This window comes from Armatimonadota bacterium (genome assembly GCA_023511795.1).
GTDB lineage: Bacteria > Armatimonadota > UBA5829 > DTJY01 > DTJY01 > JAIMAU01.
In genome coordinates, this window is the sequence record JAIMAU010000002.1 from 1 (window position 1) to 230,686 (window position 230,686).

The following is a 230,686-nucleotide window of genomic DNA, read 5'->3' on the forward strand; positions in this document are numbered from 1 at the left end:
GGAGTACGGCCGCAAGGTTGAAACTCAAAGGAATTGACGGGGGCCCGCACAAGCGGTGGAGCATGTGGTTTAATTCGTCACTAACCGAAGAACCTTACCAGGGCTTGACATCCGCTGAAAGTCCATGAAAGTGGTACCTCCTGCAGCAATGCAGGCAGCGAGACAGGTGTTGCATGGCTGTCGTCAGCTCGTGTCGTGAGATGTTGGGTTAAGTCCCGCAACGAGCGCAACCCTCATCGGATGTTGCCAGCGTAAAGTCGGGAACTCTTCCGAAACTGCCCGTGTAAGCGGGAGGAAGGTGGGGATGACGTCAAGTCGGCATGGCCCTTACGCCCTGGGCTACACACATGCTACAATGGCCGTTAACAAAGGGATGCGAAGCCGCGAGGCAGAGCTAATCTCAAAAATACGGCCTCAGTTGGGATCGAAGTCTGCAACTCGACTTCGTGAACGCGGAATCGCTAGTAACCGCAGGTCAGCCAAACTGCGGTGAATACGTTCCCGGGCCTTGTACACACCGCCCGTCAAGTCACCTGAGTCTGCTGCACCCGAAGTCAGTGGCCCAACCCGCAAGGGAGGGAGCTGCCGAAGGTGTGGCCGGTAAGGGGGACTAAGTCGTAACAAGGTAGCCGTATCGGAAGGTGCGGCTGGATCACCTCCTTTCTAAGGAGTAACGGTCTGCCGCTTGCGTAACCTGTTGGTTATGCAAGTGCGAACAGACTGCAACTCCTAGGTCGATCTCACCTGATGCTTCGCTTGCACTATTCAGTTGTCAGGGAAAAGTGAGTCTGGTATAATACATGACGCTTACGTCATATAAAACTTAAACTGGAAATTAAGACAGACTATCGCTCCTTGACATTTTTTAGGGGAAGGCGAGAGTCTTCCCCGTTGTTGTGTCTCGAAAAGAGCTTGGGTAAAACATTTATTTCCATTGCAAATTCACTTTTGCAATGGAGAGAATGGAATGGGCCTGTAGCTCAGTTGGTTAGAGCGCACCCCTGATAAGGGTGAGGTCAGTGGTTCGATTCCACTTAGGCCCACCAGAAGCCAGGCGAAAATGAAAGGCGCGGGAAAGAGCAAACCGCCAATTATCTTTGACTTTCGACTGAACTAGGGGGCTTAGCTCAGTTGGGAGAGCGATTGCTTTGCACGCAATAGGTCAGCGGTTCGAGCCCGCTAGCCTCCACCACCAAGTCGCTGGATAAATATACTAGCGGCGGCGAGACACAAGAAAAAGTTTTTCCCGGACGCCAGCATAGCACTGGCGTCCCATCGGAGGTTGCAAAGCTTGGCAGGTCGAAGCATTGCCAAGGTAGCCTCCGATGATGTTGGGAGCGCACATTGAAAACCGCATAGAGTAACGGGTGAATGTGACATCTAGCGCTTTTTTGGTCAAGCTAGAAAGAGCGTACGGTGGATGCCTTGGGGCAAAAGGCCGATGAAGGGCGCGGTCAGCGGCGAAACGCCTCGGGGAGCTGCAAACAAGCTTTGATCCGAGGATTCCCGAATGGGGCAACCCGGCGCGGGTAATACCGCGTCACACGCAGGTGAATACATAGCCTGCGTGGGGGCACCTGGGGAACTGAAACATCTTAGTACCCAGAGGAAAAGAAAACAAAAGTGATTCCCTAAGTAGTGGCGAGCGAACGGGGAAGAGCCTAAACCTATGCCGTGAATATAGCTCACGGGCGTTGCGGCATAGGTGTAGTGGGTTCTCGCGTGTAGGAGCCGTGAATCCTGCAAGGAGTGACAAATCTTCTGCGTAGCTGAACGGCATGGAAAGGCCGGCCATAGAGGGTGAGAGCCCCGTAAGCGAAACGTAGGAGACTCCTAGCGAGACACCCAAGTACCACGGGACACGAGGAACCCTGTGGGAATCTGGGAGGACCACCTCCTAAGGCTAAATACCTTTTGCCACCGATAGTGGACCAGTACCGTGAGGGAAAGGTGAAAAGAACCCCGGAAGGGGAGTGAAATAGAACCTGAAACCGTATGCTTACGAGCTGTGGGAGCACTATGCCTCTGGCTTCGGCTGGAGGAATGTGTGACCGCGTGCCTTTTGCATAATGAACCGGCGAGTTAATCAGCGTTGCGAGGTTAAGTATCAAAGATACGGAGCCGAAGCGAAAGCGAGTCCGAAAAGGGCGACTTAGTAGCGCTGATTAGACCCGAAACCGAGTGATCTACCCATGGCCAGGGTGAATCCAGGGTAAGACCTGGTGGAGGCCCGAACTAGTGTCGGTTGAAAACGGCTTGGATGAGCTGTGGGTAGTGGTGAAATGCCAATCGAACTCGGAGATAGCTGGTTCTCCTCGAAATGCATTTAGGTGCAGCCTCGCGTGTTGTGTCATGCAGGTAGAGCACTGGATGGGCTAGGGGCCCCACCAGGTTACCGAACTCAACCAAACTCCGAATGGCATGACATTAGCGCGGGAGTGAGACTGTGGGGGATAAGTTTCATAGTCGAGAGGGAAACAGCCCAGACCATCAGCTAAGGTCCCTAAGAGCTGGCTAAGTGTGAAAGGATGTAGAATCTCATAGACAACCAGGATGTTGGCTTAGAAGCAGCCATCATTTAAAGAGTGCGTAACAGCTTACTGGTCGATAGGGATTCTGCGCCGATAATGTAAGGGGGCTCAAGCCAGCCACCGAAGCTATGGGTTCCGGCGCAAGCCGGAGCGGTAGAGGAGCGTTCCCTGCGGGGTGAAGCTTGAGCGTAAGCACAGGTGGACTGCAGGGAAGTGAGGATGCCGGTATAAGTAGCGAAAAGAAGAGTGAGAATCTCTTCCGCCGAAAGCCTAAGGGTTCTTAAGGAAGGCTCGTCCTCTTGAGTTTAGTCGGGCCTAAGCCGAGGGCGAACGCCGTAGGCGATGGACAACTGGTTGATATTCCAGTACCAGGCTAGCGCGTTATGAGCAATGGGGTGACGCAGGCAGCGTTCCTGAGCACGGGATTGGTTGACCGTGTTCCGCTGTAGGAGTCTCTGGATAGGCAAATCCGTTCGGAGGTTAAGCTCTGGCAGCGGACGAGTGGAGGAGAAATCCAAAGCGAAGCAGGGATAATGTCTGCCGAGAAAAACCTCTAGCCAGTGCTAGTCTGACCGTACCGCAAACCGACACAGGTAGGCAGGTAGAGGATACCAAGGCGTGCGAGATAACCCTCGTTAAGGAACTAGGCAAGTTGACCCCGTAACTTCGGGAGAAGGGGTGCCCTGGTGGGTTGCTGCTGCGACGCAGCGGTTCACCGGGGTCGCAGTGACAAGGCTCGAGCGACTGTTTACCAAAAACACAGGTCTCTGCTAAGGGGAAACCCTAGGTATAGGGGCTGACGCCTGCCCAATGCCAGAAGGTTAATAGGAGGGGTTACCGCAAGGGAAGCCCTGAATTGAAGCCCTGGTGAATGGCGGCCGTAACTATAACGGTCCTAAGGTAGCGAAATTCCTAGTCGGGTAAGTTCCGACCCGCACGAATGGCGTAACGACTTGAGCGCTGTCTCAACGAGGGACTCGGTGAAATTGTAGCATGCGTGAAGATGCGCATTACCCGCGACAGGACGGAAAGACCCCGTGGAGCTTTACTACACCTTGATATTGGATTCTGGGATAACATGTAGAGAATATGTGGGAGCCGCAAGGCGCCAGTGGAATACCACTCTTGCTATCTCGGAACTCTAACCCGAGGAGTTACCCTCCGAGGAGACAGTATCAGGCGGGTAGTTTGACTGGGGCGGTCGCCTCCTAAAAGGTAACGGAGGCGCCCAAAGGTTCCCTCAGCCTGGTTGGAAACCAGGTGTCGAACGCAAGGGCATAAGGGAGCTTAACTGCGAGAGAGACGTCTCGAACAGATGCGAAAGCAGGGCCTAGTGATCCTATGGCAACGTGTGGAAGTGCCATGGCTCACCGGATAAAAGTTACCCCGGGGATAACAGGCTGATCTTGCCCAAGCGCTCACAGCGACGGCAAGGTTTGGCACCTCGATGTCGGCTCGTCGCATCCTGGGGCTGAATAGGGTCCCAAGGGTTGTGCTGTTCGCACATTAAAGCGGTACGCGAGCTGGGTTCAGAACGTCGTGAGACAGTTCGGTCCCTATCCGTCGCGGGCGCAAGAAGTTTGAGGGGAGCTGTCCCTAGTACGAGAGGACCGGGATGGACAGACCTCTGGTGTACCAGTTGTTCCGCCAGGAGCAGACGCTGGGTAGCTATGTCTGGTCGTGATAAGCGCTGAAAGCATATAAGCGCGAAGCACACCCCAAGATTAGACTTCTCTTCCCGCCTTCGGGCTGGGAGTAAGACCCCAGGTAGATTACCTGGTTGATAGGCAGCAGGTGTAAGCACAGTAATGTGTTCAGCCTAGCTGTACTAATCGGTCGAGCGGCTTGACCACTAATTTGCTCTCAGCTTTTCGCTGAGTAGCTTTGCCCAAACTCTATGCGGTTTTCAATGTGCGGTCTTGCACTGTCTTAAGTTTTGCTGGTGACCATGCCGGAGGGGGTACACCCGTTCCCATCCCGAACACGGTAGTTAAGCCCTCCAGGGCCGACGGTACTTCCGGGGCAACCCGGCGGAAGAATAGGTCGTCGCCAGCTTATAAATAAAGCCCTTGGATTCGTGCGAATCCAAGGGCTTTTTCATTGGTCATGACCTTTGGCTTTAGTGAAAGTGTCTGGTGCGTCTGTGTAGCATTAAATTTGCCCAAAACGTCTAACCAAAGGAAATTCCTCACAAAAAACGTTTCTACATTTCTTAATATCGCCACATTTTCGAAGGAATCACTTTACTTCTGCACCAATTATTACTCAGGTGGACCTGGAGAAGGTAAAATCCGGGATTGAAAGCATAAGCTTAAAATTCCAAGAACGCTAATAACATTTGAGAGGAAGAGTTTGATGGACTTCAAAGAATCATTCGATGGTTTACTCAACAGCATAAATTTGGCTGAGGCAGAAGGGGTAGCCTTCTTGCAGAGAATCAGAGCCGAAATGAAGTTTGCTGCAAAATTTGTCCAACTATTTCCAGAAAAGCAAGATGAATGGCAGAATCTCATCCTAAAGGCGGCAGAGGTAGTAAAAAACACGATTTCGGCAGGAGGCCCGGTTGATGTTGAGGCTGCAGTGTCGGAGGCAGAAAAGATAATGGCGCCAATTGGGGAGGCGGCAAAGGCGTACACTATCCATTGCTGTGGGCATGCTCACATTGACATGAACTGGATGTGGCCTTGGCAAGAGACCGTCAATGTCACGCATGATACTTTTTTGACGATGGATAAGTTGATGGACGAGTACCCCGACTTCTGCTATGCTCAGAGCCAAGCATCCGTGTACATCGCCATGCAGACCTACTGCCCGGAAATTTTCGAAAAAATTAAGCAGCGTGTAAAGGAAGGCCGATGGGACGTTACGGCTAGCATGTGGGTGGAGGGCGATAAGAACATCGTATCTGGTGAATCGCTGTGCCGGCATCTTCTATATACAAGGCAATATTTTAAGGAAGCCATGGGCCTCGAACCAGAAGACGTCAAAATTGACTGGTCGCCGGACACCTTCGGGCATGCGCACACCATTCCTGCTATCCTATCTCGAGGTGGTGTTTCCAGATATTACCATTGCCGCACAGGGCCAGGGCCCTGGCTTTATAAGTGGAGATCACCGGATGGGAGTGAAATAATTGTTTTCAACGACAAGGATAGGCATGGTTACAATGGTCCAATTTATCCAGAGATGGCAGAGAATATGATTGATTTTGTCAAGGAAACTGGACTTAAGGACTTCCTTTACGTTTGGGGCGTTGGAGACCATGGAGGCGGACCGACAAGAGCAGACCTTCGCAAGGTTCGCGATCTCCAGTCCTGGCCAATTTATCCGAATGTCAAGCTTGATACCGTCAAGGCATTTTTTAACATCGTTGAAAAGGCGGATGTAAAGCTACCCGTTGTGGATTCGGACTTAAACTTTATATTTGAAGGATGTTACACCTCGCAAAGCAATATCAAATATGCCAACCGAGTAAGTGAAATCACTCTCCCAGAGGCAGAGACCTTGGCTCTCATTGGTTCTCATTTTGGAGAGATGGAATACCCACATGATTTGATTCGTAGGGCATGGAGATGGACGCTTTTTAACCATTTCCATGACATACTTCCAGGATCCGGTGTGCACGCTACTTATGAGTATGCGCAGGGTCTTTTCCAGGAGATTATGGCTACGTCGTCTTCGATTCGAACGAGGGCTCTCAGGCAACTAGCGTCAAGGGTTAATACCGAGAAGGCGGTGAAAGGGCAGACGAGCACTATGGCGTCAGGATTGGGCAATGGACTTGGGGCAGGTGCAGGCGACCCTAGTCTGCCTGGTGGAGTTACAGCGTACAATGCAGGCGCAGAAGGAGCTGAGCCAGTTTTAGTATACAATCATAAGCCATGGGCACGCTCGGAGATTGTATATGCAAAAGTTTGGAACAAACCTCTGGATGACGATAAGGTTGTGGTGCGCGACTCGGAAGGCACTGAGTTAAAGGGTCAGGTAGTCGGAAAGGGAGGCTACTGGGGCCACAACTTTGTCACAGTTGCATTCAAGGCGGATGTACCCCCATTGGGATACAAAGTATATGCTATAGACAGCAAGCCAATTCAAGTTTCTGGTGAAGGCGCCAGCATGAGCCACATGTTTAACAGCATCTATGGGATTGATTTTCCAGATCCAAGTGGGCCTAGCATAATGGAGAACGAATTCCTGAGGTTAGAGATAGACTTTCCTTCAGGCGCTATCAAGCATCTGATTGATAAAGAGACGGGTTTTGATTATGTTCCCGAAGGAAAGCTACTAGGAGTACTTGAGGTTTATCAGGAGTGCCCTCACGGGATGACAGCTTGGGTTATTGGCCAAACGCAGGAAAAGATTGAGCTCACGAGTGGCGGTGTTATTAAGGTGACTCAGCGTGGGCCAAACCGTGTTGCAGTAAGGTGCGACAGAAAATATAAAGATTCCACCATTTCTGTTGAGATAGGTCTAAATGCCGGTTCTCGAATGGTAGATTTCAAACTCAACACGCGGTGGGTTGAACGCGGCACACCAGAGACTGGTGTCCCAATGCTGAAAGTGGCGTTCCCTGTAAATGTGGTGGGCGGCACTGCTACCTATGAGATTCCTTTCGGTAGCCAGACCAGACCTCAGTCTGAACAAGAGATCCCAGCACTGAAATGGGCAGATCTTTCAGATGAGGAACATGGCATAACGCTGGTCAATGATTCGAAGTATGGGCATTCGTGCTTTGAGGATACGCTGAGACTTACCCTCATTAGGTCAAGCTTCGATCCCGACCCACTGCCTGAGATACGAGACCATGAAATCAGGTTTGCCGTAATTCCGCACATTGGGCCATGTGATAGGACAGCCGCAACCCGGGCAGGTGAGGAGTTCAACTCGCCAATGTCGGTGGTCAGCACTACTGTTCAGGCAGGAGAGCTCCCACCGGAAAAAAGCTTTGTTAATGTGCTCACGCCGAATGTGATGCTGGCGGCGGTAAAGAAGGCAGAGGATTTTGATGCGCTAATATTGCGACTCTACGAAGTCGAAGGCATCGACACAGAAGCTCGCATAAGGATCTCGGACCTTGTCGCTCCAGGTTCGCCATTTACTCAAGTTGACCTGCTGGAAAGAAGGGTTCATGGTACCGAGGGGCGCATGAATGGAGATATATTGACCGTAAAGGTTCCAGCATACGGGATTGTGTCTGTTGCTGTTGGATAGGGGAGACTATGGGGGCATGGGGAACCCAAAAAATGAAGGCTTGAGTAAATAGACTGCGGTTCCTATTTCTTCTTTTTGGTGTTTCTCCATGCCGTTAAGTTTGGCGAGGGGCGATATCATCGAGTATGAATACATCTGCAATTGACAAAGCGATAATATCCGCAATGAGGGCATGGAAAACCCCTGGAGTGGCAGTTGCAATCGTCGAGGGGAATGAGGAATACATCCAGGGATATGGTGTGAAAGAGGTTGGCACGACCGCCTCCATAACGCCGAACACTCTATTTGCCATTGCCTCCATGACGAAAGCTTTCACGGCAACGGCAATGGCTATCCTCGTTGATGAAGGCAAGATGGCTTGGGACGACCATCCTAGGAAATACCTACCTTATTTCAGACTGTCCGATCCGGTCGCAGATGCCAACGTTACAATGCGCGACTTGCTTTCTCATCGAACTGGCATGCCCCGACATGATGCTCTTTGGTGCGTTGGGGAAAGAAGTGCAGAAGAAATCGTTAAGCGATATGGACTTGCTCTTCCATCAACTTCGTTTCGTTCAACCTATGAGTATGCAAATGTTCCTTTTACAGCAGCTGGCCTTGCAATCGGGGCCGCGGCAGGCACTACCTGGAGCAAATTTGTGGAGGAGCGCATTTTCAAACCTCTTGGAATGAATGCGGTATGCCGTGTATCAGAAACCGAGGCATCGTTGGATCATTCCCATGGGCATGTCCCTTATAGGGGCAAGATTGTTGTTTACCCGACTCCTGAACATGATAATTCGACTGCGGCGGGCGCAATCAACGCAAGCGCCAACGACATGAGCAAGTGGATTCGCTTCCATCTAAATGACGGGATGTTTGAGGGCGAACAAATTGTATCTAAGAGAAACCTAGACGAGACGAAAAAGCCGCATATGGTCATACCAGTAGAGAATCCAGATAAATATGGCTTTGATCTGGGCACTAACTTGAGCACATATTGCTTGGGATGGAGCAAAGAGGAGTACCGAGGTGAAATTATTGTCACCCATGGCGGCTGGCTCAGGGGTTTCACTGGCAACGTTACGCTTATACCAAAACACAAAGCGGGGATTGCGGTGTTGACCAACCTTGCAGTTGCGGGCGAAGCCATATCAATTAGGAACTTGCTTCTAGATATTCTTTTGGGTCTACCGAAAAGAAATTGGCCTTTGATTTACAAGAAAATCAATATGCTAACGAAGAAAGAGGCAAAGGAACAAAAAGCCAAAGAGGTTCGACACAAGAGGACGAAGCCATCCCGTGAGCTTGAGGCTTATGTGGGTGACTATGAGGATTCGGCCTATGGGACTCTAACCGTTTATCTTGAGGATGGAGCTTTACACGCCAAATATGGTGCGGCTGATTACAAGCTTAAGCATTTCCACTTCGATACGTTCACAGGCAGACATGAAAGGCCTGAAATATGGGAGGACATAAAGGTAATGTTCGCCCTCGGCCCAGATGGTGAGGTTGCTTCCATAAGGACGCTTGCAGATTGGTTTTCGGTTGAGTTCAAGAAGGTGAAAAGAGAAGCATCGTGAACAACCGGCGCTGTTTCTTGCCGAATCATGAGGGATAATTCATGAGACTAGTCAGCAAGGAAATCTTCGCCAAATCACCCGAGGCTGGTGTTGCCGGGCTTGGATACTGCTGGTATGTGCGGCCCGATGGCGTGGAAATGGAAGCAGTATATGCGACGCAGACAAAAAGCGATATGCAGGACAGAAAATGGCGTCGGTGGTCTAGCGACAACGGGAGGACTTGGGGTGAGGCTGAGGAGATTGAGTTCATCCGAAAATCGCCTGAGGGGGTCCATCGTATTTATTCCCATCCGCCGAGAATAGACCCTTACAGGCGTTGTTTGATTCGCTTCAGTAACCGAGTATGCCTTCCCAACGATAGAATTAGCGAGGCTCCATCGCGCTGGACGATGTGGTATGAAGTGCAGCGTGATGGAGGGAGGAATTACACTGTTGCAGAGCAGATTGTTGGTGAGGGCTTAACGCCCGACCATCCCTTTGAGCCGATTTTTTCTGGCAAGAATGGCTATATGCTGGGCGATCAGACTTGCGCGCCGATTTTTCTGCCAAACGGAACAATCTCAGTTCCAATTCAGATAGCTGAGCTCAATGCGGATGGAGAGCTCTTTCAGCCGTACAACACGCCGTTTTACCAATCTGGGGTTCTCATCGGGAAGTGGAAGAATGACATGCAAATTTCCTGGGGGATATCGGGCCCAGTGCGTCTTTCGCCAGCAAAGACTACAAGGGGTGTATTTGAGCCAACGCTGGCGCATGTCGCCGATGGAAAGATTCTAATGGTGCTTCGAGGAAGCAATATGCAAAAGAAAGAATTGCCAGGATACAAGTGGTATTCTGTATTAGAAGATGATGGTAGGACTTGGAGCGAGGTTAGGCCTTGGACATATACGAACGCTGAAAGGTTCTTTTCACCAAGTTCATGCTCGCAACTTGTAAAGCACAGTAGCGGTCGGCTTTTTTGGCTTGGCAACATTTGCCGCGATAATCCAGATGGTAATTTACCACGTCACCCTTTTGTAATTGGTGAAGTTGACCAGGCGAGCCTATTGTTAAAAAAGGAAACCCTGGTTGTACTTGATGATGTGCAGAATGGTGAGAACCCCGATATGCGTCTTTCAAACTTTCATGTTTACGAGGACCGCCTGACGCATGAGATTGCGGTCTGCATACCACGATGGTTTGCTTATCGAAAGAGCGAAAACGATTGGACAACTGATACCTATCGATATCGAGTTTGCGTGTGATGGAATGCAAGCGGTTATTATTGCAGTCTCCAGTGATGGCATATTAGAAACTTGTCGGGTTGTCTAAAGTAGGACGGGAAGATAGCATGTGATTGGGCGAGCATTTTACTTTCACTCTGTTGATTAGTTGGCGGCTGTGTACCAAAAAGCAGGAGCGGAGAATAAGATGAAAGAGGAGCTTTTGAAGCGATACCCAGGCAATCCTATACTTACCTATAAAGACTTGCCCTATCATGTTAATGCCATCTACAATCCGGGAGCGGTGAAGTTTGGCGACAAGTACATTCTCATACCACGTGTCGAGGACGGCCGCAGGGATAATGACCTTCACGTCGCTGTTAGCGACGATGGCATACATTTCAAGGTCAATCCATCGCCAATTGAAATTCCCGGCACCGAGAATGATTTTGTGTGGGAGAAGCATCGCTATGATGCCCGAGTAACGTATCTTGAAGGTGCTTATTATATCGCTTACTGTGCACAGACAATGGCCGAAACAGTGCGCATTGGTTTGTGCCGTACCACTGATTTCAAAATCTTTGAGCGGATGCCGTTTATCACCTCGCCGTGGAGTCGAAATTGCGCCCTCTTTCCTGAGAAAATCGGCGGTCGGTATGCGCGGCTCGAGCGCCCGATGAGTGGGAATAATGCCATTACGTTTGTCTCGTACTCGCCAGACCTTGTTCACTGGGGCGAATGGGCGCCGCTTAATCTTCAAGTCGAGACCTGGATGCGTGAGAAGTGGGGTATAGGTCCGACGCCCATCAAGACAGAGCGGGGCTGGCTACTGATTATTCATGGAGTGTGGTTTGCATGCAACTTTGTTTATCGGCTCGGTGCAGTCCTGCTCGATTATGAAGATCCTACTGTAGTGATTGGCCAATGCCCGGAATTCATACTAACCCCGCGAGAGCCTTATGAAAGATGGGGAGAGGTGCCGAACGTTGTTTTCTCGAATGGGGCGATTCTTGAACCCAGCGGCGAGCTTAAGGTTTACTATGGCGCGGCGGATACCTGCATTTGTTTAGCTACTTGCCAAATAGACGATTTAATAGAGGCATGTCTGGAAGGTATTAGACCAACCATTATAGTATCCTATTGAAGAAGTATGGCAAAGCGACCCAACATTTTAATCTTTAATCCTGACCAGTGGCGCGGAGATGTGCTCGGGCACATGGGCAATCCAGCCGCCTTAACGCCGAACCTCGACAAAATCGTTGAAGAGGAGGCAGTTTCATTCAGGTATGCTTTCTGCCAGAATCCGGTGTGCACCCCCAGCAGGTGCTCGTTCATGACTGGTTGGTATCCCCACGTTCGGGGCCACCGGACGATGTATTATATGCTACAGCCGGACGAACCGGTGCTCCTCAAAACCCTCAAAGATGAGGGATACTTCGTTTGGTGGGGAGGAAAGAATGACCTTGTCCCCGGGCAGAATCCATTCGACCCATACTGCACACTGCGCTACAAGCATTCTAAGCCTTTTAAGAGAAGCCGCCTTGCAAGGCAGGAAGAGTGGCGCGGTGAGCCTGGGAGCGATACCTATTATTCGTTCTATGTTGGAAAAATCGAGGGTGGCAACAGGGAATCACCGCTTGACGCCGATTGGTCAAATATTTATGGGGCATTGGATTTTCTAAAGAATCCTCCGAAAGATCAACCTTTCTGTATTTTTCTATCTCTCGGCTACCCACATCCGCCTTATGCGGTCGAAGAACCATGGTACAGCATGATAGACCGTCGGAGAATTCCCGCCCGTATACCTACGCCTAAGCATTGGACTGGCAAGCCTAGTATTCTGAAGGGCATCTGGGAGCGGCAGAATATGCAGACATGGAGCGAGAAGCGCTGGACCGAGCTTCGGGCGACCTATTACGGCATGTGTGCCCGCGTCGATCATCAATTTGGTTTAATCGTGGAGGCGCTGAAGAGCGCTGGCGTATATGACGACACGGCGATTTTCTTTTTCAGTGACCACGGTGACTTCACTGGCGACTATGGGCTAGTTGAGAAAACCCAGAACACGTTTGAGGATTGTCTAACCCGTGTGCCGTTTATTATTAAACCACCTTCGTGGATTCCTGTTAAGCCTAGAGTTAGCGATGCTCTTGTAGAACTTATTGATTTTCCAGCTACTGTGGAGGCTATGACTGGAATCCACCCCAGGCATACTCATTTCGGACGGTCACTACTACCAGTTATCGCGGGCAAGACGGATAAGCATAGGGACGCAGTCTTTTGCGAGGGCGGACGGCTTCATGGCGAGCTGTATGCAATGGAACTTGAAAGCACTAGCTCGCAGAACCCTACGGGCTTGTACTGGCCACGTGTAGGTCTCCAAAGGAGCGAGGGTCCTGAGCACACAAAAGCCACAATGTGCAGAACGCGCGATTTTAAGTATGTTCGTCGGTTTTATGAGCAGGATGAACTTTATGACCTAAATCGCGACCCGCGGGAGCTCTACAACTTGATAAATGATCCTGGCTTTGCAAATGTGGTAGCTAGTTTAAAAGAGCGTATGCTTAGCTGGTACCAGGAGACCTGCGATGTTGTTCCCCACAAGGCCGATGCAAGGTGAGCAATATTCCTTCCATTAGGGGATTGTTTCCGGTGATCTTCAAACAACAGAGGTCGCGGTACCTTTTTGTTATTTAGGCAGGATGCTTGCTATTTTCTTTTACTTGTTGCTTATTATGCGACGCGCTCCGACGTATCTGCGGCGATAGTAAGCTTGATCAAGCGAGTCGAGACGAACGCCACGCCCAGGTGACGAAGCATGGATGAACTGACGATTTCCAACATAGATGCCGACGTGAGAGATTCCCCGCCGATAGGTGCCCCTAAAGAAAACAATGTCGCCTTCTTGGAGATTCGATTGAGCAACAGGCTTGCCACAATTGAACAAGACTCTTGATGAGTGAGGAAGTTTAACCCCTTTAGTCGAAAAAACGTATTTCACAAACCCAGAGCAATCAAATCCACTTCGTGAGGTGCCACCTCGCCGGTATCTTGCTCCACGGAAGGCGAAGGCGGTTCGAACAATGTCGCGCCTAACGTCATAGCGGTCCACATGCGGCTTTGTGGGTTCGGGTGCATTGATGGTATTGATAGGTACCCAACCAATCCGACCGTCTTCTAGTTTGATTCGGATGAAATTGCCAGTTCGCGCTAACATAGTAAATTCAGAGCCTCTTGTGAGGACAGCTACCACTTGATTGCCAGCACGAACCTCCACGTTGTCGCGCATGCACTTTGCAGTTGCACCGAGTATGTACTTTTGAGAAGGGGTTGGATTATTAAGTGAGATGATTAATTTCTGACCGGGCTTTAAGAGGTGGATGTTTGCAATATTGTTTAGTCTATTAAGTTCAGAGATGGTAGTTGAGAATTTATTGGCTATTTCGCTGAGAGTGTCGCCCTTGCGGACAATGTAGGTTTTATTTGCCCCAGCGTCAGCTGTAACAGTAACCAACGCCAGTGCTATCATTAAGCAAATCAGCAAGGTGGGATGTTCGTTTCTTTTCAAAACGCCATCTCCCTCCCAGGCCTAAAAGCCCAATTATTGCCGGCGTTTTGGCTAATCAGGATTACCAAGCCTAGTAAAGCCCGATAGCTGATTTACCATACGCCACACTAAATCGCATGATACCCAATCGTACGTCCACTGTCAACGCATTGGGAAAAATATCAAGAAAGTATCACAAAGGTTTCAAATTGCGCCAGTTTCAAGCAAGACGGTGCTCACGATAAATACGATAAATTGAGCGATAATGATGAGCTTGTTCAAGATGATGTCATCTCTTTTACACTCCGTCAACATATTCGGCGAGACCCGGGAGTAATGGCTGACTTTTTAAAATATCACGTTTTGAGGAAAGATTGTATGCTTATCAATCCTGAAACACATTCTGCTCTTATTAAAAAGCAGTGTTATTTGTATTATCTACCCGCGGCTCGAAGATATGCGTCAAGGTTTTCTGGGGGTGTGCCGGGAATGAGGGGACTACCGTTTGCAAGAATGAAAGGCCCATGCTCTGCGGCTTGAAGTTGTCTTTCGACCTCAACTTCGATTTTACTTGGCGTTCCCCGAAGTAAAAGCGCAGAGTCAATGTTCCCAAATAGACAAATTTCGGGCCTAAGCATTTGCCTGATTTCAATAGGATCGAGTGTGAATGTTTTCTTATCTTCCTCTATCATTAAACCTGCCATGTCGACGGAATTTATAAAACGCATGTTCTTTCGAACGTCGCCGAGAAAGTAGCCAATTGGTAGGAGCCCAGCCTTGCGGACTTCGGTGTAGAACCAACGCTTTGTGTCCAGCTCAAGACGCTCGTGCATCGATGGTGATAAGTTGTCCAAACTGCCGAGGAAGCCTTCCGAGAAAATGTATGCATGTGCCCCTGCGGTTTTCGCTGCCCGGACGTCGGCTAGAAAGCGCTCACAATCCTTGTAAATGAAATATGCGACTAACTCGGGTTTTTCAGCACAAGCGATTGCAATATCCTCGAAGCTCCATCCATGAATCCAACTGCCGGGCGCCCCATCGTTGATGGCTATTAATACCGAATCGCCGTATTCTTGAGCGAGGATACTGATGTGAAGAAATCGTCCAGATTCTAGGATTTCCTGCTCTGAAACTGTGGTTTTAGCAAAGTAGTCATCGATTTCCGATTTCGATTCTAGCTTGGGGATTGGGTTTGATTCCCACCAGGGCACATCGCTGTAATCGGCTAGCGAGTAATCATCTTTAATCTCGATCCAATGGCTGGCGTCGGCGCTTGCGATGAAAGCCTTGCCTCCTTCAGTCTTGCGTGTTCTTTGCCAAAATCCCTGCCACCCAGCTGAGCCGAGATGAAACCAATCTGGTTGGAATCGCTCATAGAATTTCATCTCAATTTCTGCAAGTTCGCTTCCCCCCAGGTAGTATTGGAACTTGGGATGGTAGCCGTAGAATTCGACCTTGTAGTCGCCCCAGCTGTGAAAAACGACTGGTGGTGGTATCAGCCTCGAGCCATGGAGCGCCTGCAGCATTCGTTGTTTGGCAGTCATTGGAATTTCAATTAGGCAATCATCTACTTTTTGGATTCTGATTTTTGTTTGGACTTGGGTTCAGGTGGCATGCGAAGTGTGACCTTTTTTATTTTGTCTCCGACTTTTATCTTTTCAACTACATCCATGCCCTTTATAACTTTGCCGAAGACGGTATAATTTCCATCCAAGAAGTGAGCAGGCTCAAGGCATATATACCACTGACTACCTGCGCTGTTTGGCAGCCTTGTTTTTGCCATGCCGACTGCGCCTTTGTCATGCTTGAAAGGAGTTTTCTCGTCCTTGATAGTATATCCAGGGCCGCCTCTGCCTGTGCCTGTGGGGTCGCCTGTCTGCGCAACGAACCCTGGCTCTACCCTGTGGAAGATAAGGCCATCGTAAAACTTCTTTTTTACTAGATTGATGAAATTCCCCGCTGTTATGGGGGCCTCTCTAGGGTATAGTTCAATCTCAAAGGTACCGCCCTTTTCCATCTCGACAACGGCAATTGGGTTTTTCTGAGGCTTGGGCTTTGTTTTAGACTCTTTAGTTGCGGCCAAGGTTGCCGTTGCAAGCATGAATCCTGTGATGATCAATACAAAGGCCTTCCTCATCTATTGCTCTTCTCCTTCTGGTCGTTTGCTTGATGTTGTTGGGTTTATCTATGATTAAGCATAATTATCCCGCAAGTTATGGCTGTGGTCAAGGTTGGTGTGTTTAATCATTTTTAATATCTATGCTGACATTCATTTATAAGCGTATACCTTCTTGGGTTTGAATTGGTCTTGAGTAACGCCTAACGTTCTTCATATTGTCTTATAAGCATGAAGAGCGTGTACGGATCAACGATTTCTATATCTTTTCCATGTGGAGATGCTTTCAATGCATCGTACAGTTGCTTATGGGCACTTGGACTCCATAAAATCGTGCGAGATATGAAAAACTCTGGCTTTGATTTGCCAATCTGCTGGAGAATCTTTTCGGCTGATTCCTCTGGTTTCCAATTAAGGTCCATGCCCATTTGGATGAAGGGCATTCCCTTAAAGACTCCCCAGCGCCCGATTTTTTGAGCAACAATCCCATTTGGCGAAAAGGTTTTGTAAGCCTCGATAACCTCCTCCGACATTGCCGGCGCATAGCCATCAATTATGAAGCCTGTAACTGAGATATCCCACTGACTGTAGTACTTTTTGCAGTGTTCTGTCCAAGTTTTCAGGCCTGACGGAAGGCCTGAAAATATCCTTGGTTCCTGAAGATGGCCTGGATTAATATATCCTGCACCTGAGTCGCCGGCTACGAAAAAGTCGTTTGCGGTTTTAGTTTTCCTAGTCCATGCCATCCCTGGCGCAAAGCGTTCGGCAAGGTTTGGATTGAAAGCCCAACCGAGAGGAATACTTCCCCTAGCTTGGTCGTTCCAGAGTTGTGGAAGTTTCTGATAGAGCCAGGCGGCTGAGTCATAATCGCCTACATAGATGGTGATGTATGTCTTTGGCTTTACTTTGCCGAATTCATCCACCAAACCCTTGGCTTGGAGGTCGTGGAGGCTTGGCAGCTTTTGGGGATACTGCTCTTCAAGCGGGTAATGCTGGAAAACCGATGCATTTGCCATACACCCAATACCTAAAGCGTCGGCGTCCATAAAAGCGTTGAAGCAGGTAATTATCTCTACAAAGCGCCATTCGCTAGGAACGGCGTCATGCTTGCCGTTGTTATTTACTGTGGTGTATTTCTTATCCCAGGGTACAAAGCCACCAATATGGATCATTTTCTTACCCGAAAGTTGTTTCCAGGCGGATAGGAGGATATCTTGAAGGGTTCTCATATCTGCACCTAGTGGTTGGCCGCAGTCATCAACTGGCGCTTCGTCGTCCCAGGGCGAAAGATCAAAAAAGAACCCTCTATTGGCGATGAAATAATCATGGTTCGATAAGGTATGATTTGGAATATGTCCTTCTGGTTTTCTCAACCAATATTGGTCGATATAGTAACCCATCTTTGCTGGGTTGCACCTGCCAGTGTCGAGGTATTTTTCCTTAGCCCATATATATGCGTCACACTTTGCACTCCCTGTGGAAGGCGTGCTTGAGTTTGGAATTGTACCGTTGCCTGTGAACATACTCGAGCCGTCCTCATTCAAAAGGCGTACCTTCACGGGCAACCTTGGTCCTTCAGGGTCGAGCGCCAACCAGTGATAAAGTGAGTCCTGTGAGAGATCAAAACGAATGCAAGCTAGGTTTTCAATGCCGGCAATCGTTGAGGCGACGTTTGATGTTGCAGGGACGCTTTCATCATAGACAACGAGCCCAGATATATATCTCGAAATATTTCGATGAGCTCCGACAAGTTTTTGATTTCTTCAATAGAATGTTCTGCCAACCACTCGCCAGGCTCACGAAGCTTGTCCAACCAAAAGCGGTCGATACTGCCATCTTCGCCACCAATAAAATAAAGGTACAGCCGCGGCTTCTCACGGTTGACTATCCCTTGAAGCGACGAAACAAAATGTGCCTCATCCCATATTCGTCGCCGCTCCTTTTGGTTGTTACGATTCATTTTTAATGTGTAAGTTAGGTCGTATGTGTAAAGCATTTTATCTCCTTGGGGTTACAAAAGCACAAGAAACCTTGACCTGGTGGTCGGTTACATTTTCTTTAGTGTTAGTCGGTTTCTTCCAATTACCTGCAGATGCACAGCAAAATATATTAGCAGTGGCGCAAAATATGACGGCTTTGTGAACATACTTTCGGGTTTCATTGGAAATTATAGAGCTTATTTATATAAATAGAATTCGAAAACCCAAAAATCAGTCAAAATTTTTTCACTTTTTGAGTTTTGGATGTCTAAAAACCCAGTTGGTAGGGTATAATAAAGATGTAAGGAAAGAGGAGGCTGCAAGGAAGGGTAAGTTAGGAGGAAGTAGACAATTTAGCCATTTCTAGCAGTCTTCTAAAGATTCAAAGGTGGGCCTTGGGTAGGCCGCCAGTCACCGGTTGGTCGGCGACGGGCCTGGTTCGCGCCGTGCGTTCATAAGATGAGAAATGCCAACCTACCAGGTTCGTCGGGCCCTGCACTGGGGTAAATGTGGGGTGTGCACCCTGGAGCAGGCTTTCCGAACTAAGCATCGATGATTTGCCCAAGGTCCACCTTATTGTTATAATGAGGCCGGGTTATTCTGGCCTCATTATTATTAGACTTAGGAGCTCAAGTGGTGGCAAGGGTGATATTTCTCGGATTAGTTTGCTTTTCTTTGTTTTTCTTTTCTATTGCATTGGCCTCCCCTGTTCTACGTGTACCCGAACCTCCCATTGTAAGCAAAAATATTTGGGGCTCGATGTGCGAAGGGGATTTCTGGCAAGACCATCCGTATGACCCCTATTCTCAAGGGATTATGGGCGACCCAGTGGCGATAACCATTCATCATACGTACAGGCCTTTGGGGACAAACCCTCCTGACCCTGCACAGGATAGGCAGAAACTGATAGAGATTCAGCGTTTTCATGTTGGCAAAGGCTGGGGCGATATTGGTTATCACTTTTTGATTGGAAGTGATGGAACGATATATGAAGGAAGGCCTTTGGGATATACAGGAACGCATGCCCCACCAAACTATGGAAACATTGGCGTAAATGTGATAGGCGATTTTCATGAAGCGGAGTACCCTTCTAACGCGCAACTTGAGGGTCTTGTGCGCCTTCTATCATGGCTGTGCGACAAGTTCGATATAGATCCCACCTCGAAAATCACCTTATTTGGCCAAAGCAACCTGGCAGTTGCAAGTCATAGGGATTGGAATGCCACTGCCTGCCCTGGTGATAGGCTCTACTGCTTGATTCCGCAGATTCGAGAGCAAGTACGCGCCCGCCTTCTTTCAGGACCGCCGTATGATGCTCGCTTTGCGGTAACACAATTTTTGCCGCCAGCGATTCTTGCCGGGCACGTTTACGAGCTCCCATTGACGGTTCGAAATACGGGATATGTCGAATGGTCTTATTTGAACTTAGTTGGCTTGGATGTGGTTACGCCCGAAATAGTTTCAGTTTCAGAACCTATGTTGAAATCACCGGAGACAGTCAGCCCACTTGCAAACCGTCAGTGGAAAGTAACTATAAAGGCGCCTGATAGCCTGGGTTCTAACCGCATTTCCCTTCAGATGATTGAGTCAAATCGCCGGTTTGGTCGTGAGCTTGCCTGGAATACGCTTGTGCTTTCGGCGAAGGACTTTATTTCTTCATGGCTGGTAGCTGGACCGTTCCCTGCCGAAACACCTGATAAGGCTTATGCAAAAGATTTCCTAGCTGGAGAACCGCTAGATTTGCTTGATGTGATGGACACTGTTAGCGAGGCTGCACACGCCTATAAGGTCGCTGGAGAATATGAAAGTGGAGAAGGTAACTATCGGGGTGAGGAAGGTGAACGTTTCAGCGAAAGCGGCCGCTACTTCAGAGGTGAAGAGAGCTTTCGGCTCTCGCTTGGTAAGTACAGGGGTGGCGACTTAGTCCTTCGGAAGCTGATTAACGCGGGCGTTAGGGACCAGGAGGCGGAAGTATATATTGGCGATCGTAGATTAGCCTTTTGGCGTACCCGTGGGTCTGAGAGATTTCGCAGATGGAAAGAGATTGACCTCATATTGCCGGCATACCGGGTTGCTGGAAGAAAATCGCTGGATATCCGATTAAAGGTGCTTGGGACAAAACAGTGGGGATGCAACTCATTCCGATATGCATTGCTGGATAAGGCAGAACCGCTAGCAGCTCCAAAGCCTAATGAGAAGGGGTGGTTTGCCTGGAAGTCCGATGCTGGTTTAACAGACCTTTCGTCGGTAATCAAGACTGCGGAGAGTGGAGCGGTATACCTTGCAGTCTACATAAAGGCGCCACGTACAGCTTGGGTAGAGCTTCGTACGGGTTATGCTGGCAGACTTAAGGCATGGCTAAACGGCGAGCAAGCAATTGCGTCTCTTGGGGGATTCGGCAATTTCCCCGACACAGCAAAAGCGGAGGTCTTGCTAAAAAAGGGTTGGAATAGGTTGCTTTTGAAGGTTGTGCTTGAGCCAGGGAAAAAAGATTTGTACGTTCGCTTTTGTGATCGTCAGGGGAAGCCGCTCGAAGGACTCAAGTTCGCTTTGGAACCTTCAGACAAATCAGCTGAGCTGTGGATAGCATCAAATCGCTGATTTGCGGGAGCAGAATATTGAAGCTCAGTATTGAAAGCGTTGGCAGGTACAGACTTATATTTGGTTATTTGATTGCAGGTGCATGTCTTGCATTTGCGAATCAGCGCCTTTTTCTGCCTGGTGTGGCCGTTGCACTTTTGGGTATTGCTTTTAGAATGTGGGCGGCTGGTTACATCCAAAAGAATAAGCAGCTTGCCATTGATGGGCCATATGCGCTCACCCGAAATCCGCTTTATTTTGGTAGCTTTTTGCTAGGTCTTGGCGGGGTTATGGCTGTTAGGGCATGGTGGCTATTGGTGGTATACATCATCGGCTTTGCGATCTTCTATCTTCCTACTATTAGAAAAGAGGAGAAGGATTTACTCGCCATCTTCGGCGATGAATTTCGTAAGTACCAAAAGCAAGTGCCGGCTTTTTTCCCATGGAAGCCTCGACTAACAATAAAAGGATTCTCCTGGTCAAACATGGTGCGAAATGGCGAGCTCAAGCATGCTGTCTTTTATTTGGGCTTTCTATCCTTTCTTGAAGTGTTGGGTGAGTTGCGCATGTTGGTGAATGGCAGATAAAAAGCTGCTGAGTTAACATTAAGTAGGTAGTGTACTGAAGTCGTAGTTTGGGGAGAACCTTAGTAGCAAGTATGAATGGAGGGCTTGAATGGATCGCTTAAGAATCGGCATAATTGGCGCTGGCGATGTCGTGCAGGCTGCCCACGTTCCGTCATTCGTAGAAAATCCCAGAGTTGAAATTGCAATGGTCGCTGATCCGGATATTGATGCAGCACAGTCACTTGCTGAAAAGTATGGAATTCCAAAGGTAATTGAGGACTACCATGCAATTCTCGACGATGGGAGTATAAACGCTGTCGACATAGCTGTCCCCCACTACCTTCATTATTCTATAACGATGGATTGCTTAAATGCGGGGAAGCATGTGATTTGCGAAAAGCCGATTGCCATGAACCTTGAAGAGGCAGATAAGATGATTGAAGCGGCGCATGAGCTTGGGCTCTGGCTGCTCGTTACTCTTAATCAGCGATTCCTTCCAATCCATCGAAAGCTTAAGGAGATGCTTGACGATGGTCGATTGGGTAAGCCGTTTCTTGTAAATGCATATATCACTGGCGATGTTCTTGCAAGGCTTGATGACCCTTATGATTGGAAGTCTACATGGGACCGTGGTGGCGGTGGTGCGTTTTTCGATACCGGAACCCATATCGTTGACTTAATGCACTATTGGTTTGGGCCGCCCACTGCTGTGACTGCTAGCTTGAAGAAGCTGCTAACCAAGCCCGAAAATAAGGCTGACGATAATGCCTCTGTAATCCTTGAATGGGACAGCGATCTTGTAGCAAACCTGGTAGTTTCGTATACCGTTGACCAGGAGCCATGGAGCGAAAAAAAGTTCATCTACTGCACAGAAGGGGATGTCTCGATGATAAACGAAGCGGCGGTGCCGATGTTCTTGGTTCGGAATGGTGCCCCTGAGATAATCGAGGTTGAGCACAATGCTAACTGGTGGGATTGGTCGCTCGATCGTTGTCTAAGACATTTTGTGGATTGCATACTTGATGGCACAGAGCCGATTGTGACGGAGGAAGATGCACGCGCGGCGCTTAAAACTATTCTAGCTGCATATGAATCTGCTAGGCAAGGAAAGCGGGTGGAAATAGACTAATAGTCGTCAGGAGTTCAACTTCTAACGACAAACTTGCTTATAGAGGTTTATGATATAGATCAAATGTTTACGAGAAGTCAAGGAAGACATATGGAAAACTTAGCAAAAATAGCCGAAGAAATACGCGCTGAAATGGACGTAAAGAATGCTGCTAGGGACAAAGCACTCGTAACGACAAGGGAGGCAATCCGTTTCTGCGCGAACTCAATTAGGTCGCTTCACAGGGGTGAATTCGAGGAGGCTGCTGCACTTCTCGACGAGGCGCGCAAACTCATACGCGAGACAACAGAGGAGTTGAAAAACCATCTCGATATTTACTTCTCGGGTTACGTGCAAGATGCGCAAAAGGAATTTGCTGAGGCTGAAACCCTAAGTTCGATAATTCGAGGGTTACCGCTTCCCAGTCATAAAGACCTTGGGATTGAGGCGTCGCCCTATCTAAATGGCCTTGCCGAAGCCATAAGTGAATGTCGCCGTTACGTTCTTGACCGACTTAGGGAGGGCCGAACACAGCGGGCCGAAGAGATTATGAAGATCATGGATGATGCCTACTACGTGCTAGTAGGCTTTGATTACCCTGATGCAATTACTGGGGGGCTAAGGCGGACAATGGATGGGGTTCGGGCCGTGTTGGAACGGACGCGCGGCGATTTGACAATCACGATTAGGCAGAGAGACCTCGAGGAGGCGATGAATCGCGCAGTCGAAAGATTGGACAAGAGTTCGAAGGCTTGAAAGCCATTCAGAGAGTCCAGTGCCTTTCAGAATGTGAAAGGTAAGTTCGCTAGTGATTTTGCGTGTTCGCCTTTTTGAACCAAGCATTTAGCTGATGCTAGATTTTAAAGTGGCTTGGTGTGGGGATTCCTCCAGATTTCTTTTAATTCCAACGCAGCCGGTTTTGGATTTCCTTCAAAATCAACGATGGCCGTGTTCGCAGTGCAAGGGAAGCAGTCATGGCCCATCCATAAAATGATTCCACCACACCGAGGAAATCTGCCCTTGCATGCTTTCACAGCTATTGTGAGTGCTTTCTTCTGCCGTTCTTGGCTCCAAGCAACGTATTCGTCAAGGCTTTCAGGTTCACGGCCCTTTTCAGCAACGAATTCGTGCCATTCAATCCACCAGGTAGAGGTGCGGCGCCAGAGGGGATTCTCCGGAGTTGCAGGCATGACTGGAAGTTTGCCGGCTGAGTTGCAGATAATCTTGGTGGGACTTGCCGAAGGAGCCCCCACCTCTGATCGAAATAGGGCATCATCGTTCTTCCAGTAATCTGACCATTCGCCTTCTAGATTGCCAACAGCTTTCCATGGCCCATGTACATCCCAGTGTATGCCCTTCCCAAAGTTCTCAGGTGAGCCCCATTCAGATGGTCCACTGGCCGATGTTGGAAGAAACCTTCTAGTAGGATCTTCATTTTTCACTATATCATGAAAGCATTTAATAAGTGGATGAGAAATATCAACTGGCTTGCCGTCTAGGTACATTAGCTCATTACCGCCGCTCCAAAGAAGGAGCGAGACATGGTGCTGCCTCCGGGCGATGTATGATTTAGCGATTTCACTCATCTCGCGGATTGTCTTCTCGTCGTCCGGCGGCAAGTTGTCAATCCCTGAAGATGACAGTGGAAACTCCTGCCAAACAAGTATGCCTAACTCATCGCATAAATCATAGAAACATTCTTTCTCAAGAACTGCCCCGCCCCATACACGCAAGACGTTGCATCCGAGGTCGCGATAAAGCTCGAGGCGCTTGCAGTAATCTTCAATGGTTACGTCGGCGAAGTTAGTGCGGATGGGCGTCCAATTGACGCCTTGAAGAAAGATAGGGCGGCCGTTTACCTCACATATCCACGGGTCGGCATTTTCTGGTGCATCTTCGCAGGGAACCCATCTGACGTGTTTGAAGCCTATTCGGCGGTCAATTTGATCAAGTTCTAGGCCTTCTTTGTTAACTAGAGTGCATGAGAGTGTATACAGGGGTTGTTTGCCCTCCATATTCGGCCACCAAAGCTCAATAGAGGATACTTTCCAAATGACTCCTTGTCTTATATGCTCGGGCGGAACTTCTTCTGTCCGAATTATCCGCTCATTTTTAGTGAGGGTAAGGCGAATCATATCACTTTTTCGTGCAGAGACAAGCCCGTTCATTTGAATTATGCCGGTTGCTGTTACGGGGTCGGCATCGGTGAAACAGCGGAAGTCCTTTATCTCGCGTCCATCGGTTACCTCGAGGATTACATCGTCCCATATGCCAATCTGTACCAGTCTAGCAGTCCAATCCCAAGTGTAATTGAATCGGACTTTCCACTCCTTCATTTTAGATGTATAGCCGAATTGCCCCAGCCACCGAGGGGGTGTTGCGAAGACGATGCGCAATATATTACCTTTCTCCTGTAAGTGTGGCGTGAGATTGAAGCAGTAGGGAATGAAGGAGCCGCAAAAATCGGATACTAGTTTACCGTTTAGGATGACCTCCCCTGCGAAATCAAGGCCAAGACATTTTAGTAGAAACGTTTTCCCTGGCTCAATCCACTCATCTGGGATTGCCACTTCGTAGATCCAATGGCGGTTCTCGACCCACTCGCACTCTCGGAAATTAAGACCAACATTCCAGTCTGGGATGATACCCGCCTCAAGTAGCGCATGCTGTACTGAACCTGGCACATGAGCGGGAATTGCTGGTATTTCAGCATCGGGCGAGGTGCCAATTTCCGCCGTTTGATTGAGCCGCCAGTATTCAGGTATCCACCCAGAAAGCTTCCAATGGAGTTTTGATAGATTGTATTGCTTCTTCATATATCCCGTCCAAATATGTGCTATTCATTAGATTGGCGAGGAAGTGCTAGAAAACCTACCAAAGTTTATACAAATTCGATTATTCAAAGATGTTGGATGTATCAAGCTTTTATATTCAAGGTCTCACGTTGCAAGCAAATCTAAAATTCGCGTTTTAGAGACTAAGCTTTTCTGGTTGGAAATTTCGGAGTCGCAGGGAATTGCTGACAACAGAGACAGAGCTGAGTGCCATTGCGGCTGCGGCCCACATTGGGTTTAGGAGGATGCCGAAGATGGGATAGAGCACTCCGGCTGCAATTGGAATTAAGATTGTATTGTAGAAGAACGCCCAGAAGAGATTTTGTCGAATTGTCCGCATTGTTGCTCGGCTTAACAAAATCGCTGTTACTGATGCGCGGAGGTCGTCACTAATTAGCGTAATATCGGCGGCTTCCATTGCAACATCTGTGCCGGTTCCAATGGCAATCCCTATATCGGCCTGGGCAAGTGCAGGTGCATCGTTAATGCCATCGCCAACCATAGCTACAACTCTGCCTTCTTCTTGCAGACGCTTTATCTCATTGGCTTTCTGTTCAGGCAGTACTTCAGCCATCACGCGTTCGATTCCGAGTTGGTTAGCAATAGCCTCTGCAGTACGGTGATTATCGCCGGTGATTATTGCAACTTCCAAGCCAAAGCGTTTTAGCTGGTCTATGGTTTCACGCGAGTAAGGTTTGAGTGGGTCTGCAATAGCGATTATTCCAGCTGGCATTCCATCGCTTGAAACATAAACCAGTGTTTTTCCTTGCATGGCAAGTTTGGAACCAAGGTCTTCTTCCTCTTTGGCAAGGGAAATTGACGGGATTTGGGCAGTTGTTTCTTCAAATAGTTGTCGACTGCCGACGATGACATTGTGCCCCTCGACATTTGCCCGGACGCCCAACCCTGCGATGGCTTCGAAAGCAGTTGGGTTTGGAATGATGATATTGCGCTCTTTTGCAAGTCGAACGAGCGCCTCGCCTAGGGGGTGTTCTGAGTTCTTCTCTGCAGAAGCCGCCAAACGAAGGAGTTCATTCTCAAAGAAGCCAGGTGCTGGAATGATATCGGTTACGACAGGCTCGCCTTTAGTAAGGGTCCCTGTTTTGTCAAATACAATAGTATCAATCTTGTATGCCTTCTCTAGTGCCTCGCCGCTCCTAATCAGCACGCCGTTCTCTGCGCCCTTGCCGGTCCCGACCATAACCGCTGTTGGTGTCGCCAAGCCAAGTGCACACGGGCATGCAACAATTAAAACAGCGATGAAATTCAAAAGCGCGTGTGTGAATGCTGGCTGGGGGCCAAACAAGTACCAAACAAAAAAAGTAAGGACTGCTACTCCAATGACTGCGGGTACGAAATAGCTTGCGATTGCATCGGCTAGGCGCTGGATAGGCGGCTTAGAGCTTTGAGCCTGCTTTACAAGTTGGATTATCTGAGCTAGGACAGTGTCTTTTCCCACTCGGGTTGCTTTGAATTGAAAGCTTCCAGTTTTGTTGATAGTCGCCCCAATTACCTCATCGCCGGGCTTTTTGGCTACTGGGATTGGTTCGCCAGAGATCATTGATTCATCTACGGTGGATTGGCCGTCAATTACAATGCCGTCGACAGGTATCTTTTCGCCAGGGCGGACGATAATAATGTCGCCGACTTGAACATTCTCGATAGGGATATCAACCTCTGTGCCATCGCGGATAACCCTAGCAGTTTTCGCCTGCAGGCCAATTAACTGTCGGATAGCCTCTGAGGTTCGTCCCCGCGCTTGCATCTCGAGAAACCGCCCAAATAGAATGAGGGTCACGATGACGGCTGATGTGTCGAAATATAAAGCTGGCATAACCTTGGTTGCTCTTGCAAAAAAGTCGGGGAACAAGATGACAGATACGCTGTAGAGATAGGCTGCTGAACTCCCCACAGCAATAAGCGTGTTCATGTCGGTGGTTTTGTGTTTTGCGGCAGTTATTGCGCCCTGGTAGAATTGCCAGCCACCCCAGAATTGTACTATAGATGCTAGCGCCCAAAGCAGGTGTGGGTTTGCGAGCAATCTGGGCAGTAGTGGCAAGAATTCTCTGAAGCTCCCGAGTAGGATTGGGAACGTGATGCCAGCACAAATGACGGTTTTGATTAGTAGATTTCGAATATCATCCGCATGGGAAATGTGTTCTATTTCCTCCCTCTCCGCTAGTTCCTCTGAAATTGCCGACTTTGGCACCGAGTAGCCGGCATCTTCTATTCTGCGAACGATATCCTCTAGTTTGGCTTTATTAGGGTCATATTCGATGGTTGCTGTGTTGAGTGCGAAGTTCGCGGTTGCCTTTATAACTCCATCCAGCTCTTGGAGGGCCTTTTCGACCTTTGCGACGCATCCAGCGCAGTGCATTCCCATTACTGGTAGAGTAATCTTTTTCGTCTCGCTCATCTTTTTTGTACCTTCGCACAATATTGTACCCTAAGGCTTAAGTTAGAAAACTTGGTTGAATGGCGGGCGGTTGGCTGGTGGCATTCTTTTAGTAGTGTTTTTGATAATTGATACCTTCAATTATTCTTTTGGCTCGGAGGTGATTGTAGGCGAGTAGCCTTCATCTATGAGGTCGTTTGCAAGCTCCAAGGCATCTTCATGAGTGTTGTACCTGCCAATTTGAACATGGTAGAGGGTGCGCCCGCCGTCTTTTATCTGGACAACCCTTGCTTTATAGCCTTTCTCTTGGAGCTCGGTGGCTAGTCGGTCTGCATTTTCTTTATTGCGGTATTTCCCCACCCGGACGCGGTAAGTGATTTTGGAAGCGGCAGGTGCTTTTGGTTCAGTTGCAACTCTAGGGCGTTCAAGATTCGACTGTTCGCTAAGTTGAGTGGTCAAATTTTCCTTTGTATTTCTTTCGTCCTCGATTGGCGCGACATCTTTCTGTGGCTCGAGGGTCATAGTAATTTCATTATCGTCTACTCTTACATCCTCGTTGGCATTTGATTCCGCAGATTTAGGCTCGGTGATAGGCTTTGGCTCTTCCCGATGTTCCCTAATTTCTACTTCTACCGCTGGTTTTTGCTCGTTTCGCCGGGGCTCTTCGAGTTGGCGTGTTGGCGGAGTTTGTGTATATGAAGTGGGAGGAACTTGCTGCAAGGTTCCTTCATGCGGAGAGTTGATTTTTGGACCAATAATTAGAAAGCCGAGCATGAAGAGTCCGGCAAGTGCGATGAAACCAATGACGCCTAGTGCAATTATCCGCCGGTCAATTTCTCCTTTTTGTTGTCGATGGGACTTTCGCGGAGTTTGCATTATAAATTCTCCAGCACCTCAAGTTTATTCACAAGCGTTGGAATTGTCAACGACATTGAAAGTGTGGCTATTTCTTTTTACGCACGGTAGTATAAGATTGTTTCGCCGCATGGTGGGAAGGGAATGTTAGTCATTAGAAGCCTACTTGAACCGCAAGAAGGATTATTATTGCTTTGTTGCTAATGATTGCTTGAAGTCTTGGCATGGGATGTAACCCTTTAAGGGGGCGTGAGGATGGATTTTATAAAAGCAATGGGTCCTGCTTGGAACCAAATGGTTGAAGTGCTATTCCGCCCATTCCAGTTCAAGAAGTGGCTTGCACTCACATTTGTTTTCTTGCTAGCGTGTGGCGGAGGAGGGGGCGTGGGCTTTAATGTTCCGTTTTCGCACTGGAGAAAGGATTACGATGTTGAGACTGCCTTGCGTTCGCCCTCACCTATTTTTATTTATGCTCAATTGAAAGACAGCATTAGAATAAATTGCAGTGATAGCACTGCAGATTGGAGGAAAGATACAGTCTTTGACGAGCTTTTGCGACCGTTTTTTCCTGACAACTGGCCATGGATAATTTTGGGTTTTCTTTTGTTATTGGCAGTTGGCATTTTGATAGTTTGGGTTATCTGCGTGCTCAATTTTGTCTACATTGACCAGGTCGCCAGGAATTCAGGCGCTATACGTGAACCATGGGCACGACTAAAACATTTGGGCACTTCATATTTCCTTTGGCAAGTATGTTTTACTGTTGTGGTATCAGTTGTCCTTGGGCTCGAATTAGGAGTTTTAATTGGGTCTGGTGTTGCTTTCACCGGGAATTCCGGGAGGCCTGGGCCGGCCCTTTGGGGGATTATAGGGATTGGTATATTGATATTTATTACGCTCGCCATTCTAGCGGTGGTTGTTCAGGTTCTCACGAATCATTTTGTGATAGCGATGATGTACGTTAAAAATATTCGAATTTTGCAGGCTTGGAGAGAATTTTGGGGTATTTTGCGCTCAAACGCGGGGCAGATGGTTCTTTATTTGCTTATGAGGATAGGCTTGGCGATAGCCACTGCCATCGCCGCATCGTTTGCCTTGATACCTGGTTTGATTGTGGCAGCGATTCCTGGAGTTGTTGTTGGCGCTATTATCCTTGCGCTCTTAAGCCTTCATGTTTCCAAGATAGTAGTGGTCATTGCGGGCATAATACTGGGGCTTCCGGTTGTCTTTTTATTTGTGTTTGCTGTCAATTTCGTGATGCAACCTGCATATGTATTCCTGCGGGCATATCCGATGGTCATGCTCGGGCAAGCAGATCCTGCTTTGGTGACAATACCGATAGGTCCTGTCCATCTCCGCCCACCTGAGGAGATAGGCGAACAGGGGCCGCAGACTACTTAAGGTTGCTCGAGCTTCTTGAGCTCTTCCAGCGCACCTTTGTGTGAACCCTCGATTTCCAATGTCTCGCGGAATTGCTCAACCGCCTTGATGGTCATGCCCTTTCTAAGATAGCACCGGCCAAGGCGGAAGTGGGCTTCGGCAAAGTTTGGTTCAAGCTGGATTGCTTGTTCGAGGAGTGAAATTGCCTCATCTAGACCCGCGTCGTTTTTTGCTGCTTGTATTGCCTTGTCGAATAGTTCTTTTGGCCCGGGAGGCTTCTGGGGGCCACCGCTGGGTCTGGGAGGCTTCCATGGCATCGAAGGTGTCGGGACCCACGTCTTAAATACTTCATTTCTGAGAGCATTGGCTAGTTCTCGGCGGTAGGGGCTTGTATTAAATGCGAAACCACACATGCCATCGGCGCCCCTCTTTCGAGTTTCTGTGATTTGTGTAATTAGGTCGCGCGTTCCGCGAATACTGATGCCATTATATACATGTCTTCCACTTCGCCATCTGACCATCCCATCAATCCAATCGCGGAATTGTTTTGCCTCTGTTGGGTCTCGCTCGCTTTTGTAGTTCATCGGCATTACGGCATCTATGATGCCCTCGCGGAGCCAACGGTCCCATTCTTGCAGAAGTAGCAGGTATGGGCGCGTTTGTTTGAAATCCTGTGGGCAATCACCGCTGCAGACGACGGAAGCGGTAACTTTAACCCACGGTTTAATCTTTTTAACTCCTTCGTAAACTTCTCTTACCAAATCGGTCACGCGGTCGCGCCGCCATTGGCACCATTCGGGGTCGTCTGACTTTGGAATTCCAGTGCGTCCCTTTTCCTTATTAAAACGGTTTATGGCAAGCTGGGTGTAGCCAAAGTCTGGGTCCCAGTAGCGCACATAGTCGAAGTGTATGCCATCAACATCATACTTCTTTACGACGTCAAGATAGATTTCGCGTAAATAGTCGGTGACTTCTCGAATACCTGGGTCAAGAGCGTAGTTTCCGCTTTTCGAGGTTGAGCCGTTCTTATTTTTATTTATCCATTCTGGGTGGCGGTTGTAAACGTGGTTAGGATTGCTTGGAGGGCTGTTTCCCTGCCAAACTTTGAATGTGTTTATCCATGCATGTATCTCTAGCCCCGCCTCGTGGCCCTTCTTTATTATATATTCGAGCGGATCAAAGTCTGACTTTGGCAGGTTGTCTGCTCTTGGTTCGTAAGCGGATTTGTAGTATGCATCTCCAGTCTTGCGTACCTGGACCACCAGTGCATTGAGGTTGGCGGCACGGGCATCGGCGATTAGTTTGTCAATGGCGGCGGGGCTTCCAAGGTCAATGTTATTGCCGTATGAAGAGATCCACATCCCGCGAAACTCGGGTTTTTCATCCGCACCACTAGCTGCCCCGACTATGGTTGACAAGGCAAATAAACAAATCAAAATTGCTCTTATTTTTATCAGAAACACCTCCGTTTTCAGTCTTAGTGAAGGTTCAGCTTCACCAATTTAGTTGTATTTGCCACAGCGCCGTTCCTGCAAAAAAAAGCTATATTTCTAGCATCATACTGTTTAGACGCTCTACTTATGCCTGAGGTTAGCTAGAAAAGTATTGGACACGCATTTAATAGAAGTTGGTGATGTTTAGATGGATTAAAAATTTCTTAATGTCGTTGGTTCTCCTGCAAGCGAGCAAAAAATTGAAAGTAAAGCGAGCAGCATAAACGAAATCTTGCTATTTGGTAAGCGTACTGAGGGACCCTTTACTAAACCGACCGCCGAGCACAACACCGGACGCAATGACCGCTTTAAGGAAGTCAATTCCGATAAAAGGTGCTACCCCTAGCTGCCAGGCGCCCAGGATACAGGCGCTAGTATTCTCACCTTGAAAGAATGCCAGCCAAGCAGCGAGCCAGCTGGCGCCGAATAAATAGATTACAATAATCCCAAGGCATCCTGCTAGCACGGCTGAGGCATTGGACCGCGATTTGAGTTTTTCGAATACCATTCCAGAGACATAGGCGCCGACCGCGAATCCGATTAAATATCCGCCAGTGGGCCCTGCGAAGGCTGCCAGGCCAAAATTTCCACATGAAAATACCGGCATCCCAAGCAAGCCCATTATAAGGTATTGGATTTGACTCAATGCGCCGAGCCGACTGCCAAGTGCGAGACCGGAAAGGATTACTGCAAATACTTGAAGTGTGACAGGCACTGGCGTATACCACAAGCGGAAGGATATGTTAGCACATATTGCCGTAACGCCTGCAAAAAACAAAGAGGCAAGAAAATGGATGCCTGTAACTGGGAATACACGTGCTGCTTCTCTGGAATAGTTTGCCATCGAGGCCTCCCTCTAGTTATTTGCGTTTTCTGCCACCTATGATAACGGTTGGTTCAAGATGTGTCAAATAAAAAAGCCCGTTGCTATGGAGCAAACGGGCTCCCGTGCCACGAGCCTAGCCACCCCGGGCACGGCAAAAGTGAAAGGAAGGGGAAAGTTGTTCTTTCCCAAGCAAAAATACCTGCAAGAATCGTGCCAATTTGTGAAAACTTAAAGATTAAGCTTGCAATGCCCTGCAAAAACTGCTGGTTTGCGGCTTTTAGATTGCACATTTTTTAGAAACCTAAAGTCAGTCTCGCGATATTAATTTAATCTCTGCGGATGATGGGTATGAAGTTGCGTGATAATCTCAAGCTTGTGGAGCGTATTATAAGCGATGGTAGATGAAAACTCGTCAGAGCATTATAAAATTCAGGAAAATGGCTTTAACTGGCGAGCGTGCCTCATTGCCCCTGCTGGCGCCCTTCTCGCAATTCTTTTCTTGACGGTGATGGCTTCAGTTTTTGGCCCACGATTGAAAGTGCAGAATGGCAACCTAAAAACACCACGCATAGTTTTGGACCGACGCGAGGCGTTCGCAGAGTTTGGGCGGGAGTTTTTTGCAATTGCACATAAGGCTGATCAAGTTAACGAACGGGCGTTTGTAGAATTGAGCAAGCTAGCGAGGCACAATGGCGACCTTGCGCGCGTCCAAGATGCCTTTTCGGATGCATCTTTGGCTAACAAAAATGCCTCATCGAGATACAAAGCGCTTGTGGTCCCAGGTGTTCTGGTTTCGCGGGAGCAGCTTAGGCAGGCAGCGGACTTGATGTCTAGTGCATATACGGCTAGGAGTCGGGCTTGCGACATTGTTGTGCTCTGGGCGAGCAGCCCTCAAAGTAAAGATATTGCACAGAAATATAGCTCTCAAATTGGTAAGATTGATGTTCTTACAATGAAAAGCTTGAGAATTCTTGTGCTTGCCGCCAAGGACAATGGAATTGCAATTGATGACTTGCGCCGGCTCTTGCCATAGCTAAATTGAAGATATCACATCGTTTTGGAAATCCTCTAGCAATTTTCATTGAGTACCAAGGGTTTGTTTTTGTTCTGCAATCTTACCCAATTTTTCAAGAGGATTTCACGAAGCTATCCTCTAATTGTTTATGTGTATTTTTTATTTCAGCTTGAGGAGCGCATGCATGAATAGTCGCGAGCGGGTGATACGAGCAATTGAATTTAAAGGGCCTGACCGTGTTCCACTCTTGCATGCTGTTCTCCCGGCGGCGATTATCGTCCACGGCCAGCCCCTCCTTGAGCTCCTTGATGAGTTCAAAGACGACTTCGGCGGCAGTTGGGGAATTCCTCAGATTGAGAATCTCCCGGCGGGCTACCGGAGGGGGATAAATACCGACGAATGGGGCGTCGTATGGCAAAATGACCGCGATGGAATGCTTGGCATTCCAGTTGGGCATCCATTAGCCGATTGGAGTAATTTCAACAACTATAGGTTTCCCCCGAATCCAGATGATGATTGGTTCAGAAGCTTTCAAGAATCTCTTCGGGAGTCTCACGATCATTATGCTATGCTAGGCGGGATAAATCTTTTTGAGAGAATGCAGTGGCTTCGTGGCTATGAAAATTTGATGTATGACCTGGCGATAGGGTCGGAGGAAGCTTACAAATTACGCGACCGCCTTGTAGAGCATCATTTGGAATATCTACGCAAGGCGGCAATGACGGACGTTGACGGTTTTCATTTTGGCGATGATTGGGGCACACAGATATCACTTATCATCAGCCCTGACCTCTGGCGAAAGTTTTACAAGCCAGCCTATGCGCGCATGTTCGAGCCATGCAAAACGGCAGGTAAACACGTTCACTTTCATTCTGATGGTATGACTTGGGAAATATTGCATGACCTGGTTGAAATTGGCGTAGATGTGCTAAATGTCCAACACTGTGTGATGGACTTAAAGGCATTGGCTCGTGAGTTTGGCGGCAAGGTTGCATTTCGCTCCGACCTTGACCGTCAGCATGTACTCCCCCATGGGACGCGAGACGAAATTAGAGCCCACGTTCGTGAGGTTTTTGAAGCCTTAGGAAGCTATAATGGTGGCCTTATAGGGCATGGGGAGATTGCGCCAGATGTTCCGCTAGAAAACGTTCGAGCAATGTTCGAGGCCTGGCGCGAGTTTGGTGTTTACGATAGCTAATTAATACAAAACTCACATTTGTAAAAAAGAATGCTTTTTAATCATATTTTGGTTTTGCCGATTGAATTATCCTGACAGGCTTTAAAATATGGGTAATGGCAATAAAACGATTAGTCTAAATGGAAGATGGTCGCTAGCTTGGTTTGAAGAAGGCATGGGTGAAAAAGCTGGCGCGCATCATCAAGGTTGCGATACTAAACAATGGCTTGAAGCTGTAGTCCCCGGCGACATCCATCTTGATCTAATGCGAGCTGGGAAGATTAAAGATCCCTTCTACGGTCTGAACTATCTGGATTGCAAGTGGACAGAAGAAAAGGAGTGGTGGTACCGCCGCTCCTTTTTTATTCCCAAAGCTATGGAAGGCTGCAGGATTGAGCTCCAGTTTGGTGGTTTGGATACGTTCGCCACTGTGTGGGTAAATGGACAACTGGTGGGAAGCCACCGGAATATGTTTGTGCCTTGTTCTTTTGATGTCTCGGACCTGCTGGAGTATGGGAAGCAGAATTTGGTTGCGGTGCGCCTGTCCTCTCCCTTAGAAGCCGTCAAGAGTAAGTCAACTGAGGGAATGATTGCTGCCTTTGAGACTCATGAGAGGCTTTATGCGCGGAAGGCTCAGATGTCGTATGGTTGGGATATCGCGCCTCGAATTGTAACCACGGGTATTTGGCGGCCGGTGTATCTCTCAAAAAGAGGCGATGTAGCAATCGAAGATGTATGTGTTCGCACTGCTTTAAAAACCTTAGAGCATGCAGTAGTCAACCTAGAGATTACCTTGCGCCGAAATGGTACTCGGGCGAAATCTGGAACGCTTAAGATAATAGTGAGGAATTGGAGGGATTCTTCCGAACTATCGCTTCCGTATAAGATTGCAGGTGAGACTGCAACTGTGATTGCTGAATTGCCTATTAATGACCCAAAACTTTGGTGGCCGTGGAACGTTGGTCGGCCAAACCTCTATTTGCTTTCGGTTGAAGCCATCCCAGATTTCGGCGTTGGGGAAAAGCGCAAGGTTGTGTTTGGTATACGTTCGGTCGAGCTTATTCAAGAGCTGCAGGAGGATGGCTGCCACAGCTTTATCTTTTCTATTAATGGGCAGAAGGTCTATGCCAAGGGGACCAACTGGATTCCTGGCGATGCAATATTCGCCCGAATGGACCGCAGAAAATACCGAAAGCTTATAGATATGGCGGTGGCTGAGAATATCAACATGTTCCGTATCTGGGGCGGCGGCATCTATGAGGATCCTTATTTCTATCGCTTGTGTGACGAGCGAGGAATTATGGTTTGGCAGGATTTCATGTTTAGCTGCGCTGGCTATCCTCATGATGAGGAGTTCCTTTCGGAAGTGAAATATGAGGCCGAGAAAGTTGTAACCAGCCTTAGAAATCATCCTTCAATTGTTATCTGGTGTGGCGACAACGAAGTGGATGCTACAACCTGCGGCCAAGGAATGGACATAACTAAGAATCCAATCAACAGGAGTGTCTTGCCAGATGTTTGCACGCGACTAGATCCGACAAGGCCATATATTTGGAGCAGTCCTTGCAGCCCTTTTGGCGATCCCAACCCAATGAGTCAACTTGAGGGCGACAACCATATTTGGCAGCATGGATTATCGTATAAAGATGTGGTTTATTCTCAAGATGAGAGTCGTTTTGTTAGCGAGATTGGGCATCTCTCGATTCCTTGGCCAGAATCTGTGTGCAAATTTATGCCTCAAGAAAGCTTGTGGCCGCCTGAGAACAAATTATGGGATTTCCATTTCGGCACGCTTGAGCAATTTGACCCGCACCGTAGAGAGGCGCTCGACAGAGCAATACAAAACTTTGGATTCGAGCGTCCTGAAAGCTTGGAGGGATATGCGTTTTTGACTCAGCTAATCCAGGCACTTGCATATAAAGAGTGGATAGAGCACTACCGCCGCAGGAAATTTTCCTGCGGCGGTTTATTATATTGGAACCTATATGACAATTGGCCGCAATTTTCGGATGCTGTTGTTGATTACTATCTTAACCCCAAGATTGCATACTATTTTGTTCGTCGCGCTTTTGCGAATTTGTTAGTCGCACTTCAAGACATGGGCGATGGCAGGGTGGGAGTCTGGCTTATAAACGATGAATTGAAGGAACGCACGGGCAGATTGCTACTCCGCTGCCAAAGGTTTAGTGGAGGTATCTCTTGGACACGCATTCTTCCAGTAAAGCTTCCAGCGAACTCTTCGCGCATGGTATGGGACATGCGACTACCTCATCCCTTGATGGAAAATCCTCGCACATGTTTTGCGCAAGCGCAGCTGCTGGTAGGTGGGCGGATAGCGTCAGAAAACTTCTACTTTCCGGCAGAATTTAGAGATATTGAGTGGCCGGAAACACGCTTATCCGTTCAAATGGGCAACATTGCTAAATTAGGCAATAGGTTGGTGGCCGATTTTATAATTTCGTCAGCACTCTATGGTCGGCTGGTAAGCGTGAGGGTTTCTGATGTTGGCGCGAAGCTTAGCGACAATTTTTTTGACATTCCACCAGGCGAGAAGCGCATTGTCCGAATGGTAGTAAATGACTCTAAGACTATGCCTCTTGCCATCACTATATCAGCGGCAAATTCATTGGAAAACATTGAGTTTGAACTTCAATAGTTATCACGCAGCTCTAAGAGCTTGTAACTCCCAGGAGCCCCATACTGCGTGAGCGGCATCTACTACTTGTGGGTCAAACTGCGTACCGGAGGCTTCGTGGAGTATCCTCAGCGCTTCTCGCGGCGTTTTCGTTTCCTTGTATGACCGAGGTGAAGTGATTGCGTCAAATGCATCAGCGACAGCCATAATCCTGGAAAGCAAGGGAATCTCCTCACCGGCCAGGCCGTCGGGATAGCCGGTGCCGTCCCAGCGCTCGTGGTGATGGCCAGCAATCCAAGCTAGCTCAGAAAGGTGAGCTATGTTTCGTATGATATCCATTGTCAGCACCGGATGATGCCTGACTTGCAAGATTTCACTTTGACCAAGTGGACCAGGCTTATCTATTATTGAGCTTGGGACTGCTACCTTGCCGACATCATGAATCAATCCGGCAAACCGAAGTTTTGTAACCTCGTTGTGCGGAATTCCTAGAGCTGTTGCAAGGTCAACGCTGTATTTAGAGACGCGCTCGGAATGGCCAGACATAAAGCCATGTTTGCTGTCAATTACACGTGCAAACACCGTCAGGACTGTGCCCAGTAAATCGCTGTTGGGTTGGAATACCGGCGTTCCGACATCCAGCTCGAACCTTTGGATTAGCCTGAATAGTCTATCCTCATCCACCAAGTCGTGGTAGAAATCTTCATTGGAGAGAACCATTTTGAAGGCGTCGGCTACTTCCAGGGATACCTCCATGCCTCCAACAATTCTAGCGATTTCGAGGGTCTCAGCTAACGATGCTTCGGGCTTGAAGCGCCTGCTTACATCGGCGCTGTCGGCGATCCGAATGAGCTGCGCTCCCAGGGCTATCTCTTCTTCCTTTTTGTGCTTGGGATAGCCCGCTCCGCTAAACCATTCATGGTGATCTACTACGAAGTCAGCGGATTTTTCGAGTCCTGGGATGCCTCGAACTATTTCGCCGCCGCGTTCTGGATGGGTGACTATCTCTGGTCTAGATAGTTGGCTATAAAGTGTTGGAAAGCGAACTATATGGGGGAATGCTCCCATGCAGCCTACATCATGGAGGAGAGCTGCAAAAAAGATATCCGAAGCTTGCCCGGGAACCATCTGCTCGGCCATTGCAGTTGCTACTGCGGCAACGCGCCATGCGTGATACAGCCGCGGATCTTCTTGTAAATCAAGAACATAAGACATTGCGGCTATTATATCTGAGAAAAGCCTTGAACAATCGCCAGTGAGAGAGTTTTGATAAGCAATGGCCGCTTCTTTTGAGCTGAAAGTAGGCGAACATGTGATTGCAAAATTAAAGCCGGACATCGGTACCATTCGGACTCTCCTCCAATAAGCTTTTTGTCCCTTTTAGAATTTTCGGAAAAAATAGTAAAGAAAGTAGTCTTTCAAGCATTTAAATTACAGCTTCTTTATAAAACAGGTAGAAATACGGGGTTTGAGAGAGGTATTGATTTTATGGGTTACACCAATCCGAGAGGAGCTTAGTATTTATTATGCTGCCTTTCGCTTAGTAGAAAGTTCTTCGATAAAATAAATGCCCTCCTCTGCCTCATCGAAATCTGGGCGTATTGCAAGTGCTTGCCGGAAAGCCATTTTTGCTAGCTCATAGGCACCAATCTCTATGTAACAATTCCCAAGCTCGACGAATACTGGGGCGTTTCTTGGGCTATAGGAAAGACCTGCGCGGTACACGTCAATGGCATCTTTGTACCTGCCCGAAGTTGCAAGCATTCTAGCTGCTGCAAAATAAGCATCTGCATAAGTTGGGTCCATCTCGACAGCTTTGGCGAAGCACTGTAGTGCATTGGTCAGCTGATTTCGTTCGCCGTAGAGTCGCCCGAGTTCGACGTAGGCATCGAGGTAAGTTGGCCGCAGTTCGATTGCCCAGCGAAAATGCTTCTCCGCTGTTTCGAAATCGCCCAAATTCTTTACACATATCCCCAATCTGTATCTGATTTCGGCATTGTCATGGCCCATTTCAAGAACGGCAGAGTATCTCTCTTTGGCCTCCGGGTATTTTGCTTGGCTGTATTCGATGTCGCCAATCTCGGTAATCACGCGGATATCATTAGGGCGGAGGCGAAGAATTTCTGTCAGCTGTTCCTTCGCGCGCTCAATATGTCCAAGGCGCACATATACTCTTTTCAAGATTTCGTGCTTCTGAGCGCGATTTGGGGTCATGGAGTTTGTTTTCTCTGGTTCGACTATTTCATCTTGTTCAGATGCGGTGGTCCATCCTGGATCATAATGGTAATCCACTCCGCAGCCACAGGATTCACTTTTTTTATTTCTAGCTGGAACTTTTTTTCTTGCGACTTTGCCCATCCAGCGCTCACCTCAAATCATAATCGTAAATTTCTCTATGCACCTGCCAGGCTTCTTAAGAGAGCGGCTCCCAATGCATTCCTGCCAATTCTAGATTCTGCGCTTTCATGGTTGAGGCTGGTCATTACTGCTATTGAGTCTATTTCTATGGCTGGTACTGGCAGGAGAGGCTTGATTGCTTGGTAAATATAGTCGGCACCAACTGCCTCCATTACATGCTGGGGATGCAGCTTAGCTATGCCTGCCAACTCGTGAGTTCTCAACTCTTTAGTAAAACCCGTTGCAATTTTCTGCAACCCATCTATTTGCAGTTCAACGCATATTGGCTCTAATGAACGGACTTTTCTAATGCCTACAGATGGGCAGGGAGCAGTTTCAATCAGCCTTAAGGCTTCCTTTGTGAGGGGCAAGCTGCCGTCTAGGGAAATGAACGGTTTGTCGAGGGCAACAGCACCTAGCCTTAGCATGTCCATTTCGGTTGCAGTTTCAAAATCGTGGCTGACAGCGAATATGGCGTCTTCTCGTCGCGCAAGGACAGCCTGCATGATCTGGGCTGCTTTGAATCCTGCCACAACTACCACATTATCATAGTCGTCGAGCGTGTCTAGTTGATGGTGGATGATTGGACGGCCATCAAACCAATTCAAACACGCAGGTATTGCAATCCCTAAGTTCCAGGTTATGTTTGTGCAATAGATTATTGCATTCTTTTGTTGCACCCTAGTTCACCTCAAATGTTTATGCCGCCTTGCGCATTTTCTTGCCATTGGTTGCTGATTTTTTGTGGCGCGCCATCACGGATTTGTAGATGGCAATTATCTCCTCAGCATGGCGAGCCATGGGTTTAGGCGGTGCAATGTTAGACCTAAGCATGTTTAGCGTTTGCGGATTTTCAATTAGATATCGCAAGTGCGAAGCTAATCCCCGAGTGTTTCCCATTTCAAAAAGAAAGCCATTTTTGCCGTGTTTGATCCATTCGGGTATTCCTCCTGCGCGCGCGCCAACTACTGGCACGCCTGCGCCAAGAGCCTCCATGACGGTTCGAGGGGCGGGTTCGTGCCATAAAGGAGGCACCACGCAGGCGGACATGTTGCCAAGGATGTGTGACAATAGGTTGGGCTTGTAATAACCTGCAAATTCCACTTTGGGTAGGAACCTGTTATCCTCTCGGAGGCGGCGTTCAATTTCGCGCGCGTAATTATGGTCGGCAATTGAGCCGTGAATGCTTATCTCAAACTTGTCTCGGACGTCGTGAAGTATTTCGGCGGCATCAAGCAGTAAGTGAACGCCTTTTCTGAAAATAATGGTTCCAAGGAAACCAAACGTAATCTTTTCGCTCTGCTGCCGCAGAAACTTGTCTTTTGTTGCCCAGAGTTGTTCAGCTGTTCCCGCTGCTGGAGTAATTGTAATTATTCGCTCTGGGGCTATTCCATGCTCCACATAAAGGTTGCGCACATAGTTTGAGACTGCTATTATTGCATTAGCTTTGTTAAGCCATCGAATAATGTTTCGATAGCGGGCTGCGTAGGCAAGAGCCCTGTCCTTCACATCAGGTTCGCCTTCTATTGGTGGGATGCACTCCGCGCACTTGGTGCCGTCTCCGGGGCCTGAGCACACCCTATTGTGTCTATCAAGGAGATCGTGTCTTGGGCAAATGAACCAGTAGTTATGCAAAGTTACAACAAAAGGAATTCCCATTTCATAGGCGGTTTGCAAAAGAGAAGCCGAAAGCCCGGCTAGATTGTGGAAGTGGATAATGTCCGGGTGCTTCTGGTTAACCGTCCAGCAAAGCACTATCTCGCTTTCGGTGTTTTGCATTTCGCGCAATGGATGGTTTAAATCTGCGAATTCCACATGACGGTTGGTAACCCCATAGATATCTAAACCCTTGTAATTGTGACGAAAAACGGCGAACCCCAATCCCCCTTCAACATGCCTAGGGCATGCTGCTAGGATTGAGCTGGAATGGCCGGCGATAGAGAGCTGGTCGCACAATTCCTGAGTGTATGCCACAGGTCCCAGGGTGAGATGGTCGGGAGGTTGACCCCAAGTGACGTGGAGAATCTTCATTTTTTGCTCTCCTTAAGGAAAATAGTTTATTCCATAAAATTGGGGCAATCACAAGACACTTTTTATTATCGGAAATTGGGGTTGAGGGCTTTAGAGGGCATCCATTTCCATTCCGAGAGGTAATTTGCTAAGATACAGTCAGCAAATATTTTTGGAGGTGATTCGATTGATACACATGGTATTGATTTTAAGTATATGTGCAGCTTTGCTTTTTGCAGGCGTTGCCAACGCTGAGATTTCGAAGGGATTTCTTATTAAGACGGTTTCTGTTGGAGGGAAGGACTATAAATATGTTGTCTACGTCCCTTTATGCTATGATGGGAAGAAAGCATCGCCCGCGATTATATTCCTAAATGGTAAAGGTGAGTGCGGTTCCGATGGATGGAGGCAGGTTTTCCACTTTGGCTCGGCTATTATGTTGGACGCGGAAAAGTGGCCATTTATTGTCATGTTTCCACAAAAGCAGTCGCCGGAGACACAGTGGGAAGATGAGGAGGCAATGGTTCTTTCAATTTTGGAGAAAACCTGCCTTGAATATAAGATTGATAAGTCAAGGCTCTACCTTACGGGGCTTTCGCAAGGTGGTCATGGGACATGGGCAATCGCTGCTCGCCATCCAGATCTCTTTGCCGCGATTGCGCCGGTATGCGGGTATGGAGAAAAGTCGCTTGCCGATAAGGTTGCTATGCTTCCTGTGTGGATTTTCCACGGCGATGCTGACCAAGTCGTACCGGTGGAGAAGGCATATGAGATGGAGAAATGGATAAAGGAGGCGGGTGGCTCGCCGAAGCTGACCATTTATCCTGGCGTCGGCCACAATTCGTGGGACAAGGCTTACCGAGAGGAAAACCTTGGCGCATGGTTTCTCGAGCATGAAAAGGCTAAGTAGGTGGATGTAAGTCTTGTAGATGACGTTGCCGAGATTGACAGGCTACAATTATTCTGCTGAGGAGGTTTCAATGCGCATAGGATTTGTTGATCATCATCTAAACAACTATCATGCGGACAAGTTTCTTTCGTTGATTCGCGGGCCGCTATCAGATTTGGGAGCAGAGATTGCCATAGCGTGGGAATCGGACCCAATGGATGGCGATTGGTGCGAAAAGAACAGCGTCCAAAGGGCGGGGAGCATTGCCGAAGTATGTCAGAAGTCTGATGCGGTGTTCATCTTAGCCCCCGACAATATAGATGACCATTTAAAATTAGCGAGAGAGGTTCTCCCTTATGGGAAACCTACTGCAATTGATAAGGCACTTGCTTTTAAAGTTTCTGAGGCCAAAGAAATTGTTGAGCTTGCAAGAAAGCATAATACACCAGTTACATCGAGTTCAGCCCTTGCTTTTGCGGTCGAGCTTGAGGATTTGCTTAATCAGATAGGTGAGCCACCTGCGGAAGTCTTTGTTACCGGCATGGGCGAGTGGAAGAACTACGGGCTCCATACGCTTTCGATGGCACTGCGAGTCATGGGGCCGGGCATTAAGCGGCTGATAGACACCGGCACGGAGTCCAGCCGTGTGGTAACTCTTGACTATGGCGGGGGAAGAAAGGCTTTTGTGACAGTCCGATGGTCGAGCGATATGTGGCAGATTTTTCCGTGGACCCTTGGCATCCGACTTAACCGGGAAAAATACCTTTATACAACGATTCAAGATTATGACGGCTTTTATGCGAACCTTTTGAAGAAGGTAATTGAATTCTTTCAGACCAGTGTTCCACCATTTCCTGGTGAGCTTGCCATGGAGCTGGTCGCGGTTCTCGAATATGCAGACCAGTCTCTAGCTGGTGGCGGATTGTGGGTTGAGACTTAGCAATCAATTTGAGGAATGGCACATTCGGCAGTATTTCTCCTCATGGCATTTGAAGCACGGAGAGCCTTGAGCAAGGCTGGCGCCGTGTTTCTTGTGCTCCATAATAAAGTTGGACGGATGCGGCATCTCTACCCCATGGCACTTCTGGCATGAATCCTTACCATGGCACAGGTCGCAAAGTCCGGGCGAAGCCTTTCCTTGCTCGGAATGTTTTTTCTTAAATTCGCCCGCATGGGATGCGGGAGCTGCGCTGTGGCACTTAGCGCAATCAGAGGAATCATGACAGCGGAGGCATGCTGTTGACTCGGACTTTGCTGAATCCTTATGCCCCATCAACCAGCTTGGCTTGTGTGGCATCTCAACTTTGTGGCAATCAGAGCAACTTTGAGTTCTGTGGCAGGCTAAACAGGATTTAGTGTTTTTCAGTGCAGTTTTGCCGTGGGCCTTTAGCCAGTTACCCTTGTGTGAAGCAGGCATAGTGGTGGTATGGCATGACTCACAGAATCGCTCGTCATGACAGCCATAACAAGCCGACCGATTGCTGGCACTAGATCCATGCATCTTGACCCAATCTAAAGTATGGCTTTTTGGGCGACTGTTGCGATGACATGAGGTGCAGAAGTCATCTTGGTGGCAGCGCTGGCAGGTCTGTTTGCTTCTGAATGCGGCAGACGTATGTCTGGTTCGCCAGTTTTGTGGATGTGGCATGTCAAGGCCATGACAACTCCTGCAGTAATCTTTCGTATGGCATGTTTCACACGTCTTTCTGCCTATGTTTGCCTGTGTTGGATGTCGCTTGACCCAGCTTGAATCGTGCGAAGTCGGGAGCTTTGTTTCATGGCATCTCAGACAAAAGGCGGATTTGTGACAAGCCAGACAGCTTTCTGCATTTTGGGTGATTTGCCGACCGTGAATACAAGTCCAATTTGAATCCTTATGCGACGCGGGGATCTTTGCTTGATGACATGCAATACAGAATCTTTCCTTATGGCAGTTTACGCAGTTTCTGGGATTCTTCTTTGCTAATTCTGGATGGGTTTTAATCCAACCCAAGGGGTGAGCCGGTTGCTTATGTTTGTCGGAAGAGAGTTCTGTTGATATCTTGCTCGCGGTTGCAAAGCGATGACAATTCTTGCAGAACTCTTCGTTGTGGTACCTTTTGAGGTAGGCGTTATGCTTGGCAATCGCTTGCTTGTGTGTTGTTATCCATTCAGATGAAAACTTATCTGTTTGCTTTGACCTGAATGTCTCATGACATAGGTTGCAGGAATTGCTTGCTTTTCTGCCATCGTGGCAATCGAAACAGACGGTCATTTTGAGGATATTCTTAAGGGCATTCTTAAGAATATCCTTTGTAGTTGCATCTGGATCGTGGACGATATTGTCATGGCAAAATGTGCACTCGATGCCTCTTTCTAGGTGTCTTCTGTGGGTAATCTTGAGGTTACGGTGGACTATTGTATCCGCTGTATTGGTGTGACATTTCTCACAATTGGCGTTCAAGATATTGGTTTGGATGTTCTTTGATTCATCACCAAGCTCAGTTTCGTATAGAAACTTTTTACCGTCGCCCCTCTTAGCACGTATCATGCTACCAATGCTTGGCATGACGTGGCATTGCTCACAGGGGACATGTTTATGGGAAGACACGCGCCAGGTTTGGATGGCAAAGCGCATCTCGTGGCATGCAGTGCAGAAAATTGGCCTTTTTGAGTATACAACGCTGCCTGTAACGCCAATCAAAACAGGAGCCGCAAAGGCGAGGAGTAGCCACCAGCTCACAACCCATCGGCAAATGGGTATGGTAATTTTCGAAGTTAACCAGCGGCGAATAATTCCGCGCCCTTCTTCACTTTGCGATGATTGCATTCTCATTCTTTTTCTGCCTGGTTAACTATGCGCTCGTATTCAAGCGGATGATTGTGCTTGATTTTGTCCTCGGATATTTTGCCGTCAATCCAGACTCTGTCCATAGGAAAATGTCCTGGTTTGAGATGCACATGGTACATATGCCAAATAAGGATGGTTAGGAACGCAAGCAATGCCTCCCAACTGTGTACTGCTCTTGCAACGTCAAGTGCCCAAAGCGGAAGAATGTTTATTGATTTGTCTTCAAACCAGAGTATAAAGCCAGTTAGAATCATCACTACAGAGCCCCAGCTAACTGCGAAATACTCGAATTTTTCGATGTAATTGTATCGGTCGAACTTTGGCTTACTTTTAGCGAGAGCGAAGAAGTACTTAAGCATATGAAAAAGGTCTGTGAAGTCTTTCCATCTTGGAAGAAGTGCTCTGAACTCATTGCGTCCCTCATGGGTTAATGCAGTGTGGATAACGTGGTAAACGGCTAGGCATATTAAGATTATTGCGCCAACACGGTGTAGTATTGCCCGCGCTGTAAATCCACCCATTATTTGGATTACCGTGGCAGAAATTTGCGAATCTGAATAGCGCACCGGCAGACCTGTAATAACAAGCAGAGTGAAGCTAAACATAAGCACAATGTGCTGAATTCTTCGATTTAAAGAGAACCGCTCGAAGTATCGTGTTTTTTCAGCTTGTCTTTTTTCTGCAAGCCCCATTATCCGTTACCTCTCTTCTTGTTCCTTAAGTGCGCCAGTAGATCAAGCGTAATGTAACCACAAAAAGCAAGCATTATTAGAGAGACAAACACTCGATATGCTATGCCAACCCAGAAAACCACTATGTCCTTTTTGGGCGAGGGTTCTAAATGAACACTGCCCTTAGCAAAGTTCTGAGCATTGGTTTGGTGGCACTTGCCGCATACTTTGGGTAGGTTCTTCTTATTTGTTGCCGACCTAGAGTCTCTTGAGGGTTTGATGTCATGGGACCCATGGCAAGAAGCACAATTTGCCGCTAATATATTGCCATATCTATTTGCGATGCCATGATAGCTTATGTTATATGATGCTAGCCTGTTTGCAGGAATTTTGTATTTTTCTTGAATCATTGGGTTCTCATGGCATTTAGAACAGGTCATTCGCACGTTGATAGGGTAAACCGTAGAAGCGGGATTGTAGCTCGAAAGTATTAAGTGGGTCCCGTGGCAATCGCTACATGCCGCCGCATCTAATATGCCACTCATGATTGCTTCACCGTGAATGCTTTTCTGGTAAGTTATTAGCTGCTTTCTATGACATCCCCCGCATGTTTTAGATATGTTAGCTTTGTTGACCAGTGACCTGGGGTTTTCAGGCGCAAGAATTTCGTGCGTCCCATGGCAATCGGTGCAAACTGCAGCAGGTAGAGGGCCGTTTGACTTGTTTAGCTTGCAGTGGACGCTCCTCGTATACAACTTAATTTTTTTTACATTAGTTAGGTTGTATCTAACGGCGGTGGCTGCGTCAGAGTGGCACTTGCCGCAGGTGACGACTATATTGGCACGCGAGACCATGGATCGCGGATCACGGGCTGGTCTGATGTCGTGGGTCCCGTGGCAATCTTTACAAAGCACTATTTTTTTGTTCCCTCGCCGGGCAGTTTGTGCGTGGACACTGGAAGCAAATTGGCGCATGAGTATGATATCTCTATCCCCATCGGCACTTCTCTTGCCATGACATCGGGTACACATAACGGGGGCAACATTTGGACGATGAGGCAATTCTGCGCCAAGTAAATCGGTGTGGCAGTCTGTGCACATCAAGGCATTATGAGACGATTTGGATAAAATTTCTGTGTCAACGTATAGTGAGACTCGCTTTCCTTCAGAGGTTTTGCTCAAACTCTGGGCGCTGTGGCATATAAGGCATTGAGAGTTGTCTGCAAGTGCGACTCCCGGAAGAAAAAAAGGAAACAAAGCCAAGAAAACGAGAAAACCGAGCGGTGGTGCTATGGTATTCAAAATTATAGAGTGTTTTTCCATTGGATTTTGATACGACAATCTCAGTTGGCGCTTTTAGTATATCATAACGAGAGATAAATTGGGAAGACATGCGATTAACCTATGTGTTGGGAATCGAAAGTACTGAAAACTATTAAGGAAATTCCGATAATTTAAATGAAAAATTTTTTATCAAAACACTTGACAATACAACACTCAAGTGTTATAATCCACTTAGGCTTAGGGAGATGTGCTATTAAGCGATTGCTATTCAGTTTAGTTTTGCAGACTCAAGGGTATGAAGTTTATCAGGAGGTGAACCTTAATTGGGCAGAACTGTTGGTATTGATTTAGGAACTACGAACTCTGTTGTAGCCGTGATGGAAGGCGGCGAGCCCGTAGTAATTCCAAATGCAGAAGGCTCGAGACTAACACCATCAATTGTGGCCTTTACTAAAACGGGCGAGCGGCTTGTGGGTATACCTGCAAAGCGCCAGGCTATTCTCAATCCCGAGCGGACGATAGCTTCTATCAAACGAAAAATGGGCACAGACTATAAAGTGACCATTGATAACAAAACATACACGCCGGAAGAAATCTCTGCAATGATTCTTCAAAAGCTGAAGACGGATGCGGAGGCTTACCTTGGCGAAAAAGTGACGGATGCCGTTATTACGGTACCAGCATACTTCAATGATGCTCAGCGAACTGCTACAAAGACGGCTGGTGAGATTGCAGGGCTGAACGTATTGAGGATTATCAATGAGCCCACCGCTGCTTCCTTGGCATACGGTCTTGACAAGAAAGAAAGCGAAACCATCCTAGTTTACGACTTGGGCGGTGGCACTTTTGATGTTTCGATACTAGAAGTCGGCGAAGGAGTATTCGAGGTAAAAGCCACAGCTGGCGATACCCAACTAGGCGGCGATGACTGGGATCAGCGCATTGTTGATTATGTTGCAGATGAGTTTATGAAGCAGGAAGGGATTGACCTGCGCAAGGACCGCCAGGCTCTTCAGAGGTTGCGGGAGGCAGCCGAAAAGGCGAAGATTGAGCTTTCCAGTGTGGTGCACACAAACATTAGCCTGCCGTTCATTACTGCGACACAGGAAGGCCCGAAGCATCTCGATATGACCCTAACAAGAGCGAAATTCGAGGAGCTAACAGCTGATTTAGCAGAGCGCACAATTGGCCCCTTTAAGAGAGCGCTAGCCGATGCCGGGCTAACAGAAAAAGACATTGATGAGATTATACTCGTTGGCGGTGCAACGAGAATGCCACATATCTACGAGCTTGTTAAGCGACTTGGTGGCGGCAAGGAACCTCACAAGGGCGTGAATCCGGACGAGGTTGTTGCAATCGGCGCGGCAATTCAGGCTGGTGTTCTGAGCGGTCAAGTAAAGGACGTGGTATTGCTCGATGTGACGCCGCTTTCCTTAGGTATTGAAACTCTGGGCGGCGTATTTACGAAGCTGATTGAACGTAATACGACGATTCCCACTCGAAAAAGCGAAATTTTCACTACAGCCGTGGATGGCCAGACAGACGTTGAAATTCATGTCCTTCAGGGCGAGCGCGAAATGGCAAAAGACAACAAGACGCTAGGACGGTTCCATCTCGTTGGCATACCGCCGGCGCCGAGAGGTATTCCTCAAATTGAGGTGACGTTCGATATTGACGCAAATGGGATAGTCAACGTCTCAGCCAAGGACAAAGCTACTGGAAAGGAACAGAGCATTACAATTACCGGTTCAACTAGGCTGAGCAAGGAAGAGATAGACCGCATGGTCGCAGATGCCCAGCGTTTTGCAGAGGAGGACCGAAAAGCCCGAGAAGCGGCGGAGACACGAAATAGGGCTGACAGCCTTATTTATCAAACTGAGAAGCTTCTGCGCGACTTGGGCGACAAAGTTCCGAGTGACCAAAAGGTCAATATTGAGAACGCAATCTCGGAGGTGCGTTCAGCGCTAAACTCAAATGACATGGAACGAATCAGGCAGGCGACCGACAATCTACAGCAGGCGTCATATAAGCTTTCAGAGATAATGTACCAGCAAGCGGCGGCAGGTGCAGCAACCGGAGGTGCTGAAGCAGGCGCCCGACAGGAAGGCAAACCTGGCGAAGAGGGCGTCATAGATGCCGAATTTAAAGAGCAGTAACGATGAACGCTGATGGGTGTGGCACGCTGATGTTTGCGAGCCGCACCATGGACGGCAGTGTAAAAATCTCTTAACCGGAGGTGAAACAGCCGTGAGTATCTTAAGATGGGATCCATTTCGTGAGTTGGAAAACTTGCGTGAAGATGTAAATAGGCTCTTCCAGGAAGCTATGACAAGACCTGGACGGGGAGCGCCAGCTTCTAGGTCGTGGGCGCCACCTGTGGATGTTGTTGAGTACGAAGATAAGTTCGTACTCCGGGCGGAGCTGCCTGGAATGAGCAAAGAAGACATGGATGTTGAGATGCATGGCGATACGCTCACCATCCGTGGAGAGCGCAAATTCGAACAAGAAGAAGGAAAAGAAAATTATGTCCGCATCGAGCGGGCGTATGGCAAGTTTCAGCGTTCGTTTACACTGAATGTGCCAGTAAAGGCCGACGAAATTAAGGCAACTTACAAGGACGGCATACTCGAGGTTACCGTCCCTAAGGCAGAAGAAGTTAAGCCAAAGAAGGTCGAGGTAGCTATAGAATAACATGTCAATGAAGGGGGAATGAGCGAAAAAAGAAAGCCGAGTCGCAAGCATTTCCCATTCCCCCTTCTTAATTCGAGTTCCTATGAACTACAAAGATTATTACGCCATACTCGGAGTAAAAAGAGACGCCACCGAAAAAGAAATCAAGCAAGCCTATCGTAGGTTAGCCCGGAAATACCACCCGGATGTAAACCCTGGCAACAAGGAAGCCGAGGAAAAATTTAAAGAAATTAGCGAAGCCTACGAGGTATTAAGCGATAAGGAGAAGCGCGCAAAGTACGATATGCTAAGTCGCGAACCTTGGGCTGCTACGGCAGGTGGTCCGGGAGGTTTCACCTACGAGACGTTTGGCGATTTTGACCTTGGAGGTGGATTTGGGGGGTTCAGCGATTTCTTTGACATGCTCTTTGGACCTCGCGGAGGAATGCGCACACGCCCAGCTAGGGGAGCAGACGTCGAAGCGCAGATAGAGGTCACACTCCAAGAGGCATATGAAGGGGCAACAAAAACGTTCTCGATTCCCATCGAGCCAGGGAAGCCGCCACAGCGGTTCGAAGTTAAAATTCCTCCTGGTGTTGCTGATGGGTCGCGAATTCGGCTTGCAGGCAAAGGTGCACCTGGTCCAACAGGAGAACGAGGCGATCTCTACCTAATAGTAAGAGTTCGCCCGGATTCGCGCTTCGAGAGAAGAGGAGATGATTTATACACAGAAGTAACCATACCTTTCGCCACAGCTGCTCTTGGAGGAGAGGTCACCGTTCCCACGCTCAAGGGTCGTATTACGATGAAGGTGCCGCCGGGCACACAAGGAGGGCAGACATTTCGGCTTGCTGGGCAAGGAATGCCCCGTTTGAATAAGCCTGGAAGAGGCGACCTATATGTTCGGGTGCAGATTGCCGTGCCGAGGCATTTGACTCAGAGGCAAAGGGAAATAATCCAAGAGCTTGCTGGGGCAGCATAGAACGCAGGCGGATTACTGTTTTGGAAACAGAACGCCGTCTGTGGTCTGTGAAGGGAGTGACATATAATGGCGCAGAGAGATGAAGATGAACCCTTATACATGATAGGCGTAGCGGCTAAACTGTGTGAGATGCATCCGCAGACGCTCAGAATGTATGAGCGCATCGGGCTCATCAAGCCCAAGCGCGTTGGAAGAAAAAACCGCATGTATTCAGATCGCGACATTGAGCGACTGCGCCAAATTCAGCGTCTCACCCAGGATTTAGGTGTTAATCTTGCCGGCGTTGAAGTCATATTTCGCCTGCTCGAGCAGATGGAAAATATGCGGAAAACCATGGAAGAAGAGATGAACCGCATGAGGGAGGAGATGGAACGCCGAATAATGGAGCTCGAGCAGCAGCGTTAGTTATAACAAATATGGTCTGTTTAATTAACATATGGCAGGCAATAGGTGTAACTTAGATGGGCTTACTAAAGAAAAGTTCCACGACCAATATCCATGAAAGCAAACGTGGCCTATTCATTCTTTTGCTCATAGCCTGTAACTGCTTAATTAGAAACTAACTTGAAGCCTACTTTGGGCGTGTCCAGTCTCCGGCTTATATTGCTAGAAGCCCCTGTTGTTTCTTTACCTCCCTTGCGATTTGCTCTTTTGCTCAGTTGCGCCAGCATTCTCTCTTAAGCTAGGGTAGACGTTAAAATATCGTTCGTGAGAAAGGCCATCAGGTTTACAAATGCCACCTCCTGTGATATAATTACGCGGTTTGCCTTAACTGACGGGCAGAAACATGTTTGCGGATACTATTTCATGGAGGTTTGCACATGCCGACGACGATAGAATATGTCCTAGCGCGGGAAATCCTCGATTCACGAGGGAATCCTACAGTTGAGGTTGAGGTTCACCTTGCCGATGGAAGCATAGGCAGGGCGGCGGTTCCCTCTGGGGCTTCTACAGGTGCCCATGAGGCGGTTGAGCTTAGGGATGGCGACAAGTCTCGCTACCTTGGGAAGGGAGTAAAGAAGGCGGTTGATAATGTAAATGAGCGAATTGCTGCTGAAATCATTGATCTAGACGCCACCGACCAAGTTGCAATTGACGAACTAATGATTGAACTTGACGGCACACCAAACAAAAGCAACCTTGGGGCGAACGCAATTCTAGGTGTTTCGCTTGCGGTTGCAAAGGCAGCTGCTGAATCGCTAGGTTTGCCACTTTACAGATACATTGGAGGGACTAGCGCACGCGAGCTGCCAGTTCCGATGATGAATATTCTCAATGGTGGCAAGCATGCAGACAACAGCGTTGATCTCCAGGAGTTCATGGTTATGCCTTTAGGCGCCCCAAACTTTGCAGAAGCTCTCAGAATGGGTGCTGAAGTTTTCCATAATTTAAAGACGGTTCTAAAGAGCAAAGGAATGAGTACCGCAGTCGGTGATGAGGGGGGATTTGCCCCTAACCTCCAGAACAACGAGCAAGCAATAGAAGTCATTATTGAAGCCATCCAGAAAGCAGGCTACCAGCCGGGCAAGGATGCGTATATTGCCCTTGACCCAGCGGCGTCTGAGCTTTATGACGAGGCTAAAAAGAAGGGTGAAGAAGGAAAATACTTTTTCTGGAAATCGAATATACTAAAGACTAGAGAAGAGATGGTAGATTTTTGGGCTAACTTAGTTGAAAAATACCCAATTATTCTAATCGAGGACGGCATGGCTGAGGATGACTGGGATGGCTGGAAGATGCTCACGGAGCGGCTTGGGAAAAAGATTCAGCTCGTTGGAGATGATGTCTTCGTAACAAACACCAACCGCATTAAAAAAGGCATCGAAATGGGCGTAGCGAACTCCGTTCTAATAAAGCTCAATCAGATTGGCACGCTGACTGAGACGCTGGCGGCGATTGAGTTAGCAAAACGCCACAACTACACTGCAGTGGTATCCCATCGTTCGGGCGAAACCGAAGATGCAACCATCGCTCATGTTGCAGTGGCTATGAATACCGGCCAAATCAAGACTGGTGCACCATCGCGCACCGACAGAGTTGCAAAATACAACGAGCTCCTGCGGATTGAAGAGGAGCTGGCCGACACAGCGGTTTTCCGCGGCCTTGACGTATTCTACAATCTTAGGAAATCGTGAGACGAACCAAAATTATTTGCACAATAGGCCCTGCGACCGAATCGCCAGAGATGCTTCGGCGGCTTGCAAAAGCTGGCATGAACGTCGCGCGCCTTAATTTTTCGCATGGCACGCGGGAAGGACACGGCCGGCTGATACAAGAAATCCGAGTAATTGAGGAGCAAATAGGGACGCCGATTGCTATTCTTCAGGACCTGCCGGGCACAAAATTAAGAACAGGTCGAATGCCGCCTGGTGGAATTAGCCTCGTAGCCGGACAGCGTTTCATCTTTACCACACGCGATGTCCCGGGAAGCGCTGAGGAAGTGAATTTGCCGTATCCGGAGTTGGTTCGTCAGGCAGTTCCAGGTGGGCGAATTTTTGTAGATGATGGGCAACTTGAATTCAAAATCGAATCCGCCACCGAGACGGATATAATCACCCAAGTAGTCATTGGTGGCGTGCTGGGCGCTCATAAGGGCGTCAACATGCCAGGAGCGCGCATTAGCCTCCCATCAGTCACAGAAGCTGATATAGAGGATTTGAAGTTTGGATTGGAAAAGGGTATCGATTGGGTTGCGGCTTCGTTCATTAGGTCTGCAAGCGACCTTGCACCGATTAGGAAAATTATCGGAGATGCTGGAAAACCTGTTCGGTTGATTGCCAAGATTGAGAAAGCCGAGGCAGTCGAAGAGATAGATTCTATCATTAATGCGGCTGATGGGATAATGATTGCGCGAGGCGACCTCGGGGTTGAAATGCCTCTAGAGCAAGTCCCAGTGGTTCAAAAGATGATCATACGGAAGTGCAATGAGGCAGGAAAACCCGTCATAACTGCTACCCAGATGCTGGACTCAATGATTCGGAATAGGCGTCCGACCCGCGCTGAGGTTACCGATGTGGCAAATGCGATCTACGATGGAACGGATGCCACAATGCTTTCGGGGGAAACAGCAATTGGAGCGTTTCCCATTGAGGCCGTCGAGATGATGTCAAAAATCGCTGTTCAAGCTGAGGAGACTATAGACTATAGAGCCGTACAGAAGAAGAAAATATTAGGTGCGGCGAATACGGTAACCGAAGCAATCGCCCAAGCAACCGTTGAAATTGCTGGCGATCTCAATGCCACTGCAATTGTAACACCGACGTCATCGGGTGCAACTGCGAGGGCAGTTTCAAAGTACAGGCCAACTGCACCTATAATTGCAGCTGCCACTTCGATGGCGACTTATCGGCAGTTGGCGCTTTTGTGGGGCGTGTATCCAATGCTTGTCAAGCCTAGTCGGAGTACTGACGAGATGATATCTGAGGCTGTGGACGGAGTCATGCGCGCTGGGCTTGTTAAACCCAACGATACAATAGTTCTGACAGCAGGCGTTCCGGCAGGCGTCCCCGGTAGGACCAACTTAATCAAAGTCCACACCGTTGGCCAGCCAATCACAACTTAGTTCCATGCTAAACTAGCTGTAAAGGAAAGAAAATAATACCTCTCTTCCATCGGCAAGTAAAGTAAATAAAATAAGGTAATTGGGTGGGGTAGTAATTCAATGCCTAAAGCATCTCCCAGCATATTTTTGATGAGAACTACGAGGCTACGGAAGCGCCCTAAAAAAGCATATAGGTTTTTATTAATCCTAGGTTATTCTTTCGCAACCATACTTGCAGTACTCTGCCTATGGCATATCGTAAGCAAGATTACTGAGCCTTACATCCTTGACTCTCGCGAATCTCGAGAGAAAACGCAGATTGAGCGTGAGATAGCCCGAATTGAAGCTGAGAACCGCAATCTGAGGAGCGAGATTGCATACCTAAAGACGAAAGCTGGAATCGAGGCAGAAGCTAGAAAGCTGGGCATGGTCAAAGAAGGTGAGATTGCGCTTATAGTACAGAGTCCAAGCAAGGAAGAGTCGGAGCGAAGTGCAGGGGAGAACGCCCATCCCAACATATGGCAGAGAATAGCGGGCGAAGTTGCATGCTTTTTTGTAACCGACAGCGTAGAATTGCATCCGAACTAACCGTAGATTCCAGTTTAAAATCCTGCTATAATTTAATAGCTAGAATTTAATCGCGAGGGCTTTGGTGGGCACCCCCTGGGTGTCGGGCCAAAGCCCTTTTGGGGTTTGTGCTGTGAATCTCGACCTTGTTTTGAAAATTTTCCAGGAAATGCAAGAGTTGCGCCAGGCATGCGACGTGTTGCAAGTTGGCGGCAGGACAGTCCAAGTTGAGGGACTGACCGCGGCTGCAAAAGGGGCCTTTGTTGCTGCAATCCATCGCCTTCTCAACAGGCCCTTGCTTTTGATTACTTTCAATTATGAGCAGGCTGAAGCGCTTTATGATGATATGGCCGCCTTCGGTTATGAGGATGGCGAAGTAATCTTGGTGCCGCCGGCCGAGGGTATGACTTACCAAGAGGGCGATACTGATGTAGATGTCATTGGGCGGCGGCTTTCTGCAATGGTATGCTTGCTCGACAATAAACCAGTTGTTGTGATTGCTCCCATAGGCTCCGTTCTTCAGAAAACTCTCCCTCCCAGTGTGCTGTCCGCCTCCAGAATAAGAATCGAGAATGGCGAAATGCTCGACCTTGAAGCTTGTGTGCGCGCTTTGGTTGACCTTGGATATGATCGCACGGCCATGGTTGAGCGCCAGGGAGAGTTCAGCCAGCGAGGCGGCATTCTTGATGTATTTCCATCTACTGAAAGCATGCCATATAGAATCGAATTATTTGGCGATGAGGTGGAAAGCATCCGCTCGTTCAGTGTAGAGTCGCAGCGTTCCCATGCAGAAACAGCTTACATTGACATTGCACCTGCCCGTGAAGTTTTGCTTGAGCCTGGGGTTGCAGAAGCGGCAGTTGCTAGTCTTCGCAAGCTCCTTGAATCTTCCATTTCGGACCTTGATTGTGAGGCTCAGGCAAGGTTGGAAGATCATATTGAAGACGATATCGCAAGGATAGGCAACCGTGCGTGCTTCGATGGGATTGAATACTACCTGCCTATCATCTATCAGAATGCATCATGCATACTCGACTATCTGCCGCAAGATGGACTAGTTGTAGTTGACGAACCGCACCAGATAAAGTCGCATTGGGAACAGCTTTACCAAGAGCTAGCCGAGACTCGTGCGGCCCATGTAAAGCGCGGCGACATCCTACCACTTCCAGTGGACCATTTCGTTCCGTTTAACGATGCGATGTCGTTGTTGGCGGGTAGAGGTTGCAATCTCATTCTTTCACTTCTCTCGAGAACGGTTCCTTGGTTTAATCCAGATACACGAATTGTGATTCCGTCCGCCCCGATGGATGCATTCGGGGGGCAAATGAACGTGCTCATAGAGCAGTTGAAGACTTGGCTTTCGAATCAATGCAAGGTTGTATTGGTATCGAACCAGTCGCACAGGGTAGTCGAATTGCTCACGGAGCATGAGCTTTCTGTGGTGGATTTCGAGGAGCAAAGTCGCGGCGGTAGCGGCATTTGCGTTGTAAACGGAACTCTGCGGTCTGGGTTCAAAGTTACAAATGCCAGGCTGATGGTTGCTACCGATGGAGAGATGTTTGGTCTTAGCAGGCTTCGACGGCCGAAGAAAGCATCCAGGCGCGGATTGCCAATATCCTCGCTTCTCGAGCTTGCAGAAGGTGATTATGTAGTGCATATCAATCATGGCATTGGCCGATACCGTGGATTAACAAAACTCTCGGGTGCGTGCGGCGACCGCGATTACATCTTGGTAGAGTATGCCGGCACAGACAGGCTATACGTCCCGGTAGACCAAATTGACCGCATCCAAAAGTATATCGGCGTTGAGGGACAGACGCCGACCTTGAACCGGCTCGGTGGTAGCGAATGGGCTAGGACTACTAAGCGAGTAAAGCAGGCTGTTAAAGAGATGGCCAAAGAACTTCTAGCTCTCTATGCAGCAAGGCAGACTATCGAGGGGCACAGTTTTGGACCGGACACGCCGTGGCAGCAGGAGCTAGAATCTGCGTTTGGATATCAGGAGACGCCGGACCAAATGGAAGCTATTCAGGAGGTTAAGCAGGATCTTGAGTCGCCCAAGCCAATGGACCGCCTAATATGCGGCGATGTTGGTTACGGCAAGACTGAGGTAGCCATTCGTGCGGTGTTTAAAGTAGTCAACGATGGAAAGCAGGCGGCAGTTCTAGCGCCGACTACTGTTCTTGCCCAGCAGCATTTCAATACATTCCGCGAGCGCTTTGCAGCCTATCCAGTCAATATTGAGATGTTAAGTCGTTTCCGAAGCCGAGCTGAGCAAAAGAAAGTCATCGAGGGCCTGCGAACCGGCGTTGTGGACGTTGTGATTGGCACCCATCGGTTGCTATCGAAAGACATAGAATTCCGAGACCTTGGGTTGTTAGTGGTGGATGAAGAGCAGAGGTTTGGCGTGGCGCAAAAAGAGCGACTTAAACAACTTAGGAAAACGGTTGATGTTCTTACATTGACTGCTACGCCGATTCCCAGGACCCTTCAGATGTCGCTATCGGGCATAAGGGACATGAGCTTAATGGACGACCCTCCAGAGGGCCGGATGCCAATTAAAACCTATTGCCGCGAATACGACGACAACCTTATCCGCGATGCGATTCTGAGAGAGCTCGACCGAGGCGGGCAGGTGTACTTTGTTCATAATCGAGTAGAGAATATCGAGCATGTTGCTGAACATGTTCGCCGCCTGGTTCCCCATGCACGTGTTGAGATAGGCCATGGTCAAATGCCTGAGGATCAGCTTGAGAGGGTCATGCTTGATTTCTATGAGCATAGATTTGATGTACTTGTTTGCACTACCATTATCGAAAGTGGTTTAGATATTCCAAATGCAAACACAATAATTATTAATAATTCGGATAGAATGGGGCTTGCACAACTTTATCAGCTTCGTGGCAGAGTTGGGCGTTCGAATCGCCAAGCATACGCCTACTTGCTGTATGAGCCGCATAGGATAATGTCTGAGACTGCCGAAAAGCGTTTGCAGGCTATCAAAGAGTTTTCGGAATTAGGGTCTGGCTTTAGGATTGCGCTTCGAGACCTTGAGATACGGGGAGCGGGCAACCTTCTGGGGCCAGAACAGCATGGTCAAATGGCTGCTGTTGGCTTCGACATGTATTGTCGTCTTCTAGCCGAGGCAGTACAGGAAATTAAAGGAGAAGAGCCTGATAAGTTCGATCTTCCGCCGGCGGACTTGCCGATGGATGCCTATATCCCGACGGACTACATACCTAGCGAAGGCCTAAGATTGGAATTCTACAAGCGCATGACTGCTGTTCGATGCTTGGAGGATGTAGATGAAATTGCCGAAGAAATGAAGGACCGTTTTGGAGAGCTTCCAACCCCAGTGAAGAACTCGCTCGATATCCTGAGGCTTAGGTTGAAAGCGGTGGGCATCGGCATTGAGGGAATTACCTCAGACAAACGCCAAGTAATTATCAAGTTTGCACATGGAGTAAGGCTTGCGCCAGATGTCGGCTTGTTTTTAAAAAAGGAATTCCCTGGAGTGATTTTTTCGATTGACAGGATTATTGTGGATGCAAGAACTCCAGAGCTCCTACCGCTCTTGAATAAAATTCTTGCTGCCCTGCCTGAGGCGCTTGAGGAATCTAAGCAGATGTATCTCTCCATACTAAAATAGACAGGGGTGCAGGATGATTAGAGTAGTTGTAATCGGTGGGGGCGCTGGCGGCATGCTTGCTGCTGGGCGGGCTGCTGAATGTGGCGCGAAGGTAATTTTGCTGGAGCGAAATAGCATTCTTGGCAAGAAACTCAGAATTACTGGTAAGGGCCGGGGCAATGTAACAAATATCGCCGAACTTGATGATTTTGTGAGTGCTTTTGGTCCGAATGGCAAGTTTCTTTATGGTGCGTTTTCTAGGTTTTCCAATGATGATCTTATTTCCCTCTTAGAACGCCTTGGGGTCCCAACCAAGGTGGAAAGAGGAGGCCGCGTGTTTCCTCAATCCGACCGTGCCTCGGATGTTGCCGACGCATTGGAGCGCTGGCTTCGCGAGCTTAGGGTGGACATTCGCCTTGGAACAAGGGTTCATGGATTGGTTGTTGAGAAAAAGGACCAAGGTGGAGGGGATAATGAGGAGACACCAAGCAAGAAGAGTCGTTCCTATTCTCCTGCGCTCTTCTCATCCTTTATCTCAGGCGTTAGGGTTTTCTCTGGAGTAATTCCAGCCGATGCGGTTGTTTTGGCAACAGGAGGCATTACCTATCCTAGAACTGGTTCGACTGGCGATGGATACCGGATTGCTGCTGAGGTTGGACATACCATTGTTCCTCCAAAGCCATCGCTTGCTGCTCTAGAGACAGCGGAACCGTGGGTTTCCCAACTCCAGGGTCTGAGCCTTAGAAATGTAACGGCTACTTTATTTTCCGAAAAAAAGAAGCTTGCTATTGAGTTCGGCGAGATGCTTTTCACGCATTTCGGAGTTTCGGGGCCAATAATTCTCACGCTAAGCAAGGTCTATGCTGGGCTGTCGCACAAGTCTGGGGTATCAGTTTCCATCAACCTAAAACCCGCTCTGAGCCGCGAGCAATTGGAAAGCAGGCTCATCAGCGATTTTTCCCAAAAGAAGCAATTCAAAAATTATCTTCCCGCCCTGCTGCCAAGGACGCTCATTCCGGTTTTTATTAACCTGAGCGGTATTCCTGCTGATCTTCCTGTGAATCGCATAACGAAAACTCAGCGAAAGAAGATTATTGATTTGCTTATGGACTTCAGACTTCAGATAACAGGCGCCAGGCCGGCCGAGGAAGCGATTGTAACCTCCGGCGGTGTTTCTCTAAAGGAGATAGACCCTCGCACAATGGGGTCCTTGTTGGTATACGGTTTGCATTTTGCAGGTGAAGTAATTGATATTGATGCCACAACCGGCGGGTATAATCTTCAAGCGGCGTTCACCACTGGTTGGATTGCGGGCGAAAGCGCGGCAAATGTTTTGTGCGCTACAAAGAAAACTCAAGAGTCAAACTCTTGAGTAAATGAAGGGAAATATGCATGCAGAAGGGAAAATAAAGGATTGATAAAGAAGAAAGCTGAGGTGCTTTCCGATGAAAAAAATCACTTTGCTTTTTGTTACTCTCATGGGGTTTGCATCGGTCGTGTTTGCAGTTGGTCAGCCTGGTGATGTAATCATTGGCCAGGAGGTGGTTCTTCGGATTCGGTTCCCAGCAGGCGGCTATTCGGTTGAGAAACGGGCGGAAATTGTCACACAGAGGATTAACGAGCTGCTAGGTTCCGAACCCTTTGAACCTTCTGATGTTAAGGTTGCGGTTCGTAATAAAGAGTATGCTGTGCTCATCGGTGACGACATTATCATTACTGCGGATAAGGAAACGGCAAGGTTCAACAAGACAACACCTGAGAGGCTTGCTAATATCTGGGCAGAAAACCTGCGGCGTGTGATTCCCAAGGCAAAAGCCGAGCCGAGGTAGGCATCGTTGCTGTGAGGAAATTAACCGCAAGGTAAGTATAAGCTATAAGGAAAGCCCCAGTGGAATGGCTTTGTTTGCCTTAAGTGGGGCAGGCAAAAAAAAAGTTTTTGGGGAATTGAGGGAAGATAGTTATTAATAGTTCCTCTCAATTCCCCATTATTAGTTCTTATGGTTTATAAATGACTATTTGGAAAGCCCCTTGGACCTTGAAATTAAGGATGGACCAGATTTCGACGAAAAGTTTTCCATCAGCGGCACCTGTGACTGCTATGTTGGGAGTTGTTCCTCCGGCGGTTACGGGTGTTACGATTGCGACGTAGTTAGTGCCATCGTAATTTTCAATTGTGCCGTCGTATTTTGTAATCGTAATATCATACCGTTGAGCATCGTCATTTAACTCGCAACTTATGTTAGGTGTACCCGAAGCTTTTGTTCCGTTGGAGTTGATATAGGCATAGGCAATGGGATTTGCACGGTTGGTAGCTCCATCAGATGCTCCGGGATATACCACTCGAATATCTCCTTCCGCTTTTATTGCAACTTTGTTTTCATTGTTGCGGCTAATTACGTGCAAGGCAGGGTTAGTATTTGAAGCTCCCTGGTCGAAGATGCCAGCCGTTCCTGATTCAGAATAGCCGACGATTGCCGAACCAGTAGTCCCGATGCCTTTTATGGCGTATCCTGTGCCTGAGTTGGATGCGGTGACGAGGCCATTTTCTGCGTCAACCTCTCCAATAATTCCCATTGGGACCTGGATATCTGCCGCACTAATAGTGCCATCAAGTATTTTAGCGCTTGTGACCGAATTATCTGCCAGCATGGCGTCGACCACGCCGCCAGAGGCGATTGAGAACTCGTTTTCATTGAGTGTTAGACCGGCGCCAGCTGTGTAAGTGCCGCCGCTTTCATCGGCCGCTGGTGCCCATGCTGTACCATTCCACTTTATTACCTCTCCAGCTGAGGCTCCACTCTGAGAAAGATCATTGAGTTGTATCGTTCCATCGGCAATTTTTGAGCTATCAACCGAGTCATTTGCTAGCATTGTCGAAGTAATGCCTGCTGAAGCAATAGAGAATGAAGTTCCTATCAAAGCGAGTCCATCACCGGCTGTATATGTGGTGTCGTTATCTTGTGCGGGAGTCCATACTGTTCCATCGAACTTGAGCACCTCACCTGCTGATGCACCATTGGAGGCGAGGTCGGCTAGAAGGATTGAGCCATCCTGTATTTTTTGGCTGGTGATTGAGTTGTCGGCTAGTTTCTCAGCAGTTACCGACCCATTGGCAAGCATGGACTCTGTTATGCCCTGAGGTGCGACTGAAAAGATATGTTCACTCAAGTTCAATCCTTCGCCAGCTGAATAGGTAATAGGCTCCTGCCATGTACCCACGCCTTCAGCATCGGATGTCAATACTTTTCCAGTGCCAGGCATTGTTGTCAGTTTGAAGCCTGTCATTTCTGCGAGGCCCAAGAATTTGGCAGCCGGTCCGGTGCCAGATGTCGAGATGGTCAGTGCTGGACTTGAATTGGCAGGATTGCTTACGGAAAACTGGGCTGCTGGACCAGTTCCGGAGTTTGTGACCGATAAAACAGCGTTTGCACTTGAGGCACTACCTGAGTATGGCAGGACAAGATCCCCTGCGCGTATCGAGAATGGCGTAGAGTAGAGCTTTATCCTAGGCGACAAGGCAACTCCCGGATCACCAACGGCGATTTCAAGCCAAATGTCTTCATGTCCAGCGATGTCAGCCGGTGTGATTGGCTCGATTTCGGTTGTGAACACTCCACCGGAAGTTCTGACAGTTTTTTTAGTTGATGTCCAAAATGCGGTCCCTCCGCTCTCCTCTGAATATAATTTAAATTGAATTTGGTAATCGCCATCGGGTACAATCTGGCCTGCGGAGTCGGTTAATTTACCTTGGTAGCTGATTGCATTTGGAACAGTTTGTGCTGTTACCGACGAGGCGGCTAGAGCTAGGAGAATTGCAAACAGACAAAAGCTTGGTATGCGCATACTGATCCTCCTCTGTTTTCGCTCATTTTTAGGAAAACCCTATTAGCACATGAGCTTGCTAGTTGTGGTATATATCATTTATGCGCATACCACTAAATAATTAAACCAAAATTGCTTGTTTTATTATAGGATATATTTGCTTAGGTCTTCATTTTTCACAATATTTTCAAGTTTCTCGCGTACATAGGCAGCGTCAATTGTGATAGGGCTCGATGTTAGTTCGGGTGCGTTGAATGATATGTCCTCAAGTAGTCGCTCCATGACTGTGTGAAGGCGCCGTGCGCCAATGTTTTCCGATTGGGCATTGACCTCCGCTGCGATTCTAGCGATTTCCGTGATGGCATCCTGCGTAAATGTTATGCTGACTCCTTCAGTTGCCAATAGAGCGGTGTATTGCTTTACGAGCGCATTCTTAGGTTCGGTGAGTATTCGTTCGAAATCTTTTTCCTGTAAGGAGTCCAGCTCTACTCTGATAGGTAGGCGTCCCTGAAGCTCAGGAATAAGGTCCGAAGGTTTTGTTACATGGAAAGCACCGGCGGCGATAAACAGGATATGGTTCGTCCGTACGGGGCCATATTTTGTGATTACCGTTGAGCCTTCAATTATGGGAAGAATGTCACGCTGGACGCCTTCGCGGGAGACTTGTGGCCCGCCGTCGGTGCCCTTTTCTCTGCCTGCAATTTTGTCAAGCTCATCCACAAAAATTATGCCCGATTGTTCAGTGCGTTCAATTGCTTCACGGACTACTTGATCGTGGTCTACGAGCTTTTGGGCTTCCTCGAGGGCAATAATATCTTTTGCCTCACGTATTGTGACAGTTTTTGTCCTTCGGCGGCGAATTATTGGGCCAAGCATGTTCTGGATATCCATGCCCATTTCCTCCATGCCTTGTGGCGTAAAGACTTGGAGGAAAGGCGGGCCGCCGCTCTCTTCGACCTCTATCTCAATTTTTTGGTCATCGAGGACCCCCTCAATCAGCTGCTTTCTTAGTTTTGCTCGAATTCGCTCTTTGCGCTGGCGGTCCTCCCGTTCGAGCTGCTCAGATTCGGGGGTCTCTATATGCTCAGGCTGTGGTTTTTGCACGCCGAACAATTGGCCAACAATTTGATATGCCGCGTCGAATTCTCTTGGACGATGTTCTTTTTCAGGTTTGGAAATCGGTTCCATTATGTCGAGAATACGCTCGATTGCTAGATTTTTTGCTATGTCTTGTACCTCAGCAATCTTCTCGTTCTCGACCATTCGCACGGCAAGTTGAACTAAGTCTCTAACCATTGAGTCGACGTCGCGTCCGACATAACCAACTTCTGTGAACTTTGTAGCTTCGACCTTGATAAACGGTGCGTTGGCTATTTGGGCCAGACGGCGGGCAATTTCGGTTTTGCCGACGCCTGTTGGGCCGATCATTAAAATGTTTTTTGGGATGACCTCGTCTCGTATTTCCTCGCTTAGCAGTCGGCGCCTGTAGCGATTACGTAGGGCAATTGCCACTGCGCGCTTTGCCCTTTCCTGCCCAATGATATATTTGTCCAATTCCTCGACTATTTGTCTAGGGGTAAGATCCTCCATGGTGAACCTCGCTAGTAACAAGCACAGAACATATCAAAAATATTTTTCGATAATTACTCGAGTACCTCCACTGTTATTTTATCATTTGTATATACGCAAATTGTAGATGCAATAAGCAGAGCTTCTTTGACAATCTTTTCCGCAGGCAAATTTGAATGGCGGGCTAACGCACGTGCCGCTGCCAGGGCGAAGCCGCCGCCAGAACCTATTGCTGCGATTCCATCGTCTGGCTCGATTACCTCGCCATTCCCTGAAAGAACCAATACGTGTTCCTTATCTGCAACAATCATCAATGCCTCGAGTCGCCTAAGTATTCTATCAGTCCGCCATTCTTTTGCAAACTCTCGGACGGCGCGAAGGAGGTTTCCATGTGACTCTTCTAACTTTGCCTCGAATTTATCGGAGAGCGTGTATGCGTCAGCGACCGAACCGGCAATTCCGGCGAGGACCTTGCCGTCGTACATTCGACGAACTTTTTTTGCTCCTTGCTTCATTATTGTGTTCTCGATTGTTACCTGGCCGTCGCCTGCAATAGCTGTCTTGCCGTTGTGGTTTATTGCGACAATTGTAGTAGCGTGCATGAAGATACCTCCTGGTCACGAGTGGTCGGAATCTTTATCGCCCAAAGGCCAGCTTTCAACACCATTTTCTTCCACTCGCGCCCTTGGGTGAGCCTGGTCATATACCTCTTTTAGGCGCTCGCGGGTGATATGGGTGTAAATTTGAGTTGTGGAGATGCTGGAATGTCCAAGTAATTCCTGAATTGAGCGCACATCTGCTCCGTGCTCGAGCATGTGCGTAGCAAAGGTATGGCGAAGAACATGAGGGCTAATCTTTATTTCTTCGCTTACGTCGTTGAAGTATTTGTCAAGCAGGCGGTGCACACTTCGCACGGTGAGCCTACGCCCAAATCTATTGAGAAAAAGCGCGTTTTCTGTGGCGCCATCCCTGCGTTTTGCTAGGAGTTTGGGGCGGCCGAAGTTGATATAGGCATCAAGGGCCTCTTGTGCTGGCCTTCCTATGAAGGTAATCCTTTCCTTGGAACCCTTTCCAAGCACTCGAATCTCGCCGTTGGTGAGGTCAAGGTCATGAAGATTGATACCCACGATTTCGCTGACTCTTGCACCAGTGGCGTAGAGCACCTCGAGTATTGCCCTATCGCGCAAGCCGATTGGCTCAACCAAATTCGGCATTTGCATAAGTGCATTGATTTGTTCTTCCCGCAGGAATTTCGGTAGCCTTTTTTCGATTCTTGGCCTAGATAACCCTATCGTTGGGTTGGAACTCATTAAGCCCCTTCGCACCAGATATTTAAAAAAGGCGCGTAGTGATGAAAGCTTTCGGGCACTAGATGTTTTGCCAATGCCAAGTCGATGTAGGCGCGCCATGTATCTTCGCACTACCTTTGAATCGATGTACCAAGGCTCAGTAACCAAACCTTCGTCATCAAGGAAGGCGAGAAACTGTTTGATATCCGTCGCATAGCTCCTGACCGTGTTCGGCGAGGCGTTCCTTATAGCTCGCAAGTGATTTATGAAACGCTCAAGTTCTTGGTGCATGGAACTCCCTGGAATATTTGATAGACAGCTAGGAATAACGGATATGATGCAAAGGTTACCTTTGCTTGTTACTTTCCCAAACTGTCATTCTGTTATTCCAATCTCCCAAGCAAACCTTTATTCGCTTCGAACATTTCGTCGACCATAGACTTTATCTCGGCCAAGCTAAGTACAGCCGAAGTTAGCGGATCGTAATAGATTGCGTGGTATATTTTTTCACGATTGCCCTGAAGGCAACCTTCGACTGCTAGCTCCTCACACTGGGCGCTGATGCTGTTCAAGAGCGCACACTGAGGTGGAAGTGGGCCGACTTTGATTGGGTCGAGGCCGCGTTTGGATGCAAGCACGGGCACCTCTACGCAACAACCCTGTGGCAGGTTGTCTATGATACCATTGTTGCGCACATTGCCATTGAACTCAAACAAGGTGCCGTCGCCAAAAGTTGCATTAAATATGCTTGCTGCGTATTCGTGTCCCCTTTCAAGCCGCACGGGTGCTTCGAGAGCTGCTTTGATGCTGTCCCTCCATGTGTCCTCTCGTCGGAGATATTCATTTAGTATGTAGGCGTGGTGGCCTGGATTCCAGCCAGTTCCGGTGGTGCAGTATTTTTCAATTAAGTCTGGGCGTTTCCTAAACCAAGCTACATATTCGGAGTTGTGTCCGCTAGATTCGGTTACATAATACCCGAGATGCAAGAACATCTCATTTCTTACCTGTTCGTGGTTATATATTTCTGGTCTTGTTGTAATTGCCTCTCGAATGAGAGGATAGGCATCTTTGCCGTTCCATTTAAAGTCCAAATACCAAGCTTGGTGGTTGATTCCAGCACAATGGTATGTAATCTCCTCATATGGTGCGCCAATCCAGCTAGCAAGCATCATTGCTGTTCCTTGGACGCTATGGCACAAACCTGATATCGTCAGTTTTGGATACTCGCTTTGCATTGCTCGGCACAGCATTGCCATTGGGTTCGTGTAGTTTAGCACAATGGCATTAGGAGCATACTTTTCAATGTCTGCAGCAATTTCAAGCATCACTGGGATTGTTCTTATGGCTCGGAAAATACCTGAAGGCCCCCTTGTATCACCAACGTTAATGTCGACCCCATATTTTTTGGGAATTTCAATATCTGTGCGGAAAACTTGGGGGCCTCCTTGGAGAATGGTAATTAGAACGCCATCTGCGCCTTCTAGAGCTTCTTTGCGGTCAAGTGTAGTAATTACTTTTGCAGGGTATTTTCCTGCTTCTATGATTCGATTGACAGCAGCTTTGCTAAAGTCGAGGCGCTCTTGATCAATGTCCATGAGTGCAAGTGTGCTGTCTGCAAGAGCAGGGAACGTAAGAATGTCCCTGACAAGGCCGCGAGTGAACCCGAAGCTTCCCGCTCCGATAAATGCAATTTTGCGTGGCATAATTAGAATTCCCCTTCTACTTTTATAGATTAGCAAAATGATGGAACCGTTTATCTTAAAGGCAACGAACCGGATTTCATGCTCATGCGAGGCATCGTTACCCGTCTAGCTCCACCATATCATTACTCCGCAAGTCATGAAATTTTCCTCCTAAGTTTACTATTTTTGTTGGTTTATTTGTCACGGTCTAGCATCCGGATGTGTATATTGTCTTGGGCTTGGTAGGACTTTGCTTGTATAGTACCGGCGTAGTGGCATGGTTCAGATTATCTTATTTTGTCAAGGGTGTTCGTTAAGTGCACACGAGATCAAGTATACAATTTGAAACTAAGTCAATTTTTTGTTTAGTTTCCAAAGGAATGTGATATGTTAATGTCGAAACGTTTATAAATGACTGGTGCGTCTCCTTACCAATTACTTAAAAAGCTCTCTCTTAATTTTTCAAGAGGCGGGAATTAATACTTTTAAAAAGGGCAAAAATTGCCTGGTTGGTTGCTATTTTGGCTTATATATGGTATCCTGAACTGCAAAAATGCTGCTGAAATCATCCTCAATAGCGGGCAACTCAAAATACCTGCCGGGGAGCGAAGAGACTAAAATGGAAAATTCGAAGGATGCCTCTGAGTTGCATCCTACTATAGAGTTAAGCGAAGCTTTGAAAGAGGAAGCGCTCCGCATAATAAACATAAGCCTTGAGGAGGCGCGCACTCAACATCCCCTTGATGTACCTGGGATTTTTTCATTTGAAAGACCAACTCTTGGACCGACAGTGCCGATAAAACTTTATCGTGCAGTACGCCTGCTTGCCTTTCGTGAATTGCTCGGGTCAAATCTTTCGGCGGCGATGTTGAACGTTGCCGGCCAAATGGTAGCGCAAAGGATAGGTATTCGTGGGCCTGCGGATGTTATTGATGCGCTTGAAGATTTTGGAGTGGGAAAGGGAACAATCAAAGAGCAAACTGATGACCATCTCGTCATAAGTTTGAATGAATGCGCAACGTGTTCTGGGGCGCCAAACATCGGCGAGCCGCTCTGTCATTTTGAATCGGGCATTATGTCTGCGGGCTTATCAGCTGGATTAGGCACAGAGTTTACAGTCGAGGAAACGCGGTGTTGGGGATTAGGTGATACGACTTGCCTTTGGGTAGCTAGGCGTTCTGATGGGCAATCGAAAACTCTTAAAGACCTCGAACCACTTGAGATGGTAGCCATACTTGCAGGGAAAGCTGCTACTGCCCTTGATACCGCAGTTACAATACGAGAAAAGAATCGGCTTATCCGTGAGGCATATCATGAGCTCCGTCAGTCCGAACGAATGAAGAAGGATTTGATAGATATGATAGTACATGATATGCGCACACCACTGTCTGCGGCCATCAGCTCGATGCTTACACTGGCGGAAATGACCAAGTCTAGGCTTTCCCCTCAAGAAGAGACTGTTTTGCAGATGGCGATTCACGGGGCTCAGACACTCCTTGGCATGATAAACGACCTCCTGGATGTTAGTAAAATGGAAAGCAATAAAGTCGCCTTACACAAGACGCCTACTCGGGTAAACGAGGTGCTTCGAGAAGCCATTAGCCAGGTAGAGATTCTTGCTAAGCGCAAACGATTGGAGCTCCATCGCCGTGTTCAAAGGGGCTTGCCTGAGTTGGAAATAGACCGTGATAGGATAGTGAGGACGGTTGTTAATCTTTTAAGCAATGCGGTTCGCCATACGCCGCCAGGTGGGCGTATATCAGTTGAGGCAAATTTAACTGCTGATAAATCTTCGGTGGTGGTAAGCGTAAGTGATACAGGAGAGGGCATCCCAAAAGAATACCATGCACGAATCTTTGACAAGTTCGTCCAGGTCGAGCCCCAATGGTCGCGCAGAAAGCTGTCGACCGGCCTTGGTCTCGCTTTCTGTAAGCTCGTTGTCGAAGCTCACGGCGGCACAATCTCGGTGGAGAGCGAGCCAGGCTGCGGCAGCACTTTTACCTTCACGCTTCCTGTTCGAAGTAGCTAGCATTAACCCGCACACCCCTGGTATTTTTACCTGTTTTTTTACAAAGTGTTTAAAATTCGCTTGAAGTGTGTTATTTTACTTGTAACATTACCAGAAAAGTGCAGGGTTGCGCGTATCTGGATCACTTCTTCACGTGGCCTGCGCACAGATATGAGCTTGGGCCGCTTCTCCTTAACCCAGCTATCCTATCTACCGCAATAGCAACCCAAGCCGCAAGGCAAACCTAGCCTTTTTTTGCAAGTGTTGTTCCCTGTTCAAAGTGTTCGTTTTCAAGCTTGGAATATGTTAGAAGACCAAGATAAGTCTTTTATAACTGTCTGACAATAGTATCGCCCAAATCGATGTTAGGGGGTGAGCACAGAGAGCGAATCTGATTCCTGGTTTTCGCAAGTGGCTGGGCTTACACAGCCAACAATTCGGAAGGAGAAGGAGGTTTTAGCATGGGATCAAGACTGCTGACGGTCTTCCTATGCAGCTTATTAATGGTTGCTTGCGTGGCTGGCATTTGGGCACAAGAACCACCATCGTATGACGTACAGAAGGAGATTGCATTGTATGGCAATCTTAAGCAGGGCGATATTCCAGGTTGGGGAGGAGTTGCCTGCGGGCCGACTGCTGCGATTAACTCGTTTGTCTACTTACAGAACAAGTACCCGAGTGTGTATGACAGCCATCTTATTGGCGATGCAGACGGTGACGGCGACTCCAATGATTATCAGGACCTCATTGCAGTTGCTAACACGCTTGGTGGTCCCAACTACATGAAAACGATTATAAACAATACCACATGGCATGACGACTTTATTTGGGGCAAGCATGCGTACATCGAGAATAAGATTCCGGGTTTAACGAGTTATCTTGCCCAGGACTTTTGGGGCTGGAACAATCCCCTAAGGCCTAAGCCATCGTGGGTGCAACAATGCTATCCAACTTGGGACTTTCTATTCAACGAGTTGGCAAACTGCGAGGATGTAGAGATTCTACTTACCTGGGAGGATGGCGGCCATTATCTGACTCTCACCAGTTTCCATTGGGTTGACTTTGACTTCGATGGGATTATTGATCCCATTGAGAACGCGACAATTGACTACATTGATCCGTGCACCGGAGCTTGGGGACAGACCGGGATTTGGCATGCCGCTGTCGGGAACGACTGGAAAATCGAGACTGGTTATAATAGCTTCCAGCCATGGATTAGCATGGCCGTAAAGGAGAGCCCAGTACCCGAGCCTGCGTCACTGTTGGTGTTTGGCTCCGGCTTAGTTGGGCTGGCCGGCTTCATGCTAAGAAGGAAGACGCTCTAGTCGTTAAATTCGTTGGCTGAACTATGGGGGCCCAAGAACTCTTATGCATAAGAGGTCTTGGGTTTTTTCGTTACATTTTTAATTTCTTAAAGGTAAATTCTTGCATGACCTCGTAGTGCCGATAGGTTCTTTTGAATCAATGTTTTGCGGACGTCCTCTCGGTGCATTTGACACCTACTCTGGGTTGTGGCAGAATTTTAATGTAACCCTGGATAGAAAAATTCTGGGGCGGAAGGAGAATTTTTAAGTGCCAAAGGTGGCAATTCATACTCTTGGTTGTAAGGTTAATCAGTACGAAACGCAGAGGATGGCGGAGGCACTGCGTGCTAGTGGGTATGATGTTGTGGACTTTGCTGATTCGGCCGACGTTTATATCATAAATAGTTGCTCGGTAACACATACTGCTGACAGCAAATCCCGGCAGGCTGTTAGAACGGTTGCACGCCGTCACCCAGGGGCATGTGTAGTACTCACCGGTTGCTATGCCGAGACATCGCCTAATGAAGCCAGTGAAATCGAGGGCGTATCGCTCGTATTGGGTAACCGGCACAAAGATGCCATCGTAGAATACATTGGGCGGCTTCTCCCTAGTAAGGTGAGTAAAACAGACATGGCGGCCTCGGTTTCAAGGACGGCTAGTGCTAGAACACGTGCACTGGTGAAGATCCAGGATGGATGCGACCAATTTTGCTCATATTGCATCGTGCCTTTTGCCAGGCCTATGATGTGGTGTAAGCCGGCAAATGAGGTAGTTGACGAGGTTACTCAACTAGCCGACCGAGGATTCAAGGAAATTGTTCTCACTGGCATAAGGCTTGGGCGCTATGAATATGGTGGGACAAACCTTGTTGGACTTCTTCAATCACTTGTGAAAGTCTCGGGGATTGAACGTATCCGACTGAGCTCGATTGAAATGACCGATGTGCCAGCTGGTCTTCTTGAAATAATGGCTAGCGAGAAAAAAATATGTCGCCACCTACATGTGCCGTTGCAAAGCGGCAACGATGGAGTACTTAAGCGAATGAACCGGCCCTACACTGCGGAAGAGTTCGAACGGTTTGTTGAGGAGGCTCGTTTAAGGGTGTCCGATATTGCAATAACGACCGATATTATGGTAGGCTTCCCGGGCGAAACCATTGAGGAGTTTGAAGAGACGTACTGTCTTGCAGAGCGGCTGGAATTCTCACGGGCACACATATTCCGATTCTCACCAAGACAAGGTACAGCAGCATCTATGATGCCGGATGATGTTTCACCGGTTGAGAAAAAGCGGCGGAGCGAGCTATTAATTGGATTGGCAAAGGCTCATTCTGAAAAGTTTGCAAAGCGGTTTATCGGTAAGACTTTGGCCGTATTGGTTGAGGGCAATAAAGAAAGCAAGCTTCGCTCAGGCTTTACCGATAATTATATTAAGGTTGTTTTTAAAAACGGCCCTAAATGCGAGGCTGGAGAAATTGTACTGGTTAGAATTGCCGATGTGAAGGAAAATCAAGTTTTTGGGGAAATCATAACGAGTAACGCGTGATTATCGATAGAGTAACGTCTGCGCTACTTTGGGAGGTAGACTTCATGGAAGGGTGCATATTCTGCAAAATTGTGCAACGTGAAATTCCAGCTCAAGTAGTTTATGAGGATGAAGTCATTCTCGCCTTTAGGGATGTGAATCCAGTAGCTCCGGTGCATGTGCTTATTATTCCGAAGGAGCACATAGCGGGGGTCCTTTCACTTAATCAGGAACATTCTGAAATAATAAAAGGGATTTGGCTAGTTATTCCAAAGCTTGCTCAAGAGCTTGGTATTGCGGACAGAGGCTTTAGGGTTGTAGTTAACTCGGGTCCGGCGGCAGGTCAGAGCGTGCCGCATTTGCATTTTCATCTGTTGGGAGGTAGGGCTTTTAGCTGGCCTCCAGGTTAGACTTGACAACGAAATTAAATAAATATATAATGGTTTTGATTTCCAGCGACTGACAGTAGGGCTGCGCAGCCGCGCAGCCAGTTTTATTGCAGTAAAGTTTTTCCAACGGGGTTGAGTTTAAGGGTTCTTCAACCGAAACTCATATATGGAAAGTATTTTATTAAAGCGATTAAATAACGTAGGGAGGGACACTGATTGGCGCAAGTCCAAGTGCGGGAAAACGAATCAATAGATAGCGCCCTAAAGCGATTCAAGAAAGAACTTCAACAGGCTGGCGTTCTGAAGGAAGCCCGCGAGCATGAGCACTACGAGAAGCCTAGCGACAAGAAGCGCAAGGCCGAAGCTGCTCGGCGGCGCAAGCTCATGAAGCTCAACAAGGGTTAATACCTAAGGTTTGCCAACCGCGAGGCAATTTGGTATGTCGTTGCGGGAAAAGCTAGAAGAAGATTATAAAGCGGCGATGAAAGCCAAGGATACTCTCCGAGTATCTGTAATTCGTATGGCGCGTAGCGAGATCCGAAACGCGGAAATTGCTAAGCGCCGTTCTCTTACTGAGGAAGAAATCGCTGAGGTAATCACCCGTGAGATTAAGCGACGGCAGGAGTCCATTGAGCAGTTCAAACAAGGCGGTCGGACTGATTTAGTTGATAAGGAAACCGCTGAGATGAAAATTCTCTCGGAATATTTGCCAGAACAGCTTTCTGAGGACGAAATAGCCGGCATTGCGCAAGAGGTGATAGCAGAACTGAAAGCTGCGTCAAAGGCAGATAAGGGTCGGGTAATGAGCGCCCTTATGCCGCGCGTTCGTGGTCGGGCAGACGGAAGATTAGTCAGCGAGATAGTCGACCGCTTGCTTGAGCGCAGTTCTGCATAATATGATTATTTCTAACTCCGTTGCCCAACCTGGGCATCGCAAAAAGGACCTGGATAAGCGAAAATCGGCATTGTTGAGAGCAGGGGGTCCGCGTGTGATGTTGGGCCTCTGCGTTATACTCATCTTGTCGGTCCTCCTCTCAATGCATCTACTTCCTGAAAAGGTATCACTCCGAGTTGGCGATATCAGCAACGAAGAAATTCGTGCCCACAAAACGGTCCGTTATATCGACACAATTGCAACAGAGCGTCTCAGACAGGAGGCGGCTAAAAAAACCGACAAGGTCTATACCATTGTTCCAAAGGCTGCTTCCGAGACTGGCGAGGATTTCGCCCAAATTATAGATGTCCTCAAGCGTGCTAGGCTCGACCCCACCCTATATTCCGACGAATCCAGGATTGCTTATGTGAGCCGCAACCTTCGCCCGGACTTGCAGGAGTGTGTGGACTCCGACGCTTTGAGAATTCTACTAAAAGCTGATGCAAAGACCTTTGACCAGATCCAGTCATACGCAGAACCGCTAATGCGTCAGATTGTTGATAGGGAGATTCGTGACATTCCGGATGACGTTCCTATCGTGCGTGCAGAGTTTCGAAAGCGCCTTGTTGAAATTTTAGGAAGCACCAAGTATGCTGCCGCAGTCTCGAAGATAGGCGGCAGTCTTATAAGGCCGAACCGCCTATTCGACCCAGAAGCTACAAAGAAGGCTCAAGAGCGGGAGATGCGGATGGTGCCCCCCAAGTATGGTCAGATTCTCCTTGGCGAAGTGGTTATTTCCAAAGGCGAGCGCGTTACGCCTGAGCACATTGACAAGTTCACCGCATTGGGGCTAAGCCATCCGAAGGCAGATTATGTTATCATGATGTGCATAAGCATACTTGTTGCTTGTGTAGTGATTTTCACGCTTCTTTATCTTGCGCGATACCATGCACGGATATACACGTCCACAAAGTTGCTTGGACTACTGTCTTTGATAGTAGTCCTAAGCGTTTTGGGGCTGAAGTTAGGCGGCGCAGCACTTGGTTTGAATTTAAGTGGCTCACAAAGCGGCTACTTTGGGATGATCTGGATTGCTACGGCGGGCATGCTTACTGCCACGCTGATTAATCCGCAGGTCGCCGTCATGATTGTGGCGCTTCTGTCAGCGATGACCGGATTTGCGATGAATCAGGAGCTACGATGGGCGTTGGCGGCGTTAGTTAGTGGTTTTGTGGCAATCTATTCGGTATCCGACATCCGCCACCGGTCGGACCTAATGACTGCGGCAATAATTGTGTCGTTAACCAACCTTGCGATAGTGTGGTTAATTGGGCGTGTAGGCGGCGACGATGTGAGGACGCTTTTTATAGGCTCGGGATGGGCTGTTGTTGGAGGAGTGAGTTCTATAGGTCTGTTTTGGCTAGGGACGACCGCATTGGAAAAGCCTTTCGGAATCACAACCCACAATCGCCTCTTGGAACTGGCGGATACGAACAACCCTATATTGAAGCGGTTATTAATGGAGGCACCGGGTACATATAGTCATAGCATATTTGTGGGAAATATAGCAGCAGGTGCTGCTGAACAAATTGGGGCGGATCCGCTACTTGTTCGCGTTGCGGCATATTATCATGACGTTGGCAAGATGAAGCGGCCGCATTTCTTTGTGGAGAACCAGTATGTTGAAAATGCTCACGACGGGCTGAATCCCTCGCTTAGTGCATTGGTAATTAGGTCGCACATCAAAGACGGCCTCGAGCTTGCGAAGGAATACAAATTGCCGCCATTGATATGTGAACTAATGGCGCAACATCATGGCACGAGCGTTGTAAAATATTTTTACCATCAAGCTACAAGCGAAGGGAATAACGAGTCGGACATGCTCGAACAGCATTTCCGCTATGACGGAACCAAGCCGCAAAGTAAAGAGGCTGCTCTTTTGATGCTGGCTGATTCAGTCGAGGCTGCATCGCGGAGTTTATCAAAGCCGACGCCCAGCCACATAGAAAATCTTGTGGACAAAATCATCGATGATCGTTTAGCTGACGGCCAGCTTGATGAATCAGATTTGACTTTTAAGGATATAAGTCGAATTCGAGACTCATTCGTTCGAACGCTAACGAGCATGATGCATGCTCGTATCGAGTATCCTGAACTTACAGGGACCGAAGGAAAGAAATCTGCAAATGGAAGTGCTAATAAAGAATCTTCAGAAGTGGCAAGTGAATCAGGAAAGGCTGAAAAAGGTCGTAGCCACGTCACTGCAAGTTGAGGGATTTAACCGACCTGCAGAGGTTAGCATTGTCCTTACAGATGATGAGATGATTCGTGAATTGAATAAAGAATATAGAGGTGTAGATTCGCCGACAGATGTTCTTGCCTTCTCGCAATTGGAAAACAAGGAAGTAACTTATGAAAACGACCAGGTTGTGCTGGGTGATATAATAATTTCTGTGGAAACAGCCGAAAAACAGGCAAGGGAGCACGGCCATTCACTTGATGATGAAATCAGTCTATTAGTTGCACATGGAATGCTCCACCTTCTAGGTTATGGTGACCAGACTGAAGCGCAGGCAGCTGTAATGCGAGAACACGAAAAGGAGATTTTGGAACAATCAAACGATGGAAGATCTAACTAAAGAAGTAATTGATCAGTCTACGGATGATTCAGAAGCACCAAATGTCAAGCCAAGAGGCATTTTGGGAGGATTCAGGTATGCGGTTAATGGCATACTTGATGTCTTTCGCACACAGAAGCACATGCGCTTTCATTTTGTTATGGTTTTTCTTGTGCTTCTTGTTGCTCTCCTTTTCAATTTAGAGAAAAGGGACATGTTGGTGCTACTTTTTACGATTTCACTTGTATTAGTTTGTGAGATGTTCAATTCAGCCATTGAGGCTGTTGTGGATATCATAGCGCCTACATATCACCCATTAGCAAAATTCGCCAAAGATGCCGCGGCTGGTGCTGTTCTTATTTCGGCGGTAACGGCTGTCGTCGTTGGAGTCATATTATCTGCAGAGTACTTTGACCTAGGTAATTTTGGTGGTCCGGTTGTAGGAGAAAGACCAGGGCCGCTGATGCGGGTATTTCTCACCGGCGTAATCCTGCTGGTACTTATCACGATTATCAAAGTATTGGGTACGAAGGGAAAGCTGTTAAGAGGGGGAATTGTGAGCGGTCACACAGCCGCAGGTTTTTTCCTAGCAGCTTCGATTCTATACATCTCGAAAAACAATCTTGCCGCAATGCTAGGTGTTGTGCTTGCGCTCCTTATTGCCCAGAGTCGTGTTGAAGCCAAGATTCATTCACTGCAGGAAGTTATCATCGGCGCCGTGCTTGCAATGCTAGTCACGGCTGTCGTTTATTGGTTTGCACCAGGCTAAGTTTAGACGGTGGTTAGTTCCATCCTTGTAATGTTCAGTTTAGGGGGTGTTTTACTACTTGGGTACAGATATTGACCCGTTCAGTTTTGCCGGGATGGTAGTAAGCACGGGCAATCCCGGCATAGTTAAGAGCGTTATTCTCATATTTCTGCTGCTTTTCTGCAATGCATTCTTTTCTATGGCAGAGATAGCGATTGTATCCGTGCGCAAGACAAGAATAAAGCAGCTTGTGGACGAAGGCGTCTCGCGAGCAAAAGCGGTTCAAAGGCTGCTTGAAGACCCCACCCGCTTTTTGGCGACGGTGCAGATGGGCATCACCCTCGTTGGGTTTTTCGCCTCAGCGGCAGGTGCCGCTACGCTAGCCGAACCGTTGGCAAAGTACCTTCAAGCGACAGGCATTCCAATCGTTGCTGACAACCCAATTGCGTCGGCGGTCGTACTCTTGACCCTTGTGATAGTCTTTCTCAGTTTAGTAATTGGTGAGACTGCTCCAAAAAGTCTGGCTCTCCAGCACGCCGAAAAAATTGCATTGTTGGTTGCCAGTCCAATGCTTTGGCTTTCATATCTCACGGCACCGTTTGTTAAAACAATCACAGCCGCAAGCAATCTGTTTGTCAGGCCTTTCGGTGGCAGAGCTAGTTTCTCACCGCCGATTCTGACTGAGGAAGAGCTCAAAATGCTTGTGGAAGCCGGCGAGGAGGAAGGTGTTCTCGAAGAGGAAGAAAAAGAGATGATTCACTCCATCTTTGAGTTCACCGATACCGTCGTGCGAAAAGTTATGACGCCGCGGACTGATATGAAGTGCGTTGAGGTAAATGCCTCGGTTGATGAGCTTCTAGATGTGATAATCCGTGCAGGGCATTCACGCGTACCTATATACGAAGATACGGTGGATAATATCGTTGGCGTTGTTCATGCAAAAGACCTTCTGCGGGCGTTGCATGAAAATGGCAAGAAAGTCAACATTCGGGAGCTCATGCGACCGCCGTACATCGTTCCCGAAAACAAAAAGGTTGATGAGCTTCTTGCGGAGTTCAAGAAGAGCAAGATTCAAATGGCTATCGTTGTGGATGAATATGGCGGAACAGCTGGCTTAGTGACGATTGAGGATATTCTCGAAGAGATCGTTGGCGATATTATGGATGAGTATGATGTCGAAGAACCTATGACTGAAATACTAGATGAAAATACTATGATAGTTGATGCGAGAATTCCCATCAGCGAAATAAACGAATTAATGGACATTCAGCTACCTGAGGAGGAATTCGACACCATAGGTGGCTTTGTATTTGGTTTATTTGGGACCCAACCACACCAGGGTCAAGCGGTCGAATATAACGGCATAAAGTTCGTTGTAGAGAAAACCGATGGCCGTCGTATTCAGAAAGTTCGCATTATAAAACCCCCTAAGTCGCCTGAGGATGAAGAAGAAATAGAAGGGGGCGGCTCTGTGCGGTAGTATAGTTATGCTGCCAATTTTTAGAATATTTTGCCTCCATAACAACCGTGCATGGTGAGAATTTCGGTGAAGTTTCGTTCATTATTGCTGCCTCCTTCCGTTCTTTGTTAGAGTTGGCATGTGTTTGAGCGTGCCATTTCATGTCTAGGATTGCCATCATGCTTTACAGCAAGGAACTTGGTTTCAAAAATCTCAGCGATTGTCTTTCTTGCAGCGTTTTTATATGCTTGGATTGCATAAACGAATTATATACTTAGTAGGCGCATGCCAAGGTCTGCCATTGCGGAGAATGTGGAATGAAAAGTTTTTACCAGCGCTTCTGGATTACGCTTGCGCTAATTGCCATTACCATCGGAGTTTTCCTGCCGGTGCTTCGAAATGACTTTATAAATTTCGATGATGGCGAGTATGTGACAGAGAATGTACTTGTCAGAGCAGGATTAACATGGGAAGGTATTAAGTGGGCATTTGCAACTAGGCATGCAGCAAATTGGCATCCTATGACATGGATTTCCCATATGCTCGATGTTGAAGTGTATGGCATGAAGCCATGGGGACACCACCTTACGAATCTTATTTTGCATCTGGCGACGACGCTTACTCTTTTTGGAATCCTCTTGAGTGTAACAGGCTATCCATGGCGAAGCGCGCTTGTTGCGGCCTTTTTTGCAATCCATCCGCTCCATGTAGAATCAATCGCTTGGGCGGCTGAAAGAAAGGATGTCTTGAGTGCTTTCTTCTGGATGGTCACCACGTGGTCGTACATCAGTTACGTAAAATCTCCTAGGGTTATGACTTACCTTCGAGTTATGGTCTTATTTGCGCTTGGTCTTATGTCGAAACCTATGCTGGTTACCCTTCCGCTTGTTTTCCTGCTACTAGACTACTGGCCCTTGAGACGCATCAGCCTTGCTCGTCATTTATTGTCGGTTGCTACTTTAAATAAGCATGGCAATCTTATACTTGAGAAGGGGCCGCTATTCGTGCTCTCGGCCATATCATGTGTTATAACATACATTGCCCAGCACGAGGGTGAGGCTGTGAGAACGCTTCAAAAGGTTACCTTCACTGACCGTATTTCAAATGCGCTTGTTTCTTACGTTGCATATCTTGGCAAGATGATCTGGCCAAAAAACCTAGCGATTTTCTATCCATACCCAACAGAGGGATTACCAATTTGGCAAGTTGTTGGATCTGGTTTGATTCTCATTTGCATAACTTTGCTGGCAGTCTACCTAGCGCATAGCAGGCGCTATCTGGTGGTTGGCTGGTTTTGGTATCTCTTTACTTTGGTCCCGGTAATTGGCATAATCCAAGTTGGAAGCCAGGCAATGGCGGATAGATACACTTATATTCCACTCATTGGCATTTTCGTCGCGATTGTTTGGGGATTCCCCGAGCTTCTGGGAAATATTGGATTAAATGGAGCAAGAGAGGGAAGGAAGATTATCAATTTGCCTATTCTCCCATTCGCATCTGCTGTATCGCTTCTTGCCCTGGCAATCTGCACACGCATCCAAGTCGGCTACTGGCGTGACAGTATCTCACTATTTGAACACACCCTTGCAGTGACAAAAAACAATGTCGTGGCTCATACAAGCCTTGGTGATGCTTTAAGGGAGAAGGGCAAAGTAAAGCAGGCAATAGCGCACTACACAAGGGCGTTAGAAATCTATCCTTTCGATCCTAATGCAATACTCAATCTTGGCGTTGCCCTAGCCGAAGGAGGGATGGTAAAGGAGGCCATCTTGCAGTTTAAAAAAGCGTTGGAGGTCAATCCTAATGATGCTGATGCGTATAATAACCTAGGCTTGGCTCTTGCTTCACAGGGAAATCTATCTGAGGCAATCGAACATTATGGTAAAGCATTGGCGCTTAGGCCTGACTTCGCAAGCGCTCATGGCAATCTTGGGCTAGCATTGGCGACGCAGGGCCGTATTGATGAGGCAATCGAACACTATAAAAATGCTATACGGCTAAATCCTAACATTGCAGAGGTTTACAATGACCTCGGATTGGCGCTAGCATTTAAGGGTGACCTTGATGGAGCAGTGCGCCAATTTAGAATAGCGGTTCAAAAGCAACCACAGTTCGTATCTGCTTACTACAATTTAGGGGTTGCTCTTGGTCAGTTAGGCAAGTTGGATGCGGCAATTCAAGCCTACCGGATGGCGATTCGACTTAATCCTAGGCACGCAAGCGCCCACAAAAATTTAGCTATTGCGCTGTACGAAAAAGGGGACTATGCGGGGGCGTGGCGGGAAATCCGCCTATATGAAGAATATGGTGGAAAGCCTTCCAAAACTTTTTTGAAGGCACTCTCTGAGAAAATGCCTGAAAACTGAGGTAGGTATGTTCGAAAGACGACTTAACCTAATAATCTGCTTAGCGCTGCTTCTCTTAATATTTGCTACGTTTTGCCGTGTGCTCAACAACGAATTTCTCTCCTATGATGATCCGGAATATGTCGTAAATAATGTAAACGTGCACGGCCTTAACGTGCGAAATATCAGCTGGGCTTTTAGGACTGTATATCAAGGCACTTGGCAGCCAATGGTTTGGCTGTCGTATATGTTTGAATGGGAACTTTTTCGTCTGGGGCCTTTTGGATACCATTTGACCAATCTGCTGCTTCATTCTGCCAACACGGTTATGCTTTTTTTAGTCCTCGTTCGCATGACTGGCTTGCCTTGGCAGAGTGGCTTTGTGGCAGCGCTTTTTGCAATACACCCTTTACATATTGAGTCGGTTGCTTGGATAGCCGAGAGAAAGGACGTCTTAAGCACACTTTTTTGGATGCTTGCGCTGTGGGCATATGCCCGATATGTCCAAATTCCCAAGGTTTCGACCTATGCTCCAATTATTATTTTCTTTGCCCTTGGCCTAATGTCAAAGCCAATGCTTGTAACTCTCCCATTCGTGCTTCTACTTTTGGATTACTGGCCACTCTGCCGCAGCACACTTGCTAATCGCTCGCCTACTGCTTGGAATTTGAAATTAAGTACGAAGACTACCTCGCACCTGATTATTGAGAAGTTGCCGCTTTTCGGAATGGTGTTGGTCTCTTGCTATATTGCATACTATGCCCAGCAGAAGGGTGGAGCGATAAGCTCGTTTGAAGCCATACCGTTTGGCATTAGGGTTTCTAATGCGATTGTCTCCTATGTCCTGTATATTTTAAAGATGCTATGGCCGCAGAAGCTTGCAGTTATCTACCCCCATCCTCTCAATAAGATACCGGAGTGGCAGGTGGTAGCTTCTGGATTGGCGCTTGCGATTTTGTTATATTTTGCCTTCCGAGCATCTAAACGCCGGCCGTACGTCGGCGTTGGGTGGTTGTGGTTTATGGGCACCCTTGTTCCTGTAATTGGTCTGGTGCAGTTTGGCATGCATGCCATGGCAGATCGTTTTACCTACATTCCCTTGATTGGCCTTTTTATAGTAATCGCATGGGGAATCCCGGATTTAACTGGAAGCTTAAGTAGAAATAAAGTAATGGAAGAAAGCAAAAAGGCTAGCTACTTCTTCAACGGTTTCCTCCATTCTTCCGTTCTTCCTTTAAGTGCTATTATATCGCTTGTTTGTCTTTCTACTTGTACTTTTATTCAATTGGGTTATTGGAAAAATAGCGTTGCGATTTTTACTCGGGCTCTTGAGGTAACATCGGAAAACTCGGTTGCTCATACGAACCTTGGTACTGCTTTAGCCGAGAAAAAAGACTATAAAACAGCTGCGAAACATTTCGAAGCCGCACTCAGAATCATGCCAGACCAGCCGAAGACTCGTTTTAATTTAGGGAATGCATTTTATGGAATGGGAAAAATTGACCTGGCAATCGCTCATTTTACAGAGGCGCTGAGGCTAAATCCTAATTTCGAAGACGCTCGGGTTAACCTAATCGCCGCCACTGCAGAGAAGCGGCGGCGCGCTAGTGCCAATATGGTGCGGCAAGTTGTGAGGTCAAAGCAACGTGAAAACGCACTGAAACATTACCGTAAAGGCTTGGATTTTGACTTACAGGGCAACCTTAATGAGGCTATGAAAGAATATCAAGAGGCGATAAGGATTGATCCAACGTTTGCAGAGGCCCATAGCAACCTTGGGGTAATTCTTAAAGAATTAGGCAAGCTTGACGAAGCAATAGGGGAATACCGCAAGGCAATCAGGCTTGATCCAACGCTTGGAGAAGCCCACAACAACCTTGCTATAGCCCTATATTTCAAGGGTGATTATGCAGGTGCATGGAGAGAGGTCGAGCTGTGTCGCAAATACGGGGTTATACCTCATCCTGATTTTTTAAAAGCACTCTCCGAAAGAATGCCGGAGCCATAAGTGATTATGAAACACTATAGTGTTCGAAAAAACAAAAAAAGCGACAAATCAAGGTTAGAAGGATATCGTTTAGGAAGCGTTCCATTTGTAAGCAATTCCAGGGCGACTATTGCAATATCGGCTGTATTGATTATCATCCTAACTGTATTAATGCTTGCAGGTTCTATTTTTGCTAGCAAGGATGTTATTATTTCCCGTAACCGAGGGGATATCTGCCTACACTACGTTCATTTGAGGGAGTTTGGATTCCGCGAACTTAGGAACGGCAACCTAGCATTGTGGAATCCGTATGTTTTCTCTGGTAGCCCGTTTTTCGGTTTTTTTCAGTCTGCGCTCTTATATCCTCCAAATTGGTTGCATTTGATACTTTCAGTTTCAAGGGCGATCAATCTTTTGGTTGCGGTGCACATCATTCTTGCAGGTTTGTTTATGTATCTCTGGGTAGCACATCGTAGGCTACACCCGGGGGCATGTTTTCTTTCGGCAATTTTGTGGATGTTTTCTGCGCCTCTATTTATGCATGTGTATGCTGGTCATTTGCCTGTGATATGCGTTATGGCATGGGCACCACTGGTACTACTTGCGATTGATGGTATGTTTGACAAGCCATCGCTATCATGGTTCTTGTTGGGAGCATTTGCAATTGCAATGCAAGGGCTAGCTGGTTTTCCACAGTGCATGTTTTACACCCTGGTGGCGGTGGTTTTCTACTCTGGGATTCGGATAATAAAAACAGAAAAGAGACTCATTACAGGGCTTTGCGTGATAGGGATGTATGTTGCGGGAGGCGCGCTATCTGCCGTCCAGATTCTAACGGGGCTTCAGGCGGCGGCCGAGAGCATTCGCGGCGGGGGTGTAAAGTATGACTATGCGGCAATGTTCTCGTTCCCTCCTGAGAATTTGATTACCTTGCTGGTCCCTGGGTTTTTTGGAAATATGATTAAATTCCCCTATTGGGGGCGTTGTTTCTTGTGGGAAATGTCGCTTTATATAGGGGTGAGTGGCTTCTTCCTAGCAATTTATGGAGCGGTATTTGGCGACAAACAGGTCCGACGTCTCTCACTTGCAATGATGTTCATCCTTATTGTGCTTGCCTTGGGATCGCATACTCCGCTTTTCAATATTTTGTATTATTGGGTTCCTGGCTTTAGCTCATTTCGCGGGATGTCGAAGTTTATACTTCAAGCCACGCTTTTTACAATTATGTTAGCAGGGGTCGGTTTTGACCGGATGTTAAAAAAGCCGCCGGAAAGACGGGCTTTTGTTGCAAGTGTTCTATGCGTTGGTTTAATTCTCGGCATTTTGGCGTTTTTTATCCGAACGTCGGCAGCAAATCCAAATGGATTATGGAAGAGATTTTCTACAGCTATTACCAGTTCAGCTGAGTGCTATGTTGGCAGGCACGGAATCTTAGAGTCAGATTTCTTCCTGCAAGCTGGGAACTTTGCCTCTGAGTCTTTGGTCATTTCTGCCGGAGTTTGTCTATTATTATTTGTTCTCCTTGTGATTGCAAAGAAGGAAAGACGAGCTGTATACGCGATTGGTATGTTGACAGCGGTTGAGATTCTTGTTTTTGCTCGCACGCTCTGTGTGAGCTTTGATTCAAAGCTGGCAGATAATCCAAGTCTGAGCGCTTTTCTTGCGAAGAATCCGGGGGATTACCGGATTCTTTGGCCAGATAATCCAAACCACGCTATGTGCGTTGGCAGGTATGATGTATGGGGTTATGATGCGCTTGTTCTTCGCCGATATGCAGAATTTATTGCGTTTATAAATGGAAAAGACCCTGATGAAGCGAAGGCCGAGATACGTTCATTTAGCACACATCCTCTAGCGAGCCTAATCAGATGCAGATACATTTTCATTCCTCAGGGAGGTGCTGTGCAGGTCTTCGAGTTGCCTAATCCTTTGCCGTTGTTAAATTTAGTTCAAGACTGGAAGGTTGCCACTAACCGTGACGATGTCCTTGCCAAAATGAGTGAGAAAGGGTTTGATCCAAGAAAGACTGTTGTTCTTGAGTCGGAGCCATATCCCAAGCCAGTTCCATCGGGAAGAATCGGCAAGGCAAGACTTTTGAAGCGTTCGACAGATGAGCTGGTTGTGGAGGCTGAGCTACCTGACCCGGCGATATTACTCATAACGGATGCGTACTCTAGAGGCTGGCGTGCAAAGCCACTGCCTGGGAGCGACCAAAGAAGGTACAACCTAATGCCTGCAGATTATATTCTCCGCGCAATTCCGCTTTCAGCGGGACATCACAAAATAAAAATCGAATACGCCCCTTCAGCATTCACAACGGGAAAATGGATTTCAATCGTGTCTAGTATTATTTACCTTTTTGCCGTTGCGGTGTACGCCAGAAGGTCAAGAAAACTTATTTAGAAACGGGATTCAGACTGAGAATCAATTTCCTTTACTCAGCCTCGGGGTACGACCCAAGCACCGTAACGAACAGCGTGTACTCCTTGAGCGCGTTCAAAGCTTTTTGAATTGGTGCGTCTTTGAAATGACCCTGGCAGTCCACAAAGAAGACGTATTCCCATGGCGTTAGTTTTGTTGGGCGTGATTCAATCATTGTGAGATTAATGTCGTATTTCTCGAATGCACTCAATGCGCGGAAAAGCGAGCCGGCTTTATGTGCAACTGAGAACATAAGCGATGTTTTGTCCTTTCCGCTCGGTGCTGGCTCGTTATAGCCAACGACGAGGAAGCGGGTTCGGTTTTGGGGATTATCTTCAATATGTTCTGCCAGCATTTTAAGGCCATAATACTCAGCTGCTAAGCTTGTGGCTATTGCTGCTGAACCCTTTTCAGTTGCGCAGATTTGGGCGGCTTTGGCGGTTGTGGACACTTCCTTTATTTCTGCATTTGGAAGGTTTGCCCTTAACCAATTTCGACACTGTGCAGCCGCCGTGGGAATTGAGTAAACGCACTTTATTTCTGAAAGGTCCTCAGCCAAAGATAATAGGTTGTGGGTGATTGGAAGGTAGACCTCCGAGCAAATCTTCAACTTTGACTGCAAGAATGTGTCTAGCGTGTGATTTATGACCCCTTCGGTTGAGTTTTCGATAGGGACAACGCCGAAGTCGGCTCGTTCGCGCTCGACCTCGCTAAATACGTCTGGTATGGTATCCATTGAGACGAAAGAGCATGATGAGCCGAACTTGCTTATGGCTGCCATGTGAGTGTTGGTGGCAGGTGGCCCCCAATAGGCAATTGTTAGCGGTTTCTCAAGTGCTCTTGAGGCTGAGATTATTTCGCGATAGATTGCCCGGAGAGCTGAGTTTGGCAATGGCCCAGTATTCGCATGAATTAGCTTTGTAAGCACTTGTCGTTCGCGCTCAGGTGCGAAAGTGCTTTTCTTCATCCTTGCCTTGTATTTGCCAATCTCAAGGGCGAGCTCAGCACGCTTGTTCAATAGTTCAAGGATTTGCTGGTCAATTTTGTCTATTTGTTTCCTTATGCTTGCTATGTCCATGAACTTCCCCGCGACTACTTATTAGTTTTAGCAACATTACTATAAATGATTTTGCCTGTAAGAGCAAGGGTGTGCTTGAAATTGTGACATTCTTGCATAGCAGTGAACAATTTATCAGAGCCTTGCCACAGAATTTGTATAAGTTGGTTGAAAATTTCTGGTTGCGGATTGCTTTTCGCCGTCATATTAATTGATAAGGCTCGTCCGCGTGGACGAGCCTTATCGTATACTGATGGGGCGAGAAATGGGATTCGAACCCACGACCTCCAGGGCCACAACCTGGCGCTCTAACCGGCTGAGCTATTCCCGCCGCGACCTAGGTGGCGCCCCCGACAGGATTCGAACCTGTGGCCCACTGCTTAGAAGGCAGTTGCTCTGTCCCCTGAGCTACGGGGGCCCATTTGCAAAGAAAAAAAGCACCTTCCACCCATCGGTGCTTGCTTTCGAATTGATGGAGCGGGAGACGGGGATCGAACCCGCGACATCCAGCTTGGAAGGCTAGCGCTCTACCAACTGAGCTACTCCCGCATTTTAATAGCTTTGCTCTGTGCAAATGTATTATACCACAATTCGAACTAATGTCAAGAGACTGTGCCTGCAGTTTTGACGTTAGTAGTTTCTTCGTTCGATTCTTCTGCAGCGAGGATGTCTTCTTCCTCACTTCTTGTGTCGTAAACCAATCCAAATGCCAGTCGTCCTACAAGTGGCATTTTGTGCTCCTCGCCGTAATAAGCCTTAAGCATAGAAGTGCCTGCGAACAAGAGCATCGAGAGCCCGGGTAGCCACCAAAGAAAAGAGAGGGCTGGTATGCATTTGATGGTAATTAACAAAAGTGTTAAAAATGTGAACCCGAACGTTGATTGAAGGGCATGAAAACGGACAAAATGGCTTTTTTTCTCAAGTATCAGGATGATAAAGCCGAGAAGATAAAAATACGATGCTACTGCAATGATGTTTTCTTCGAATCCTAAGCTTGATTGACCGTAATCATCCATGCAAAAACCACCACACATGGATAACTCTAATCAACGTTTAGAGTTTGTTGCGAGTACCTATATTGTTATGCTTAGCTAGTATAGCACAAGAGCATCAGGTTTTCAACGTGGATTTCACATTCTTAGCCCAGGACTTATGTAGCTGAAATTTCCTGTTTCTAGCTGCTTCTATAAGGCTCAAGAACATCGAAAAGACGGTTGAGCTTGGCAGGGTCTTTTTTCCCAATTGAGGATTCCACCCCTGTGCAGACGTCTATTCCATTTGGCCGAACTGCTTGCAATGCCATAATGACATTTCCATCGTTTATTCCGCCAGCCAATATGCCAGGGACCGTTCTGTCTTTAAGAAGGGCTCGTATTGCGTTCCAATCGCCAACCATGCCGGTACCGCCAAGCATTGTCTTAGTGCCGGTAGTATCAAGCGTGTCCACGGCGATTGCGTCGACTCCTGAGTTCTCGAGGTCTTCTGCGAGCGTAATTAAAAACTCAAGATCCACTGCTCCGTGGCCTTTTGGGGGGAGGTGGAGGCACTTCCAGATCCGACAGTCCAAGGCACTTTTCAAGGTAGCAATGAATTCAGGAGGCTCATTGCCGAGAAGCTGGATTGCAAAAGGGTTGAGCTCATCTACGATTTTGCGGATGCGATCCAGGCTGCTGTTGAATACAAGCGCTACGCCGGGGATAGGTGGAGATTTGAAGAGCTTGCCAGCTTGTGTAAGAGAAATCGAGCGTGGGGAGTAGGCTACATCAATGAGTACACCAAAGTAGTCTGCACCGGCCTCTGCAACGAGATCGCGGTCCTCGGCGCTTGTGATACCGCAAATCTTGACAAAGTCAAGTCGGTAGGCGCCAAGCGTCGAATTGTGTGGCATGGGTTTGGGCTCCTTTCGATAGTTCAATGGAAATTCCCGAGAGGGCCAAGATGGCACATTTATCCGCGCCTATATGGGGATTATAGGACATAGGTGTGTGCTTCATCGCCTCGTAGGCTCCAGGTTGGCAATTTGCCTGAAGCAACCCAACGGTTGTGATATTTTAGCATGCCAAAGCTGTATAGTCAATTGTTTTTTCGATATGGTAATGTGTGAAATTTTTAGTTGCTTGCCATTATTATATTTTGGGTATCTAGGCTGAAAATTTGAAGAAGACGATGTCTCCGTCTTGAAGTATATATTCCCGGCCTTCTAATCTAATTTTTCCAAGATGTCGGGCATTTACCCATGAGCCTGAGGCTTTGAGGTCTTCGTAAGAGACAACCTCGGCTTTTATGAAGCCCTTTTGGATATCTTTGTGTATCATTCCGGCGGCGTGATAGGCATCCGCCCCCCGGCGTATTGGCCATGCGGTTACACATCTCCCGACGATTGTGTAGAAAGTGATAAGGTCAAGAAGCCTGTAGGCTGCAATTAAAATCTCTGCAAGAGCATTTGTAGGCATTCCAAATTCGTTCGCAAACTCCTCAGCCTCTTCTGGTGAAAGTTCTGCTAAATCGCAAGCTAATTTGCATGGGAGCTCATATAGCAGTTCCCCGTGCTCCTTTGCCCATTCTCGAAGACGTAGAAGATACTCATTCTCGCATTGGTCCCCAATGTTCGCCACTAGCATTCGTGACTTTGCCGATAGGAGATTTAGAGGGTCGGCTTTTGACATTAATTCGGGGGCAACCACTCCGCTTCGCAAGTTTTTTCCGGAATTTAAGGCATCGAAGATAGCTAGCAATGCCTCACGTTCTTCTTTCTGCTCTTTTAGACTTGGGTTCTTGCCAATTTTGTCTAGCCTTCGGTCGAGCACAACAAGGTCTGCGAGTCGAAGCTCAGTGTCAATGATCTCAAGATCGCGAATAGGGTCTGGTTCTCCTTCTACGTGGGAAATGTGCGGTGCCTCAAAGCACCTCAGGACTTGGATTATTGCATCTACATTTCGGATATAGCCAAGGAACTCATTACCGAGACCCTCGCCTTTGCTGGCGCCGCGGACTAAGCCTGCGATGTCAACCAGGCGGAAAGTGGCCGGACGAGCTTCTTCCTGTTCGGCAATAATCTTTAAGTCGTCTAGGCGTGCGTCGGGAACAGGAACGATTGCTTCGTTTTTCCCAACAGTAGTGAACGGATAGTTTGAGACTTCCGCACTAGCTCGTGTTATTGCATTGAAAAAAGTTGTCTTGCCGACGTTAGGCAAGCCGACAATGCCACATGAAACCATTACGTGATCCTAAAGAGTCAGACTCTAGAGCTTAGTCTATTATATCATTATAGGGTTCTTATTTCCCACAAAATTTAACGGTGTCGGATTTCAACATATACAGAAGCTGGTCAGGTTTTGGGCAAGAAAGTGTTTTTCGGATTCTGGTTACATCCTGGCTGAAACCAAGGGTAGCGTTGTGTTCCAGCTGAGGGTGCCTTTTGTGAGTGCGTTCGGGCATGACAGGGAAATCGAGTTTTGCGAGATTAAAAGCTTTTTGCAGGAAGCCCGACTTTTGCGGATTAACATATCCATCGGTGAAAAGTATGAAACATGTATTATTGGCAACGATGCTTATCTTTTTAATTACCACGACCAGCCAGGCGGGCATTGTTGGTGGAAGAAGGCTGTTTAAGTTTGAAAATAAGAAAGATTTTGAGTTGTTTTGGCTTACCCATGCTAGGTGGAACTCAGCCGCTGGCGGCGTCGAAGCTAAATTTGCGGAAGATGGCAATAAGAACAACAAAACTCTTGCTTCCTCACCAATTGATAATCCATATCCATCGGCTTTGATAGAATCACCCGTGGTAGAAATCGGCTTCCCTTGCAGTGAGATTATTGTTTCGTGGAATGCAGTTACTCCGTTGGGAAGCTATCTACGAGTGTATGTGCAGACGCGCTCAGCCGGCGTTTGGAGCAAAAGGTTTACTGTTGCCATCTGGAGTCGTGAATCCCGCGCTGATTTTCGAACTAGCCTCAGGCTGCAAAAAGATATGTTTGCAAGGATAGAATCCGATACGCTGTTTCTTACAAAACCTGCCGATGCGTTTCGGGTTTTGGCGGAGCTTTCAACGAGGGATGGGAAGACTTATCCAATTCTTAAGATGCTCACAGTTCATGCTATTGCCAAAGATGCTCGCCCTGGTAGGCTTAGGAAACACCGGGAAGTTTGGGGAAAAGACCTTCTCGTTCCCGAACGATCCCAGCTTACCGTTCCCGAAGGCTATCGGTTTTGCAGTGCTACTTCGACTGCGATGGTGCTCGATTGGTGGGCGCAGAAGCTTGGGCGGCCTGAGCTTTCTGTGCCGCTCCAAACAGCGGTAGATGGCATTTATGACAAGGGCTGGGGTGGAACAGGCAATTGGACTTTCAATACAGCGTACGCTGCGGAGTTCGGCGGCCTTAAGGCGTATGTCACGAGGCTTTCGAGTGTATCTCAGATTGAGCAGTGGATTGCTAAGGATGTTCCAGTAATCGTTAGCCTTGATTACAATGTCCTCCGTGGAAAAGCAGGTAGGGACATGGGCCATTTAACGGTAGTCCGCGGCTTTACTGAGGAAGGAGATCCTATCTTTAATGACCCATATACTTTCCTTGACAAGGGAGAATGTGTGCGCAAAGTTTTCCCCCGGTCAAATTTAGAAGCTTCTTGGCTTACCGAGGAAGGTTCAAAAGGCACTGTTTACCTAATCTACCCGGAAGGCTGGGAAATACCTCGAAACAGGTATCTGGATTGGTAAGGCACAGGTTATTTGTTTCGAAGTTGCTTTCTGTGGGTTTAAAATTATGTCTGAATGCGTTAAGTCTGTAACTTCCAAGTATGCTTTTCATCATGTCATTTTCTGGTTTACCCCTCTTAAATTACTTGCCGCATTACAAGAAGAAAGCTGAGCCTTGACCAATGCGTGTTCTAGCAGGATTTGATTTTAGGGAAGTAGTCTAGCAGATATTAACCTAGAAGATGAATTGCCTGTATATTGGTATACCTAGTGCCCATCCAATTAGTGTCCACGTGCTGGCGATGACATAATCTCCGAGAATAAGGCCCATGAAGAACGGAAGAAGTGTCCGATAAAGCTTGATTCCGCCATATCGGAGTGTAAGAACCTTGCAAAACCAGCCGATGAATGCAGTAAACCAAAAGTAATCCATCGCATAACTTACTGCAAGCCCATAGCCAATAGGATGAAATGGCCACCAGAGAAAGCGTGATTTCATAATTGTCAAGAATATGGCAAATGCACCGCCAGAAACCATTGCAGTCAGTGCCGCGCCATCTGGTTTCTTGGGGTTTAACACCCAGCTGTTCAGCCTATCGAAGGCATAGCTTCCGATACTCGTCCGATAGCCAGCAATGATCTTGGCGGTTGCCGCTCCATTGATATAGTACATATGGAGGAGTGACCAGAAGGTTGATAAAATGCCCAGCACAACAGCAACCATTATTATTACTGTAAGCTTGCGGCCACTTGATTTGCATACCTCGCCGATTTTGAAAGCCTCGAGTTGATGAGGCGCAACAAGGTTTCGGTAGCCGCGGTTGAACCAATAGAAGTAGCTTATTATGGTGAGATTTCTTATCCCGAGGGCTTGAGTCCCAAAGGCAGCCGTCATTATCTCTTCGGGCCGGTAGAAGTTCAACTCATGTGCAGGTGGGCCTAGCTCTGCGCGAATACGTGTGATGGCGATTGCCACGATAAAGTATAGTGCAAAGAAAACCACTGGGACAAATGGTGATGCGCCAGCAAGAATGCAAAATATATAGAGGAACGCCAATCCAAAGCCGATTCCTATGAAAGCTGTTCGGTATGACATAGGCTCGGTCGAATCGTCGATTTCGGACTCTTGTCCAAGTGCGCGCTTTATAACCTCCCGAAGGTAGTTCCGACTTCCATACACCATTATTAGTGCTAGAATTATCCATGCTCCGTCTGCCTGCTCGGCGAAGTACGGAAACCTTTGCATTGCTGGGCTTGCGCCGGCATCGCGCCAACCCATTGCGACCGCAAAAACGTCAAGCATTTTGCGGAATAAGTAGAAAAACCAGCAGCTAAATGACAAATCCGCAGGCAGGAAGAAAGTCAGCCCGATTGCGAAGGGGTAGAAGGAAATCGGGAACCAGCCGACGCCGTTCCATGGGCGATTCTGGATGAACTGTCCTATATTGTAGACCTTAATTTGGATATAAGGCACAGATGGATAGAAGAAGTTCAGGTTGTTTAGCGTCTCAATTAATACTGGAATAATGAAGCCAATCCAAAGGAACTTGTTTTTGAAAAAACCTGACTGGCCTCCTTCTTTGGTCATTTCGAGCGGCATTTGAATTATCGGAAAGCTTAGGCGCTCGCGGTCGCTCCACTGCTTGCGGACAATTACGTTAATGCAGAGGAGTGTAAAAGCAATCACAACCATGAACGTACCCCAAACGGCGATTGGTGTGAGCCATGCTAGGATGTGTTCTTTTGTATAGAATGTCGAGTTGCCCTCATAAAACCCTCTGAGCACTTCTTTATCTCGAACCGCGAACCATTTTGGGATGTAGCGGTGGAATTTCTGCCAGTCGTTTTGTGGATTGTCAAACCAGAAGACATTTGTGATGTTTGGGAGGAGATTGCCCATCATGTCATGGCCACACATGGCGGTAGAAATGCTGAGCATAATGTAGACCACCATCAGCTCGCCTTGGTTCAGCGCTAAGCCGGGGAAACGCTTAGCGATAAGGAGGTTGGCAATGGTTAAGACGAAGAGGAGAAAAACAACTGTCATAAATAAGGAAACACAGGTGCTGTCGTTGCTACACCATTTGATTTCGGTGATTGTAACCCAGTAGCAGTTAAACGGCACGAGAATCAGGCCGAGGAGGATTGCTCTGAACCTGATGCCGTACTTAGGAGTTTTTGCTTTGTCCAATCGTTTTCCTGCCGAAGTAGAGTAATCGTCCGACCTCAACTATATCAAGGGCAGCGTAGGGTGTCAAGGATGCGCCGTGTAAGATAGCCTTTTTGGGGGTTTGACCATAATTACCCAATAGTGTAGAATTATGGCCGAGACTAAATACGAGTTTCTGGGGCAGTAAAATCGAAGTCATTGGCGACTTTGGTTTTCCACAATGCCCCAATATTATGTTACATCGGCATTCTATTTTAGGTTGGTGGTTATGTTCAAAATTTGTGTATGCATCAAGCAGGTTCCTGCGACCACGGAGGTAAAGTTCGATCCTGAGACAAACACACTAATTCGCGAAGGCGTTGAGACCCAGATTAACCCTTTTGACCTGTATGCACTGGAGGAGGCAGTTCGGATGAAGGAACGCCTTCAGGAGCAAGGTGAGGAAGCGACCGTTACAGCGGTCACGATGGGTCCACCTCAGGCTGAGGAAGCCCTGAGAGAAGCAATTTCGCTCGGTGCGGATGGTGGAATACTGCTGTCTGACCGAGCCTTCGCCGGTGCGGATACTTGGGCAACGTCCTACACGCTTGCGAAAGCCCTTGCGAAGCTCGAGCCGGCTCTCGTATTTTGTGGGATGCAGGCGATTGATGGTGACACTGGTCAAGTTGGGCCAGGTATAGCGGTGCACCTAGATTATGCCCAGGCAACCTATGTGGCAAAAATTGAGTCCTTTGACAAGAAGAAGTTGACCGTCAGGCGGCTGCTTGAGAATGGCTATGAGGTTTGTTCTGTTCGCCTGCCGGCTGTTCTAACTGTGGTAAAGGAGATTAACGAGCCTAGAACCCCTTCTCTGCGAGGAAAGATGAATGCGAAGAAGGCGCAAATACCCGTCTGGAAGCCAGACGACATAGATGCTTCTCCCGAGAAGATAGGGCTTCAAGGTTCACCAACGCAGGTAATCAAAGTTTTTTCACCGCCTCGCCGAGAGGGCGGAGAAAAATTCACAGGCGAGCCAGATGAGCTTGCTGACAAGCTTTTAAACGTACTGAAGGAGATGGAGATAGTCTAGTGGCAATCCGAGTTATAGAAAGCAAATGCAATGGTTGCGGATTATGTGTAAAAGCATGTCCGCTTAATGCAATTACCGTTGATAACAAGCTGGCAATCATTGACCTTGACATTTGTAACTACTGTGGTTCGTGCGTGAGCGCCTGTCGGCTTCGTGCGATAGCCATCGAGATTGAGAAGCAACCAGCCGAAGATCTTGGGCAATATAGGGGAGTCTGGGTTTTTGGCGAGCAGTTCCGTGGCAAAATTGCTCCTGTCGTGTTTGAGCTCATAGGTGTTGGTCGCAGGCTTGCCGACGATCGCGGGGCAGAGTTGGCAGTTATCGTTCTTGGAAATAATCTTGGCGATGCAGCCGCCGAACTCGCTGAATATCCGGTTGACAAGGTTTACCTTTATGAAGCTCCTGAACTGGCCCGGTATGATGGAGAGCGGTATTCTCGAATCTTAGCAGATGTTATCCGTGAGCTGAAGCCGGAGATTATGCTTGCAGGTGCAACAACAACGGGGCGGTCGTTCCTTTCGCAAGTGGCAATTCGTCTATATACAGGGTTGACCGCCGACTGCACCGGTTTGGCGATAGGTAAAGATGATGGTCTGCTATACCAGACACGCCCGGCGTACGGTGGCAACGTGATGGCAACCATTCTTTGTCCATATACCCGCCCACAGATGGCAACCGTGCGGCATAAGGTATTCCCGATAAGCCCGAAGCGGAGCGATGGGAAGAAAGCACAGATTATAAACCTTAACCCCAAGCCTCAACTTTTTAGTTCTCGTAGCGAGATTCTCGACTTCATTGAGCAGTGCGAGTCGACGGTCAACCTCGTCGAGGCGGATATCATTGTATCTGGCGGCCGGGGCATTCAGGATCCCTCAAACTTTTCAATGCTTGAGGAGTTGGCAAAACTGCTTGGTGGTGCAGTCGGTGCGAGCAGGGCGGCTGTGGACGCAGGATGGATTCCATACTGCCATCAGGTTGGACAAACAGGAAAGACTGTCTGTCCAAAACTCTATATTGCATGTGGAATTAGCGGTGCAGTTCAGCATCTTGCGGGGATGTCGTCTTCAGATACTATCATTGCAATCAACAAAGATCCTGATGCACCAATCTTCGGCGTTGCAGATGTGGGCTTTGTCGGCGACTGCCTTGAAATCATACCTTTGTTAACCAAAAAGATAAAGGCGATGCGAGGACTCGAAACCTGACGACTGACAACCACGTATTGTAATTGAAATATGGCTTGACAAACTCTGCAGTTAAAATGCGTAGTGTTTTAAAGTTAGTAGTTTTAATTATTTTGCTATCGCTTTTGGCTACTTTTGGGCAGACTGACCCCGAAATACGCGCCCAAGTTCGCCAAGCGACTCAAGCTTTCAAGGATATAACTCTGACGTGTCGGGTTTTGTATGCAAATATTCCCGAGCTAAAGAAAATTGGAAAGGACTTCCCGAATAGCTACGAGTTCAAATCCACCACAATCAAATACAAAGCCCCTGACAAAATGAAAATTGAGGGCAAGCTTGGGCTGGTAACAGTCGCAATTGTAATAAATGGAGACGTTAAGTCAATTAAGGCGCCGGGATTGCATATATCAAAGAAGGAGAACATTGCTAGGCAACCCCATAAGCGGCAGGGAGACCTTGACATTGGTATCTTTACCGACCAGCTTTGGCAGGATTACATAGTTACTAATGTAGAGACCGAAGAAGGACAGAACGGCAAGCTCTACAGAATTGCTTTTGTTAGGTCAAATTCAAAGAACAAAAAGCTAGTCCTGTGGGCTGAGCCGAAGACTTGGAAGCTACTTAAGTTAGAGAAATATGAAGATGATGGCACATTGAAGTCACGCTACATATACTCAAACCACAGACGCTACGGCCCAATTTGGGTCCCAGGGCACATAGATGTCTACAACCGGGACGGCAAGCTAGCCGGCTCGACAATGTATGAAAATATCAAAGTTAATTCTGGAATCCCCGACTCTGAGTTCAAACCTTAACGCCCACAAGGCAGGGAATTCGAAGCACTAAAAGCAAGTCAGCGGTAGACAAAGAATTTGAGGCACACTTTGAAAGCGACTGCCGCAATGCTTAGTCAAGGAAGGTAGAAACCTTGACAAAGAACGCAGTACGTCACTATAATGTCCCGGTGTTTCGTGAGGCATTAGATGGAGCGAGCAGGCAGGTCCGCAGCCGGCCCGAAAAAGGAGACTTCTCGCCCCGATCCCAGCTTGGACACAGACGTCCGCTATGCTAAGGGAGTGGGAGAGCGCCTGGCGAAGGTTTTTAGCAAGCTAGGCATTTTTACGGTTCGAGATCTCCTGACGCATTTCCCCCGCCGCTATGAGGATCGGCGGCATATGCGCCGGATTGCGCAGCTTAAGCCTGGAGAAACGGCAACGGTCGCTGGAAGAGTGGTTGTTGCTGACAACCTGCGGACTCCTCGAAGCCAGATGCTTTTGACAAAAGTAGCGATCCAGGATGACTCCGGAATCGCATACTTAGTTTGGTTCAATCAATGGTATCTGAAAAATAAGTTTGTAAAGCTCCTTGGAAAAAAAATAGTTGTATATGGAACTGCGCAGCCTGGAATTCACGGCATAGAGATAATAAATCCTGAGTGGGAAGAGGTCGATGAGGGCGTTGACCCTCTCTCATCCAACCGAATAGTGCCAGTCTATCCACTGACGGAAGGGTTGTATCAGGGTACCGTTAGGAGAATAATCTACCAGGCGTTAGAAAGGTTTTTGCCGAGCGTTCATGACATCCTACCCGAGGAGATTCGCGAGCGCCGCAGTCTGGTTGGTTTGTCAGAGGCTCTGCTAAACATTCATTTTCCGGAAAGCGAGACGGTGCTCGGGAAGGCGCGATTTAGGTTGGTATATGAGGAATTCTTTCTGCTTCAGCTTGCATTGGCGCTGAGGAGGCAGAGTTTCACAGCAGGTGAGCCGGGAATCGCATTCCGAGTGACACCTGAGTGTACAAAGGCGCTCTATGATGTTTTGCCGTTTGAGCTAACTAACGCGCAGAAACGCGTTATTGCCGAGATTGAGCGAGACATGGCAAGTCCAAGGGCGATGAACCGCCTCCTGCAAGGCGATGTCGGGTCGGGGAAGACGATAGTCGCTGTTGCCGCAATTATGATAGCCGTCCATAACGGCTACCAAGCGGCGCTGATGGCGCCGACGGAAATTTTGGCCGAACAGCACTACCTCGTACTGAGGCGGATGCTTGAAGCACTTGGCTTGGATGTTGTTTTGCTGACAGGCAGCCTTCCAGCGAAGGAAAAGCGCTTGGCTAAGGAAAAAACGGCGTCTGGATTGGCGAATATCGTGATTGGAACGCATGCGCTGATACAGGAAGACGTCGAGTTTGCAAAGCTTGGGCTGGTGATTGTTGATGAACAGCACCGGTTTGGCGTTCTTCAAAGAGCCGCTCTAAGGCAAAAAGGTTGGAATCCAGACGTGCTGGTAATGACAGCCACGCCGATTCCGCGGACCTTGGCATTGACGGTGTATGGTGACCTTGATCTTTCGGTTATTGACGAGATGCCGCCGGGGCGGAAACCTATAAAGACTCACTTTAAGCCAACGAGTGAGCGGCCTAGGGTATATGAAGCTATTAGAAAGCTTGTTGATCAGGGGCGGCAAGTATATATAGTCTGTCCGCTCATAGAGGAATCCGAAAAACTTCAGGCGAAAGCTGCCACGGAGCTGGCTGAGCACTTGGCTAACGATGTGTTTCCAAACTATAGGCTTGGGCTGCTCCATGGACAGATGAAACCCGCAGAGAAGGATGAGGTCATGAGCCGTTTTCGGAACGGCGAAATTCAGATTCTCGTCTCGACTACGGTAATTGAGGTCGGTGTAGATGTTCCAAATGCCTGCGTAATGGTTATAGAAGATGCTGAAAGGTTCGGCATGGCGCAGCTTCACCAATTGAGGGGACGTGTTGGCAGGGGCGAACATCAATCTTTCTGTGTGTTGATTGGAGACCCAACGACCGAAGAGGCTAGGCGGCGACTGGAAGTAATTTCAGCTACCAACAATGGATTCCAGATTGCAGAGGAAGACCTGAAAATCAGAGGGCCAGGAGAGTTTTATGGTACGCGGCAGAGCGGCCTGCCGTCGCTCCGAATTGCGGATGTACTGCAGGATGTTGATATTCTTGAGATGAGCCGCCAGGATGCGTTCGAGCTTGTGAAGCGCGATTCCAATCTGACTGCGCCTGAGCACCAGGGACTGAAGCAGGAAGTAATGAGGAGATTTGAGGGCTACGAATTGGTCTCGGTGAGTTGATAAGCTAATCTCGTTCGATGATGTTAGAGGATGGGTTGGAATAACATGATAAGAGCCGTATATCCCGGAAGCTTTGATCCGGTAACAAATGGCCATATGGATATAATAAAGCGCGCGGCAAGCCTATTTGACGAGCTGATAGTTGCGGTCGCACCGAATATCGGAAAAAAGCCTCTTTTTGATGTAGTAGAGCGCGTTGAGATGCTCCGAGAAGTATGCCGTAGTTTACCGAATGTAAGGGTAGACTCGTTCACAGGTCTTTTGGTTCGATATGCCAAAGCCCAAGGTGCTACGGTAATCGTGAAGGGTTTGAGAGCGCTTTCGGATTTCGAGTTTGAGTTTGAAATGGCTTTGATGAATCGCCGCCTCGACTCGGGCATCGAGACAGTTTTCATGATGACAAACGCAGAATATTCATATCTTAGTTCTAGCATTGTAAGGGAGGTAGCTAGCTTCGGCGGCTCTGTGAAGGGCTTGGTTCCAGAGATAGTCGAGAAGCGCCTGATTTCTAAATTCAAAGTAGGAGGTTCGGAGGCAGAAGGTTAGATTACCAAGGTGCTTTTTACCATTCGAGGGCACTTCTGGATGACCAACCGCAAACCGGGAACTTGGATGCCTTGGTTTTACAGTTTAGACTTCCTAACAGCAAGGGGGGCGATTTAGATAGACACCTTCGAATTGTTGGACAAGCTAGAGGATCTTGTTGAGAACAGTAGGCAATGGTTTAACAAAGCATTCGTCAACGTGGATGATTTCGACGACTTGCTCAAGCGGATTCGTGCTTCGCTTCCGGAGGATATGAAGTCGGCTTCCAGAATAGTGCGCGACGCCGAGCACATTATTAATGATGCTAAGGAACAAGCGGCGCAAATTATCGACGAGGCTAGGGCTGAGAGGGAAAAAATCCTTGAGGAAGCGAGAGCCGAAGCTGCGCGGCTTGTTGACCAAAGTGAAATCAAGCGACTTGCTACAGCTCAAGCTAAAGAAATCATTGCTAGCGCCGAGGAAACTGCTCGAGCCACTAAGTCTGGAGCAGATGAGTATGCACGTGAAGTGCTAACGGACTTGGAAAATTTTGTAGGAAAGGTAATGGGCACAATTCAGCGGGGGCGCGAAAAACTGGAAAACAAAGTAGCTGAGGAAAGTAAAAATGAATAGCATAATGGATGTCGTATATAAACGCGCTCGAGAAGCAAAGAAGAGGATTGTGCTACCTGAGGGTACTGACCCGCGGGTTGTCAAGGCTGCAGCTGAAGTTCGAGCACAAGGTTTGGCCATCCCTATTATTCTTGGGCCGCCTGATACCGTGCGCCAGCTTGCAAAAGAACAGGGCGTCGACATCTCGGGCATAGAAATTATTGACCCTGCTACGTCCCCAAAGCGAGAGCAATATGCACAACTGCTTTGCGAACTTAGGAAGGCCAAGGGGGTAACGCAAGAGCAGGCATTTGAGATGGCTGGTGACATCCTATACTACGGCGTTTTGATGGTGAAGGCTGGCGATGCAGATGGCGAGGTGTCAGGTGCTACTCATTCAACAGCTGATACTGTGCGGCCAGCTTTGCAGGTGCTTAAGAGTGCTCCGGGCGTAAGTTTGGTTTCGTCATTTTTTGTTATGATTGTACCTGACACGAGCTATGGTGAAAAAGGTTTGTTTATTTATGCTGACTCCGGCCTTGTGGTAAATCCCAACGCAGATGAGCTTGCCGAGATTGCCGTCAGTAGCGGAAGGACTATGCGGCAACTTTTCGATGTAGAGCCACGCGTTGCTCTGTTGTCATTCTCAACTAAAGGTAGTGCAAAAGGCCCATTAGTTGATAAAGTTGTCGAAGCAACGCGCCTTGCGCAGAGAAAAGCACCGGATATGCTAATTGACGGTGAGCTCCAGGCGGATGCTGCCATAGTACCTTGGGTTGCGGAAAAAAAGGCTCCGGGCAGTCCGGTGGCGGGGCGTGCTAATGTGCTTATATTCCCGGACTTGCAAGCCGGAAACATAGCTTATAAACTTACGGAGCGACTTGCACATGCAAGGGCTTTTGGGCCCATTCTGCAAGGGTTATCCAAGCCAGTAAATGACCTCTCTCGGGGATGTGACTGGGAATCGATAGTGAATGTGGTAGCAATTACCGCAGCACAAGCGGCTTAATCGAAGGAAGAAGAGAAATGTTGGTACTAGTGGTAAACGCTGGAAGTTCGTCATTAAAATACCAGCTTATAGATATGTCGAACGAAAAGGTAATGGCTAAGGGTATTGTTGAGCGCATTGGTGAGTCAGGTGCGAATGGTGCGGAACTTACTCACGAGGCTTTTGGAAAGAAAAGGCTAAAGGTCAAAGCCAATATTGCCGACCATATGCAAGCCATGCGCCTGGTTTTTGATACCCTTATTAACGAAGAGACAGGGTCGATTAAAGACATTTCAGAGATTTCCGCTATTGGTCATAGGGTTGTTCATGGCGGTGAAACTTTCTTCGACTCTGTTATAATCGACGACAAAGTTGTGGATACAATCGCGCGCCTGACCCAGCTAGCACCATTGCACAATCCGCCAAACTTAATGGGTATCGAAGCCGCGATGCGAATAATGCCAAATGTGCCACATGTTGCAGTCTTTGATACGGCATTTCACCACACACTTCCTCGGCATGCGTACATTTATGCCCTGCCGTATGAGTTTTACCAGAAACACGGTGTCAGACGATATGGTTTCCACGGCACATCACACAAGTATGTATCCTCTAGAGCTATAAAGATGCTAATGGCACAAGGAAAGGATAAGGAGTCGCTTAAAATAATAACCTGTCACCTAGGAAACGGCGCGAGCATGGCGGCAGTTGTGGGCGGTAAATCCATTGATACGAGCATGGGACTTACGCCGGTCGAAGGTTTGGTGATGGGAACAAGATGTGGAGATATTGATCCGGCGATAATTCCTTTCCTCCAGAAGGAGCTTGGCTACAGTGCTGATGATATTGATAATATCATTAACAAAAAGAGCGGCTTACTAGGAATTTCTGGCATAAGCAACGATATGCGAGATATTGTTGCTGAGGCGGAAGCAGGCCACAAGCGCTCACAGTTGGCACTCGACATATTTTGTTATAGAATTCGTAAATATATCGGTGCTTATGTAGCGGCAATGGGCGGGCTAGACGCGATTGTGTTCACAGCTGGCATTGGTGAACACTCGCCGACTGTCCGTGCTCGAATTTGCGAGGGCCTTGAATTCTTTGGCATCGAACTTGATGCAGAAAAGAACGCTGTGTGTCAGGGCGAGTGTGATATAAGCAAGGAGACAGCCAGGACACGGGTGCTTGTCATTCCAACAAATGAAGAGATTGCTATTGCGCGGGAAACGGTCCGCATCATTACCGGTGAAAGTGAGAATTCAACATAGATGAAACTTGACCTTTCAGAAATTGTACGAACCCCTGGAATGCAGGTGAGGCAGAAAATCGATGAGCCTTTTCATCCTGCTGAGTTTGGTTTCGACTGCATCTCGCCTATTACAGGGAGCATAGAGTTTACCAATACTGGCGATGTTTTGCTTGCTAGAGGTAAGGTTGGCGCAAGTATTAGGTTGCAATGCAGCCGTTGCGTGGTAGACTTTGTTGTCATGCTTACCGCAAACATCGAGGAGCAGTTTAGGTTGGTGCATATGGGCGACCAAATCATGGCGATGCCTTTGGATGAGGAAGATATGGTAGGTGGGCTTCTTAGCAACAATATATTAGATGTGGAGGAACTCATCAGGCAGAGCCTGTTGACCGAGGTCCCTATCCAACCGCTATGCAAACCGGACTGCAAGGGATTGTGCCCGATTTGCGGCCAAAACCTAAGTGAAGGCCAGTGCTCTTGTCATCAGGAAATGTATAATTCGGCTTTCCAAGCGCTGGCAATTTTGCTAGAAGACGAAGAAGCTGAAGACTGATCACGCTGTGCGTGTGGTTTGAAAGAGGTGAAAACGATTGGCACTTCCTAAGAGGAGACATTCCAAGACCCGACAAGCAAAGCGAAGAACTCATTGGAAGCTGAGTGTTCCGACTGTGGTGGATTGTCCGCGGTGCCATGCGCCGCGTTTACCGCACCATGTATGCCCAAGCTGTGGGTTCTACAATGGAAGACTAGTGCTGGAAGTAAAGGAAAAAGAAAAGAAGGAATAGCAAGGAGCGGACAAGCCCTCTATGAAGATAGCAGTTGATGCTATGGGTGGCGACTATGCACCAGCCCAAGTAGTGGAGGGAGCGGTTGAGGCAGCCAGCGTCGACCACATTCCAGTTATACTGGTGGGTGATGAGAAAGCCATTAAGCAGGAGCTGGCAAGGTATCCAACCAACTCGAGGGTCGAGATACGCCACGCTTCCGAAGTAGTAGGGATGGATGAGTATCCAGCGACTGCCATTCGTCGGAAGGTAGACTCTTCCATTGTTGTTGCTGCCAACCTAGTTCTTGCGGGTGAAGCACAAGCCATAGTAAGCGTCGGAAATACTGGTGCGGCTATGGCTGTTGCTTTACTTAAGTTTGGGAGGATACAAGGCATTGACCGTCCAGCTATTTGTGTCCTTTTGCCGACAATAAATGGCAAAGCTATACTAATCGATGCTGGGGCCAATGTTGACTGCTCCGTTGAAAACTTAATTCAATTTGCAATTATGGGCAAGGAGTACGCCGAGCAGGTTTTGAAACTTCCTAATCCACGAATTGGTTTGTTGAGCATTGGTGAGGAACCCACAAAAGGCAATGAGGTCACTAAAGCTACGAATGCACGCCTTAGAGCGACAGCTGGGCTGAACTTTATTGGCAATGTCGAGGGGAAGGATATATTTCGTGGTGTTGCCGACGTAGTCGTTTGCGATGGATTTGATGGCAACATGGTTCTGAAGGTTAGCGAGGGTATGGCAGAGTTTGTTCTTACTTCCCTTAAGCAGGAGATTGAACGTGGTATCGTTTCCAAGATAGGAGCTCTACTTGCAATGCCAGCCCTCAAGCGAGCCAAATCCAAGCTTGACTATGCCGAGTATGGCGGCGCGCCTCTACTTGGCGTAAATGGCGTGTGTGTTATCGGTCATGGGAGGTCGAACGGGCGGGCTATCCGAAACGCGATACGGGCAGCTGCAAAAGCCGTTGAAAATAATGTAGTTGGGTGCATTAGTACAGCACTACAGCAAAGAGGTCTTGCGCGCAGAGGAGATGATCAGTCTGGTGCAAGAATACAACATTGCGAGCAAGCCGAATTTTGTGCTGAGGAGACAGCCTTGCCAAACCAACCTCCCAACGTGAGGGACAATTATTAGAAGAGGAGAGCACATGGCGCATAAATCACGACGCGCGGGGATAGTGGGAATAGGGTCATTTGCTCCGCAGAAAGTTCTCACCAATGCCGATTTGGAGAAGATTGTAGATACGACGAACGAATGGATTGTCACAAGGTCGGGAATTCGTGAAAGGCGCATAGTTGAAAATGGAATGGCGGCCTCCGACCTTGCAGTTGAAGCCGCGAAGAAAGCATTATCGACTGCATCACTGCAAGCAGAAAAGCTTGATTTAATAATCTGCGCCACAATAACCGGTGATTATCCCTTCCCAGCAACCTCTTGTCTGATTCAGGACAGAATAGGAGCCAAGAATGCCGCCGCCTTTGACCTTCAAGCTGGCTGTTCTGGGTGGGTTTATTCTCTTTCAACCGCAGCCCAATTCATCGAGACAGGCGCATATGAAAAAATCCTGGTTGTGGGCGTAGATGTTCTTTCCAGCTTTACAGATTGGACCGATCGTTCTACCTGTGTCCTCTTTGGTGATGCTGCTGGTGCGGCTGTGGTTGCACCTGTGGAACCTGATATGGGTTTGCTGTCTTTTTGTCTCGGTGCGGATGGATCTGGCGGCGACCTGCTGAAAATTCCCGCAGGAGGGTCAAAGAATCCTCCGAGCGAAGAAACAATACTCGGCCGCCAACATTACATTAAGATGGAAGGCAGAGAAGTTTTCAAGTTCGCCGTCAGAATAATGGGTGAAGCCTCGCTAGCGGCATTGGCGTCTTCTGGCTTGACGCCGGAAGATGTTAGCCTCTTCGTTCCGCACCAAGCAAATATTCGCATAATTGAAGCGGCGGCGGAGCGATTGAACCTTCCGCCTGAGAAGGTTTTCGTTAATGTTCAGAGCTATGGAAACACATCGGCAGCGTCGATACCGCTGGCTTTAGACGAAGCATATCAGTTGGGACGCCTCAAATATGGCGATGTAGTTGTAGTAGTAGGATTCGGCGCAGGGCTAACATGGGCGTCCGGTGTAATAAAGTGGACAATGCCATATTTGAAAGAATAGGAAGCGAGCTTCTATGTTAACCCAAAGCATGAAGAAAATTGCTTTCGTATTCCCAGGCCAGGGTTCGCAGCATGTTGGCATGGGAAAAGACCTTTATGAAGGATTTCCGGAGGTTCGGGAGATTTATGAAAATGCCGACCGTATTTTAGGGTTCAATCTCAGCCAGCTCTGCTTTTTGGGGCCTGATGACGAACTTCGTCTCACGTCTAACACACAGCCAGCCATCTTCACAACCAGCATAGCCATTCTTCGTCTTATAGAGAAGCATGGCATTCGGCCTGATGTAGTCGCCGGCCACAGCATCGGCGAGTATGCTGCCATAGTAGCGGCCGGGGCATTGTCATTCGAAGATGCATTGCGCCTAGTTCGCAAGAGGGGAGAGCTGATGCAAGAAGCTGGCTTGAAGCAGCCAGGTACTATGGCGGCTATTATTGGCCTTGATGCAAATGAGGTGGCTGGGATTTGCAGTCGCGCGAGCAGTGCAGGCATCATTGATGTTGCCAACTACAACTCGCCAGGCCAAATTGTTATTTCAGGCGAAACCAAAGCGGTTGAGCTAGCCCTAGAATACGCCCGCGCAGCTGGCGCACGGAAGGTCGTTCCACTGAATGTTAGCGGAGCGTTTCACTCGCGGCTTATGAGTCCTGCCGCAAGGGCATTGGCTGAAGAGTTGAAGAAAACTGCTCTAAAAGATGCTAGGGTTCCTATAATTGCGAACTTTACGGGGGACTTTGTTCACAAGAGTGATGAAATTAGAGATACCCTAGCGCAGCAAATTATTGGAAGCGTTCGTTGGGAAGAAACTATTCGACGTATGGAGGCCGACGGCGTTGAAATGTATGTAGAGATAGGGCCAGGTAAGGTGCTCGCTGGTCTTATCAAGCGAACTGTTAGCTCGGCTGAGGTGCATAGTGTTGGCGATATGTTATCTCTTAATGAATTTATGAGTAAATTGGGAAATAAGGTTGAGCAAAATTAAAAGAAAAGCAATAGAGGGGGATCAATCATCTTGAAACTTGAAGGAAAAGTTGCTATAGTAACGGGAGCTGGAAGGGAAGGCAAAGGAATCGGGCGGTCCATAGCTCTTGCCCTCGCCCGCGAAGGCGCTGATATCGTTATCGCCGACTATGTTGCCGAAGCCGCCGAGGCCGTTGCCGAGGAGGTCAGGTCATTTGGGAGACGTGCAGTTGCCGTACGTGCAAATGTTGCTAATCCAGCTGATGCCGAAGCTATTGTTCAAAAGGCGTTGGATGAATTTGGCAAAATTGATATACTAGTAAACAACGCTGGAATCACCAGAGATGCACTTATGATAAAAATGTCTGAGGAAGACTGGGATCTGGTGATTAATACGAACTTGAAAGGTACTTTCAACTGTACCAAAGCAGTCATTCGGCCGATGCTAAAGCAGCGTAGTGGCAAGATTGTAAACGTAGCTTCTGTTATGGGAATCATAGGAAATATTGGTCAGGCAAACTACTCGGCGTCTAAGGCGGGGATAATAGGACTCACAAAAACAACTGCCCGCGAGCTTGGCTCACGAGGCATAAACGTAAATGCGGTAGCACCTGGGTTTATCCAGACTGCGATGACCGATGAGCTACCTGAAGACATAAGAGAGAATATAAGCAAACAAATTCCGCTACAAAGGCTCGGGACACCGGACGACGTTGCCGGGCTTATAGTTTTTTTGTGTAGCGAGGACTCATCTTATATCACCGGACAGGTGATAAACGTTGACGGCGGCATGGTAATGTAAGGAGGTGAAAAGGTGTCAACTTTTGATAGAGTAAAGAAGGTTGTCGTCGAGCAACTGGACGTCAATGAAGAAGAAGTAACCGAAGATGCTTCGTTTGTAGATGATCTTGGTGCGGATTCGCTTGACGTTGTAGAACTAGTAATGGGACTTGAGGAGGAGTTTGATCTGGAAATTCCGGACGAGGACGCGGAGAAAATCGTCACAGTAGCCGACGCAGTTAAGTACATTGAAGAAAAAACTAAAGCATAAGATAAGCATGTGCACGGGCACGGTTAGTAGCGCTTTGTAAGGACGCATTTAACCGTGTCCGTGTTGCAAACGGCAGGAGAGTTTGATGGAACGAAAAAGGGTAGTAGTAACCGGAATGGCGCCAATTACGCCTGTTGGCACTGGCACTGAGAAATATTGGCAAGCGCTATTGAATGGCGTCTCAGGAGTTGGGTTAATAACTCATTTTGACGCATCCGATTATTCCACCCAGATAGCGGCAGAGATAAAAGATTTCGACCCTGAGGAGTATATAGACCGCAAAGAAGCAAAGCGGATGGACCGCTTTGCCCAGTTCGCAGTTGCCGCAAGCATTCTTGCAATCCGGGACTCCGGGCTTCAAATAACCAACGAAAACGCTGAACGGGTGGGAGTCTTGATTGGGTCTGGCATTGGTGGTACTAGCACCTGGGAGGAGCAGCATAGAACGCTAATTGAGAAAGGCCCAAGGCGTGTAAGTCCTTTCTTTGTCCCTATGCTAATTTCCGATATGGCATCAGGCATGGCGTCGATAATTCTAGGAGCAAAGGGGCCTAATCTTGCGATTGTTACTGCCTGCGCAACAGCCACCCATGCCATTGGTGAGGCAGCAAAAATTATTCAGAGGGGGGATGCTGATGTAATGGTTGCGGGTGGTTCGGAGGCAGCCATCACGCCACTTGCGGTCGCTGGATTCTGTGCGGCTAGGGCATTTTCGACAAGAAACGACGAACCAGAGCGGGCAAGCCGGCCTTTTGACTTAAACCGCGATGGCTTTGTTATAGGTGAGGGCGCCGGTGTATTGATACTCGAGTCACTAGAGCATGCGCTAGCGCGTGGCGCAAAAATCTACTGTGAGATCACAGGCTTTGGTATGAGCGGCGATGCTTTCCATATAACGGCACCAGCGCCAGAAGGCGAGGGAGCAGCGAGATCAATGGCTGCTGCTCTTAAGGATGCCGGCATAAAGCCTGAGGATGTTGATTATATCAACGCACATGGAACGTCCACGCCGGATAATGATAAAACCGAGACAATGGCTATCAAGCGAGTCTTCGGCGATTATGCATACAAGGTTGCAATCAGTTCCACAAAGTCCATGATTGGCCACCTACTTGGCGCCGCGGGAGCAGTTGAAGCAATCGCATGCATTTGTGCGATTAGAGATGGCATTATTCCGCCAACAATAAACTATGAGACGCCCGACCCTGAATGTGATTTGGACTACGTACCGAATGAACCAAGGAAAATGCCTGTAAAAATAGCAATGTCAAATTCATTTGGTTTTGGAGGCCACAACGCAACCCTCATATTGGCTAAATATGAGTAGGAGGATGCCATGCAGATATGCCCAAGATGCGGTTCTGAAAATGAAGACAACCGTGCAGCTTGCTGGAACTGCTTTGCTCAATTGAGCAAGCCTGCGGCAGGCAAGCAGTTTAAGCAACTCCCTAAGGCTGCTGAGACCCGACGGGAAGAGATTCTGGCACCACCTACGACAGAAGCACCGCCTTCGTCCGAGGAAAGTGCTCAGGTTTCTAAGGTTTCACCGGAAGAAGAGACATCTACTTTTGGACTTGCTACTGCAGAAGCAGAAGAAGCAGTTCCAAGTAAAGAAGAGGATTCCGAACCGTTTGCCCCATTTGTTTTTGATCTTGATAAGGAAACTGAACCTGAAAGTGGTACTTCTGTCAGGGAGCTAGAGTTGAGTCCATCGGACGATATACTGCCGACTAAAGAAGAAGAGCAAGAAAAAAAAGGAGGCTGTTTATAATGATCTCTCAGAGGGCGGCGAGGGTCAACCCTTCGCCAACGCTGGCGATCACCGCCAAGGCAAAAAAGATGAAAGCTGATGGGATAGATGTTATCAGCTTCGGCGCTGGCGAGCCCGATTTCGACACTCCACAGAATGTCAAGGACGCCGCAATAAAAGCACTCCAACAGGGCGCGACTAAATATACTGCTTCGTCGGGCCTTATCGAGCTTAAGCAGGCGGTTGCCGCAAAACTTAAGCGGGACAACGGTTTAGATTATCCGCCAACGCAGATTATCGTATCAAATGGCGCAAAGCATTCTATCTATAATGCCATCCTAGCCCTGTGCGACCCTGGCGACGAAGTCATAATTCCTGCACCGTATTGGGTGTCATATCCTGAGTTTGTAAAATTGGCGGATGGGGTGCCTGTCTTCGTACAGACAGATGAGAGTACCGGTTTCAGAATGACGCCCGATATGCTTTTGGACGCCATCACACCAAGGACAAAGATTTTAATTTTAAACAGCCCTAGCAATCCTACTGGTGCGGTCTATACCCCCGAGGTTATTGAAGCGTTTGCCGAAATTGCCGTTGCGAAGGGCATATATGTTATTTCAGATGAAATATATGAAAAAATCATTTATGATGGCAATAAACATTTGAGCATAGCTTCCCTCGGCGAGGACATAAAGAAACTGACAGTTACGATAAATGGCCTTTCAAAGAGCCACTCAATGACTGGTTGGCGAGTTGGTTTTGCTGCCGCTGAAAAGGAAATTGTTGATGCAATGGAACGCATCCAGGACAACTCCACATCGAATCCCGTATCTTTTGTTCAGTATGGTGCAATTGAGGCGCTAAATGGCCCTCAAGATTTCACCGAAATGATGGTTCGAGAATTCAATGAGCGGCGCAAGGTCATGGTGGCGGGCTTGAACGCAATCCCTGGAATTGTATGCCCAGAGCCTGGTGGTGCATTTTACGTTTTCCCGAACATATCAGGCGTCATCGGCAAAACGTACGACGGCGGGGTGATAACTGGATCAGACTCATTTGCAGAATATCTACTCAGCGGCGACTCGAAGGTTGCTGTCATACCGGGGTCGGGATTTGGCGCCGACCAAAACATTCGGTTATCGTATGCAACCTCAATGGAAAACATTAAGGAAGGCGTCAAGCGAATCGCAGAGGCTGTTGCAAAACTTAAATAACGGGGGCTGTATGCCGCTTTCACCGCTGGCGAGAGTAGCTCGAAAGGTAAAAATAAAGAAGGAGAATTGGGGCATTTTGCGGCAAGCCCTCACGCACAAATCATACTTGGGTGAAGTCTCCGGGATAGAGAGTAATGAAAGGTTGGAGTTCCTTGGTGATGCCGTACTTGGCATGATAGTTTCGGAGCATCTATTCGCCAAGTTTGCAGAGAAGCGGGAGGGTGAACTAGCAAAAGCAAAAGCTGTCGCAGTGAGCGAGCCGGTTCTGGCTGAGGCGGCAAAGAAGCTTCTTATACCTCATGCTTTGCTTCTTAGCAGTGGCGAGGAAGCCTCAGGCGGCAGAAACCGGCCGTCAATCCTTGCCGATGCATTCGAAGCAGTGATTGCCGCGGTATATTTAAGCGAGGGACTAGATGTTGCCAGACAAGTGGTGCTAAGCGTTCTTCGTCAGACTTTGGAGGACATTGAGCGTGAGGAGCACCATCGGAATTACAAGTCCCTTCTTCAGGAATTGAGCCAGAGCCTCTACAAGCGAGCACCAAGATACGTCGTCATTAGCGAGTCTGGAGCTGACCATGATAAAACTTTTGTGGTCGAAGCCCAGCTAGATGGCATATCACTGGGCGTTGGAACTGGAAAAAGCAAGAAGCAGGCAGAGCAAGCGGCGGCATTTGAGGCGCTACAACATCCACATTTCGATAAGTTGCAGAGGAAGGAATAGTAAGCATGAAGGAAGCTCGAGCGGAGATAGGTGTTTACGGTGGCTCAGGTTTTTATTCTTTTCTCGACGATGTCGATGAAATTAAGGTCGAGACCCCATATGGCGCGCCTAGTGATTTAATTGCGTTGGCGACGGTTGCTGGGAAAAGAGTAGCATTTCTTCCAAGGCATGGCCGCCGTCATCAGCATCCACCACATATGATTCCCTACCGTGCGAATGCTTTTGCAATGAAGAAGCTTGGCGTATCGAGGATTATTGCTCCCAGCGCTTGCGGAAGCCTTCAACCGCATATCAAACCAGGTGATTTTGTGGTCTGCGATCAATTTGTTGACCGAACTTCAGGAAGGAAAGACACCTTCTACGACGGCCCCATCACGACACACATTATGGGTGCGAATCCATATTGTAGCCAACTACGCAAGCTGGCAGTGGAAATTATCAAATCAAATGGCATAACATGCCATGAGCAAGGTACGGTCGTTGTAATTCAGGGCCCAAGATTTTCTACAAAGGCTGAGAGTAGTTGGTACACAAGAATGGGCTGGGAAATCATCAATATGACTCAATACCCTGAGGTAATACTTGCTCGTGAGCTTGAAATGTGTTATGTGAATATCTCGCTAGTTACCGATTGGGATGCAGGATGTGTTGGGCTACCTGGCGTGGAGCCGGTAACAGCTGAGGAGATTATCAAGGTGCTTGAGGCAAACAATGAACGCGTTCGGAAGGTTATTTTGCAGATGATTGAACAGATGCCCGTGGGGCCCTGTGACGAATGTGGCAGAGCATTGGAGCACGCAAGGTTGGATTAACATTTAGTGTCAGGGAGGCAAGGTTTAGATTTAGGAGGGTTCTTGATTCGGCAAGTATGAGTTTCATGGAATATTGGCTAAAAATTCTGTTCGCATGCATGGTGATTCCGTTTGCCGCAATAGCTGCGTCGAAACCTATTGCTTCAAAGGCTGAAGGTTACCGAGGAATCTGGTATTCAAATCAGCCCTCGGGTGATGAATATGCATTTAAATATAGTGGGGGGCTCGGAACATACTGCGCCGACCACATACCTCTAGCTATCTATGCTTCGAAGGCAGGCAAAACGTTCTTTGTCTATGGTGGGTCAAAGGGCCTAGAAAGTCCAAAACCGCTCCTAGAAATGGTTGGCTATTATGACCACAAGACAAAAAGGGTTCCAAAACCAACCATTGTAATGGAGAAAGGGACGGCGGATGCGCACCACAATCCCGTAATTTCGATTGACAAAGATGGTTATCTTTGGGTGTTTTGCGCATCACATGGCGGCAAGGATGGTTTCATATACCGAAGCGACGCTCCCTATTCTATTGACCGCTTTGACCGAGTAATGCAGCGCGAGTTTAGCTATCCTCAGCCCTGGTATTTCGAGGATTTTGGTTTTGTATTCCTCTTTACCAAATACACGCGTGGGCGGGAGCTCTATGTGAGCACCAGCATAGATGGCAAGAAATGGACTCAGGACCGCAAGATTGTCGGCTTCGACGGTCATTATCAGGTGAGTTGGAAACGCGAAAAGAAATTGGGAACGGCGTTCAACTGGCACCCACAAGGCAACTTGAACGCTCGCACAAATCTCTATTACATAGAAACCCGCGATTATGGAAGAACATGGGTGAACGCAGCCGGAAAACCACTAAAAATACCGCTTGAAACTGTTCAAAACGATGCCCTTGTGCACGATTACCAAAAAGAAGGTTTTCTAGTATATATAAACGATGTCAACTTTGACCGGGATGGCAATCCAGTCATATTCTACGTATTAAGTAGGGGATTCGAGTCCGGTCCCAAGAATGGGCCCCGTACGTGGATGACTGCCCGTTGGAACGGCAAGCAGTGGGAGATTCGTAGAGTAACAACCTGCGACCACAATTATGATATGGGGTCGTTATATATCGAAGACGACGGAGTGTGGCGAATCATCGGTCCTTCTGACCCTGGGCCGCAGGCATGGTGCACGGGCGGTGAGATGGTAATGTGGATTAGTCGCAATCAAGGGAAGACTTGGGTAAGGATTCGCACACTCACAAGGAATAGCAAGCACAATCACACATACGCTCGTCGGGTTGTTGATGGCCATCCCGATTTCTACGCCCTCTGGGCTGATGGCAATGCGCTCAAGCCATCAGAATCTCACCTTTATTTTGCTTCGAAAACGGGAGATGTTTATGCGCTACCCTTTAGCATGCGGGCAGAAGCTGAGAAACCCCAACGAGTAGCTGGCGGTCATAAGTAATATCCAATTTTTTGTATGGTAGAAGACTTGCAGCAAAATTAAGTAGTTTCTCCTATTTTTCTCCTCATTCTTATAGGCTTTGGTGAGTTAGCATTGAAAATCTTCTGCGTTACCTGAGGCCCTTTCATTTGCTTGACCGATAAGCACGCGACGTGATAGGATACTTCAAAGTTAACTCAGAGGGATTAGTAAATCTTGAAAGATGTAGTATTGTTCTCGGGTAATGAAGCTATCGCCCGCGGTGCCTTCGAGGCGGGCGTTCGGGTGGCGGCAGGATACCCCGGAACCCCAAGTACTGAAATTCTTGAAAACATAGTTCAATACAGCTCGATTTATGCCGAATGGGCACCAAATGAGAAAGTCGCTTTTGAAGTTGCGCTCGGAGCTGCATATGGTGGCGCTAGGGCCCTGGCGGCCATGAAACATGTTGGAGTGAATGTGGCTTCAGATCCTCTTCTTACTGCTTCCTATACGGGTGTCAATGCTGGCCTTGTACTAGTAAGCGCTGATGATCCAGGCATGCACAGCTCGCAAAATGAACAAGATAATCGCCATTACGCTCGGTTTGCCAAGATTCCAATGTTTGAGCCAAGCGACAGTCAGGAGGCAAAAGATTTCACTATCCGGGCGTTCGAAGTCAGCGAGGAATACGATACGCCGGTATTGCTCCGAACGACCACACGCGTGAATCACGGCAAGTCGGTTGTCAGGCTTTCAAAGCCAAAGGTTAATACAAGAGGACGATTTGAGCGCAATTTTTGCAAATACGTGATGGTTCCTGCCCATGGGATCAAGCGCCACGCGATTGTTGAGGAACGTCTCATTCGACTTAGGGATCTATCAAATTCTATTGATTTGAACTTCATCGAATGGGGCTATTCCTCTATAGGGATAATCACTTCAGGAGTAAGCTACCATTATGTAAAGGAAGTACTTCCTGATGCTTCAGTGCTGAAGCTAGGTATGACGTATCCACTTCCAGATAAGCTAATACAAAGTTTTGCTGGAAAGGTCAAAACGCTTTACGTCGTTGAGGAGCTTGATCCATTCCTTGAAGACCAGATTCGGGCACTGGGCATAAATGTCATTGGGAAAGAGCGTTTCCCAAAAATCGGCGAGCTTAATCCGACATTGGTAGCAATGGGCTTAGGGGTTGAAATACCCAAACAAGAGGCGGAAACCGTACCTGTTCCCCCTCGCCCCCCGACACTTTGTGCTGGATGTCCACACAGGGGATTCTTTTATGTTCTTCGCAAGCTTGGGGCGATTGTAGCAGGTGATATTGGCTGCTACACATTAAGCGTTCTTCCGCCGCTTGAAACTATGGACACGTGCGTATGTATGGGGGCTTCCATCGGGAATGCTCTTGGTATTAAGAGAGCAATGCCGCAGGATGACAATAGACCAGTGATAGCCGTAATTGGAGATTCGACCTTCGTACATGCTGGAATACCTGGCCTAATTGACGCCGTTTACAACGGTACGGCGATAACAGTTTGCATTCTCGATAATCATACGACCGCTATGACTGGTGGTCAGAATCACCCCGCGTCCGGCAAGACGCTCCGCGGAGAAGATGCGCCACGCCTTGATTTAGTGGCTTTGGTTCGGGCGGTTGGCGTTGAAGATGTGTATATTGTCGATCCTTACGACCTCGCCGCTCTTGAAGTGGCGCTCCGCAATGCAATACAAGCTGGGAAGCCTTCGGTAGTAATTACCAATCGCCCATGTCTTTTAAATGATAAAAAGATTAAAAACAGAGCTATCGCAGTTAATCTTGAAGCTTGCACTGGTTGTTGTCTCTGTTTCAAGCTTGGCTGCCCGGCAATCGAGTCCATTTGTACAGATGGGAATAGACTGAAAGCCAAAATAAATGCTGATTTGTGTTCAGGATGTGAAGTCTGTATTCAAGTCTGCCGCTCGGGTGCAATTCAGTGTGAGAAAGAATGAGTAATAACGCAATGAACATACGACTGGCAGGTGTTGGAGGCCAGGGCATTCTTGTCGCGAGTGAAATCTTGTGTGACATGCTTCTTGCAAGTGGCCTGGATGTAAAGAAGACGGAAGTTCACGGAATGGCTCAGCGTGGTGGCACAGTTATTAGTGATGTTCGTTTTGGCCCTAAGGTCTATTCGCCGATAGTTCCAGAGGGTAAGGTAGATATACTCCTGGCGTTCGAGCAGATGGAGGCGCTCCGATATCTTCCTTCACTCAAACCGGGGGGCACGGTAATAGTAAATGAACAACGGATATTTCCTTCATCGGTTGCTTCGGGCAAAATAGATTACCCAGAAGAAATTGAGAAATGCCTAATGACTGTTGCAGCAAATGTTATCTCGATTAATGCGCTGGCGTTGGCTAAGAAGGCTGGATTGGTGAAAGCAGTAAATGTTTGCCTTCTGGGCGCACTGGCGACGTGTCTAAATATAAACGAACCAATTTGGGAGGCTGTCATAGCTGAGAAGTTTAAGGGCAGAAACCTAGATGCAAATCTCAGAGCTTTTGAGCTAGGGTGCGAGGCATCCTTAATGAGAGATTTAAAATTAGGAGTGGTGATTCCTAAATGATTTGGAATATAGAAGCTGAGTGTATGCCAATAGAGCAGCGAAGGGAACTGCAGTCGGCACTGCTTCAGAAAACAGTTCGGCGCTGCTATGAGAAGGTTCCAGTCTATCGAAAAAAGTTCGATGAGGCTGGAATCAAGCCAGAGGATATACGCTCGGTTGATGACATTAAATATCTGCCCTTCACAACGAGGGAGGATTTAATCGAGAACTATCCATTCGGCATGTTTGCCGTGCCTATGGAGGAAGTCGTGCGCATACATTCGTCCTCAGGCACCACTGGCAAGCCCAAAGTCGTTGGCTATACCAAGAACGACATCAACGTTTGGGCAGAGGTGATGGCTAGAACAATCGGATGTGGTGGCGCTGGAAAGAACGATATTGTCCAAAATGCGTATGGCTATGGCTTGTTCACTGGTGGATTGGGCATCCATTACGGCGCAGAGAAAATTGGTGCCACGGTTATTCCGATTTCCGGCGGTAACACAAAGCGGCAGATTATGGTCATGCAAGACTTTGGTTCCACTATGCTTGCTTGCACGCCTTCCTACGCACTGTATATCGCAGATACCGCAGCTGAGATGGGTGTTGATATTCGAAAGCTGCCGCTAAAATATGGAATTTTTGGCGCGGAGCCTTGGACCGACAGCCTCCGCAAAGAAATTGAAGAAAAAATGGGAATCCACGCAACCGACATCTACGGTCTGAGCGAAATCATCGGTCCTGGCGTTTCTGGCGAGTGTGAGGTTCAGAATGGCTTGCACGTATTTGACGACCATTTTCTGCCGGAAGTGATTGACCCTAATACGCTTGAAGTCCTTCCTCCAAACACGCCCGGTGAGCTTGTGTTTACATCATTAACCAAGGAAGCTTTTCCAATTATCCGCTATCGGACAAGGGACCTTTCCATGCTGATGACAGACCCGTGCCCATGCGGTCGTACTCATTTTAGAATGGGAAGAATCACTGGTAGGACGGATGACATGCTTATCATCCGCGGGGTGAATGTTTTTCCAAGTCAGATTGAAAGTGTATTGCTTGGGGTTGAAGGCATTGCACCTCATTACCTTATCGTTGTTGATCGAGTTGATTCCCTTGACTCTCTTGAGGTTTGGGTTGAGGTTAGCGAAAAAGTCTTTTCAGACGAAATTAAGGTGTTAGAAGCCCTTGAAAAAAGGATTGAGCGTGAGATCGAAAGTGTACTCGGCTTGAGCGTGGCAGTCCGTCTAAAAGAGCCAAAGACTATCGAGCGGAGCGAGGGAAAGGCAAAGAGGGTTCTGGATAAGCGGCCGAAAACGTAGGACATGAGGCTCGTTGGCACTTGATGTCTTGGTCTCACTCTAAAGGAGGCGAACAATGAAAGTCAAGCAGCTTTCGATATTCTTAGAAAATCAGTCAGGCCGTTTGGCTGAAGTGGCAGGTGCTCTCGGTTCCGAGGGAATTAATATTCGTGCGCTCTCGCTTGCGGATACTTCGGGTTTTGGTATACTTCGATTGATTGTAAATGATATAGCAAAGGCCCGCAAAGTGCTTCAGGGTAAGGGTTTTATTGTGAAAGAGACTAATGTAATTGCTGTTGAAGTGCCTGATCGTCCTGGTGGCCTTGCAAGTGTTTTGAACGCTTTAGCGGCCGAAAAAATCAACATTGAGTATATGTATGCGTTTGTTGAAAAATCATCGGAGGATGCAATCGTAATTTTCCGAATCGAAAACATTGATGAGGGGATAAGAGCACTGCTATCAAAAGGCATAAACATCCTCACTGCAGAGCAAGTATATGCACTTTAATCTTTGAAGTAAGAGGTAGTGGAGTGATAAGCAGCTCCACTACCTCAATTAGTCATATGCGAGAGGAGGCTATGATCGTATGTTTATTCTCCTCTTTCCTCTCGCAGGGCTCGTTCACCACGCTCGATCAGCTTTTTAACCATGTAGCCACCGAGCTTTCCAGCTTCCTCTGTGGTCATTTCCGGGCCGATTCGCTGGATTCCCAGCTCGCGGCGCACTTCCTCTTCGAGGCGCTTCATCATCTCCTCTTCCTCCACCTATATCACCTCCCTTTTCTATGGTGTTTCAAACGCAAATATGGCATTGTAGCTTTGTTGTGAAATTCAGTCCATTCTCGAAGACATGAATGCTTTATCCAATATAGGCTTTAGCCTAAACCAGGAATTTGTGCTCTTTGGTTACGATTTTATCGAGAAATTCGATAATTTTGGTTGACAATGCATAGAGTTTTGGGTATAAGTTAAGTAACTTAATCAATAAGTATCTTAATCTTCTGCAGGGTTCTTTCGGAGGACCATGTTGATGAAAAAGGACTCAATAGCCTACGCTGAGCATGTGCTTGATCTTTTTACTGAGATTTTGCACAAAGCAATCATAGTTGGCCCACTCCGCGAAGTTGGTCTGGGTATTACTCCCGCACTGGCGCAGGGGATTCAGTTTATACACCAGCATGGTGTATGCTCTGTTAAGGATATTGCCGAGGGGCTTTCGATGACGTATTCGGCTGCGAGCCAGCTTACTGATCGTCTTGTAAAGAAGGGTTTGGTTACTCGCCGCGAAAATGCGCGCGACCGCAGGCTAACCGAGATTGAATTAACCAACGATGGGTTTAAGCTTGCTGAGAAGATTAGGCTGCGGCGTGTAACCGAGATGTCTCGAATACTAGGCCGCATGAGACCTGCTAGTCGAGAGATGCTCGTGCAAACTTTAGAGGATTTTATCACAGCGGTTGTAAAGGATGACAGGACGGCGCTTGAAGTTTGTTCTCATTGTGGCCGAGACCATGTGCCGGAATGTGTAATCAACGAGGTATATCAGGCAGCTACTGGAATGCCAATCCGGCGAACATAATTGGCCGATTAGGAGGAAAAGAATATGAGCATTCAATACAGCGAAAAGGTCATGGAGCATTTTATGAATCCTCGCAATGTAGGCGAGATTCCAGATGCCGATGGCATAGGCAATGTTGGCAATCCTGTATGTGGCGACATTATGCGCATGTACATAAAAGTCAAAGATGGGGTAATTGTAGATGCAAAGTTCAAAACTTTTGGGTGCGGTGCTGCAATTGCCACAAGCAGTATGGCGACAGAGATGATAAAGGGCAAGACAATAGAAGAGGCTCTAAAGCTCAGCAACAAGGCTGTGGCTGAGGCCCTGGGAGGCTTACCGCCGGTTAAGATGCACTGCTCAGTCTTGGCAGAGGAGGCAATTGAGGCTGCTATAGATGATTATCTAAGGAAAACTACCGGCAAAGGCCTCGATTTTGAGAAGAATAGATATCTAAAATAAACACGAACTAGGAGGAAATCAAATGCGAGAAAAGGTTGAAGAAGTACTGAATGAGATTAGGCCAGCTTTGCAAGCCGATGGTGGGGATATCGAACTAGTAGATGTTAATGAGGAGACTGGCATTGTAACGGTAAAGCTTGTTGGAGCATGTGCGGGGTGTCCAATGTCCCAAATGACTCTGCAGATGGGCGTTGAGCGCGTGATAAAATCAAGAGTCCCCGAGGTGCAGAAGGTTGAGGCTGTACCATTTGCTGGGACAGCAGTGGATCTTTAAGAATAAAAAAAGCGTTGACAGTTCGTTAGATAGTGGAAATTTCCCTTTACTGTTGAAGTAGGGTAACTGATCGAGTGGTGCTAGAATACTAGATTAAATCAACCACCTTTAAGGGAGGTGGCTTGGCATGTTTGAGACGTTAAAGCGAGATATACAAGCTGTAAAAGAAAGAGATCCAGCGTGCCGTAGCACGCTTGAGATAATTACGTGCTACCCCGGTTTTCACATACTTTTTTTCCATCGACTGGCGCATTGGCTGTGGAATCATCAATTAAAGTTGCTTGCTCGGATTATTTCTCAGATTGGGCGTTTTTTCACGGGCATCGAAATTCACCCAGGAGCCAAGATTGGGCCAGGCTTTTTCATTGACCATGGCATGGGCGTGGTGATTGGCGAGACGGCAGAGATTGGCGAGAACGTTACCCTCTACCATGGGGTGACTTTGGGCGGCACTAGCTGGAAAAAGGAAAAGCGTCACCCAACGATTGGCAATAATGTGGTAATAGGCGCAGGCGCAAAGATCCTAGGACCATTTAAGGTGGGCGATAACAGCAGAATCGGTGCTGGTTCGGTCGTGGTTCATGAGGTTCCGCCGAATTCGGTTGTTGTCGGTGTGCCTGGCCGCGTCACGTATCGAGATGGTCGAAGAGTTATGGGGGAAGTTGACCTAGAGCAGCATGAGCTTCCCGACCCCGTCGCTAAAGCTGTCGAGTGCATCCTCGAGCGGCTTCGCCATTTGGAGGATGAGATAAAGAAGCTCAAGGACGCGGCTCATCTGGGTGAAGCTGTGGAGGAAAACAAGGTGTGATTGGTGTAAAGAAAAGCCCCGGTCGGTTAAGAAACGCCCGGCCGGGGCGATGGAAGGAGGTCGGATTGCTAGGGTATATACCCATGGAACGCTGGTACTATACAAAAACCCCCTTGTGTTCGCTTCAATTTTTTGACGCTTAAGTTTAGTTAAAAGTTCCAAACAGCTATACTTTTTAGCTGAATATTTGTCAAGAGTATGCCTTTGGCGAATAGCTCTTCCTTGTTGGCATAAATCTTGCACGCTCAATTCTTGGAGGTGCCCCACATGTTTATAAGACGTCACCACAGCCGTTTGATATTCTTGCTTGCTGTCTTCTTTGTGCTCTTTGTTTCTAACTTAGCAAAAGCCGAATGCCTCATATTTTCGGACAGCTTCGATGATGGCGATTGGACTCACAATCCAAAGTGGGAATTCTCAATCGAAGGTCCGATTACGGTGAGCAATGAACGCTCGGTGTCGCCTCCTTATAGCTTAAATGTTTCAACGAACAACCAGCCGGGAGCGATATATGCGTATTCTTGCCTTACTTCAGCTACCCAAAGTTTTTCGTGCACATTTAACTTGTACATAGAATCTATGGGCGATGAAGCGATTCCATGGTGTCTTCGATCAACCAGCGGTGGTGTCGCGGCAATCATTTTCATACTGCCAGGCGGAACAGTTCAGCTATTTGTCTTGGATTCCACCAGCGGTTGGAGTGGGAAAGCTTCAAATGTTCCGTTCCCTCTTACTTATGGAGCTTGGCATTCATTTCGAATTACATATGATGGCTCAATAACCAATTTGTATCTCGATGGCCATACAGAGCCAGATGCTAGCGTGGCGCAAACATATGTGTACGTGCCGTCACGAGTAAGCATTGGAAACATCAGCCTGCCGCACACGAGCACCTTTTATGTCGATGACTTGGCGTTTTACACCTCCACTCAATATGAACCCGGCCGAGTCTACGTACAGATATGCTCCGATACCTCAACCGGCGGAATAAATGTGAGTAACCACTATAATAATTTCCCTGCGGACGATTATACATATACTTCTCCGGAAGGCCAGGGGGCGCAGGTTATGGCTGAGTCATATAGAGAAGGTTTGCGAGACAGCCTTGGCAATCCAATTAAGTTCACATGGTATATGAATTTGGGTTCTTTGTATTCTTGTGGTGTGAGCACCGGACCACTTTTACCTCTTGACCTTATGGTAGACAACCATGGCGACTCGATTGAGCGGTGGGGTGATGAGTTAGCATATCATTATCATACGTGGATATGGAGTGATCCGGATGGGGATTCGGTGTACCATTGGAATCAAGCGCCTGACTTTACATATTGCGTAGATGACTTTGAGACAACTGTTGCTCACATGATTCTTGATCGAATGTTCTATCCTTCGTCATTTAGGAGCGGCTGGCATGGCATGGATAACTTTTTCCAGTCATATCTTGATGACTGGTTTCCATATCGTTTTGAGAATGCATGGCCAGCTTATCGCGAGGATCCGACAGAGCCTGTTGACAATGTTTACGACTGGAGGCGTGCTCCTTCTGAATGGGTGCCTTATCATCCCGATGCAAATGACTATCAGGTGCCCGGCAATCTGCGTGGTTGGGAATCACGCTGTGCGTATATGAACAGCATTACAGCGTCCGAGGTGGAAAATATTTTTCTAAAAGCACTTGCCGGTACCTCTCAGATTGTCACAGCATTTTCGCATCTAAAGGAGGCAGATTTTCCTGCGCAAGTGGTAAACCTGCATGCTCGTCTTACCGATGCAGCTGATAAAATTCCATGCGTTAAATTTGAATATCTTACGGGTCGCGAATGCATGATGAAATGGCGAAACGGGACGGATGTGACGCCGCCAACAATCCAATATTCAGTCTCTGATTCGGGGGGTGTTCGGACTGTAACTTTTAGTACCGATGAAGAGATATATCAGGTTCAGCCATTTGTCGCACGAAAAGGCAGTGACGGGACGTACGCCCGGATGGATAGCGTGCCGGTTGGAATAAACCAGTGGCGCATTCAATATAATCTTTTGGATACTGTGGCAATTGCAGTTGGGGTTACGGATTGGTTTGGCAATCCGCGCGTTCGGTTTTTCCCTGTTCCCTTGAGGATTGGAGATACGCGTGTTAGCACAACTACCAATTCGGCAGAGGTAACCTGGACGACAAATAACCCAGCAGACTCAAAGGTTGAGTACCAGCTTGCTTCGTCTGGAGGTACGACGAGTGTTTACTCGAGTAAGAAGGTTCTGAAGCATCGCGTGGTTTTGACGGGTCTCATGCCTGGGAGTGTCTATAAAATAAGCATTTCATCGGAAGATGAGTTTGGTGAGCTGGTCGAGGTTAAGGATATCTATGTCCTAACAAAGCTATCTGGTGCTGTTGTGATAGACAACGTTGACGCAGGCTTTTCCACAGTTGGGAGCTGGTCCACAGGCTCAACTGCTCCTGGGAAATATGGCTCTGACTATTGTTATGCGATGACTAGTCCCACTGGTACCTCAAGCGCATACTGGACATGGCAGGTGGCAGAAACTGGCATTTACAGAATCTGCGCCTGGTGGTCAGAGGGAACAAACCGTTCCACAACTGCGAGGTACTCGGTCATCTATGGTGGAACTGAGGAAGAAAAGATAGTTAATCAGCAAACTGATGGAGGGAAATGGAATTCCTTAGGAATATATTATCTGGAAGCAGGGAACACAGTTCAGGTTAAGTTATCAAATAAAGCGCCGTCAGGATACGTAGTGATTGCAGATGCAGTAAAGTTTGAACAGGCGTATACATCTATATCGAACATCGGACTGGCACGACGTTTGGAAGACGGAAATAGTATTCGAATCTCAAACGTTGCGGTCACTGCCGTGTTTGATTCGGCGTTTTACATTGAAGAGATTGGGCGTTCGGCTGGTTTGAAAGTAGAAGGCTCTGGCGTCAGCGTCGGCGATATAGTGCAGGTATCTGGCGAACTTGCAACGATTGGTGGCGAGCGCACGATAATTAATCCGCTAGTGGAAAAGATGGAAGGGAGTGCTTTTCTTAAACCACTTGCAATTACAGCCAGAGATATAAACCTTGGTGCTTGCGAGGGTGTGACGACCGCAGGACTGCTGGTTACAGTTTGGGGTAAGGTGAGTTCCGTTGGCGTTGATTACTTCTATGTGGACGATGGCTCATCCCTAGAGGATGGTAGCTCAAACGTCGGGCTTAGGATTGATGCCTCTATCTTGTCATCCCCGCCTCAAATTAGCGATTTTGCAATGGTCACGGGTGTGGTCGGAGCACAAGATCTCGATGTCGGGACGGTTCCTATAATCCGCCCGCGCAGTAGTGGTGAAATAATTTTTTACTAAATAGTGAATAATTGTTCAATTTTCTTTGCCTATTGGGAACATTTGAACCATCACGGCCGTATAAATAAATGGAAATGCACACATTCGTGATGCAGTTTGCTCCTTTCCAAATACCTCCTTGCCCAGGCCGGGCCGCCGGTTGTTGAATAGGTCCCGAGCGCCGGCGACTCGGCTAGTTTTGAGCCCCGTTTCTTCGGGGCTCTTTTTTTATCAATTTTGGTTCAAACTTTCAGAATCAGGTATTATTAACAGTTATCTACCATATTCCAAGTGGCTAAAATATACGCGGTGTTGCTGAACTTGAGGCGCTTTGAGAGCTAGGAAAATGAAGTGATCAAATGGATTTTAGCACAAAGTGTGAACACTGTATGAATTGAGGGCAGTTTTTTTCGACATAGATGGAACCTTTTTTGGCGATTTGTTGTCAAACTTAAATGGATGTGCCCCTAGCAGAGGGTGCACTACAGAGGGGGCGAGAAGCAGTTCGAATGGCTAGCGCCAACGGGGGGTTGGAATCTGCTCTCGCCTCCGAGACACGTAACGTGCTGGAAGCAAGAAAGCCGGCTAAAAGGCCGGCTTTCTTGCTTTTGTCAGGGAGTCTAAATTCAAGAGAGAGGCTTTAGAAGCGAGAGCAATCCTTTTGTGAAAATTGGGTGAAATGGTATTTAAGGGTGGGACAACTAGTTGTCCCACCCTTAAATATGATTAAGCATTGTCTTTTAATTTTGGTTGAACTGCACAAGTTTTGCGGTTTCTATGCCATCTAGCTTTCTAATCTCATCCATTACTAGGTCCGGCACTGGGTCGTCAACGTTTAGAACCATTACTGCTTCCTTGCCGATGCCTGCTCTGCCAACATGCATACCGGCGATGTTTATGTTGTGGTTACCGAGAAGTGTCCCTACTCGGCCAATAACTCCCGGTTTATCTATGTGGGTTGTGACAAGCATTGCTCCGTCGGGAACTACGTCAATCATAAATCCATCAATCTTTACTATTCTGAAATCTCTTTTTCCGAAGACTGTTCCCTCAATTAGCTTTTCGCCCTTGTCAGTCTTTACCTTGACGGCTAGAAGGCTGGTATAGTCTTCTGGTCCTACACTTTTGCTTTCTGTAATCCGTATGCCTCTGGATTCGGCAATGACTGGGGCGTTGACTAGGTTCACCGGTTCTGTAAGAATCGGTTGGAGCAGGCCTTTTAGTACAGAGCGCCCGACCGGACCGTACTCCATGGTGGAAAGATCGCCGCAGTAAGCAATTTCGATAGACTTGACAGCACCATCCGTAAGTTGTGTTGCCATCATACCAATCCGTTCGCCGAGAAGCATGAATGGTTCCACTGCAGCTAGTACTTCGGCGCTCAGAGCTGGCATGTTTACTGCACTGCGAGCAGGCTTGCCATTAAGGACATCTACAATCTGCTCAGCGACGTCAATTGCGACATTAATCTGAGCTTCCTCGGTTGATGCTCCTAAGTGCGGAGTGGTGATTGCTTTGTCCAGCTTGAGCAGCGGGTTGTCTGGAGGGGGTGGTTCTGACTCATAAACGTCGAAGGCTATTCCAGCTACCTTACCTTCCTCGACTGCTTTTGCCAGGGCGGCTTCGTCGACAATTCCTCCTCGGGCAACATTAATGATGCGCACTCCTGGCTTCATTTTTTCAATCTCATCTTTGCCGATTGAGCCCTTTGTATCTTTTGTTGCTGGTACGTGGATTGTAATATAGTCACTTCTTCTAAGGAGTTCATCCATGCTAACAAGCTCGACGCCTATCTTGCTGGCGTACTCTTCGGAAACGAATGGATCGTATGCTATGATGTCCATCTCGAAGCTTTGCGCCCGCTTGGCAACAGCGCTTCCAATCTTTCCAAGCCCATAGATACCCAGCGTTTTTCCATAGAGCTCATTACCGACGAATTTGCTTCGTTTCCACTCGCCAGCGCGCAATGAGGCATGCCCTTGGGGGATATTCCGTGCGAGAGCTAGCATCATTGCCATCGTAAGCTCAGCAGCAGCAATAGTGTTCCCGCCGGGTGAATTGACAACAATGATTCCTTTCTCGGTAGCAACAGGGACATCAATGTTGTCTACGCCGACGCCTGCCCGGCCGATGATTTTCATGTTTTTTGCTGCTTCGAGAACATCGGCTGTGACTTTTGTCTCGCTTCGAACAATCAGAGCATCATAGTCGCCGATAATCTCGATTAGCTTGGATTTCTCCAATCCGGTCTTTACATCTACGTCGAAATGCTTCTGGAGAATTTCAATTCCTTCTTTTGCGACAGGATCGCTTACTAAGATCCTTGGCATACCCACCTCGTCCTTCCAGTTCTTGCCATCTACTCCTTTGGCACATATGCCAGGCATGCCTGGAGTAGCCGGCAATTAGTTTACCCGAACAATGAGATGATACACCAAGCTAAGTGAAAATGTCAATCGAACTATTGGCCATGCTCGAGCCGCATCTCGGGAGCAGAGCGGTGGATGTAAAAAGGAACGAGCAAAAGGGGGTCGGATGTTTCACCGGCAGCAATTTTTTCTAAGGTCAGCCTCGCTAGAATTGAAGCCTTTGGATAGGAAAGCCATTTGGATGCCGGGACTACCCGGTCGCCAAGCGACTTGCTTAGTTCTTCCAAGGCGTCCTCTACGCCGTCCCCGCAGAAAATGATTCTGCGCTCTGATTTCTGGCTTTTTGTTTTGGGATGTGGGGAGAGATTCTGGGCCATCTTAATTACTTCATTTATTGGTCCAGCCGAGTAGTCGGTAATCTGCTTAATTTTTCCATTGCATGTGTGAAAGAAAGCCCAGTATACCTCACCCTTTCGAACTTTCACAAGCGGACAGACGGTCGCATTGGGAAGGTAATCGAATTGATGGGCTAGAAGGTCGAGTGTGATGATTCCAACGATTGGGATATTGAGCACTTGAGCAAGGGTTTTTGCTGTTGCAACTCCGATTCGCAAGCCAGTAAACGATCCAGGTCCGAGTGAAACCCCAATGCAGTTAAGGTCTTTAATTCTCAGGGTGCAGTCTTTAAGCATTGAAACAATATCTGGCATCAACCGCCGAGAGAGGTCCATTTTGTGAGCAAAGTTGTATTCGGCGAGTAGGTTATTCTCGTCGGCAACTGCGATGCTTGAGGTGTCTGTTGTTGTATCTAATGTCAATACTTTCATTGGCACATGTAATTATATTCCCACGTGTCGATACGGTCAATGTTGCCAAACCAAGGCTTGCGTGGTAGAATGCGAATAGTAGACCCTCAGTTTGGGCATATACGCCTTAGGCATTTTCTACAATTAAGGAGTGATAACCTTGAGGGTGCCCGTAAAATTAGGATTCCTCTTGTATTTGATACTAATTCTTGCCTTCGCGTTGCCTGCGGTTGCTCAGAAGACTTTTGACTTTGAGAAACTCAAGAAGCAAGTGGACATTACGCTTGTTAACGGGTCAATGGTGGATGCAATGGAGGCGTTAGCAAAGCAGGCGGATATTGAGATTGCCGCTCCTGCTTTTCCCGAAAAAGGTATTAGCACGAGCCTAAAGGGTCAGCCGCTCAAGGTGGTCCTCGATATGCTTACGAAGATGACAGGTCTGTCTTGGTATATTGAAGGCAGCATCATTGTATTCAGGCGGCCAGCGGAGGTAGCCACAAAAGATGTGCCCGAAAAGCCGCTAGATAAGCTCACTCCGGAAGAGTACATGACTGAAGTACTAAAATCGCTCGATGGCGCTCAGCTTTTTAAACTTTCGCGTGGATTTCCGCTTTCATATGCTGAGCTCACTCCTTTCCAGCAGGAGATTCTCAGGGCGATGCTTGCTTCGCCCACGGTTGGCCTGACCGAAGCGGGCCAAGTTGTTAAATCTTTGCCAAAGCCCGAGGAAACAGTGTTGCTATTTCGTATAATTCCTTACTTGCTTATTCCGAGGCCTGATTTGAAGGAAGATCTTGCCTTACGCATGGATTCGATGCCTTATATATACCTAAAGAAGGTGATGGTGCCTTAATGGCGGTTGCAAATTTGGAAATTGAGAACTGGAATTCTGACTTTCCGGCACTCTCTAGGAGAGGATGCAGGTTTAGCTTCTCTCAATTTATGCGGGCTTTCTTAGCAACCCTGCTGGTTATTCCGGCGGGTTGTGCGCTTGCCCAAGCCGAACGCGCGGGAGAGTTGAATTGGGCGGCGGATGAGAGAATGATCGCATCGGTCACGATTCCGGCTGAAGTGATGCCTTTGAAGGAATTGTGCTCAGTATTAAGCAAACAAACGAGCTCGGAGTTTTACGTAGACCAGAGGCTTGAGGAAACAAAAATCGTCGTTCACATTGGGGAAACTCGCCTCAAGAGCATAATGAACATGGTTGAGGCAATCACCGGTTTCCAATGGCGGTTAGTGGATGATGTCTTTTTTCTAACGCGAGATGCCCGCGGTTCTGCAGTAATGGCTTGGAGGGAACGATATTTGGAAGCCAAGAAAGCTCAAGAGGCTGGCAATCTTGAGGCAGACGTTCGACGTTGGCTTAATATGACTATGCCGTTCCTGCCAAGCGTTGATCCTGCATGGCAGCTTACGCCACTCCAGCAAGAGCAGATTGCTTATCAGCAAGCGATCTCGTTGCTTACCTTGACACCATCGCAGGTGGATTGGCTGAACGCTGCTCTTCGTGCTGCTGGTTTCAAGACAAGCGAGGTAATGACGCCGGTTGACCAGCTTGCAGTGGATCTTCGAGAAGTCCCTGTGAAACTAAACGCTGCCATGATAATACGTTCGAAGAGCGGCGACTTTCTCATTGAAAAGCCGCTTATGCCTATTATGCCAAAGGTTGCCCCGCCTGCACCTCCTAAAGTTGGAACAATTAAAATTGATGAAGTCAGGGAAAAGGAAGAGGAAAAAAAGATTGCAATTAAGGACAAGCTCCAAGGGTTATGGATTACTAATGTAGACCTCGATGGCCTAGATGATGTTGTGAGTCTTGCTAAAGCACAAGGTTTTGATACTATTTTCGTCCCAATATTTGGGGCTGGACAGCCAATCTATCCAAGCAAAATATTTACCCAAGATAGGAAATATGCTGACGATGATCCGCTTAAGAAGGCAATTGCTTTGGCACATGGGCAAGGCTTAAAGTTGATTGGTGTGTTGGATGTGACACTTTGGGGTGATGCCGAGCATCCTGCTCCTCTGGTAATTGCAAGCCATCCCAGCATCCAAGATTGCAACCTTCTCGGCAGGCGTTATGCTGAACAAGAGGTTTGGCAGAACGCCGAGATGCAAAATCTCAAACCGAAGTCTGCGGACGTTATTCCGGTTGCGGAGGCTAAAACCTCTGGCAAGGAGGTTTACATCTGCCCGGCTTCGTCCCAGGCGGCAAGGCTTCTGAAATCATTATTAGCCGAATTGAGCCTTAACTATGAACTTGATGGTATTTGCCTCGATCGAGTTGATTATGCGCACAGTAAGCCTTTTATAGTAGCTGGGCAGGACCTCACGCCGCCATTTGGATACACGGTGGAGGTGCGTAAAGAAATGATTCGCCTTCACCAAATTGATCCTATCGATGTTGATTTGTGGGGGGTGCGAACTGACGCTGATGCGCAAGCTTTGGCATTATGGGATAAGTTTCGGCGGGGGAAGCTCATAGGTCTTTTGACGGAACTTTCAAAGCAGTTTAAGATGGACAATCCTAACGGCATTTTTGCGGTGACCGTTGATCTTGCTTCTGATAGCCAGTCACCTGTTCACTGGGCGGAGGTGCCCAAAGTTGATGCTCTCATTCCAAAACTTACATTGGCAAAGTCCGAGAGTGAGGGCACATATGTTTATTCACAAAGCGAGGCAGAGGCGATAGTCAGCTTGAACCGTGCATCTCTCAAAGCTGCTGCAGTAATCCCGGCGGCCGGTGAGTTTGGTGCCGAAAGGCTAGCTGAGCAGATTACAGCATTGAGCCGAGTTGTTAAATTGGCGAAAGATGAAAACCTTGGGGGCTATATACTTATCGGCGATGTTTCTGGTCTGAGAGCGGCTTTGGAGGCGATTGGCAAACAGGTGCCATGACATGAAGCTAATCTGTGTCGCTGGACTTCCTGGCACTGGCAAAACCCACCTAGCTATGCGCCTAGCAGATGAGATGGGCGCACTTCGTTTGAGTCGTGATGAAGTTAGGGCAAAGCTCTTCACCACACCGAGTTACTCAAATTCCGAGAAGGCTTTAGCTTTCGGTGCTATGCTCTTCATTGCCCGGTATTTTCTAAGCCAAGGCAGGGACGTTATCCTTGAAGGAATGCCGTTTTCTAGGCGGTCCGAGCGTGATGCTGCAAGAGCGCTTGCGAAGGAGGTGGGTGCGGAATTCGAGTTGCTCTATTGTGTCTGCCCAGATGAGGTTGCCCTCCAGAGAATTGCTCTGCAGGACCATCCGGCTGCAGATCGAAATGAAGACCTTTACTACCAGGTTAAGGCACGTTTTGAGCCAATTGGGGAAGATGAGGGTGCGGTTGTAGTCGATACCGGGCAATCTGTTGATTAGGGCACTTTCGATTTAAGGCAACAATACCTTGGTGAACATTACCAACTTTTTGCCCAATCCGTAGCCGTTTGAATTTTCCAAAGGTTGCCTGTAGCTACTAGGTAAATAAATGAGCCGCCCAGGAAAATGAGAAATAGAGCGCAAATCTGCACTATTGCGCGATAGATATTTGTGCTCAGGAGCCTTCGCCCGCTAGCAACAGCTGCACCAACTATCAAGTACCAGATGATGTCTCCCATGCTATGGCCTACATAGAATGCTCCGAGTGCCCAGAGCACGTTTTGGCGAAGTCCTGCGAAAAAAGTTATTCCAGCAAGACCAATTGTTGCCCACCAAATAATCCAGTAAGGATTTGTAATACTTACTGCCATTCCGGTAAGCATGGAGTTCAGCATGGAACCTTTGGATTGGGTTTCTCGGTGAGATGTTTTTGTTGAGGGAGGGTCGAGGGCGCCGCACCGAGCGTCATGAAACATGCTCCAGCCCATAAAAAGAAGCGTTATTCCTCCGATAATGGCGATTCCGCCAGTTATTGGCTTCATCCTAAGGACGTGACCCAAGCCGGAAAATAGAAAGATAACTAAAATAAGTTCCAGGGTCACGTGACCTACGACGAGAAGCACTGACGAAACGAAGCCTTTCTTTGCAGTCTGGGCAATGGTTACCGTAAGTAGTGGTCCAGGCATTAGTGCTCCCGAAAGGGCCACCATGAACGATGATATAAAGATTGCGCTCAGTGTCAAAGCGGTTTCTCCTTTGTTTCAGGGTTTGAAGGTTCTGAGTCATTATGCACTCATCGGGATAATTAGTATAGCAAAAACGAAGCGAATGGGAAATTAAAAAGAGGAGTACCGCAGCAAGGAATAATGCGGTACTCCTCTTTTTAGTTTGTTGATTATCTATTCTGATTTAAGGATAACCACTAAGCCTACATCTCCTCTTCGGGCATTGGTGCGGGAGACATCTCTTCCTGGTTTGTCTGTGGTGGAGTCGTCGCGGAAACTCCCGGCATTGTCATAGTTCCGCTCTGTCTTGGAAACATAATAAGCGATGAAATTACCGCGTTATTTAAAGTGGGTGGCTTTTCGGCAAATGCCCTGCAGGCTTCTGGGCTCGCGTCGAAGCGCATAAAGTTGTCCTCGGAAGAGGTTGCTACGCACATAGCATTGGAAATGGCGCTTGAAGTGCCGACTATTTGTGCGGCCCCAATAATGACCCCGGTCTCGGGTGAGCAAATTGGAACAATCTTCGTATTTAGGCCGGCTGGGAAAGCAAGATTGTGCTCTTTTAGCTTGTTGTTAATCATCTGGTTCCAGCTTGAGCTCATCCTGTTGATAGTATCCCTGATATCCATGCCTGTTCGAATCATATCCATGGATATGAAATTCGACGGCAGGCCTACAACACCTACACCGTTTACTCGCATAAGCGTCCCTGTAGTTGATGTGCCAGTAATCGGCACAAATGTCCAGACCACCGCATCGTCCGAAGTTGATGAGTAGTAGACTACAGATTTCACAAGGTCAAGCCTGCTCTGGGGACCTGCTACGGTCACACTACCCAATGTATTGCCGGTAGATGAGTCCAGCAGCGGAAGAGTTTTTGTCGGAGAATTCTGCCACATTATTAGTTCTTCACGGGCGCCGGCAACTCTTACGGCTATTGGCTCAATTTGCATTGCAATCTTGCTAGGCTGGCCACCAAGAGCTACTACGGTTGTTCGCGCCCATAGACTTGCTAGTCTGCCAGGCGTTCTATTAAAGGCGCGTGCTGATTTAGAGTCCGCGGTAACAATCACGTAGTCGCCGAGGACAACTACCCAATTGCCGTTTACCTGGGCGACACGCACATTTTCCCAGTTCTGACCTGCTGAGAAGGCATTGTTGAGCCTTTCTGCAACGATTCTGGCGCGTTGAATGGGGCTCATACCTCCGGCCGAGGCAGGAATACGCATAGCAAATCGGCCATCTATGAAGATATCCGCCGCTGCTGGCAATCCAGGTTGCATAGCGGGAGCCGCTTTAACTGTAGCACGAAGTTGTTGGTTTGCCTGTGCCATTAGTGCGTAGCTAGCTAGCAAAACCAAACTCAAGATTAGCATGGCGCGAATTAAAGTGCTTGTTTTCATATAACTTCCTCCTTTCGAACGTTGTTCGCTTCAGTATAATCTTCCACTTTTTAGGCTAATAAAAACTTTGAATTTTTATGATGCGGTTTATTTGCATAAGTAGGTTTTTCTTGTTTAAAAGATGTATCAGAGGTTGTCAGAGATTATAATTCTTCGGAGTTCGGGCCGAGGCTAGCATATTGGGTTGATTATAGTAAATGTCAAACACTATAATGTCAATTGCGTAAATGTTTAAGCTCATGCGTTTGATTACGCATGGAGGGTGCAATGCGTGGCATAGTAGTTGTACCAACTTATAATGAGAGAGACAACATTGTTCAGTTAATTGAGGCCGTAATGAAAATCCCGATAGAACTGGACATGCTAATTGTTGACGATAACTCCCCCGACTGCACCGCCGATTTAGTTGAACAAATAAGCTTGACAAATGCCCGGGTTCATCTGATGAGGCGCACTGGGAATCGAGGTTTTGGCCCTTCTTATGTTGATGGTTTCAAGTGGGCGCTTGCAAAAGGATACGATGCGATATTCAGCATGGATGCGGATTTTTCGCATGATCCAGAAAGTTTGCCAAGCTTGGCGAAGGCATTAGAAGAACATGATATGGTACTAGGTTCGCGATACTTTGAAGGTCGCGTAAGTGTTGTGAACTGGCCTCTGTTTCGGCTTTTTCTGAGCGTGTTTGCCGGAAGGTATGTACGATTAATCACTGGTTTAAAGGTTGGAGATCCCACAACTGGGTTCAGAGGTTTCCGAAGGCATGTGCTTGAATCGATTAATCTTGATACAATCAAATCCAACGGCTACTCTTTCCTTGTCGAGACTCTTTATCGCGCGTATAAGTGTGGTTTTGACATAGCGGAAGTTCCTATCATATTCACTGAAAGGAGAGAGGGAAGCTCAAAGATGTCAAGAAAAATAATGTTTGAAGCTGCGTTAATGCCTTGGCGTTTAAGGTTCGGCCGCTTCCGCCCTCCCAAATCTTGTAAACCTTAGTGAAGAGCGTAGCTAATCTACGAATCGGTACTTGATGAGCGTCCAGAGAGCTTGCACACCATCGGTCCACTTAATTTTTTTTCCTTGTGCAGTGTTTCGTGCTTTGTAGTGAATGGGGACTTCATGGATGGTTACGCCTCGCTTCCGAAGTTTTGCGGTTACCTCTGGGCAGAATTCAAACCGCGTGCACTTAAGCGGAAGTTTTTTTATAACGTCGGTGCGAAATGCCTTATAGCAGGTGGCTTCGTCGGTTATATCAGCTCGATATAGAATGTTTGCCACCAAGGTAAGTATGCGATTGGCAATTAGATTTGGCAATCGCATCCCTTCTATTTTCCCACGAAAGCGGGAGCCGTATACAACATCTGCTTTGCCTTCAAGTATTGGCTTAATTAATTCAGGATACTGTTTTGGGTCATATTCCATGTCGGCATCTTGAATTATTACAATGTCTCCAGTTACATATTCAAGTCCCTTACGAATTGCCGCGCCCTTGCCTGCATTTTTTGCGGACGAGTGGATTACTATTGGGTAGCGTTTGCTATATTCGTGCAATACCTCAGCAGTGTTATCAGTGGAGCCGTCATCAATGACTATTATCTCTTTAGGTATGTCTACAGCTCTAACTGCGTCAAGTACATCAGTAATATTCTGAAACTCATTAAAGCAAGGGATTATGACCGAAAGTTTCAAAGGATGCCTCCGATGGGGTCCGGTTTGGGATGGGCGCATACAAGAAGTATGGTTTTTCTTTAATATTATACCCAGTTCAATTCCTGGCAGTCAAGACATGCAAATAATCGGCATGATATACTAAAGTTGATGGAGGTGGAGAGTTTGTTTGGAATACTTGCGATTCTCGGTTATGCAATAACAACAAGTATAGATATGGGATTTACAACCATGGTGGCCCCAGCGACTAACATGTTTCCAAGAAATACCGAGGGGTCAATAGTTGAACTCAAGGATGGCCGACTTTTACTTGCGTGGACCCAGTTCTACGGCGGCACGGCTGATAATGCAGGGGCGGTGATTGCGGGGGTTACTTCCAGCGATGGCGGTCGGTCATGGAGCAAGCCATTCCTGCTTCAGGAGAACGTTGGGAAATGCAATGTTATGTCGGTAAGCCTTCTTCGGCTGAAATCTGGAAGAATAGGCATGTTTTACTTAGTAAAGAACTCTCTAAGCGACTTGCAGGTCTATGCTAGATATTCTTCGGATGAAGGCAAAACCTGGGGTTCGCCGGTGCGTATAACGCCCGATGAGGGCTACAACGTCATGAACAACGACAGGGTAATTCAGCTATCCAGCGGGCGTATTCTAGCTCCTATTGCCTATACGCCGGATATCAGCAAGCCAACGCCGGCAGTTTCGTTTGTGCTATATTCTGACGATGAAGGGCGCACGTGGAGAAAGTCGTCGCCAGACATCTATGCGCCAAAGAGGGGGGCAATGGAACCCGGCGTTGTCGAGCTTGCAGACGGACGAGTCTTGATGATAATTCGAACGCAGACAGGGAGGATATATCATACCTACTCCTACGATGGTGGGGCACATTGGGAGGAAGCAAAGCCAATGTGTGTAGTTTCGCCGGAGTCGCCGGCAAGCATCAAGCGGATTCCGGGGACAGGCGACTTGCTTTTAGTTTGGAACAACAACTTTGAGCCGGAAAAGAGTCATGGGGGCATACGCAATCCTTTGACGGTGGGCATATCCCGCGATGGTGGAAAAACTTGGACCAATATTAAGAACATTGAATCAGCACCAGGAAAGTCATGGGCTTATACGAGCATCCTATTTTTAGGTAAAGACGTGCTGCTAACTTATTATGAGACAGAAAACTGGGCTGATGGCTTATCTCTTAAATTCCGGAGCATACCACTTGAATGGCTCTATCAACCTTGATGATGGGTGATTGACATGTGTTGCGCGCCGTCGTTATACTTTTGAGAAAATCAAACCCGTAGGAGAGAGTTGGCTTGTGCAACCAAATGTGAACGGCAAATACATAATTGGTGTAGACCTAGGCGGCACAAACGTCCGGGCCGCAATCACCGACAAAGAGGGCAATTTTTTAGGAGAAGGTCGTCGGCCTTCGCTGGCAATGGAGGGCTTTGAGATTACACTTGCCCAGATTATTCAGGCGATTCGTGACGCAATTTCCGCTGCCAGGGTAGACGTTGATGATATTTGCGGAATTGGGATGGGCGTTCCAGGCCGTCATATTTCCAAAGAAGGCATCGTACTGTGGTCGCCAAATTTCAAAGATTGGGGCGGCGTTCAACTTCTTGCACCTATCCGTGAAGCAATTGGGGTGCCGGCTTACATGGGCAATGATGTCAATGTTGCAGCACTCGGAGAATTTCGTTTCGGTGCAGGAAAGGATGTCAACAGCTTGGTAATGCTGACCCTTGGCACGGGAATCGGCGGGGGGATTATTCTCGATGGAAAGCTTTGGCTTGGCGCAAATGAAGGTGGCGGCGAAATCGGGCATCAAATTGTGAATCCAAATGGCTTTCGGTGTGGATGCGGCCGGTTTGGCGACCTTGAGGCGGAAGCAGCGCAAGCAGGAATAATTGAGCGAGCCCAGCGAATGATTCGTGCTGGCCACAAGAGCGTTCTTCTCAAGCGTGGTGGCCCAAACCTTGATGACATAACGCCTGCGATGATTGCGGAGGCGGCAACCGAAGGCGATGAAGTCGCGCGCGAAGTTATGCGTCAAACCGGATATTGGGTTGGGATTGGAGTGGCAAACGCCATAAACTTCCTGAATCCAGAGATGGTTGTTATAGGTGGCGGGATTTCCCAGGCTGGGCCAGTGCTGTGGGAACCTCTTATGGCTACTGTTAAGGCGAACGCCCTTGCTGAGGCGTTGAGCGTGTGCCAAGTAGTGCCTGCTGCACTTGGTGACGATGCAGGTATACTTGGCGGCGTTGTGTTGGTGCTTCAGGAGTTGGAAGCATGCAAATGAAAAAGCAGACAATTGTGAAGGAAGATGGTCGTTTACTCACATATTACTGGTTTACGCACTCCAGCAATAAACGTAAAAAACGGAGTGCGAAAAGTATCGTAACAAGAAAGCTAGCGTCTAACTCTACCAATTAAGAATTACAATATACTTCAGAAATCAAACTTAGCCTCAAAAGGAGTATCAAGTGTCAGAACTACGGTGGAATCCTCTGCTCGAGCAGTGGGTAATTACCGCAACACATCGCCAGGACCGGACTTTTTTCCCTCCTGACGATTATTGTCCGCTGTGTCCTACTAAGAAAGGCGGTTTCCCAACGGAAGTTCCGGCGGAGAACTATGAAATCGTCGCATTTGACAACAAATTCCCATCTCTTCAGCGACGACCACCAGAACCAGCCATAGACGGAAACGATATATACAAAGTCCGCCCAGCTGCCGGAGTTTGTGAGGTTGTTCTTTATTCGCCAAAGCATCAGGGCACGCTGACGGGGATGAGTGTTGAGCATATTAAAAACCTAATTGCTGTATGGACTGACCGTTATTGTGAGCTAGGCCGCCTTGATTTTGTAGACTATGTCTTTATATTCGAGAATAAGGGTAAGGAAATTGGCGTAACGCTCACCCATCCCCATGGGCAGATTTACGCATATCCTTTCATTCCACCGATCATTCAGAAGGAACTTGATTCTTGTCGAAAGCATTATAAAAAGACTAAGCGATGCCTGCTTTGCGATATTATTGAGCGCGAGATTATGGATGGACGACGCATTGTAGATACGAATAAAAGTTTCGTAGCGTTTGTCCCATTCTATGCAAGATATCCGTACGAGGTGCACATACTTCCGCGAGACCACAAGCGTTCGCTTAAGGAGTTTACCGAAGGCGAGAGATTGGACCTTGCTCGGATTTTAAAGACAGTGCTGACTAAATATGACAACCTTTGGGGTTTTGACCTGCCCTATATGATGGTGCTTCATCAAAAGCCGACCGACGGAAAGCAGCACAAGTACTATCATTTCCACATTGAGTTCTATCCTCCATACAGAACGCCAACCAAGCTTAAATTTCTTGCGGGGTCGGAATCGGGCGCTGGGGTTTTTATTAATGATACACTTGCAGAAGAAAAAGCAAAGGAACTTCGGGAAGCAAAGCCTAAGACCTAATATGGATAGTTTCGTTTATCGAGGTTTGAATTATGGCGAATCTTGAGCAGCGTATTGAGCATTTAAAAGAGAAGTTTGAGGAAGTCTTTGCCGGGCCTCCTAAAGTAATTGTACGCGCTCCGGGACGCGTAAATCTTATCGGTGAACATACCGACTATAACGATGGATATGTGCTTCCAATTGCAATAGACCGTGAGATACTTATAGCCGCTTCTAAGCCGTCGGACTCAATGTTCCACTTATATTCAGACAACTTCGACCGGATTGCTGTTTTCCCATTAGACAACATCCAAAAAGACCCAGAAAATAAATGGAGCAATTACCCTCGGGGCGTGGCGTGGATGCTTCAAAAGCGCAGAAAGCACATAGAACCAACAAACATGGTCATCCATGGAGATGTGCCCTTAGGTGCAGGCTTGAGCTCGTCTGCTGCCTTTGAGGTCGCATCAGCTATGGCATTCCAGGCGCTTTATGGTTTTGAGATGACCGGCGAGGAGATGGCGCTTCTCTGCCAGGCCGCGGAGAATAAGTTTGTAGGCGTGAACTGTGGCATCATGGATCAGTTCATTTCACGCTTGGGTAGCAAAGATCACGCACTTTTTATTGACTGTCGGACTCTGGAATCCTCACCTGTGCCCCTACCATCAGAAGAGGTAAAGGTGATTGTTGCAGACACCACACGGAAGAGGGGGCTGGTGGATTCTGAATACAATATTCGGCGTGCCCAGTGTGAGGAGGCGGTATCAATACTAAGGCGCTACCTTCCGCATATACGTGCCCTTCGAGATGTGACGGTTTCGGATTTTCGTAGATTTGGTCACCACCTCCCGCCAACGGTACGCAGGCGAGCAGAACACGTAATTACCGAGAATGAGCGCGTTCTTAAGAGCACTGAGGCCTTACGTCATGGCAAGCTCTCCATCTTCGGTCGGTTGATGAACCAGTCGCATGAATCGCTTAGAGATCTTTATGAAGTCAGTTGCAGGGAGCTCGATGCACTGGTTGAGGCGGCTTGGAAAATACCCGGCGTGTATGGAAGCAGGATGACGGGAGCTGGGTTTGGTGGATGCACTGTTAGCTTAGTCGCCAACGAAGCTGTGGATGAATTTCTCGAGCGCGTGCCTCAAGATTACAAAGCGCGCATAGGGATAACTCCGCACGTATATGTGTGCTCCCCGTCGGATGGGGCCGCTGTTATCGCATGTAATTAAGTGAGGTTATTCTAGTCGTCGGCGAACAGACTGGACAACTTCTTCTGCGGCGACCATTTCGCTTGTCTTGGTTGCTCGGTCGCGAATTTCGACCTTGCCTTCTGCAGCCGTCCTGCCAACAACAATCTGGATGGGTATACCAATCAAATCGGCATCCTTGAATTTTACCCCGGCACGCTCCTCACGGTCGTCGTAAAGCACCTCAATGCCAGCTTTACATAGGAGGTCGTAAGTCTTTTCAGCAAGGTTCTGTTGGGCTTCTTCCGTGATGTTCGCACAGATTAAATGAACCGAGTATGGAGCAATGCTGAGCGGCCAAATAATGCCATTTTCGTCGTTGCTAACCTCGGCGACTGCTGAGATGATACGGCTGACGCCAATCCCATAGCAACCCATAATTATGAGCTTATCTGCTCCATTCTCGTCGGTAAAAGTTGCGCTGAGTGGTTCTGAGATTGCATATCGGAGCTTGAATATGTGGCCAAGCTCGATGCCGCGCTTCTCTTCGAACGGAGTTTCGCATACATCACAGATATCGCCTGCAACAGCGAATCTCAGGCGCTTCCATGTGACTGTTTGTTTGATGTCAGACCAGTTTACGTTCACTAGATGGGTATCTTTCTTGTTTGCTCCTGTTACAAAGTTCACCATGCCGCGCGTTTCTTCGTCTGCGTACATCGGTATTTTTAATCCCACAGGACCGCTGAAGCCAAGTGGCCCGCCGGTGTATTCTTGAATCTGTTCAGGAGTTGCCATCTCAAGCGTTTTAGCTCCTAGAATTGCTTTGAAGCGTCCCTCATTTAACTCTCGGTCGCCCCGAACTAGCGCCGCGACGGGCTTACCGTCCGCCATGTAAATAAGGGTCTTGAGCAGACGGTCGGGGGTTGTGCGGAGGAACTCGCAAACTTGTTCAACTGTGTGAACGCCGGGTGTGTCCACTTCTGCCATCTCTCGCTTTGGCTCGGCAACTTCTGGAATGATTAGCCGAAAGTCCGCAACTTCCTGGTTTGCTGCATAGCCACAAGATGGGCACAGGAATATCGAATCTTCACCTGCATCAGTGAGGAGCATAAACTCCTTTGTTTCCTTGCCGCCAATTGCACCACTGCTTGCATCAACAGCAATTGTGGATAGGCCGCATCGCTTAAAAATAGCAGTGTATGTGTCATACATTTTAAGATACTCTGCATCAAGATCTGCCTCACTGCTGTGGAATGAATAAGCATCTTTCATTAGGAATTCCCGTGCGCGAATTAACCCTCCGCGTGGCCTTGGTTCGTCGCGGAACTTCATCTGTATCTGATAGAGGTTGAGCGGCAGGTCACGGTATGAGCGCACGTTTCGCTTCACTAAATCGGTAATGACCTCTTCGTGCGTGGGCCCAAGATAATACTTAGTACCCTTGCGGTCCTCTGTGCTGAGAAGGACATCGCTCATTGCTGCCTCACGGCCACTTTCCGCCCAAAGATCCCTTGGGTGAAGCGTGGGCAGCAGTAGCTCTTGAGCGCCAGCTTTGTTCATCTCATCACGGATAATATCCGATATCTTGTTAAGCACTCGCCACCCAAGCGGTAGGAATTCATAGATTCCAGCTGCAAGCTGGCGGATAAATCCTGCCCTTAGTAGCAGAACATGACTCCGCATTTCGACATCAGCGGGAACTTCTCTGAGTGTAGGAGCAAACAAGCGAGAATAACGCAAGGTCTTTTACCTCCCGTGCAGTCTTCAATTAGCAATTTGAACCTAAATATTGCCTAGCTATCCGCTACACAAGTAAACCTCTCGATGAGCGAACCCAGCCTTTTGTTTAATCAAAGGCAAGGCACATCGCCGCCAATTTTATCAAAATGGGCTACTCATAGTAAAGTCACCGGACGACTAACGTCAGAGTTTCCAATTTCTGGTTTTAAAAAGGAACCAATCCCTGGATGGAATAGCAGGAGAGAAAGCCTTTACTGCTATCAGAGAATAGGTCTCTATTTATGGCTTGACATAGTTATCTTGATGCATTAAAATTATGCATCCATTTGTCGGTCTGCCGCCGAAATTCCATCCACGCTTTAGCGCAAAAGTATGGAATGATAAGGTTGGTAGTGGAGGAGGGATGAATGACCAAAATATCGCTTTTCCTTGGTCTCTTGATGACCGTAAGTAACTTTACATCCACCACGGTAACCAACCGTCCGCCTACCGGATATGACAGCGTGGTGATGACCCAGGAAGAGATTAGGTTCGTAGAGCTAGTCAATAAAGAACGAGCTAGTAGAGGACTCCCACAGCTTACGGTTGATCCGCTCTTAGTACAGGTTGCGCGGGCCCACAGCGAAGAGATGGCAGTAAAGCACTATTTTTCTCATAACTCTCCGACGCCTGGATTAAAAACTGCAATGGACCGATATCTTGCGGCGCTCAAGCGCCGACCAACTTGGGCTCTTGTTGGGGAGAACCTATTTTACTGTTCGATAGTTGATGTGGCGCGTGGGCATCAGGCGCTTATGGATAGCGAAGGTCACCGCGCAAATATCCTTGAGCCCAGATTTACGGCGATTGGTGTGGGCAGTTATATCACGGAGTCAGGCGAGTTCTATGTAACCCAAATGTTTTTAGCTAAGACTGACTAACTTCCCTGGCCTAAATAGCTACAATCTTAGGAGACCGTCCTTTCGGGCGGTCTTTTTCTTTTGAGCTTTGCTTATTGCAATCCCGCACTTGAATCAAGCCCATCAGTTCAGCTATAATCTTTAGGATATTCTTTTGCTTAATTTTTTCTTTTCTGGAGATTTGGCATGGCCGAAAGCTTGGATAATATCGTGAACCTTTGTAAGCGAAGAGGATTGGTATTTCCTTCAAGTGAGATATATGGTGGGATAGGTTCGACTTGGGACTACGGACCTATTGGCGTCCTACTGAAAAACAATATCAAAGCTGAATGGTGGAAATCTGTTGTTCAAGAGCGTGACGACATAGTTGGGCTTGACGCTGCAATCATGATGCATCCAGATGTTTGGAGGGCAAGCGGTCATGTTGAGTCATTCACTGACCCGATGGTTGACTGCAAGCAATGCAAGCGGCGTTTCCGGGCCGACCATCTAGTTGAGGCAATGCGGACGGAGGAAGATGCCGTCAAGCGCACGCCTGAGGAGTTAAGGAATCTTGAGAAAGCACTCGAAGGCGTTAGATGTCCTGAATGTGGCGGTGAGCTTACTCCTATGCGGCAGTTCAATATGATGTTCAAGACTTACATGGGGCCTGTGGAGGAAAGTGCGGCAATCGTATACCTTCGGCCTGAAACGGCACAAGGAATTTTTGTAAACTTCAAAAACGTGCTAAATGCTACTAGAAAGAAACTGCCGTTTGGTATTGCACAAATTGGCAAATCATTCCGCAACGAGATTACCCCTGGCAACTTCATTTTCAGAACGCGGGAGTTCGAGCAAATGGAAATCGAGTACTTTACGCGTCCTGAGGAGGCTGAGGAGTGGTATAAATATTGGCTGGAAGAGCGCTACAATTGGTATGTTAGCCTTGGTATAAAGCGGAATAATCTGCGGCTTCGGCCGCATGGCGAGGATGAGTTAGCCCACTATGCTAGTGCATGCTCTGATGTTGAATACCAGTTCCCCATGGGGTGGAGCGAGCTTGAGGGGATTGCGAACAGGACGGACTATGATCTCAAGCGCCATATGGAGTTCAGCGGGAAGGACCTTAGTTACTTTGATGAGGAAACGGGTGAACGATTTGTACCCTATGTGATTGAGCCCTCGGGTGGCGTTGACCGGACGCTACTTGCGTTTCTATCAGATGCCTATGAGGAGATCCCTGGTGGGCGCGGGGAAGCGGGGGCGGAGGTCGAGGTCATACTTCGGCTACACCCCAGGATTGCACCAATCAAGATTGCAGTTCTCCCTCTTTCCAAAAAGAGCGGGCTACCCGAGATTGGCCAGAAGTTGTACCAGGAGCTTCGTAAGTATTTCTTTGCGGATTACGATGATGCTCGAAGCATTGGCCGGCGCTACAGGCGCCAAGATGAAATTGGAACACCTTGGTGTGCGACTGTTGATTTCCAGACGCTAGAGGACCAGGCGGTCACCATCCGCGACCGCGACACAATGCAGCAAGTACGTATTTCTTTAGACAAGGTGAAAGATTGGGTTCGTGACAAGTTGGAAGAAAGCTGAGCTTGCAGTCAGCTGAAATTTAGGTTGGCTTTTAGGGACAAAAGGTTTCTAAAAGAGATTAGATAACCTTCTTTGGTCAGGCTCACCAGCGTTCAATTTTTAGTGCTCAGTGCTTTTAGGGTTTGGCGGTTTGTTTGTTTCCATGGAGTCTTCGGCAACTTCCTTTGAAGCTTCTTGTTTGCTTCGTAGCTGTTCTAGCCTTTCTTTTATTTTTGCTTCGTATCCATGGTCGGTTGGCTCGTAATATGGGCCTGACTTTATTCCGTCGGGCATGTACTGTTGTTCGACCCAATTATCTGGGAAATCATGGGGGTATTTGTATCCCTTCCCGTGGCCTAGCCGGCTTGCTCCGCGGTAGTTTGCATCACGAAGGTGAATTGGCACTGGCTTGGTTTCTTTCTCTGCAACATCTTTGAGGGCACGGTTTATACCCTTATATGAGGCATTGCTTTTTGGTGCGCATGCAAGATAGATAGTAGCTTGGGCGAGTGGGATTTGTGCCTCTGGCATCCCGACGTATTCGACTGCATGAGCGGCGGCGGTTGCTACAACAAGCGCCATGGGGTCTGCATTCCCTATGTCTTCGGCTGCTTGGATTACAATTCGGCGGGCAATGAATCTGGGGTCCTCGCCCGCGTAAATCATCCTAGCTAGCCAATAAAGGGCGGCATCTGGGTCTGAACCGCGCATCGACTTAATGAACGCCGAGATTACGTCGTAGTGATTATCGCCATCCTTGTCATAGGCTAGCGCTCTCTGTTGGATGGCGTCTTCGGCCACCTGGAGGGTCACAACTCGGCGCCCGTTTTCGTCTGGCGGGACGGTTAGAGCGGCTAGTTCTAAAGCATTTAGTGCGACCCGAGCATCGCCATTTGCCGCATCAACCAGGTGTGCCATTGCCTCGTCAGTTATAACGACATTCCAGCTGCCGAGACCTCGCTCTTTATCTTCGATTGCTGTTCGGATTAGCTGTTCGATTTGCTCTGCTGTAAGGCGCTCAAACCTGAATATGCGAGAACGTGAGATTAGGGGCGAATTTACTTCAAAGAAGGGGTTTTCGGTTGTTGCGCCGATTAATACAATTGTGCCGTTTTCCACGTGTGGAAGAAATGCGTCTTGTTGAGCTTTATTGAAGCGATGTATCTCATCTACGAAGAGGATTGTTTTTCTGCCATGGAGTTTTTGGCGTTCCTTTGCTCTTTCTATTATCTTGCGGATGTCGGCGACGCCTGAGGTAACAGCACTAAAGTTTTCGAATGCAGCTTTAGAAGTCTTCGCGATAATAGCTGCTAGGCTACTCTTCCCGCATCCTGGGGGCCCCCAAAATATGGCTGATTGAAGCTCATCAGCTTCAATTGCTCGACGGAGAAGTTTTCCTGGTCCAATTATATGTGCCTGGCCGACGAATTCATCTAGCGTACGAGGACGCATTCGAGCGGCAAGCGGCATCTCAGAATGTGACTCCGCCGCATGGTCGAACAGATCCATTGGCTGGGAGTTTTCCGCAGAGGTTCGCATGGCACTGAAAAAGATTAACGAGTAACGAGTAACTTTTCCCTTGCCCTTGAATATAAATGGAAATTGTTTTGCTAGTTACTCGTTACTCGCTAGATTAGAAACCCCACGGTGCCGTGTGCCTAACAAGTTTTTGAACCCGTAGAGCACGGGCGGGTGCCCTCACGATTGCTTTGCGATTCCCCAAAAGAAATTTTGAGCGGGGCTGCCACGCCACAACCGAATCAGGCCCCATTTTACTTTGAGTGTCGGCTCAAAACTTCCTCGGCCAAATCACGAACACAGCAGGGTTTCTCGACAATCCTGTGGTGCTATTTTGATAATACCATATGATAGTGGAATTTGCAACCTGGTATTCTTACCTGACCATTGCCTTGGCGGGGGAATTTGCTGTCCCAATCTCCATCCACCCGCAGGAGTCGAGGTTATCCATATCGTTTTCCGTGCCAGGATTGAGCATCTGTGCAATATCTATAAAGGTTCCGGAGCCAGTACCATTTCTGCGGTGAACTGAAATGCTCCATATGGGTATCCAAGGTCCATTACCAATGCGCATGCGACTTTGTTTTAGCTTGAGGATAACGAATTCGGCTTGTTCATTGCTTGCGTCAGCGGCTTTATCTTTCCATATTGATGCAGAATATTCGTCTGAGGTTGCCCAGTTTTTGAGAAGCTTTCTTTGGTTTTCGCTTAGCTCATCGAATGGAAGGCCATCGTTAGTTTCGGCTTTTGCGCGTTGTTGTGGGGTGAGGCTGCCCAGAAATAAGAGGAGCCGCTTGTTGTTTTTTATTTCCTTGCCGTCGCCTAGTCCGTAGAAGCTGAGGTCATCTAGTTGTCTGTCGTTTAATGTGGCAATTTCAAATAACTCCTGCAATCCTAACCCGCGCTGCTTTTTTATTTGCTTCCAGCGTGCTAGCAATTTGCAGGGGATCTCTCTTTGTCTGTATCTGGACCAGTTTGGACTTGATATGACATAGATTCCGTCTAACTCAACCACTTCGCAGTCAGTCAAGAATGCGATTCGGTATATGAATGACTCGGGTGGCTCTGGTTCGTCAAGCTCTTCTGGTTCCCATTCGTTTTGGGCGAGGTATGTAAAATATTCGGTGATAATTGGAATTCCTGTCTGTTGAGCAATCTCATCGAGCAGGTAGTACAACGCGAGAGGCTTGTTAAGTTGGAGTTGCACAGGTGGCCGCGTTGGCGCCTTTGGTTTTGGCCATGCTCCATCAGCCTTTTCATCAGCTGGTTCATTGTCTTTTAGTGTTTCCTCCCTGGGCAAGGTGGCAAAAGTAATTATGTGTGTGCAGCTTTTCGCATCCCCTACTTTTTCAGAAGTCTTTTCTTTTTCTCCATAAATAGTGCATACCAGAACTGCACCAAAATCTAGGTCGTCTTGTTTGATTGTGAATACAATGCTTCCAATAGATTTCCAAAAGGCAGCCTTTGCGTTTGTGGCTTTGGTATTTGACATCTGATTTTCAGAATCCGTCTGGAGCTGTTGCTCTACCGCCTCTTGCCATTCATTTGTTCTTCGATTTAGGGCGGCCAGCAACATAGCCGAGAACTCTGGCGTCATCTGTTGGCTGCCTATCCTGAGCTCACTGCTTTGCCACAAAATGTTCTTTTTGGAAGTAGGCAAAGCGTCATATAGGCGAAGAACCATTATGTTGATTTCATCCCGGAGGTCAAGGTAAATTGGGTCGATTTCTTGGTATTTGTTCTTCAGTTCCTCTGGCGAGAGTTTAGATGCAGCGGCAAGCTCTTGGACATATTTGCGCAAATTCTTGATCTCGCCCCGCCTATTTGCTGCCGCTTCAGCGCGTGCTGCAGAATCCATTTGGAAGGTATATTGCCATTTTCCGTCTTTCCCTTTCTCTCGTGAACTTTGGAGGTGAAGCGCTGCCCCGATGGCGCTCTGCAATTTCAGAATCGGAATGTCTTTGACAAAAACAGCGAGCTTGTTTTCTGAGACTTCCTTGTCGGCGGTAAATTTCACGCCTGTTTTTGCACTCAACTTTTCAAGAAATTCCGTGAGGGGTATTCCGATTGCCCTTATGCTCACCTTGTTGGCAAGACGGCTATCGTCCGCGAAATTGTTAACTTTTGGGTTTTCAGCTGCATAGGTTGACAATATAAGGCACTTTGAGATCGCAAAGAAAAGGGAAACTCGGGCAAGACGTCTGCACATGGTTTTTCTCCTTATTTTTGGGTGAGTTTACTTGAGCTTCAAAATATCTGTTCTGATGCGGCCGTCTCGGGTTTTAACACTAAATACAACATTATCGTTCCCTTGCTTTTTAATCCAAACAGTTGCTCCCTCAGCATCCGGCGCGAAAAATTTCGAAGGATCACGGTCGGGAAGCATCGCAGACTCAAGCCATGCAATTAATCTATCCTTCTGAAGCTGAGATAATTTCTTGGATGGCAAACCTTGTTTGCTCTCGGCTAGCTTCCATTGTTCACTATTGAGAGTATATGCAAATTTCAAGGGCTTTACAGCATCCAAGAGCGATGGCGGATAGGTCACTCCCATGAATCTCAGTGCTTTTATTTGTCTGTCATTTAGGTTGGCAATCTCTATTAATTCTTTCAATCCGAGCCTGCCTGATGTTTTAAGTACATCCATCCAATGGGCTATCTTGCTTTGGGATACATTGCTATCTCTGTCATAGTACCATTCCTTGCCATATAGGATACATGTTGGGCCATTCATTTTCCAACGGCAGTAGAACAAACCGGCGACTTTCTCGATTAGTTGTGCGAGCGAGTCCCCACCGACGAAGATCCACTCATTGACTCCCATCGAAGTTAGATAGCGGGGTACAAAGTAATCGCAGACAAAGTTAATGCCTTCGGCGTCGCACATTAGTTCTAGAGCTTGCGGGAGAACTACTGACTTAGGAAACTGCGTCTTTGCTTTTTCTGCAAGGCGGCCTTCAAGAGGTTTTTTAGGCACAACTTTGTAGACTTCACCTAATACTGGGTCAGGCTCGGTTGTTATCTTAAAAAGGTCTGTATTCTGCGCAATGTCAATGCCTGATTCTGGAGATGGGTTGAGTACAAGGCTCATGTTGTTATTGTTGCTGCCCTTTAGTGTCAGCCAGAGAGATCTTCCGCCTAAAGGGTCATCCTGAGCTTCAAAGCATATGGCTACTAGTTTATCGCCAAGTTTTATGTTCTCGGATTTTTCGCGATACTTGATATTTTCGTCAAAATTGCTAATGATGCGTTTACGCAAATCAGCAGGTAGCTCAGAAATTTTAATTGGAAGTGTGCCATTTTTCCACAGCCTAGACTTCTTTGCATCATCGAGCCAACCGTAAAGTGCAACGGCCATTCTAAACTCTTTTTGGTCTATAAAAGGAGCAACAATACGGTCTTCCTTGATTTTCTTTTGAATTTCTGCTTCAGGCAACTTCAAAGTTTCCACAGCTAGCGCCATCTGGCGTGCAAGCTGTTGCTCTGCATTCTTCTTTAAGATATTCGCCTCCCGAGCGGTCTTGGCGTCTTGGTAGAATACATATTCCCACTGTCCCTCCATTCCCTTTCTGGATATTTGAAGGTGGAGTGCTTGGGCGACCGAGTCAAGGAGATTTCCCAATTGGATATCCTTTGCCATAACTATCAGTCTAAGGTCTCCTACGTCTCCATGGGCGCTTAACTTGACGCCGGTTTGCCTTGAGATATTTGCGAGAAATTCGTTGAGAGGCTGTCCTGATACCTTTACGCTTACTTTTTGATCTAGCCGAGGGTCTTTTGCTAGTTCGGAAAGACCACATTGGCTGAGGCCCATAAAGAGGCAGACTGTGAAAACGAAGAGGAAAGCAAACGTTGTGACTTTTTTAGGCGCTGGCATCATATTTACTTTTCACCTCGGGTTAACTATATGTCGGAAAGGGTGAATTGTCAACCATATTTCTTGGTTAAAAAGCTTTTTGCCGTGGTAAAGGTCTTTGCATTTGCAACGAGAATAGCTTATGGGTTTGGAGGTAAGAGTCATAGGGTTAGAGAAACTTAGCTTAAAAATAGTAAGACGGAGTTTCTTAGAAAAAGAGGATAAAAGTGCGGCCCCTGGATATTATTCGCAAAAAGCGAGACGGCGAAGAAAATTCTCCTGAGGAGATTAATTTTTTCATGGAAGCATACATTCGGGGCGAGGTATCCGATTTTCAAATGGCCGCCTGGCTAATGGCCGTCTACTTTCGAGGCATGAGTGCCAGTGAGACTGCCGCTCTCACTATGGCCATGGTTAGAAGTGGCTGCATCCTTGAGCTTAGCTGCATTCCTGGGCGAAAGGTTGATAAGCACAGTACTGGGGGTGTCGGCGACAAGACTACTATAGTTTTGGTTCCTCTCTTAGCTGCTGTCGGACTCCCGGTGATAAAAATTTCTGGTCGAAGTCTTGGTTTTACAGGTGGCACAATTGACAAAATAGAGTCAATACCGGGATTTCGAACAGAGCTCTCGACTCAGTAAATGGTCGACCAGGTGCGACGAATAGGTGCAGCTATTGTGGCCCAGTCAGAAAACCTAGTTCCTGCTGACAAGAAGATTTATGCGCTGAGAGACCTCACCGCCACTGTGGAATCCATTCCACTTATTGCGGCAAGTGTGATGAGCAAGAAGGTTGCAGCCGGCGCTGATGCAATTGTTCTTGACGTTAAGGCAGGGTTGGGAGCATTCATGAAGACCATCGCTGAGGCTCGGCAACTGGCACAAACTATGGTAAGTATTGGCAAAAATGTGGGTAAGGAAACTGTAGCCGCCATAACCAATATGGACCAGCCGCTCGGACGTGCTGTTGGAAATTCACTTGAGGTAAAGGAAGCCATTGAGACTCTGAAAGGGAATGGGCCGCCAGATTTGGTTGAACTCTGCGTGCGTCTTGCATGCATAGCGTTGGTGCTGGGGCGGAAGGCTTTAACACTGGCTGAGGGGGAGAGAGCGGTCCGCGAAGCGCTTTGCTCGGGGAACGGGGCCGCAAAGTTCAAAGAGATAATCGAAGCTCAAGGAGGCAACCCAGCGGTTGTAGATGACCCAACGCTTCTTCCGAAGGCTCCTGTGGTCCGGGAAGTTGTTTCGCCTGCTAGTGGTTATATTTGGCAATTGGATGCCTATAAAGTTGCTCGAGCAGAGGTAGAACTTGGAGGTTGTAGAGGCGAGGTAGGAGCATCACCAGATCCAGCGGTTGGGATTGTTCTGCATCGGAAGGTTGGTGATAAAGTGTCTGTTGGCGAAGTTTTGGGGGAAATTCATGCTGGGGACGGGAGGCTCGCCTTAATGGCGGAGGAAATTGTACTTAGTGCATATGCTTTTAACTCAGAACCGCCGCCTCCCCAACCGATAGTTCACGAAATTATTGCATAATGAGGCGAATTGAAAACGCAGTTTGGAAATTGTCACCAATAATGTTTATGATGATAGGGGGTGAGCCGATATGAAAACCAAGACTATTGCGCTAGTAATTTTAGCACTTGTTGTTTCGGCGTTAGTTGGCGGGTGCAAAGGGGGCCCATGAGGTAAGTCGCCGACTTCCGGTCCGGAAGCTGCCATACGTATAACACTAGTTTGATGGTTTGGACAGCGCATTTTGCGTCAAAGAGAAGCTTTTTAGGACTTGAAATCGTGTTAAAAAAGCTTGCATTAGTTGCGTCGTTTCCTGTATTCATCTTTGCGGCAAAGTTTTTTCCGTACGAGCACATGCCAGGCATATGCGTGTTCTATAAACTAACTGGCTATCCTTGTCCAACTTGTGGCATGACGAGGTCGGTTATTGCCCTGACACGTCTAGATTTCCATGAGGCGTTTGCTTATAATGCACTGGCTCCCTTCCTGATTGCAGCTTTCGGCATATGGTGGGGTAATCTAGTGTACAAGACGGTCTATGGCCGGAGAACATGGCTTGATGATTGGTTTGTACGTCACCTAAATATTTTGGTTGTCTTGGGGTTTGTTGTACTTCTTACTTGGGATATGCTCCGAATACTTTTGATGTAATTTCGGAAGTTTCATGAAAAGTATGCCAACACGAGCGGTGCAGGATAATTATCCATATTAGTCGAACAAGAAATAAGTTAACTCTATCAGCGGAGCAATTTGCATGTCAGAGCAGACCAATAGAAAAGTTTGCCCATATTGTCAAGCGAACAATTTCCTTTCCAGCGGGATATGCTGGCGTTGCGGTCGGCCGCTACCGCCACAAGAAGGACAGCTGGAACAACCGAAGACACCTCCGACGACAGCCCAGCCTCAGATGAATCAGGCGGCGCCTCCTCCTGCACAACAACACCCACAATACTCATCTAGTCAGCCTTCGGGAGGCACAAGTGGACTTATTATCGCAGGCTTCATTCTGGCGGCGTTATCCTTTATGTGCTATCCTTTATTCTTGCTGGGCGCAGTTTCGATAATATTGGGTTCAGTCGCCTATGGTCGCGGTGACCGAATGGGGATTTGGGTAATAGTTGCTGGTGCGATTGGCATGCTTTTTGGGGCAATGGCATTTGGCTTAACTATCTGTTCGCTTAGTGACGTTTTCTGGCAGGCTAGAGCCTGGCCTGGCCTTGCCCGAGAATAGATTAAAGTGTTCCGTTTGAATACCGTAGTTTTTGGCGGTGACCTCAGTATCACTTGTGCCTCTTGACAATCTATATTCTCAATTCTAACATACCAAGCAATTATAAAAGCGGAGGATGAAAAGATGATTGAAGACATCATAAAAGCAAGTCGGAGCTATCGAAGGTTTCATGAAGACAAGCCTATAAGCGAGGACACTCTCAGATATTTGGTCAATTTAGCAAGGCTCTCGCCATCGGCGGCTAACCTTCAGCCTTTGAAATACATAATCTCCGCCGACCGTAATTTGAATGAACGAATATTTCCAACTCTTGCATGGGCAGGTTATTTGCGGCCTTGGATGGGGCCAGCAGAAGGCGAGCGGCCCGTTGCTTACATAATCATTCTCGGCGATACAGAAATAACAAAGAACTTTGGTTGCGACCATGGCATCGCTGCTCAGAGCATAATGCTTGGTGCTGCAGAAAAAGGGATTGGCGGATGCATGGTTGGTGCTATAGATAGGCAGAGGCTTCGTGAGGTACTTGGGCTTCCTGAGCGGTATGAAATTCTGCTTGTCATTGCACTTGGCTACCCTAGCGAGAAGGTGGTTCTTGAGGACGTTGGTCCTGATGGGAGTATCAAGTACTACCGTGATTCTCACGATGTCCACCATGTCCCCAAGCGGCCATTGGAAGAGATTATTCTTAAGGTGGGTGGGATTTAGTGAAAACAGATAAGCATGTAAGCAGGCGGGAGTTTTTAAAGCAGTCGGCAGTTGTAGGTGGGATTGCACTCCTAGGTGGCAACCTATCTGCTCTTGGAGCCAATAGTAAGTCAACTTCGCCGAATGAGCGCATAAATGTTGGCGTAATTGGTTGTGGCGGCATGGGAAATGCTCACATAAATGCGCTTCTTGCCTTGAAAGGTTCTGGCTATCCGGTCGAAATAATTGCCGTATGTGATGTATACCAGCCCAGATTGAATGCTGCTGCAAGCCGAACAGGTGGCATGGCATATCAGGATTATCGCAAACTTCTCGAGCGCAAGGATATTGATGCAGTCACCATTGCTACCCCCGACCACTGGCACTCGCGCATGGCCGTGGACGCTGCGGATGCAGGAAAAGATGTCTACTGCGAAAAGCCAATGACTCACTGGCGGGATCTCCAAGAGGCTAAGGATGTTGTTGACGCAATCGCTAGAAATAAGCGCGTGATGCAGGTTGGCACGCAATATATGTCGTCAAGCACATGGGAAGAGGTAAACGAGCGTATTAGAGCTGGTGCAATCGGCAAGCTAATTCATGCCCAGGCAAGCGATATGCGTAATGGCTATATAGGAGTTTACGACCCAAATGCTAATGATGGTCAGGCTGATCCTTCAAAGAACCTAGATTGGAAAATGTGGCTTGGTCCAGCAAAAAAACGGCCGTGGGAGCCTGGTAGGTTCTTTGCATTCCGTTCGTTTTGGGATTACTCGGGCGGTATTGGCACCGACTTCTTCCCTCATTCATTAACGCCGCTTATTCGAGCGATGGGTCTTGGATTCCCGAAACGTGTTATCGGCACGGGAGGCCAATATCAGCACAAAGATGGGCGCGAGATACCGGATATATTCACAATCACTGCTGAGTATCCTGAAGGCCCGTCGGTGCTTCTGGTAGCTTCGCTTGCGACGAATGCCGGCTTGCCTTGGGTAATACGAGGCTATGAGGGCACAATCAACCTCGACATAAACGGTGCAGTCATCGAGCCACAGAAGGCGGTTGTAGGCGAGAAAAGATCCAGGGAGGAGATCAAAGCTGCGCGGAACTTCTCGCTAGAGGAACATTTCCGTGACTTCCTGGAGTGTATTCGCAGCCGCCAGAAGCCCAGGAGCCATGAAATTCTTGGCTATCAGGTTATGACCGTTCTCCATATGGGCGTTCGCTCTTACAAGGAAGGCAAAGTGACGGAGTTTGACCAAAGGACTGAGCAAGTAAGGCCAGTTTAGGAAAAGGGTCGTAGCCGGGGATTCAAAATGAACCGGAGGTTTTGCATGGGAATGGTTATTCTATCTCTTGTGTTCGCTTTATGTACGCTAACCCATCTTGGGTGTGCCGCTAATTCTGAGAAAAAGCTCATTGAGTATGGTTGGGATTGTCCGACTACGGCTTTCTTTAAGCAGAACGTCAAGAAAATGGAAAAGCTGCCTTTCGATGGCGTGGTAATCCAAGTTGCTCACCCAGAAGGCGGGTGGAGCCTCGGTTGGCGGGTATTCTCTAAAGTAAAGTTTAGGCCATCTGAGTATGCTCACGCAATAAAAGATCTTGCGAATATAAAATCTTCTAAGTTGACGGATAATTTCATTCAGGTTATCGCCATGCCCGGTGACGTTGATTGGTTTGATCCCGAATGGTCAGCAGTGGCTTATAATGCTGCCTGTCTTGCGAAAGTAGCCAAGCTCGGTGGATGCAAAGGGATAATGTTCGATCCCGAGATGTATGGTGAGCATCAGATTTGGAGCTACAAGGCACAGCCTGCCGAGGCAAAAGCGGTGCATACTTATGGTGATTACGTGGCAATGGTTAAGGAGCGGGGTAAGGAGTTCATCCGTGCAATTAATAAGGAGTTCCCAGATATTACAATCCTAGCTCTGTTTGGTCCAGCGCTACCATACGAGCAATCTGTTGCATGTGGTGGCATCGAAAATGCGGATTACTCACTCCTTGCTGCTTTCTATGATGGAATCTGCGAGGCGGCAACTCCGGGCACAATTCTTATAGATGGCTATGAGCAGTCGTACGGCTTCATTGGGCAAAAACCTTTTGAACAAGGGCGACGCACAATTCTTGAGGGCGCTAAAACGATTTCAACTGCACCAAAGGCCTTCACAAAGCATGTTAGGGTGGGATTCGGCATCTGGGCTGATTATTCGAGCGGAAAACTTGGGTGGCATCCTGAGGATTTTACCAAAAATTACTTTTCGCCTTCAGCGCTCAGGGCATCTACCCATTTTGCTCTAAAATTCAGCGACGGCTATGTGTGGATTTACTCTGAAAGGTTGCGGTGGTGGGACTTCAACGTGCCGAGCGAATATATCGAGGCCCTTGCTCTTGCGAAAACCGGTCCCGGAGCTGGCAACTGGCAGTCTTGTCAGCTTTCAGCAGGTGTGCCGCATGCCGCAGAACAGCCTGGCTACTCAGATGAACAGACTTTCGCTGAGTTTCGAAAGACTCTAGAGGAGGTTTATGACCTCCCGAAGGATGGATGGCGGTTCAGTCGGGACGAATCTAATTTTGGTGAAAAACAGGGATGGGCTCAGCCGACTTTTGATGATTCGGAATGGCGGACGATTAGTATTGGAAAGTTTTGGGAAGAGCAGGGCGAGAGCTATGACGGTTTTTCGTGGTATCGTTTGAAGTTTATCGCGCCGAAAATTGAGACAGGGAAGCAGGTCTTTCTCGTTTTTGGGGCGGTAGATGAGTCAGCCTGGGTATGGTTGAATGGCAATTTTGTTGGCAAACACGATCTTGGCGGAATTGGCTGGCTTATTCCTTTTAAGCTAGATATTACAAAAGCTTTAAAACCCGGCGGAAACGTCCTTGCAGTGAAGGTGCTGGACACCGCCGGTGCAGGGGGAATTTGGAAGTCCGTCAAGCTGATGACAAAATAAGGGCGCAGTTTTATATGCCAAAATTTCGTATTCAAGCGCTTTTTAAAAAATTGCCTTGCATTTTGCAAAAAAAGTGCTATACTGCAACTAAAGGCGCAAAGACGCCTGAAATACCGCAAGTGCTTAAGTAACAACTTCGTAGGCAAAGCGGCTGTAATGCCAGACCTCCTAGTTGCGAACTTAACGCTTGGCTGGAAAAGGAGGTTTGGGGATGGCTACCGGCAAGGTCAAATGGTTTAGCGAAACCAAAGGCTATGGATTTATAGCCATGGACGATGGGAACGACATCTTCGTCCATTACACCGGAATCGTCGGAACCGGTAGAAGGAATCTCTTCGAGGGACAGGAAGTCCAGTTCGACATCGTCCAAGGGCCGAAGGGACCCCAGGCGGCGAACGTCGAACCGGCCTGATTTTTCGCGCTGCTGAAATAGCTAGAGATAGCGAAGCCCCCGCTCCGGGTTGGTGCGGGGGTTTTCTTTTTTGTCTGCTTAAAGCAATTCTTTGCATTACCAAGTTGGGAATTGAAGGAAGACACAATATTGTAACTTAAAATACAGCTAGAAAGAACTGTATGTTATATAAAAAGGCAGATTTGCTGGGTGTAAGAACGTGATTAACTACCGGTTGTTTTAAGCTCTACACAAAGGAAGGGGCTTTAAGCGGTTGGAAATTATCATTTCGCAAAAGCCAGAAGGGTGGTGTAGAAAGTGGCTTTTGTTCTAGCTTTGCTTGTTAGTGTTTCTCTAGCATTGTTTGGTCTCCCGGTGCATGCCGAGCAAGCTGCGATGATTGCCAAATCCCCATGCTCCGGCGTTTATGTTGACCGAGACGGCGTTAAGCACCTCTGGCATGTGAATCAGGCGCACACTTTGATATGGGATGGGAGGCCGTACGTGCCAGTTGGCGGTATGTATTGTCCGCCTTATATATGGGAGCAGAGCGAAGCTGGCTGGCAGCTTACTAAGAATCAGATTGATATTCTAAAAGAAAAAGGCGTAATTGACCTATATATTCACTTTTGCATGGCATGTCCGCCGGAATGTCTCCAAAAGGTAATTGATTACCTAGAGGTAAAGGGCTTTAGATATGGCATTGAACTTGCAGATGGACCAGGACCTGGGGTGGGCTATTTGGTACAGAATGAAGGTTTAAAAGTTGATGGCATTGCAAGTTCTGGGACTTATGGAGTTGAGTGTCCAGACGCAATAGGTGGAATCTATATTCTTCGAGATGAGCAGACTTGCGAGATAATTGACGCTGGTTGGGCAAAGATTTATGAGAGAGAGGAGCCAACCGGAAAGAACCTCAGCAACGGCCAGCCTGAGATGGTCAAAAAGAAAGGGCTCGAAGTTGACGTACACTGTCCACCAAATCGGACGCTTTGCCTCTGCTTTACTCCAAAGGTGATTGGGGGACAGCCCTACTTCTGGGAGGGCGGCCTTGAAAAGTATCAGGAGAAGTTACATAAGCACTTTAATAAGATTAAATTTGGCAAGGGCTTCAGGTTTGTTGTTGATCCTCTTCAAAATGAGATGAATATTTCACATACTTTCCTGCCGGCTTCGCAAGAGTATGGTAGGCAATTTGCAAGATGGCTAGTCGCTAGGTATGGATCTATTGAAAAGTTAAATGAGGCATGGGCGGCGACAAGCAAGATCCCCGATTTTGAGACTGCCGGCCGCTTTGTGCCCATTAGGGTTGTTGGCATCTGCAAGCCCTCAGCCATTGGCGTGTTTTTCGACCCGAATACAGGGAAGATTTACAAGACTGATGCTAAGCGGTCTCAAGCTTGGTATGACTTCATGGACTTCTCGGGTGAACGGGTAGCTAGGTACTGCAATGCCTTGTGTAAATTTTTCAAAGAGAGAATCGCAGATGTTCCGATTATTTTCAAACATTCTGGACCAATTGCGACTTACAGAATCAACCCTGAACAAGCAGGTTTTGACGGAATTGGGATGCAGGCATATGGCGTTGGTGAAATGCTTATCCCAATGAATGCCGCCGTATGTTGGTCGGAGGTAGAACAGTCAGCGCGGAATATGTGGTTAGTGGTAACAGAGTTTTCACAAGCCGCCTTTGAAAATCAGCTAGAAAATATTGGGCATATGGACCGCGAGAGCATGTATGCCGATATGAGTGCTCTTCTGGGTGCTGGCGCAAAAGGGATTTTCGTCTTCGGGCTTGCATTTGGCCCTTGGAATAGCGGTCAGTTCTGGAAGAGCGAGTTTTTCCGCGATCCTCGACAGCTAGAGTGGATAGCTACCTTTCGCCGAATTATAGAGAGTAGTACAAAGCTCGCAGACTATCGGCCTACGTATTATTATAGGTTCCCTGCACGGCATGTGGAGGCTCGAGCGTTTAGCCTACCGCTAAGTGATTTTGTTGGCATTGATGGTGGTTGGGTGGGATACAGCGGCAGCAATTCACGCGCAATCATGCGAGGGCCAGACGGTACATGGATCCTCCCAACGTGGACAACTTTGGTGGACACGCCGCTTATCATTGCGAATCTAAATGATTCGCCGGCAAGCTTGAGATATGGTGCAGAGTTAGAAAAGATTATCGAGGCGGGCAAACCACTGCTTACATATATTGGCTTCCGACTGGATCTAGGTACCATTCCGTCGCTCGACAAATACTTCACCAGCAAGTTTGCTACTGACGCCGATGGTCGAAGAATTCAAGTTCTTAACCCAGGACCTAAGAGCGAGGTGCTTTCTAAGACCCCCGATGGTCATGTGTGGAACATGATTGAAGGCAACCTTCAAATCATTAGCAAGGAAGTTGAGGACAAGGAAGGCTGGCAGCCGGAGGGCCTTCGCATTCCCCTTGTAGACCAGATACACCAGCCAGAGCGTTTCATAGCCGAGGTTCTTGGTGTGCGAGAGTTTCGTCTCGACCCTGACATACGTGGCTTTAGCTTTACTCTAGCTGGCCGACCTATTACGTATCTTTGGTCGGAAAAAATGACATCGAGCATCCGGATTTCGCCTGAAAAGGCTGATAAGGTCAAGGCACGATATGCGAATTCCGAGAAAGCTGGCGGCAAGGCGAAAGACGGCTCGCTCAACTTGCGTATTCCATTGAAGAAACAGCCTGAAATTGTTGAGGGTGACGTGCCATATATTCGTGGTAAGCACTGTCCTACCGAGAAATGGGAGGAGGCACTTATAATAGATGGTTTAGCTCCCGAGGACATTGCCAAACCGGACGAGATACTTCCAGCCTATCAAGCGCCGAATTGCGCTCCAAATATTTGGATTGAAGCGGAGGATTTCATTGACAGCAACTTCAATCTAGGCAAATATGGCGGAATGACTAGGCTCTCGAATGGCGCATTGTGGGCACTCGACACGTTCGTTGACCCTTCCCCTGAGACTGGTTACTATGCGAAATATACGTTCAAATCCCAGCAAGCTGGCGAGTTTGACCTTTGGGTTAGAGAATGGGTTGGGAAATCGCCTTGCCATTGGGTGGTGAATGGAGGCAGGTGGACCCTCGCTTCGGACAAGCTGGGGGAGCATGGCAAGCAGTTCTGCGGGCCGTGGGCGCTCTACGATGATTCAAGAATAATGTTTGCTTGGCGTAATTATGGGAAAGCCCAGCTGAGAGAAGGTGATAATACCCTTGAAATCCGTGTGATTGCTAAGCGCAAGAAAGGCGATAAATATTGCAAGTTTCTTGATGCTTTTGCCTTCACTACCGGTGGCGTTAAGCCATGGGAGATTGATTGATGATTGCTTCATTATCGATAAATATAATGAGGGTGAGTGGAGGAAAAAATGCCCAACAAAGTTACCATTGACGAATACAGACGCATTTTTCTTAATGGCGAGCCGTGGTTTCCCATTTGCTTTACTCCGTTTGCGCCGCCTCTTGGAGCGAAAGATCCGACGGGTAGAGACGCGATTGAGGTTTTGGCGGAGGGGGGCGTGGACTCCTTTCGCATTGGTAGAGGACACAACGACCCTAGCGAGGACGAGGAATGCCAGAAATATCTCGACTGGTTTGCTGAGTATGGGGTTTATGGGTGGCCGTACATTGCCGATATGACAGTTTTTGACCCGAAACATCCTGAAAGGAAGGAACGGCTTCGACAGTTCGTCGAGCGCTTTAGAGAGCATCCAGCGCTGGCAATTTACAAGACCATGGACGAGCCGGCTTGGGGTAAGCACTCAATCCCTGGAATGCTGGCAGCTTATAGGTATCTCAAGCAAATTGACCCCGATCACCCTGCATGGATGGTTCACGCCCCTAGGGATACTGTCGAGCTGTTGACTAAATATTGCAAGGCGTGTGATATAGCGGGCATTGACATCTACCCAATTTCCGTGCCGATGGGCCTTCACAGTCATCTGCCAAACAAAAATATCAGCGTTGTAGGTGATTATGCTGACTTCATCAATAGTGCTGTGCGCGGAAAGAAGCCTTTCTTTATGGTCCTCCAGGTTTGTTGGAGCGGGGTTACGCCTCCAAAAAGGATTCTTGTAATGCCAACTTTTCACCAGGAGCGCTATATGGCATACCAGGCTATCATTAAAGGTGCGCGTGGCCTTGTTTTCTTTGGTATGCCGGTTGCATTGCAGGGCAAGAATGCAGAGCTAGGCTATAATTGGACATTTTGGGAAGAGGTCTTGCGGCCGCTCCTTAGTGAGTTTAAAAAAGGAACAGAATTGTATTCAGCGCTTGTTGCTCCTCCTTCGAACCTACCTTTAAGCGCAACAGGTGCACCCGACATTGAGTTTACTACTAGAAAGGTAGGACCGAACGTATACATCTTTGCTGCCAAGCGTGAGAGCGCTGAGGTGCCGGTTACATTCTTGGGCGATTTCTTGGATGGTGATATCGAAGTCTTGTTTGAAAATCGCGCAATCAAAGCCAGGGGTGGCTCGTTCACGGATTCCTTTGGCCCAAACGACGTACACGTGTACAAGTTTTGCTTAAGCTGATTTTTGGTACCTATAACACTTTTCTCATAGGTTTTTAAGTTTGCATTACATCATTTGAAAAATAGAAAGCAAGGAGATAATTAATTCTCAATCGGTAGCGACGTTTGAACAACAGCTATATCACCTAAGTAATTGTCGGTTAACAAGAAGATACCAGTGCTAATAGAATTACAAATAGCTGGATAAGACTAATTATTAGAAGTGAAAATCTGGCCTGAGATTGCTCCAAGAAGAATGCAGCGGATTTTACGGAAAGACTTTGATTCGTCCTGGGATGTCCGAGGTTATCGAACCTATGACAGCCGCGGTAAAAACGCCTGCCGATTTGAGTTTCGCGACGAGATTATCGACCTTCTCCGGCGCAACTGCCATGAGAAGGCCGCCTGAGGTTTGCGGGTCGCTCAGTACAAGCTGTGCGTCTTCCTTTATCTCGGGTGTGAACGTAACATTTGCCGCCACATATTCGCGATTTGAATAAGCGCCGCCCGGTATGACTCCTTCCTCCACCAGCCGCCATGCTTCAGCTAGTACAGGAATTCTAGAAAGAAATATTTCGGCCCCAACTTTACTTGCTAAAGTCATTTCCCAGAGGTGGCCTAACAATCCAAAGCCTGTTACGTCAGTGCATGCGTTGACTCCAATTTCAGTCATTACTAAGGAAGCATTCCGGTTGAGGGTTTTCATAATGTCAATAGCCTGGTGTGCGGCTTGAGGTGTAGTTTCGTCAGCTTTGATGCCAGTGGTAATTATTCCAATTCCAAGTGGTTTGGTTAGAACAAGGGCATCACCTCTCCGCGCCCCGGCATTCGTGACAGGTGCTTCCGGTGTGGTGAACCCGATGACTGCCATGCCATACTTTGGTTCAGGGTCGTCAATTGTATGGCCGCCTACGATGGTTACCCCTGCTTCCTTTGCTTTGTCACTTCCGCCAGCTAGAATTTGATCAAGAACAAATAGCGGGAGGGTCCTTACTGGAAAGCCGACGATATTAAGCGCAATTGAGGGTTGGACACCCATTGCATAGCAGTCACTGAGTGCATTTGCGACGGCGATCTGCCCGAAGTCGTAGGGGTCATCAACCACCGGCGTGAAATAATCCACCGTAGCGGCTATAGCTAGGTCATCGCTGACTTTGTAGACCGCCGCATCGTCTGCAGTATTCAAACCAACAAGGACATTTGGATCTGTGATTGGCGGTAGACGGCGCAGAACCTGCGCCAGGTCGGCTGGGCTGACCTTGCACGCTCACCCACCGCCGTGGGTTAGCAAGGTCAATCGTATTTTGCTTTCAGCCACGGGAATCACCACCTTTCACGCAATTATTATTCTTCCCACTTTGGAGAATCACCTTTTCCTGGGTTCGTATATGCAATATGGTTCTGGGGCAAGGTAGTCGCCGGTAAGAGCGTAGGCACGGGCGCGGCATCCCATGCATATTCGCCGAAATTCACAATAACCGCATTTTCCGTGGAGACTGTCTTCATCACGAAGGCGATGGAAAACTTCGGCATTATCCCATATGTCCTTGAAGTGGGTCTGGCGTATGTTCCCGGCCGAGATTGGCAGATAACCGCAGGGATACACTTCGCCTTTGCTCGAAACAAAGCAGACTCCAGAGCCAGCAAGACATCCTTTTGTCATTGCCTCAAAGCCATGTGTTTCCGAGGTGATCTTGGCGCCCTCTGCTCGGGCGCGTTGGTGAATAATTCGAAAGTAATGGGGAGCGCAGGTAGCCTTCAAATTGATCTTAGAATCTTTCGACCGATCATATAGCCAGTTAAGCACGCGCTCATATTCCGCTGGTTCGATCATCTCATCGTCGGCTATTTCTTTTCCACAGCCCGTTGGGACAAGAAGGAAGATATGCAGTGCCGCTGCCCCTCGGCTGGCCGCGAGTTCGAGGATTGCTGGGATTTGGTCTACGTTTTGCTTCGTAACTGTCGTGTTGATTTGAAAGGGTATGCCATCCCTTTTCAGATATTCGATTCCCCGCAAAGCGGCGTCAAATGAGCCGTAAGCTTGTCGAAATCTGTCGTGGGAGGCGGCATTGGAGCCGTCGATGCTCACACTTACACGCCGAATCCCTGATTCTTTGATTGCTTGAGCGACTTCTGGTGTGATTAGCGTGCCATTGGTTGCCAGTGCGACTGGCAGTTCTTTTGACTTAGCATAGGATGCGATTTCGAAGACGTCAGCACGCACAAGTGGTTCGCCGCCGCTAAGCACGATAACTGGCTTGGCGAAAGATGCGATTTGGTCAATTAGAACCCTTGCTTCCGCTGTCGAAAGCTCGTCTGACGACCGCTTCTCAGCGGGAACGGCTCGACAGTGGATGCAATTAAGATTGCATGCTGTGGTAAGCTCCCAAAACACGAGTCTTGGTGTGAACACACTGCGATGTGAATATTTCATGGAATTGCTCTTTCGCATAGATGTTATTAGATTATATCATCCAACTTAAGCTTATTCCATTCGATATTTGTTGACTGTCGCCCTACCTCTTTGATATACTCGGTTTCAATTTAGGTTATTTTACTAACAGGATAGCTTTGAAAAACTATTGAATCATGCGCTTGATGGAACAGGTCTTCTAGCCTTGGCTTTTCGTATTCATAGTTTTGAACGAATTGTAAGTTTGTTTATTAGGAGAAAGTAGCAATGTCGCCATATTATTGCATAATAGCCGTCTTCTTGATGCTTTACTGCGCCGCTGCTTACTCTGCTATCCTACCTCTCGAAAAACCCGGAATGGGGATTCGTGTGGAGGCTGGGAAATATGTGGTGCGCGGACATGTGGTAGAGGTCAGTAAGACTACCGACTTAGCTATCGAGCCTCCTGACAAAATCAAAGTGGTAAACGAAGAGCATGTATTGAGCGACCAAAAGCCAATCGCCTGGCACTCTGGCACTGCACTTAAAAAGACCCTTGGTGCTGTGGATACAGGCACACGCCTTCCATATGCCATTGTTCCAGACTCGGTAAGAGTTCATTCATCTCCTAATGGTGGCACAATATATCAAGAGGGGAAGGACTACTTCCTCGATGATGTTTGGGGTGGGATTTCGCGCTTAGGGACTGGCAGCATTCCGAAGGATAAGCCAGTCTACATAGATTATGAGGTTTACCTACAGCGTGTGGATTTGATAGAGGTTTCTCCTCTTGGGGCTGTAGTGGTACGAAAAGGACGCTCAATGGCTGTAAATGCCGAGATTCCTGAGCCTCATCCCGGGATGACTCCTCTTGCACACATTTATATCCCTTACCGCACTATTGCAATTACAAGTGAAAACATTTACCCTCTGCCTAGCAATGATATTACCTGGCGAGATTTCATCAAGGTTTCTGGGCGCGAGTATCTAGCGCATACGCTAGAACTTCTTGCCAAAGGCAAAAGGGTGACAATTGTATGTTGGGGCGACAGCGTTACAGCGGGAGGTTCTCCCAGCTCCCATGATAAATGCTATGTCGAGCTCTTTCGTGCACAGTTAAAGGCTGCCTATCCAAGGGCTGAAATTATAGTTATTAATGCGGGAGTAGGCGGCTCAAACACCGATTCTCGCCGAGCGGGGTTCGACCAAGAAGTTCTTTCGCATAATCCAGACCTCATCACTGTTGAGTATGTGAATGATGTCGTCATGACCCCTGAGCACATAGCATCGAATTACGCTTGGTTCATTGCCAGGGCTAGGGCGAAAAATCCTATTATTGAGTTTATAATTCTAACTCCTCATTTTGTAATGCCAGATTGGATGGGTAACTTCAGCAAGTCCGTTCCTGCAATGCGCAAGGCTGCCTTTGAAAATAAGGTAGCCTTGGGTGATACAACAAATATATGGGCGCATCTTCGAGATATCGGCATTCCGTACATGATTCTTCAAGCCAATGGCATAAACCACCCAAATGACCTAGGCCATGAGTTTTTTGCCGAAACTCTGATGGCCCTGATGTCACCTCGTTAGACAATTCAGACAATTCTGCATCAGCTTGCTATTGTTTGACAAGATTTCTGAATCACAAGAGAATATTCTTAAAAAATATTCTCTTGCAAGAGGGTCGTACGTGGGAAGAATTGAGTACAAGTGGCTTGCAATGCTTGCGGTGTCCATTGGCACTTTTATGGCGACTGTGGATTCGAGCATTGTAAATGTCTCGCTTCCCATTATTATGGCCTCTTTGAGGACTAACCTGCCTACGATTCAATGGGTTATTGCAATATACCTGTTGGTAATCACCGGCTTACTTTTGACGCTGGGTCGCCTTGCTGATTTAGCAGGCCGCAAACTAGTTTTAGTCTGGGGATACGCAGTTTTCACAATTGGTTCACTCCTCTGTGGATTGTCTAGAAGTCCATTCCTACTCATTGCGTCCAGGGGTATTCAGGCAGTTGGTGCAGCAATGATCATGGCAAATGGTCCTGCCGTTATCACCGATGCCTTTCCACCTGGTGAACGGGGAAAGGCATTGGGGATGTTTGCTATGGTGGTTGCTAGCGGGCTCACGATTGGGCCGGTGTTGGGAGGGTTCATAGTTGAAGCCGCCGGATGGCCCTGGATTTTCTTTGTTAACTTGCCCCTTGGCGTCTTTGGCATGATATTTGTTCAAAGAATGCTCAAATGCGAACAGCCGCGGTTGGAACAAAATTTTGACATTTTTGGCGCCGCTCTTCTTCTCGTAAGCCTAGTGTCCCTGACGATGGCGCTCAGCCAGGGTCCTCAAAAAGGGTGGAATTCACATGAGATTGTTGCTTTATTGATTACATGCGTTGTCTTCGGAGCTTTGTTTATATTGCACGAGAGGAGGACGCCTCATTCAATACTCACTCTTACACTTTTTCGACAGCGACTATTTGCCGCAGCATGTGCAAGCGCTTTCATTAATTTTTCCTCGACATTCTCCGTTGCTTTTCTTATGCCATTCTATCTGTCACAAGTGCTTGGGTATGAACCTCGGCGCATGGGGTTGACATTAACCGCTACACCGATTACGGTGGCTTTGGTTGCTCCTCTGAGTGGGAATCTATCTGACCGAATAGGCTCGAGAGTTTTAGGATCGATTGGGCTTGGGTTAGCTAGCATTGGCTTGGTGTTTATCGGCTGCCTTGGGGCTTCGCCTTCACACATTCGCGTAGTTGTTGCGTTGGTGGTTGTGGGGCTAGGTACTGCTATCTTTCAATCGCCAAATAACAATGCACTGATGAGTTCGGTTCCACGGGGAATGCTTGGTGTTGCCGGTGGAATGCTTGCGACTATGCGCAATCTGGGAATGGTAACGGGCGTGGCAATTTCGCAAGCGGTATATTCAAGCAGGCTGATGTATTACCAAACAAGGCTAGATGATATTGCCGCACGGGTTAACGCATTCAGGGATGTATTCTTAGTGGCAGCTATTATATGCACCATTGGGGTGATAACTTCGGCGGTGAAGGGTCAGGAGAGGATGAATAGTGATGCATGCAGAATAACCTAGAATGATTGATTAATGATTAGGCGGTGTAAAGGATGAGCCAAATAAGCAGAAGAACATTCTTATCCAAAATAAGCTGGGGAGCGGTAGGAGCAAGTGCGATGAGTATAGTGGGTTCAAATATTGTTTTTGCTCGCGAGAGAAAGCCGAATTTTATCTTTATTCTTATGGACGATATGGGATGGGCAGATTTGGGGTGCTACGGGAACACGTTCCATGAGACGCCGAACATAGATAGGCTAGCCAGCCAAGGGATGAAGTTTACGAACGCTTATTCGGCGTGTCCTGTCTGCTCGCCGACACGTGCAAGCATTCTCACGGGGAAATATCCTGCCAGGATTGGTTTAACTGATTGGATACCGGGTCATAATTTCCCATGGGCAAAATTGAAGCCGCCAGCATTCCACCAGGAGCTGCCACTTGAAGAAATCACAATCGCCGAGACACTAAAAAGAGCTGGTTATGCAACTGCAAACATAGGCAAATGGCATCTCGGCAAGGAGGGATACTACCCTGAGAGACATGGCTTTGACTTAAACTTTGGGGGTACGAATAAAGGCAGTCCACCGAGCTATTTCTATCCATATAATATTCCAACAATACCTTTTGGCAAAGAGGGTGAATACCTTACCGACCGACTTACTGATGAGGCAAAAAAGTTTATTGAAAAGAACAAGGATAAGCCTTTCTTTCTTTATATGCCGCACTTCGCAGTGCACACACCTCTCCAGGCGAAGAAGGAATATGTAGGCAAATACGAGGCAAAGCCGAAACCAAATGATGGCCAATATAACCCTGTTTATGCCGCAATGATCCAGAGCGCTGACGAAAGCGTGGGTAGAATCATAGCCAAACTTGACGAATTGGGCATTGCTGACAACACAGTTGTCATCTTCAATTCGGATAATGGTGGCTACGTCAAAGCTACATCCAATGCTCCTCTCCGTGCTGGCAAGGGTACTCTCTATGAGGGAGGCATTAGGGATCCGCTAATCGTCCGCTGGCCTGGCAAGGTCAAAGAAGGAAGTATATGCAATGAGGTTGTGACGAGTACCGATTACTACCGCACGATTTGCGAAATAGCAGGGGTCAAGCCGCCGGAAAATCAGCCAATTGATGGTGTGAGCATTGTCTCGCTATTAAAGCAAACAGGTAGCATCAATCGAAAGGCTGTATACTGGCACTATCCACACTATCATCCAGGCGGAACCAGCCCAGCAGGTGCAATTCGATATGGCGATTGGAAGCTAATCGAGTATTTCGAAGATGGACGCATCGAACTTTACAATTTAAAGGATGATATAGGCGAGACTACCGACCTTGCTGCCAAAATGCCCGAGAAAGCTGCGGAGTTGAGAACAATGCTTGCGGATTGGCGGAAGTCCGTAGGTGCGACAATGCCAATTCCAAACCCAGATTATGATCCCGCAAAGGCTAACCAGCGTGGATAGCCGTAGAATTTTGCTTTAGTCTGCTTTCGTGGGGCGTACGATTTCCTTACAGGGCGCGTAATTTGCGAGGTTGCGCATTCAAAGGAATGTCAATTTGGCAATAGACTCACGTACCTTTTCTCCCCAAAAGCAATATTGCCAGTTACCATTTGAAAGCTCACCAAGGTCTCAGTCGTGATTCCATCTGATAACTTGAAAGCCCGAACTTCGGCGTCGCATAGGAAGGGAGTATCCTGTGAGATGGGCGCTAGGACCTTCGATTCGCCGATAATTGCGCGGAGGTATACTGTCGACTCCCCTTGCGCTAGCCATTTCGCCTCATTTGTATTTCCAAGAGATGCACGGGCGAATATTGGCGTATTCGATTTGATAGGAATTTTGTCACCATCCTCAACTTTAATCCATTCGCGCGACGTATCTTGGATTTCAAGCGAATTAAACTCTGCATTTAAGAACTTTGGTGGATTATTGCCGTTAAGGGGTGTTCCGCCAACAGCAATCCTCGGGAAGTTAGAGGAATCAGTGCCCGTGCCTTTGGTTCTCAAGCCGACAGTCTTTCCTTTGCTCACTGCCATGCCATATTCTGCACGCTTAGCGGCAAGAATGCCTGCATATCCGACGGTGTAGAGGTCACGGTCAATTTCTATCCAGTAGTCAGGCTCCTTTAGGGGGTATGGTTTTGCAGCCATTTTTGCCATCTTTGTGAATTCGAACGCGGCTGGGCGAAGAGTAAAATCGGGATTTATAACTGCAAAGTCGCTTTTTTCCCAAATTAGGTATCCTGGCCACCACCAGGCTGCTGAGCCAGCCGAACGGGTTTCATAGAACACTTGGTAGATTTTCTCATAATATTCGCGTTGTGCTTCGAGGGTCTCAGGAGTAGGGTTTGGGGATGCAGAATATCCAAGCTCAGCCCAATAGATCGGCTTCCCGCCGCTTACGAACTTGCCATAGAGGGTGGTAAACCCGCCTTCTCGAAAGCTTTGCATGTCGCCGGCGAAATTGTAGCCCTCCGGTGATATGAAGTCAAGGTGTTTTGCGCCTGAACAGAGGTCAACCGGCATTTGGGGAAGTGCATACGTAGCCATTGTTCCAGTGCCACCAAAGCCGCTCCGAACGCTGATTGGATGGTAGGGATCAATGCTACGTATGACTTGTGCGGTTTTCATGTATTGTCGGCTGAGGCGATCGTCCCAGAATCGCCGATATGCGGCTACCATTCGCCTCCAAGGACCGTCGCTGGAGACTTGTTCGTCTGTCGGTCCATGTACTCCGCCGTCAGGCTTCTTGCGGAGGGTAAACTGCCAATCTTTCTCTGCGTTCTCCACACTACCATATTGGTCTTCAATCCAACGCTTCCATTCGGCGTCAAAAAGCCGCCGCCTTTCTTCGCGGCCGATGCGAACTTCCCAACCTGTGTCGTAGGCAAACATTGCCGGACGTTCCCAAAGTCTAGCTTTCTTTATCAGCTCTAGTGCTTTTTCAGGCTTTGGCCACAACGGTTCGAGGCCGGCAATATAGACGTGGCATTTGATTCCATGCTTATGTGCTCGCTCCATGAAGTCTACAAAGGCATAGGGGATCTCAACTGGATTCTCATAAATCAACGAGACAGTATTCAGCCCAATTTTGTTCATTAAATCAAGCTCAATTTCGATGATTTCTGCATCATATTGGTTGGGATGACACCAATGCTCCCAGAATGGGCCGCTTTCCATTGCGGCAACGTAGATTGGCCGATAGTTAATGCCGAGAGAGTACCACGGTTTGCCCTTGTAAATGAACTGGTCGCCCTTAATAGTAACGATTTCATTCTTATCAACTGGTTTAGATTCGACAATCGAAAATGGTTGGCGTATCTCGTCGATAAGCTTTCCATCTACATACAACGAAGTTGTTACGACATAGAAGCCGGGTGCGAGGTTAGGAAGTGAGCCAACTTCTACTATATTGCGTTTTTCGCTCAAAAATAGCGACTTCTTGGCATAAAGCGGTGGTTTAGCAGGCTTGGCTTTGGAATACTCAGGGTCATCTGCGATTTTGCATTCAACGCTGACTTGGCGTTGCAGTGAGCCAAGGTTGAGAACCACAGCACCCACGGTGGGCACTTCCTCAAAGTAGGATGCATGGTCTGTGCCCCCTGCAAGCAAGAATATTCCTTGGTCAATTCGTTGGACTAGTTTGACTGCTTCTTTGACAATTTCTTGGCGATATGATGCTAGAAAATCGGGGTCGTCGATTCCTAGTGTTGCCCAAATGCTTCCGCAATATTGTTCATTATCCTGAACGTAGAGGGCTGCTGCGGCTCCACCAATATGTCCATCTGCCATTTTCACTGCCAATTGTGGTATCCAGCGATGAGGGGCCGTTTTGTTAAAACCTAGCCCTCGGTATCTTGGTAGCGAGCAAACAACGCTAACGGGACCTTTGAGGGCGGGTTCTGAAGGTAAGTCGTAGTATGACCCAAACGTGCGAATGAGCGCTTTTCCAGTAGTTCGGTAGGTCTTGTAAGATGGGCTGAGCGTTTCCAGAAGCGGCTGGGTGAAGTCGGGATTTCCTGCTGGATTAGGCATTGTGTGGACATCGCTAATCCATAGCGTTGCTGGTTTTTCGCGATCGTAGAGGTTGTGATTTTCGAAACCAATCTTGAATTTGACCGCCTTTTGGGGCTGGAATCGGTCGTCCGGTCCACCCGGTCCTTTCCAATGCACGAATAAATCGGCGGTCAGGGCATAACGCTTCCACGAGGTAGTAAGTTCAATATTCGTGTACCACCGAGCTCCATCCGAATCAAGCCATGCCACGATGCATTTACGAGCGTTTTTGTTGCCTTTTGCCCAGAATGTAGTTACAGTTTCGTTTGGTGGGATGCTTTTTTGGATGGGAATATCTTGAAATTCCCAGAATCTCACGCTGGGTGCCTTTAGTTCGAGAGCAAAAGGCGCCTCTGAGATGTTGGTGGGAACAGTGCGTGCTTCACCTTTGTATCAGGTGTGCCAGTATCTCGGAACTCATTGGACCACTTGACTTTATTGAAGTCGAGCACTTTCTCACCACTCCGCATGGTTGCAAGTTTGTCGACCAGCATTTGCTGGGTGAGCCATTTGCCTTCGAGGCGTACAACCTGTTTTGAGAAAGGCGGTCCACCAATGGTGAGCAGGTTTCCATTGTGGGTTACATAGTTTACAAGAGCTTGTTTAGCGTCAACAGGGAAGTATGCTGAATTTGGGAGTATCAACAGCCTGCGTTTGTCATTTTTGGATAGTTCAGACGCGAGTGTATCCGCGCTAACAAGTTTGGTTGCAAATCCCTGCGCTTTGAGCGAAGATGTTAAAGCCGTGATGAAAGCCGCGTCGGTGTGGGGAAACTGCTCGGCTAGGACGAAGACGACCATCTTAGAGGTGCCCGCCCTGCTTGCCAGCGCCATTGTGGCTAGCAAAATAAGAAGGAGTGCTTTAGCCATTGAGTCTTCCTTTGCCGCTTATTCATCTGCATCAGTGAGGCCGCGCAGCATGCGCTTGTTCATTTGTGCTTTAAATCGCTTAACATAGGTCGCCGTTGGTGCGAAATCGTCGCCAACCTGCTTTAGCCACTTTTGGAGCTCAGCCTCCATTTGTTCGCGAAGACCCTTTGCCTCGGGTTTGTCAATTAGATTATTCATCTGACAGGGGTCTTTTATGTTATCAAAAAGAACGTAACCCTTGTCTCGGAATCTAGCATAAGTGTAGCGGGAGGTTCTTACACCGCGCCATTCGCCGGTTGTTTTCCTTCCGCCAACTGAGACTATTCGCTGTAGGAATACCGATTCCGGCTTTTTACTGCTCTTGCCGAGAATTGTTTGTGAAAGGTTCAATCCTTGCACGCTCTTTGGAATAGGTACTTCGCATAGGCCTAAAAGTGTCGGCATTACGTCAACGGAGTTTAAGAGGATATCGGTTTTCTGTCCTGCTTTTATCTTTCGGGGATACCGCATAATAAAGGGGATATTTATGCTTTCTTCATATGGCACATTTTTCCCCTGCAGGCCGTGGCTGGCAAGCATGTCGCCGTGGTCGCTTGAGAAGCAAACAATGGTATCGTCCGCGATGCCGAGATCGTCTAGTACCTTTGTGATCCTGCCTATGTTGTAATCCAAAGCTGCAATCTGTGCATAGTAGATTCGTAAATTCTCGCGGTCGTCGGTGCCTTTTGGAACGTTCGGGCGCTGGGTCAGTTTCTTTGGGTCAAACATGTCGAGGTACTTTTGGGGAACTTCCCTGGGTGGGTGAGGTGGTCTCCAAGCTACAAAAAGGCAGAATGCTGACTTTGCATTCTTCTTGATGAAATTGATGGCTAGGTTAGTTTGAATATCTGTCTCGAATCCTTTGTAGTGGATTTCATCGGGTGTATCCGTGCAGTAGAAGTCATCAAATACTGAGCCGCCAAGATTGCGTGAAGCCCAGTAGTCAAAACCGAGCCGGCGTTCTTTTGGTACAAATGGATTATGATTCTTTTCGAGGTGCCATTTTCCGATAAAACCGGTCTTATATCCATGCTCTTTGAGAACCTTTGCAATTGTAATCTCGGTATTAGGAAGCTCAACTGAATTGCCAACAACTCCTGTTGAAGTGCCATAGCGTCCAGTAAGTAGCATAGCACGGTAAGGCGAGCAAAGGGGGTAGCCGCTAATGGCATTTTTGAATAGGAGGCCCTGCCTTGCAAGTTTGTCCATATTTGGAGTGTGGACCTCAGTATTGCCCATGCATCCTAAAGATGCATTTCTCATTTGGTCTGCGAATAGGAAGATAACATTCGGTTTTCGACCATCGGTTTTTGCACACGAAGCAATGCTTGGGAACGTCCCTAGGAGCGCTGCCCCAGCGACACTAGCACTTCTGGTTATAAACTCACGTCGAGAAATTTCTTTCCTTTCTTTAGTCATTTTAATTCTCCTCTTAGTATTCGCATCGCGGCCCTTAGTTAGAACATTTCTTAAGGTAGGTAAAAGTTTCCTCTTTGGAATAGTGCTATCATTAGATACAGTTGCAGTTTCCCCTGCAGACAGATTCTCACGGTGTTTGCTTTGATACCATTTAAAGTACAAAGTATTATGCACGGACCATAAAGGATACGTATGGGCGGAAGATGAAAAGTAAAACAGAAGGTTTCATTTGGCTGGGGATGCCGCAGACTAAAATCACAATTTAGCTTCGAATTGGTTCAAAAATGTCTCTAGAACAACTTGAGAATTTGCGCATCAGGGAAAAGGATATTGGGCAAGATACCATGCCGGACAATGGCATTACCGTGCGTGCCGTTGTCATCGGTTTAATTGCTATTATTCCTGGAGTTTTTTGGGGTGTATATGGCGATGTCGTATCGCAGACTGACTTGACATCAATGTCGCTCATGATGCCGCCGGTACTTATCCTAATAACACTTCTGCTAATAAATAGCCTTTTGAGAAAGATAAAGCCTCTTTGGGTGCTCAGCCGGACGGAGCTTATCACCATTTACGCAATGCTCACGGTTTCTGTAATTCTCTCCGGCATGGGGATGCTTCAATTTCTTTGCACAACGCTGGGTGCTGTGCCCCACTACAAAAGTCTTGGTTGGGAAAATTACCTTAACATGGTGCCGCCCACAATTTTGCCAAAACTCTCGGCGATTGATGGCTTTTATAAAGGCAATTCACCAATTCCTTGGTCGGCATGGACTTCGCCAATTTTGCTTTGGAGTGGCTTTCTATTCTCGATGCTCTTCTGCATGCTGTGTATTAATACGATTCTGCGGCGGCAGTGGGTTGAGCGCGAAAGGTTGACTTTTCCAATAGTTCAACTGCCGCTGGAGATGACGGAGCCGAGGACTGGATTTTTTAAGAACAAACTAATGTGGATGGGTTTTCTAATTGCAATGTCGTTGGAGACTATGAACAGCTTGAATTTCCTCTTTCCAAGTGTCCCGTATATTCAACTAAAGGCAAGGGACCTACAACCGTATTTCACCACGCATCCTTGGAATGCAATCGGCTACTTTCCGACGACATTCTATCCTTTGGCAATAGGTCTTGGATTTGTGCTTGCGGCGGATGTGAGCTTCTCCTGCTGGTTCTTTTATATACTGACAAAGCTGGAGTTTGTATTTGCGGCGGCAATTGGGTGGAAAGCGGGACCTGGCAATGTTCTAAGCGCGCCGCCATATCTAGCTCAACAATCGGCTGGGGCATTTTTTGGAATAGTTGTAATGGTGGTTTACCTTGCCAGAAAACATTTGCGAGAGGTCTTCACAAAGGCATTTCGGTCCGATTCAGACCTTGATAGCTCTCAAGAGCCGATGAGTTACAAAATGGCAGTAGGAGGATTGCTTGCTGGATTTGCGGTTATGGTTGCGTTTTGCATGTATGTCGGCATGTCGCCACTTGTGGCGGTGGCATACCTTGCTATTTACCTAATGTTTGCAACAACCATAACCCGCTTGCGCGCCGAGGCAGGACCAGCATGGACGATGGGTCCGGGTCTAGATGCAATGGACACACTTGTTCAGCCCCTAGGAACAGGCTTATTTAGCCAGCGGAATCTAGTATCACTGGCATATTTTCATTGGTTCAGCATTGAGATGAGGTGCTGTCCGATGCCTGTGCAGCTTGAATCAATGAAAATGGCGCAATCAGTCAGACAGCGGCAGGGGATAATGACGATTATAGTTCTAATTGCAATTGTCGCAGGAATTGCGGTTGGCTTCTGGGCATGTTTGGCTGTGTGGTATAAGTTTGGTGCTGGGACGGCCAAAGTCGAGCCTTGGCGAACGCATATGGGCCGTGTGCCGTTTGATCGAGTTACAGCTTACATCAACAACCCCACTAAAGCCGATGTCTCTGGGATTATGGCTATGGCGTTCGGTGCAGGATTTACCTTTCTTTTGAGCTATTTACGGACGAAATTCTTTTGGTGGCCATTTCACCCAGCGGGATATGTGCTTGCGAATACGGGTACAATGTATTGGCTCTGGTGTCCTTTTCTATTGGCTTGGTTGTGTAAAGTGCTAATCATACGGTATGGCGGGATCAAGGGCTATCGGATTACGCTTCCATTTTTCCTGGGCCTTGTGCTCGGTGACTACATAACATCAAGCCTCTGGGCACTCGCGGGGTCTATTCTTGGGATTCACATGTACCGTTGTTTCCCGTGTTGATGGTGGAATATGTTATATTCCTTGGTCAATGTTTGAGGGTCCTTTTCTAACGTTCGAAAGACTGAAAGTCTGGATTTTTATGATGACGCACATCTTTGCTGAAATGGAGGGCACGAAGGGCTATGAACTCAGTTGAGCGGGTACATGCTGCGTTGAGGCTTGAACAGCCAGATAGGGTTCCCGTGGTTGAGTTCATAATTGACGAGAAGGTTGCCCGAGCAATTATCCCAGATATTCTGGATGCCCAAGACTTTATGGACCGGATGGATATGGATGCGGTTGGTTGTGGGGCATTTTTTCGAACGGTCGCGATGAATCCAGACGGTACTTATGTTGATGAGTGGGGAGTAACATATAAGTTGGGTGGTACGGAGGCGGTTGCCCATCCGCTTTATGGACCTATAAAAACGATTGAGGATGCTAGGGCGTATACTCCGCCTGACCCTAATGCTCCACACCGTCTTGGGAAACTTCCCGAAGTTGTTGAGCGCTATAAGGGCAAGCGCGCGATTTGTTTCCACCACCGAGCGGCGTTTATGTGGTCGGCGTATCTAATGGGGCTTGATAATCTACTCGCCGCATTTCTCGAAGAGCCCAAGTTAGCTAACCTTGTTATGGACAAAGTGCTCGAGGTAAACATGCAAACAGTGCGTAATGCCATCAGAGCAGGTGCGGAGATTATTGTTCTGGGCGATGACTATGCGCACAATCAGGGCTTAATGATGAGCCCTAAACTATTCCGAGAATTCATTCTGCCACGACTTGCTAAGATGGTGGACCTTATCAAAAGTGAAGGCGCCTTTTGCATCAAGCACTCAGATGGCAATATATATGCCATCCTTGAGGACATAGTCTCAACTGGTTGTGATGGAATCAATCCCATCGAGCCCGCGGCAGGCATGGATTTGAGGACAGTGAAACAGCTAGTGGGCGATAGGGTATGTCTTGTTGGGAATATCGACTGTGGTCGCTTGCTTCCCCATGGTACGCCTGAAGAGGTAGAAAGGGCTGTAAAACAGGCAATCGAAGATGCAGGAGGTGGAGGAGGGTTCATTCTCTCGAGCTCAAATAGCATTCATAGCTCGGTCAAGCCTGATAATTTCGTGGCTATGATAAGAGCAGTCAAGAAATATGGGTGGTACAGTTAGTTTTTCCTTATTTTGATTTTAAGTGGTGCCTTTCTTTGGCCAGCCAATTTTAGTTTAAGAAGAGGTAAGCGATATGAAGCGTTCTGAGATCAACCTTGCTATCCGGCGGGCTGCAGAATTTTTTGACAAAATGGGTTTCCGCCTGCCACCTTATGCATTTTGGACGCCCAGCACATGGAAGAACATTGGCCATGAAGCCGATGAAATACGCGAGTGCATGCTTGGCTGGGATGTAACTGACTTCGGAAGTGGCAACTTTGCACGTATAGGGCGAACGCTTTTTACTCTTCGCAATGGAAAGCATGGCGACCCAAGATATCCAAAGGTTTACGGTGAGAAGGTGATTTTCAATCCCGAGGGGCAGCGAGCGCCTCTTCACTTCCACCGTTCGAAGATGGAGGACATCATTAACCGTGGTGGCGGAAACATAGTTATCGTCGTTTGGAAGGCTGGTGAGGACAATAGACCCTCAAATGATAAGTTCGCCCTTTCAATAAATGGAATTCTCCGTGAGCTTGAACCTGGCGAGATGGTGCGCCTCAGACCTGGGGAGAGTATATGCCTTCCGCCAGGCACGTTCCACCAGTTCTGGGGCGAGGAAAACACTGGACCCTCAATTAGCGGGGAGGTCTCGAGCGTCTGTGATGACAAAACGGATAACTATTTCCTTGAAGATTTCGTGCGCTTCCCACCAATCGTGGAGGACGAGCCGCCAATCGCACTACTTTGCCATGAGTATCCGCCGGCAAAGTGACCCTAGTGTGGGGCCTTGGTAGTAATGAGGTAAAGGAGATTCAATGAAGCGACTGGTTTTCACAATTTTCGGATTTATCCTTGCACATTATGTATGGGCAAATGATGCCGCTGTGCGCGGCATAAGCGGGATGATTGCTCCGATAGACCAACATTCGTCAGTTTGCATGGTTTCTGAAGAGGTGAGCGCAAAGATTGGCTGGGATACGGCGGCTGTCCACTGCCATTTCGTATTCAAAAATGAGGGTGGAACTATTTCTGTCAAAATGGGCTTTCCAGAGGAGGCAAGCGGTGATGTTGGCCCAATAAAACATCCTGCGTTTAAAAGCTTTAAAGCTTGGGTTGATGGTAAACCAATAAAAACAAAGTTTTTTCCTTCAACAGGCGAGCAGAACGGCGATTTTATTTACAGGGCTTGGCATGTGAAGGACCTGTCATTTTCAGCTGGGCAGAAAAGGGTAGTAATAAACGAATACGAGGCACCTTTGGGTGTGGATTCGATGGGCGGCAAATTTTTTACTTATATCCTCACTAGTGGAAAGAATTGGAAGGGCAAGATTAGCAATGCAAAAATTACAGTTGATGTTTCGACGCCCGCTCAGTTCTACAAAATTATTCCATCGCCAGCAGGGTATGCCCGGCGAGGAGGAAAGGTGACATGGGAGTTTAATAATTTTGAGCCGTGCGAGAACATATTAATCAGACTGGAGCCAAAGGTGAAGGCAACTCTTAATAACGCGTCTGTTTTCCTCTCGGACCCAGCTAATTTTCAGCGCACAGGGGTTTTCATGGCTGCGGCGCTTCAAATACCGGCAGCGTTGTTGTGGAAGCCCGAAACCCGGGAGTGCACAATTGCCGTGGGCGACCATAAACTTCTCATGAAGATTGGCTCGAAGGATGCATTACTTGATGAAGTTAAGAATGTAAAGCTTTCTTGCGCACCATATGTCTATGAAGGCAGGTTGATTGTTCCAATTGTTGAAGTAGTGAGGTTTCTAGGTGGGTCTGTAGCATGGGATTCGACGAATAAGACTATCAAGATGACAATTGGAAATTAGGAAGAGGTTGCTGTTGAGAGCCTAACCGATTATTTTAGCGGTATGCGACTTTGGTCGAAGTTGGCATTCGAGTTAAACCTTAGCGCCAGCCATATTCGTAGCCTGTTTCATACATCTCTACAATATTTTCTGGCGGTGTGATTGACTGGATGTTATGGCAAGGAGCCAAGATGTAGCCTCCGCCGTCACCTAGAATGCGGTAGTTATCGAGGACCTCCTGTCGAATTTCCTCCACAGTGCCGAACGGTAGGGTAAATTGGTTGTCCATCGCACCATGGAATATCAGTTTATCGCCGAAGTCGCGTTTGAGACCTTCGCGATCCATCCCTGGGCAGCGCCACTGCACAGGGTTAAGTACTTGGATTCCTGCCTCAATCAAATCCGGAAGAATGGGGCGGATTGCCCCATCGGAATGATGGAAGACAAAAGCTCCGTTCTGCCTTGCTAGTTCCATCATTCGCTTCATCCTCGGCAGTAGAAATTCTCGGATTTGGTTTGGTGAATACATTAGTCCTGTCTGGCTGCCTAGGTCTTCGGCGATGTAAGTAATAAGCACTTTCCCTGGGATTGATTCGTATATTCTGCGAGTATTCTCATAAGCAAGGTCAAATAGCTTATCGAGGCAGTAGTGTACGATATCTGGGTTCTCGATTAGGTCAATGAACGCCTGTTCCTCGCCCCGAAGCTTTTTGTAGAGCAAGAATGGCTCTGATCCGCCGCCTTGTATAGGCAAATGTTCCTTTCCTTTAATCTGCTCTGGCAAATCTGAGAAATCCCAATAATCTGGTTTTGGCCAGTTGTAGCAAGCCTCGATTTCTTCGACGGAGGTAAAATGAGCTAATGGGGCGTTGATTGTCTCATGATAGACTCCTAAGCCGTAATCTACAGGCTTGGTTCGAAGTCCCCAAATATCTTCGCCTTCCTTTGGTGGTGGACCGACATATCTGCCGCCAACGTGGACGGGTTTGTCAATGTGGAGGCGACGGAGCATTTCTTCGTAATCGCAGTTAAGGTATTTAAGCAATCTATCAGTCGCCTCAGGGGTCGCCCAATAGTCCATTGGAATGCGATCTGGAGTTTGTCGAGTTAGAACTGCGAGCCATCGTTCTCGCGGACTCATCGTTTCCCTTGGCATAGCTTGCTCCTCATTCTGTAATCTTCGCACAGCGAATGAATTCACGAACGAGCACGGGGTCCTTTACTCGACGTGATGCTTCAACACCGGTGATGACGTCTACCGCATAAGGTCTAACTGCTCTAATAGCGTCTCTGATGTTGTTTGAGTTTAGTCCCCCCGCCAGGATAATAGGGACAGTCACTGATTCGCGGATTAGTTTTGCGATCTCCCAGCTCACGGTGATGCCAGTGCCGGCGGGCATATCTGCCGTATGTGCGTCCAACAATAATGCAGAAATGCCTGTATTTTCGAGGGCACGAGCTGCCGAAATGGGGTCTTCAATCTCTCCGCCTGCTTTCCCAGTCGCCACGTCAATCCGAAGGGCACGTATTAGGCGGATGCCATGCTCGGTCAGCTTTTTTGCAATTTCTGTTGTCTCATGGATGGGGTTGTCTGTATGCAGTTGGATTATTTCAGGACGGAGGTGGTCAGCAATGCCCAGGACGAACTCAGCAGAGCCCCCTGTAACGACGGCTCTGGTCACAAATGGGGGAACAAGTGGGAGAAGGTCAGCCGCCTCATCTCGCGTTAGATTCCATGGCACCGAGACAGGGTATTCCACCACGAAACCCACGCAATCTGCGCCGGCTTCTACGCAAATTTTTATTTGTTCGGCGTCGGTATTGCCGCAAATTTTCACGCGAACCATGTGTTAAGTTTCCAGGGCAGAGACAAGATTCTTCACAGCGGCTGCTGGGTCTGCCGCTTTGAGGATAGAGGTTCCAACAAGGACGCCAAGGGCGCCAGCTTCAATTACTGCGCGAACCTCACTGCGAGATGAAATAGAGCTCTCGCTGAGCACGCGAACGTTGCGCGGGACATGGCGTATCAGGTCCAGTGTTCTGCTGAATGTGCCGCCATCCTTTTCCAAGACATTTATATCACGATTGTTGATACCGAGTAAGTCAAGGTCCAAAGTCAAAGCCATTCGAACCTGTGCTTCGTCGTGCGCCTCGACAAGCGTTTCAAGTCCTACCCTATGGGCTTCTTCATGCAATTCGACGAGGAGATGCCAATCGAGTTTTGATATTGTGAGAAGCAAGCATGATGCGCCTGCCTCCTTTGTTGCATGGACGTCTGCGGGAGAGCTAATAAAGTCTTTCCGAAGCACCGGAATTGTGACAGCGCTTGCGACTGTCCTCAATAGGTCCATGCTTCCGCCCCAATGGGTGGGCTCGGTTACCACCGAAATGCATGATGCACCGGCTGCTTCATAGGAACGAGCAAGGGTTGAGGGATCTCTGCCTTTGAGGAGATCGCCTTCTTTTGGGCTTCTGCTTTTAATTTCGGCAACCAGTGGTGCGCGGCCGGCTTTTCGAGCCGCCGCAAGCGCTTCCGTGAACTTCATGATGAAGCTATTTGGTTCGATTCGGCTACAAACTGTTCGAACTTTTTCCAAGCCTCCCCACTATCAATCAATTGTTGGGCAAGCTTGACGCCGTCGCGAAGGTTGTCAACTTTGCCGCCAACCATTAAAGCGGCCGCGGCATTGGCGACTACCATGTCACGCCTTGCACCTTTCTCCTCGCCGCGGAGAATAGCCTTAAGGATTGCTGCGTTTTCTTCCGGAGTGCCGCCTGCTAGGTCTTCGTAAGTGTATCTGGGAAGACCGAGGTCTTCTGGCTTGATTTCATACTTTCTTGCCCAGCCGTCCTTTACCTCAGCTACTGACGTCTTGCCAATTACTGAAATCTCATCGAGATTGTCGAGGCCATGCACAACGAGAGCATGCTTAAACTTAAGCTCGACAAGAATGTCCGCCACCATTTCAACAAGGTCTAACCGATACACGCCTAAGATGTGGCGCTTTGCATCTGCAGGATTGATAAGCGGTCCGATTATGGTGTAAAAGATTGTCTTAATTCCTAGAGCGGCCTCAGGAGGAAGCACCTTATGCATAACTGGGTGAAAATTAGGAGCGTAGAGGAAGGAAATCCCTGCTTTTTCTATCAGCTTTTCTGCTTGTTTTGGTGTAAGGTCAATCGCCACCCCTAGCTTTTCGAGTACATCCGCACTTCCAGAAAGCGATGACAGGGAGCGGCTTCCATGTTTGGCGACGTACAAACCAGATGACGCAGCTACTATGGCAACAGCGGTTGAGCAGTTGAACGTTGTTCGCCCGCCACCCGTGCCGCATGTGTCAATTAGGTCACCGTCTACTTTTGGTGAAATCTGCTCGCAATTTGCCCGCATTGCCCGTGCAATTGACGCTACTTCCCTGATTGTTGGGCCTTTCATTAGCAGCGCAACGAGGAACCCAGCGATTTGCACATCTGTGATGTCGCCGCTTCTTATGCCTCCGATTATTTCAAATATCTCTTCTTCAGAAAGATGTTCACCAACGGTTAGCTTTCTCAAAGCCGTTTGGATCATGCCTAGCCCCCCATTAACTCGAAAACTTGTAGCTTCTGAAAGCCATTAGTGTGGTCGTGCGGAGAATCGTATCTAGCGATTGGAGCTTCTCCGTGACTACCTCAGCCAGCCGTTCATATTCCTCGGTCTGGATGATTGCCACAAGGTCGTATTCGCCTGCGACGGAATATACATCCACAACTTCATCCATGTCTGCAAGCTGTTTGGCGGTCTTAGGAACTTGTCCTCTCTGGACATTCATTAAAACTAGCGCTCTGACCAACTCCACATCTCCCTTCAGTAATAGTAGTGGTAGTAGGTAGCTGTAGAGCTAGTATAGCACGGCTTTTGTAACTATACAACCAGCGCAAATTTGTCACTATGCCTAAACCGGGGTCATGGTTGAAAATAAATATGCAACAAAAAGGAATTTTTCGGATTTATCTGGAATTGCACTTCGAATAATTCCTTTGCAAAGGAGAACTTTTATGCAAGATATCGAAAGTAGCAATCATAGGTCCGCATTGCCTCAGCATAACCAAATCGTGCATTCGGGGCGGCCGCGGTATGACATAGTCCTTTGGTTTGGCCAGGCTTGGAGGCTTTTCAAGGCAAAACCTTTTATGTTGGCAGCCGTCATGCTTGTTCAGTTTTTGGTAGTTTTTTTACCAACGTATTTTTTTCTTTCTCATTCGAAGTTAATTGTTCAAAGGGCAGAATTTAAACTTATTTATCTATTGTTGTCCGCTGTTTTCGTAATGCCCTTAGCTGTTGGAGCATTTGCAGTGATGCTCAACTATGTGCGTACGGGATTGTTTGGCTGGAAACCGCTGGGTAAAGGGTTCCGTAAATGGGGCGACTGCTTTATGCTCGGCCTATGGCCCAGTGCCATAAGTGGAATATTTGGTTGGTTGTCCTGGTTCTACAGTTTATTGTTGTTTCCAATTGAGCTTCTGTTAGGTTTGTGGATTAACTTCACAGCGCTTGGTTTATGCGAGGAAGATGTTAGCTATAGGCAGGCTCTATCTAGAGGTTTCAGCCTCGTCACTATGAATTTTTGGCAAGCAATGTTGTTCCAATTGTTTGTGCTAGTCATAGGTTCAGTTGGCGTTTTTGCTTGTTGTCTAGGCATTTTCTTCTCTTATGCACTCGGTCAATTACTACTTGCGGTTGGGTATAACAACCTTACACTAGCGAACTCCCAAAGCCAGCAAAGTTGTTAAGAAGGCACCGAAAGTTTTGCTTGCTAGACCAAAGCTAGTTGTATGATTATGCGGCTATTTTTTCTGAGCGGCTGAGCAGACGGATTATTACCTTTGTTTTGCGGGCTATTGAATTGTTACTGGTGATGGTTCGGGGAGGGCAATTCGGCGGAGAACGACCTAGTCGGAGCAGTTAGATGTTGGGCATGTTTTCTTTCTAAGGCCAGCATGTCTTTGTTTATAAAAGCAATGGAAAGAGTAACTAGGTATGCGATGATTGTGAACCTAAGGACATGTTTTACAAATATTGGTCGGTGTATTTTTCCCCACTCAGCGATAAAGAGTGGGAGTACTACTAAGAGGGTTTTAGCAATTATAAGAGAATCCCAGCCCTTTTTAAGGTAGAATGCCATTAGGGGATTTCCTTCTGTAGCTCGCCGTGTGGAGACAAGCCAGATTGTCAGCATAAGATCTATTAGGCAAATGGCTAGCAGGATATAGCTTTCCTTCGCAGGCTGGAGACGCTTAAACTCTTCCATAGATTGCGCATCAATTTTCATGTATCTTTTATCGGTCATAGATTTCATGATAGATTATTTAGGCTGCACACATATTTTTTCGGCGTCTTTTGTCTGCATACATTGCCTCGTCAGCTTTTGCAATGAGCGTGCGCACATCCGAACCATCTTCAGGATAAGTTGCGACACCTATACTAACTCCAAGGCGGAACGGCTTATCATGAGGAAGGTTAGGGACGTACTCTTCAACTGCGGCTTTTATTCTTTCGGCGGTTTCAATTGCTTCATGCTTTTCAGTTTCTGGGAGAACGATAATGAATTCGTCCCCAGCGCACCGGCATACTAGATCATAGTCCCTCACTTGAGAAAGGAAGACTTTACCAATCTCCGAAAGCACGATATCTCCTTGCTGATGCCCAAAGGTGTCATTTATGGGCTTGAAGTTGTCAAGGTCAAGGCCAAGAACAGATACTGGCTTAAAAGTGCGCTTTGCTCGGCTTAATTCTTGCTCAAGGTGCATAAAAAGATATCTTGCATTGTGTAAGCCAGTCAACGCATCGGTAAGGGCGGACTCTTTCGTTCGCTCAAAGAGTAGGGCATTTTGGATTGCCTTACCTACCTGTGGCGCAACCGTGCAAAGGATGTGGAAGTCTTCTTCGCTGAAGGCTTGGTCCTTAGTATCATAAAGGTTTATTGTGCCGATTACTTTGTCTCCATGTGTAATTGGTACTATCATCACGCTTTTTAGTTCAATCCAGCGTCCAAAGAGCTGTCTGAGCATTACATCGTTTCTGTCATATACGGCTATAAGACCCTCACCAGTTTCAGCGACTACGCCGGTAAGACCTTGGCCTATAATTGTGCGTCCTCCCTCAAAGTAATCAGCGTTTACTCCAACGGCAATCCGTGCAAAAAGCTTGTTTGACTCTTCATCTTTGAGGAATATGACACACGTTGAGCATGCAATCATATTGCTTATCTTGTTAGCTATTAGGTTTAATACCTCGTCGAGATTGAGACTTGTACTTGCTGTCTGCGCTATCTCAAACATTGCTAGGAATTCGTGGCTTGCCCTGGAAAGCTCTTCTGCAACACTTGTTTGTGGTGCCTTGGGTTTATCAGCTTTCCCAGGTTTTTTTGTATCGAGGCTTGCAGAAATCTCGGCGATTTCCTCGTTATTTAGGCCGGGGATATTTCCCTTTGCAATCGCCCGTTCGAAGGCACGGACAACTGCTGGATCGAACTGCGTTCCATTAGCTTTTCTAATGTAGTCCAAGGCTTGCTGGGGGCTGTAGCTTGGACGATAAGAACGCTTGGAAGTCATTGCGTCGTAGACATCCGCAATAGCCAAGATCCTTGCACCTAAAGGAATCTCTTCACCTTTGAGCCCATCAGGATATCCTGTACCATCCCACCGCTCATGGTGGCTACGTATCATTGCACCGACAGGCCATGGGAAACTTACACTGTCGAGTATCTTTTGGCCAAGAGCTGAATGTGTCTGGATGGTTGTCATGTCATGGGAGTCAAATTTTCCTGGCTTCAGCAAAACATGCTCGGGGACACCGAGCTTCCCAACGTCGTGGAGGAGCGCCGCAGTCCGAACTCCTTCGACTTCGGTTGGGAACAGGTCCATTTCTTGTGCGATTGCCACGGAGATTGACTCCACGTTTGCCGTATGAGACCTTGCAAAGCGGTCTTTTGCATCGATGGCGGTGACTATTGACTGAAGGGTTGACAGGTAGACGTCCGCGAGTTTATTCGGAAGCGCATTGCTAGGGACGGATTTTTTGGGTGGTAAAAACTCCATATATGTCTGCTTTGCTAGATAGACGATTGGTAGGACAAGGAGCATTGGGTCCCATGAGTAAAGTTCATAGAGCACGCGAACAGTCAACGCGAGAGCGATTCCCGAAGCCAATTCAACCATCGGGGGTGCGTTAAGCTCTAGTCGTTCGCGGAGTGAATTTCCTGCCAACAATTTTGTTGTCATCGCTTCTGCAAACGTGAGTATGGCAAAGCATATAATTGCAGGCGAAAGTAGCACGACTGCTTCCGAAATGAAATTAGCGGGACAAATGAGATCATCAAGTTTTGCATAAGTGATGGCTGACAGCACTCCAGCAACTGCGCCACCCATGAATCTTGCTACGAACTTATTTCTTGGAGCAATAACGGTTTTACCATCAGGTCGAGCATGGCACGTAGCGGTTATAGCTCCAATTAATAGTCCACCGGGAATTCCAAAGTTAATTGCTGCGGCATAAGTAAGTGTGCCGGCTGACGAACGGCCTCCGTCTTGCTGAAACAGGTAACATCCCTTAATGCTTGTAAGAATCGCCAGCAGAGCGTGGACTACAAGCGCATTGGCGTAGTGGGACCCAAAGGAAAAAACTGTCAGTATAGTAACCCAAAGTAATGCAAACGTGATAGTAGCAAGTCGTTCGTTCTTCATCTTTTGTCATAAGGTCGGCTGGCTTATATAAGCCTAGTAATTTTTTCTCCCATTCTTAGCGTCGGTTTAGTAGCCTTTTTTCTTTAGGCTTAACTTGCTATATAATGCTTTGCGTAGTTATGTTTTTGTTTCTTGGTTTAAATATTTCAACGCAGTTTGGTATACCCGACAAGTTTGATATTCGGAAGAATGTCTTTTAGGACAGCAGGGGCTTTTTTCAACATCCCAGCAGTTGCAGTCGTTTAAGTACGCGGGGCAGTTCAGATAAAAGCTCGCGGGACATCCTCTCACGTCGTAGTTGCTACATACATTGGCCATTTTATCCTCCTTGGCTAATGGCCTTTGAGCCCCCATATCGTTTATCCGAAAATCCCCAAACGCAAACCAGGCTGCCGAAATTCCTAGCGCTCTTTAATCAATCTTCGCTTGCTTCGGCAGCCTGGCAGTCATCCGAACGCAGCAGCCAGCTCAATTCTTCACTCATCCTCCGGCAGTTTCCGGCGCCACATTCGGTTTAGACCCATAGCTTTGCGTCTCCGCCTTTCGGTCGGATTTGCCTTTTTCGGTAAGCCTTGACCAAATTGTCTTCCATTTTACTTATGCCATATAATTGCGGCTCGAGTACCCGTAGATTTACTGGTTTTGGTCTAAGGCTACCGATAAGGATAAGGTTATCAACCCTCAACTTTCGCCTTGAATCGTCGGAGATCTTCCTCAAGTTCGGAATCGAAGCGGCTGCCTACGTATAGTGCCTCAGCCACATCTCCCAGAAAGCCTGCTGGCGGCTCATACTCGATGTGGACGGTGAGCTGGGTTTTTCCATCCACCGGCTCGAACCTTACTTCGCCGCTGTTTTGTAGTCCAGATACCGACCTCCAGCCGATTACTTTGTCTTCTTCGACCTTGGTTGTTTCTGCTTCCCATTCTTCGTCGAGGCCTGCAACCTTAGCTTTCCAATGCGATCTTCTACCATCAAGCATCACAACATCTTTAATGTGCGACATAAAAGTGGGGAAATTTTCGAAATTTTGCCACATTTGGAATACCTTGTGAACAGGTGCGTTTATTACAATGGACTTTTCATGAACCACCATTTGTAGTCTCTCCTCTCATGTTAATTGCTTGTATAATGTGGAAGTACCGAAAGAAGAAGAGGTTTAAAACATCTAGCTTTTCTGAATCCCGAAATTTCCTGAAGACTTCCTTTCCGAAGCAGTTTGCTCTCTTGACAGAACTGCATATTGGTTGCCAAAATATGCGCACAGGGGGAAGCCTTTAAGTAATCTGAAAGGTGCTTAAATGAAAAGATTTGCGTTCATGTTGTTAACCTTATTATTGGTCGGATACGCTCAAGCCGGGGTAGTCAATCTTCGCCTTGGGCCAGAGGGTGAAATACTAGCGTGGCTAGTTGCTGGTCCATTTCCGAACCCGCATGACAAGGATTTTAAAGCTTGCAGAGGATTCGAAACCGATTACCTTCGCAAAGAGATTAAAGCCCGGCCTACCGAAGGTCGCAAAGAGTTGTTTTCCCTCTCCTGGCGGCTTGCTGTAGGCACAAAAGAGGATGGAATAGATTTGCTCTCAGTTTTCCCGAATTCAAGGGCCGCAGTTGGCTATCTTTATGCAGGGATTTTCAGTAAATCAGATATAACTGCGCATCTCCTGGTGGGGAGCGATGATGGCGTTAAAGTTTGGGTTAATGGAGAACTACTGCACGTAAGCCATCGAACACGAGGCGTCAAGCGTGATGAGGAGCGGTTGGTAATTCGGCTTAATGAGGGTGTCAATCACCTTCTTTTCAAGGTTGACCAGCATTTTGGGGGTTGGGGACTAATTGCTCGAATCGTAGGCACTAACGGTTTACCGATTGCCCATCTAAAGGAAGTTTTAGACGTTAACTCAAAGCCGGCTAAAAAAGAAAGTCTGGCCCTTGTGTTTCTCCGTACGGCAGTTGGCAAGCAGGGTAGCTTGGATGTGGACGCACTCAACCAATACATTAAGTGGGAGGCGAAGTCCAATTTTTGGACACCCTGGCTTTCTGAAATTAAGGATAATGCCCTGCCTCTTCAAACGTCCTTGACTACGTGGAGAAAGAGGCTCTCAGTACCTCTTCCAAATGCCGATGTGCTCTCTGCCATGCTCGGTGAGGCGGCTTTTGATCTTGAGAAGCGGTTCAATGCGGCGTGGGACAATTTTCATTGCTATATTCAGGCTCCCCGTGCTCTTCTTGACGTTGACCCTGCGAAAGAAGACTATATTCGGGTTGCCCCTGGCGGCCGGTACTTTGTACATTCCGATGGCCGATTCTTTACCCCAATAGGCTATAATCATAATCCTGAGTGGACGCCGCTCAATAGGTGTGCACCTGGCAGGCCAGAGTATGATTTGGCAGTTGCGGAGGAGTTTTTCAAGCGTCTTAAGGATTCTGGGGTAAATCTGCTGAGGATGATGATTGACCTTCCGCTAAGTTCTCTTATAGAGAAACCCATTGGCATCTTTGTGCCAGAACACGTTTTGTGGATTGATGAAATAGTAAAGCTAGCGCGAAAGCATGATATCAAGCTGATGATAACGCCATGGGATACATTTTGGATGAACCACAGGTGGGATGAGAATCCTTACAATGTGAAGAATGGCGGACTGGTAGAAAAGAAAGTGGATTTCATCACTAAGCGAGAAGTAATTGAGGCGCAAAAACGACGTTGGAAGTACATCATCGACCGCTGGGGCAATACTGGCGTAGTCTTCGCCTGGGAGTTGCTTAATGAAGCGGACTATTGGTGGGGGGCGTCTCCGGAGCAAGTCGTTGCGTGGGCAAAGGAAATTGGCGAGTTTGTCCGCGATTATGAGAAAAGTAAGTGGGGTAGAAACCATCTCATTTGCATCTCAACAGGCCGGCCAATGCCGAAAGAAGGCTGGGATGAGCTTGCATATCATTTACCAGGGATGGGTTTTGCTACAACTCACCTTTATATTGGTGTCTCGAATGCCCCGGATGAACCAATAGGTCCTGCGTTTACTGAAAAGCAGGGTGTGGAGTATGCAATTTCTCAAATCAAAGACAATCGGCCATATATTGACGGCGAGAATGGTCCGATTAACCGCTGGATTGCTGATGTGAACTTGGATAACGAAGTCTTTCATAATATGTCATGGGCACATCTAGCATCTGGTGGCGCAGGGAGCGGCCTTAGGTGGCCCTACCGAAATCCTCACCATCTATCCGACGGCATGTATCGAACGCTCGCGCTTATGAGTCATTTTGCTAAGGAAGTTCCGTGGAGAAAGTTGGTCGGCAATCGAGTCGTGGTTGAAGTGCCGGTCCCGGAAGGCTGGGTATCGTGTTCAATCGGCACAAAGGAATGTGCACTTGTGTGGGTTGCTGCACCGAAAGCAGAGCGGATGAATATCTGCTTATCTTGGCCAAACGGCCCAAAAAGCGCAAGGTATAGGTGCTACGATACGAAAACCGGTGAGTGGGTCAACGGAGCTGCAACATTGGTTAATGGTAAGCTTGACATCCGCCTGCCAGGCGAGCATGTTTCGGTGGCAGTTGTATTGGAAAATTCTTAAGAATTTTCCAATACAAAAAGCTTTCACTAGAAAGCTTCCTCTTCTGGCTTATTCTAAGAAGTCCAGCCTTTGATATTCGATTAAGTATCTCCTCTGAAGAGGGAAACCAGATTCGCACACCGAAAGGGAAAAGGAGGTAATTTTTTACTTTTTAGAGGAGGGAAAGCAATTATGAATTATACTTTAAGGGTTCTCTTTGCTTGTTTTCTTGCAAGTATTGTACTGATTGGGACCACAGTAGCCGAGGAATCTCCGGAGCAAAGAAATGCTCGAATGAAATGGTGGCGCGAGGCAAAGTTCGGTATGTTTATCCATTGGGGAATTTACTCAGTCCCTGCCGGTACATGGAAGGGACAGCAAATCCCAGGTATTGGCGAATGGATAATGTGCACTGCAAAAATCCCTGTAGCCGAATACGTTGAGCTGGCAAAGCAGTTCAACCCTGTAAAGTTCAACGCCGATGAGTGGGTTCGCTTGGCGAAGGAGGCAGGGATGAAATATATCGTCATCACCGCAAAACACCATGACGGTTTTGCTATGTTCCGGTCAAAAGCAAGCGCATTCAATATCTACGACGCCACGCCTTTTAAACGTGATCCCCTGTTGGAATTGGCCGATGCCTGTCGAAGGCACGGCATAAGACTAGGCTTCTACTATTCTCAGGCGCAGGATTGGCACCATCGAGGTGGGAGCGCATGCCGAGGGCATTGGGACGAGGCGCAGGAAGGCGATATGATGGATTATATTCGAAACATTGCCGTGCCCCAAGTCCGTGAGCTTCTATCTAATTATGGGCGCGTCTCAATACTTTGGTGGGACACACCGTGCGGCATGACAAAAGAAATGGCTGACATGCTTCTGCCTCTTACCAAACTTCAACCGGGAATCATAACCAATAACCGCCTTGGAATTTACCCGGGCGACACGGAAACCCCTGAACAACACATTCCAGAGAATGGTTATGCCAACCGCGACTGGGAGACTTGCATGACGATGAACGACACATGGGGCTATAAATCCTATGACAATAACTGGAAGTCAACGGAGACGCTTATTCGCAACCTAATTGATATAGCAAGCAAGGGTGGAAACTATCTGCTCAATGTTGGTCCAACAGCGGAGGGGGTAATCCCACAGCCAAGCGTAGACCGCTTACGTGAAATAGGTAAGTGGATGAAGGTAAATGGCGAGGCGATCTACGGAACGACGGCAAGTCCGTTCAAGAATCTTCCTTGGGGGCGTTGTACCAAAAAAGGTAAGACTCTTTATCTACATGTCTTCGACTGGCCCAAGGATAAAATGCTACGCGTGCCAATGAGGGGAGAAGTAAAGAAGGCATACCTACTTGCGCAGCCTGAAAGGCCGTTGATAACAATAAAGATTGAGAATGGCATTGGCATCGTTGTTCCATTTGTTGCGCCCGACCCGGTGGCAACTGTAGTGGCGCTTGAAGTCTAAGATGATATCTTACCAATTGAATGATGCCTGTGCATTGTTATTGGAAAAACAAGGGCTGACTACAAAAGACTTGCCAATTCTTCAGATGCTTTTAATGGCTTTTTGAGGGGTGAGGTATGTACAGAATTATCATTATGTGCCTAATTAGCTTGCTTTTTGTTTCTGGGGCTGGAGCCCAAAGAAACCAATCTATGATTGACCTCGTAAAGACTGGGAAAGTGAAGGTTGCTCGAGCATCGTGGTGGGGATTCGATGCGGCGGATTCAACCAATGCAATACAGGATGCGATAAATTCTGGCGTCCGAAAGCTGGTCATTGATAACGTTGGGTCCCCGTGGATTATTAAGCCAATTACGTTGGTCAGTAACCAAATTATTGTATTTGAGCCAGGAGTCGAAGTCATTGCGAAACGAGGGGAATTTAAGGGGAAAGGCGACTGCCTTTTTCGCGCGAACGGCAAGGAGAATATTACACTCATTGGCTACGGTGCAGTTTTGCGCATGCGTCGTGCCGATTATGATGGACCTGGTTATGAGAAAGCGGAATGGCGTCACGTACTTTCCCTTTGTGGTTGCACTAATGTTAAGGTATATGGCTTGACGCTTGCCGACAGCGGCGGTGATGGAATCTACCTTGGTTCGGGGCGAAATGGTGAAGCGAATAAGAATATAAGCATTAAGGACGTGAAATGCATTAGGAATTATCGGCAAGGCATTAGTGTCATAAATGCAGAGAATCTTTTAATCGAGAAAACAATAATGTGCGGCACTGCGGGGACTCCGCCCCAGGCAGGAATTGATTTTGAGCCAAACCTACCGAGCGAACGGCTTGTAAATATTGTGATGCGCGATTGTGTTGCGCGTGATAATCAAGGAGATGGTTACGAGTTCTATCTTTCACCATTAAAAGCGATGTCAGAGCCAGTGTCGATTCGAATTGAGAACTGCACGTCAATCGGCAATAATCATTCAGTATTTCTTGCCACAGGTAACTCAAAGGAAGATGCTGTCAAGGGAAAAGTCGAATTTGTGAATTGTAATTTCCGCGGCGGACGAAACGGCGGACTGTTCATTGTGAACAAGCCGGAGAGTGCGTGCAAAGTTCGATTTGTAGATTGCTCCATACTTGACCCAGAGAATGGGCCGCCAATACTTTTGAAGGTCGAAAAAAGCTCAAAGGAGCCAATTGGCGGAATAGAGTTCCATAAATGTCTCATTAGAAACTTGAAGAATCGAACGCCCGTTAGATATGAAGATAACTATGTTAAAGTTCCCCCAAAAAGTGTCTTTGGGGAAATCATTCTTGACCAAGGTTCTGAGAAGAAATCAGTTGAAGTCAGGCCCGAGTGGATAATTGGTCTGCAATCAAATTGGAGGTAATTTGTGAGCAAGCCCAATGTTGTTATTATCATGACAGATCAACAGCGAGCAGACTTGTGTAAAAGGGAAGGTTTTCCACTTGACACTACCCCATTCCTTGATTTGCTTGCACGGCGTGGGGTTTGGTTCAACAAGGCGTATACTTCTATGCCCGTATGTGCGCCGGCAAGGGTAAGCATGCTTACTGGAAGGTGGCCAAGTGCCCATCGGGTCAGGACAAACCACAACATAGAGGATGCATACTATACCGAGGACCTTTTCGATGTCTTTAGAAGGCATGGATACTCTACTGCCCTTATTGGCAAGAACCATTCGCACCTTTCGCCTGAAAAATGCGACTTTTGGTTTGAGTGCGGCCACCTGGGAATTCATGGAAATGGTCTCTCTCAGCAGGAGAGAGCCTTCAACAAGTGGATGGAGGAAACCCATTTCCACATGTCCCTTGAACCAACGCCATTTCCACTTGAGTGCCAGATTCCTTATCGTTTAGTTTCAAAGGCTGAGGAATGGGTCAAGTCAATTGGAAGGCGGCCATTCCTCCTGTGGCTTAGCTTTCCCGAGCCGCACAATCCTTATCAAGTTCCTGAGCCGTATTGGTCAATGTTCCCGCCTGAGATTCTGCCATTGCCCCGGGCGGATGAGAGTACTTTGGAGGTAAAAGGATTTAAGTACTGCTGGTGCCGCGCGTGTTTCGAGCTAGCGTTCCCAGGCTTTAAAGAACAAATACCACGGGCTAGGGCTAGCTATTTAGGGATGCTTCGCTTACTTGATGATCAAATTAGACGCTTTGTTGAGTTCCTAGATGCTCAGAGATTGCTTGAGGATACAATTATAGTTTTTCTTTCCGACCACGGTGATTTTGTTGGCGAGTATGGGCTTCTTCGCAAAGGCCCGGGGCTGGCGGAGGTGCTTGTGAGAATACCAGTGCAGTTTGTTGGGCCTGGGGTTCGGCGTATTGAGAATCCACACCCAGCCCATGTCTCAATTGTTGACATCATGCCGACGCTTTGCGAGGCGGTTGGCATCCAACTTCCAGATGGAGTTCAAGGAAGGAGTCTGTGGCCATTGTTAACAGGCGAAGGTTATCCAGAGGGAGAATTTAACAGCGCCTATGTGGAGCATGGTTTTGGTGGGCTTCATTATACGGGGGACGAAGATCTTGATCCAACTACCGATGGACTAACGGTAAGTACTTTTGATGGGTCTTGTACTTTAGATAAGGCTAATTGGGGAGCTTTTGACTGCCTGAACTCGTGGACGCAAAGTGGCACGATGGCAATGGTGCGTAAGGAAGATTGGAAGCTTATTTTTGATATGGATGGGCGTGAACAGCTCTACAACATTATTGACGATCCCTTGGAGCTATGTAATTTTTCCATTGTCCTCGCTCAAGGCATGTCTAATAACATGACTGCACGAAAGAACGATTTTGAGGAGGTCCTCGTTCGTTGTGGAAGCGTGCGAGGGAAAGAGTTGGCAAGAAGACTTTGTCATAATGAAAAAAATTCGGTTGCGATGCTGTATCGGGTGGAAAGGGAATTGATTGGGGAGATGTTGAAATGGCGGCTTCGCGTACAGGATTCTTTGCCTCTTCCAAGACGGCGTTATGTATTAAAGCGGCATCCTAGAGGCTATTGGGAAGAGCAAAGCTCCAATTATTGCACATGAAAAAGCCAAACGCTTAGATTTTGCGGCATACAATCCAATTGAAAAGAATTTGGGAGGTATGAGATGGAAGAAAAGAAGAAATACACGGGGGCCGATACCGAAGGCGGTATCACCAGCAGTTACAGCGTTGATGACGGAGTCGTTTTGAAGGTTCCATATTCGTTTTTTGGCTCAATATATGACGAAGAAGAGCGAAATGCAGCATGGGCGGCAATGCAGCAAGACACATTGACGATGGGACCACAGGTAGCCGCATTCCAAAAAGAGTTTGCGGAAATGTGCGGAGTGAAATATGCCTTCGCTACTTCAAACTGTACGACAGCTATGCATGTTTGCACCCAGGCTTTGGGGATTGGCCCCGGCGATGAGGTTATTGTCACACCGAACACCTTTATTGCTACTTCGCTTGTTTTATTGAAAGAAGGTGCGCGGCCAGTTTTCGCAGACATCGATCCAAGGACTTTCAATATTGACCCAAATCAGATTGAGGACAAGATTACAAGTCGAACTAGGGCTATTTACGTTGTTCATTATGGGGGACAGATGTGCGACATGGATCCAATTATGGGGATTGCGCGGAAATATAATCTTGCAGTGCTCGAGGATTGTGCGCACGCTCCTGGTGCTGAATATAAAGGGCGCAAGGCTGGTAGCATTGGCGACTTTGGATGTTTCAGTTTTCACTCCCTAAAAAACATGACCGCATGCGGGGAGGGTGGCATGATAACCACCAATCGCGATGATATGGTAGATGCCATCGAAAAACTTCGTTGCATGAATCTTCAGCCTTGGGAGAATCAAACCGATTATTGGATTCCATCTCATTTCAATGTCGTGGACGTAAACGGCAAATGGGGTTGCAATTATCGTATGAATGAAGTTCAGGCGGCGGTAGGGCGAGTTCAGCTCAAAAAGCTTCCAATGCTAAATGAGAAGCGCAGGGAGATTGGACGAAGGATTACCGAAGGAATCAAGGGAATAAAGGGAGTAACTCCGGTTTATGAAGACCCGAATTGCACGCATGTTTATCACCTCTATACTGTTTGTATTGAGGAAGAAGAGCTAGGTGCCAGCCGGGATGACTTTATGCGTGTTCTCTACCGGGAGGAAGGGATTCAGGGTATTCTTCACTACCAGCCGACATATCATTTTGATGGCTTGAAGAAACTCGGATATGGCGACCACCTTTGCCCTGTGCATGAGAACTTTTTCTATCGGCGAGAGTTTAACATACCAATGCATCCTCGACTGACCGAGCGTGAGATTGAGGATATGATAGCAGGGATTCGAAATACAGCGGAAAAGGTGCGGAAGAGGTTGTAATCCGCACCTTTTCAATGGTAAGAGTTGCTTAGAAATGGTTTATTGCCCTATGAATGCGTAGACATTTCCATCATAGGCGCCGATATAGACCGCATTTCCCGAAATAGCTGGCGAGGATGCAATTGGAACACCAAGGTTGTGGCTCCAAAGTTCCTCACCGCTTGTAAGCGATAGGGCATACAATTTGCCGTCACTTGCGCCAATGTACACTGTGTTGCCAGAAATGGCAGGTGAAGAATTGACATCGCTGCCGCCCCGCTTGTATGGCTGGAGGGAAGAGACACTTGGACCCGTTTGGAAGGTCCAAAGGAGCTTTCCATCCTTTGTAGAGAAAGCACATATGCGTCCATCTGCATCACCGACGACCATTGTTTCTCCTGAGATTGCAGGTGTTGATGCACTGTCGCCGAGTTTTTCAGTGCTTTCCCAAACGATTTTTCCATCTATGGGATTGATTGCGACAGGAAATCCATTTCGTATGGCGTAGATGAATTCGCCGACTGCTGAGCAACCCCGAAAATTGCCGTCCAGTTCCCAGATTTTTTTGCCCGTCTTTCGGTCTATTCCAAATGCTCCAGTACGCGATGTAATAATTAGTTGGCTACCTGAAATCATTGGCGTAAGTGGACAACTTGGCCACCAATCAAGGCCGCCTAGGTCCACCTCCCAAAGCCGCTCCCCACTGTCAGCTTTGAATGCCGCCAAGTAAGTTGTTCCACCCGCATAGACGACATTTGCAAACACCACAGGAGCGGCGATTTCCCATCGTTCGTTTTCAGCTCTCAAACCTTGCTTCCACAGAAGCCGTCCATTTTGTGCATCAAGAGAGTATAGGTAACCTGTTACGCTTATGGCAAATACTCGGCCTTTGGAGAATGCAACCGAATTCTTGACTGCGCTATCGGTTTTAAAGCGCCATCTAAGCTTTCCACTTTTAGCGTCGAATGCATAAACACCGCAGTCTTTTAAATTGCCAAGATCGTTGGTGCCCACAAAAACTAGACCCTCTCCAACTACGGGAGATGATATTCCAATGAATCCTCCCGCATGCGCGGCCCATGCTAATCTCAAAGGTGGACAAACGCGGCCGGAAGAACTACCAAGATGGTGGTGGTCGCCATGGAATTGAGGCCAATCTGTTCCTGTTATGATGGAGGGCATATTATCTATTGCTTGAAATGCGGATTCAGTTTTCCACGTCCGGCCGCTTATGTCAGTTACGGTGGCGATAAGCTTTTGGGCGTCGCTGGATTGAGAATCTACTTTAATCTCGCCTATCCAGCTCCAACTGCCAGCTGGTTTTAGCGAAGTTTTTCGTTTGCCTACTTCGCATTCGACTTTTGTAATTTTTGAGCGCGTGTCATATGCATTTACTAATAGCTTTAGGTTGCCTTTTGGAGCAAAGGAATATCCGGCCGGACTTACTACGGTAACATTCTCGTGAAAACCTGCGAGCCTTAGTTCGCTTGATGCCTCTTCGCCAGAAATCTCTACTATTCTGAAACCGCGGGCATTGCGGTCAATCCCTCCAAACCTGAGTGGTGGGGTGTTCAGGTCGAGTATCCCATTTCCATTGCTTACTCGATTTCCGTGCCAGTGTCCTGAAACAATAAGGAGTCCTCCGAGGCTTGCGAAATATTTTAGTTGCTCACGGCCGGGCCAGAAATGTTGTGCAAAGATTAGCCGCGTTCCTTTGGGAGAAGCCGCCAAGTCTTTTGCAATCCACTCTTTCTGTACATTATTTGCATCGAAGTCTAGGCAATTTATGACTAATATATGATAGTCCCCAACATTAAACGAATAGTAATCTGGCCCAAGGAATTTGTGATAATTCGCCAGGCGGTCTTCTCCTCTGCATGCATCGTGATTTCCAAAGACGTTAAAAAAGGGGATTTTAAATCGTGAGATAGCGCGTACGTAGTTTTCGTATTCCTCAATATTTGAACCCACATTAACCAAATCCCCAGTAAGGATTACAAAAGCAGGTTTTGGGGTAAGTGCGTTGATCTCATCTATGTCTTCGCTAAACGTCTTGACGGTTTCTTCATTATTCACATGAATGTCGGTAATTTGGACGAAACGCAAGGTCTTTGAGAGGGATTCTGGCCAGGGAACCATAGGGAAATCGATGCGCTTTACCTCCCCAACCTTGCTAAAAAAACTCTTCGCAGGTCGATAGCCTTTTGGTAGAGACACAAAAACAATGCGGCCGCCTTCGGTTTCCAGAGAGTAATTGCCCGAACCATCGGTTAGTACTACTTCCCATCCATCGGAGACGGCTACCTTGTCAAGGGGGATATCTCTTGCCCCGGCCAATCCATCGCCGTCTACATCCACGAATACTTTGCCGGTGATTGTTAATCCAAAAGCATGGATTGCAACCAATAAAAGGAGGACCCCTGTATAACAAAAATTGATTCTATTCAGACGCATTTCTTTAACCTCCTCTATTTTGATATTATGTCGTACTCAAAGGGAATTCCTTGTTCGAAAACTGAGTTACAAGGAATTCGATAACATTTTATAGAATCTGCATGCAAGGATTTGTGTTTATTCCGCAGACCATACGTTATCTAGGCAGACTGTAAGTAATTTGCATTGGTCTGCATTTCAAAAGAGGAATTTTTTGTTTTTTGGGCATGGTTAGGAATCTAGGAAGTTCGGCTGATTAGGCTGTAATTTTGGCTACCCCATGGCTAGCTGTTCCTTTGCTTAGAATTGGCGGCTGGTCATTTGATTTTAATTAAAATAATTCTAAGAGATGAGGATGTAAAAGATGTTAAATTACTCAAACAAACGGCTGTTGTGTTTTTCAATTATGGTGCTTGCGTTGATTGTGGGAATCAAGCGGGTGAACCCTTATCCTAGCCAATTTTCATTGGCAGGAGGCGTGGGTGTTGGAATTCTTAATCCCGCGCGATTCGGTTTGCATGCTGTTCCGAATCAGCATGGGGATTTAACGGGAGAGCTGATACTTGCGCGGAATAGTCAGACTGACTACTCAATTGTCGTTCCAAGGGGTTTGCCTGCATCGGCTCCGGAGATGACGGCTGCAAGAGAACTGCAGAAGTACCTTGGGCAGGTGACCGGAGCATACTTTTCCATAGTTAGTGAGCAGGTTGCAAAGGCAAATGGCGGCAAAATTCTTATAGGCCAGAGCCGAACTGTAAGGCGCCTTTTGGTGGATGTGGATTGGGACGCGCTGGGGCATGACGGTATTATCATTCGGACCGTGGGCGATTCCCTTATCCTCGCCGGTGGGAAGCCAAGAGGAACTTTGTACGCTGTATACACTTTCCTCGAGGATATCGTAGGTGTTCGCTGGTGGACTAGCACTGAAAGTTACATCCCAATAAAGAAAACCCTCATCATACCCAAGCTTGATATAGTTTATAAGCCTAAAATTCTCTATCGCGAGGCATTTTATGAAGATACAAACGCTAATCCGTTGTTTGCTGTAAAGCTTAGGCTGAATGGGCATTTTACGCCGATTCCAAAGGAGTATGGCGGGCATTATTCAATACTCGGTTGGTGTCATACCTTTTATTCATTGTTGCCTCCCCAAATCTATTTCCCAAAACACCCGGAATGGTATAGCGAAATAAACGGCAAAAGAACTGCAGACTGGGCGCAACTTTGTCTTTCCAATGAAGAAATGCGCGAGGAGCTTACACGGAAGGCGCTCGATTGGATACGCAAGAATCCTGATGCTGGAATCATCTCTATCAGCCAAAATGACTGGCATGGATATTGCCAGTGTGCAAAGTGCAAGGCGGTGGACCAGGAAGAAGGCTCGCCATCGGGTTCGCTTATTCGATTCATAAACAAGGTGGCAGAAGATATTGAAAAAGAGTTTCCCAATATGCTAGTTGAAACGCTTGCATACCAGTATACTCGGAAGCCGCCGCTGCACGTGAAGCCGAGAAAAAATGTGGTCGTCCGTCTTTGCTCAATTGAGTGCAATTTCCTTTGTCCATTAGACAGCGACTACAATGCTTCTTTTAGAGATGACGTGCGCAAGTGGGCGGCGATTGCACCGAATCTTTATATTTGGAATTACGTTACTAACTTCGCGGCTTATATACAGCCGCACCCAAATATGCGGTCTCTTGTGCCCGATATTCGCTTTTTCGCCGCGAACAATGCCATTGGCGTTTTCGAACAAGGCAATCCAGGTTGTACAATCGGCGACTTTGATAAACTCCGTGTGTGGGTTATCGCGCATGCGCTTTGGAACCCAGATGCTGATGATAAAGCTCTAGTTAGGGAATTTTTGAATGGTTATTATGGAGCAGCTGGACCATATCTTCGGCGGTATCTTGATTTGATACATAATTCGGCTGAGAATACAGGGATGCACCTAAGTTGCTATAACACAGACCTTAGGTTTCTTCCACTTTCGGTAATGAATGAGGCAATGCGTTTGTTCAACAAGGCACAGGAGGCGGTAAAGAGTGACCCTGTGCTATCAGCCCGAGTCAGGCGGGAGCGACTTGTGCTTGACCATGTATGGCTTATAAGGTATCACGAACTCAAGCAGGAAGCTGTGGCAAACGGCATTCCGTTTGAGGGTCCAGATGACCCCATGAAGCTATGCAGGGAGTTCATTCAATTGGCACGAGAATATGGAAACCGAAATGCCACTGAGGGTCAATCATTTGAATCATATGTTCCTGCGCTTGAGGCGAGGTTCATCACTCCGCCCACACCAGAAGAGCTGACTAACCTCCCATCGGATGACAAAATTGAGTTCCAAGAAAGTGCAATGCAGCTTATTGGCGTAAATGAAGGTTGGGTTCAAGCAGTGAGCGATCCATCTGCGTCGAATGGCTCAGCGGCGAGGATGCCAGGCGGCCATGCTCAATGGGCAACCCAGCTTCACATTACTGATACTTTGGCAAAAAAGCTTCAGGGGGAATGGCGTTGCTATGTCGTGATTCGCTGTGAAACAGGGGATAAGGGCGGCTTATTCCAGTGTGGCATATACGATGCTAACCGCGGACATGTGGCTCTATTTCGACCATTTGCTGCAAAGGTGGATGAGTCTCACTACAAGACCTATTATCTTGGGATTCATGCCCTCCGACCTGGGATGTACCTTTGGGTTTCGTCGCTTGGTGATTTAAATTCTTTGAAGGCAATCTATATTGACCGATTCGTACTAGTGAAAGATGAGCAAAAGTAGGTCTGCGAATTATGGAAAGTGAGCATGGGAAAACACTTTAATAGAGTAGACGAGTGAGCCTCAAGATAGCAAGAGGTTGTTGCTTTTGCAAGTAGGTTTGACAAGCACCTATGGTGGGTAACAAGCAAACGAGAAAGCTCATTAGTTGAAAAGGTGGCGAGTCACATGAATATAAAGCTTGGAAGGCTTCTCGGCATTCCGATTAGCATAGACATTAGTTGGTTTGTAATCTTTGCGCTAATTGTATATACCCTTGCGGAATATTATTTTCCAAGGACAAATCCCGAATTTACAAAGGCAATGAACTGGTTGGCAGGGTTAATTGCGGCTCTGCTACTTTTTGCAAGCGTATTGCTTCACGAACTCATGCACAGTTATGTAGCTAAAAAGAATGGCATTGAGATTGGGGGGATTACCCTTTTCATTTTCGGTGGGGTATCGAAGCTGAAAGATGAACCTCAGACCCCAGCATCAGAGCTGGCAATGGCACTTGCAGGGCCGGCGACGAGCTTCTTTTTGGCAGGCGCATTTTGGCTACTGGCATTACTGGGTGGTCAGCCTCTTTTGGGCGACATTGGAGTAAGAATAGTAGAGTATTTGGCGGTAATTAATCTTTTTCTCGGCATTTTTAACTTGTTGCCAGGGTTTCCGCTTGATGGCGGGCGAGTGCTACGGGCAATCCTTTGGGCAGGCTTAGATAGTCTAGACAAGGCGACGAGATACGCTTCTTCTGTGGGGCAAGGGCTCGGCTACCTATTTATAATTGGTGGCTTTTGGATAATGCTTTTCGGAGGCCTCTTGAGTGGTCTCTGGCTTGTCTTTATCGGCTGGTTTCTAAGCAATGCTGCACAGCAGAGCTACCAGCAACTCGTGATTCGCAGGGCCCTTTCAGGAGTGGATGTGCATCGAGTAATGACGCAGGATTTCCCACATATCAACCCCAACATGCCACTTGATGAGTTTGTGCATGACTATCTTTTGAGATACGACTATCAGGCTTATCCAGTTACAGAGGATGATGACCTCATTGGCGTTGTGGGTGTTGGTGAGGTCAGACATGTGCCGCGTGAGCAGTGGCACGTTACACCAGTCAGAGCTGTGGCGAAGCAGCCGGATGATGAAAAGAAAATCAATGAAAATGATGATGCTTTCGATGCACTAATGCATATGGCTGAGGGGCACGTCCGGCGGCTCTTAGTAATGAGCGACGGGAAGCTGAAAGGAATGGTGACGCAAGATAGTATTGTTGATTTATTACGCAAGAAGCTTCAGCTTGGAGTCTAAAGGATAGGTTTTGAGTGGCAAAATGTAGTAAAAAACCAAAGGCCGGTCTTGGAAGCTTAGACCGGCCTATTATTTTCCTCCTTGCTAAAACTTTTAAAGATATGCTTAGGTTCTCGAATCGCCATTGGAAAACAGGCTACGCAACCAGTTCAAAAGGTGGCTAAAGATGCCCTGTGAGTGACGAGCAGCCTTCTTATCTCGGATGTCAGGCGGAAACTCATCGGCAAAAAATGCTTGGAGTTCTCTCAACAGCCGCACCTTGCTTTCCTCTGGAAGGTCCTCGGCACGCTTTACTCCATAAGCGGAGAATTGGCGTTCAATTATCTCGATTGCTTTGTTGGCAACCGACTGAGGAACATCAGGTGCAAACTGGAAAATTTTCCGCATCCCAAATCTCCACTAAGGTTCAGGTTTACACAACCGCTGCAAGGTCGGACACAAGATTAACCCTTTGTTGAGGGCACAGGCTAGCTGGATTCAAATCGTGTCCTTGGTATATTGACTCGTAATCGAGATGACGGTCAATCACTTTTGCCATATCGTTTGCTTTAGATACTAGGGAATCCCAGTCCGAAACCACAGGGAGTGGAAGTTCGTCGAGGTCTGGAAGCTCGAGTAGCTTGTCAACTTCCTGCGGTATAATTCCAATTTTTTCGCGCATTTTCTTCACCCCCCGAATTTTGTAATTTTGTTTTTGTCTACCCAAACGCCGCGCAGTGCTAAACTGCCGGATAGGGTCCGTTGATATTTTATTGGAGCTGAATTATGCGGGAAAATTAGGGGAGGAGAAGCTGGAATATGATGATCAAGGTTGCCAACGGGGAATCTTCGCTCAAAGTAAATTTTGAGGTGCATTTTGTCTTCTTAGGGCTAGAGAAGGTCTCCTGAATTTTTTATAATTAATTAGCCTGGGTGGCACTTGGTTGAAAGTAGCGATTATATGGCTTTCGTATAATCTTATGCCGTTAGAGATGCTTGCTGATTATGCAAATTATTTTTGAAGTTTGGGGGGGAGGTGAGAATTATTTAGGATTGCTTATATCATAGTAGCTATGGGTCAGGCACTAGAATGTTTAGCAAACTTCAACAAAAAGGAGCAAGTTATGCAAAAGTTTTTGCAAATTTTAATGCTAGTTACTTTGGCATTGGCAATGATTCAAGGATGCAGTCGCAGGGTGGCAATGCAAATCAAAGGTTCAGATACAATGGTCAATCTGGGCCAAGCATGGGCGGAAGCCTATATGAAAGAACATCCAGGTACGAGTATTGCGGTAACTGGGGGTGGCTCAGGCATTGGTATCGCAGCGTTAATAAATGGGGACACCGATATAGCTCAAGCGTCTCGGGAAATGACCCCTGAGGAAATGAATCTGGCTAAGAAGAAGGGGTTGAACCCCCACCGATTTGTAGTCGCGCAGGATGGCCTCTCGGTCATCGTAAATCCAAAAAACCCTGTGAGCAAATTGACCATAGCACAGCTTTCGGATATTTATACTGGTAAAATCACGAACTGGAAGCAAGTTGGCGGCAAGAATGCTCCCATCGTTGTGCTTTCCCGTGACAAAAGCAGTGGGACCCATGTGTTCTTCCTTGAGCATGTAGTTCGAAGGGGCAACCCAAAAGGTACGGAAGAGTATGGAAGGTCCGTTCTGATGCAGGTCTCGTCTCAGGCAATTGCCGAAGAAGTGGCTCAGAATGAGAATGCGATAGGCTATGTTGGGATGGGTTATGTGAATAGGTCTAAGCACAAGACGATTGCTGTTGCCAAGGCAATAGGATACCCTTATGTCGAGCCTACTGTTGAAAATGTCTTGAACGGTTCATATCCGATTGCCAGGCAGCTTTACTTTTATACGCCGAACAAGCCCACTGGAAACGTCAAGGATTTCATAGATTTCGTACTTAGTGACGCTGGGCAGAGAATAGTTGCCAAGCTAGAATTTGTCCCGATTAGAATGGTGGCAAAAGAAGCTGGCGAGTAAATATTCTTGCCAAAAGAAGGAATATTTTTGGAAAGGTATTGCAAAAATTAGAAAAATCTGCGAAAATAGGTTATAGCTAAATCAGGAACAGAAAGTTTTCTTACTACCTAGGCAAGGAGTGGATTGTGGGTATTTTTGGTAGGTCTGAGAAATCAGTCTTGCCAACGGCCGGAGAGGGTATGCTGGGCCCTTCTCCGGCCAAGATTTTATTTTGTCCTCAAGTATCGGTTTTGGGTGTTTGCGCTTTCTTTGGCAAGGAATTACTTTCACTTATCCTCTCCGCCTCAAGGATTTGAGAAGTAGTTTTTTAGGCGGAATAATGCTATACTGGATATGGTTCTTATGCTTTCTGTTTGCAAGGTGGGTTGGCGGTCATGAAACGAGAAATCGCAAAACCGAGAATCTTGTTGCTTTTTGCTGTCTTGTTTATAGGATTGGCGTTATTTTCTTCTGTTACCTTTGCGGAGAAGAAATTTAACCCACATCAGCTAACAATTCTATTCACGGGCGACGACCAGGGGAATATTAAAGCCCCATGTGGGTGACACAACAAAGAGAGCCTCGGTGGGGTTCCAAAACGAGCAACGTGGTTAGAAAATTTTCGGAAGTCTGGTAGCTCTTTCATCCTAGTGGATACTGGTGACGCGATAGTCGGAGTAGGCAAGCAAGCTGAAATTAAGACTGCCGCATATGCTGAGGCGCTGGCATATATGGGCTACGACGCCGTTGCAATGGGTGAGACGGAGGCCAGGTATGTTGCCGAGTGTGGTAATAAGCAACTTTATGGGAAGAGTGTTCCTTTGTTAGCAGTAAACGCGTTCGATGCAGGTAGCAACAAGCCGCTTGCTGATAAGGCTTATATTATCAAGAAGACTCAAGAGGGTCTGAAGGTAGGCATCACGGCGGTAGTTGGCGACAATCTCATATTTCGAGCGTTGCCTGGCAATGAAAAGCTGAAAATAACCGATGCTTTGGAAGCTGTGCGCAAACAGGTTGGCGAACTACGCAAGAAGGTTGACCTCGTAGTTCTTCTAAGCCACACGGGTTATGACCTTGCCAAGCGCATTGCAACTGAGATTCCTGGAATCGATGTTATTCTGGTTGGCCACCAAACAGCTTCATCGCCTGCCGCTCCGGTTGAAAATATCGGCTCTACGGTTTTAATGCAAGCCAAAAGCACTGGAACTCACATTGGCAAGCTTGTTCTTGATATTAACCAAGAGAAGAAGATTGCAAATGCGGCGGGTGAGTATGTTCCTATGACAGCTGACCTAGCTGATGACCCAAAGATGGTTAAGGTCATTGAAGAACATGATAGGCAGTGGGAAGCTTATATAGCTAGTCTCCGGGCGCAATATGCATCTCCTGCGTCGGTCTCGACAGGAGAGGTTGGTCAATCACAGCCAAGGCCGTTTGTGGGAGCGCTGAAATGTCGTGAGTGCCACCGCTCGGAATATGATTCCTGGTTGAAAACGGCACATGCTAAAGCGTTTCAAAGTTTGAGGAAGGACAATCGCACTACAGACCCCGAGTGTGTAAGCTGCCACACCACCGGCTACAAGTCAAAGGGCGGTTTCACAAGTGAATATGCTACTCCACAGCTTCAGGGTGTTCAATGTGAGGCCTGCCATGGCGCAGGCGTTATCCACACTCGCAGGCCGGCAAAAGGTTTTGGAGCAGTGCTTCAGTCATCATGCACGCAGTGTCATGATGCAAAGAACAGCCCGAACTTTGACTTCAAAGCCTATCGAGAAAAGATTTTGCACAAGGCTGATGCGGTTGCCCAGTAGTTGATTCCTTCTTATTTTTGGAATTGCGGCAAATATGCCGCTTCTAGCGCAAGAAGTTCGTCTAGAATTTTCTCCGCTGAGTCAACCGAATTTACGACTGGGTCAGCAAGCAGAGCTTGGAGTGCAATCTGTCGTGAGCCTGTAACTGCTGCGTCAACTACCAGCTCCTGAACTCCGATTTGTGTGTTGCACATAGCGGCTATCCCCGCCGGCAAAGCGCCAACCGAGATTCCAGAGATGCCGGCGCCACTTATGACTGCTGGTACTTCAACAATGGCATCCATTGGCAGGTTTGGGATAAGGCCGTCGTTTGGGATATTCACTGCAAGTTCGACGTGGTTGCTATTAGTAATAATCCCCTCGATAATGCTAAATGCGCGTTCGCCGGAGCGGTGCTCAATTAGAGGTGTAACAGGTTCATCATTCCGCAGAATTCTCGCAATGCGCTCACTAATGTCTGCCTTGTACCTTTCCGAGCCAGCAAAGTCAAAACCTTTTAGACCACAATACTCCCAAGCGAATGGCAAGTATTCGCCAATGTGGTCGTCGCCAGGTGATGGATAATAGCCAAAAGTATCGAACATCTTCCTCGATAGCGGTTGGAAGCTTGGATCGTAGTCCTCTAGCTTTTCGCGAAGGAGCGGGTATGCATCTTCCCCGGTGTCCTTGAAGCGGAGGTCCAGAATCCATGTAAAGTGGTTCAATCCGGCTGCCTTAGCGTCAAGGTTTTCTTGGTCAACTTCCATAACCTTGGAAAGTCGCCAAAGTTCGCCGGCAATTCCATGACATAAGCCAACGAAGGAAACGTTGGTATATCGGTTTACCGCCATTGAGATGCGGGGCACGGGGTTGGTAAAGTTAAACACAAGAGCGTTCGGGCATAACCTTTCAATATCATGGCAGATATCAAGAATTATTGGGATATTTCGCATCGCATGGAAAAGTCCGCCTGGTCCGCCATTTTCTCCAAGCACTTGCTTGACCCCATACTTAAGCGGGATTTCGAAGTCAAGTTTCCAAAGTTCATTCCGTCGAACCGCAATTGAGATGACGACAAAGTCTGCGTCTGGCAGTGCTCTTGTGCGGTCTGTTGTTTGTTCAATATTCAAGCCAGCGTCAGCTTGGTCGTTCATCTTTCGGGCGATGGTACCCATTGCCTCAAGTGCGGCACTGTCTATGTCAACAAGACAAACCGTGCTACCTTTAAGACATGGTATATTGACAAGATCGCTTAGAGCGCCGAGTCCAAAGGAAGCGCTACCGACGCCAATCAGGACTATCTTCACGTTTCTCATTCAGAAGCCTCCTTTTTAATTTGCAATCCAAAAAGCGGCGAGTTGGTTAAATAACAATTTCAATAAGTGATGCTACTAAACCTGTATGATGGCAATTAATCTATCGGGCTGTGGCAGTAAAGAGAACGAATATGCTATAATTTTCGCAGATTGAGCATGGTTTTTTATAAAATTCCGGTCTTTTGAGGGAGTTTGCGATGAACCAAAGAGAGCATTGGGCAAGCAGGATTGGATTAGTGCTTGCAATGGCCGGGAGCGCTGTTGGACTCGGCAACTTTTTAAGGTTTCCTGTTCAAGCCGCTGGGAATGGCGGTGGGGCCTTCATGATTCCTTATTTTGCCGCATTAATTCTATTGGCGGTGCCTCTAATGTGGGCAGAGTGGGCAATGGGCCGATTTGGAGGAGTTCGCGGTCATGGGACAACACCGGGCATTTTTAAGCTTTTGTGGCCTGGGCGCATATCTAAATATTTGGGTGTTCTTGGAATTGCTTTTCCACTTACAGTTCTTATTTGGTATACCTACGTTGAGTCATGGACGTTAGCATACAGTTATTTTTCGCTTACCGGTGCATATGCAGGAATTGAGACGCGTGAAAGAATGGCGCAATTTCTAAGCAATTTTCTAGGCGGCGGCGGATATGCGACTGCGTATATTTTCTTTATAATCACAATTTTACTCAATTTTGTTGTCATCTATCGTGGAATCACCCGAGGTATTGAGGCGCTAGCGAAGATTGCCATGCCAATCCTTTTCCTCTTTGCAGTCATTCTCGTCATAAGAGTTTTTACTCTTCGTGGAGTAACACCTGAACATCCAGATTGGAATGTTGTCAACGGCTTGGCGTTCTTGTGGAATCCTAGATTTGAAAAGCTTGGCGACTTAAGGATATGGCTTGCGGCTGCTGGACAAGTATTCTTCACGCTGAGCCTTGGGTATGGTGTAATCCAAACATATGCTTCTTATGTTAGGAAGAATGACGACATTGCATTAAGTGGTCTGGCGACTACTGCCACAAATGAGTTTGCAGAGGTGGTTCTCGGCGGCTCGCTTGCGATACCCCTTGCATTTGCATTTTTCGGCCCCGTTGCGATGAGTGAGATAGCAAAAGCGGGTGCCTTTGACTTGGGTTTTATGTCAATGCCCATTGTTTTTGGACATTTGCCATTAGGGTGGTTGCTGGGGGCACTTTGGTTTGGCTTGCTTTTCTTCGCGGGTATTACATCCTCTGTATCTTTGGCTCAACCTGCGGTGGCATTTCTTGAGGATGAGCTTGGCTGGTCGAGAAAAAGGTCAAGTATCAGTCTATTTGTGCTAGTTTTTATAGCATGTCAATGCGTAATATTTGGAAAGGGATTCTTGGACGAGCTTGATTTTCTTTCCGGAACAGCTGGAATTGTGCTTTTTGCTGCAATTGAAGTAATCATATTCGCATGGATATTTGGAATGGAAAGGGGTTGGGAGGAGATAACTTCTGGAGCCGACATAAGAGTTCCGAGGATATTTTACTATGTCCTCAAGTATGTGACCCCTTTGTACTTGATTGGAGTGCTCGCAGGGTTCATAATTCAGCAGGGATTTGACGTGATAACCCTTAGCGGCACCCCACCGGAACAAATCCCATGGAAGTGGGGTGCACGGGCGCTTGTATTTGGACTGATTATTGCAATGATAATACTTGTCAGGTTTTCCAAGCGTTTAAGGGGAGAGGTGGAAAATGGTGAATCAGGAAATGGTTAACATGACTACCGCTGGCTGGGTGTTTATGATTACATCATGGGTAGTTATTACAGTATTGTGCGCCTATTGCATCTTTAAAATCCTGAGCTCAAAAAAACCGGCGGGCGAAGATGTAACGCCTTTGGAGTAGCCCTCCTATATAGCTTGGAAGGTGGCGAATAATAATGCGCTTTGTTCGAGTCAGCTTAATCGTTCTGATGGCATTAATTTTGGCTTCATTGTCGATAATATCGTTCTGCGCCGAGGAGGCATCACCTGAGTTAAGTCCTCGTCAACTTGGACAGCAGGTGGATGTGCTTCAGATGGTTTCAGATTTGCAGTTGGATGAGAACCAAATCAAGGTGCTTGCCTCGAAAGCTATGGCGCTTAAGCAGAAGCGAGAGGAGCTTCAAAAGCGCGAGGATGAAATTCTCGCCTCAATCAAAGAACCTCTTCGCCAAATGAGAGATAAGCTTGCAGCAGGCCAACCTGTACCTTCGTCGGTTTCGAGTGTTGCCGAGGCAAAGCTAAAGGAACTTCAAGAGCTTAGGATGAGTTATCAAAAGGAGCTTATGTCTGCGGCTGGTGCTGTGAACCAATTAATGACCGAGAAGCAAATACGCATTCTTACAAGAAACCCGGAGGCTCAAAAGCGGGCGGCTGAAATCGTTGCGGAAGTTCGATCTACTCCTGAGGAAAGGTGGCCCCAGAAGCTATCGGAGCTGACCGCCGAGTTAGTTGAAATCGGCAAGGTGGATAAAAAGGTAGAATGGGACAAAGCTGAGAAGGAAAAGCTAAAAGGTTTGACTGGCGAGGAGCGTGAAAACGCGCGCAAGGAGCTTGAGAAGCAGAAAGAAACCGATGTCAAGCAGATGGAAACTGAAATTAGTCAGCTGTTGACTAAAATACGGGTGGCGGATTCTAAGCTTAGGCAAATAGCAATTAATAATGTATGCTCATACCTCAGGCCAAAGCTAGAAGTCCGGATGCAATTGTTTGACATGTTGGTGGGAATCCTAAACAATCCAGGCGCGGCAGATGCGCTGAATGCCCGTGTTGCCCATCTCACAACGGCAGATAACGGCTCGGATAAGTAAAAGCAATCCGGCCGCTGGATATGCAATTTGGACTAGAACATATCCGTGGCCGGTAAATTTCCAATTCAATCCGATTGCTCCGCAAACGTTAAAATTTGGATTGGCTTAAGTGCTTGTAACTATGGGGTCTCGAATATTAGAGCAATCTTGTCTACAAAGCTTTCGACCCAATACCCATGCCAGGCAGCCATGCTCTCTGCCGAAGGGAAATCGTCTGGAAGCCCGAGCGTCCTTAGGCTCTGGGATTGTGCATCCCACCACCACGCTACAGTTGAAAGCCATCCGTGTGTGCGACCTGCGGTTTCAAGGTTTACAGTTATATTGCCGTCTGTGACTTTTGCGTCTGCCCACGTGAATTCGCGGTTGAAAGGATTTCCCATCAAAGTCCATCCTGTCTTCGGCAGGCTAACCCATATATCCATTGATTCATTGTCATTTAGCCCTTCATAAGAGAATCTGCAGGATGTATCCGAATTCAGCCAGTACCCATCGGTTAAGAGCATGCCGCCGAATTCGTATGGCGCCCACTCGTCATAGAGGACGAAAGATTTCGTAGCCGCATCAAAGCGGTAGAGTTTGACTGGAGTGATGGGAACACTTCCAAAGACTGAGGGTGGGTCTGGATTAAGTGGGATTCCTGGTAAGGCAATTAGGTTCCATCCTGGCCAAATCGCATCTGGACTCCCTTCTATTGGAGAGGTGAACGTTGTGATGCCAGCAGTAGCAGGGACTGCAATTGTCATTATTGCTAGCGCTAAAATCAAAAACTTTTTCATTGGCCTCAGCCTCCCATTGGCAGATTATATGACTGCCCTTATGCTTTGTCAATACTTTGCTTAGCTTCCACTGAGCTTGAGCTTTGTTCGTCGGTGATAAGCTTAAAATTAATAATATTCTTCTTATTCAATTTAGCACTTCTAAACGCTCCAGGCAACAGGTAAAAATACCTAAATTTTCCGCATTTTTTATACCATGCAAGTTTGTGAGGTTTACTCCGATCAAAAAGGCGTTCCTTTATTAAGATATTAGGCAGTTGACTTATAAAAAATTATGTTTGCAAAAAATCTGGCAAAGGCATTCCCATTTCAATGACTGTTTTTATGCCAACTTTACTAAGAAATTTTACGTTATATACCCAGAGTAATGATAAGTTTCACCAAAATGTCTTGCCAAGATATTTTTGCTCTAGGTTCATTGGTCATCCTTAAGCTTTTAACCAGACCGGGAAATTCCAAAGGTTTTGCACGAGGCGTTCTACCACCTATTGGGAGGAAAGGAACTACTTGTTCGTATAATAGATTTTTGGTGTAGTGAAAATGAAGATAGTTTTGAAAGAGGTTTTTCCTTCGGCCGAAGGGTTCGACAAGTTGATGGAAAAGGTGGAGTGGCTCTATGAGGAATCGTTTCCACCGCCAGAACGACATCCGTTTAACAAATTACGCACTTTGCTTGAGAAAGAAGAAGTTCCAAGGCGGACTCGCATGATTGTAGCATTGGACAACGATGAAGTCGTTGGCTTAAGTATTTTTCAGTTTGCGCCAGAGGCTCGACTCGGTTACCTTTGGTATTTGTGTGTTGCACCTTCAGCAAGGAGGTTGGGTTTGGGCTCTCGTCTCTATCAGAGAACTCTGGAACTGCTTGCACAAGATGGTGCCACGAGCATGATTTTCGAGGTTGATCCGATTTCGACGCCGCCACATCCAATATATGGGGACCCAGTTAAACGCCTGCGCTTTTACGAAAGGCTTGGTGCGCGAATAATCATTGGCTATGAGTTCTTTCAAAAGCCGATACCGCCGCATGACGAGGTAAGGCTCGACCTTATGCTCCATATTTTGGATGGAAGCAAGTGTGATGGCCCAAAAGTAGCTCGCATTATTGAGGATTGGCTTTGGTATCTCAAGGGTCGAAAAGAGGAAGTTCCTTTGGATGTACGGTTAGGCTCATTAGAAGAATTACTTTGATTGGAATCTATAGTAAAGTATTGGCAAACGCCCACACTTCTGCCGTGAAGCTGTGGGCGTTTGCATAAGGGATTTACATTGTCAACATTGCAAGCGAGTCGCCTTTAAGTTAATTCAGAAACTTTGCCTAATAGTCTTCGTAAAAATCTTCATCTGCTAAAGCATGGGCTTTTGCAACTAGCCGGGCTTTTTCTTTTGAGCGCTTTTTCTTTCTCATATCGCAGTTCTCTTCCCAGCCACCACATTTGCAGGACTCGCCAGTCATATCACACCATTGGACCTCACCGGCTCTCCACCAGAAATGGCACTCGGACATCAGAACCTCCCTCGATAGATAGTAACGGACACAGCCGTTACTTTGCACTCATTTGGGATTATCGGAAAACCAACTGAGGGTTTGGAGGCGATTAGTACTCGCAAAAATACTGGTTTCTTAAATATATAGGGGTTGCGGAGCGTTCAGCTTGGCCGAACGCTCCTATGGTTGGCACTACTGAAGCGTTACAAGAATTGTACCAAGATCGATTTCGGGTGGTGTGATTGCTTGGCCTGTAATTTCTTTTACAACCGTGCCATTGAAGATGATTTGGAAATCATAGTTTCCTTGCGGAAGGACTGAGATTGTGAATAATCCTATCAGTGGATTGGCGTCCGAGGGTTCAATATCAGCAGTGGAGATTAGGAACTCTGCCTCACCAATATGGCCAGCGGCATAGACATTGATGACGGCGTCGTCAGGTATCGGTTGGGGTGTGCCACTTTGGTCTTTCACCTCAACTTTGCCGAATACTTTGGTTGCAATGTTCAAAGGCGACATTGTTAGCTTGGGTATGAGCATGAAGTTAGAGCTCCCAGGTGGGTTATTTACAAAGGACCTGCCGGCATTGAAGTCGAGGATTATGGCACACAGCTGGCCAGGCTCAACTGTGAACTCGCCAACACACTTAACACCGGTTTGCTCAACATTTCTAAGATTAACATCGTACCTGTCGGCTCCTTTTACTATCTCAGCCGAATCGAGCATAAGACGGATTTGAGTATAATGGCCACTTGAAAGTGGTGCATCGACAAGCAGGAGCGGAGGATTACCAGAAGCATGGTCTAGAAGGTTCACTTTTAGTGGTATGTCGTACGTTTTAACGTTGGTCCAGCTGCCGCCTGCCTTATGTACATCTATGCTCTTTATACTAATGTTGATCTGGTCGGCATCGAATGGGGCATCCGTCAAGGATATTTGAATATGCCCGTTTCTGCTTGATCCACCGCAACCTGTAAGGGCCCATGCACATATTGTCGCTATCCCAAAAATAATGAGAATTCTCACTGTTTTGCGTCCCATAATTAATCCTTCCTTTCTTTTTACAGCATTGCTGTCATTACTTTGTTTATACCGAAGGCAATTGCATCACAATCCTCTGGGCTAAGAAGTGGGCTAACGTTTAAGTGTATTGCCCTGCCAAGATAATCTAGTGTCTGTGGACACATATCTGGTGAATACTCGACATTTCCCTTGTAAAAAGCGCAGGTGAAGGGACATCCTTTTTGCACATCAGGGGTCTTTGATAAAATTTCAACCCAACTAGTGTAAATATGGCGGTCTGGAATACCTTGATTGTAGATTGTCCCGGCGCCAATACCTTCTTTTTGGAGTGCGGCCGCAACTTGTTTTGCTATCTCGGAGTTCGGCATAAACATAACCAAGCTAAGACCTGCCTCACCTTTTTCATCGTAAATCTTGCGAAATTCCAAACCTTTCTTAGGTTCAATTTGGCTCTTAATCCGACGCTTGTTTTCTCGCATCCGTGCAAGTAAATCTTCCAGCTTTGAAAGCTGAACGAGGGCTAGAGCACCAGCAAGCTCGCTCATGCGGAAGTTTACGCCTGGGAAGATGGCCATGCCTGTGTCTTTGCCCCAGAAGCGAACGGCAGCGTCATGATACATGCGTGCTTTGTCGTATATATCCGAATTATCAGTAACAACGACTCCGCCTTCACCCGAGGTAATAACCTTGTACATTTGCAAGCTAAAACAGCCGACATCGCCAAAAGTACCAAGCGGCTTGCCTTTGTAGCTTGCACCACACGATTGGGCTACGTCCTCAATTATTTTTATGCCATGCTTTTTTGCAATGTTTGTTATTCGGTCCATGTCGCAGGGAGTTCCACGCATATGGACTGGCATTACAGCTTTCGTGTATTTTGTAATCTTGCGTTCGAAATCATTCGGGTCGAGCGTAAGTGAACTATCAACTTCAGCGATGACTGGGATAGCTTTCGCTGCAATTACTGCAGCAGGCGACGCAACGAACGTATATGCTGGCACTATAACCTCATCGCCTGGCCCAATTCCCGCTCCCACGAGGCCTGCAATGAGAGAGCTTGTTCCTGAATTAACTGCTAAGGCATGTTTTGCGCCAATATGAGCTGAAAATCTTTCTTCAAACTCTTGCACTCTAGACTTTCGGTTCGGCGACCCGTAGTAGCGGAAGAGAATTTTTTCATCGAGCACCTCTAGAATGGCTTTCTTTTCTGCCTCTCCTATTTCCCATGCGCCTGGAAGCATTGGCGGTTCTGGAGTGGTTTTCGCAGGCGTGCCTCCTTCAATTGCCAGTTTGTTGTGCATTTCTTTTCTCCTTTTGCTCTATGTAATAATCTAGGTATGACTGAACCTTAACCCCTCGCTCATCTGCGGCTTCAAGGAGCGTGCGGATAATGGTCATGTCGGAATCCTTTAGAATGCTGGACCAGTCGTGGGAAGCGTAGCTCCAGATGAGGTTTCTCTGTGCAACGTAATCAAGACACCATAGAAGGTGGTCAGAATAGCCTTTGATGTCGTCCCAGCCGTGCATTCCGCGCCAGTAAACGTCTTGCCAGTCGTGGATTGGGATTTCCAATATATCAGGGAAGCCCTGGGCATCATACCAGAAGGGTTGAATCTCGAAAGCTACTGGTTGAAAATCAAATTGGTCACGGCCATACGTCCGCGTGAAGCGTATTCCGAGCCGATGGAGCACTTCGAGGATATCCGGGCGGTCTGCTAGCCCTCGATAATATCCCCATGGTCCGGTTAAGCCAATACATTCTTTGCCGAACTCTTGTCTTATGAGTTCTGAGGTTTTTGCAACTTCTTCTTCAATCTCCTGAAGTGATACCCCTTTGTGGACTTCGATTGTTCCATTTCTTCTATCGATACAGATGGTTTTCAAAAGCTTGTGTGAATAAGTGTGCTGCTGAAAGTCAAACATCCGATTGTTTGCAACTTTCTTTAAATAGTCAGCATTCTTTTCGATGACCAGGCCGAGTAGGAACAAAGTGCACGGATGCTTAGCGTGGACTTCCGCCACCGTATGCAAGAAATGCCTTGTAATCTCTGGTTTGCTCTCGCACTCAACATCATAACCAATAAGTAATGTTGCCATAGTCACCCGTCCTTTGAATAGAAACGAGCAAAAATGCGGTAATAGATGATTCTATAAAATAAGAAAGTTGTCCTTTTAAAGCTTAAAGCGAAGTTTTTCTAAACATACAATTGATAGCTAACCTTAGCAAAGTAGCTCAGCCCGCGATGTGGATAATTATTTGGGGGTCTCTCTGGGCGATCTAAAGGCCTCTAGAATTTGGCTGTAAAGACTGTAAAGGCCGCGGATAGTGTGAACGCGCTGAAGTCGAACCCAGCAAATTTATTCATGAACTCATATCTGCCCTCTGCGGAAAATCTTTTTCCTAGAAGCAAGCCCAGTGAAACATTTGTGGTTAGCCCAATGCCATCTTTACTCACACCCGCGGTAGGTGCATCCAGATTGCAGAAATACAATCCAGCGTTAGCGGCGGCATAGCCGCGCACATTTTCGGGCGTTCCAAATCCACGAATTAACCCTACGGTTACCGGAATAAGGGTTACGGAATTTTCGGCTGAATTGATGGTGCGCGACATCCTGTAATAACAAATATCAAATGTTGGTCGCCAGATTCTCGGTTCTGCCATAGGGAGGGGCCTTAGACCGTACCTTGTCCATTTGCTGCCGAAAATGTCTCTCACTTTCTTACTGGTTGGGTAATATGCGCCGATTGTAACAGCAAACGGAACGGACCGCCTTCTCACCTTTTCGATTTCGTATTGCGACTCGGCTGGATTGCTGGCGTCTTTTGAATTATTATCGCCAATCATTGTGGGTTTAGATGTGCCGGTGGCTGATGCGTCTGCGGGGTTTGCCGCATCTTGGGCCCGCGTTGCGTTTATAGTTGCCAGTAATATAAAAGTTAGGAGAGGAATCAGTTGTTTCATACTTCTACCTCCTGGAATGCTTTTTAGGCAAGTTTAACCAAAATGCTTTAAAATATCAAGCGAAGGTCTAATATGGGGTATTTCCTTCTAGTTTTAAGCTGGTAACCTCTTGCTGGTTTGATATTAGCAAGGTTATTACTATTTCCAACATGTCCCCAATTGGCAGTACTAGCTCTATGTGCTTGTCGGTTGCTGTTGTCCGTGTATTCCATTCACCTTCCTGTAATGCCGTTCCGTTAACTGTAACGAGTTTGACGTTGGCATCTTTTTGAATTGCTGGGTTAAAGTGAAGGCTCAAATGTCTGAAACCGGAGGTGCGGCGGATAACAGTGGAGATTAAATTCTCAGTTTTTTCAAAGCTGATATCAAAAGTATTATTCCCCGCGCGGAAGTTGCGGACTCGAACTTTATCCCATTCCTGAGGCAAGTGTGGGCCCAAGTGAATTGTTCCTTCGAGGATATTTGCATCGAGTCCTAGCATTCCTTTGGCGAGTGGCATTATTATCATTGCTTCCGACCAGCCTTGGTGTGGGCATCCACCTGCAATTCGTTCGTCGCCACAGAGTATCTCTGGGATATAACCCAAGGAGAAGTCCTTTGTAAGGTCTGCGTTTGCCTTTAGTGCACGGAGACCTTCTTCAGGCCGATGATTCTTGTAAGCCGCTAGGGACGCCCAGCCGGTTACCAACGGCCATACGGTTCCCTCGTGATATCCCCACGGATTGTAGATGTCGTCCTGGTTTGAGTTTGTTCTTGTCCCCCAAGGAGTATACATGGCAGGGCCGAAAAGCACATTGATTGCCCGTTGTGCTTTCTCGGGTTGAACAAGCCCCCAAAGGAGTGGGACTGCTGGGTTGGCGGTGGTAAGGTGGCAGAAGGTCTCGTCTGGAAGCTTGCGATCATAGATATATCCCCTTTTAGTGTTCCAGAAATCTGAGTTAAGTATTAATCGCACTTTTGAGGCGTCTGCAGCCCACCGTTCGGCATCGGAATCATTCAACATTCGGCCCATCCAGGCGGCTTGGTCAAGAGCATGTGCCCAAATTGCGACAAGATCTACCATGTTTTTCTCGCCGTAGTCGTACCATTGATGGCCTGCGGGTGGGTTGTCTATAAGTAGGTCACGGTCTATGTCCATACGGTAGCACCAATCCATGGCATATCGGATTCGGCCCCAGTTCATCTTAATGTAGTCGAGGTCGCCGGTCCAGCGGAGATAAGCAGCCATACATATGACGAAAAGTGGGGTTGAGTCGCCGGCAACGTAAGCATAGTTCTTGTCGAAGCAGAAGTCATGGGCGGCACTTAGCTCGTGGTACACCTTGCCTCGGTTTTCGCCAAAGAGAATTTGATGCTTTGCTAGGAGGTCAAGGTTGCGTCTAACTTTCTCATACTGGCCGTAAAGGCATGCGGCAAGCGATTCCCATGCTGAGTCGCGGCCGAAGTACCATCCAAAGCCTGGTCTACCGCTGTCATTTGATGTATTCCATCCTGCGACATAACCTGCACCGATTGAGGGTGTTTCCATGAAACATTTGTCGAGGCCAACCTTTGCCCACGTAAATGCTTCATTAATTTCGGCATCTGGCGTCTCAATGGTCAAGGTGGTCTCGATGAGATTGCGGTAGTATGCAGCGTTTTCAGCGGCGATTTTTGGTATGTTTTGTCCAATTCCGATGAAGGTTTCTCTAGCTTGATTGACTCCGCCTACGTCGCCTGATATGACGAGTGGCACAAACGAAGTAGGTGCTTCTTCTGCAGAAACATCGATTGCAACATAGCGGTTTTCGTCATGAATGCCAAGGCTGCATGCTTTTGCTCCTGGTGCGCCAATTAAGACGGTGTGTTCTTCTGCGCCGGAGATTATTACCCACGCCCCCGTTGCTTCATCAAGCGCGTAATCGGGCTGGCGCGCCTGCCAATCCGCTGGCCACATAAGCTTAAGGTCCGACTGGAATGAGAATATTATCTTAAGCGGCGCACCTTCCTGAATATCTAATAGAATAGCTACTCCAGGTTGCTTAATCGGAGTAATGATGATTTCTCTAATCTTGATGCCCTTGCCTTCATAATTAAAAAACGTCGCTTCGGGGGTAACATCAATTTTATTGCATAAGTCGCTTGTTTGGAACGTTTTTCCGCCTTTCTCGAATGTTAGCTTGCAATTGAAGGCATACTTGAATGGGTGTCCCCACACCTCGAAAGGTCCTGCTTCCTTGCCAAGAAGGGCGCACCTATGTCCTATTACTGCATAGAACTGCCCATGCTTGCAGGCGCGCGTCAGCGATAAGCCTGATTTGGGCAGTTCAAATTTTTGTATAGGTTGGAAGTCTATCAAAGTTCCCGGAAGGACAAAAGACGCTCCATGAGGTCGTTTTAGAGGTGTATGATAGCTAGACAAAGAGTGATTCCTCCTAAAAGTTGAAGCAGCTATTGATATGCTGGCTCAAGTTTCGATGTTCTCACTACGGCTTGTCTTGCTTGCAGAGAATGCAGCATCGAAGAGGCCGTATATATATGAGGCAAGTGTCGCAACGCCCATGAAGATTGCGGCTGGGTGCGTATTCTGAATAAGCGTCGGGATGTCACGTACCCCGCTGTATGAGTGAGATAGAAAGGCGACAGTAAAAAGAAACGCCATAAAAATTCCTAGGATAATCGAGCCTTTGAAATAGTCGCGGTTGTAGAACTGTCCGCAACCCGGCACGATCGCAAGAATCAGGGCAAAAAGAGGGCTTCTTTCGGGCTGTGCGTATTTGTGCGGATTTTCAAGCATGTCTTTTGCTAATGCCCGTTCGCGTTCCCGCTGAGCGATTTCGAGGGTTACTTTGGCAAATTTTATCTCGAGCGACTTCTTTCCCGGCGCAAGGTCGAGAGCCGACCGGTATTCGCTCAATGCTGTTTCAAGTTTGCCGCTTTCGTGGAGGATATCGGCTAGAAGTTCACGGATTGTTACGTCCTTTGGGCTGATATCGAGAGCCTTTCGGGCGGAAGTTTCGGCATCTGTCAACTGACCTCTCATACGTTGGAGGGTTGCAAGTGCAATTAACCGTTCAATCTCACGTTCTTGTTCATAGCTCAGTTCCTGCGACATAAGTTTCACCATGCCTCTCTTCTGGGCTCAGAGGTGGAGGGCTACTACTTTCAGCGCCCGTCCAAAACGACTCGAGATTGTAATATTGCCGTTCGCGTGGTGCAAAGATATGAATGATTACGTCACCATAATCCAGTAGCACCCAAACTGCTTCTTCATAACCTTCCACTCGCTTGTTTTTTATGCCTTTGTCTGCAAACTTTTCTATGATATTGTCAGCAATTGCTTTTACGTGGACGTCGGATGTGCCGGTAGCAATGAGAAAGAAGTCGGTCATGATTGTTCTGTCGCGGACATCGAGCACAACTGGGTCGACAGCCTTTTTGTCCTCAGCCGCTAATAGTGCAAGCTTTGCTTTTTTCTCCGAAGTGAGACTAGCTTTGGGTGACAATGCTTCCTCTAAGTCCCTTGAAATGCTAATGCTCGGTCCTTCCCGATGATTATCGTAAGGTCGGCTCCAACGGATTCATCTGTTTCGCGTCTGATGACGCTGATTCCCGTGACTTCGGCAACATGGCGTGCTGCCTTGTCGGTTCTCATCCGACATACTATCTCACTGGTGGTATAGTTGAAGCTGGGAGCATTGCCGACTGATGTTATCTCATAGCCGCTTTGCTTTAAACTCTCGGCAACTTTTTTTGCCACACCCTGTACTCCACTTCCGTTCAGCACCTCAATTTTTGCTGGGATTGGCGTTGTATCTTGTCTGAAGAAAAGCTTAGCCACGACCTCGGCGGTTTTTTGCGAGTCTGCAATCCAGTAACTGATTCCATTGATGTTCTGTGGTGCGCCGGGAAGTGTTTCCATCTCTACTTGACTTAGGTCCAGCTTGGATGCTAGCTTTGCCAGCGCAACTAAATCACGCGGAGTCATATCTGTTTCGACATTTTCAAGCATGGTAGAAATCAATCGGGGTAGCTTTGGCAGGTTGATTGGTGAGACTGCTTTTTTTACTAGGGCGCGAAGGAATTTCTGTTGCCGTTGGATGCGGCTGATGTCGCCTAGGGCATCGTGGCGGAAGCGCACATACTGCATTGCGTGTTCGCCGTCAAGAACCTGACGGCCTTTCTCCAGGTTTATATATAGGCCACCCCATTTGTCTATGTAGCGCATATTTTTTTCAACGTCAATTTCCACACCGCCAAGAATATCCACACATTTCTTGAACCCTTTGGTGTTTGTTTTTATGTAGTAGTCTGCCTCGATGCCGGTAAGTTGAGCAACGGCTAAGCGGGTGAGCATGGGTCCGCCAAACACATGCGCTGCGTTTATTTTTTGCATGCCTCCATATCCGTTAAGGTCTACCCTTGTATCTCGAGGAATAGAGAGAGCTGCCACTTGTTGTTTATCAAAATCAATGGAGGCAATTATGATTGAGTCAGAGAGTCCGCGTTTTGTTTCGTTTCTTTTTCCTGTATCGTCTTCGCCAATGACGAGTATGCGGACGGTTTTCTTGCCATCGAAGGGCGGCTCGATAATTTCTTTGACCTTATGCGAGAATCCACTGTGAGTGGTGTAGTAGCCAAGGAGTGTTCCTAAGCCAACTGCTGCTGCAAAGCAGAGGATAATAAGCAGAACAAGCAGTATTGGTGCTACACCACGATTATTATTTATTAAATGAGGGAGCCTGCGTGCCATTGTGCCCTCACTCCAAATACAAGCCATGCTTGCGAATATACCGCTCAACTTTCTCAGGCACCAGATATCGAATAGTTTTACCCGTAGCGATTCTTGCTCTTAGATTAGTTGCCGAGATGTCCACAGGTGCTATGGGAAGTATCTCAATGCTTTTCAAGAACTTGAGCGGCAGATGCTGCTCAAGCGCCGTTAGGTCAAAGCCAGGTCTAGGTGCTACGATGAATCGTGTCAATTCGGGAAGCCGGTCTGCTTCATGCCAGCTCTCGATTTCAAGTATTTCGTCTGCGCCCACTATAAAATATATTTCCGTTTTCTGCCCATAAATTCCTTTTATTTCGCGGATAGTATCGACTGAATATGAAGGGCCGGAACGTTCGATTTCAAGCCTGGAAGCCTCAAAATATGGGTTGGACGCCGTTCCGAGTAGCGTCATAGCGTATCTGTGCTCGGCATCGGAAACCGGATATGTGATCTTATGCGGGGGTTGGCCGGCCGGGATGAAAATCACTTTCCCCAAATTAAATTTTTCCCGCGATTCCTCTGCTATAATCAGGTGCGCCCAATGCAGAGGATCAAACGTGCCGCCCATTATGCCAATTCGAGACATATCTTTATCCTGCTTTTACAGGTTTTTGCCTGCATTAGCTTGGGGTTAGTGGGAAAAGAGCGCTATACTCCCAATGCCATATTGTCGCGATGGATTACTTCGTCGAAGTCCTTGTATCCAAGTATATCTTCGATCTCTGAGCTTTGCCGTCCCTTGATTTTTTCAATTTCACTTGCACTATAATTGACGAATCCTCGAGCAATTTGGTTTCCTTCTTCGTCTACGATTCTTACTAAGTCGCCTGTGGAGAAGCTTCCCTGCACTCCTATTATTCCGGCGGCAAGCAGGCTTTTACCTCCTTCTAGGATCATGCGTTTTGCACCTTCGTTTATAATTATCTCGCCGCGAACATGGGCTCCGAATGCAATCCATCGTTTCCGACCACTTAAGCTTGATCTCTGAGGAACGAATTTCGTACCGATTTGTTTGTCAGAAACGATATCAACGATAACGTTTGGCAGCCTCCCATCGGCAATAATCATTGCGACGCCTGATTTTGTTGCAATTTTTGCAGCTTCAATTTTTGTGCGCATGCCGCCAGTGCCGCTTCGAGCTTTGCCAGCGATTGCCCAAATATTGTCGTCAATTTTTGTAACTAGCGGGATAACTTCGGACGGCGCAGATTTTGCTGGGTCTGTCTTGCATAGTCCAGGTACATCAGAAAGCAGAATAAGCAAATCTGCCCCGAGGCTTGAAGCAACGAGAGCGGCTAGATTGTCGTTATCGCCCACCCGTATTTCATCTACCGCAACGGTGTCATTTTCATTAACTATTGGTATTACGCCATGGCGAAGGAGCGCTAGCATGGTGTTACGAGCGTTGAGATAGCGCCGCCGATCGCCAAAGTCCTCGCGGGTGAGGAGTATTTGGCCAGTAGTGAGGCCGTGCCATTCAAATATCTCGGAATACATTTGCATAAGTAGACCCTGCCCAACGGCGGCAGCAGCTTGCTTTTCAGGCATTGTCATCGGGCGCTCAGGCAACCCCATTCGCTCTATCCCGGCTCGAATTGCTCCGGACGTGACGAGCACGACGTCGATTGATTTCGATCTAAGGTTCGCAATTTGACTGGCTAGCGAAGTCAAATACGGGCGGTCTATTTTGCCTGAGTTATTTGTCAGGGTGCTTGTGCCGACTTTTATAATAACCCTTTTAGCCTTCTTGTCCACTTTAGTACCTACCGCCCTATTCTACTTCTTCTTCTTCTATGTAGTCAAACTCGATTGCCCCGATTCTGACGGTGTCGCCGTTTTCTATTCCAAGCTCCTTGAGAGTCTTCAGTACACCTAAGCGATCGAGCTTGCGGTGCAGTCGGCGAATTGCCACTTCATTATTTATGTTAGTCATTGCTACCTCACTTTCCAGGCGTTTTCCTTCGACGACAAACTCGTGGTCGCCGACTTTCTTGGCTTCCCAGCGCTTGAGATCTCTTTTTTCTGGTGCGATATGGACTATTTCATGTGTTTCAGCGGGGGTTGGCACAATTTTGTCTAATTTGCGAAGCTCTTCTGCAAGGAAGTAGATTAATTCTTGGACTCCAAAGCCGGTGGCCGCTGAGATTGCGAATGTTTTGAATCCTCTTGATTCGAATATGGGTGCAAGCTCTCTTGCTGTTTCCATGGCTCCGGTTATGTCAACTTTGTTCAATGCGACGACTTGGGGAAGCTTGGCCAATTCAGGGTTATAAAGACGAAGTTCGCGGTTTATGACGTCAAAGTCATTCAAAGGGTTTCTTCCCGTCAAGCCAGATATGTCGAGGATATGCACGAGAAGTCGAGTTCGCTCTATGTGGCGAAGGAACCTATCTCCGAGTCCTGCTCCCGCATGAGCACCTTCAATCAGTCCGGGAATGTCCGCCATGACGAAAGAGTTTTCTTCATCAACGCGCACAACGCCAAGGTTTGGCGTAAGGGTAGTGAAGGGATAATTTGCAATTTTGGGCTTGGCTGCCGAGACTTTTGCTATTAGCGTGGATTTGCCAACATTTGGGAAACCAATCAGTCCGACATCTGCAAGTAGTTTGAGTTCGAGCCGAAGATTTCGTTCCTCTCCTGGTTCTCCGGGCTCGGCAAATCTTGGCGTACGCTGTGTAGGTGTGGCAAATCGTGCATTTCCACGGCCGCCTCGTCCTCCTCGCGCAATGATAAACATTTGGCCTTCTGTGTCCAGGTCAACTAGTAGTTCGCCAGAGTCGGCATCGTAGATCTGGGTTCCAACTGGCAGGTGAATATAAAGATCCTCGCCGTCTTTCCCAGTCATGTTATTAGGCCCGCCGTCGCCGCCTCTGGGTGCCTTGTAATTTCGCTTGTAATGGAAGTCAATTAGGGTTGTGAGCCGGCCATCTGCGACTAGGATAACATTGCCACCTCTGCCGCCGTCGCCGCCTGCAGGACCACCTCGAGGCACAAACTTTTCACGGCGGAAGGCAACCATGCCGTCGCCGCCGTCGCCGGCTTTTACGCTTATTGTTGCTTCGTCAACAAACATTGCTGCCCTCCTTGCGAAGGCGCCATAATAAAACGACTCGATCATCGGAACGATAATCGAGTCGCAAGAACTTTGTATAGAAGAATATTATTCCTCCCATGATCTGACGGGAGAAATAATATTGCTCCTGCTTTTCTACGCTACGGAAGGATATATGCTTACTTTGCGCGTCTTCTTGCCTTCGAATTTCACGTAGCCATCCACCAGGGCGAATAGGGTGTCATCCCCACCGCGACCGACGTTCAAGCCGGGATGGATCTTTGTGCCACGCTGCCGAATAAGAATGCTTCCAGCTTTTACATATTCTCCAGCAAACTCTTTGACGCCCAGCCTCTTCGACTTGCTGTCTCGTCCGTTCCGTGAGCTACCTACTCCTTTTTTATGCGCCAATTCTTTTCACCTCCAAACGGGCCGTGGGCAAGTCTATTCGGCTGTCTCGCCTGCTTCCTCAGCCTTTGGGGCTTCGGGTGCCTCGGCCTTACGTGTTGTTCTAGTTTTGTATTCGATTTTCTCGATTGAAACTTCTGTAAATGGTTGCCTGTGACCAAATCTTCGGCGTTCGCGCTTCTTGGGTTTATACGTAAACCCAATTATTTTTTTTCCAAGTCCATGGCGTAAGACTCTCCCAATCACCTTCGCACCGGATACAATCGGTGTTCCGATGATTTGGGCCTTATCTGTATTGACGAAAAGAATATCGTCAAATACCACTTCCTCGCCAACCGGTACATCCAGCTTCTCTACTTTGATAGTTTCGTTTTCGTGAACGGTGTATTGCTTTCCGCCCGTTTTCAAAACTGCGTACATCTGTAGGTCCCCTCTTAGTAAAGGATGCCAACGCCGTTTAAAGTTCTGGCAAGCCTGGATATAATACCACGCCGAGGCTGACTTGTCAATATTAAGGAAACGTTTATTTTTCTTTAGAAGCAAGCGCTAAAATTTATTGATGATATATCGGTGATTGCTATTTTATTTTGTCTTCTTGCTGTTTGCCTTCTTCTCTAAAGTTGTGAAAAATTCATTCATGCGTTTCACACGTTCGGCGGCACGCTCATCGCCTTTTGGTACCTTGGAATAGAATGGATTGAAGTCTTTCATTGCATTCAGATTGGGCCTTCGTCTTTCAGCGTTTTGTGGCGGCCTGCGTTGTTGTTCGCCGGGGCCACCCGGGGGTCCACCGGGGCTACGGCGCTGTTCAAACTTTGGCTTGATACGCGCCATGGCGTTTAGTTGTGCCGCTGTGAAGATTGGTTTGAGATCTTTCAAAGCCTTTTTTGCTTCATCTTGCGTTAGCTTTGGCTTGGAACGGAGTGGTTTCAAGACGGCTAGAACCTTCTTCGCCTGTTCAGGCGTCAAGGTGTATTTCTTGTCTTTGTTTATCTCTCCAATGTGCCGAACCATCTGCATTAGCTGGAACGTATATTTGTGTTTTTCCCGAAATGCCTGGAATTGGTTTGCGCCAGAGGGCTGTTGCTGGGCCCAAACCACGACTGCAGTGAACACCACGAGCAAGCAAATTCCAATAAGTACTATGAATCTCCTCATTTTTCCTCTCCTTTCTTAGGTTGAATGACTGATTTGCGTTGGTGTTTGAGTTGTCTAACAACGTAATTAGCTATTCATATCTCAATGCATCTATCGGCTTAAGCGAAGATGCTTTTTGTGCAGGGTAGATGCCAAAAAATATCCCTACTGCGGCTGAGAATCCAAATGCTAGTATAATTGAAGGCATAGAAATCAGTGTATCCCAGCCTGCCATTTTCCCAAGTAACTTTGCCCCTCCTATTCCAGCTAGAATACCTATGAACCCTCCGAAAACTGACAAAACCATGGATTCTATGAGGAATTGGAGGAGAATATCACGTCCCTTTGCCCCCACGGCTTTGCGGATTCCAATTTCGCGGGTACGTTCTGTAACTGAAACAAGCATTATGTTCATTATGCCGATGCCGCCCACCAGCAGGGATACTGCAGCTATACCTGCAAGAAGCATGGTAAACGTGCGGCTTGTTTGTTCGGCGGTTTCCAAAAATTCGGCTTGGTTGCGAATCATAAAGTCCGATTCGCTGGCAGGCCCAATCTTATGTCTTTTCCTGAGTAGTTCTTCTATTTGGGTAGATGCCTCTGTCATCCTGTCTAAACTTTTCGCCTGGACACTGATTGACCTAATAAAATCAACTCCGAAAACGCGCTTCATCGCAGTCGTCAAAGGAATGAATATGACATCATCTTGGTCCATCCAGCCTCCAGTGCCTTTTGCTGCGGTGATGCCGATTATCTTGAAGTTTATACCGTTTATTCGCACTATCTTATTCAAAGCCGAGTTTTGCCCGAACAAGTTGTAAGCGGCTGTGGGGCCAATGACGCCGACCCTTCGCATTGAGCGTAAATCTTTTTCGGTGAAAAACCGCCCTTTTTCTAATCTATAGTTACGGATAGATGGGTAATCTGGGGTTGTGCCGATAATGGAGGTCATGGTGTTCATGTTTTTGTATTTTACCTGGGCTTGCATTCGAAGTTCGGGTGCTATCTTGTCGACGGCTGGGCAGCTTTTTTCAATTGCAAGAGCGTCGTCATAGGTAAGCGTTTGCACGGAGCCCATGCCGCCTCTAACCATCCCGAACCTAGCTTGTCCGGATATCACCGTTAGGACGTTGGTACCCATGGATTGAATCATGCTCATGGTTCTCTGGCGCGCACCTTGGCCGATTGCAATCATTGCGATGACAGCGGCTACGCCGATAATCACCCCGAGCATTGTCAGCCCCGAGCGCACCTTATTTGCTGACAGTCCATCGAGCGCAACCTTTATGCTTTCTGAAAGGTTCATTCCTCTACCTCCGGAGGCATTGAGGCAAGTATCTCGCGAGCGTCACGCTGCTTGTCAACTTTTTCATCGCTCACTATCCTGCCATCTCTGAACCTAATTATTCTTTTTGTATGCATCGCGACATCTAGCTCGTGCGTGACAATTAAAACGGTTTTGCCCTCTCGGTTGAGTTCTTGCAAAATCGCTAATATCTCTTCTCCTGTGCGAGTGTCGAGGTTCCCTGTGGGTTCATCGCCGAGAATAATCGCTGGGTTGTTGACCAATGCACGTGCGATTGCTACTCTTTGCTGCTGACCACCAGAAAGTTCGTTTGGTTTATGGTTGGCGCGGTCTCTTAAGCCAACGCGTTCGAGCGCCCGAAGTGCGCGTTCACGTCTGTCGCGGGTGCCGTTATAAAGCAGGGGTAGCTCAACTTGGTTAACCGCAGGCATTCTGGGAAGCAAGTTGAACGATTGAAAGACGAAGCCAATCCGCGTATTTCGAATATTGGCAAGTTCGTCACTTGTCAGGCGGCTGACGTCGGCTCTGTCCAAATAATACGAACCGCTATCCGGAGTGTCCAGGCAGCCTATTATATTCATGAATGTGGATTTGCCTGAGCCCGAGGGCCCCATTATTGCCACGAACTCGCCGGTCTCGACCCTGAGTGAGATTCCACGGAGGGCATGAACGCAAGTGTTGCCCAACCGATAGTCTTTGCTGAGATTGCTTACTTCTATCATATCGGTAGCCTTGTTTAGCGCAGTCGTCCTCCGCCAAAACCCATTGGTCCTCCAAACCTGCCTCTGCTTCCTCCTCCTGTCTGCTGAGCAGTTGCCTGTCGTTCGATTATGGAGGTCACGACTTCTTCACCTTCCTTTAGCCCGGAGACAATTTCGGTTAATTCATCGCCGGCTATGCCTATTTCAACCTTGCGCTCGGTCTGTTTTCCATTTTTAATGACGGTGACAGTGTACTTACCGTCTTGGTCTTTCACAGCTTCTGTTGGAACAACTAGTACGTTCTCTTTTCGCTCGACTATGAACTCACAAGTAGCATTCATACCGGGCTTTAGGCGTGCGTCGGGATTTTCTATCTCAACGGTCACAGGTATGGTGGTTACATTTTGCTCAACTACAGTCTGAGGGTCTATCTTTGTTACCTTCCCCTCAAACAGTTCATCAGGGTAGGCATCAAGCGTTATGTCTACTGTTTGTCCTACCTCTACTTGGGCGATATCGGTTTCATCAACCGAGGCTAGCACAAACATTCGGCTGCAGTCACCAAGCTGAACTATGCTCGTGCCCTGACCTGTTCCTGCGAACGAAGAACGTCCTGAGGTTATAATCGTGCCCACCTCAACGTATTTTTTCAAGATGATGCCATCCCTTGGTGCTCTGATTACCGTATAGTCGAGTTGGGTCTGGGCGTTCTTAACCTGTGCCTTGCTTCGAATGACTTGGGCTTCGGCGGCGTGGATATCACCTGCCCTTATGGGAACTTGGCGTTGGTTTGCCTTTGCCGCGGCAAGAGCTGCTTCTGCTTGTTTAAGTGCAGAGCGTGCTGCTATAACTTCCTTTCGTCTAATTTCATCTTGAATTGCACTTGCCTTTGCATTCTCCAGAGCCGCATGGGCTTGCTCCACTCGCGCCTCAGCAGCTTTCAATTCGGCATCATATTCTTCCTTGAGGGTATTCATTCGCTCGCTTGCTGAATCAAACTGTGCTTTTGCGGTTTCATATTCAAGCCTTGCAGATTCGAGCTGATTTTGAGAAATGAACCCCTTTGAATAAAGTGTTTCCTGGCGGTCCAGATTGCGCTTGGCTTTGTCTAGCGACGCTTTGGCTTGGTCGTAAGATGCTTTGGCTTGGGCAGTGCCTTGGGGAATACCAGCCGCTTTCAATTGCCGCAGCGACTCCACTGCGGACTTGTAGTTTGCCTCGGCTTGCTGGATGGCAGATTTGGTAATGGCAGGCTGAGCTTTTGCCTGTGCTTCCGCCTGGGCTAGCCGCGCCTTCGCTGCTAGGTATGCCTCCTCCGCCTGCTTGATCTGCGATGAGTTTTGTTCTATTTGTAGGAGCAAGGATTCTCTTGACTGTGAAAGGCGGGCTTTTGCGGCAGCGAGGTCGGCTTCGGCCTGGTCTAGGGCAGTAAGGCTGTCGGTTGGGTCAATCTTAGCTATCAGTTGACCTTTGCGCACGAAGCTGCCGACATCAACAGCTAGGACGTCCACGCGACCGGCTGCATTTGATTTTACATCAACTGTCGTTAGCGGTTGCAAAATGCCACTGGCGGAAACCGAGCTAACGACCGTGCCCCTTTCCACCCGCGCAGTTTCGATTATTGGTTTGTTCGCCTGGGCGGCTCGGATCTTTCCAACTACAACCCAGGTGACAATCGACAACATTGCTAATCCTGCAATGGTTATTTTTGAATGACGCTTCACTCTAATAACTCCTTTTCCCCATAGCTTTTTCGAGTTGCGCATGCGCAATGTAGCAGTCATAAAGAGCCTGAGCATTGCTGGCTAAGGCATCCGCATAGGAAATCTGAGCGCTAACTATTTCAAGCGGAATGGCAAGGCCTTGGTTGTATTTTTCACGTGCTACCTCAAGATTTGTACGTGCGAGCTCGACGTTGGCTTTGCTTGCTGCCAGCCGCTCGAGAGCATTGGTTAGGTTGAGGTGTGCTTCCTCAACCTCGGTCGCAATGTCTTTATTTAACTGTTCATAGGTTAGCCTTAAAGATTCGACTCTTGCCTTGTAGGTTTCAACAGCGGCCCTTGCTGCGCCGCCGTCGAATACGTTCAAACTTAATCGGGCGCCGATAGACCATTGACTGTCATATCCTCCGCCAGCCAGTCCGCGGTCATAGTTTAAGTTTGCGCTTGGAACAGGCAACAACTGCTGCTTTGCAAGCGAGAGCGCCGCCTTAGCTGAGTCTATCTGTGCGTTCGAGCGTGCTATCTCTGGGTGGTCTTTGAGCGCACGTGCCAGACATTCTTCCAGCGGTGGGATGTCGAAATCGGGCGCCTCAACTTCTGCCAACTGGAGCTCTGGGCCTTTTCCTAAACCCATAACATTTCTGAGGGTGTTAGCCGCAATTCGTGCGTTATTATCCGCTTGGAGCTTGCTCAGCTTTGCATTTGCGACCTGCACCTCCACCGGATACAAATCCACGCGTGCGGCATCTCCGGCTTCAATCCTAGCTTGAATCATCTCTCGCTGCTGTTCTGCTTCCTTGACCGCTTGATTGGCAATGTCTGCAAGACGTTTTGTTAGCAGGGCGGTGAAGTATGCTTGTGTAACTGCAAGCACCCGTTCTTGTTTGACCATTTCCATCTCGGCCTCGGCAACTTGTTCTTGAGCGATTGCTTGCCGGACTGCGGTTCTGGTACGTCCGCCGTCGAAGAATGTTTGGGTGATGCTGAGCGTTGTTTGGTTGTTTGTAAATGTACCTATGCGCCTTAATCCTGTGCCTACTTGACCGCCCTCATATCCCGATTTTGAGTAATCGGTGCCTAAAGTAATGTCGGGTAGATATCCTGCTTTAGCCTGCTTTAACCCCGCTTTGCTTGCTTCTACGTCCTTTTCGGCCGTCAAGACGCTGCTGTGGTTCTGCAAGGCTATGTTTATACATTCTTTAAGTGTTAAAGGTCGATCTAGCGGTATGTTCTCGGAGTGATTCACGGCAGTCAAGGTCGCTTGGCTGGCAGTAATTAGTAGAATAATTGGACAAACAATTCTAAGGAATCTCATATGCAAAGTTGCCTTTCCAATGTGCATTCTTCCCAAGTTATAGAAGGTGGAGATGTCGCCTGATATTAGACGCTTTTTTTCTTTCCTTCGTCTACAATGAGTCGCAGCATCTCCATAGCTTGGATGATGGTGGTCTGCTCCTCAGGCAAGAGTTTACTCAGCAGTTCGGCTATTCGCTTTTGTGCTCCGCGTGCGGCGGAGTCGAACGCGGCCTTACCATTATGTGTAAGCCTCAACGCGATGCGCCGGCGATCACTGGATGAGTTTTCTCGCGCTACATATTTTCGCGCGACAAGTCCATCTACCATCCTAGACATGGTTGGCAATGTAAGGCCAGTGTGCTCAGCTAAATCGGATAGTGAGGCGTCTTCATGATGCCGCAGATAGGCAAGTACGCGGAATTGGGGCACTGACAATTCCGCAGGCTTGCGCTTGCGAATTTCAGAGCGTATCAGGCGCATAACTTGGGGAATTATGTCTAGCACTAGGCCTGCACACTGATAATGGTTAGTTTGCTTTTCTAATAATTGCATATTCTAAGTATATTTTGTGCGATAGTGTTTGTCAACGTGAAGGTGGCAAAATTTTGGGAAAATAATCATTTGTGGAGTGGGATTGCAAGGCATAGCGCAGTTTGAGTAGGTGTAGTTTTGGGATTATTATAAAAAGCCCAGGGATTTTGCCCTGGGCTTTTTGAATGCCAGTTGCTAAGCAACATTGGACTTCACTCTAGGATTGGGATTTCTCCAAGTCGCTGCTATGCGCGGTCTTGACCGTGCCTACGACTTCTCCTTCTCCGTATGACCTGCCAATGGATGTAAGGCGTGCTTTTACTCTCTGGCCAATGTATTTTCCGCCATTTACTAGGTCGAGCATGTATCCGTCTGCCCACGCTGCTGATCTTGGGAGGCTGATAAATGGATTTCTTACTACCTCACACTCTAAAATTTCCGAGCGCTTGAAGTGGAGCACTTGGCTTTCTATCTCGTGGACGTCGCTGGCGACAATCTCGTATTTCTCGATGTGAAGGTTTTCATTTGCTCGGACGTAAACCGGACGGCCAATACGCTGTTCAATGGATTGGATTGTTTCGCCGCGCGCTCCTATGAGATAAGCTGCCACCTCAGGGTGAACCGTTACTAAGAAGGCCTCCTCATCTTCGTGGACAGCACGATCTCTGAGCTCGCGTTCAACTTGAATGCTTACGGATTCAGGCGATAGAATTTCTCCTCGGCCCTGGCAGTAAGGACATGGTTCGTTTACAAGTTCAGAGATTGTTTCTCCTGTGCGCTTTCGTGTCATTTCCACAAGTCCCAGCGGGCTTATGTGAGAAATCTTCGTGCGTGTTCTGTCTTTTTTTAGCGCTTTTTCTAAACTTTGAACCACGTGGTTCCGGTCGCGCACGCTCGCCATGTCGATAAAGTCAATGATGATGATGCCGCCGATATCGCGCAGTCTTATCTGCCTTGCAATCTCTGCGGCGGCTTCGAGATTCGTCTTCAGAATCGTATCTGACAAGCTAGTGCTACCGATAAACTTTCCAGTGTTGACGTCGATTGTTGTAAGCGCTTCAGTTTCGTCAATTGTTATGTGCCCGCCAGATTTTAGCCAAACTTTGCGCTTTAAAAGGCGTTCGATTTCGTTCTCGATGCTGAAGTGCTCGAATATTGGTTCCGGTTCGTCATAAAGTTGGAGCCTTGACTTTAATCTGGGCGAGATTAGCTGAATCCATTCGAGGCATTTTTCATATTCCACAGGGGAGTCTATGAACATCCTTTGGACATCGGAGCTGAAGACGTCTCTAATTGTTTTGTAAATCAAGCTCAAATCCTGGTGAATCAAGCCGGGGGCGGGCGTAACTTTTGCTTTTTCTTGGATTTGTCCCCACATTCGAAGGAGGAATTCCAAATCGTTTTGCAGTTCCCTCTCACCTCTGCCCTCAGCTTCGGTCCGCACGATTATGCCAAAGCCCATAGGCCTGATTTTTTCGGCAATTTTCTTCAATCTTTCTCGTTCGGCGGTATCGTCTATCTTTCGAGAAATGCCGATATTGTCTGCCTCGGGCATCAAAACTAGATAGCGACCGGGCAGGGATATGCGCGTTGAGACTCTTGCTCCTTTCGTGCCGCAAGGGCCTTTGACCACCTGGACTAGGACCTCCTGGCCAACTTTGAGAAGATCTTTTATGCTTACCCATTTCTCGGCCTCTTTCTTTGCCATTGGGAATTCTTCTCCGGCTTCAGGAAGGACGTCGCCCGCATAGAGAAATGCGTTGCGCTCAAGGCCTATATCAACGAACGCTGCGTCCATGCCAGGGAGGACATTTGCTACCTTAGCTTTGTATATGCTTCCAGAAACTTGTTCTTCGCGTTCGATGTGGAGCTCGACGAGTTTGCCACCATCAATGAGTGCTACTCGCGTTTCGCGTGAGTCCACGTTAACAATAATCTCCTTAGCCACTGTTTCTCACCTCCTTTCATCTTCGGTTGTTTGTTTTATCCTGTGGATGCGTTTTGCTTCTAGGCTGGGGAAGAAAAGGCGAGCCGCTTCCAAAAAGTCACGCGGGCCTGCTCCCCCCGAACCGTTTGTTTTAAGTGTGACTTCGAACTCGATAAGTTTTTGTGAACATTCTATCACATTCACAGAAAGGATGTATGGACGTATATCTATTTCCTTACTCTTATCGGCTCGGATGCGAGAAATTCTAAGTTCTGAGCAAGAGAGCATTTTTTCAAGCAATTTTTTTGCTACGGCCGAGTCTAAAGCTTCCTGGCATTCGGCAGTGATTCGAAAGACGGAAACATTTAGCCCAGCAAGCAGGGACTTTGCTTCCTTTTGCACTTGTTCTACTGAAAATATCTGCAGTCCTGGGGGAAGCTGGGAGTTCAGCTTCTCCTGGATTTCCTTAACTGATTCTGGGCAGGTGAGTTCAATGATGATTCTTTCGTCGTCGCTGGTAGTGCCGACGCCTATTGCGGTTCCAAATGACATTCTAGGGCGTGGGTTAAATCCAGCTGTGTAAGCTAAATGAATTCTCGCTCTTCGCAAAGCTTTCTCAAAGGTTCTGAGCATGTCGAGATGCCCTAGGTATTTGACGCTTTCACCCTTACGTAGTTGGAGCATGACAAGATGGCGGGACAGCGGTGTATGTTGGGAAATTGTTGGCTGCTGCTCGGCGTCCATCATTTGAAGTTTGTCGTTCGGCAGTTCCTCATGCTCTTGTTTCGTGTTTTGCGAGGCAGGACATCCCCCGCTGATTAGGGCCACTCCGCACCCAGCACAGCCTTCCTCGCG

Annotated in this window: 186 protein-coding genes, 5 tRNA genes, 3 rRNA genes, 1 other RNA gene, 1 pseudogene and 1 riboswitch (1 of these 197 cut by a window edge); of the genes and pseudogenes, 115 read left to right on the plus strand and 81 right to left on the minus strand. The window is 47.7% G+C overall.

Annotated features, from left to right (window positions below):
* The 10 genes from K6T99_02865 to K6T99_02910 form a co-directional block, all read left to right on the plus strand.
* Window positions 1-663: ribosomal RNA gene (locus K6T99_02865) — 16S ribosomal RNA — on the plus strand; the annotation flags it as partial.
* Between the two features lie 306 nt (window positions 664-969).
* A tRNA-Ile gene (locus K6T99_02870) sits at window positions 970-1,046 on the plus strand.
* A 70-nt stretch (window positions 1,047-1,116) separates the two neighbouring features.
* A tRNA-Ala gene (locus tag K6T99_02875) sits at window positions 1,117-1,192 on the plus strand.
* A gap of 201 nt (window positions 1,193-1,393) precedes the next feature.
* Window positions 1,394-4,384 (plus strand): 23S ribosomal RNA (locus K6T99_02880).
* Window positions 4,385-4,469: 85 nt separating this feature from the next.
* A 5S ribosomal RNA gene (gene rrf, locus K6T99_02885) occupies window positions 4,470-4,586 on the plus strand.
* Between the two features lie 300 nt (window positions 4,587-4,886).
* Window positions 4,887-7,742, plus strand: a complete 2,856-nt coding sequence (locus K6T99_02890; GenBank protein ID MCL6518752.1) for a hypothetical protein — start codon at window positions 4,887-4,889, stop codon at window positions 7,740-7,742.
* Window positions 7,743-7,867: 125 nt separating this feature from the next.
* On the plus strand, window positions 7,868-9,307 hold the full coding sequence (locus tag K6T99_02895) for a serine hydrolase (GenBank protein ID MCL6518753.1): 1,440 nt from the start codon (window positions 7,868-7,870) through the stop codon (window positions 9,305-9,307).
* Between the two features lie 41 nt (window positions 9,308-9,348).
* Window positions 9,349-10,551: an exo-alpha-sialidase gene (locus tag K6T99_02900; protein ID MCL6518754.1), complete on the plus strand. Its 1,203-nt coding sequence runs from the start codon at window positions 9,349-9,351 to the stop codon at window positions 10,549-10,551.
* A gap of 166 nt (window positions 10,552-10,717) precedes the next feature.
* Window positions 10,718-11,653, plus strand: coding sequence for a glycoside hydrolase family 130 protein (locus tag K6T99_02905; GenBank protein ID MCL6518755.1), 936 nt, complete (start codon window positions 10,718-10,720; stop codon window positions 11,651-11,653).
* A gap of 6 nt (window positions 11,654-11,659) precedes the next feature.
* Window positions 11,660-13,129, plus strand: coding sequence for a sulfatase-like hydrolase/transferase (locus K6T99_02910; protein MCL6518756.1), 1,470 nt, complete (start codon window positions 11,660-11,662; stop codon window positions 13,127-13,129).
* A 99-nt stretch (window positions 13,130-13,228) separates the two neighbouring features.
* Here K6T99_02910 and K6T99_02915 read toward each other — a convergent pair whose 3' ends face one another.
* The 5 genes from K6T99_02915 to K6T99_02935 form a co-directional block, all read right to left on the minus strand.
* Entirely contained in the window at window positions 13,229-14,077 is an 849-nt protein-coding gene (locus tag K6T99_02915) for a C40 family peptidase (GenBank protein ID MCL6518757.1), read from the minus strand.
* A gap of 413 nt (window positions 14,078-14,490) precedes the next feature.
* Window positions 14,491-15,600 carry a hypothetical protein gene (locus tag K6T99_02920; GenBank protein MCL6518758.1) on the minus strand — a complete coding sequence of 370 codons (1,110 nt, stop codon included), beginning with the start codon at window positions 15,598-15,600 and terminating at the stop codon, window positions 14,491-14,493.
* Between the two features lie 23 nt (window positions 15,601-15,623).
* A complete protein-coding gene (locus K6T99_02925) occupies window positions 15,624-16,157 on the minus strand; it encodes a peptidylprolyl isomerase (protein ID MCL6518759.1) in 534 nt (177 codons plus the stop codon).
* 218 nt (window positions 16,158-16,375) lie between these two features.
* Window positions 16,376-17,731 (minus strand): hypothetical protein, encoded by a 1,356-nt coding sequence (locus K6T99_02930; protein MCL6518760.1) that lies wholly within the window; start codon window positions 17,729-17,731, stop codon window positions 16,376-16,378.
* 77 nt (window positions 17,732-17,808) lie between these two features.
* Window positions 17,809-18,168, minus strand: coding sequence for a hypothetical protein (locus tag K6T99_02935; GenBank protein ID MCL6518761.1), 360 nt, complete (start codon window positions 18,166-18,168; stop codon window positions 17,809-17,811).
* Window positions 18,169-18,787: 619 nt separating this feature from the next.
* Here K6T99_02935 and K6T99_02940 point away from each other — a divergent pair.
* The 4 genes from K6T99_02940 to K6T99_02955 all read left to right on the plus strand — a co-directional run bounded on the left by K6T99_02940 (window position 18,788) and on the right by K6T99_02955 (window position 23,161).
* Window positions 18,788-20,752, plus strand: a complete 1,965-nt coding sequence (locus K6T99_02940; protein ID MCL6518762.1) for a peptidoglycan recognition protein family protein — start codon at window positions 18,788-18,790, stop codon at window positions 20,750-20,752.
* 17 nt (window positions 20,753-20,769) lie between these two features.
* Entirely contained in the window at window positions 20,770-21,318 is a 549-nt protein-coding gene (locus K6T99_02945) for an isoprenylcysteine carboxylmethyltransferase family protein (protein ID MCL6518763.1), read from the plus strand.
* An 88-nt stretch (window positions 21,319-21,406) separates the two neighbouring features.
* Window positions 21,407-22,426: a Gfo/Idh/MocA family oxidoreductase gene (locus K6T99_02950; GenBank protein ID MCL6518764.1), complete on the plus strand. Its 1,020-nt coding sequence runs from the start codon at window positions 21,407-21,409 to the stop codon at window positions 22,424-22,426.
* A gap of 90 nt (window positions 22,427-22,516) precedes the next feature.
* Window positions 22,517-23,161: a haloacid dehalogenase gene (locus tag K6T99_02955; GenBank protein ID MCL6518765.1), complete on the plus strand. Its 645-nt coding sequence runs from the start codon at window positions 22,517-22,519 to the stop codon at window positions 23,159-23,161.
* A gap of 104 nt (window positions 23,162-23,265) precedes the next feature.
* Here K6T99_02955 and K6T99_02960 read toward each other — a convergent pair whose 3' ends face one another.
* From K6T99_02960 to K6T99_02970, 3 genes are all read right to left on the minus strand, one after another.
* Entirely contained in the window at window positions 23,266-25,221 is a 1,956-nt protein-coding gene (locus tag K6T99_02960; GenBank protein MCL6518766.1) for a hypothetical protein, read from the minus strand.
* Between the two features lie 154 nt (window positions 25,222-25,375).
* The gene (locus tag K6T99_02965; GenBank protein MCL6518767.1) at window positions 25,376-27,655 is read right to left on the minus strand and encodes a heavy metal translocating P-type ATPase; all 2,280 of its coding nucleotides are present in this window, start codon (window positions 27,653-27,655) and stop codon (window positions 25,376-25,378) included.
* A gap of 120 nt (window positions 27,656-27,775) precedes the next feature.
* On the minus strand, window positions 27,776-28,510 hold the full coding sequence (locus tag K6T99_02970) for an SPOR domain-containing protein (GenBank protein ID MCL6518768.1): 735 nt from the start codon (window positions 28,508-28,510) through the stop codon (window positions 27,776-27,778).
* A gap of 234 nt (window positions 28,511-28,744) precedes the next feature.
* Here K6T99_02970 and K6T99_02975 point away from each other — a divergent pair, with 234 nt between their 5' ends.
* Entirely contained in the window at window positions 28,745-29,890 is a 1,146-nt protein-coding gene (locus tag K6T99_02975) for a hypothetical protein (GenBank protein ID MCL6518769.1), read from the plus strand.
* On the opposite strand, the gene K6T99_02980 is transcribed toward K6T99_02975, so the two are convergent.
* Window positions 29,887-31,305, minus strand: a complete 1,419-nt coding sequence (locus tag K6T99_02980) for a family 10 glycosylhydrolase (protein MCL6518770.1) — start codon at window positions 31,303-31,305, stop codon at window positions 29,887-29,889. The genes K6T99_02975 and K6T99_02980 overlap by 4 nt on opposite strands.
* A gap of 292 nt (window positions 31,306-31,597) precedes the next feature.
* Window positions 31,598-32,206 carry a biotin transporter BioY gene (locus tag K6T99_02985; GenBank protein ID MCL6518771.1) on the minus strand — a complete coding sequence of 203 codons (609 nt, stop codon included), beginning with the start codon at window positions 32,204-32,206 and terminating at the stop codon, window positions 31,598-31,600.
* Between the two features lie 376 nt (window positions 32,207-32,582).
* Here K6T99_02985 and K6T99_02990 point away from each other — a divergent pair, with 376 nt between their 5' ends.
* The 3 genes from K6T99_02990 to K6T99_03000 all read left to right on the plus strand — a co-directional run bounded on the left by K6T99_02990 (window position 32,583) and on the right by K6T99_03000 (window position 37,036).
* Complete coding sequence (locus tag K6T99_02990) at window positions 32,583-33,221, plus strand: hypothetical protein (protein MCL6518772.1); 639 nt, start codon at window positions 32,583-32,585, stop codon at window positions 33,219-33,221.
* 166 nt (window positions 33,222-33,387) lie between these two features.
* A complete protein-coding gene (locus K6T99_02995; GenBank protein MCL6518773.1) occupies window positions 33,388-34,401 on the plus strand; it encodes a hypothetical protein in 1,014 nt (337 codons plus the stop codon).
* An 88-nt stretch (window positions 34,402-34,489) separates the two neighbouring features.
* Window positions 34,490-37,036, plus strand: coding sequence for a hypothetical protein (locus K6T99_03000; protein MCL6518774.1), 2,547 nt, complete (start codon window positions 34,490-34,492; stop codon window positions 37,034-37,036).
* 3 nt (window positions 37,037-37,039) lie between these two features.
* Here K6T99_03000 and K6T99_03005 read toward each other — a convergent pair whose 3' ends face one another.
* The 4 genes from K6T99_03005 to K6T99_03020 all read right to left on the minus strand — a co-directional run bounded on the left by K6T99_03005 (window position 37,040) and on the right by K6T99_03020 (window position 41,443).
* On the minus strand, window positions 37,040-38,362 hold the full coding sequence (locus K6T99_03005; GenBank protein ID MCL6518775.1) for an HD domain-containing protein: 1,323 nt from the start codon (window positions 38,360-38,362) through the stop codon (window positions 37,040-37,042).
* A 177-nt stretch (window positions 38,363-38,539) separates the two neighbouring features.
* A complete protein-coding gene (locus K6T99_03010) occupies window positions 38,540-39,373 on the minus strand; it encodes a tetratricopeptide repeat protein (protein MCL6518776.1) in 834 nt (277 codons plus the stop codon).
* A gap of 35 nt (window positions 39,374-39,408) precedes the next feature.
* Window positions 39,409-40,092 carry a hypothetical protein gene (locus tag K6T99_03015; protein MCL6518777.1) on the minus strand — a complete coding sequence of 228 codons (684 nt, stop codon included), beginning with the start codon at window positions 40,090-40,092 and terminating at the stop codon, window positions 39,409-39,411.
* A gap of 19 nt (window positions 40,093-40,111) precedes the next feature.
* Window positions 40,112-41,443 (minus strand): glycosyltransferase, encoded by a 1,332-nt coding sequence (locus tag K6T99_03020; GenBank protein MCL6518778.1) that lies wholly within the window; start codon window positions 41,441-41,443, stop codon window positions 40,112-40,114.
* Window positions 41,444-41,609: 166 nt separating this feature from the next.
* On the opposite strand from K6T99_03020, the gene K6T99_03025 reads away from it, so the two are divergent.
* Window positions 41,610-42,332 carry a prolyl oligopeptidase family serine peptidase gene (locus K6T99_03025; GenBank protein ID MCL6518779.1) on the plus strand — a complete coding sequence of 241 codons (723 nt, stop codon included), beginning with the start codon at window positions 41,610-41,612 and terminating at the stop codon, window positions 42,330-42,332.
* A gap of 70 nt (window positions 42,333-42,402) precedes the next feature.
* Window positions 42,403-43,251, plus strand: a complete 849-nt coding sequence (locus K6T99_03030) for a Gfo/Idh/MocA family oxidoreductase (GenBank protein MCL6518780.1) — start codon at window positions 42,403-42,405, stop codon at window positions 43,249-43,251.
* Between the two features lie 3 nt (window positions 43,252-43,254).
* On the opposite strand, the gene K6T99_03035 is transcribed toward K6T99_03030, so the two are convergent.
* From K6T99_03035 to K6T99_03045, 3 genes are read right to left on the minus strand one after another with little or no spacing between them, the layout of a single operon-like run.
* Window positions 43,255-45,126 carry a NapC/NirT family cytochrome c gene (locus K6T99_03035; protein MCL6518781.1) on the minus strand — a complete coding sequence of 624 codons (1,872 nt, stop codon included), beginning with the start codon at window positions 45,124-45,126 and terminating at the stop codon, window positions 43,255-43,257.
* Window positions 45,123-45,833 carry a hypothetical protein gene (locus tag K6T99_03040; protein ID MCL6518782.1) on the minus strand — a complete coding sequence of 237 codons (711 nt, stop codon included), beginning with the start codon at window positions 45,831-45,833 and terminating at the stop codon, window positions 45,123-45,125. The genes K6T99_03035 and K6T99_03040 overlap by 4 nt, the downstream gene beginning before the upstream one ends.
* On the minus strand, window positions 45,833-46,726 hold the full coding sequence (locus K6T99_03045) for a hypothetical protein (protein ID MCL6518783.1): 894 nt from the start codon (window positions 46,724-46,726) through the stop codon (window positions 45,833-45,835). Before K6T99_03045 ends, K6T99_03040 begins: the two co-directional genes overlap by 1 nt.
* Here K6T99_03045 and K6T99_03050 point away from each other — a divergent pair.
* The 11 genes from K6T99_03050 to K6T99_03100 all read left to right on the plus strand — a co-directional run bounded on the left by K6T99_03050 (window position 46,622) and on the right by K6T99_03100 (window position 60,312).
* Window positions 46,622-46,888, plus strand: coding sequence for a hypothetical protein (locus tag K6T99_03050; GenBank protein MCL6518784.1), 267 nt, complete (start codon window positions 46,622-46,624; stop codon window positions 46,886-46,888). The genes K6T99_03045 and K6T99_03050 overlap by 105 nt on opposite strands.
* Window positions 46,889-47,418: 530 nt before the next feature.
* A complete protein-coding gene (gene dnaK, locus K6T99_03055) occupies window positions 47,419-49,251 on the plus strand; it encodes a molecular chaperone DnaK (GenBank protein ID MCL6518785.1) in 1,833 nt (610 codons plus the stop codon).
* A 91-nt stretch (window positions 49,252-49,342) separates the two neighbouring features.
* A complete protein-coding gene (locus K6T99_03060; protein ID MCL6518786.1) occupies window positions 49,343-49,786 on the plus strand; it encodes an Hsp20/alpha crystallin family protein in 444 nt (147 codons plus the stop codon).
* An 82-nt stretch (window positions 49,787-49,868) separates the two neighbouring features.
* On the plus strand, window positions 49,869-50,747 hold the full coding sequence (locus K6T99_03065; GenBank protein MCL6518787.1) for a J domain-containing protein: 879 nt from the start codon (window positions 49,869-49,871) through the stop codon (window positions 50,745-50,747).
* 66 nt (window positions 50,748-50,813) lie between these two features.
* Complete coding sequence (locus K6T99_03070) at window positions 50,814-51,152, plus strand: MerR family transcriptional regulator (GenBank protein MCL6518788.1); 339 nt, start codon at window positions 50,814-50,816, stop codon at window positions 51,150-51,152.
* Between the two features lie 416 nt (window positions 51,153-51,568).
* On the plus strand, window positions 51,569-52,882 hold the full coding sequence (gene eno, locus K6T99_03075; protein MCL6518789.1) for a phosphopyruvate hydratase: 1,314 nt from the start codon (window positions 51,569-51,571) through the stop codon (window positions 52,880-52,882).
* Window positions 52,879-54,309 (plus strand): pyruvate kinase, encoded by a 1,431-nt coding sequence (gene pyk, locus K6T99_03080; protein MCL6518790.1) that lies wholly within the window; start codon window positions 52,879-52,881, stop codon window positions 54,307-54,309. Before eno ends, pyk begins: the two co-directional genes overlap by 4 nt.
* 99 nt (window positions 54,310-54,408) lie before the next feature.
* The gene (locus tag K6T99_03085) at window positions 54,409-54,876 is read left to right on the plus strand and encodes a septum formation initiator family protein (GenBank protein MCL6518791.1); all 468 of its coding nucleotides are present in this window, start codon (window positions 54,409-54,411) and stop codon (window positions 54,874-54,876) included.
* A gap of 112 nt (window positions 54,877-54,988) precedes the next feature.
* The gene (gene mfd, locus K6T99_03090) at window positions 54,989-58,504 is read left to right on the plus strand and encodes a transcription-repair coupling factor (GenBank protein ID MCL6518792.1); all 3,516 of its coding nucleotides are present in this window, start codon (window positions 54,989-54,991) and stop codon (window positions 58,502-58,504) included.
* Window positions 58,505-58,517: 13 nt separating this feature from the next.
* Complete coding sequence (locus tag K6T99_03095; GenBank protein MCL6518793.1) at window positions 58,518-59,855, plus strand: NAD(P)/FAD-dependent oxidoreductase; 1,338 nt, start codon at window positions 58,518-58,520, stop codon at window positions 59,853-59,855.
* A 73-nt stretch (window positions 59,856-59,928) separates the two neighbouring features.
* The gene (locus K6T99_03100; GenBank protein ID MCL6518794.1) at window positions 59,929-60,312 is read left to right on the plus strand and encodes a hypothetical protein; all 384 of its coding nucleotides are present in this window, start codon (window positions 59,929-59,931) and stop codon (window positions 60,310-60,312) included.
* Window positions 60,313-60,478: 166 nt separating this feature from the next.
* Here the strand turns inward: K6T99_03100 and K6T99_03105 are convergent, their stop codons facing one another.
* The 5 genes from K6T99_03105 to melA all read right to left on the minus strand — a co-directional run bounded on the left by K6T99_03105 (window position 60,479) and on the right by melA (window position 66,866).
* On the minus strand, window positions 60,479-62,326 hold the full coding sequence (locus K6T99_03105; GenBank protein MCL6518795.1) for a hypothetical protein: 1,848 nt from the start codon (window positions 62,324-62,326) through the stop codon (window positions 60,479-60,481).
* A gap of 123 nt (window positions 62,327-62,449) precedes the next feature.
* Entirely contained in the window at window positions 62,450-63,895 is a 1,446-nt protein-coding gene (gene hslU, locus K6T99_03110) for an ATP-dependent protease ATPase subunit HslU (GenBank protein MCL6518796.1), read from the minus strand.
* 53 nt (window positions 63,896-63,948) lie between these two features.
* Window positions 63,949-64,476: an ATP-dependent protease subunit HslV gene (gene hslV, locus K6T99_03115; protein ID MCL6518797.1), complete on the minus strand. Its 528-nt coding sequence runs from the start codon at window positions 64,474-64,476 to the stop codon at window positions 63,949-63,951.
* A 15-nt stretch (window positions 64,477-64,491) separates the two neighbouring features.
* Window positions 64,492-65,454 carry a tyrosine recombinase XerC gene (gene xerC, locus K6T99_03120; GenBank protein ID MCL6518798.1) on the minus strand — a complete coding sequence of 321 codons (963 nt, stop codon included), beginning with the start codon at window positions 65,452-65,454 and terminating at the stop codon, window positions 64,492-64,494.
* Window positions 65,455-65,546: 92 nt separating this feature from the next.
* Window positions 65,547-66,866 (minus strand): alpha-galactosidase, encoded by a 1,320-nt coding sequence (gene melA, locus K6T99_03125; protein MCL6518799.1) that lies wholly within the window; start codon window positions 66,864-66,866, stop codon window positions 65,547-65,549.
* Between the two features lie 598 nt (window positions 66,867-67,464).
* Here melA and K6T99_03130 point away from each other — a divergent pair.
* From K6T99_03130 to K6T99_03190, 13 genes are all read left to right on the plus strand, one after another.
* Window positions 67,465-68,874 (plus strand): hypothetical protein, encoded by a 1,410-nt coding sequence (locus tag K6T99_03130; GenBank protein MCL6518800.1) that lies wholly within the window; start codon window positions 67,465-67,467, stop codon window positions 68,872-68,874.
* A gap of 440 nt (window positions 68,875-69,314) precedes the next feature.
* The gene (locus tag K6T99_03135) at window positions 69,315-70,178 is read left to right on the plus strand and encodes a PEP-CTERM sorting domain-containing protein (GenBank protein ID MCL6518801.1); all 864 of its coding nucleotides are present in this window, start codon (window positions 69,315-69,317) and stop codon (window positions 70,176-70,178) included.
* Between the two features lie 247 nt (window positions 70,179-70,425).
* Window positions 70,426-71,703 carry a tRNA (N(6)-L-threonylcarbamoyladenosine(37)-C(2))-methylthiotransferase MtaB gene (mtaB, locus tag K6T99_03140; GenBank protein ID MCL6518802.1) on the plus strand — a complete coding sequence of 426 codons (1,278 nt, stop codon included), beginning with the start codon at window positions 70,426-70,428 and terminating at the stop codon, window positions 71,701-71,703.
* 44 nt (window positions 71,704-71,747) lie between these two features.
* On the plus strand, window positions 71,748-72,092 hold the full coding sequence (locus K6T99_03145) for a histidine triad nucleotide-binding protein (protein ID MCL6518803.1): 345 nt from the start codon (window positions 71,748-71,750) through the stop codon (window positions 72,090-72,092).
* A 195-nt stretch (window positions 72,093-72,287) separates the two neighbouring features.
* Window positions 72,288-72,476 carry a 30S ribosomal protein S21 gene (gene rpsU, locus K6T99_03150; GenBank protein MCL6518804.1) on the plus strand — a complete coding sequence of 63 codons (189 nt, stop codon included), beginning with the start codon at window positions 72,288-72,290 and terminating at the stop codon, window positions 72,474-72,476.
* A 34-nt stretch (window positions 72,477-72,510) separates the two neighbouring features.
* Window positions 72,511-72,966 (plus strand): GatB/YqeY domain-containing protein, encoded by a 456-nt coding sequence (locus K6T99_03155; protein MCL6518805.1) that lies wholly within the window; start codon window positions 72,511-72,513, stop codon window positions 72,964-72,966.
* Between the two features lie 97 nt (window positions 72,967-73,063).
* Complete coding sequence (locus K6T99_03160; protein MCL6518806.1) at window positions 73,064-75,217, plus strand: HD domain-containing protein; 2,154 nt, start codon at window positions 73,064-73,066, stop codon at window positions 75,215-75,217.
* Window positions 75,132-75,584 carry an rRNA maturation RNase YbeY gene (gene ybeY / locus K6T99_03165; GenBank protein MCL6518807.1) on the plus strand — a complete coding sequence of 151 codons (453 nt, stop codon included), beginning with the start codon at window positions 75,132-75,134 and terminating at the stop codon, window positions 75,582-75,584. Before K6T99_03160 ends, ybeY begins: the two co-directional genes overlap by 86 nt.
* Entirely contained in the window at window positions 75,568-76,332 is a 765-nt protein-coding gene (locus K6T99_03170; GenBank protein ID MCL6518808.1) for a diacylglycerol kinase, read from the plus strand. The genes ybeY and K6T99_03170 overlap by 17 nt, the downstream gene beginning before the upstream one ends.
* Before the next feature lie 58 nt (window positions 76,333-76,390).
* Entirely contained in the window at window positions 76,391-77,791 is a 1,401-nt protein-coding gene (locus tag K6T99_03175; protein ID MCL6518809.1) for a hemolysin family protein, read from the plus strand.
* Window positions 77,792-78,087: 296 nt separating this feature from the next.
* A complete protein-coding gene (locus K6T99_03180) occupies window positions 78,088-80,136 on the plus strand; it encodes a tetratricopeptide repeat protein (protein ID MCL6518810.1) in 2,049 nt (682 codons plus the stop codon).
* Between the two features lie 7 nt (window positions 80,137-80,143).
* Window positions 80,144-82,123 carry a tetratricopeptide repeat protein gene (locus tag K6T99_03185; protein ID MCL6518811.1) on the plus strand — a complete coding sequence of 660 codons (1,980 nt, stop codon included), beginning with the start codon at window positions 80,144-80,146 and terminating at the stop codon, window positions 82,121-82,123.
* A gap of 6 nt (window positions 82,124-82,129) precedes the next feature.
* The gene (locus K6T99_03190) at window positions 82,130-84,505 is read left to right on the plus strand and encodes a hypothetical protein (protein MCL6518812.1); all 2,376 of its coding nucleotides are present in this window, start codon (window positions 82,130-82,132) and stop codon (window positions 84,503-84,505) included.
* 31 nt (window positions 84,506-84,536) lie between these two features.
* Here the strand turns inward: K6T99_03190 and pheA are convergent, their stop codons facing one another.
* The 7 genes from pheA to ychF form a co-directional block, all read right to left on the minus strand.
* Window positions 84,537-85,601 (minus strand): prephenate dehydratase, encoded by a 1,065-nt coding sequence (pheA, locus tag K6T99_03195; protein ID MCL6518813.1) that lies wholly within the window; start codon window positions 85,599-85,601, stop codon window positions 84,537-84,539.
* A gap of 233 nt (window positions 85,602-85,834) precedes the next feature.
* A tRNA-His gene (locus K6T99_03200) sits at window positions 85,835-85,911 on the minus strand.
* An 11-nt stretch (window positions 85,912-85,922) separates the two neighbouring features.
* Window positions 85,923-85,998 (minus strand) — tRNA-Arg (locus K6T99_03205).
* A gap of 55 nt (window positions 85,999-86,053) precedes the next feature.
* Window positions 86,054-86,129 (minus strand) — tRNA-Gly (locus tag K6T99_03210).
* Window positions 86,130-86,182: 53 nt separating this feature from the next.
* Window positions 86,183-86,596 (minus strand): hypothetical protein, encoded by a 414-nt coding sequence (locus K6T99_03215; protein MCL6518814.1) that lies wholly within the window; start codon window positions 86,594-86,596, stop codon window positions 86,183-86,185.
* Window positions 86,597-86,754: 158 nt separating this feature from the next.
* Window positions 86,755-87,468 (minus strand): phosphoribosylanthranilate isomerase, encoded by a 714-nt coding sequence (locus K6T99_03220; GenBank protein ID MCL6518815.1) that lies wholly within the window; start codon window positions 87,466-87,468, stop codon window positions 86,755-86,757.
* 253 nt (window positions 87,469-87,721) lie between these two features.
* The gene (gene ychF, locus K6T99_03225; GenBank protein MCL6518816.1) at window positions 87,722-88,798 is read right to left on the minus strand and encodes a redox-regulated ATPase YchF; all 1,077 of its coding nucleotides are present in this window, start codon (window positions 88,796-88,798) and stop codon (window positions 87,722-87,724) included.
* Between the two features lie 305 nt (window positions 88,799-89,103).
* On the opposite strand from ychF, the gene K6T99_03230 reads away from it, so the two are divergent.
* A complete protein-coding gene (locus K6T99_03230; protein MCL6518817.1) occupies window positions 89,104-90,297 on the plus strand; it encodes a peptidase C39 family protein in 1,194 nt (397 codons plus the stop codon).
* Between the two features lie 214 nt (window positions 90,298-90,511).
* Here K6T99_03230 and K6T99_03235 read toward each other — a convergent pair whose 3' ends face one another.
* Window positions 90,512-92,467, minus strand: coding sequence for a hypothetical protein (locus K6T99_03235; GenBank protein MCL6518818.1), 1,956 nt, complete (start codon window positions 92,465-92,467; stop codon window positions 90,512-90,514).
* Between the two features lie 247 nt (window positions 92,468-92,714).
* Between K6T99_03235 and K6T99_03240 the strand changes: the two genes are divergently transcribed.
* The 25 genes from K6T99_03240 (at window position 92,715) to K6T99_03360 (ending at window position 116,443) form a co-directional block, all read left to right on the plus strand.
* Window positions 92,715-93,515, plus strand: coding sequence for an electron transfer flavoprotein subunit beta/FixA family protein (locus K6T99_03240; protein MCL6518819.1), 801 nt, complete (start codon window positions 92,715-92,717; stop codon window positions 93,513-93,515).
* Window positions 93,515-94,720 carry an electron transfer flavoprotein subunit alpha gene (locus tag K6T99_03245; protein MCL6518820.1) on the plus strand — a complete coding sequence of 402 codons (1,206 nt, stop codon included), beginning with the start codon at window positions 93,515-93,517 and terminating at the stop codon, window positions 94,718-94,720. Before K6T99_03240 ends, K6T99_03245 begins: the two co-directional genes overlap by 1 nt.
* A gap of 56 nt (window positions 94,721-94,776) precedes the next feature.
* Entirely contained in the window at window positions 94,777-95,514 is a 738-nt protein-coding gene (locus K6T99_03250; GenBank protein MCL6518821.1) for an outer membrane lipoprotein-sorting protein, read from the plus strand.
* A 168-nt stretch (window positions 95,515-95,682) separates the two neighbouring features.
* Window positions 95,683-97,812, plus strand: a complete 2,130-nt coding sequence (gene recG, locus K6T99_03255; protein ID MCL6518822.1) for an ATP-dependent DNA helicase RecG — start codon at window positions 95,683-95,685, stop codon at window positions 97,810-97,812.
* Between the two features lie 45 nt (window positions 97,813-97,857).
* Window positions 97,858-98,358 (plus strand): pantetheine-phosphate adenylyltransferase, encoded by a 501-nt coding sequence (coaD, locus tag K6T99_03260; GenBank protein MCL6518823.1) that lies wholly within the window; start codon window positions 97,858-97,860, stop codon window positions 98,356-98,358.
* 132 nt (window positions 98,359-98,490) lie between these two features.
* Window positions 98,491-98,970 carry a hypothetical protein gene (locus K6T99_03265; GenBank protein MCL6518824.1) on the plus strand — a complete coding sequence of 160 codons (480 nt, stop codon included), beginning with the start codon at window positions 98,491-98,493 and terminating at the stop codon, window positions 98,968-98,970.
* Window positions 98,963-99,958 carry a phosphate acetyltransferase gene (gene pta / locus K6T99_03270; protein MCL6518825.1) on the plus strand — a complete coding sequence of 332 codons (996 nt, stop codon included), beginning with the start codon at window positions 98,963-98,965 and terminating at the stop codon, window positions 99,956-99,958. Before K6T99_03265 ends, pta begins: the two co-directional genes overlap by 8 nt.
* Window positions 99,959-99,975: 17 nt before the next feature.
* The gene (locus K6T99_03275; GenBank protein ID MCL6518826.1) at window positions 99,976-101,208 is read left to right on the plus strand and encodes an acetate kinase; all 1,233 of its coding nucleotides are present in this window, start codon (window positions 99,976-99,978) and stop codon (window positions 101,206-101,208) included.
* Window positions 101,209-101,742, plus strand: a complete 534-nt coding sequence (locus tag K6T99_03280) for a DUF177 domain-containing protein (GenBank protein MCL6518827.1) — start codon at window positions 101,209-101,211, stop codon at window positions 101,740-101,742. It begins immediately after the preceding gene.
* Window positions 101,743-101,779: 37 nt separating this feature from the next.
* Window positions 101,780-101,974, plus strand: coding sequence for a 50S ribosomal protein L32 (rpmF, locus tag K6T99_03285; GenBank protein MCL6518828.1), 195 nt, complete (start codon window positions 101,780-101,782; stop codon window positions 101,972-101,974).
* Between the two features lie 21 nt (window positions 101,975-101,995).
* The gene (gene plsX / locus K6T99_03290; GenBank protein MCL6518829.1) at window positions 101,996-103,105 is read left to right on the plus strand and encodes a phosphate acyltransferase PlsX; all 1,110 of its coding nucleotides are present in this window, start codon (window positions 101,996-101,998) and stop codon (window positions 103,103-103,105) included.
* Window positions 103,106-103,118: 13 nt separating this feature from the next.
* Entirely contained in the window at window positions 103,119-104,132 is a 1,014-nt protein-coding gene (locus K6T99_03295) for a ketoacyl-ACP synthase III (GenBank protein MCL6518830.1), read from the plus strand.
* A 28-nt stretch (window positions 104,133-104,160) separates the two neighbouring features.
* Window positions 104,161-105,111 (plus strand): ACP S-malonyltransferase, encoded by a 951-nt coding sequence (fabD, locus tag K6T99_03300; protein ID MCL6518831.1) that lies wholly within the window; start codon window positions 104,161-104,163, stop codon window positions 105,109-105,111.
* Between the two features lie 30 nt (window positions 105,112-105,141).
* A complete protein-coding gene (gene fabG, locus K6T99_03305) occupies window positions 105,142-105,891 on the plus strand; it encodes a 3-oxoacyl-[acyl-carrier-protein] reductase (protein ID MCL6518832.1) in 750 nt (249 codons plus the stop codon).
* A gap of 12 nt (window positions 105,892-105,903) precedes the next feature.
* The gene (gene acpP, locus K6T99_03310; protein MCL6518833.1) at window positions 105,904-106,140 is read left to right on the plus strand and encodes an acyl carrier protein; all 237 of its coding nucleotides are present in this window, start codon (window positions 105,904-105,906) and stop codon (window positions 106,138-106,140) included.
* A gap of 85 nt (window positions 106,141-106,225) precedes the next feature.
* Window positions 106,226-107,467, plus strand: a complete 1,242-nt coding sequence (fabF, locus tag K6T99_03315) for a beta-ketoacyl-ACP synthase II (protein MCL6518834.1) — start codon at window positions 106,226-106,228, stop codon at window positions 107,465-107,467.
* 9 nt (window positions 107,468-107,476) lie between these two features.
* Window positions 107,477-107,911, plus strand: coding sequence for a hypothetical protein (locus K6T99_03320; GenBank protein ID MCL6518835.1), 435 nt, complete (start codon window positions 107,477-107,479; stop codon window positions 107,909-107,911).
* Complete coding sequence (locus tag K6T99_03325) at window positions 107,908-109,104, plus strand: pyridoxal phosphate-dependent aminotransferase (GenBank protein MCL6518836.1); 1,197 nt, start codon at window positions 107,908-107,910, stop codon at window positions 109,102-109,104. The genes K6T99_03320 and K6T99_03325 overlap by 4 nt, the downstream gene beginning before the upstream one ends.
* Window positions 109,105-109,114: 10 nt before the next feature.
* The gene (gene rnc, locus K6T99_03330) at window positions 109,115-109,825 is read left to right on the plus strand and encodes a ribonuclease III (GenBank protein ID MCL6518837.1); all 711 of its coding nucleotides are present in this window, start codon (window positions 109,115-109,117) and stop codon (window positions 109,823-109,825) included.
* 5 nt (window positions 109,826-109,830) lie between these two features.
* Complete coding sequence (locus K6T99_03335) at window positions 109,831-110,637, plus strand: S-methyl-5'-thioadenosine phosphorylase (GenBank protein MCL6518838.1); 807 nt, start codon at window positions 109,831-109,833, stop codon at window positions 110,635-110,637.
* Window positions 110,638-110,702: 65 nt separating this feature from the next.
* Window positions 110,703-112,091, plus strand: coding sequence for a BNR repeat-containing protein (locus tag K6T99_03340; protein ID MCL6518839.1), 1,389 nt, complete (start codon window positions 110,703-110,705; stop codon window positions 112,089-112,091).
* 195 nt (window positions 112,092-112,286) lie between these two features.
* Complete coding sequence (iorA, locus tag K6T99_03345; protein MCL6518840.1) at window positions 112,287-114,041, plus strand: indolepyruvate ferredoxin oxidoreductase subunit alpha; 1,755 nt, start codon at window positions 112,287-112,289, stop codon at window positions 114,039-114,041.
* Between the two features lie 11 nt (window positions 114,042-114,052).
* Window positions 114,053-114,658: an indolepyruvate oxidoreductase subunit beta gene (locus K6T99_03350; protein ID MCL6518841.1), complete on the plus strand. Its 606-nt coding sequence runs from the start codon at window positions 114,053-114,055 to the stop codon at window positions 114,656-114,658.
* Window positions 114,655-115,956 (plus strand): phenylacetate--CoA ligase, encoded by a 1,302-nt coding sequence (locus K6T99_03355; GenBank protein ID MCL6518842.1) that lies wholly within the window; start codon window positions 114,655-114,657, stop codon window positions 115,954-115,956. The genes K6T99_03350 and K6T99_03355 overlap by 4 nt, the downstream gene beginning before the upstream one ends.
* A 55-nt stretch (window positions 115,957-116,011) precedes the next feature.
* Window positions 116,012-116,443 (plus strand): ACT domain-containing protein, encoded by a 432-nt coding sequence (locus K6T99_03360; GenBank protein ID MCL6518843.1) that lies wholly within the window; start codon window positions 116,012-116,014, stop codon window positions 116,441-116,443.
* Between the two features lie 83 nt (window positions 116,444-116,526).
* Here K6T99_03360 and K6T99_03365 read toward each other — a convergent pair whose 3' ends face one another.
* Entirely contained in the window at window positions 116,527-116,685 is a 159-nt protein-coding gene (locus K6T99_03365; GenBank protein MCL6518844.1) for an alpha/beta-type small acid-soluble spore protein, read from the minus strand.
* 280 nt (window positions 116,686-116,965) lie between these two features.
* Between K6T99_03365 and K6T99_03370 the strand changes: the two genes are divergently transcribed.
* The 5 genes from K6T99_03370 (at window position 116,966) to K6T99_03390 (ending at window position 122,397) form a co-directional block, all read left to right on the plus strand.
* Complete coding sequence (locus K6T99_03370; GenBank protein MCL6518845.1) at window positions 116,966-117,514, plus strand: MarR family transcriptional regulator; 549 nt, start codon at window positions 116,966-116,968, stop codon at window positions 117,512-117,514.
* A 24-nt stretch (window positions 117,515-117,538) separates the two neighbouring features.
* The gene (gene nifU / locus K6T99_03375) at window positions 117,539-117,955 is read left to right on the plus strand and encodes a Fe-S cluster assembly scaffold protein NifU (protein MCL6518846.1); all 417 of its coding nucleotides are present in this window, start codon (window positions 117,539-117,541) and stop codon (window positions 117,953-117,955) included.
* Between the two features lie 22 nt (window positions 117,956-117,977).
* Entirely contained in the window at window positions 117,978-118,229 is a 252-nt protein-coding gene (locus K6T99_03380) for a NifU family protein (GenBank protein ID MCL6518847.1), read from the plus strand.
* A gap of 127 nt (window positions 118,230-118,356) precedes the next feature.
* The gene (cysE, locus tag K6T99_03385; protein MCL6518848.1) at window positions 118,357-119,037 is read left to right on the plus strand and encodes a serine O-acetyltransferase; all 681 of its coding nucleotides are present in this window, start codon (window positions 118,357-118,359) and stop codon (window positions 119,035-119,037) included.
* A 267-nt stretch (window positions 119,038-119,304) separates the two neighbouring features.
* Entirely contained in the window at window positions 119,305-122,397 is a 3,093-nt protein-coding gene (locus tag K6T99_03390; GenBank protein ID MCL6518849.1) for a hypothetical protein, read from the plus strand.
* Window positions 122,398-123,116: 719 nt separating this feature from the next.
* Here K6T99_03390 and serA read toward each other — a convergent pair.
* Both serA and tsaB read right to left on the minus strand, forming a co-directional pair.
* Window positions 123,117-124,712: a phosphoglycerate dehydrogenase gene (gene serA / locus K6T99_03395; GenBank protein ID MCL6518850.1), complete on the minus strand. Its 1,596-nt coding sequence runs from the start codon at window positions 124,710-124,712 to the stop codon at window positions 123,117-123,119.
* 125 nt (window positions 124,713-124,837) lie between these two features.
* Window positions 124,838-125,578: a tRNA (adenosine(37)-N6)-threonylcarbamoyltransferase complex dimerization subunit type 1 TsaB gene (tsaB, locus tag K6T99_03400; GenBank protein MCL6518851.1), complete on the minus strand. Its 741-nt coding sequence runs from the start codon at window positions 125,576-125,578 to the stop codon at window positions 124,838-124,840.
* 133 nt (window positions 125,579-125,711) lie between these two features.
* Here tsaB and K6T99_03405 point away from each other — a divergent pair, with 133 nt between their 5' ends.
* From K6T99_03405 to K6T99_03415, 3 genes are read left to right on the plus strand one after another with little or no spacing between them, the layout of a single operon-like run.
* Window positions 125,712-126,404 (plus strand): hypothetical protein, encoded by a 693-nt coding sequence (locus tag K6T99_03405; protein MCL6518852.1) that lies wholly within the window; start codon window positions 125,712-125,714, stop codon window positions 126,402-126,404.
* Window positions 126,404-128,452 carry a family 10 glycosylhydrolase gene (locus tag K6T99_03410; GenBank protein ID MCL6518853.1) on the plus strand — a complete coding sequence of 683 codons (2,049 nt, stop codon included), beginning with the start codon at window positions 126,404-126,406 and terminating at the stop codon, window positions 128,450-128,452. The genes K6T99_03405 and K6T99_03410 overlap by 1 nt, the downstream gene beginning before the upstream one ends.
* Window position 128,453: 1 nt before the next feature.
* Window positions 128,454-128,921 carry an AAA family ATPase gene (locus K6T99_03415; protein MCL6518854.1) on the plus strand — a complete coding sequence of 156 codons (468 nt, stop codon included), beginning with the start codon at window positions 128,454-128,456 and terminating at the stop codon, window positions 128,919-128,921.
* Window positions 128,922-128,959: 38 nt separating this feature from the next.
* Here the strand turns inward: K6T99_03415 and K6T99_03420 are convergent, their stop codons facing one another.
* Both K6T99_03420 and K6T99_03425 read right to left on the minus strand, forming a co-directional pair.
* Entirely contained in the window at window positions 128,960-129,664 is a 705-nt protein-coding gene (locus K6T99_03420) for a LysE family translocator (protein ID MCL6518855.1), read from the minus strand.
* Between the two features lie 185 nt (window positions 129,665-129,849).
* On the minus strand, window positions 129,850-131,049 hold the full coding sequence (locus K6T99_03425; GenBank protein ID MCL6518856.1) for a hypothetical protein: 1,200 nt from the start codon (window positions 131,047-131,049) through the stop codon (window positions 129,850-129,852).
* 267 nt (window positions 131,050-131,316) lie between these two features.
* Here K6T99_03425 and K6T99_03430 point away from each other — a divergent pair, with 267 nt between their 5' ends.
* The gene (locus tag K6T99_03430) at window positions 131,317-132,045 is read left to right on the plus strand and encodes a polyprenol monophosphomannose synthase (GenBank protein MCL6518857.1); all 729 of its coding nucleotides are present in this window, start codon (window positions 131,317-131,319) and stop codon (window positions 132,043-132,045) included.
* A 12-nt stretch (window positions 132,046-132,057) separates the two neighbouring features.
* Here the strand turns inward: K6T99_03430 and K6T99_03435 are convergent, their stop codons facing one another.
* The gene (locus K6T99_03435) at window positions 132,058-132,738 is read right to left on the minus strand and encodes a glycosyltransferase family 2 protein (GenBank protein ID MCL6518858.1); all 681 of its coding nucleotides are present in this window, start codon (window positions 132,736-132,738) and stop codon (window positions 132,058-132,060) included.
* Window positions 132,739-132,882: 144 nt separating this feature from the next.
* On the opposite strand from K6T99_03435, the gene K6T99_03440 reads away from it, so the two are divergent.
* The 4 genes from K6T99_03440 to K6T99_03455 all read left to right on the plus strand — a co-directional run bounded on the left by K6T99_03440 (window position 132,883) and on the right by K6T99_03455 (window position 137,389).
* Window positions 132,883-133,950, plus strand: a complete 1,068-nt coding sequence (locus K6T99_03440; GenBank protein ID MCL6518859.1) for a glycoside hydrolase — start codon at window positions 132,883-132,885, stop codon at window positions 133,948-133,950.
* 76 nt (window positions 133,951-134,026) lie between these two features.
* Window positions 134,027-135,016 (plus strand): ROK family protein, encoded by a 990-nt coding sequence (locus K6T99_03445; GenBank protein ID MCL6518860.1) that lies wholly within the window; start codon window positions 134,027-134,029, stop codon window positions 135,014-135,016.
* A gap of 184 nt (window positions 135,017-135,200) precedes the next feature.
* The gene (gene galT, locus K6T99_03450; protein MCL6518861.1) at window positions 135,201-136,178 is read left to right on the plus strand and encodes a galactose-1-phosphate uridylyltransferase; all 978 of its coding nucleotides are present in this window, start codon (window positions 135,201-135,203) and stop codon (window positions 136,176-136,178) included.
* Between the two features lie 32 nt (window positions 136,179-136,210).
* On the plus strand, window positions 136,211-137,389 hold the full coding sequence (locus K6T99_03455) for a galactokinase (GenBank protein MCL6518862.1): 1,179 nt from the start codon (window positions 136,211-136,213) through the stop codon (window positions 137,387-137,389).
* Between the two features lie 6 nt (window positions 137,390-137,395).
* Here the strand turns inward: K6T99_03455 and K6T99_03460 are convergent, their stop codons facing one another.
* Complete coding sequence (locus K6T99_03460; GenBank protein ID MCL6518863.1) at window positions 137,396-139,090, minus strand: proline--tRNA ligase; 1,695 nt, start codon at window positions 139,088-139,090, stop codon at window positions 137,396-137,398.
* 407 nt (window positions 139,091-139,497) lie between these two features.
* On the opposite strand from K6T99_03460, the gene K6T99_03465 reads away from it, so the two are divergent.
* Window positions 139,498-140,010, plus strand: coding sequence for a hypothetical protein (locus K6T99_03465; GenBank protein ID MCL6518864.1), 513 nt, complete (start codon window positions 139,498-139,500; stop codon window positions 140,008-140,010).
* A gap of 165 nt (window positions 140,011-140,175) precedes the next feature.
* Window positions 140,176-141,567 (plus strand): glycine--tRNA ligase, encoded by a 1,392-nt coding sequence (locus tag K6T99_03470; protein ID MCL6518865.1) that lies wholly within the window; start codon window positions 140,176-140,178, stop codon window positions 141,565-141,567.
* 99 nt (window positions 141,568-141,666) lie between these two features.
* Here the strand turns inward: K6T99_03470 and K6T99_03475 are convergent, their stop codons facing one another.
* From K6T99_03475 to K6T99_03490, 4 genes are all read right to left on the minus strand, one after another.
* Window positions 141,667-143,055: an AAA family ATPase gene (locus K6T99_03475; protein MCL6518866.1), complete on the minus strand. Its 1,389-nt coding sequence runs from the start codon at window positions 143,053-143,055 to the stop codon at window positions 141,667-141,669.
* 126 nt (window positions 143,056-143,181) lie between these two features.
* Window positions 143,182-143,376, minus strand: a non-coding RNA gene (gene ssrS / locus K6T99_03480) — 6S RNA.
* Between the two features lie 64 nt (window positions 143,377-143,440).
* Window positions 143,441-145,273 (minus strand): hypothetical protein, encoded by a 1,833-nt coding sequence (locus K6T99_03485; protein MCL6518867.1) that lies wholly within the window; start codon window positions 145,271-145,273, stop codon window positions 143,441-143,443.
* 27 nt (window positions 145,274-145,300) lie between these two features.
* Entirely contained in the window at window positions 145,301-146,944 is a 1,644-nt protein-coding gene (locus tag K6T99_03490) for a hypothetical protein (protein ID MCL6518868.1), read from the minus strand.
* A 203-nt stretch (window positions 146,945-147,147) separates the two neighbouring features.
* On the opposite strand from K6T99_03490, the pseudogene K6T99_03495 reads away from it, so the two are divergent.
* From K6T99_03495 to K6T99_03535, 9 genes and pseudogenes are all read left to right on the plus strand, one after another.
* Window positions 147,148-148,452, plus strand: a pseudogene (locus K6T99_03495) (thymidine phosphorylase).
* A gap of 258 nt (window positions 148,453-148,710) precedes the next feature.
* Window positions 148,711-149,082: a DUF2752 domain-containing protein gene (locus K6T99_03500; protein ID MCL6518869.1), complete on the plus strand. Its 372-nt coding sequence runs from the start codon at window positions 148,711-148,713 to the stop codon at window positions 149,080-149,082.
* A gap of 103 nt (window positions 149,083-149,185) precedes the next feature.
* Window positions 149,186-149,662 carry a hypothetical protein gene (locus K6T99_03505; GenBank protein ID MCL6518870.1) on the plus strand — a complete coding sequence of 159 codons (477 nt, stop codon included), beginning with the start codon at window positions 149,186-149,188 and terminating at the stop codon, window positions 149,660-149,662.
* Between the two features lie 123 nt (window positions 149,663-149,785).
* Window positions 149,786-150,367 carry a nitroreductase family protein gene (locus tag K6T99_03510; protein ID MCL6518871.1) on the plus strand — a complete coding sequence of 194 codons (582 nt, stop codon included), beginning with the start codon at window positions 149,786-149,788 and terminating at the stop codon, window positions 150,365-150,367.
* Window positions 150,367-151,635 (plus strand): Gfo/Idh/MocA family oxidoreductase, encoded by a 1,269-nt coding sequence (locus K6T99_03515; protein ID MCL6518872.1) that lies wholly within the window; start codon window positions 150,367-150,369, stop codon window positions 151,633-151,635. Before K6T99_03510 ends, K6T99_03515 begins: the two co-directional genes overlap by 1 nt.
* A 45-nt stretch (window positions 151,636-151,680) precedes the next feature.
* On the plus strand, window positions 151,681-153,297 hold the full coding sequence (locus K6T99_03520; GenBank protein ID MCL6518873.1) for a beta galactosidase jelly roll domain-containing protein: 1,617 nt from the start codon (window positions 151,681-151,683) through the stop codon (window positions 153,295-153,297).
* Between the two features lie 211 nt (window positions 153,298-153,508).
* On the plus strand, window positions 153,509-153,709 hold the full coding sequence (locus K6T99_03525) for a cold-shock protein (GenBank protein MCL6518874.1): 201 nt from the start codon (window positions 153,509-153,511) through the stop codon (window positions 153,707-153,709).
* Between the two features lie 297 nt (window positions 153,710-154,006).
* Window positions 154,007-157,036, plus strand: a complete 3,030-nt coding sequence (locus K6T99_03530; GenBank protein MCL6518875.1) for a hypothetical protein — start codon at window positions 154,007-154,009, stop codon at window positions 157,034-157,036.
* Between the two features lie 48 nt (window positions 157,037-157,084).
* On the plus strand, window positions 157,085-158,251 hold the full coding sequence (locus K6T99_03535) for a hypothetical protein (protein MCL6518876.1): 1,167 nt from the start codon (window positions 157,085-157,087) through the stop codon (window positions 158,249-158,251).
* A gap of 246 nt (window positions 158,252-158,497) precedes the next feature.
* Here K6T99_03535 and selD read toward each other — a convergent pair whose 3' ends face one another.
* Window positions 158,498-159,553, minus strand: coding sequence for a selenide, water dikinase SelD (selD, locus tag K6T99_03540; GenBank protein ID MCL6518877.1), 1,056 nt, complete (start codon window positions 159,551-159,553; stop codon window positions 158,498-158,500).
* Between the two features lie 42 nt (window positions 159,554-159,595).
* The gene (gene ahbD / locus K6T99_03545; protein MCL6518878.1) at window positions 159,596-160,663 is read right to left on the minus strand and encodes a heme b synthase; all 1,068 of its coding nucleotides are present in this window, start codon (window positions 160,661-160,663) and stop codon (window positions 159,596-159,598) included.
* Between the two features lie 246 nt (window positions 160,664-160,909).
* Here ahbD and K6T99_03550 point away from each other — a divergent pair, with 246 nt between their 5' ends.
* The 3 genes from K6T99_03550 to K6T99_03560 all read left to right on the plus strand — a co-directional run bounded on the left by K6T99_03550 (window position 160,910) and on the right by K6T99_03560 (window position 165,166).
* Entirely contained in the window at window positions 160,910-162,211 is a 1,302-nt protein-coding gene (locus K6T99_03550) for a hypothetical protein (GenBank protein MCL6518879.1), read from the plus strand.
* Between the two features lie 100 nt (window positions 162,212-162,311).
* On the plus strand, window positions 162,312-163,718 hold the full coding sequence (locus K6T99_03555) for an MFS transporter (GenBank protein MCL6518880.1): 1,407 nt from the start codon (window positions 162,312-162,314) through the stop codon (window positions 163,716-163,718).
* A gap of 32 nt (window positions 163,719-163,750) precedes the next feature.
* A complete protein-coding gene (locus K6T99_03560) occupies window positions 163,751-165,166 on the plus strand; it encodes a sulfatase (protein ID MCL6518881.1) in 1,416 nt (471 codons plus the stop codon).
* A gap of 89 nt (window positions 165,167-165,255) precedes the next feature.
* Here the strand turns inward: K6T99_03560 and K6T99_03565 are convergent, their stop codons facing one another.
* The 3 genes from K6T99_03565 to K6T99_03575 are packed head-to-tail and all read right to left on the minus strand — an operon-like array spanning window position 165,256 to window position 170,087.
* Window positions 165,256-168,078 (minus strand): hypothetical protein, encoded by a 2,823-nt coding sequence (locus K6T99_03565; protein MCL6518882.1) that lies wholly within the window; start codon window positions 168,076-168,078, stop codon window positions 165,256-165,258.
* Between the two features lie 11 nt (window positions 168,079-168,089).
* Window positions 168,090-168,629, minus strand: coding sequence for a hypothetical protein (locus K6T99_03570; protein ID MCL6518883.1), 540 nt, complete (start codon window positions 168,627-168,629; stop codon window positions 168,090-168,092).
* Between the two features lie 18 nt (window positions 168,630-168,647).
* Complete coding sequence (locus tag K6T99_03575) at window positions 168,648-170,087, minus strand: sulfatase (GenBank protein MCL6518884.1); 1,440 nt, start codon at window positions 170,085-170,087, stop codon at window positions 168,648-168,650.
* Between the two features lie 284 nt (window positions 170,088-170,371).
* Here K6T99_03575 and K6T99_03580 point away from each other — a divergent pair, with 284 nt between their 5' ends.
* From K6T99_03580 to K6T99_03595, 4 genes are all read left to right on the plus strand, one after another.
* Window positions 170,372-172,336, plus strand: a complete 1,965-nt coding sequence (locus tag K6T99_03580; protein MCL6518885.1) for a hypothetical protein — start codon at window positions 170,372-170,374, stop codon at window positions 172,334-172,336.
* Window positions 172,337-172,458: 122 nt separating this feature from the next.
* Complete coding sequence (locus K6T99_03585; protein ID MCL6518886.1) at window positions 172,459-173,484, plus strand: hypothetical protein; 1,026 nt, start codon at window positions 172,459-172,461, stop codon at window positions 173,482-173,484.
* A 73-nt stretch (window positions 173,485-173,557) separates the two neighbouring features.
* Window positions 173,558-174,238, plus strand: coding sequence for a D-lyxose/D-mannose family sugar isomerase (locus tag K6T99_03590; GenBank protein ID MCL6518887.1), 681 nt, complete (start codon window positions 173,558-173,560; stop codon window positions 174,236-174,238).
* A gap of 43 nt (window positions 174,239-174,281) precedes the next feature.
* The gene (locus K6T99_03595) at window positions 174,282-175,295 is read left to right on the plus strand and encodes a hypothetical protein (GenBank protein MCL6518888.1); all 1,014 of its coding nucleotides are present in this window, start codon (window positions 174,282-174,284) and stop codon (window positions 175,293-175,295) included.
* Between the two features lie 79 nt (window positions 175,296-175,374).
* Here K6T99_03595 and K6T99_03600 read toward each other — a convergent pair whose 3' ends face one another.
* The 5 genes from K6T99_03600 to K6T99_03620 are packed head-to-tail and all read right to left on the minus strand — an operon-like array spanning window position 175,375 to window position 179,107.
* Window positions 175,375-176,430, minus strand: coding sequence for a uroporphyrinogen-III decarboxylase-like protein (locus K6T99_03600; GenBank protein ID MCL6518889.1), 1,056 nt, complete (start codon window positions 176,428-176,430; stop codon window positions 175,375-175,377).
* Between the two features lie 10 nt (window positions 176,431-176,440).
* Complete coding sequence (locus K6T99_03605; GenBank protein ID MCL6518890.1) at window positions 176,441-177,121, minus strand: phosphoribosylanthranilate isomerase; 681 nt, start codon at window positions 177,119-177,121, stop codon at window positions 176,441-176,443.
* A 3-nt stretch (window positions 177,122-177,124) separates the two neighbouring features.
* Window positions 177,125-177,871, minus strand: coding sequence for an indole-3-glycerol-phosphate synthase (locus K6T99_03610; protein MCL6518891.1), 747 nt, complete (start codon window positions 177,869-177,871; stop codon window positions 177,125-177,127).
* Window positions 177,817-178,845, minus strand: coding sequence for an anthranilate phosphoribosyltransferase (gene trpD, locus K6T99_03615; GenBank protein ID MCL6518892.1), 1,029 nt, complete (start codon window positions 178,843-178,845; stop codon window positions 177,817-177,819). The genes K6T99_03610 and trpD overlap by 55 nt, the downstream gene beginning before the upstream one ends.
* A gap of 13 nt (window positions 178,846-178,858) precedes the next feature.
* Window positions 178,859-179,107 (minus strand): Lrp/AsnC ligand binding domain-containing protein, encoded by a 249-nt coding sequence (locus K6T99_03620; protein ID MCL6518893.1) that lies wholly within the window; start codon window positions 179,105-179,107, stop codon window positions 178,859-178,861.
* Window positions 179,108-179,447: 340 nt separating this feature from the next.
* On the opposite strand from K6T99_03620, the gene K6T99_03625 reads away from it, so the two are divergent.
* Window positions 179,448-180,047, plus strand: a complete 600-nt coding sequence (locus tag K6T99_03625) for a hypothetical protein (GenBank protein ID MCL6518894.1) — start codon at window positions 179,448-179,450, stop codon at window positions 180,045-180,047.
* Window positions 180,048-180,163: 116 nt separating this feature from the next.
* Here the strand turns inward: K6T99_03625 and K6T99_03630 are convergent, their stop codons facing one another.
* The 3 genes from K6T99_03630 to K6T99_03640 all read right to left on the minus strand — a co-directional run bounded on the left by K6T99_03630 (window position 180,164) and on the right by K6T99_03640 (window position 184,093).
* A complete protein-coding gene (locus K6T99_03630; protein ID MCL6518895.1) occupies window positions 180,164-180,604 on the minus strand; it encodes a DUF5658 family protein in 441 nt (146 codons plus the stop codon).
* A gap of 19 nt (window positions 180,605-180,623) precedes the next feature.
* Window positions 180,624-182,999: a diguanylate cyclase gene (locus tag K6T99_03635; protein ID MCL6518896.1), complete on the minus strand. Its 2,376-nt coding sequence runs from the start codon at window positions 182,997-182,999 to the stop codon at window positions 180,624-180,626.
* Window positions 183,000-183,429: 430 nt separating this feature from the next.
* Window positions 183,430-183,567, minus strand: a riboswitch (cyclic di-GMP riboswitch).
* A gap of 106 nt (window positions 183,568-183,673) precedes the next feature.
* Entirely contained in the window at window positions 183,674-184,093 is a 420-nt protein-coding gene (locus tag K6T99_03640) for an SRPBCC family protein (protein ID MCL6518897.1), read from the minus strand.
* Between the two features lie 205 nt (window positions 184,094-184,298).
* On the opposite strand from K6T99_03640, the gene K6T99_03645 reads away from it, so the two are divergent.
* The 5 genes from K6T99_03645 (at window position 184,299) to K6T99_03665 (ending at window position 192,400) form a co-directional block, all read left to right on the plus strand.
* A complete protein-coding gene (locus tag K6T99_03645) occupies window positions 184,299-186,572 on the plus strand; it encodes a hypothetical protein (GenBank protein MCL6518898.1) in 2,274 nt (757 codons plus the stop codon).
* 171 nt (window positions 186,573-186,743) lie between these two features.
* Window positions 186,744-188,030, plus strand: a complete 1,287-nt coding sequence (locus tag K6T99_03650; protein ID MCL6518899.1) for an alpha-L-fucosidase — start codon at window positions 186,744-186,746, stop codon at window positions 188,028-188,030.
* A 116-nt stretch (window positions 188,031-188,146) separates the two neighbouring features.
* A complete protein-coding gene (locus K6T99_03655; GenBank protein ID MCL6518900.1) occupies window positions 188,147-189,409 on the plus strand; it encodes a right-handed parallel beta-helix repeat-containing protein in 1,263 nt (420 codons plus the stop codon).
* Between the two features lie 3 nt (window positions 189,410-189,412).
* A complete protein-coding gene (locus tag K6T99_03660; protein ID MCL6518901.1) occupies window positions 189,413-191,077 on the plus strand; it encodes a sulfatase-like hydrolase/transferase in 1,665 nt (554 codons plus the stop codon).
* Window positions 191,078-191,140: 63 nt separating this feature from the next.
* Window positions 191,141-192,400, plus strand: a complete 1,260-nt coding sequence (locus tag K6T99_03665) for a DegT/DnrJ/EryC1/StrS family aminotransferase (GenBank protein ID MCL6518902.1) — start codon at window positions 191,141-191,143, stop codon at window positions 192,398-192,400.
* Between the two features lie 39 nt (window positions 192,401-192,439).
* On the opposite strand, the gene K6T99_03670 is transcribed toward K6T99_03665, so the two are convergent.
* Window positions 192,440-194,833, minus strand: a complete 2,394-nt coding sequence (locus K6T99_03670; protein MCL6518903.1) for a PQQ-binding-like beta-propeller repeat protein — start codon at window positions 194,831-194,833, stop codon at window positions 192,440-192,442.
* Window positions 194,834-195,176: 343 nt separating this feature from the next.
* On the opposite strand from K6T99_03670, the gene K6T99_03675 reads away from it, so the two are divergent.
* Complete coding sequence (locus tag K6T99_03675) at window positions 195,177-197,585, plus strand: DUF4838 domain-containing protein (protein ID MCL6518904.1); 2,409 nt, start codon at window positions 195,177-195,179, stop codon at window positions 197,583-197,585.
* Between the two features lie 165 nt (window positions 197,586-197,750).
* Window positions 197,751-198,869, plus strand: coding sequence for a site-2 protease family protein (locus tag K6T99_03680; protein ID MCL6518905.1), 1,119 nt, complete (start codon window positions 197,751-197,753; stop codon window positions 198,867-198,869).
* Window positions 198,870-198,974: 105 nt separating this feature from the next.
* On the opposite strand, the gene K6T99_03685 is transcribed toward K6T99_03680, so the two are convergent.
* Window positions 198,975-199,256 carry a hypothetical protein gene (locus tag K6T99_03685; GenBank protein ID MCL6518906.1) on the minus strand — a complete coding sequence of 94 codons (282 nt, stop codon included), beginning with the start codon at window positions 199,254-199,256 and terminating at the stop codon, window positions 198,975-198,977.
* 25 nt (window positions 199,257-199,281) lie between these two features.
* Window positions 199,282-199,530: a hypothetical protein gene (locus K6T99_03690; GenBank protein MCL6518907.1), complete on the minus strand. Its 249-nt coding sequence runs from the start codon at window positions 199,528-199,530 to the stop codon at window positions 199,282-199,284.
* A gap of 442 nt (window positions 199,531-199,972) precedes the next feature.
* Between K6T99_03690 and K6T99_03695 the strand changes: the two genes are divergently transcribed.
* From K6T99_03695 to K6T99_03705, 3 genes are all read left to right on the plus strand, one after another.
* Window positions 199,973-200,851, plus strand: a complete 879-nt coding sequence (locus tag K6T99_03695; GenBank protein MCL6518908.1) for a phosphate ABC transporter substrate-binding protein — start codon at window positions 199,973-199,975, stop codon at window positions 200,849-200,851.
* Between the two features lie 374 nt (window positions 200,852-201,225).
* Window positions 201,226-201,396 (plus strand): hypothetical protein, encoded by a 171-nt coding sequence (locus K6T99_03700; GenBank protein ID MCL6518909.1) that lies wholly within the window; start codon window positions 201,226-201,228, stop codon window positions 201,394-201,396.
* 84 nt (window positions 201,397-201,480) lie between these two features.
* Window positions 201,481-202,641: a hypothetical protein gene (locus tag K6T99_03705; protein MCL6518910.1), complete on the plus strand. Its 1,161-nt coding sequence runs from the start codon at window positions 201,481-201,483 to the stop codon at window positions 202,639-202,641.
* 11 nt (window positions 202,642-202,652) lie between these two features.
* Here the strand turns inward: K6T99_03705 and K6T99_03710 are convergent, their stop codons facing one another.
* The gene (locus K6T99_03710; protein ID MCL6518911.1) at window positions 202,653-203,936 is read right to left on the minus strand and encodes an alpha-glucosidase/alpha-galactosidase; all 1,284 of its coding nucleotides are present in this window, start codon (window positions 203,934-203,936) and stop codon (window positions 202,653-202,655) included.
* Window positions 203,937-204,133: 197 nt separating this feature from the next.
* Between K6T99_03710 and K6T99_03715 the strand changes: the two genes are divergently transcribed.
* Together K6T99_03715 and K6T99_03720 are read left to right on the plus strand one after the other, a co-directional pair.
* A complete protein-coding gene (locus K6T99_03715) occupies window positions 204,134-205,675 on the plus strand; it encodes a sodium-dependent transporter (GenBank protein MCL6518912.1) in 1,542 nt (513 codons plus the stop codon).
* Window positions 205,676-205,839: 164 nt separating this feature from the next.
* A complete protein-coding gene (locus tag K6T99_03720) occupies window positions 205,840-206,751 on the plus strand; it encodes a hypothetical protein (GenBank protein ID MCL6518913.1) in 912 nt (303 codons plus the stop codon).
* A gap of 119 nt (window positions 206,752-206,870) precedes the next feature.
* On the opposite strand, the gene K6T99_03725 is transcribed toward K6T99_03720, so the two are convergent.
* Entirely contained in the window at window positions 206,871-207,527 is a 657-nt protein-coding gene (locus K6T99_03725) for a hypothetical protein (protein MCL6518914.1), read from the minus strand.
* A gap of 540 nt (window positions 207,528-208,067) precedes the next feature.
* On the opposite strand from K6T99_03725, the gene K6T99_03730 reads away from it, so the two are divergent.
* A complete protein-coding gene (locus tag K6T99_03730; GenBank protein ID MCL6518915.1) occupies window positions 208,068-208,715 on the plus strand; it encodes a GNAT family N-acetyltransferase in 648 nt (215 codons plus the stop codon).
* A gap of 127 nt (window positions 208,716-208,842) precedes the next feature.
* Here the strand turns inward: K6T99_03730 and K6T99_03735 are convergent, their stop codons facing one another.
* The 22 genes from K6T99_03735 to K6T99_03840 form a co-directional block, all read right to left on the minus strand.
* The gene (locus K6T99_03735; protein ID MCL6518916.1) at window positions 208,843-209,031 is read right to left on the minus strand and encodes a hypothetical protein; all 189 of its coding nucleotides are present in this window, start codon (window positions 209,029-209,031) and stop codon (window positions 208,843-208,845) included.
* Between the two features lie 174 nt (window positions 209,032-209,205).
* Window positions 209,206-210,054 (minus strand): DUF4382 domain-containing protein, encoded by an 849-nt coding sequence (locus K6T99_03740; GenBank protein ID MCL6518917.1) that lies wholly within the window; start codon window positions 210,052-210,054, stop codon window positions 209,206-209,208.
* Window positions 210,055-210,074: 20 nt separating this feature from the next.
* Window positions 210,075-211,337: a DegT/DnrJ/EryC1/StrS family aminotransferase gene (locus tag K6T99_03745; GenBank protein ID MCL6518918.1), complete on the minus strand. Its 1,263-nt coding sequence runs from the start codon at window positions 211,335-211,337 to the stop codon at window positions 210,075-210,077.
* On the minus strand, window positions 211,315-212,133 hold the full coding sequence (locus K6T99_03750; protein MCL6518919.1) for a polysaccharide deacetylase family protein: 819 nt from the start codon (window positions 212,131-212,133) through the stop codon (window positions 211,315-211,317). Before K6T99_03750 ends, K6T99_03745 begins: the two co-directional genes overlap by 23 nt.
* Before the next feature lie 191 nt (window positions 212,134-212,324).
* Window positions 212,325-212,999: a hypothetical protein gene (locus K6T99_03755; protein ID MCL6518920.1), complete on the minus strand. Its 675-nt coding sequence runs from the start codon at window positions 212,997-212,999 to the stop codon at window positions 212,325-212,327.
* A gap of 67 nt (window positions 213,000-213,066) precedes the next feature.
* Window positions 213,067-215,400, minus strand: a complete 2,334-nt coding sequence (locus tag K6T99_03760; GenBank protein MCL6518921.1) for a hypothetical protein — start codon at window positions 215,398-215,400, stop codon at window positions 213,067-213,069.
* Window positions 215,401-215,445: 45 nt separating this feature from the next.
* Window positions 215,446-216,093, minus strand: a complete 648-nt coding sequence (locus K6T99_03765; protein ID MCL6518922.1) for a hypothetical protein — start codon at window positions 216,091-216,093, stop codon at window positions 215,446-215,448.
* Complete coding sequence (gene rsfS, locus K6T99_03770; GenBank protein MCL6518923.1) at window positions 216,071-216,508, minus strand: ribosome silencing factor; 438 nt, start codon at window positions 216,506-216,508, stop codon at window positions 216,071-216,073. The genes K6T99_03765 and rsfS overlap by 23 nt, the downstream gene beginning before the upstream one ends.
* On the minus strand, window positions 216,493-217,731 hold the full coding sequence (locus tag K6T99_03775; protein ID MCL6518924.1) for an LCP family protein: 1,239 nt from the start codon (window positions 217,729-217,731) through the stop codon (window positions 216,493-216,495). The genes rsfS and K6T99_03775 overlap by 16 nt, the downstream gene beginning before the upstream one ends.
* A gap of 7 nt (window positions 217,732-217,738) precedes the next feature.
* Window positions 217,739-218,338 carry a nicotinate-nucleotide adenylyltransferase gene (gene nadD, locus K6T99_03780; protein ID MCL6518925.1) on the minus strand — a complete coding sequence of 200 codons (600 nt, stop codon included), beginning with the start codon at window positions 218,336-218,338 and terminating at the stop codon, window positions 217,739-217,741.
* Between the two features lie 62 nt (window positions 218,339-218,400).
* Window positions 218,401-219,507 (minus strand): glutamate 5-kinase, encoded by a 1,107-nt coding sequence (proB, locus tag K6T99_03785; GenBank protein MCL6518926.1) that lies wholly within the window; start codon window positions 219,505-219,507, stop codon window positions 218,401-218,403.
* Window positions 219,508-219,523: 16 nt separating this feature from the next.
* Entirely contained in the window at window positions 219,524-220,825 is a 1,302-nt protein-coding gene (gene obgE, locus K6T99_03790; protein MCL6518927.1) for a GTPase ObgE, read from the minus strand.
* Between the two features lie 135 nt (window positions 220,826-220,960).
* Window positions 220,961-221,215 (minus strand): 50S ribosomal protein L27, encoded by a 255-nt coding sequence (rpmA, locus tag K6T99_03795; protein ID MCL6518928.1) that lies wholly within the window; start codon window positions 221,213-221,215, stop codon window positions 220,961-220,963.
* A gap of 33 nt (window positions 221,216-221,248) precedes the next feature.
* Window positions 221,249-221,632: a 50S ribosomal protein L21 gene (gene rplU / locus K6T99_03800; GenBank protein ID MCL6518929.1), complete on the minus strand. Its 384-nt coding sequence runs from the start codon at window positions 221,630-221,632 to the stop codon at window positions 221,249-221,251.
* Window positions 221,633-221,794: 162 nt separating this feature from the next.
* The gene (locus K6T99_03805) at window positions 221,795-222,370 is read right to left on the minus strand and encodes a hypothetical protein (GenBank protein ID MCL6518930.1); all 576 of its coding nucleotides are present in this window, start codon (window positions 222,368-222,370) and stop codon (window positions 221,795-221,797) included.
* Window positions 222,371-222,440: 70 nt separating this feature from the next.
* A complete protein-coding gene (locus K6T99_03810; GenBank protein ID MCL6518931.1) occupies window positions 222,441-223,655 on the minus strand; it encodes an ABC transporter permease in 1,215 nt (404 codons plus the stop codon).
* A complete protein-coding gene (locus K6T99_03815) occupies window positions 223,652-224,377 on the minus strand; it encodes an ABC transporter ATP-binding protein (protein ID MCL6518932.1) in 726 nt (241 codons plus the stop codon). Before K6T99_03815 ends, K6T99_03810 begins: the two co-directional genes overlap by 4 nt.
* Window positions 224,378-224,391: 14 nt before the next feature.
* Entirely contained in the window at window positions 224,392-226,080 is a 1,689-nt protein-coding gene (locus K6T99_03820; protein MCL6518933.1) for an efflux RND transporter periplasmic adaptor subunit, read from the minus strand.
* Window position 226,081: 1 nt separating this feature from the next.
* Entirely contained in the window at window positions 226,082-227,392 is a 1,311-nt protein-coding gene (locus tag K6T99_03825) for a TolC family protein (protein MCL6518934.1), read from the minus strand.
* A 65-nt stretch (window positions 227,393-227,457) separates the two neighbouring features.
* Window positions 227,458-227,877: a MarR family transcriptional regulator gene (locus K6T99_03830; GenBank protein ID MCL6518935.1), complete on the minus strand. Its 420-nt coding sequence runs from the start codon at window positions 227,875-227,877 to the stop codon at window positions 227,458-227,460.
* Between the two features lie 244 nt (window positions 227,878-228,121).
* The gene (locus tag K6T99_03835; GenBank protein MCL6518936.1) at window positions 228,122-229,852 is read right to left on the minus strand and encodes an Rne/Rng family ribonuclease; all 1,731 of its coding nucleotides are present in this window, start codon (window positions 229,850-229,852) and stop codon (window positions 228,122-228,124) included.
* 6 nt (window positions 229,853-229,858) lie between these two features.
* Window positions 229,859-230,686, minus strand: the end of a protein-coding gene (locus K6T99_03840; GenBank protein MCL6518937.1) for a TIGR03960 family B12-binding radical SAM protein. It continues 1,698 nt past the right edge of the window; only the last 828 of its 2,526 coding nucleotides appear in the window; the start codon falls outside the window, past its right edge — the gene reads right to left on this strand; it ends in the stop codon at window positions 229,859-229,861.

Excerpts from the sequence above, each read along its gene's own strand:
- K6T99_03535 (MCL6518876.1), top strand. The coding sequence starts at position 157,085 with ATGCCCAACAAAGTTACCATTGACGAATACAGACGCATTTTTCTTAAT.
- K6T99_03810 (MCL6518931.1), bottom strand. The coding sequence starts at position 223,655 with ATGAACCTTTCAGAAAGCATAAAGGTTGCGCTCGATGGACTGTCAGCA.
- pheA (MCL6518813.1), bottom strand. The coding sequence starts at position 85,601 with ATGGACATAGCAAGCATAAGGAAACAAATAGACAAAATTGACCAGCAA.
- K6T99_03470 (MCL6518865.1), top strand. The coding sequence starts at position 140,176 with ATGGCCGAAAGCTTGGATAATATCGTGAACCTTTGTAAGCGAAGAGGA.
- K6T99_03170 (MCL6518808.1), top strand. The coding sequence starts at position 75,568 with ATGGAAGATCTAACTAAAGAAGTAATTGATCAGTCTACGGATGATTCA.
- K6T99_03155 (MCL6518805.1), top strand. The coding sequence starts at position 72,511 with ATGTCGTTGCGGGAAAAGCTAGAAGAAGATTATAAAGCGGCGATGAAA.
- K6T99_02935 (MCL6518761.1), bottom strand. The coding sequence starts at position 18,168 with ATGCTTTACACATACGACCTAACTTACACATTAAAAATGAATCGTAAC.
- K6T99_03430 (MCL6518857.1), top strand. The coding sequence starts at position 131,317 with ATGCGTGGCATAGTAGTTGTACCAACTTATAATGAGAGAGACAACATT.
- eno (MCL6518789.1), top strand. The coding sequence starts at position 51,569 with ATGCCGACGACGATAGAATATGTCCTAGCGCGGGAAATCCTCGATTCA.
- K6T99_03645 (MCL6518898.1), top strand. The coding sequence starts at position 184,299 with ATGAAAAGATTTGCGTTCATGTTGTTAACCTTATTATTGGTCGGATAC.
- K6T99_02895 (MCL6518753.1), top strand. The coding sequence starts at position 7,868 with ATGAATACATCTGCAATTGACAAAGCGATAATATCCGCAATGAGGGCA.
- K6T99_03230 (MCL6518817.1), top strand. The coding sequence starts at position 89,104 with ATGAAACATGTATTATTGGCAACGATGCTTATCTTTTTAATTACCACG.
- melA (MCL6518799.1), bottom strand. The coding sequence starts at position 66,866 with ATGCCACGCAAAATTGCATTTATCGGAGCGGGAAGCTTCGGGTTCACT.
- K6T99_03100 (MCL6518794.1), top strand. The coding sequence starts at position 59,929 with ATGAAAAAAATCACTTTGCTTTTTGTTACTCTCATGGGGTTTGCATCG.
- K6T99_03360 (MCL6518843.1), top strand. The coding sequence starts at position 116,012 with ATGAAAGTCAAGCAGCTTTCGATATTCTTAGAAAATCAGTCAGGCCGT.
- K6T99_03365 (MCL6518844.1), bottom strand. The coding sequence starts at position 116,685 with ATGATGAAGCGCCTCGAAGAGGAAGTGCGCCGCGAGCTGGGAATCCAG.
- recG (MCL6518822.1), top strand. The coding sequence starts at position 95,683 with ATGGAGCGAGCAGGCAGGTCCGCAGCCGGCCCGAAAAAGGAGACTTCT.
- K6T99_03320 (MCL6518835.1), top strand. The coding sequence starts at position 107,477 with ATGCAGATATGCCCAAGATGCGGTTCTGAAAATGAAGACAACCGTGCA.
- K6T99_03490 (MCL6518868.1), bottom strand. The coding sequence starts at position 146,944 with ATGATGCCAGCGCCTAAAAAAGTCACAACGTTTGCTTTCCTCTTCGTT.
- K6T99_03475 (MCL6518866.1), bottom strand. The coding sequence starts at position 143,055 with ATGGATCTGTTCGACCATGCGGCGGAGTCACATTCTGAGATGCCGCTT.
- K6T99_03280 (MCL6518827.1), top strand. The coding sequence starts at position 101,209 with ATGAAACTTGACCTTTCAGAAATTGTACGAACCCCTGGAATGCAGGTG.
- pta (MCL6518825.1), top strand. The coding sequence starts at position 98,963 with ATGAATAGCATAATGGATGTCGTATATAAACGCGCTCGAGAAGCAAAG.
- trpD (MCL6518892.1), bottom strand. The coding sequence starts at position 178,845 with ATGATCCAAACGGCTTTGAGAAAGCTAACCGTTGGTGAACATCTTTCT.
- K6T99_03425 (MCL6518856.1), bottom strand. The coding sequence starts at position 131,049 with ATGAAAACAAGCACTTTAATTCGCGCCATGCTAATCTTGAGTTTGGTT.
- K6T99_03350 (MCL6518841.1), top strand. The coding sequence starts at position 114,053 with ATGAACATACGACTGGCAGGTGTTGGAGGCCAGGGCATTCTTGTCGCG.
- K6T99_03035 (MCL6518781.1), bottom strand. The coding sequence starts at position 45,126 with ATGAGAATGCAATCATCGCAAAGTGAAGAAGGGCGCGGAATTATTCGC.
- K6T99_03030 (MCL6518780.1), top strand. The coding sequence starts at position 42,403 with ATGCGCATAGGATTTGTTGATCATCATCTAAACAACTATCATGCGGAC.
- K6T99_03525 (MCL6518874.1), top strand. The coding sequence starts at position 153,509 with ATGGCTACCGGCAAGGTCAAATGGTTTAGCGAAACCAAAGGCTATGGA.
- rnc (MCL6518837.1), top strand. The coding sequence starts at position 109,115 with ATGCCGCTTTCACCGCTGGCGAGAGTAGCTCGAAAGGTAAAAATAAAG.
- K6T99_03130 (MCL6518800.1), top strand. The coding sequence starts at position 67,465 with ATGGAAAATTCGAAGGATGCCTCTGAGTTGCATCCTACTATAGAGTTA.
- K6T99_03105 (MCL6518795.1), bottom strand. The coding sequence starts at position 62,326 with ATGCGCATACCAAGCTTTTGTCTGTTTGCAATTCTCCTAGCTCTAGCC.
- K6T99_03725 (MCL6518914.1), bottom strand. The coding sequence starts at position 207,527 with ATGAAAAAGTTTTTGATTTTAGCGCTAGCAATAATGACAATTGCAGTC.
- hslV (MCL6518797.1), bottom strand. The coding sequence starts at position 64,476 with ATGCACGCTACTACAATTGTCGCAATAAACCACAACGGCAAGACAGCT.
- K6T99_03145 (MCL6518803.1), top strand. The coding sequence starts at position 71,748 with ATGGAAGGGTGCATATTCTGCAAAATTGTGCAACGTGAAATTCCAGCT.
- ybeY (MCL6518807.1), top strand. The coding sequence starts at position 75,132 with ATGGAAGTGCTAATAAAGAATCTTCAGAAGTGGCAAGTGAATCAGGAA.
- K6T99_03340 (MCL6518839.1), top strand. The coding sequence starts at position 110,703 with ATGGAATATTGGCTAAAAATTCTGTTCGCATGCATGGTGATTCCGTTT.
- K6T99_03775 (MCL6518924.1), bottom strand. The coding sequence starts at position 217,731 with ATGGCACGCAGGCTCCCTCATTTAATAAATAATAATCGTGGTGTAGCA.
- K6T99_03675 (MCL6518904.1), top strand. The coding sequence starts at position 195,177 with ATGTTAAATTACTCAAACAAACGGCTGTTGTGTTTTTCAATTATGGTG.
- nifU (MCL6518846.1), top strand. The coding sequence starts at position 117,539 with ATGAGCATTCAATACAGCGAAAAGGTCATGGAGCATTTTATGAATCCT.
- K6T99_03160 (MCL6518806.1), top strand. The coding sequence starts at position 73,064 with ATGTTGGGCCTCTGCGTTATACTCATCTTGTCGGTCCTCCTCTCAATG.
- K6T99_03550 (MCL6518879.1), top strand. The coding sequence starts at position 160,910 with ATGTCGCCATATTATTGCATAATAGCCGTCTTCTTGATGCTTTACTGC.
- K6T99_03685 (MCL6518906.1), bottom strand. The coding sequence starts at position 199,256 with ATGCGGAAAATTTTCCAGTTTGCACCTGATGTTCCTCAGTCGGTTGCC.
- K6T99_02990 (MCL6518772.1), top strand. The coding sequence starts at position 32,583 with ATGGTAGATGAAAACTCGTCAGAGCATTATAAAATTCAGGAAAATGGC.
- cysE (MCL6518848.1), top strand. The coding sequence starts at position 118,357 with ATGTTTGAGACGTTAAAGCGAGATATACAAGCTGTAAAAGAAAGAGAT.
- K6T99_03485 (MCL6518867.1), bottom strand. The coding sequence starts at position 145,273 with ATGTGCAGACGTCTTGCCCGAGTTTCCCTTTTCTTTGCGATCTCAAAG.
- nadD (MCL6518925.1), bottom strand. The coding sequence starts at position 218,338 with ATGTCTCGAATTGGCATAATGGGCGGCACGTTTGATCCTCTGCATTGG.
- K6T99_03520 (MCL6518873.1), top strand. The coding sequence starts at position 151,681 with ATGGGAATGGTTATTCTATCTCTTGTGTTCGCTTTATGTACGCTAACC.
- K6T99_03560 (MCL6518881.1), top strand. The coding sequence starts at position 163,751 with ATGAGCCAAATAAGCAGAAGAACATTCTTATCCAAAATAAGCTGGGGA.
- K6T99_03335 (MCL6518838.1), top strand. The coding sequence starts at position 109,831 with ATGAAGGAAGCTCGAGCGGAGATAGGTGTTTACGGTGGCTCAGGTTTT.
- K6T99_03505 (MCL6518870.1), top strand. The coding sequence starts at position 149,186 with ATGTCAGAGCAGACCAATAGAAAAGTTTGCCCATATTGTCAAGCGAAC.
- K6T99_03380 (MCL6518847.1), top strand. The coding sequence starts at position 117,978 with ATGCGAGAAAAGGTTGAAGAAGTACTGAATGAGATTAGGCCAGCTTTG.
- K6T99_03750 (MCL6518919.1), bottom strand. The coding sequence starts at position 212,133 with ATGGCAACATTACTTATTGGTTATGATGTTGAGTGCGAGAGCAAACCA.
- K6T99_03635 (MCL6518896.1), bottom strand. The coding sequence starts at position 182,999 with ATGAAGAACGAACGACTTGCTACTATCACGTTTGCATTACTTTGGGTT.
- K6T99_02925 (MCL6518759.1), bottom strand. The coding sequence starts at position 16,157 with ATGCTTGCAACGGCAACCTTGGCCGCAACTAAAGAGTCTAAAACAAAG.
- K6T99_03220 (MCL6518815.1), bottom strand. The coding sequence starts at position 87,468 with ATGCCACACAATTCGACGCTTGGCGCCTACCGACTTGACTTTGTCAAG.
- K6T99_02975 (MCL6518769.1), top strand. The coding sequence starts at position 28,745 with ATGGATTTTATAAAAGCAATGGGTCCTGCTTGGAACCAAATGGTTGAA.
- K6T99_03640 (MCL6518897.1), bottom strand. The coding sequence starts at position 184,093 with ATGGTGGTTCATGAAAAGTCCATTGTAATAAACGCACCTGTTCACAAG.
- K6T99_03740 (MCL6518917.1), bottom strand. The coding sequence starts at position 210,054 with ATGGGACGCAAAACAGTGAGAATTCTCATTATTTTTGGGATAGCGACA.
- K6T99_03710 (MCL6518911.1), bottom strand. The coding sequence starts at position 203,936 with ATGAGAAACGTGAAGATAGTCCTGATTGGCGTCGGTAGCGCTTCCTTT.
- K6T99_03665 (MCL6518902.1), top strand. The coding sequence starts at position 191,141 with ATGGAAGAAAAGAAGAAATACACGGGGGCCGATACCGAAGGCGGTATC.
- K6T99_03065 (MCL6518787.1), top strand. The coding sequence starts at position 49,869 with ATGAACTACAAAGATTATTACGCCATACTCGGAGTAAAAAGAGACGCC.
- K6T99_03745 (MCL6518918.1), bottom strand. The coding sequence starts at position 211,337 with ATGCACAACAAACTGGCAATTGAAGGAGGCACGCCTGCGAAAACCACT.
- K6T99_03715 (MCL6518912.1), top strand. The coding sequence starts at position 204,134 with ATGAACCAAAGAGAGCATTGGGCAAGCAGGATTGGATTAGTGCTTGCA.
- fabF (MCL6518834.1), top strand. The coding sequence starts at position 106,226 with ATGGAACGAAAAAGGGTAGTAGTAACCGGAATGGCGCCAATTACGCCT.
- K6T99_02960 (MCL6518766.1), bottom strand. The coding sequence starts at position 25,221 with ATGAAGAAGCAATACAATCTATCAAAACTCCATTGGAAGCTTTCTGGG.
- K6T99_03630 (MCL6518895.1), bottom strand. The coding sequence starts at position 180,604 with ATGACCGATAAAAGATACATGAAAATTGATGCGCAATCTATGGAAGAG.
- K6T99_03215 (MCL6518814.1), bottom strand. The coding sequence starts at position 86,596 with ATGGATGATTACGGTCAATCAAGCTTAGGATTCGAAGAAAACATCATT.
- K6T99_03825 (MCL6518934.1), bottom strand. The coding sequence starts at position 227,392 with ATGAGATTCCTTAGAATTGTTTGTCCAATTATTCTACTAATTACTGCC.
- K6T99_03010 (MCL6518776.1), bottom strand. The coding sequence starts at position 39,373 with ATGGGCAAAGTCGCAAGAAAAAAAGTTCCAGCTAGAAATAAAAAAAGT.
- K6T99_03570 (MCL6518883.1), bottom strand. The coding sequence starts at position 168,629 with ATGGCTAAAGCACTCCTTCTTATTTTGCTAGCCACAATGGCGCTGGCA.
- K6T99_02950 (MCL6518764.1), top strand. The coding sequence starts at position 21,407 with ATGGATCGCTTAAGAATCGGCATAATTGGCGCTGGCGATGTCGTGCAG.
- K6T99_03510 (MCL6518871.1), top strand. The coding sequence starts at position 149,786 with ATGATTGAAGACATCATAAAAGCAAGTCGGAGCTATCGAAGGTTTCAT.
- K6T99_02910 (MCL6518756.1), top strand. The coding sequence starts at position 11,660 with ATGGCAAAGCGACCCAACATTTTAATCTTTAATCCTGACCAGTGGCGC.
- K6T99_03190 (MCL6518812.1), top strand. The coding sequence starts at position 82,130 with ATGAAACACTATAGTGTTCGAAAAAACAAAAAAAGCGACAAATCAAGG.
- K6T99_03815 (MCL6518932.1), bottom strand. The coding sequence starts at position 224,377 with ATGATAGAAGTAAGCAATCTCAGCAAAGACTATCGGTTGGGCAACACT.
- K6T99_03575 (MCL6518884.1), bottom strand. The coding sequence starts at position 170,087 with ATGACTAAAGAAAGGAAAGAAATTTCTCGACGTGAGTTTATAACCAGA.
- K6T99_03680 (MCL6518905.1), top strand. The coding sequence starts at position 197,751 with ATGAATATAAAGCTTGGAAGGCTTCTCGGCATTCCGATTAGCATAGAC.
- K6T99_03070 (MCL6518788.1), top strand. The coding sequence starts at position 50,814 with ATGGCGCAGAGAGATGAAGATGAACCCTTATACATGATAGGCGTAGCG.
- K6T99_03370 (MCL6518845.1), top strand. The coding sequence starts at position 116,966 with ATGAAAAAGGACTCAATAGCCTACGCTGAGCATGTGCTTGATCTTTTT.
- K6T99_03590 (MCL6518887.1), top strand. The coding sequence starts at position 173,558 with ATGAAGCGTTCTGAGATCAACCTTGCTATCCGGCGGGCTGCAGAATTT.
- K6T99_03180 (MCL6518810.1), top strand. The coding sequence starts at position 78,088 with ATGAAAAGTTTTTACCAGCGCTTCTGGATTACGCTTGCGCTAATTGCC.
- K6T99_02900 (MCL6518754.1), top strand. The coding sequence starts at position 9,349 with ATGAGACTAGTCAGCAAGGAAATCTTCGCCAAATCACCCGAGGCTGGT.
- K6T99_02995 (MCL6518773.1), top strand. The coding sequence starts at position 33,388 with ATGAATAGTCGCGAGCGGGTGATACGAGCAATTGAATTTAAAGGGCCT.
- ahbD (MCL6518878.1), bottom strand. The coding sequence starts at position 160,663 with ATGAAATATTCACATCGCAGTGTGTTCACACCAAGACTCGTGTTTTGG.
- K6T99_02965 (MCL6518767.1), bottom strand. The coding sequence starts at position 27,655 with ATGAGCGAGACGAAAAAGATTACTCTACCAGTAATGGGAATGCACTGC.
- K6T99_03625 (MCL6518894.1), top strand. The coding sequence starts at position 179,448 with ATGTTGGCAGCCGTCATGCTTGTTCAGTTTTTGGTAGTTTTTTTACCA.
- ychF (MCL6518816.1), bottom strand. The coding sequence starts at position 88,798 with ATGGTTTCATGTGGCATTGTCGGCTTGCCTAACGTCGGCAAGACAACT.
- K6T99_03695 (MCL6518908.1), top strand. The coding sequence starts at position 199,973 with ATGCAAAAGTTTTTGCAAATTTTAATGCTAGTTACTTTGGCATTGGCA.
- K6T99_03240 (MCL6518819.1), top strand. The coding sequence starts at position 92,715 with ATGTTCAAAATTTGTGTATGCATCAAGCAGGTTCCTGCGACCACGGAG.
- rplU (MCL6518929.1), bottom strand. The coding sequence starts at position 221,632 with ATGTACGCAGTTTTGAAAACGGGCGGAAAGCAATACACCGTTCACGAA.
- xerC (MCL6518798.1), bottom strand. The coding sequence starts at position 65,454 with ATGCACCAAGAACTTGAGCGTTTCATAAATCACTTGCGAGCTATAAGG.
- K6T99_03585 (MCL6518886.1), top strand. The coding sequence starts at position 172,459 with ATGAACTCAGTTGAGCGGGTACATGCTGCGTTGAGGCTTGAACAGCCA.
- K6T99_03670 (MCL6518903.1), bottom strand. The coding sequence starts at position 194,833 with ATGCGTCTGAATAGAATCAATTTTTGTTATACAGGGGTCCTCCTTTTA.
- K6T99_03595 (MCL6518888.1), top strand. The coding sequence starts at position 174,282 with ATGAAGCGACTGGTTTTCACAATTTTCGGATTTATCCTTGCACATTAT.
- K6T99_03700 (MCL6518909.1), top strand. The coding sequence starts at position 201,226 with ATGAAACGAGAAATCGCAAAACCGAGAATCTTGTTGCTTTTTGCTGTC.
- K6T99_03185 (MCL6518811.1), top strand. The coding sequence starts at position 80,144 with ATGTTCGAAAGACGACTTAACCTAATAATCTGCTTAGCGCTGCTTCTC.
- K6T99_03085 (MCL6518791.1), top strand. The coding sequence starts at position 54,409 with ATGCCTAAAGCATCTCCCAGCATATTTTTGATGAGAACTACGAGGCTA.
- K6T99_02985 (MCL6518771.1), bottom strand. The coding sequence starts at position 32,206 with ATGGCAAACTATTCCAGAGAAGCAGCACGTGTATTCCCAGTTACAGGC.
- K6T99_03000 (MCL6518774.1), top strand. The coding sequence starts at position 34,490 with ATGGGTAATGGCAATAAAACGATTAGTCTAAATGGAAGATGGTCGCTA.
- K6T99_03455 (MCL6518862.1), top strand. The coding sequence starts at position 136,211 with ATGGCGAATCTTGAGCAGCGTATTGAGCATTTAAAAGAGAAGTTTGAG.
- K6T99_03415 (MCL6518854.1), top strand. The coding sequence starts at position 128,454 with ATGAAGCTAATCTGTGTCGCTGGACTTCCTGGCACTGGCAAAACCCAC.
- K6T99_03410 (MCL6518853.1), top strand. The coding sequence starts at position 126,404 with ATGGCGGTTGCAAATTTGGAAATTGAGAACTGGAATTCTGACTTTCCG.
- K6T99_03390 (MCL6518849.1), top strand. The coding sequence starts at position 119,305 with ATGTTTATAAGACGTCACCACAGCCGTTTGATATTCTTGCTTGCTGTC.
- K6T99_03755 (MCL6518920.1), bottom strand. The coding sequence starts at position 212,999 with ATGAAACAACTGATTCCTCTCCTAACTTTTATATTACTGGCAACTATA.
- K6T99_03040 (MCL6518782.1), bottom strand. The coding sequence starts at position 45,833 with ATGGGGCTTGCAGAAAAAAGACAAGCTGAAAAAACACGATACTTCGAG.
- K6T99_03720 (MCL6518913.1), top strand. The coding sequence starts at position 205,840 with ATGCGCTTTGTTCGAGTCAGCTTAATCGTTCTGATGGCATTAATTTTG.
- K6T99_03600 (MCL6518889.1), bottom strand. The coding sequence starts at position 176,430 with ATGCCAAGGGAAACGATGAGTCCGCGAGAACGATGGCTCGCAGTTCTA.
- K6T99_02905 (MCL6518755.1), top strand. The coding sequence starts at position 10,718 with ATGAAAGAGGAGCTTTTGAAGCGATACCCAGGCAATCCTATACTTACC.
- coaD (MCL6518823.1), top strand. The coding sequence starts at position 97,858 with ATGATAAGAGCCGTATATCCCGGAAGCTTTGATCCGGTAACAAATGGC.
- K6T99_03005 (MCL6518775.1), bottom strand. The coding sequence starts at position 38,362 with ATGGTACCGATGTCCGGCTTTAATTTTGCAATCACATGTTCGCCTACT.
- fabD (MCL6518831.1), top strand. The coding sequence starts at position 104,161 with ATGAAGAAAATTGCTTTCGTATTCCCAGGCCAGGGTTCGCAGCATGTT.
- K6T99_02920 (MCL6518758.1), bottom strand. The coding sequence starts at position 15,600 with ATGACTGCCAAACAACGAATGCTGCAGGCGCTCCATGGCTCGAGGCTG.
- K6T99_02970 (MCL6518768.1), bottom strand. The coding sequence starts at position 28,510 with ATGCAAACTCCGCGAAAGTCCCATCGACAACAAAAAGGAGAAATTGAC.
- K6T99_03250 (MCL6518821.1), top strand. The coding sequence starts at position 94,777 with ATGCGTAGTGTTTTAAAGTTAGTAGTTTTAATTATTTTGCTATCGCTT.
- K6T99_03275 (MCL6518826.1), top strand. The coding sequence starts at position 99,976 with ATGTTGGTACTAGTGGTAAACGCTGGAAGTTCGTCATTAAAATACCAG.
- K6T99_03295 (MCL6518830.1), top strand. The coding sequence starts at position 103,119 with ATGGCGCATAAATCACGACGCGCGGGGATAGTGGGAATAGGGTCATTT.
- K6T99_03135 (MCL6518801.1), top strand. The coding sequence starts at position 69,315 with ATGGGATCAAGACTGCTGACGGTCTTCCTATGCAGCTTATTAATGGTT.
- K6T99_03730 (MCL6518915.1), top strand. The coding sequence starts at position 208,068 with ATGAAGATAGTTTTGAAAGAGGTTTTTCCTTCGGCCGAAGGGTTCGAC.
- K6T99_03355 (MCL6518842.1), top strand. The coding sequence starts at position 114,655 with ATGATTTGGAATATAGAAGCTGAGTGTATGCCAATAGAGCAGCGAAGG.
- K6T99_03735 (MCL6518916.1), bottom strand. The coding sequence starts at position 209,031 with ATGTCCGAGTGCCATTTCTGGTGGAGAGCCGGTGAGGTCCAATGGTGT.
- K6T99_03095 (MCL6518793.1), top strand. The coding sequence starts at position 58,518 with ATGATTAGAGTAGTTGTAATCGGTGGGGGCGCTGGCGGCATGCTTGCT.
- K6T99_03465 (MCL6518864.1), top strand. The coding sequence starts at position 139,498 with ATGACCAAAATATCGCTTTTCCTTGGTCTCTTGATGACCGTAAGTAAC.
- K6T99_02955 (MCL6518765.1), top strand. The coding sequence starts at position 22,517 with ATGGAAAACTTAGCAAAAATAGCCGAAGAAATACGCGCTGAAATGGAC.
- obgE (MCL6518927.1), bottom strand. The coding sequence starts at position 220,825 with ATGTTTGTTGACGAAGCAACAATAAGCGTAAAAGCCGGCGACGGCGGC.
- K6T99_03650 (MCL6518899.1), top strand. The coding sequence starts at position 186,744 with ATGAATTATACTTTAAGGGTTCTCTTTGCTTGTTTTCTTGCAAGTATT.
- plsX (MCL6518829.1), top strand. The coding sequence starts at position 101,996 with ATGAAGATAGCAGTTGATGCTATGGGTGGCGACTATGCACCAGCCCAA.
- K6T99_03690 (MCL6518907.1), bottom strand. The coding sequence starts at position 199,530 with ATGCGCGAAAAAATTGGAATTATACCGCAGGAAGTTGACAAGCTACTC.
- K6T99_03605 (MCL6518890.1), bottom strand. The coding sequence starts at position 177,121 with ATGGTTCGCGTGAAAATTTGCGGCAATACCGACGCCGAACAAATAAAA.
- hslU (MCL6518796.1), bottom strand. The coding sequence starts at position 63,895 with ATGGAGGATCTTACCCCTAGACAAATAGTCGAGGAATTGGACAAATAT.
- K6T99_03655 (MCL6518900.1), top strand. The coding sequence starts at position 188,147 with ATGTACAGAATTATCATTATGTGCCTAATTAGCTTGCTTTTTGTTTCT.
- K6T99_03580 (MCL6518885.1), top strand. The coding sequence starts at position 170,372 with ATGTCTCTAGAACAACTTGAGAATTTGCGCATCAGGGAAAAGGATATT.
- K6T99_03805 (MCL6518930.1), bottom strand. The coding sequence starts at position 222,370 with ATGAGGAGATTCATAGTACTTATTGGAATTTGCTTGCTCGTGGTGTTC.
- K6T99_02890 (MCL6518752.1), top strand. The coding sequence starts at position 4,887 with ATGGACTTCAAAGAATCATTCGATGGTTTACTCAACAGCATAAATTTG.
- K6T99_03765 (MCL6518922.1), bottom strand. The coding sequence starts at position 216,093 with ATGTCGCAGGAACTGAGCTATGAACAAGAACGTGAGATTGAACGGTTA.
- K6T99_03020 (MCL6518778.1), bottom strand. The coding sequence starts at position 41,443 with ATGAAGATTCTCCACGTCACTTGGGGTCAACCTCCCGACCATCTCACC.